Below are 230,686 nucleotides of genomic sequence, written 5' to 3' on the forward strand. Positions count from 1 at the left end.
GACGCGACGGCCGCGAGCTGGTCGGCGCGGTCACGGGGAAAGCCTTCGGACATCGCCAGAAGGAGTCCGTCGGCGGAGACCACCACCGTGTGGGACACCCCGGGGGTGTTGTCCACGAAGTTGGTGATCAACCAGTTGAGGTTCTGCGCCGCCTGGCTCATCGGGCTCACACTAACGCTCCTGGTTGTAGGTGCTGTCAGGACCGAAGCCCTGGCCGTTCGTGTCACTACCTGCATTGCGTCCCTGCTGGACACCGCGGCGCAGGTTGCTCAGCCTGCCCCGGATGTCCTCGGGAGCGCGGGAGACCTGGGGGCCGCCCTGTGGGGTCGTTTCCGCGGTCCCCTCGACCAGATTGGCCTTGGGCACCCGCCGGGGAAGACCGGACGAGGTGACCCCGCCCGCCTTGGGCTTCTTGAGCTGCTCGGCGCGCTGCCAGCGGTTGTCGTTGGACGTACGCCAGTCGCCGTCGCCGTTGCTCGCGGTGGCCGCGGGCGGTGCCTGAACCCCCTGGGTGCCATGATCCACGGGCCGCTGGCCGTTGGTGCCGCTCGCGGCGGATCCGCGGCGCGGCAGCCCGGCGTCGGTCAGCGCATGGGGGGCTGAGGAGGTCGGTCCCGGACGGCTGAAGCCTACGCGGTCCTGCTCACTCACGTCAGCGGCCTGCGAAGATTCCGCTTCGGGAGCGAACTCGGACGGGCCGTTGCGGTACGACTCCTGCTGCGGCCAGTCGTCCTGGTAGGACGGCTCGTCGAAGGCCGAGAAGGTGTCCGAAGCGGAACTCCGGGCTCCTGTGTGCTCCTCCTGGACCGGCTCCGCATACGCGGGTTCCGGGTAGCCGCCGTTCGACGGGAAGTACGTCTCGTCGTACGTCGCCCGCTGCGGTTCCTCGTACCCCGTCTGCTGGTCGTACGAGGCCTGCTGCTCCTCGTAGACACCCTGGCCGTTGTCGTAGCCGGGCTGCCCGTTGCCGAAGGAGGCCTGAGCGTCGTCGTACGCGGGCTGGGGGGCCTCGAAGTCCTCCTGGTACCTCGGCGGCTCGATGGCCTCCGGCTGGCCCTGTGCCTGGGCCTCCAGGGCCGCACGGCGCTCCTCACGCATCAGCGAGCGCCCGACGGGGTCCAGCTCCCGGATGTCGTCGGGGACCTCCGTGTAGCGGCTGTCGTCGAAGCCGAGTTCGGCGGCGGTGCGCATCGGCTGGCCCTGGGACTGGAAGGCCTGCTCCGGCTGGAAGGCCTGCGGCTCCGGGATGATCTGCGAGACGGTGAACTCGTCGCGCTGGAGCTGCTGTTCGCCGCCGCCACCACCGTGGGTGATCGCGTCGGGGAGCATGACGAGCGAGGTCGTACCGGCCTGCTCGCCGGAGGGGCGCAGCTGGACGCGGATGCCGTGCCGGTCGGACAGCCGGCCGACCACGAACAGGCCCATGCGCTGCGAGATCGCGGCGTCCACGGTCGGCGGGTTGGCCAGCTTGTGGTTGATGTCCGCGAAGTCCTCGGCGGTGAGGCCGATGCCCTTGTCGTGGATCTCGACCATGATGCGGCCGTCGGGCAGCCGGGTCGCGGTGACGCGGACCTTGGTCTGCGGGGAGGAGAACGTGGTGGCGTTCTCCAGGAGCTCGGCGAGCAGGTGCACGAGGTCGGTCACGGCGCGGCCGTGGATCTCGGCCTCCGGGACCCCGGAGAGCTCGATGCGCTCGTACTGCTCCACCTCGGAGGAGGCGGCGCGCAGGACGTCGACGAGGGGCACCGGCTGGTCCCAGCGGCGGCCCGGCTCCTCACCGGCGAGGACGAGGAGGTTCTCGCCGTTGCGGCGCATACGGGTCGCGAGGTGGTCCAGGCGGAAGAGGTTCTCCAGCTGGTCCGGGTCGGCCTCGTTGTTCTCCAGGTCGGTGATGAGGGTCAGCTGGCCCTCGATCAGGGACTGGTTGCGGCGCGACAGGTTGGTGAAGATCGCGTTGATGTTGCCCCGCAGGAGGGCCTGCTCGGCGGCGAGCCGGACGGCCTCGCGGTGGACCTGGTCGAAGGCGCGGGCGACTTCGCCGATCTCGTCCGTGGTGGTGATCGGGATGGGCGTGACACGGGTGTCGACGCGGCCCGGGTCGGTGCGCGAGAGCTGGTCGACCAGCATCGGCAGACGCTGCTCGGCGACACTGAAGGCCGCGTTGCGCAGCTGGCGCATCGCGCGGCTCATCTGGCGGGCCATGAGCCCGGCCAGGATGAAGGCGGCGAGCAGGGCGATCACGACGATCGCACCGTTGATGTAGGCCCGGCGCTGGGCGTCGGAGGCGATGCTTCCGGCGTCGTTGACGGCCCGGTCGATGAGTTCCTTCTCGACCTGGCTGTAGCCCTGGAACTTGAGGGTGGCGGCGGCCATCCACGTCTCGGGAGTGATGCCCTGAGCGGCGAGCTGGGTGGGCGTGGCGCCGCTGGCGATCGCCTGGATCATCTTGTCCATGGCGGGCGGCGCCACGAAGGTCCCGCCCTGGGCCTCGGCCTGGCTCTTGGCCGCGGCCAGCTGGCTCTTGCCCTCGGCGGTCTTCTCTTCCATGACCTGCTTGAGCCGGGCTTCGTCCTGCTCGGTGCCGCCGGAGACGTACTCCTGGAGAGCGATGTTCTCCAGGTACGCGTACGAGGTGAAGGAGGTGACCTGCAGCGCGTGGTTCTTCGTGTCGGTGCTGGGCTTGACCAGCAGGTGGGTGCCGATCGAGCGCTGCAGCGACTCGGCGCCCTTGGCGAGCGCGATGGCGTACACCGAACGGCCGTAGCTCGTGATGTTGCCCGTGCCGAGGCCGAGTTCGTTCGAGAACTCCATCAGCAGGTGCTCGACGGTGACGTAGCCCTCTTCGGTCTGCACCGGGTCCATGGACTTGGTGAAGGCGAGCTTGCGGATCTGGTCCAGCTGGGGCTCGGCCTTCACCACCAGGCTCAGCCGGCGCTCAAGACCCTGCTTGGCCGGCATGCCGATGACTTCCTTGTGGAAGGCGTCGGCCATCTGGTCGGTGGTCGCGCGGACCTTCTTGACCGTGGCGTTGTTCCGGTCGCCCCTGAGCAGTGGCTTGGCGGACACGTCGCGCTCGTTGAGCAGAGCCTCGGCGTAGTCGCTGGAGGCCGCCACGATCTTGGCGACCTTCTCGGCGTCGCGGGCCTCCTGCCAGGTGTCGATCGAGTTCTTCACCTGGAAGCCGCCCATGATGAGGCCGACGATCACAGGTATGAGCAGGATCGCGTTCAGCCTGGTGGGTACGCGCCAGTTACGGGGGGACATACGACCGCCGCTCGGCGGGGGCGCCGGCGTGGGCTCCGGGACGGGCACCTGCGCGGGCGCCGCGCCGCGCGGCGGCGGGGTGAAGTTGCCCCGTGCCAACGGCTCGGGACCGTTCTTGCTTCGCCTCACTCGACCAACAACCTCTCGGCGTCGGCACCTACGTTGTGCCGCGGTGTCTCCAGCGCCCTTGACTACTGGGCAGTTCAGCGCATTCCAGCACGTCAGGCGGCGCCCTTCCAAACACTCGGAACTGCTTGTTCCGGGTGACGTATCCCCTAGATAAAACGGTCATAAAGAGCGAGCCCCGTCAAATGACGGGGCTTTTGTGAGCGCAGCGACACCGAATGACCGCGAGGCGTGTCGGTGTCCACCGAATTCCATGTCGAAACGTTATGAACACTGTGGCCGACCGTGTCAAACGACACAGCCGGCTCCAATGTCCCTACGACAACTGTCTTATGAAGCTGTCGACTTGAGTGCTACCGCAGACGTGCCATGAGGGCGTGCTCGACCAGCGTGATGAGCGCGCTCTTCGCATCCGCACGGTGCCGGGCGTCCGTCGTGATGATCGGGGCGTCCGGTCCGATCTGGAGCGCCTCGCGCACCTCTTCGGGGTTGTAGGGCTGATGTCCGTCGAAGCCGTTGAGGGCGATGACGAACGGCAGGCCGCTGTTCTCGAAGTAGTCGACCGCGGGGAAGCAGTCGGCGAGACGGCGGGTGTCGACCAGGACGACGGCACCGATGGCGCCGCGGACCAGGTCGTCCCACATGAACCAGAAGCGGTCCTGACCCGGCGTACCGAAGAGGTACAGGATCAGGTCCTGGTCCAGGGTGATGCGGCCGAAGTCCATGGCGACGGTGGTCGTCGTCTTGTCTCCGGTGTGGGTGAGGTCGTCGATGCCGGCGGACGCGGACGTCATGACGGCCTCGGTGCGCAGCGGGTTGATCTCCGAGACGGCGCCGACGAACGTGGTCTTGCCCACGCCGAATCCGCCCGCCACCACGATCTTCGCGGAGGTGGTCGTCCGACCTCCGTCAGAGCTTGCGAAGTCCACTGAGCACCCTTTCGAGCAAAGTCACGTCCGGCGCGCCGCCGTTGTTCTCATCGCCGCCAGGCTGGTGAATGGCGACGAGTCCGGCCTCCGCGAGGTCCGCGACGAGGATCCTGGCCACACCGAGCGGCATGGACAGGAGGGCCGACACCTCGGCCACCGACTTGACCTCACGGCAAAGGTGGCAGATCCGCTGGTGCTCGGGGAGCAGCCCCATCAACTGCGCGGGGTCGGCCGTAGTGCTGATCAGCGCCTCGATGGCGAGTTGGTACCGCGGCCGGGTCCGGCCGCCGGTCATCGCGTACGGACGTACCAGCGGCTGGTCGCCCTCGTCCCCGTACGGTTGTGCGTACGGATCATGAGAGGCGGTGGGCGGGGTCATGAATCCTCCGGGCGGGACAGCAAGTCGGTCATTCGTGCCGTCTGTTGGGGCCGGTGGGGGGATTGTGGCGGCCGGACGGTGATTTCGTGCAGTCTCTAGAACCAGGGCCCTTTAGTGGAGCAGACTTCCCTGGAGTTCAGCGCGCAGGTCCGGCGTAAGTACGGCACCCGCCCGATCGACGAGCAGCGCCATCTCGTAGCCGACAAGGCCGATGTCGCACTCCGGGTGGGAGAGGACCGCCAAGGACGAGCCGTCCGAGACGGACATGAGGAAGAGGAAGCCGCGCTCCATTTCGACGACCGTCTGGGCCACCGTGCCGCCCTCGAAGATCCGGGAGGCCCCGGCGGTCAACGAGGTCAGACCGGAGGCGACGGCCGCAAGCTGGTCGGCGCGGTCGCGTGGGAATCCTTCGGACATGGCCAGAAGGAGCCCGTCGGCGGACACGACGACGGTGTGGGACACCCCGGGGGTGTTGTCCACAAAGTTGGTGATCAACCAGTTCAGGTTCTGTGCCGCCTGGCTCATCGGGCTCAACTAACGCTCCTGCTGGTGAGTGGGGCTGGGGAAGCTGCCGGTCTGGCCGGTACCGGCCTGTCGACCCTGCTGAATGCCCCTACGGAGATTGGTCAGCCGGCCGCGTACGTCATCAGGCGCACGGGAGACCTGCGGACCAGTTTGGTGCTGTTGCTGCTGTGCCGTGCCCGCGACGAGGTTGGCTCGCGGGACGCGGCGCGGCAGGCCTGAGGTGGTGACCCCGCCCGCCGACGGTTGACGGACGCGTTCTGCCTGCCGGACGAGGTCGTCGTTCGGCGAGGTGCGCCAGTTGGCGGAGGCCGGTGCGGCGGCCGGCCGTTGCGGTGGTGCTGTGGGGGTCTGTGGCGGCTGCTGCTGCGAGGGCTGCGAGCCGTTGGTGTGGACGCCGTTGTTCTGGGCGCCGTTGTGAGCTCCGTTGGGGGAGCCGTTCTGGGAGCCGTTCGCCTGACCGTGGAACCAGTTGGTCTCCAGCGTGTCGTACAGCGGCGTACGTCCGTCACCGGGGCCCGCCGGCGGCAGTGCCTCGGGCTCCTGCGGACGCGTGGGCCGCTGCTGCGGGGGCGCCGGGCGCTCGAACTGGCCGGTGGACGAGGCGTCCTGGCGGTTGCCGTAGCCGGGCGTCGCGAACTGGCCGGTCGACGAGGGGTCCTGGCCGTTGCCGTAACCCGGCCGGGCGAACTGGCCGGTGGACGACGGGTCCTGGGAGGCGCCGTAGCCGGGTGTCGCGAACTGTCCCGTGGACGAAGGGTCCGAGGAGGCGCCGTAGCCCGGGGTGGCGAACTGGCCCGTGGTGGACGGGTTCGGGGCGGCCGGAGCCGCGCCCGAGGAGCCGTACACGTCGGGGCGCATGAACTGACCGTTGTTCTGCCCGTTGTTCTGCGGCGCGTTCATGCCGGGGCGCGGGGCGTCGAAGTCGGGACGGGGGAACCCCGAGGTGGCCGCGGGACCCTGGCGGTCGTCGATCCGCGGCATCTCCGAGGTCGCGGCCGGGTCCTGCCGGTCGTCGATCCGGGGCATGCGCGAAGTGGAGTCGGGTTCCTCGTGACCGCGCGGGGTGTCGAGGGACGCGCGCGGCACCGGCGGCTGCGCGTTGTCGTCGCTCCAGCTCGGCCGGGACTGCTGCGGGCTGCCACCGGGCAGCTCGGCACGCGGACCACCGCGTCCGGGCAGTTGCGGCCTGCGACGGCCGCCGCCCTTGTTGCCCGCGGGCTGCTGCGGAGGAGCGGCCGCGGGGCCGCTGTTGTCACCGAAGTCGAAGCCCTGGCGGGTCGCGGGTCCGTCGCCGAAGCCCTGGGGGGCACCGGTTCCGGCAGCCTGCAGGCCCTGCGGGCTCTGCCCGAAGGCACCCGCACCGGCCGGGGCCGGCCTGCCCTGGTTGCCGGGACCCTGCGGTCCACGCGCCCCACCCGGGGCACCCGGGCGACCGCCCTGGTTGCTGCCGGGGAGCGCGGCCCGCGGACCCTGACCGGCGCCGACCTGTCCGCGCTGCGGCGGGGCACCGAGGAGACCGCCACCGGCGGCGGGGGCACCCGCCCCGAGGGACGGACCGCCGCCCTGGCCGCCGCGGCGGGCCGCCGCGACACCGGCCGAGGCCTGTGCGGCGGCCGGACCACCGGAACCACCCGGACCCGGCTTGCCCGGAGCCTTCTTGCCGCCCTGGGCGACGTCGACGGGGAGCATGACGAGCGCGGTGGTGCCACCGGAGTCGGACGGACGCAGCTGGATGCGGATGCCGTGGCGCTGCGACAGACGACCGACCACGAACAGACCCATGCGGCGGGAGACGGAGACGTCCACGGTGGGCGGCGAGGCGAGCCGCTCGTTGATCGCGGCCAGGTCCTCGGGGGAGAGGCCGATACCGGTGTCGTGGATCTCGATCAGCACGCGGCCGTCGGGCAGCGCGTGACCGGTGACCTTGACCTTGGTCTGCGGGGAGGAGAACGAGGTGGCGTTCTCGAGGAGCTCGGCGAGCAGGTGCACGAGGTCGTTGACGACTCGGCCGGCGACCTGCGTCGTCGGGACCGAGGCCAGCTCGATGCGCTCGTACTGCTCCACCTCGGAGGCGGCGGCGCGGAGCACGTCGACCAGCGGGACCGGGCGGGTCCAGCGGCGGCCGGGCTCTTCACCGGCGAGAACGAGGAGGTTCTCACCGTTACGGCGCATGCGGGTCGCGAGGTGGTCGAGCTTGAAGAGGGAGGACAGCTGGTCCGGGTCGGCCTCGCGGGACTCCAGCTCGGAGATGAGCGAGAGCTGACGCTGGATGAGGCCCTGGGAGCGGCGCGAGAGGTTGGTGAACATCGCGTTGACGTTGCCTCGCAGGAGGGCCTGCTCGGCGGCCAGTCGTACGGCCTCGCGGTGCACGTCGTCGAAGGCCGCGGCCACCTGGCCGATCTCGTCCCGGGAGTGCACACCGACGGACTCGACGGAGGTGTCGACGTCCTGCGGGTCGGACTCGGAGAGCTGCTTGACCAGCTCGGGCAGACGGTCCTGGGCGACCTTGGTCGCGGTGTCCTGGAGCCGGCGCAGCGAGCGGATCATGGAGCGGGCCACGACGAAGGCGCCGACCAGCGAGACGCCGAGGACCAGCAGGATCAGCGCACCGGAGATGATCGCTTCCTGCTGGGAGGCGTTCTTCAGCTCACGGGCCTTCTGCTCCATCTGGTTGAGCAGTGTCAGCTCGATCTTCGACATCTGCTCGATCTTGGCCGTGTCGTCGTCGACCCAGTCCCTGTACGAGCGCTTGTCCTGGGTGTTCAGACCGCCCGTCGAGCCGAGTACGCGGTTGGAGTACGCGTCGGCTGCCTGGATGGTCGGGTTGCCCTGGTCGATCGGCTTGGTGAGGTCTTCCGCTCCGGAGCCGTAGATGCTCGCGAAGCTGGTGCGCTCGGACGCCTCACTGTCCTGCGCGGAGTTCGCGTACAGCCGGTCGTTCTCGGAGAGCTGGCCGAAGGTGGTGTTGCTCGCGGGCAGCGCGGCGGCGATGACGGCGCGCTGGACGGAGGCGTACTCCTTGGCGGAGGAGAAGGCCGACAGGGCGCGGGTGCGCGAGATCATCTCCGGGTTGCTGGTCGCCTCTGCCATGTCCTGGGAGAGGCCGATCAGCTGGGTGATGAGGCGGTGGTACCCGTCGACCGTCTGCGAGGAGTTCTTGGCGTCGCTGTAGGCGCCGTTGCGGATGGTGCTCAGCTTGTTCAGCTCGCCCGCGATGGCCACGAGGCTGTCACGGACACCGGTGAGCTGTCCGTTCGCGCTGGCGGTGTCGATCTCCTGCGTGCCCTGGATGAACTGCTGCTTGGCGACGTCCGTCGCGTCGCGGACGCCCTTGACCGTGATGTCGTTGGGCTTCGCGCCGTGCGCGAGCGGGCCGGCCGACTGGTCGCGCTCCTTCTGGAGCGCGGCGGCGAGCTCGGTCGCCTGCTGGGTCATGTCGGTCAGCAGCTTCATGTTGTCGAGCTGCTGGATGTCGTCCATCGACTGGTTGATGCGCAGGGCACCCAGGGTGGTCGCAGCGACCACGGGGAGCGCGAGCAGCGACACCAGACGCGTGGAGATGCGCCAGTTGCGCAGAGCTATTCGGGAGCCGGGGCCGGGGGGACCCTTCGGCTTCGCGGGTGGTTGGTCGGGAGCCGTCGCGCCGGGGCGCGCGGAGCGCTCACCGCCGCCGAGTTCTGATTGTCCCGGGCTCTGGGCGTGCTGGGGCGAGGAACCGCGGTCGGTCCCGCCGTGCGGCTCCGGCTCCGCCGAAGCGCTGCCATCCCTCTTGAAACGTCCCTGCACTAGCGTCGCAACCTCTGGACCAGGCGCCCCTCCGCGGAAACGGCGGGACGGTGTCGGCGTCGTTCAGGGGCGCAGATACGCCCCCAGGTGTGGTCGTGAGTGACCGGCGCTGCTCCCCCTTCCCGCCGCCACCCGGCGCTGAGTCGCGCCCCCTGTGCGCCGGTTGGATCCCGCGGCGGTCCGTGGAATTCCAGCACAGTGCAGGATCTCCAACAAGGCCCGTGTACCAGGCTGTGACCACCGTGACACCTTGTGAGGGATGCGTTACGAGACGTAGAAAGTGATCTCGTACATAAGGGGCGTATGCCTACGAGCCATGGGCGTGCGAGGGGTGTCCCAGTCGCGATGATCAGGAGCGGAATGTTGGGTTCAGTGGAGCAATGTCCGTTTCGTCGAGGCGAGTTGGCGGCCTGAATTGACCGGTTTGCCTGCTAGTAAGTGAGGAAACTCACATGGCGATCATGAGGTCTTCACGGCTCCGACCGGGAATTGCATGTTTAGCCTGACGCTTTACAGGGATGGCAAATCCGACAACCCGCGCCGACCAGGCGGTCCTTGACCTCCCGCGGCGCCCACCACGACGAGGTCCAGGACAACAGTGAAGACGACGATGATGTTCCGCAACATAGCCAACCCGCGACGCACCACGCTGGCGCACCTCGAGGACGCCGACGCGCTGCAGACGCCGGAGCAGCCGGAGCATTCGGTCGACCTCCCCACCCAGACCGCCAACCCCCGCCGCACCATCCTGATGGAAGCCCCGGTCACGGCCGCCGTCGCCGAGTAGTACGCACGCGGACCCGCCGCCGACTCACCGCACCCACGGGCGGCCGCCACCCACGGCGCGCGGCCGACCGGCAACGCGGCCGGCGGCCGGCCATCACCCACGAACAGCGGTTCTCCGGCACACGCGGCCGAGGGGCGATGTCACAAGCGGCCGATGGCCGATGTCACACACGGCTTGTGGCCCACCGGCAGCGCGGCCGGGGGCCGACCGCCACACCCGGTCGACGGTCGCTCACTCCATCGGCCGACGGTGGCCCGCTCCATGCGGCCGGGGCCGACGGAGCACACGGCTTGCGGCCCACCGGCGGATATACGCGAGGCTCGCCCCTCTCCCCGCGTTAGCCTGGAGCGTCAGACTCCAGCCAGCTCAGTGAGGGGCGCAAGGATCCCGTGCGCATCGCCAGGTTCTCCATCGACGGCAACGTCGCTTTCGGCGCGGTCGAGGGCGACAAGCCGGACGAGCTCGTCCTCGACATCATCAAGGGCATTCCGTTCGCGGACTTCGAGCTCTCCGGTACGAAGGTCCCGCTGAGCAAGGTGCGGCTGCTGCCGCCGGTGCTCCCCAACAAGGTCGTGGCCTTCGGCCGCAACTACGCGGAGCACGCGAAGGAACTCGGCAACGAGGTGCCCGACGCCCCGTTCGCCTTCTTCAAGCCGTCGACCTCGGTGATCGGCCCCGGCGACGAGATCCAGTACCCCTCCTTCTCCAGCGAGCTGCACCACGAGGCCGAGCTCGCCGTGGTCATCGGCCGCATGTGCCGCGAGGTCCCGCGCGAGCGCGTCAAGGACGTCATCCTCGGTTACACCTGCGCCAACGACGTCACCGCACGTGACGTCCAGAAGCGCGAGAAGCAGTGGGCCCGGGCCAAGGGCTTCGACAACTCCTGCCCGCTCGGCCCCTGGGTGGAGACGGACCTCGACCTCGCCGCGATCGCCGAGGGCATCACGATCCAGTGCACGGTCAACGGCGCGCAGCGCCAGCTCGGCCGCACCAGCGAGATGATCCACTCCGTCGAGGACCTGATCGTCAACATCACCGAGGCCATGACGCTGCTCCCCGGCGACGTGATCCTCACCGGCACCCCGGCTGGGGTCGGCCCCCTGAACGTCGGCGACGAGGTCGCCGTCACCATCGAAGGCATCGGCACTCTCACCAACAAGGTGATCAAGCGTGGCTAACGCGAACGTCCGCGTACGTTTCTGTCCGTCCCCGACCGGCAACCCCCACGTGGGCCTGGTCCGCACCGCCCTGTTCAACTGGGCGTTCGCCCGGCACAACGAAGGCACCCTGGTCTTCCGCATCGAGGACACCGACGCGGCCCGCGACTCCGAGGAGTCGTACAACCAGCTGCTCGACTCGATGCGCTGGCTGGGCTTCGACTGGGACGAGGGCCCCGAGATCGGCGGCCCGCACGCGCCGTACCGCCAGTCGCAGCGCATGGACATCTACAAGGATGTCGCCCAGAAGCTGCTGGACGCCGGCCACGCGTACCACTGCTACTGCTCCACCGAGGAGCTGGACGCCCGCCGCGAGGCCGCCCGCGCCGCCGGCAAGCCCTCCGGCTACGACGGTCACTGCCGCGACCTCACCGACGAACAGAAGGCCGCCTACGCGGCCGAGGGCCGCACGTCCATCGTCCGCTTCCGGATGCCCGACGAGGCGATCACCTTCACGGACCTGGTCCGCGGCGAGATCACCTACCTCCCGGAGAACGTTCCGGACTACGGCATCGTCCGGGCGAACGGCGCACCGCTGTACACGCTGGTCAACCCGGTCGACGACGCCCTGATGGAGATCACCCACGTCCTGCGAGGTGAGGACCTGCTCTCCTCCACCCCGCGGCAGATCGCCCTCTACAAGGCGCTGATCGAGCTGGGCATCGCCAAGGAGACCCCCGCCTTCGGCCACCTGCCGTACGTCATGGGCGAGGGCAACAAGAAGCTCTCCAAGCGCGACCCGGAGTCCTCGCTCAACCTCTACAGGGAGCGCGGTTTCCTCCCCGAGGGCCTGCTGAACTACCTCTCCCTGCTCGGCTGGTCGCTCGCGGCGGACCGCGACATCTTCTCCATCGACGAGATGGTCGCCGCCTTCGACGTCACGGACGTGAACCCGAACCCGGCCCGCTTCGACCTGAAGAAGTGCGAGGCGATCAACGCCGACCACATCCGCCTGCTCGACGTGAAGGACTTCACCGAGCGCTGCGCCCCCTGGCTGCGGGCCCCGTTCGCCCCCTGGGCGCCGGAGGACTTCGACGAGGCGAAGTGGCAGGCGATCGCCCCGCACGCCCAGTCGCGGATGAAGGTCCTCTCCGAGATCACGGACAACGTCGACTTCCTGTTCCTGCCGGAGCCGGCCGTGGACGAGGCCTCCTGGACGAAGGCCATGAAGGAGGGCAGCGACGCCCTGCTCCGCACGGCCCGCGAGAAGCTGGAGGCCGCCGACTGGTCCTCCCCCGAGTCCCTCAAGGAGGCCGTCCTGGCCGCCGGTGAGGAGCACGGCCTCAAGCTCGGCAAGGCCCAGGCACCGGTCCGCGTCGCCGTCACCGGCCGCACGGTGGGCCTGCCGCTCTTCGAGTCCCTGCAGATCCTGGGCAAGGAGAAGACCCTGGCCCGCGTCGACGCCGCACTGGAGCGGCTCGCCGCGTAGGCACACGGTGTACGCACAGGGGGGGCGGTGTCCGGTTCGGACGCCGCCCCCCTGGTGTGCGCCGACCCGTCACCCGGAGTTCACCATTCCTGTCAACTGCCGCTCTGGCGGGGCAGTTGTATGTCCCCCGTGCTCATGATGCGTCTGCGCACCATGTTTTCAGGGGAGGGGAACGTGACCCGTTCACGAAGACTTGCCGCAGTGGCCCTCACCGGGGCCGCGGCCCTGTCGTGCGCCGTGCTCACCGCGCCCGCGCACGCCGCGCCGAGCGTCGACACACCCGTGGCCACCGTGCAGCTGAGCGGCACACTGCCGACCGAGATCGACTACACCTGGGCGGGATCCTCCGGGTTCCGCTACCGGCTGCCCGAGAACTCGGGAACGCTCCAGTGGGCCGACTACCCGGGTGTCACACCGCCCGCACACGCGGGCCCGGACGACCTGGCCACCGGCACCGACGTGATCACCAGCGTCTCCGGCGCCACCGTGACCCAGCAGCACCGCTCCACCGGCGTGACCGCCACGGTCACCGTTCCGTCCGGCCAGACGTACCGGGCCGCCTCCGGCTGGAGCGTGCTCACCCAGGACGCCGCGGGCGCCCCGCACGTGCTGCGTGCCGCCGCCGACGGCACCACCACCGATCTTCCGGTGACCGGGCTCCCCGACGGTGCCCAGCTCACCGGCACCTTCGTCACCGGCGGCTCGGTGCGCCGCCTCGCCGTCGTCTACACCCACGACGGCGCCACCGACGTGGGGCTCGTGGACCTCGCGGACGGGACCTTCCGTACGTACCTCACCGGCGTCGGCAACTCGCCCCGGATCGTCTTCAACGACCGCTGGCTGGTCAACGGCACCAAGGCGATCCGCGTGGACTCCGCCCCCGGCACCGCCCCCAGCACCATCACGGCGTCCTTCCTGGGCGAGGCGCAGGCCGTGGTCGGCGACCAACTCCTCACCGGCAACGCGATGTTCCTGCCCGGCGGCGCCACCCCCGAACTCACGGCCGTCTCGCTCACCGACAACACGGCCCACACACTGCTCGCCGACTCCAAGGGCTCCTTCCTGGCCACCCCGGACGGCGGCGCCCTTGCCACCGCCGGACCGTCGAGCGTCGACTGGCACGTGTACCGGGTCACCCCCGCCAGGGACGGCTCCGCCACCACCGAGAAGGTGCTCGACCTGCCCGCCTGGCAGGCCTGGCTGGACGGCATGACGCTCGCCGGGGGCGAGCTGCTGATGTACGGCAACACGACGCACACCGGCGGCATCTACGGCTTCTACGGCATCCCGCTGGACACCGCCGGCAAGCCCACCGGCCTGCAGTCCCGTCGCGGCCCGACGCTCCAGGGCTCGACCTGCCCGGGCGGCGACGCGGCGTGCCCGCAGCTCGAAGCACTGGGCGACGGCCGGGTGGCCTACCTGTGGACCGACGCCCAGGGCGAGGAGCACGTCCTGGCCGTCGGGCTCGACGCGACGACCATCGCCGACGAGCCCACCGGCGACGCGGGCGGCCGCATCGGCACCGGCACCGGGCGCTACGTCCTCTACAACGGCGGCACCCCCGGCAGCCAGCGGGTCGCCGACTTCCCGCGCGGCGCCACCGCCGGCGGGACCGCGCTCGACCGCACCCGCACCGCCGCCGCGGTCTGGGGCCAGCGCCTGTGGACCCCCGGCAGCACCCAGGGCACCGTCGTGGCATACGACCTCAAGGCCAAGAAGAACGTCGCCACCGTCGACACCGGCGCCCCCTGCACGCCCAGCGAGATCCAGGCCGTCAACGCCTGGCTCTACTGGAGCTGCGGCTCGGCCGGCCCTGCGGGCGTCTACGACCGTGCCGCGAACCGCGCCATCACCGTTCCGTCCGGGCAGGCCCGCCTCGCCGACGGCTATCTCGTCCGCGAGAACCGCACCACGCACGAGCTGCTGCTCACCGACTTCCACACCGGCACGGCGACCACCCGGACCGTGGCCGTGCTGCCCGCCGCGGACCAGAACACCGGCGGCAGCACCGGCCGCTGGGCGGTCGACCGGTTCGGCGGCAACGTCGCCTACCTCACGGACAGGCGTCAGGTGGCGATCGTCACGGCGGGCGTGCCGACCTCGGCGCTCGCCCAGATGGAGGCACAGACCGACCCGCAGCCGGGCGGCCCCACCACCGCCAACCCCTGGCGGCCCGTGTGGCAGCTGAACAAGCCCTCGGCATGGCGGCTGACCCTGAGCAACGCCTCCGGCACCGTCGTGCGCACCCTCACCGGCGCCTCCACCGCCGCCGCGGTCCGCCCCGCCTGGGACGCCCGTACGGACTCCGGCACTTTCGTTCCGTCCGGCACCTACACCTGGAAGCTGACCGCCGAGCCGCGCGACGGCCAGGGGCCGGCCCTCGCCCTGACCGGAACGACCACGGCCGGCTGAGGGACAGCCGCCCGCGCCCGGGGATACGGTCGGTGCATGAGCATCGACGCGGTTGTCTGGGACATCGACGACACGATCTTCGACTACACGGCCGCGGACCGGGCGGGCATGCGGAACCATCTGGCGGCCGAGGGCCTGCTCGGCGGCGCGTCCGTCGAGCAGGCCCTCGCGCGCTGGCGCGAGGTCACCGACGCGCAGTGGGCGCGGTTCTCGGCGGGTGAGACGGACTGGCAGGGCCAGCGCAGGGAACGCGTCAGGGTGTTCCTGGGGGAGCCGCTGAGCGACACCGAGGCCGACGCCTGGTTCGACCGTTACATCACACACTACGAATCCGCCTGGAGCCTTTTCCCGGACGTCCTGCCCGTCCTGGACAGCCTCGTCGCCAGCCACCGGCACGCGGTCCTGTCCAACTCCAGCCTCCTTGTGCAGGACCGCAAGCTGCGGGTCCTCGGTGTGCACGACCGCTTCGAGGCGATCCTGTGCGCCGCCGAGCTCGGCGTCTCCAAGCCCGCCGCGGCCGCCTTCCACGCGGCCTGCGAAGCCCTGGAACTGCCGCCGCATCGGGTCGCCTACGTCGGTGACCACCCGGAGATCGACGGACGGGGCGCCGCCGAGGCCGGCCTGCTCTCCGTCTGGATCGACCGGGACGGCACTCACACCGCCGCGGGTGGTCCACCGACGGGTCCGCACCGGATCGCCTCGCTGGCCGAACTCCCCGCGATCCTCGGCGCCGATACCCGTTTTGGAGCGTCGTCCACCTTCAGGTAATGTTCTTCCTGCGCCGCCGAGAACGGGCCGAAAGGCCGGAACTCGGAGGCGCTAGCTAAAACAAGATCCCGCAAGGGATTGAGTTTCAGTGGCCTATGGTGTAATTGGCAGCACGACGGTTTCTGGTTCCGTTAGTCTAGGTTCGAGTCCTGGTAGGCCAGCTCGCAGAGCTCATCTGCAAACGCGGAGATCAACTCCGCAACGCCCCCGTTGTGTAGCGGCCTAGCACGCTGCCCTCTCACGGCAGTAGCGCCGGTTCGAATCCGGTCGGGGGTACAGATCCTTCCCAGGAAGGCAGTCCGGGTCGCACCCGCTGCCTCTCATGCAGGATCGCTAGGGCCCCCGTTGTGTAGCGGCCTAGCACGCTGCCCTCTCACGGCAGTAGCGCCGGTTCGAATCCGGTCGGGGGTACTGGTCTAAACCATTTAATGGTCTAAACCACCATGGGCTATGGTGTAATTGGCAACACTCCGGTTTCTGGTACCGTCATTCTAGGTTCGAGTCCTGGTAGCCCAGCTCGGATCTGCGGAAACGCAAGATCCAAGGCCCCCGTTGTGTAGCGGCCTAGCACGCCGCCCTCTCAAGGCGGTAGCGCCGGTTCGAATCCGGTCGGGGGTACAGAGTCCTACGGGCCTCCACTTCGGTGGGGGCCCGTAGGCGTTTCCCGGCCGGCCCCGCGCCCCGTCGTGCGGTCCGACGCGCCCGGCCCGTACGGCCGCTCACTCGATGCCGTACCGCCGCGCCGACTCCTGCTCCTGTGCCAGCCGGTGCAGCGCCCGCAGCACCGGCTCGAAGAGCACGGCCGAGGCGACCGCGGTCTCCACCCGCTCCGCGTCGGACGTGTGCGTCTCCAGGTAGTCCAGGTCCCGCATCGCCACCTGGTGCATCAACTCCGCGTACGGCGCGAGGAGTTCGGCGTCCCAGGAATAGCCGAGCCGGATCAGCGTGGCCACCGCCGCCACCAGCGAACGGTGCACGGGGGAGAGGGGCGCGAGCTCCCGTGCGGTCTCCCAGCCCAGGTCCGCCAGCAGCTGGTCCACCTCGCGGCGCGCGGACCGGACGGCCGGGTCCTGATCGTCCGGTTCGGGCTCCTGCGGCAGCGCCCACAGGGCCGCGCCCAGCCGGATCGTCCGGCCCAGGGACTCGTCGTCGACGTGCCCGAGGATCTCCCGGGCCGTGGCCACCGGTACCCGGCCCACCTGGATCAGCGCCCGCACCAGCCGCAGTCGGCGCAGATGGCTCTCGTCGTAGTCCGCCGTCGTCGTGTTGACCTGGCGCCCGGGAGCCAACAGCCCTTCCCGCAGGTAGTACTTGATCGTCGCGGTGGACACCCCGCTCCGCTCGCTCAACTCCGACAGCCGCATCTCTTGCGCCCTTCCTTGGGTGGCGCCACTATCCAAGCATGGCGCCATCGGATAGCGCCGCTCGCCAACGGAGGGGACGAGATGTCCGACACCCGGGTGACCGCAGGCCGTACCACCGCAGCCGCACAGGGGGACGTGGTCGTCCTGCTGATCGGCATGCGCGTCAACCACTTCTGGGCGGTGCACCAGTGGGTACCGGTGTTCTTCGCCATGCTGCGCATGGTGCGGGACCTGGAGAAGGACGGCAGCCGAGGTCTGCTCGGCCGCGTTCTGCTGACGGCGTCACCGCGGACGTACTACGTCGTCCAGTACTGGGAGTCCAAGGAGAAGCTGTACGCGTACGCGTCGGCGCCCGACATGTTCCACCACAAGGTGTGGGCGATCATCAACCGCAAGGAACGGGCGGGGAAGGTGCGGCAGCACGTGGGGATCTGGCACGAGGCGTATGTGGTGCCGGAGGGGTCGTACGAGTCGATCTACGCGGACATGCCGCCCTTCGGGCTCGCGGCCGCGTACGGGGCGTTGCCCGTGGAGAAGCGGGGGCGGCGGGCGGCGGACCGGTTCGCTCATCGGTCGCCCGAAGCGGGAGCGGAGGCCGGGGGAGCGGCGGGTTGATCGGACGGTGCGGGCCGGCTGCGGCTGGTCGCGCAGTTCCCCGCGCCCCTGGGGGTGACGGTCGGCCGGTCTCTGCGGGTTGGGTGTGGATGGTCGCGCAGTTCCCCGCGCCCCTGGCGGGGCGATGGTTGATCGGGCTGTGCGGGTTGTTCGTGGATGGTCGCGCAGTGCCTCGCGCCCCTGGCGGGGGCGGGGAGGTGTTCGGGGGATGAGCCTGCCGCGGCGTTGAGGCCGGCTCGTCCCCCGGTGTCGTACTGGACCGGTGTCGTGCTGGGGGTGTCGCTCAGCCCGTGCGGCGCAGCGCCTCGGAGAGGCGGGCGGCGGCGTCGATGACCGCCTGGGCGTGCATACGACCAGGGTGGCGGGTCAGGCGCTCGATCGGACCGGAGACCGAGACGGCGGCCACCACGCGGTTCGAGGGTCCGCGCACCGGCGCGGAGACCGACGCGACGCCCGGCTCGCGCTCGCCGATCGACTGGGCCCAGCCCCGGCGCCGTACGCCCGAGAGTGCGGTGGCGGTGAAGCGGGCGCCCTGGAGGCCGCGGTGCAGACGCTCCGGCTCCTCCCAGGCCATCAGGATCTGCGCCGAGGAACCGGCCTTCATCGTGAGCGTCGAACCGACCGGGACCGTGTCCCGCAGGCCGGACAGGCGCTCGGCCGCGGCGACGCAGATGCGCATGTCGCCCTGGCGGCGGTAGAGCTGGGCGCTCTCGCCCGTGACGTCGCGCAGGTGCGTGAGCACCGGGCCGGCCGTCGCGAGGAGACGGTCCTCGCCGGCGGCCGCGGCCAGCTCGGCGAGGCGGGGTCCGAGAATGAAGCGGCCCTGCATGTCACGCGCCACCATGCGGTGGTGTTCAAGTGCCACGGCGAGGCGATGTGCCGTGGGTCGTGCCAGTCCGGTCGCCGCGACCAGTCCCGCGAGGGTGGCCGGACCGGACTCCAGAGCGCTCAGGACAAGGGCTGCCTTGTCCAGAACGCCGACGCCGCTACTGTTGTCCATGCAACGATACTCGCGTCTCACTCTGTGAAACGCAAGTTCAATTTTCGGCGGAACGCGCCACCCTTGTAGACACAGCGGCCCGCGGACCAACGGGCCCGGTGGAGGGCGTCCGGACGAGGGGTACGGACGCCGCCGCCCCGGAAATCTCTAGTTGGGCCGGCGCCACACAGGCCGGCCGGAGGGAAAGCGATGGGTAGGACACTCGCGGAGAAGGTCTGGGACGACCATGTCGTCCGGCGCGCCGAGGGCGAGCCCGACCTCCTCTTCATCGATCTGCACCTGCTGCACGAGGTGACCAGCCCGCAGGCCTTCGACGGCCTCCGCCAGGCCGGGCGTCCGGTGCGCCGTCTCGACCTCACCATCGCCACCGAGGATCACAACACCCCGACCCTCGACATCGACAAGCCCATCGCGGACCCGGTCTCCCGGGCCCAGCTGGAGACCCTGCGCAAGAACTGCGCCGAGTTCGGTGTACGGCTGCACTCGCTGGGTGACGTCGAGCAGGGCGTCGTCCACGTGGTGGGACCGCAGCTGGGTCTGACCCAGCCCGGCACCACCGTGGTCTGTGGCGACTCCCACACCTCCACGCACGGCGCCTTCGGCGCGCTGGCGTTCGGCATCGGCACCTCGCAGGTCGAGCACGTGCTGGCCACCCAGACGCTGCCGCTGGCCCGCCCCAAGACCATGGCCATCACGGTCGACGGCGAGCTGCCCGACGGCGTCACCGCCAAGGACCTGATCCTGGCGATCATCGCCAAGATCGGTACGGGTGGCGGCCAGGGCTACATCCTGGAATACCGCGGCTCCGCCATCGAGAAGCTCTCGATGGAAGCCCGGATGACCATCTGCAACATGTCGATCGAGGCCGGCGCCCGCGCGGGCATGATCGCCCCCGACGAGACCACCTTCGAGTACCTCAAGGGCCGTGCGCACGCCCCCGAGGGCGAGGAGTGGGACGCGGCGGTCGCGTACTGGAAGACCCTGAAGACGGACGAGGACGCGGTCTTCGACGCCGAGGTGGTCATCGACGGCCCGTCGCTGGCGCCGTTCGTCACCTGGGGCACCAACCCCGGCCAGGGAGCGCCGCTTTCGGCGTCCGTCCCCGACCCGGCTTCGTACGAAGACGCTTCGGAGCGCCTGGCCGCCGAAAAGGCCCTGGAGTACATGGGGTTGACCGCCGGACAGCCGCTGCGCGACATCAAGGTCGACACCGTCTTCGTAGGTTCCTGCACCAACGGCCGCATCGAGGACCTGCGCGCCGTCGCCGCGATCGTCGAGGGCCGCAAAGTCGCCGACGGCGTACGGATGCTGGTGGTCCCCGGTTCCGCGCGGGTCGGTCTGCAGGCCGTCTCCGAGGGCCTGGACGTGGTCTTCAAGGAGGCCGGCGCCGAGTGGCGGCACGCGGGCTGCTCGATGTGCCTGGGCATGAACCCCGACCAGCTGGCCCCCGGTGAGCGCTCCGCGTCCACCTCGAACCGTAACTTCGAGGGCAGGCAGGGCAAGGGCGGCCGTACGCACCTGGTATCGCCGCAGGTCGCCGCCGCCACCGCCGTACTCGGTCACCTGGCCGCCCCGGCCGATCTCGCCGACTCGTCTGCCGCCCGCACGCCCGCTGGAGTCTGAGAAGTCATGGAAGCATTCATCACGCACACCGGCCGGGCCGTTCCGCTGCGCCGCAGCAACGTCGACACCGACCAGATCATCCCCGCCCACTGGCTCAAGAAGGTGACCAGGGACGGTTTCGAGGACGGGCTGTTCGAGGCCTGGCGCAAGGACTCGTCCTTCATCCTCAACCAGCCCGAGCGCAAGGGCGCCACGGTCCTGGTCGCGGGCCCCGACTTCGGCACCGGCTCCTCGCGCGAGCACGCCGTCTGGGCGCTGCAGAACTACGGCTTCAAGGCCGTCATCTCGTCCCGGTTCGCGGACATCTTCCGTGGCAACTCGCTCAAGAACGGCCTGCTCACGGTGGTTCTGGAGCAGAAGATCGTGGACGCGCTGCAGGAGCTGACGGAGCAGGACCCCGAGGCCGAGATCACGGTCGACCTGGAGGCCCGCGAGGTGCGCGCCGAGGGCATCACCGCCGCCTTCGAGCTCGACGAGAACGCCCGCTGGCGGCTGCTGAACGGGCTGGACGACATCTCCATCACCCTCCAGAACGAGGGCGACATCGCGGAGTACGAGGCCAAGCGGCCGTCGTACAAGCCGAAGACGCTCCAGGTCTGACGCCCGGGCCGCTTCGCGGCTGAGGCAGGGCTGATTTCAGCCACCGCAACACCCCTCTGTACCCCCAATCGTGGACGGTTGGGGGTACAGCTGTGTCTGCCCCCGGAGGCCCCCGGAACACCCCTTCAGAGGGCTTCAACTCCCCTAGTTACAAAGGAGATTGCCTGGGTACGCGCCTCTTGGGGGCGCGACGCTCCGGGGCGCTCAGGACCCTCTCCAGGGGCGGCAGTTACCCCCTGGGCAGGCGACAACTCGCCCCAGATGGCACAATCTGTGCATGGAACACGACGGCCAACTCGAGCTCTATGCGGCAGTCGCGGCCCAACTGAAGGAAGCGCACACAAGAGTGCGCGCACTGCAAGTCCCGGAGGGCGTACGGATGGCGCTGACCCGGAAGCTGCTGGTCATTACGGCCGTGGCCAAGCACGATCTCGCCGACGCGACAAGGCGGCTGGAGCGGTTCACCACCGACCTCGACGAGGGTCGATTCCTCGAAGGGGATCGCTGAGGAACTCCGCGACAGCCCGAGTTCGTTGCGGCACAAGGGTGATTAGCCCGTTTCGTGTTTGATTTGCGGTATATATCTGCCTAACGTGCGAAAAAGCTTGAACGCATTCGTTCGGGCAATGTCTCCGAAGGGGAAGACGTGAACAAGGCGCAGCTCGTAGAAGCGATTGCCGACAAGGTCGGCGGGCGTCAGCAGGCCGCCGACGCGGTCGACGCCGTACTGGACGCGATCGTCCGTGCAGTTGTCGGCGGGGACCGGGTCTCGGTCACCGGCTTCGGTTCCTTCGAGAAGGTCGACCGTCCGGCTCGTTACGCCCGCAACCCGCAGACCGGTGAGCGTGTTCGGGTCAAGAAGACCTCTGTGCCGCGCTTCCGCGCCGGTCAGGGCTTCAAGGACCTGGTGAGCGGCTCGAAGAAGCTCCCGCGTGGTGGCGAGGTCGCGGTCAAGAAGGCGCCCAAGGGCAGCCTGACCGGCGGCGCCGCGGCGACCGTGAAGAAGGCCGCGGCCAAGAAGGCCACCACGGCCAAGAGGGCGACGGCCGCGAAGAAGACCACCGCCGCCGTGAAGAAGACGGCCGCGAAGAAGACCACCACCGCGGCGAAGAAGACCACGGCGACCGCGAAGAAGACGACCGCCAAGAAGACCACGGCGACCGCCAAGAAGACCGCGGCGAAGAAGACCACCGCCAAGAAGGCGACGGCCAAGAAGGCCCCGGCGAAGAAGGCGACCGCCAAGAAGGCCCCCGCCAAGAAGTCGACGGCTCGCAAGACCACCGCCAAGAAGGCCACCGCCCGCTAGAAGCAGGGGCGCAGGGCAACCCACGCGCCGGGCCGGACTCCCACGGGGAGCCCGGCCCGCGGCGTGTCCGGGATCTGGTGCGAGGGCCTGGTCAGAAGGTCTGGAGTGTCACCAGGGTGATCCGGCGGGCCTCGCCGTCGCCCTCGGTCTCGATGCGCACGCGCTGTCCCGGGCGCAGCAGCCTGAGCCCGCCGGCGTCGAACGCCGCCCCGTCGAAGGGCACCGGCGTGCCGTCGTCGAGCAACACCTGTCCGCTACGGGTGTCGGGGTCGTACGTGTACGCGGTCGCCTGCATGCCGAAAGCCTATCCAGCGCCGGTGTGCGCCGCCGATGGGTCCGGCGGACCGGGCTTCGGCGAACGCCGGTTCACGCGGCCAGGGGGACGTTCAGGTGCCCGGTTGGCCCGGGATCAGGAGTTTCGCCGCCAGCGTGGCCGTGCGCGGGCCCACTCCCAGGGCGAGGGCCGCGCGCAGATCGTCGCCGGTGTCCACGTCCTGACGTACGGAATCCACCGCGGTGAGGAGGAGTTCCGCGGCTCCCGAGGCGCGATGACGGGCTCGGGAATCGGTGCCGAAGGCGGGACGCAATTCCCGGCCGGGAGACGCGGCCAGCAGAGTGGTGCCGATTGCGGCCGCATCGGAGAGAAAAGCACGCGGGAATTCGGCGGCGGCATCGAGTACCCGGGCCAATTCCAGGGGACGCAACGCGGGCAGATCGGCGTTCAGGGCGGCCACAGCGCATTCGGGACTTCGGGAGCGTACGGCCGCCGTCCCGTGCGCCAGCGCGGCGTTCAGACTGCCGCCCGGCTCGTCCGGCACGATCCACGCCCCCAGCGCGGCCAGCTCCCGCCCGGCCAGCGCGTCGTCCGTGACGACCGCCACATCATCGACCGCCGCGCAGGCCAGCGCGGCCGCCACGGTGTCCTGCGCGAAGGCGAGGGCGAGTCCGGGGCGCACCGCGTCGGTGGCGGTGTCCGAGAGCCTGCTCTTGGCCCGCGCCAGGGCTTTGAGGGGGATGACCAAGGTCCACTGCACGAGCGCTCCGTTCCTGCCTTGTCGCGCCCATTGTGACCCGGCACCCCTGGCGGTCCGGACGTCGGGGCGTACGGTGTTCTCGACAGACAGGCGGCCTGGGGCGACACTTGTGCGGCCCGCCAGGCCCTAAGAGGAAGGTGTCCGCGTGCCCCGCCGCAGAATCGGCTTCTGGTACCGCTTCGCAGCGGTCCTCTGCAAACCACCACTGGTGGTTCTGATCAAGCGGGACTGGCGCGGAATGGAGAACATTCCGGCTGAGGGCGGGTTTATCACCGCGGTGAACCACAATTCCCATGTGGACCCGTTCGCGTATGCCCACTATCAGTACAACACCGGACGTGTTCCGCGTTTCCTGGCCAAGGCCGGGCTTTTCAGGAAGGGATTCGTGGGGGCCGCGATGCGCGGCACCGGACAGATCCCCGTGTACCGCGAGAGCACCGACGCGCTGAGCGCGTTCCGGGCCGCGATCGACGCCGTGGAGCGTGGCGAGTGCGTCGCGTTCTACCCGGAGGGCACCCTCACCCGCGACCCCGACGGCTGGCCGATGACCGGCAAGACCGGTGCCGCCCGGGTCGCCCTGCAGACCAAGTGCCCGGTGATTCCGGTCGCCCAGTGGGGTGCCAACGAACTGCTGCCGCCGTACGCCAAGAAGCCCAACCTCCTTCCGCGCAAGACCCACCACGTTCTCGCGGGCCCTCCGGTGGACCTGTCGCGTTTCTACGACAAGGAAATGAGCCCGGACCTCCTGAAGGAGGCCACCGAGGTCATCATGGCCGCCATCACCGCGCAGCTGGAGGAGCTCCGCGGCGAGAAGGCCCCTGAGACGCCCTACGACCCGCGCCAGGTACGGATCGAACAGCGCAGGCGTACCAGGGCCCAGGAGAAGGCCCAGGAGCGGGCTCAGGCCCAGCAGCAGGCACAGGCACAGCAGGAAGAGGGGCAGAGCACGTGAGCAAGCCGGTCAAGGCGGCCGTCTTCGGGACCGGATCGTGGGGTACGGCCTTCGGCATGGTGCTCGCCGACGCGGGGTGCGAGGTCACCCTGTGGGCGCGGCGCGCCGAGCTCGCCGAGGCGGTCAACTCCACGCGTACGAACCCGGACTACCTGCCGGGCGTCGAACTCCCCGAGAACCTGCGGGCGACGACCGACGCCGCCGAGGCCGCGCGTGACGCCGACTTCACCGTGCTCGCCGTGCCCTCGCAGACCCTGCGCGGGAACCTCGCCGAGTGGACGCCGCTGCTGGAGCCCGACACGGTCCTGGTCTCCCTCATGAAGGGCGTCGAACTCGGTTCCGCGATGCGGATGAGCGAGGTGATCGAGGACGTCGCCAAGGTCGGCGCCGACCGTATCGCCGTGGTCACGGGACCGAACCTGGCCCGTGAGATCGCCGCCCGGATGCCGGCCGCCGCCGTGGTCGCCTGCACCTCGGAAGCGGTCGCCCAGCGCCTCCAGGCCGCCAGCCACAACCCGTACTTCCGCCCGTACACCAACACCGACGTGGTGGGCTGCGAGCTGGGCGGCGCGGTGAAGAACGTGATCGGTCTCGCCGTCGGCATCGCCGACGGCATGGGCCTGGGCGACAACGCCAAGGGCTCGCTGATCACACGCGGACTCGCCGAGACCACCCGACTCGGCGTCGTCATGGGCGCCGACCCGCTGACCTTCTCCGGACTCGCGGGCCTCGGCGACCTGGTGGCCACCTGCTCCTCGCCGCTGTCGCGCAACCACACCTTCGGCACCAACCTCGGCAGGGGCATGACCCTCCAGGAGACCATCGCGGTCACCAAGCAGACCGCCGAGGGCGTCAAGTCCTGTGAGTCGGTGCTGGATCTGGCCCGCAGGTACGGCGTCGACATGCCCATCACCGAGACGGTCGTCGGCATCGTCCACGAGGGCAAGTCGCCGGTCGTCGCGGTCAAGGAGCTGATGGGGCGCAGCGCCAAGGCCGAGCGTCGCTGAGGAGCGGCGCCGCGGCGCGGGGAATCTACGCTCCGCAACGGCTCGTACGACGCTGAGCGACCACCCGTGCGACGTTGGACAACGGCCGCGGTGGGGCGCTGACTCAGCGCCGTACCAACGGGTACTCTCAACGCGATATGAGCACCGAGAACCTCCCCCAGAGCCCTGAGCAGCCGCCTCGCAAGCCGCGCGTGGCCCTCGTCTTCGGCGGCCGCAGCTCCGAACACGGGATCTCCGTGGTCACGGCCGGCGCCGTCCTGCGCGCCATCGACCGGACGAAGTACGACGTCCTGCCGATCGGCATCACCCGGGACGGCCGTTGGGCGCTCACCGCCGACGAACCGGACCGGATGGCCATCGTCGACCGTCGCCAGCCGGACGTGGAGCAGCTCGCCGAGTCGAACGAGGGCGGCGTGATCCTCCCCGTCGACCCGGCCAACCGCGAAGTCGTCTACAGCGAGCCTGGATCGGTCCCCAAGGCCCTGGGCGAGGTCGACGTCGTCTTCCCCGTGCTGCACGGCCCCTACGGCGAGGACGGCACCCTCCAGGGCCTCCTGGAGCTCTCCGGAGTCCCCTACGTCGGCGCGGGCGTGCTCGCCTCGGCCGTCGGCCAGGACAAGGAGTACATGAAGCGGGTGTTCACCTCCTTCGGGCTGTCCGTCGGCCCGTACGTGGTGATCCGGCCCCGTGAGTGGGAGCGCGACGAGTCCGCCGCCCGCAAGAAGATCATCGACTTCGCGGGTGAGCACGGCTGGCCGCTGTTCATCAAGCCGGCGCGCGCGGGCTCCTCGATCGGCATCACCAAGGTCGACTCCCTCGAAGGCCTCGACGAGGCGATCGAGGAGGCCCAGCGCCACGACCCGAAGATCATCGTGGAGGCGCTGCTGCGCGGCCGCGAGATCGAGTGCGGGGTGCTGGAGTTCGAGGACGGTCCGCGCGCCAGCGTGCCCGCCGAGATCCCGCCCGTGCAGTCGCACGCGTACTACGACTTCGAGGCGAAGTACATCGACTCGGCGCCCGGTCTCGTGCCCGCCCCGCTGACCCCCGAGCAGACCGCCGAGGTCCAGCGGCTCGCGGTCGACGCGTTCGAGGCCGCCTCCTGCGAGGGCCTGGTGCGCGCGGACTTCTTCCTCACCGAGGACGGCGAGTTCGTGATCAACGAGATCAACACCATGCCGGGCTTCACGCCCATCTCCATGTACCCGCAGATGTGGGAGGCGAGCGGCGTGGCCTACCCGGAGCTGGTGGACCGCCTGATCGGGGCGGCGCTGCGCCGCCCGACGGGGCTTCGGTAGACCTGGGGCACCGGGGCTCCGCTCCAGGGCACACGCCCCCGCGCGCACGTGTGTACGTCAGTCGGCGATCCCTTCGGGGATCGCCTTCTTGATGGGCGCGGCCAGGTCGACGAGCGCGTTAGACCCGTCCCGCTGGACCCACTTCTTGGGCACGCTGACCTCGACGTACGCGCGCCGCAGGCTCGTGGTGAAGCGGTACGACCCGTCGTCCTGCTTCTCCATGAGCCAGCCGACGCCGTTCACCTCGCCGCTGAGCGCGTTCTGGTCGCTCATCTTCGCGGGTCGTTCGACACCGCAGCGCAGTATGATCGCCGGGCTTCCCCAGCCCGCGGTCAGCGCGGACCGGGGCTCGGGATCGTTCCGGTCGAGGCCGTCGATCTTCTTCGGCAGCACCTTGTCCAGGTTCTGACACAGCCTGGTGACCTTCGCCCCCGGGCTGGGAACCGCGGCCGATCCGCCGTCGTCTGCTGAGGAGCAGCCTGTGGCGGCGATCAACAGGGCGAGAACGGGCGGCCCGAAGAGAGCGGTGTGCCGGTGACGGGAGAAGTTCACCGGCCAAGGGTAGACGGGGGCTAGAGGTGCACCACCGGGCAGGTCAGCGTACGGGTGATGCCGTCCACTTGCTGGATCTTCGCGACCACCATGCGGCCGAGTTCGTCGACCGTGTCGGCCTGGGCGCGCACGATCACGTCGTACGGTCCTGTCACGTCCTCGGCCTGGATCACCCCCGGGATCTTGCTGATCGCCTCCGCGACGGTCGACGCTTTGCCGACCTCCGTCTGGATCAGGATGTACGCCTGTACCACGGAACCTCCAGGGCGGCCACGAGGATCATGTGGGGAAAAGGAACGCCACGGTATCGCGTCGCCGCTCGCCACGGGGAGACCCGCGGTGGCTGGGGCTTGCGCGCCGGGGTGCACGGACTGCACAAGTTGACGGTCAACTCGACCGTACCGAGTACAGAGACGGCTCGCGACCGGGCACGGGTAGCGGCAGAGGGAGCAGTACGATCATGAAGGGCACCGTGGGCGAGTTGGGGGAGTTCGGCCTCATCAAGGAGCTCACCTCGCGTCTCACCACCACCCCGGCGGTCCGGGTCGGTCCCGGCGACGACGCCGCGGTGGTGGCCGCGCCCGACCGCAGGGTGGTGGCGAGCACCGACATCCTCCTGGAGGGGCGGCACTTCCGCCGCGACTGGTCCACGGCGTACGACGTCGGGCGCAAGGCGGCCGCGCAGAACCTCGCGGACATCGCCGCGATGGGCGCCGTACCGACCGCGCTGCTGCTCGGTCTGGTCGTCCCGGCCGAACTCCCGGCCACCTGGCCTTCCGAGATGATGGACGGGCTGCGCGACGAGTGCCAGGTCGCGGGCGCGTCCGTGGTCGGCGGCGATGTCGTGCGCGGCGACACCATCATGATCTCGATCACCGCGCTCGGCGATCTGCGCAACCACGAGCCGGTCACCCGGGGCGGCGCCCAGCCCGGTGACGTGATCGCCGTGACGGGCTGGCTGGGCTGGTCCGCGGCCGGGCACGCGGTGCTCTCCCGCGGCTTCCGCTCACCGCGCGCCTTCGTCGAGGCCCACCGCCGTCCCGAGCCGCCGTACCACGCGGGTCCCGCCGCCGCCGGGCTCGGCGCGACGGCGATGTGCGACGTGAGCGACGGGCTGATCGCCGACCTGGGCCACATCGCCGAGGCGAGCAAGGTGCGGATCGACATCCGTTCGGGCGCGATCGACATCCCCTCCCAGATGAACGACATCGGCCAGGCCGTCGGCGTCGACCCCATCCAGTGGGTGCTGACCGGCGGGGAGGACCACGCGATCGTGGCGGCCTTCCCGCCGGACGTGAAGCTGCCCGCGCGCTGGAAGGTGATCGGCGAGGTCCTCAACCCCTCGGCGCTGCCCCAGGTCACCGTGGACGGCGCGCCCTGGACCAGCAAGGGCGGTTGGGACCACTTCGGGGACATCGAGTCGTAGCCGCCCACCCCGTCAGGCGGGGTATTCGCGGAGTTTGATGCCGGTGGCCGCCTTCTCGGTCAGCTTCTTGAAGAAGCCCGCCAGGAGGCGGGAGCTGAGCAGCCGGTACGCGCGGTCCCGGCTGCGGATCCGCCGCTCGGTCGGCGGCGCGAAGAACGGCCCCGCGTTTCCGGAGATCTTCTGGCAGCCCTTGGCGAAGTCCCGGACGCGGGTCTCGTACTCGGCGAAGGCGGTGCGGTGGTCGCCGCCCGCGAGGGCCAGCTCGCCGGCCAGGACGTACGCCCCGACGATCGCCACTCCGGTGCCCATGCCGCCCATCGTGGCCCCGTACCCGGCGTCCCCGAGCAGCACCACGCGCCCCTGGGTGAGCCGTTCGACATGGATCTGGGCGATCGCGTCGAAGTACAGGTCGTCGGCCCGCTCCAGGGCCTTGAGGACCCCCGGGGTCTCCCAGCCCATCCCCGCGAACCGTTCCGCCAGGATCCGCTTCTGCGCGGCCACGTCACGGCGGTCGAACTCCAGCTTCTCGGACCGGAAGACGAGCAGCGCGCCGGCCCGGTCCGGGTCGCCGTCGTAGTTGCCGACGACCACCGCCCGCCCCGGTTCGCTGTACAGCCGTCCGGTGCGGTCGAGCCCCAGGTCGTTGGGGACGCCGAAGGCCGCCACGTAGTGGTCGAGGAAGCGCAGGTGGCGGGACTCCTCACCGAAGACGAGCCGACGGGTGAGGGAGTGCAGTCCGTCGGCGCCCATGACGAGGTCGAAGCGGCGCGGGGCGCCGCGCTCGAAGGTCACGTCGACGCCTTCCGGGGTCTCGGTGAGGGTGGCGATCGAGTCTCCGAAGACGTACTCCACCCTGTCCTTGGTGCGTTCGTACATGATCCGCGCCAGCTCACCGCGGAAGATCTCCACGTCGCCGCTCATCATCTCGGCCGGCAGGTCCACGCGCGGGGTGCCGTCGGCGTCGACGACGGTCTGACGGCCCATGTGTGTCTGATGGGCGTGGATCTCGTCCCAGATGCCCATGGCGGTCAGGACGGTCCGGTGGACGTGCCCCCGGAAGTCGACCGCGAATCCGCCGGGCCGCAGGTCGGGTGCCTTCTCGACGACGGTGACGCGGGCGCCGTACCGGATCAGGTTGAGGGCGAGGGCGGGACCCGCGACGCTGGCGCCGGAGACGAGGACGTGGAGGTGGGCGAGTTTTCCCGCCGGGTTGCCCGCCGGATTCTTCGCCATGTTCTGTGCCGGGTTCGTTGTCATGGGCGGGAGCTTCGCGGGAGGCGCTGACCGTGTTCCTACCGTTCGCTGACCGTGCGCCTGGCCGCCGGTCGGCGCCGCCGTCCTAGTCGGCGGTGAGCGCCGCCGCCCCGAGCACTCGCCCCTGCTCAAAGGCCTTTTCGTACGCTTCGGGGGACAGCCTTTCGCGGATGTCCCGCTCATTGCGTACGGCCTCGGGGTCGCCCCGCAGTGCCGCCCCGCGCAGGCCGACGGCGGCGCCCAGCAGGACGGCGGCGCGCTCGGGGGAGTCGGCGAGGACCGCCAACGCCTCCGCGGACTCGGCGAGTTCCAGTACTCCGGGACTCTCGACGGCGAGGCCGGCCGCCTGGCGGGCCCAGTCACGCGCCTCGTCTAGGCGCCCCTCCATGGCCGCGGAGCGGCCCAGACCGATGAGGATGCGCACGGTCTCCCCGATGCTGAACCAGTTGGCGGCGCAGGCCTCCAGGGCGCTTTCGTAGCGCACGCGCGCGTGGCCGGTGTCTCCCGCGAGCCGAGCGGCGTCGCCCAGGCCCCGCAGGGCACCCGCCACCTTGTCGGTGAGGCCCACGGTGCGGGCCAGCGTCAGGGCCTGGCTGAAGTGCTCCCTCGCCTCGGCCAGTTCCCCCTGATGCAGCAGCACGGTCGCACGGGTGCGCAGGAGGTCCGAGGTCTCCTCGGGAGCGGCCAACTCCCTGACGTACGAGAGCCCTTCGTCGAGCAGTTCGAGAGCGTGCCGGTGTTCCCCGCGCCAGTCGGCGAACGCGCCCAGCGGGTCGAGGCAGTTCGCCATGCCCCAGCGGTCCCCGGTCGCGCGAAAGCCCGCCAGCGACCGTGTGAACGACTCCTCGGAAGCCGCCGGACGCCCGGCGAACTGCTCCTGGAAGCCGAGGCCGACATCAAGAAGAGCCCGCCCCCACGCGTCGCCCCCGACCTGCACCCGCACCCGGTCGTTCGCGGCGGGCCGCGGTCCGTCCACCACCGACCACAGCACCACGGTGAAGGGCAGCCGCAGGGGTCGGCTCAGCCCGGCCAGTACGTCCTCGACGCGGGCCAGGCGCCGCTGGTCGGCCGGATTGCCGCTCTCACCCGAGAGCGCGTTGATGACGCACAGGACGTACTCCTCCGCGAGACCCGCGGGCGGCTCGGCGCCCACGGCCGCGAGCAGCTCCCGGGCCGAGGCCGCCTGCTCTCCGTAGAGACCGCGCAACCGCCAGAACCAGGAGAGCTCGGCCATCAGTCGCAGAGCCTTCTCCCGGTCTGCGCGCACGAGATGACGCAAGGCCGCGTCCAGGTTGCCGTGCTCGGCGGTCAGCCGGTCCAGCCAGGGCAACTGGCCCTCGCCGCGCAGGAGCGGCTCCGCCCGTTCGGCCAGCCGCAGGAAGTACGCGGCGTGGGCGTCCCGCAGCCGTTCCCGCTCGCCCGCGCGGACGAGGTGCTCGGCGCCGAACGCGCGGATGGTCTGCAGCATCCGGTAGCGCCCCTCGGTGACCTCCAGGAACGACTTCTCCGCCAGCGAGGCCAGCAGGTCCTCCGGGCCGGGCGTCCCGCACACCGCCTCGACCGCCTCGACCGTCGCACCTCCGGAGAACACGGTCAGCCGTCGCGCCAGCTCCCGCTCCTCCTCGTCCAGCAGTTCCCAGCTCCACTCCACGACGGCACGAAGGGTGCGGTGCCGGGGTGCCTTGGTGCGATCCCCCCGGGAGAGCAGCCGGAAGCGGTCGTCCCCGACGTGCTCGGTGAGGCGGTCGGCCAGTTCGTCCGGGGTCAGCGTCCGCAGCCGCGCCGCCGCCAGCTCGATCGCCAGCGGCAGCCCGTCCAGGGCGGCGCAGATGTCCGGCACGCGCGCGTGCCCCGCGAAACCGGGTCGCACGGCGGCCGCCCGGTCCAGGAACAGTCGCGCGGCCGGCTCCGCCGACAGCGGTGGCACCGGGCACAGCACCTCACCGGTGATCCCCAGAGACTCACGGCTCGTGGCGAGGATCCGCACACCCGGGCAGGCGCCGAGGAGCAGCCCCGTGATCCGTGCCACGTCCTCGACCAGATGCTCACAGTTGTCCAGGACGAGCAGCAGCTCGCGGTCCTCCAGGGCGGCGAGGAGGCGGTCGGTGGTGTCCCCCGAGGGGGTGCGGAAACCTTCGCGCAGACCGAGGGCGGTGAGCAGGGCGTAGGGGAGCTGGGAGGGGTCGGTGAGAGGGGCGAGCTCGACGAGGTAAACGGGTGCGTAAGCGTTTGCGCAATCGTTTACGCGAGCGTTTGCGTTGACGCGCGCGTCCGCGTTCGCATGGGCGAGCTCGATCGCCAGGCGGGTCTTGCCCGCTCCGCCCGGCCCGGTGAGTGTGACCAGGCGCTCCTGGGTGAGCAGAGCGCCGATGCGCGCGAGTTCGTCGTCGCGCCCGATGAAGCGGGTCAGCTGGGCGGGGAGCCGCCGTTGGGCGGGGCCCGCGCCCCGGAGCAGTTCCAGGTGGAGGGCGGACAGGCCGGGCGAGGGGTCGGCGCCCAGCTCCTCGGCGAGGGTGCGTCGCGCCTGCTCGTACACCGTCAGCGCCTCGGCGGCCCGGCCGCTCGCGTGCAGGGCCCGCATCAGTTGTCCGTACAGCCGTTCGCTCAGGGGATGCGCGGCGAGCAGTTCCCGCAGCTCCGGGACGAGTGCGGGGCCTCCGCCGAGCGCGAGGTCCGCGTCGATCCGGCCCTGTACGGCGGTGAGCCTCAGCTCTTCGAGGCGGGTCACCTGGGCGTGCGCGCCGGGGAGGTCGGCCAGGGCCGGGCCGCGCCACAGGGTGAGCGCCTCCCGGAGCAGGGCCGCGGCTCGGGAGTGGTCGCCCTGGGTGAGGGCCGCGGTTCCGTCGCGGGAGAGCCGCTCGAAGCGGTGGGCGTCGACGGCGTCGGGGGAGACGGCGATGCGGTAGCCGGTGGGGTCGGCCTCGATCCCGGTGCCGGGGCCGAGCCGCCTGCGCAGCCGGGAGACCTGGGACTGGAGGGCGTTCGCGGCCCCGGCCGGCGGATCGGCGCCGTACAGACCGTCGGTCAGCCGCTCCGTGGCGACGGTCCGGCCCGCATCCAGCAGGAGCAGGGTGAGCAGCGCGCGGGGGCGGGGGCCGCCGGGGTCCAGGGGGCTGCCGTCCGTGGTGCGGATCTCGAGGGGGCCCAGGATGCCGAAGCGCATTCGGCAGATTCTGGCAGGTCCGGAAACCGGGGGCTACGCGCGCGTGGGACACCCCTCGCCCGGTACGGCACAGCGGAAGGGAGCATGAAGACAACAAAAAACCGGCCCACCGTGAGGTGGACCGGTCTTTAAGCGAACCAGCAGTGGCCGCGCGCTAGCCTTACGTCAGCGCGAGACCTTGCCGGCCTTGATGCACGAGGTGCAAGCGTTCACGCGCTTCGGCGTCCCGCCCACCACGGTACGGACGCGCTGGATGTTGGGGTTCCAGCGACGGGACGTACGGCGGTGCGAGTGCGAGATGTTGTTGCCGAAGCCCGGCCCCTTGCCGCAGACGTCGCAGTTGGCAGCCACGGGTCACTCCAAAGACTTCAGATGCTCTTACGGTTGATCCCGGCATGCCGGAATCGAGATCTAGGATCTGAGTGGCGGTGCCAGGGGGAAGACCCGATCGAATCGGGCAACTGGAGCAGCATACAACGACTGCGTCCGGAGAACGAAACTACCATGTCTGCCCCGGGGCTCACCCCGCCCCTCCTTGGGTCCCCCTACCGCCAGTAACCCATTCTGGGTCTACGCTGCGTGCCACGTCCAGAAGCTCAAGGAGGCGCAGGTGCCGCAGGTGCCGCAGACATTGGATGCTCTCGCGGTGCGCACCTGGTGCGGCCTCGCGCTGGAGGCGCTGGGGCGGGCGCGCGAGGAGATCGACGCCATCAATGTCTACCCGGTCGCGGACGGGGACACCGGGACGAATCTGTATCTGACGGTGGAGTCGGCGGCAGCGGCGGTGGAGGCGGTTTTCGCGGGCTACGAGACGGTGACGGGGGTCGTCGGTCCCACGGGGTCCGCCGCCTTCGGGGAGGTTTCCACGGGGGTCATGGGGGCCGGTCTGCCCACGCTCGCCGACGCCGTGCGGGCGATGGCGCACGGGGCGCTGATCGGGGCCCGCGGGAACTCCGGGACGATCCTCGCGCAGCTGCTGCGCGGCATGGCGCAGGTACTCGCCGCCGGTGGTGAGATCGATGGTGCGGCCGGTGCCGAGACCGGCGGTGCGGCCGGTGGTGAGACCGGTGGTGAGACCGCTCACACCGACGCACAGGCCCTCCGGCTGGCCCTCCGACAGGCCGCCGACTCCGCACGCGAGGCCGTCGCGCACCCCGTGGAGGGCACGGTCCTCACGGTCGCCACGGCCGCCGCCGAGGCGGCCACCGGTACGGAGGGCGACTGCGGCACGGTCGCGTGCGCGGCGTACGAGGGAGCACGGGCGGCCCTCATGGCGACCCCCGGCCAGCTGGCCGTGCTGGAGCGTGCCGGTGTGGTCGACGCGGGTGGGCGGGGGCTGCTGGCGGTGCTGGCGGCACTGGCGGAGACGTTCACCGGGGAGTCCCCGGGCGCCGGACGGGTGGCGGGCGAGGTCCACACGCGCGTGAATGGCATGGACGGCGTGAGCGGCATGGACGGCGTGAGTGGCGTGGACCGTGTGGATGGCGTGGACCGTGTGGATGTGAACGGCGTGTGCGTGGACGGCCCGCCGGGGGAAGACAGTCCGGCCTTCGAGGTGACCTACCTGCTGGAGGCGGAGGACGCGGACGTGGCGCGGTTGCGGGCCCGGCTCGACCGCCTCGGCAACTCGCTCGTCGTGGTCGGCGGGGACGGGCTGTGGAACGTCCATGTCCACGCGGACGACGCCGGTGCCGCCGTGGAGGCGGGCGTCGAGGCCGGGCGGCCGTACCGGATCAGGATCACGCACTTCGGACTCGGCGACGCCCACACGGCGGGCGCGGCCGGGCGGCCGCCCCGGGAGCGGGCGCAGCGGGCCGTGGTGGCGGTCGTGCCCGGCGAAGGGCTGGCCGGGCTGTACGCCGAGGCCGGGGCGACCACCGTGCTCGCGCGGCCCGGGGAGCCGCCCGCGAGCGGGGAACTCGTCGAGGCCGTACGCCGGGCCCACGCGCGCGAGGTGGTGTTGCTGCCCAATGACGCCGACCTGCGTCACACCGCGGCGGCCGCCGCCGAGCAGGCTCGTACGGAGGGCGTCCGGGTCGCGCTGATCCCGACCCGCTCCGCGGTACAGGGCATCGCCGCGCTCGCCGTCCACGAGCCCGAACGCCGCTTCGACGAGGACGTCGTCGCCATGACCTCGGCGGCGGGCGCCACGCGTTACGCCGAGGTCGCCGTCGCCGAACGTCAGTCCTGGACCATGGCCGGCATCTGCCAGGCAGGCGACGTCCTCGGGCTCATCGACGGCGATGTCGCCGTGATCGGCTCCGACATCACCGCCACCGCCGAAACCGTCCTCGACCGCATGCTCGCCGCCGGCGGCGAGATGGTCACCCTCGTCCTGGGCGACGAGGCTCCCGGCTCCATCGCCGCCCACCTCGAAGCACGGGTCCGGGAGTCGTACTTGGCCGTGGACACGGTGGCGTACCGGGGCGGTCGACAGGGCGCGTTGCTGCTGATCGGGGTGGAGTAGCCGCCGAGGGCTCCGCCTCAGGGCGCCGGGTGTCTTCTTCGGCCACCGGTGGGTGGGGGCTGCTCGCGCAGTTCCCCGTGCCCCTGGGCTGGGGCTGCCCCCCCCGGATCCCCGCCCGGCCGAGTTGCTCGGCTGACGCCCGGTGGGGAGCCGAACGCCCGGTTCACCGCGCCCCGCCCCGCCCCGCCCCGGCCCGGCCCGTCACTGGTCCCGCTGCTTCTCCATCACGCCTTCTCCGTCACGCCCAGCATGTTCTCCGCCTCGGCCCGACGCGCCTGGGCGGCCTCCCCGTCCACACCCGCGTACGCGGAAAGCACCGCACGCGCGCGTGCGGCCGCCGCCGCGGGCCGGAGCAGATCGGCCTCCAGCCACCCCGCCGCGAGCTCGGCCCCGGTGCGCGCGTCGAGGGCGTCGTCTCCGAGGGACGCGAAGACGGAGACGGCCCGCGTGTAGTGGGCCAGAGCCTCCTCCGCGTCGTCCGGAACGGAACGGGCGACCAGGTCACCGAACTGCCGATGGGTGTGACCGAGTTCGGCGACAAGGCGATGACGGGCCTCCGCGGCATCGGAGCCCTCGACGGCGTCGGAGCCCGCCACGGCATCCGAGGCCTCCACGGCCTCGGCCCCAACGGAGGACGACACCGCCCGCAGCCCCTCCTCGCACTCCCGCACCGCCGCCGCCATCGACTCCCGCGCCCCGTCCAGCCCCGAGTCCGTACGCAACGCGACCCACGCCCGGGCCCGCAGCGACCGGATCAGACCGTGGAGGTTGCCGAGTTCACGCCACAGGTCACCGGCGCGCGTGTACGCCTGCTCGGCCTGCACGGGCAGTTCGGCGTGGCCGAGCGCCTCGGCGGCGAGATGGGCGAGCATCGCGTGGTCACGCTGCTCGGGCCAGTGCCGGGCGACGTCCGCGGCCCGCAACCAGTGCTCGGCCGCCGCACGGTGTTCGCCGAGCTCGGTGAGACAGTCGCCGAGCCACCAACGCGTCTGCACGATCGCACCGTCGCCGTGCATGTCGGTGGTCAGGTCGGGCAGCGCCGACTCAAGGATCTCCGCGGCCTCGGCCCATCGCCCCTGACGGAGCAGGAACCCGCCGAGCTGGTGCCGGGCCCAGGCGCCGAGTGTGGGCCCCTCGCCCGCCTCGTCGGCCCAGTGCGCGGCCTCCAGGGCGTGTTCCGAGGCGGGCCCGAACTGCCCGGTGGCGCCCAGGACCTCGGCGAGCTGCAGGTGCAGCTGCGCGTGGCCCATCGGCTCCAGGCGAGGCCCTCCGTGCTCCAGCGCCGCGCGTGCGGCCCGCTCGGCCTCCTCCGCGTCGCCCAGGTGCCGGGCGATCCCGGCGAGCCGGGACTCGTACTCGACGGCGAACCACGGCAACCCCGCTGCCACGAACGCCGCCGCGGCCTGCCCGAGCAACTCCGCCGCGGCCTCGGCGTCCCCGGCGTGCGCCGCGAGCTCCCCGAGCATCGCCCGCGCCTCCGCGGCCCGCGAGGCCATCCGCACGTCCGAGATGTGCGGCTCGGCCAGCGCCAGCAGCTCCCGCACGGCCGCCTCGGCGGCACCCACGACCTCGTCCCCGCCGACCCCGGAACCGGCGGTCCCGGAAGCCGTCGCCCCCGACTCACCCTCGTCCGCGTCCTCCTGCACCAACAGCATCAATATCCGCGCCCGTCCCACCAGCACGGACGCCGCCTGGGACACCCCCGTCCCGCCGTCCGCGAGGAGGGCGAGCACCCCCTCGTACAGTTCCGAGACGGTCGCGAGCGCCTCCTCGGGCCCGCCAGTGAGGGCGAGGACGTACGCGGCACGCGCACGGGCCGCGAGCGCCTCGCCGGGGTCGCCCGCCTCGGCGTAGAGCCCGGCCGCCTCATGGAAGAGCTCGATGCCCTCGGGACCGCGTTCCATCGCCGCGTGGTCGGCGATCTCCGCGCGGTCGCGGACGTCCAGTTCCTGGCCCTCGGCGGCCCGTGAGACCGCCGCCCAGGCCTCGACGGCGTCCGGGCTCCGGGTCGCGGACAGCCGCCGGGCCTCGGTGAGCAGCGCCGAGAGCGAGGACGGGTCCGAGCCGGCATCCGACTCCACCACGCCGGCCGACGATCGCGCCGAAGCCGAAGCCGAAGCCGAAGCCGAAGCCGAAGCCGCCGCGGAACCCGAACCCGCGGCGGAACCCGAAGGCGACAAGTGTCGCGCGGACCGGGATCGCACCCCCAGCGGCAACCGCGCGACCAACGGCCGCTGATCCATCCGCCCACGAGCCCGCTCACTGACGTACGACGTGCCGTTGCGCGCGTCGAAGAGCGCCGCCAGGGAAAGGGCCTCCCCGCGCGCGTGGGCAGCGAGCCCGCTCGCGGTCCACTCCCGGCCGGCCGGTCCAGGCACCGGCTGATCGCCGAGACCGAGCCCGGTCAGGCGGTCCATGAGGAGGGCGGTCACAGCCATGAAGTCGAGCTTGCTGCGCGGGTCCCCGGAGTCGGTGAAGTAGGCGGGCCGCTCCGCGAGCAGCTCCAGGGCGCGCGCCTCGTTGCCGGAGAGCGCGCAGAACTCCACGTGGTCCGCGTACGCGCCGCGCATGCTCTCCATGGGCCGCACCAGCCGGAAGCCCCGCAGGTGATGGGCACGGGCCTCGTCCAGGCGGCCCAGACGCAGCAGGGGGAGCAGGGACGACGCGAGGACGGTGTGCGGCTCGTGGGCGCACGTGTACTCGCCCTCCAGAACCGGGCGCCACAGTTCCAGCGCCACCTCGTCGGCGTCGCGCTCCGCCCGCCACCACCCCTGGCTGTGGAGTTCGCACGCGTGGCAGTCGGCCATCGTGTCCCGGTCGGCGGCCAGCCAGGCGGCGTAAGCCCGCTCGGCGCGCCCCAGGTCGCCCACGTGCGCGGCGACGCTGAACTCGGCTCCGCGCACGGCCCGTTCGGAGTGCCCGGCCAGCCGGTAGCGGTGCTCCATCTCGCCGAGCCACTTCTCTATGGAGGCGAGCGGGATGTGCGGCTGGTCGAGCATGCCGGCCGACATCCACTTGAAGACCCAGTGCAGGGAGTGCGTCTCGTACTCGTCGAAGTCCTCGGGGCGCTCGTCCCACATGCGCAGCAGGCGCGCGAAGGGGACGAACATCTTGTCCTTCTCGGAGCTGTAGTTGTAGACCTTCAGCTGGTGTCCGAGCGCCTCGATCACGGCGAGCGGGATGTTCAGCTTCTCGGCCTCGACGAGCAGTTGCTCCGCGCGCGCGTTGCGTGCCGGACCCTCCGGCTGCTCCTGGTTGTCCGCCATCGCCTGGCGCAGGGTGTCGAAGTCCATGCCCATGGCCTGGCTCATCGGAGGTCGTCCTTCCCGGGCTCGGTGTGGGTGGCCCACTCCAGGAGGCCGATGAACGCGCGGTTGAGGAGCGCGGAGTCGGCGGGCCGCAGGGGGCGCTGCGCCATGAGGAGGGCCTGTCCGTAGAGGGACTCCGTGGCGGTGCCTATCAGCTCCGGGTCGCGCAGCGAACTGATCCTTCGGATCAGGGGGTTGAGGTGGTTGAGGACCAGGCGGGCGCGGGGCGCGCTGCCGCGCAGCGAGCCGAGAATGCCCGCCCACAGGTCGTCGGCCTGCTCCTCGGCGTCCGCGCGGGCCTGCTCGTGGCGGGCCGCCCGGTCGTCCAGGTGCAGGGCGGGCACGGAGAGCGGGTGGAAGGCGCGCAGCACCACGTCGCAGCCCAGGGGGTCGAGCTTGGCCCGGGCGGCCATCAGGAAGCCCGAGAGTGCCAGTTCCTCGGCCGGGTCGACGGCGTCCAGGTGCGCCGTCACGGTGTCGGCGTCCAGCTCCGAGACGACCGTCCCCGGACGCACCGACGGCAGCGCCTCCACCAGCTCGCTGTCGTACGTGTAGCCGCCGTTGATCACCCCGATGCCCTGTGCGGAGGCGATGGGCGCGACCTGCCGGTACTCCTCCACGGTCCGCGTGAAGTGCACCACCGGGTGGCGCAGCGCGAACTCCTCCAGGGACAGCCGTCCGTCGGTCGTCTCGAAGGGCAGCCACGGCAGCATGGTGCGCAGCATCTCGTTGTCGTGCCGCGCCAGGGACTTCACGCCCAGGTGGTGCACCGACAGGAAGGCCGCCAGCCGCTCCGGGTCGCCCGCCGCGAGCCCCGTCAGCCACGACCGGATGCGCTCGCCCAGGGCCTCGCGTACGGCCGCCAGGGTCTCGTCCTCGTACAGCGACTCGCGCGAGGCGGTGGGCCGCAGGCTGTCCGTGTCCAGGACGCAGCGCACGAAGAACGCCCAGTCGGGCAACAGCTGTTCGGCCCGCTCGGTGAGCAGCATGCCCTTCAGGTGCACCCGGTGGCTCGCGCGCTGGGCAGGGCTGACCGCGGACGGCAGGACGTACGCCACGCCGCGGACTCCGGCGAGCGGCACGTTCAGGTCGATCGTGTCCAGCGGTGTGAAGCCGAACAGGTCGTGGCAGTGACGGGCCAGGGCCACCCTGCGGGTGGCGGGGCTCGGATGGGCGCGGTCCCAGGGCGCGGGAAGCTCCGCGATCGCCTCGTCGCCGACGCGTACGTCGTACGGCAGCAGCGAGCCGAAGTCCCGGGCCAGGGAGCGGACCCGCTCCTCGGTGAGCCATTCGCCGGCTCCGGCGCGCGCCACCAGGTGCACGGTGGTGCCCGGTTCGGGACGGGCCTCGTGCGGCAGCGTGCGCACGGTGTACGAGCCGTCGTCGGTCGCCGTCCACTCCACGGGCGCCGCGTCGGGCGTACGCGCGCTGCGGCTGACGACGCGGATGCGCTCGGCGACCACGAAACACGCCAGCAACCCGATGCCGAACTGCCCCAGGAAGTCGGAGCGCGCCGCCTGCAGACCGTCCTCCCGCTTGGAACTGCGGCCGATCGTGGCGAGGAGGCTGTGCACGTCGGACTCCGTGAGCCCGATACCGGAGTCCTCCACACGCAGGGTGCCGCCCTCGGCGTACAGGCGTACGGCGGCCGGGGCGTCCGGCTGCTCCGCCCGCCGGGCGGTGATCGCGTCCACGGCGTTCTGCAGCAGTTCGCGCAGGTAGACCTTGGGACTGGAGTAGAGGTGATGGGAGAGCAGGTCCACCAGACCACGCAGGTCGACCTGGAAGGTGTGAGGTGACTGGGATGCCTGTGATGGCTGTGAGGTCTGGGAGTCCATCGTCGCTGCGCCGAGGGTGGGGGGACGTGCGACGGCGCGGGGTCGGGCGGTCCCGGGGGACGGTGACCGCGAAGAGGGCCGGAGCGCGTCATCCTAGGCCCGGAACGAGCCGTCTGACCAGCGGATTTCCGGGACGTATACGGCAATGTCAGTGGTGTGGTGTGCAATGGATCTCGTGCCCGCGCTCGATGAACCACTGAAGAAGGTGCTCGGTCCTCCCACCGCGAAGGTGATGGCCGAGCACCTCGGCCTGCACACCGTCGGCGACCTGCTGCACCACTACCCGCGTAGATACGAGGAGCGCGGGCAGCTCACCCACCTCGCCGACCTGCCCATGGACGAGCACGTCACGGTGGTCGCCCAGGTCGCCGACGCGCGCCTGCTCACCTTCGCCTCCGCCAAGGCGCCCCGCGGCAAGGGCCAGCGCCTCGAAGTGACCATCACCGACGGCAGCGGCCGCCTCCAGCTGGTCTTCTTCGGCAACGGGGTGCACAAACCCCACAAGGACCTGCTGCCCGGCACCCGCGCGATGTTCTCGGGCAAGGTCTCCGTCTTCAACCACCGCCTCCAGCTGGCCCATCCGGCCTACGAGCCGCTGCGCGCCGACAGCGACGACGCCGCCGAGACCGTCGACTCCTGGGCGGGCGCGCTCATCCCGATCTACCCGGCCACCGCCAAGCTCGAGTCCTGGAAGATCGCCAAGTCCGTGCAGACGGTGCTGCTCAGTGCCCAGGAGGCCGTCGACCCGCTGCCGGACTCCCTGCGGGACGGCCGCGGCCTGGTCTCCCTCCCCGAGGCCCTTCTGAAGATCCACCGCCCGCACACCAAGGCGGACATCCACGACGCCCGCGCCCGTCTCAAGTGGGACGAGGCCTTCGTCCTCCAGGTCGCCCTGGCCCGCCGCCGCCACGCCGACGCCCAACTCCCCGCCGTGGCCCGTCTCCCCAAGCCGGACGGGCTGCTGACCTCCTTCGACGCGAAGCTGCCCTTCACCCTCACCGAGGGCCAGCAGAAGGTCTCCAAGGAGATCTTCGACGACCTCGCCACCGAGCACCCGATGCACCGGCTGCTCCAGGGGGAAGTCGGTTCCGGGAAGACGATGGTCGCCCTGCGCGCCATGCTCGCCGTCGTCGACGCGGGCGGGCAGGCCGCGATGCTCGCGCCGACCGAGGTGCTCGCCCAGCAGCACCACCGGTCGATCACCGAGATGATGGGAGAGCTGGCCGAGGGCGGCATGCTCGGCGGGTCCGAGCACTCCACCAAGGTCGTGCTGCTCACCGGTTCCATGGGGGCGGCGGGGCGGCGGCAGGCGCTGCTCGACCTGGTCACCGGTGAGGCCGGGATCGTGATCGGCACCCACGCGCTGATCGAGGACAAGGTGCAGTTCCACGACCTGGGCCTGGTCGTGGTGGACGAGCAGCACCGCTTCGGTGTCGAGCAGCGCGACGCCCTGCGCGGCAAGGGCAAGCAGCCGCCGCACCTCCTGGTGATGACCGCCACGCCCATTCCGCGCACGGTCGCGATGACCGTCTTCGGCGACCTGGAGACCTCGGTCCTCGACCAGCTTCCCGCCGGGCGTTCGCCGATCGCCAGCCATGTCGTCCCCGCCGCCGACAAGCCGCACTTCCTCTCGCGCGCGTGGGAGCGCGTGCGCGAAGAAGTGGAGAACGGCCACCAGGCGTACGTGGTCTGCCCGCGCATCGGCGACGACATCGACGAACCTGGCGACCCGAAGAAGGCCAAGAAGAAGTCCCCCGAGGACGAGGCCGAGAAGCGCCCGCCGCTCGCCGTCCTCGACATCGCCGACCAGCTCGCCACGGGACCCCTCCAAGGACTCAAGGTCGAGGTCCTGCACGGCCGGATGCAGCCCGACGACAAGGACGCCGTGATGCGCCGCTTCGCCGCGGGCGAGACGGACGTCCTGGTCGCCACGACGGTGATCGAGGTCGGGGTGAACGTGCCGAACGCCACGGCCATGGTGATCATGGATGCCGACCGGTTCGGCGTCTCCCAGCTCCACCAGCTGCGCGGCCGCGTCGGCCGTGGCTCCGCCGCGGGACTCTGCCTCCTGGTCACCGAGATGCCGGAGGCGAGCCCGGCCCGCCAGCGCCTGACCGCGGTGGCGTCCACGCTCGACGGCTTCGAGCTCTCCCGCATCGACCTCGAACAGCGCCGTGAGGGCGACGTGCTCGGCCAGGCCCAGTCCGGCGTCCGTTCCTCACTGCGCATGCTCGCCGTCATCGAGGACGAGGAGATCATCGCCGAGGCCCGCGAGGAGGCCGCCGCGGTCGTCGCCGCCGACCCCGAGCTCACCGCCCTCCCCGGCCTGCGCACGGCCCTGGAGGCCCTCCTCGACGAGGAGCGCGAGCAGTACCTGGACAAGGGCTGAGAGACTGGCCCCGACACACTTCCAGCGCAAAGGACCCTCATGACCCGCGTGATCGCCGGCCGGGCGGGCGGACGCCGTCTGGCCGTCCCGCCGGGCACCGGCACCCGCCCCACCTCCGACCGGGCGCGCGAGGGCCTCTTCTCCACCTGGCAGTCCCTGCTCGGCGGCCCGCTGGAGGGCGAGCGCGTCCTCGACCTGTACGCGGGCTCGGGCGCCGTCGGCCTGGAGGCGCTCAGCCGCGGCGCCGGGCACGCCCTCCTCGTCGAGGCCGACGCCCGCGCGGCCCGGATCATCCGCGAGAACGTGAAAACGCTGGGCCTGCCCGGCGCCGAGGTCAGATCGGGCAAAGCGGAGCAGATCGTCCAGGGATCGGCGCCGACGGATCCGTACGACCTGGTCTTCCTCGACCCGCCGTACGCCGTGTCCGATGACGATCTTCGGGAGATTCTGCTCACACTCCGGACGCAGGGCTGGCTCGCGGCCGAAGCGCTCGTCACCGTGGAGCGCAGCACCAGAGGCGGCGAATTCGGCTGGCCGGACGGTTTCGACGCGATCCGGGCCCGTCGTTACGGCGAGGGGACGTTTTGGTACGGTCGCGCCGCCTCTACGTGCGAAGACGCACGATGACCGGACCGGAGAGCGAGGAACCACAGTTGCGCCGCGCCGTCTGTCCGGGGTCATTCGACCCCATCACCAATGGACACCTCGACATCATCGCCCGCGCTTCCAGGCTCTACGACGTCGTGCACGTCGTGGTGATGATCAATCAGTCGAAGCAGGGCCTGTTCACCGTCGACGAGCGGATCGAGCTGATCCGCGAGGTCACCGCCGAGTACGGCAACATCCAGGTCGAGGCCTACCACGGCCTCCTCGTCGACTTCTGCAAGCAGCGCGACATCCCCGCCATCGTGAAGGGTCTGCGAGCGGTCAGCGACTTCGACTACGAGCTCCAGATGGCCCAGATGAACAACGGCCTCTCGGGCGTCGAGACGCTGTTCATCCCGACCAGCCCCACCTACAGCTTCCTGTCCTCCTCGCTCGTGAAGGAGGTCGCCCAGTGGGGCGGCGACATCTCCCACCTGGTGCCGGGGGTCGTCCTGGAGGCGCTCAAGGGACGGCTCGGCAAGAGCTGAGTGCCTGACAGTGCGTCACCAGGTGTCGGGCGGGGTGGGAGTGGTCGTACAGTCGACCCGTCCGTCTCCATCACAGCTGTAGAGAGTGGCGAGCACACGGTGGACGTGCAGAAGAAGCTCGATGAGATCGTCGCGGCGGTCGGCAGCGCCCGTTCGATGCCCATGTCGGCCTCGTGCGTGGTCAACCGCGCCGACCTCCTCTCGATGCTCGAAGAGGTGCGCCAGGCGCTGCCCGGCTCCCTCGCGCAGGCCGAGGAGCTGATCGGCGGCCGCGAGCAGATGGTCGAGCAGGCCCGCCAGGAGGCCGAGCGGATCATCGAGTCGGCGCACGCCCAGCGCGGCTCCCTGATCTCCGACACCGAGGTCGCCCGCCGCTCCCAGAACGAGGCGGACCGCATCCTCGCCGAGGCCCGCCAGGAGGCCGAGGAGATCCGGGCGGAGGCCGACGACTACGTCGACTCCAAGCTCGCCAACTTCGAGGTCGTCCTCACCAAGACCCTCGGCTCCGTCGGCCGCGGCCGCGAGAAGCTCCTCGGCACCGGCCCCGGCACCGACGAGCAGGGCTACGAGGACGAGGACGCCCCCGAGCGCAGCCACGACCCGGAGACCCTGCGCCGGGACGCCGACACCTATGTGGACGTCAAGCTCGGCGCCTTCGAGGCGGTCCTCGCCAAGACCCTGGAGGCCGTCGGCAAGGGCCGCCAGAAGCTGCACGGCCGCATCGCCAGCGACGACCTGGGCGAGCTGGGCACCTTCGCGGAGGACGGGACGCCCGGCCATCACACCAGCGACTCCGACTACCTGGCCGGCCTCGCCGAGCTCTCGGAGGCCCCCGAGCGGCCCGCGCAGGCCCCCGAGGTGCCGGCCCAGCCGAACTACGGACAGCAGCAGGACGCCTACGCGTATCAGCAGCAGCCCGACCCCTACGGCTATCAGCAGCAGTACGCCCAGCAGGACGCGTACGGCTACCAGCAGGCCGACCCGTACGCCGCCTACCCGCAGCAGCAGGGCTACGACCAGCAGACGGCCTACGACCAGAGCGGGCAGCAGGCCTATCCGCAGCAGCAGCCGGCGGCCATGGACCCGATGGCGAACGCCCTGGACGAGACCAGCCTCTTCGACACGACCATGATCAGTGCCGAGCAGCTGCGGGCGTACGAACAGGGTCGCTGACCCCGGACGGACGCCGGACGGACACTGTCCGGGCACCGGCTGGGCACCGGATTGGGCCGAGAGCGAAAGGTCCAGTATCCTGGTTCTTCGGTCGCGTGTACGTCCGCGATCACTGCTGCCCGGGAACAACACCAGGGGCGGCGACCCCCCGAGTTTCGAAGATCGAAAGCAGGAACGGCTCTGAACACCCACCTCGACCACCGCAACCCTCTCGTGTTCGACACACACGAGCTGGGGCGGCGTCCTGGTGCGCTGCAGCGCTTGACCCGCACGATCGACGCTCCCAAGGATCTCGGGATCCAGGGAGTCATCGGAGTGCCGGAAGGCGCCCCGATGGAGCTCGAACTCCGGCTCGAGTCGGTCATGGAAGGTGTGCTTGTCACAGGCACCGCCCGTGCACGGGCCGTGGGGGAGTGCGTAAGGTGTCTGGAGCCGCTCGAGCTGGAGCTCGCCGCGGACTTCCAGGAGATGTTCTCGTACCCTGACGCCGACGACCGGGGCCGTGTCAAAGCGGAGCCGGCCGACGACGCCGAGGAAGACGAGGACAGGCTCTTCATCGAGGACGGACTGTTCGACCTCGAACCCGTGCTGCGTGATGCGGTGGTGCTCGCACTGCCGATGCAGCCGGTGTGCCAGGACGACTGCCTGGGCCTGTGCTCCCAATGTGGAGTCCGGCTCGCGGACGACCCGGACCACCACCACGACGCCGTCGACATCCGTTGGGCGGCACTGCAGGGACTCGCTGGTTCATCCGGAGACGGCGAGAAGGACGAGTTGAGCGGCGGCGCGCTTCCATCAGCGCACGCCGACGAGAAGCAGGAGAAGTAGCCGTGGCTGTTCCGAAGCGGAAGATGTCGCGCAGCAACACGCGCCACCGCCGGTCGCAGTGGAAGGCTGCGGTCCCCACCCTGGTTGCGTGCGAGCGCTGCCACGAGCCCAAGCTGCAGCACATCGCGTGCCCGGCTTGTGGCACTTACAACAAGCGCCAGGTCCTCGAGGTCTGAGCGGCTGGTGAGAGGTCTGATGTCTGACGCCAAGGCGGACCCAAACGCCAAGAAAAAGGCGGACAACACAGCCTCGTCCCACACGCTTCTGGAAGGGCGGCTCGGGTACAAGCTCGAGTCCGCCCTTCTGGTGCGTGCGCTGACCCACCGTTCCTACGCGTACGAGAACGGCGGTCTGCCGACCAACGAGCGTCTGGAGTTCCTCGGGGACTCCGTGCTCGGCCTCGTGGTCACGGACACGCTGTATCGCACCCACCCCGACCTGCCCGAAGGCCAGCTGGCCAAGTTGCGGGCCGCGGTGGTCAACTCGCGTGCGCTGGCGGAAGTGGGCCGCGGCCTCGAACTCGGCCTCTTCATCCGGCTCGGCCGGGGCGAGGAAGGCACGGGAGGCCGGGACAAGGCGTCCATCCTCGCCGACACCCTTGAAGCGGTGATCGGCGCGGTCTATCTCGACCAGGGTCTGGACGCGGCGGGCGAACTCGTCCACCGGCTCTTCGACCCACTGATCGAGAAGTCCTCCAATCTCGGTGCCGGCCTGGACTGGAAGACCAGGCTCCAGGAGCTCACCGCGACCGAGGGGCTCGGGGTTCCCGAGTACCTGGTCTCGGAGACCGGCCCGGACCATGAGAAGACCTTTACTGCTGCCGCCCGCGTCGGAGGCGTCTCGTACGGCACCGGCACCGGCCGCAGCAAGAAGGAAGCGGAGCAGCAGGCCGCGGAGTCCGCGTGGCGTGCCATTCGCGCCGCCGCGGACGAACGCGCGAAGTCGGCCCAGGCCGCCGAGGAAGCGGCTCAGGCCGCCGAGCAGGCAGCCAAGGCCGCCGAGGGGCCCACCGACGCCCCCTCGGCTCCGACGAGCGACTCGGCCACGGCCTGATTCCTTCGTAGCACCTTCGACAGCACCTTCTTAAAGCATCAGGCCCCTGTCGCGGCGTCCGCGCCGCGACAGGGGCCTGACGCGTCTCGTGGCCGTGCGTCCTGGGCCCCCGTCCGGGTGACGCGAGCACGAGGTAACCTTCGGGCGTCGTTCCCGTGCCCGCCCCTCCGGAGGAGTCCCGTGCCCGAGTTGCCCGAGGTCGAAGTCGTGCGGCGCGGCCTGGCGCGATGGGTCAGCGGGCGGACCGTGACCTCGGTCGAGGTACGGCACCCGCGTGCCGTACGGCGGCATCTCGCCGGACCCGAGGGGTTCGCGAAGGCGCTCGCGGGCCACCGAGTAGGACCGGCCATGCGCCGCGGCAAGTACCTCTGGCTGCCCCTCGACGACTCCCCGTTCTCCGTCCTCGCGCACCTCGGCATGAGCGGCCAGCTCCTGGTGCAGCCGGAGGACGCCCCGGACGAGAAGCACCTGCGCATCCGCATCCGCTTCGACGACACCCGGACGCCCGCCCCCGCCGGGGCGGAGGGCACCGAGCTGCGCTTCGTCGACCAGCGCACCTTCGGCGGGCTCTCCCTCCACGAGAACACCCCGGACGGTCTGCCGGACGTCATCGCGCACATCGCCCGCGACCCGCTGGACGCCCTCTTCGACGACGCGGCCTTCCACACGGCCCTGCGCGCCCGGCGTACGACGATCAAACGCGCCCTGCTCGACCAGTCGCTGATCAGCGGGGTCGGCAACATTTACGCGGACGAGGCGCTCTGGCGCGCCAAACTGCACTACGAACGCCCCGTGGCCGGCTTCACCCGGCCGCGCACCGCCGAACTCCTCGGACACATCCGCGACGTCATGAACGAGGCCCTCGCCGTCGGCGGCACCAGCTTCGACAGCCTGTACGTCAACGTCAACGGCGAGTCCGGCTACTTCGACCGCTCGCTCGACGCGTACGGCCGCGAGGGCGAGCCCTGCCGCCGGTGCGGGACGCCGATGCGGCGGCGCGCCTGGATGAACAGGTCCAGCTACTTCTGCCCGCGCTGCCAGCGCCCGCCGCGCGTCACTCCGTAGCCGCGCGCGTCTCGTCGTAGCGCTCGCGGGCCTCCAGGACATCGTCCATGCGGCCCTCGACGAAGTGGATGAGGGCCAGCAGGCGCTCGGAGATCTCGCGACCGAGCGGGGTGAGGGTGTAGTCGACGCGCGGGGGGTTCGTGGGCTGCGCCTCGCGGTGCACCAGGCCGTCGCGCTCCAGCGCGTGCAGTGTCTGGGAGAGCATCTTCTCGCTGACACCGTCGACCCTGCGCCGCAGCTCGTTGAAGCGGAACGTGCCCTCGTGCAGCGCTCCGAGCGTGAGTGATCCCCAGCGTCCGGTGACGTGCTCCAGCGTGCCCCGGGACGGGCAGCTGCGTGCGAACACGTTGTACGGGAGGTCCTGACACTCACCGCGCTCGGCGGTCTGCACGCTGGGTTCCATGGGCTCACCATACTCCGATGCAGCGCTAACCAGAGGGTTGCACTAACCAGAAGTTAGTGCTTTCCTTTGGTTCGTTGTCACCACCTGGAGGAGTCCCCACCGTGAGCACCCCGAGTACCCCTGTCATTTCCATCGCCTACCACTCCGGCTACGGCCACACCGCCGTCCTCGCCGAGGCCGTTCGCTCCGGTGCCGTCGAGGCCGGCGCCCAGGCGCACCTGATCAACGTCGACGAGATCACCGACGCCCAGTGGGAATTGCTCGACGCCTCGGACGCGATCGTGTTCGGCTCGCCCACCTACATGGGCACCGCGTCCGGCGCCTTCCACGTCTTCGCCGAGGCGTCCTCGAAGCGCTGGTTCGGACAGGACTGGCGCGACAAGCTCGCCGCCGGATTCACCAACTCCGGCTCCAAGAGCGGCGACAAGCTGCACACCCTGCAGTTCTTCCAGATCCTGGCCGCCCAGCACGGCATGAACTGGGTCAACCTCGGTCTGCACCCGGGCTGGAACAGCTCCTCGGCCTCCGAGCACGACCTCAACCGCCTCGGCGTCTTCGCCGGCGCCGCCGCCCAGACCAATGTCGACGAGGGTCCGGAGACCGTTCACAAGGCCGACATCGCCACGGCGGAGCACCTCGGGCGCCGGGTCGCGGAGGCGGCGCGGGTGGTCGCGTTGGGACGCGCGGCGGTGGCCGGGGTCGCCGCGTAAACGCTTACGCAATCGTTTGCGCAAACGCTCGCGTAAACGCTTGCGCGGGGCTGTGCAAACGGTCGTGCAAGGGCTTGCGTGAGCCTGCGTCAACGTTCACGTAAAGGCTTGCGTAAGCGTTTACGCAAGCCTTTACGCGCCCGCACCACGCTCCTGCGCACGCGCGACGAAGCCGCAGACACGACGAAGTCGCAGACCACGACGAAGTCGCAGACCGACGAAGTCGCAGACACGCCCGCACGACAAAGCCGCGCCCCTTCGTTCAGTGAGGGGGCGCGGCTTCGTCGTGTGCGTCGGCGTTCGTACAACCTTTGACTTTCGACGTGTGTCTAGTCGCAGGCGGCATGTACCACGCCGCGCCGAACGTCAGGAGCACCGTATGTCCAGCAATGCGCTGATGACCTTCAAGAGCCACATCGAGGGCAAGAACGCCGACGTGGCCATCTATCACGACCGGGTCGAGTGGAACCGGGGCCGCGGTATGAGTGCCAAAAAGCTCACGGCGGGCTTCCTGACCGGCGGCGCGTCGCTCCTGGCCACGGGGGTCCGTAGCTCCAACGCGGGCACCGAGATGATCCCGGTCAAGAGCATCTCCAGCGTGGTGACCAAACGAGACGGTCTGATGTACACCAAGGTCGTGGTGGTGGCTTCGGGGAACACGATCGACTTCCGAGTGCCGCACGACTCGGCTCCCGGCATCAAGGCGCTGCTCACCGACCTGGTGCTCGGAAAGATCCCTGCCTCTGGCCAGGCTGCTCCTGCCGCTCCCCCCGTTCAGGCTCCGGCCCCCGCGCCGCAGGTGAGTGCTCCTGTTGAGCAGTTGCGGCAGCTGGCGGAACTGCGGGATGCGGGCATCCTCTCGGAGGAGGAGTTCGCGGCCAAGAAGGCGGAGATCCTCGCCCGTATGTGATGCGCGCCGGCACGGTGGTTGCGACATGGGCAGTCGTCGCAGCCATGTGACCGTGGGTTCACATCCCACACCCACCGAAGGCGTTCGGCCTCTGACCCGATATCCCGGTCAGGGGCCGGTTCTCGTGGGCGTCGTCCGCCGGTGACCGTGACTCCCCGCTGTACCGAAGCTGTGTTCGCCGCCCGGTCGTGTTCGGCTGGGCACAGCTGACCGTGGCCGCCGCACTGGTCATCATTCTGGTTGGCGAATCCTTGACCGGCACGCCACGCCTCGGCTTGGCGGTGAAGGCGTTCGGCACTGTTGTGATGCTGTTCGGCTTCTGGTTGTCCGGCGTGGCCGACTGGGAACCGCGGCGCCGCTGATTCTTTCCCTCACCCGCCACTTGCTCCCCACGCAAGTCGCCCGCTCGTCGGCAGTCGAGGGCGGCGCCCCGTCCGTCTCGGAGCCCGAGCGCCCCCGCCGGAGGCTTGTTCCGGCCCGGCGCCGAAGGCGCAGAGGGGCCGGGCCCGGGGCCAGGATGACGGCCCCGAGACGGCCCACGGCAGTGAACATGGCGCTGACCTGCGGCTGTCTCAGTAGCCGAAGTCCTGCGTCCACCAGGGGCCGCCGGTGCCGAGGTGCACACCCACGCCGAGGGTCTTGAAGTCGCAGTTCAGAATGTTGGCGCGGTGGCCGGGGCTGTTCATCCAGGCCTCCATGACGGCGGCGGCGTCGGCCTGTCCGCGGGCTATGTTCTCGCCGCCGAGGCTGGTGATCCCGGCCTTGGCCGCCCGGTCCCAGGGGCTGAGCCCGCTCGGGTCGGTGTGGTCGAAGAAGTCGCGCACGGCCATGTCCTCGCTGAAGGCCTGGGCGAGGTCGGACAGGGCGCTGTTCGCCGTCACGGGACTGCAGCCGACCTTGGCCCGCTCGTCGTTGACCAGCTTGAGCACCTCGGTCTCGGCTGCCGCTTGGGCGGAGACGTCGACCGGCGCGGTGGTCTTGGGTGCCTTGGTCTTCGAGGCCTGACCGGGCGGAGTCGCGGGCTTGTTCGCGTTCGCGGCCTTGCCCGGCTTGGTGGTGGTGGGCTCCTGGGAGGGTGCCGTCGTCGGCGCGGCCGGCGAGGTCACGGGAGCGGTCGAGGCCGACGCCGACGCCGAGGGCGACGCGGAGCGGTCGGCGTCACGGCTCGTCGACGTGCCCTCGCGGCCGTCCGCGCTCGCGCTGCCCGACGTACCGCCCTGCTGGGTCTCCTGACCGGACGGGGACCCCACGGCCTGCACGCTGTCGGAGTTGTTGCTGCCACCACCGAGCGAGTAGTTCTCGGTGCCGGGCAGCACACCGGAGGCGACGGCCACGGTGCCCAGTGCCACGGCCGCGGAGACGCCGAGCAGACCCGTGCGTACCGGCGTCGCGGTCTTCCGCTTGCGGTGCGAGCGGGCAGCGGCGGTCGGCGGGAGGTCGGCGACGGCGGCGTAGCCGTACAGGTTCTCCGGGCCGTAACTTTCCGTAAGGGGTCCGTGGTTCTCCGTAACCCCTGTGGCGCGGCCCGTGGCGGCGCGGCCGACGGCGGAGCGTCCGTGGCGTCCCATCTCCTGGCCTTCCTCGTTCCTGGTCAGCGTCCCTCACTCAAAAGAGTGAGTTTCATATGAGACTCATTGGGTCGGGACGGTACCGCATGGCGGGAGGGGAGGAAGTGCTGCGAGAGACTTTGTCCGGTTAGCGTGCACCCATGAACGAGGTTGTACGGCTGGTGGTTTGGGTGCGCGGACGTGTCCAAGGTGTGGGTTTCCGCTGGTTCACGCGGGCCAAGGCGCTGGAGATCGGCGGCCTGAGTGGCTTTGCTCTCAATTTGGACGACGGACGGGTCCAGGTGGTCGCGGAAGGAACCCGGGCCGGATGCCAGGGTCTCCTCGACTGGCTCCAGGGGGACGACACACCCGGGCGTGTGGACGGAGTCACTGAGATCTGGGACACGCCCCGGGGGATCTATGACGGCTTCGCGATCCGGTGACGGCGACGTGCGCAACGGCCCTGGCGGAAGCGGTATGGCATGCCACCGGCACCTGCCAGAAGCAGAAATGACCTGGTGGTTGCCAAGAACGGCTCGGCGTGGCAGGCTCCGCAGAGAAGGATGATCTCCACACCCCCCGGGTCTCGCAGGAGTCGCAGCGCAGCCGTCCGAAGGGCCGCGCGACAGCGGGTTGCCCGCCAATACGGGGCGTGATCGTGTTGACCGTCAAACTTTTTGGTGAGACGCTGAAAGCCCCGCGCACCTTAGCTGTTTGGCATGTGGAACCGCAGCAAAAATTTAGTAAGTGTCAAGCATCGCGGGTGCGATTCCCTCACGACCCACACCGCTTCGGTCGGTCACTCAGTGTGGAGGACCATCCATCATGGCAAAGGCGCTTCTCGGTTACGTCGGCGGTTCCGACCCGCGACTCATCGCCGAGATGCGACGGCTCCAGCAGCGTGTACAGGACCTCGAATCCGAGCTCGTACGGATTCAGGCCGAGAACGACGCGCTCGCGGCTGCCGCTTCTCACGACTCGCTTCTCGAGAGCATCGACGTACCCCAGGCGGAGCCTGCGCTCACCTGATCACTGCACCGCACTACGACAGCAGTGGTTGGGTTGCCCGTGTCAACCGCTAATTTGTCAGCTGTCAGAATTGCAAGGGACGCCTCTTCGGCGTCCCTTCTTCTTTCCCCCGCGTGCCCTCCCACTCTTTAACGTCTGGTGTGCCCTGCACGTTCATGGGTGAAACCGTGGGTTCATGGAGTGAGACCGGCCCGAAAGGTAGAGTCCGGCGGCGTGCACCTCAAGGCCCTGACCCTGCGCGGGTTCAAGTCGTTCGCCTCGGCGACCACGCTGCGGTTCGAGCCGGGCATCACCTGTGTCGTGGGCCCCAATGGTTCGGGCAAGTCCAACGTCGTGGACGCCCTGAGCTGGGTCATGGGTGAGCAGGGAGCCAAGTCGCTGCGCGGCGGCAAGATGGAGGACGTCATCTTCGCCGGCACCACCGGGCGGCCGCCGCTCGGCCGGGCCGAGGTGTCCCTGACCATCGACAACTCCGACGGCGCGCTGCCCATCGAGTACGCCGAGGTCACCATCACGCGGATCATGTTCCGCAACGGCGGCAGCGAGTACCAGATCAACGGTGACACCTGCCGTCTCCTCGACATCCAGGAACTGCTGTCCGACTCCGGCATCGGCCGCGAGATGCACGTCATCGTCGGCCAGGGCCAGCTCGACTCCGTCCTGCACGCCGACCCGATGGGCCGCCGCGCGTTCATCGAGGAGGCGGCGGGCGTCCTCAAGCACCGCAAGCGCAAGGAAAAGGCGCTGCGGAAACTGGACGCGATGCAGGCGAACCTGGCCCGCGTCCAGGACCTCACCGACGAACTGCGCCGCCAGCTCAAGCCACTGGGCCGGCAGGCCGCCGTCGCCCGTCGCGCCGCCGTCATCCAGGCCGACCTGCGCGACGCCCGTCTGCGCCTCCTCGCCGATGATCTCGTACGACTGCGGCAGGCGCTCCAGTCCGAGATCGCCGACGAGGCCGCGCTCAAGCAACGCAAGGAATCCGCCGAGGCCGAACTGAAGAAGGCGCTCCAGCGGGAGGCGCTCCTGGAGGACGAGGTCCGGCAGCTCACGCCCCGGCTCCAGCGCGCCCAGCAGACCTGGTACGAGCTCTCGCAGCTCGCCGAGCGGGTGCGCGGCACGATCTCGCTGGCCGACGCGCGGGTGAAGAGCGCCACCTCGGCGCCCGCCGAGGAGCGGCGCGGGCGCGACCCCGAGGACATGGAGCGCGAGGCGGCGCGGATCCGTGAGCAGGAGGCCGAGCTCGAAGCGGCCCTGGAGGCGGCCGAGCACGCCCTGGAGGACACGGTCGCGCACCGGGCCGAACTGGAGCGCGAGCTCGCCGTCGAGGAGCGCCGCCTCAAGGACGTGGCCCGCGCCATCGCCGACCGCCGTGAGGGCCTGGCCCGCCTCAACGGCCAGGTCAACGCCGCCCGTTCGCGGGCAGCCTCCGCCCAGGCCGAGATCGACCGGCTCGCCGTCGCCCGGGACGAGGCCCAGGAGCGGGCGTTCGCCGCGCAGGAGGAGTACGAGCAGCTGAAGGCCGAGGTCGACGGCCTGGACGCGGGCGACGCGGAACTGACGGAGCGGCACGAGGCGGCCAAGCGGGCGCTGTCCGAGGCGGAGGCCGCGCTGAGCGCCGCCCGTGAGGCGGCCACGGCGGCCGAACGCAGGCGCGCCGCCACCCAGGCCCGCCACGAGGCCCTCGCCCTCGGTCTACGCCGCAAGGACGGCACGGGGGCGCTGCTGGGGGCCAGGGACCGCCTCACGGGGCTCCTCGGCCCCGCGGCCGAGCTGCTGTCCGTCACCCCAGGCCACGAGGTCGCGCTCGCCGCCGCCTTCGGCGTCGCGGCGGACGCCATCGCGGTCACCACTCCGGCCTCGGCCGCCGAAGCCATCCGCCTGCTGCGCAAGCAGGACGCCGGCCGCGCGGCCCTGCTGCTGGCCGGGGCTCCGGAGGAGGCGGGGGCACGCGAGACCAAGGGCATCGACGACACCGGGCAGCACCGGGCGGCGGGTGACCTCGCTTCCGGTGCGGTGCCCATCGGCGGCCACCCCGACGGGCGTGACGCATCCGGCGGCGCGAGCCCCTCCGCGGCCTCTCTGGACGACGTGGCCCCATGGGCTGCCTCAGGGGCGTTGCCTCCGGACGCCGAGTCCGGTGACGCGGCGCCGCGGACGGCCCCCACCGGGCCGCGGTACGCCGCCGACCTCGTCCGTGGTCCCGCCGAGCTCATGCCCGCCGTACGGCGGCTGCTGCGCGGGATCGTCGTGGTCGGCACCCTCGAGGACGCCGAGGATCTGGTCTACGCGCGGCCGGAGTTGACCGCGGTCACCGCGGAGGGGGACCTGCTCGGAGCGCACTTCGCGCACGGTGGGTCCGCCGGGGCGCCCAGCCTCCTCGAAGTGCAGGCGTCCGTCGACGAGGCGGCTGCCGAGCTCGAGGAGCTCGCCGTGCGGTGCGAGGAACTCGGCGCGGCGCAGCACCGGGCCGCCGAGGAGCGGGGGGAGCGGGCCGCGCTCGTCGAGGAGCTGGGGGAGCGGCGGCGGGCCGCCGAGCGCGAGAAGTCATCCGTGGCGCAGCAGTTGGGGCGGCTGGCCGGGCAGGCGCGCGGCGCGGCCGGGGAGGCCGAGCGGAGCACCGCCGCCGCGGCACGGGCGCAGGAGGCGCTCGACCGGGCCGTAGAGGAGGCCGAGGAGCTGGCGGAGCGCCTCGCCGTGGCCGAGGAGATGCCCGTCGAGGAGGAGCCCGACACGGCCGTACGGGATCGGCTCGCCGCGGACGGCGCCAACGCGCGGCAGACCGAGATGGAGGCCCGGCTCCAGGTGCGCACGCACGAGGAGCGGGTGAAGGGGCTCGCGGGACGGGCCGACGGGCTCGACCGGGCCGCGCGGGCGGAACGTGAGGCACGCGCGCGTGCGGAGCAGCGGCGGGCCCGGCTGCGGCACGAGGCGGCGGTCGCCGAGGCAGTGGCCTCCGGAGCGCGGCAACTCCTGGCGCACGTCGAGGTGTCACTGCGCCGGGCCGAGGAGGAGCGCACCGCCGCCGACACGGCCAAGGCCCGCCGTGAGCAGGATCTTGTCGCCGCGCGCAACCAAGGCCGCGATCTCAAGGCGGAGCTCGACAAACTCACGGATTCCGTTCACCGCGGCGAGGTACTCGGCGCCGAGAAGCGGCTGCGGATAGAGCAGCTGGAGACGAAGGCGCTGGAGGAGCTCGGTGTCGAACCGGCGGGGCTTGTCGCGGACTACGGTCCAAGCCAGCTCGTGCCGCCCTCGCTCCCCGCCGAGGGCGAGGAACTGCCCGAGGACCCGGAGCACCCGCGCAACCAGCCCCGGCCCTTCCACCGTGCCGAGCAGGAGCGACGGCTCAAGTCGGCCGAGCGGGCCTACGCGCAGCTGGGGAAGGTCAATCCGCTGGCGTTGGAGGAGTTCTCCGCGTTGGAGGAGCGTCACAAGTTCCTCAGCGAGCAGCTGGAGGACCTCAAGAAGACGCGGGCCGATCTGCTGCAGGTGGTGAAGGAGGTCGACGAGCGCGTCGAACAGGTCTTCACCGAGGCGTACCGGGACACCGCGCGTGAGTTCGAAGGCGTCTTCAGCAGGCTGTTCCCGGGAGGGGACGGGCGACTGATCCTGACCGACCCCGACAACATGCTCACCACGGGTGTGGACGTCGAGGCGCGGCCCCCCGGCAAGAAGGTGAAGCGGCTGTCCCTGCTGTCCGGCGGGGAGAGGTCTCTCACCGCCGTCGCGCTCCTTGTGTCGATCTTCAAGGCGCGGCCCAGTCCGTTCTATGTGATGGACGAGGTGGAGGCGGCGCTCGACGACACCAACCTGCAGCGGCTGATCCGGATCATGCAGGAGCTGCAGGAGGCCTCGCAGCTGATCGTGATCACGCACCAGAAGCGGACGATGGAGGTCGCCGACGCGTTGTACGGCGTCTCCATGCAGGGCGACGGTGTGTCGAAGGTCATCAGCCAGCGGCTCCGCTAGATGCATGTAGTGCACACCGGTCGTGACCTGCACTTCTAGTTGGGTTCAAGTAGTGAACACGTGATGACCGCTTGGGTGCGAAAAATTCACAGCAGCCGAACTGTTGACTTCGAAACTTGAAGGCATAGTCTCTGCAACGTTGCTTTTACCTTCAGGTGGTGGGGGCTGCGAAGTTGTGCGCCACTGGTACCACCACCGAAGGGCTTGCCCCCACACCCCCGGCAGCGAGGCCGGGTGGCCCGAGGAGTTACACGTGACCAGCACCGCGCAGGCGCCCCAACCAGGAGCCAGGACGGCTCACCCCGAACATCTCGGGCATGTCATCTTCATCGCGGCGGCGGCCGCAATGGGCGGCTTCCTGTTCGGTTACGACAGCGCCGTGATCAACGGTGCCGTCGAGGCGATCCGAAGCCGCTACGACATCGGCTCGGCGACCCTGGCCCAGGTCATCGCCATCGCGCTGATCGGCTGCGCCATCGGCGCGGCGACCGCGGGCCGCATAGCCGACCGCATCGGCCGCATCCGATGCATGCAGATCTCCGCCGTCCTCTTCACGGTCAGCGCCGTCGGTTCCGCGCTGCCGTTCGCGCTGTGGGACCTCGCCTTCTGGCGCATCATCGGCGGATTCGCCATCGGTATGGCCTCCGTCATCGGCCCCGCCTACATCGCCGAGGTCTCCCCGGCCGCGTACCGCGGACGCCTGGGCTCCTTCCAGCAGGCCGCGATCGTCGTCGGCATCGCCATCTCGCAGCTGGTCAACTGGGGCATCCTGAACGCCGCCGGCGGCGACCAGCGTGGCAAGCTGATGGGCGTCGAGGCCTGGCAGGTCATGCTCGGTGTCATGGTCGTCCCGGCCGTCCTCTACGGTCTGCTCTCCTTCGCGATCCCCGAGTCGCCGCGCTTCCTGATCTCCGTGGGCAAGGAAGACCGCGCCCGTGAGGTGCTCAAGGAGGTCGAGGGCGACAAGATCGATCTGACGGCCCGCGTCGCCGAGATCGAGCACGCCATGAAGAGCGAGCACAAGTCGACCTTCAAGGACCTGCTCGGCGGCAGCTTCTTCTTCAAGCCGATCGTCTGGGTCGGCATCGGCCTCTCGGTCTTCCAGCAGTTCGTCGGCATCAACGTCGCGTTCTACTACTCCTCGACGCTGTGGCAGTCGGTCGGCGTCGACCCCTCGGAGTCGTTCTTCTACTCGTTCACGACGTCGATCATCAACATCATCGGCACCGTGATCGCGATGATCTTCGTGGACCGGATCGGCCGCAAGCCGCTGGCCCTCATCGGTTCCGTCGGTATGGTCATCGGTCTCGGACTCGAAGCCTGGGCCTTCTCGTACGACCTCGTGGACGGCAAGCTGCCGGCGACACAGGGCTGGGTCGCCCTCATCGCCGCGCATGTCTTCGTCCTCTTCTTCGCCCTGTCCTGGGGTGTCGTGGTCTGGGTCTTCCTCGGCGAGATGTTCCCGAACCGGATCCGCGCCGCCGCCCTCGGCGTCGCCGCCTCCGCGCAGTGGATCGCCAACTGGGCCATCACCGCGAGCTTCCCGTCGCTGGCCGACTGGAACCTCTCCGCGACCTACGTGATCTACACGATCTTCGCGGCGCTCTCCATCCCCTTCGTGCTCAAGTACGTCAAGGAGACCAAGGGCAAGACGCTGGAGGAAATGGGCTGAGCCTCCTGAAGAGGCCCCGAGACTCGAGGAGAAGGGCCAAGTCCCCGCTGCCCCTCTCCTCGTACCCGTAAGACGTACTGCCCCGGCTCAATCCCCGAGCCGGGGCAGTACGTCTTCGCAGAACAGGTGCAGGCTCCGCCAGCCCTCGTCGATCGGCATCCCGCCGGACAGCGGGTGCAGCACGTGGTTCTCGAGACCCTGCGCCACGCACTGGTCGGGGGTCAGGATCCGGTACACGCCCTCCGCGCGCAGTTCCTCGACCGTCGTGGCAGCCGACTTCACCGCCGAGCGGATGTCACCGGACTGCCAGGAGGCGTATGTCCGTGCCTCGTGCAGGAAGTGCCCGCCGTACTCGGCCCACGCCCGGTCCGGGTCCTCGGCCATGTGCAGCAGCGGGGTCTCGGCGGCGGGCATCATGGTCCAGCCCTCGGTGCCGTACTCGACGAGCCGCTCCTTGTAGTACGCCTCCAGCTCGGGGAGGTGCGCGCTGGGGAAGAAGGGGAGCCCGAGCCGGGCGGCGCGCCGGGCCGCGGCCCTGGACGAGCCGCCGACCAGCAGCAGCGGGTGCGGGTCGGAGAACGGACGCGGTGTGACCCGTACCGTACGGTCCCGGTAGGTGAACTCCTCGCCGGTCCACGCCTTCAGCACCGTCTCCAGCAGCTCGTCCTGGAGTGCCCCGCGCCGCTTCCAGTCGACGTCGAAGAGGGCGTACTCCTCGGGCCGGTAGCCGATGCCCGCGACGGTGACGAGGCGGCCGCCGCTGAGCAGGTCGAGCACGGCGATGTCCTCGGCGAGGCGCAGTGGATCGTGCAGCGGGCCGATGACGGCGGAGACGGTGACCGCGAGGTGCCGGGTCGCTCCGAAGACCGCGCCCGCGAACGCGAACGGCGAGGGCAGCCAGTTGTTGGCCACTCCGTGGTGTTCCTCGGTCTGCACGGTGGTGATGCCGCGGTCGTCGGCGTAGGCGGCCATCTCGATGGCCGCCTTGTAGCGGGCGCTCAGCGACGCGGGGGTGGCGGCGGGGTCGACGAGGTTGAAGCGCACGACGGTTACGGGCATGGAAGCCCCCCTTCGGTGTGGAGGGGGACGGTAGCTGACGGTACGTCAGACAGCCATAGCCGCGGACCCTTTCGCGGACTGCGCCACGGGCGCCACCGCGGGCTTCGGCAGCACCGCGTAGAGCAGGAAGGAGACCGCGACGGTCGCCACCCAGCCGAGGCCGTACTCGCCGACGGGGTTGTTCGACGCCAGCGGACCCGTGAACCAGTCGGACGTGCTGAACAGCAGGCCCGAGCCGAGCCCGAGCGCCCACGCGGCGACCGCGGCCGGGCTGAAGCCGCCCCGGTACCAGTAGGCGCTGGTGCGCGTGGTGTCGAGCAGGGCCCCGGCGTCGTACTCCTCGCGGCGCAGCATGTCCGCGCCGAAGACGCCGACCCAGGCCGAGAACGTGACCGCGAGCAGCGAGAGGAACGCGATGAACGAGCCCATGAAGGAGGTCGCCACCAGCATCAGGACGCCGCCGAGGACCAGTGAGATCACGGCGTTGACCGCGACCGCCCGGTGCCGCGACACCTTGATGCCGAGGGTCTGCGCGGTGAAGCCCGCCGAGTACATCGACATCGCGTTGATCAGCAGCATGCCGACCAGAGCGATGAGCAGGTAGGGCACCGCGATCCACAGCGGCAGGATCGTGCCGACGAAGGAGACCGGGTCGGCGGCCGAGGCCAGGTCCGGCGTCGAGTCCGCCATCACCGCGCCCATCAGGATCAGGGGGAGTACGACGATGCCGGCGCCGACCACCGAATTGCGCACGATCGCCGCCGGCGAGGCCGTACGCGGCAGATAGCGCGTGAAGTCCGGCGCCGACGGCGCCCAGCTGATGCCGCCCGCCGCGATCAGTCCGACCCCCGTGATCATCAGGGATGTCGGGCCGGCGGGCCGCCCGAAGACCCTGCCCCAGTCCGTGTCCGCGACCAGATGGCCGAGGACGAGCAGGGAGAAGCCGCCGAAGAGCCACGTCGCCCATGTGCTGCACGTCCGGACGGCGCTGATGCCGAGGCCCGAGATCGCGAACGTCGCCACCACGAAGGCCAGCAGCGTCGCGACGATCAGGAACGTGCTGCTCCTGATGCCGAAGAGCACGTTCAGGATGGCCAGCAGGGCGTAGGAGCCCGTCACCGCGTTGATCGTCTCCCAGCCCCAGCGGGCGATCCAGATCAGCGAACCCGGCAGGAGATTTCCGCGCTGGCCGAAGACCGCGCGGGACAGGGTCAAGCCGGGAGCGCCGCCCCGCTTGCCCGCGATGCCGACCAGACCCACCAGGCCGTACGACACGACCGGCGCCGCGAGGCCGACGGTCAGGGCCTGCCAGAAATTGAGTCCGTAGGAGACGGCCAGGGCCGCGCCCATGGTCAGCAGCAGGACGGTGATGTTGGCCGCGATCCAGGTGGGAAGGAGTTCGCGGGTCTTCGCGTGTCGCTCGGAGTCGGGGACGGGCTCGATGCCCCGGGTTTCCAGAACGTGGTGCGCGGATGTGTCGAGGGCGCCATCGGAGCGGTCGGTGGACCTCATGGCAATTAAGCATACTTTGTGTCGTTTCTTACGCTTTCGCGAGGCGCGTTCTCGGGGGAAGCCACGGAATCCCTCCGATGACACGGAGTCCCCCTCCCGGGAGGGGGATGACTGATACTGGGGAGCGTTATGGAAACCGTCATCCTTGCTGTAGTCATCGCCGTGGTCGTGATCGGCGCACTCGGCGGGCTCGTCATCGGCAGTCGCCGCAGGAAGCCGCTGCCCCCGGCGCCCCCCACCACGCCCGACATCACCGCCCCTCCGGCCGAGCCGCACGTCGGCGACGAGGCCGAGATCCCGCACGACGAAGAGCGCCGGACGATAGAGGAGGTGGATCTCCCGGGCGGCTCGGCCGCGCCGGTCGTCGTCGAGGAACCCGAACCCGTTGTCGAAGCTCCCGCGATCGAGATCCCGGAGCCGACCGCCGGGCGCCTGGTGCGGCTGCGCGCCCGCCTCTCGCGCTCGCAGAACGCGCTCGGCAAGGGGCTGCTCACGCTCCTCTCGCGCGAGCACCTCGACGAGGACACCTGGGAGGAGATCGAGGACACGCTGCTGACCGCCGACGTCGGCGTGCAGCCCACCCAGGAGCTGGTCGAGCGGCTGCGTGAGCGCGTGAAGGTGCTCGGTACGCGGACGCCCGACGAGCTGCGCACCCTGCTGCGCGAGGAACTTCTGCAGCTTCTCGTCCCCGAGTTCGACCGTACGGTCAAGACCGACTCGAACCTCGACACCCCGGGCATCGTCATGGTCGTCGGTGTCAACGGCACGGGGAAGACCACCACCACCGGCAAGCTCGCCCGCGTCCTCGTCGCCGACGGCAAGCACGTGGTGCTCGGCGCCGCCGACACCTTCCGTGCCGCCGCCGCCGACCAGCTGCAGACCTGGGGCGAGCGTGTAGGTGCCCGTACCGTGCGGGGCCCCGAGGGCGGCGACCCCGCCTCGATCGCCTTCGACGCGGTCAAGGAGGGCATCGAGGAGGGTGCCGACGTCGTCCTCATCGACACGGCCGGACGGCTTCACACCAAGACCGGGCTCATGGACGAGCTCGGCAAGGTCAAGCGTGTCGTCGAGAAGCACGCCCCGCTCGACGAGGTGCTGCTGGTCCTCGACGCCACGACCGGCCAGAACGGTCTGGTGCAGGCCCGCGTCTTCGCCGAGGTCGTCGACATCACCGGCATCGTGCTGACCAAGCTCGACGGCACCGCGAAGGGCGGCATCGTGATCGCGGTCCAGCGCGAGCTGGGGGTGCCGGTCAAGCTGGTGGGTCTGGGCGAGGGCGCGGACGACCTGGCGCCGTTCGAGCCGGAGGCGTTCGTTGACGCCCTTATCGGAGAGTGAACCCCACCTCCCGAAGCTGGTAGGTGGTTCTGTAAGCGTCCGTCCCCGAGGTGCAGTTCGGGGGCGGACGCTTTGCCGTGTACGGCGTTGCCGTCGTCGGTGTCGTTACGCGCGCGACCGGTGCGCCACGTACGCCAGCGTCCCCAGCAGCAACCGTGCCTGCGGCGGCTTGGTCGCCGAGTCCAGGGCGGGGGAGCGCAGCCAGCGGACCGGACCGAGGCCGGCGCGGTCGGAGGGCGGGGCGGTGACGTACGTACCGGGGCCGAGGCCGTGCAGGTCGAGGGAGGCGTCGTCCCAGCCCATCCGGTAGAGCAGCTCGGGGAGCTCGGCCGCGGCGCCGGGGGCGACGAGGAAGTGGGCGCGGCCGTCCGGGGTCGCGGTGACGGGCCCGGTGGGCAGGCCCATTCGCTCCAGGCGGACGAGCGCGCGGCGCCCGGCGGCCTCGGCGACCTCGATGACGTCGAACGCGCGGCCGACCGGCAGCATCACCGCGGCACCCGGGAACTCGCCCCAGGTCTCGGAGACCTCGTCGAGCGTGGCCCCCGCTTCGAGCACCGGCGCGAAGTCCAGCGGATGCGCCCCCGGCGCGGGGCAGCCGGCCTTGCCGCAGGAGCACGCGCCCGCGGCGGCCCGGGCGCCGGGGACCACGTCCCAGCCCCACAGCCCGGTGAACTCGGCCACCGCGGTGCACTCCGACGAGCGGCCGCGGCGACGGGTGCCGGGCCGGCTTTCGCGCATTCCCCGACTGCTGCCGATCGTGAAGCCCATGCCCCCTCCAACGGGTCCGACGCGTCGACGGTTACGCCATGAACGCGAAACATCACTCAGTGTGTTCAAGTCCCCGGATGTCACGTGGTTGGCGACGCGATCCCGGCAGCGCCCGGAAGCGTCCCGGGTGGTGTACCCGGCGGCGCGCGCCCCCGAATGCATCGTTCCGCCACTTCTGGCTGTCCTATGTCAAGTGAATCGTGTACAGGCGATCAGGAGTTCATTCGAAGGGGTGGCGAATGGTGGCGTTTCCGGGATCGCCATGGCTGGACGCGTGATCGTAGGATTACTTTGAGTGCACGAGTCCTGGGGACGTATGCACTCGTGGGTATGCCGGAGGCAAGTCGGCTTCCCGTTCGAAGGGTGAGAACTGCCGGACGTGCGGCTGTATTTACCGGCATTCTGATAGGGCTTGGCGCACGCAGCGTACAAGTGGTCTCAGGGATGGGGGCGTTCCAGTGGGCGGCAACGGCGGAAGCGGTACGAACGCTGACAAGCGCCCGAATGAGCTGTTGGGCTCGTGGTTCGTGCGCAGTGGCTGGTCGAAGGGCGAGCTGGCGCGGCAAGTGAACCGAAGGGCCCGCCAGTTGGGGGCCAATCACATCTCCACGGACACCTCCCGGGTGCGCCGCTGGCTGGACGGCGAGAATCCGCGCGAGCCGATTCCGCGGATCCTGTCCGAGCTGTTCTCCGAGCGGTTCGGCTGTGTGGTCGCCGTCGAGGACCTCGGTCTGCGCGCCGCCCACCAGTCACCGTCCGTGTCGGGTGTCGACCTGCCCTGGACCGGCCCGCAGACCGTGGCGCTGATCAGCGAGTACTCGCGCAGTGACCTGATGCTGGCGCGGCGTGGCTTCCTCGGCAGCTCGCTGGCCCTCGCCGCGGGCCCCGCCCTCATCGAGCCCATGCAGCGCTGGCTGGTGCCCTCGCCCGCCGCGCCCCAGGAGGAGCCCGAGTCCCCGGCCGCCGCGCGCCGCCCCGGCCGGCTCTCCCAGCCCGAGCTGGACCTTCTGGAGTCCACCACGGTGATGTTCCGCCAGTGGGACGCCCAGTGCGGCGGCGGTCTGCGCCGCAAGGCGGTCGTCGGCCAGCTGCACGAGGTGACCGACCTGCTCCAGGAGCCGCAGCCCGGGGCGACCAGCAAACGCCTGTTCAAGGTCGCCGCCGAGCTGGCCGAGCTTGCGGGCTGGATGAGCTACGACGTGGGGCTGCAACCCACCGCGCAGAAGTACTTCGTGCTCGCCCTGCACGCCGCCAAGGAGGCGGGCGACAAGCCGCTGGGCTCGTACATCCTCTCCAGCATGAGCCGCCAGATGATCCACCTCGGCCGGCCCGACGACGCGCTCGAACTCATCCATCTGGCGCAGTACGGAAGCCGTGACTGCGCGAGCCCGCGCACCCAGTCCATGCTGTATGCGATGGAGGCCCGCGCCTACGCGAACATGGGCCAGCCCGGAAAGTGCAAGCGGGCCGTCCGGATGGCCGAGGACAGCTTCGAGGACGTTCACGAGTGGGACGACCCGGACCCCGACTGGATCCGCTTCTTCTCGCTGGCCGAGCTGCACGGCGAGAACTCGCACTCCTACCGGGACCTGGCCTACGTCGCGGGCCGCAGCCCCACGTACGCCTCGCTCGCCGAGCCCCTGATGCAGCAGGCCGTCGACCTCTTCGCCAAGGACGGCGAGCACCAGCGTTCGTACGCACTCAATCTCATCGGCATGGCCACCGTGCACCTGCTGCGGCGCGAGCCCGAACAGAGTGCGGTATTGGCCAAGGACGCGATGGCGATCGCCAAGAAGGTGCGCTCCGAGCGCGTCAACACTCGTATCCGAAAGACGGTCGACACGGCCGTCCGTGACTTCGGTGACCTCGCCGAGGTCGTGGACCTCACCGAGCAGCTCGCCGTCAACCTTCCCGAGACCGCGGAAGCGGTCTGAGCCCGGGCCGCGGAAGCGGTCCGACCCCAGTACCCCGGCCACGGCCGGTCGTCCCGAACCGCCCGACTCGGCTCCCCCATGCCAGGTCATCGGACGACCAGCCGTGGCCGGTTCGTTTGCCTTCTGGGAAGGTTGCGCCACGATAACGATCGCTCCGCCCGGTATCAGCCAGTTCATGGAGGCGTAACACACGAGGTGCCTTCGTCACTGCGGCGAAACATCGAGGGGCGTCGACGGAAACCGCGCTGCGTCAATCTCATGGCGCATAACCGGCCCACCCCTCATGACCGCTCAGGCTTCGCCCGCACGGGGCCGTACCAACGACGAGGAGACGCCGATGGCACCAGCCATCACGCTAGCCGCAGAAGCTCCCAAGCTCTCGGCCGCCAACACCGGGTTCATGCTCATCGCTTCCGCTCTGGTGCTGATCATGACCCCCGGCCTCGCCTTCTTCTACGGAGGCATGGTCCGTGTCAAGAGCACCCTGAACATGCTGATGATGAGCTTCATCAGCATGGGGATCATCACGATCCTGTGGGTGCTGTACGGCTTCTCGCTCGCCTTCGGCACGGACAAGGGTTCGTTCATCGGCTGGACCTCGGACTGGGTCGGCCTCAGCAACATCGGCCTGACGGAGCTGTGGCCGGGCTACACCATCCCGATCTTCGTCTTCATGGTCTTCCAGCTGATGTTCGCCATCATCACGCCCGCGCTGATAAGCGGTGCGCTGGCGGACCGGGTGAAGTTCACGGCGTGGTCGCTGTTCATCGCACTGTGGGCCACGGTCGTCTACTTCCCGGTCGCGCACTGGGTCTGGGGCACCGGCGGCTGGGCGTTCGACCTCGGCGTGATCGACTTCGCCGGTGGTACGGCGGTCCACATCAACGCGGGTGCCGCGGCGCTCGGCGTGATCCTGGTCATCGGCAAGCGCGTCGGATTCAAGAAGGACCCGATGCGTCCGCACAGCCTCCCGCTGGTGATGCTCGGCTCCGGTCTGCTGTGGTTCGGCTGGTTCGGATTCAACGCCGGTTCGTGGCTCGGCAACGACGACGGCGTCGGCGCGCTGATGTTCGTCAACACGCAGATCGCCACCGCGGCCGCCATGCTGGCCTGGCTCATCTACGAGAAGATCCGCCACGGCGCGTTCACCACGCTGGGCGCCGCCTCCGGCGCGGTCGCCGGGCTGGTCGCCATCACCCCGTCCGGTGGCGCGGTCTCCCCGCTCGGCGCGATCGCCGTCGGCGCCATCGCCGGTGTCGTGTGCGCCATGGCTGTCGGCCTCAAGTACAAGTTCGGCTACGACGACTCCCTCGACGTGGTCGGCGTGCACCTCGTCGGCGGTGTCATCGGCTCCCTGCTGATCGGCTTCTTCGCCAGCGGCAAGGGCCAGTCCACCGTCGAGGGTCTCTTCTACGGCGGCGGTCTCACCCAGTTCTGGAAGCAGTGCGCCGGTGTCTTCGCCGTCCTCGGCTACTCCCTGGTCGTCTCCGCGATCCTCGCCTTCATCATCGACAAGACGATGGGCATGCGGGTCACCGAGGACGAGGAGATCGCCGGCATCGACCAGGCCGAGCACGCCGAGACCGCATACGACTTCAGTGGAGCGGGCGGCGGCATCGTCGGCGGCTCGGTTTCCGCCCTCGCGGGTACGGAGAGCAAGAAGGTGGACGCATGAAGCTCATCACCGCCGTCGTGAAGCCCCACCGGCTCGACGAGATCAAGGAGGCCCTGCAGGCCTTCGGGGTGCACGGTCTCACGGTCACGGAGGCCAGCGGCTACGGTCGGCAGCGGGGACACACCGAGGTCTACCGTGGTGCCGAGTACACCGTCGACCTGGTCCCCAAGATCCGCATCGAGGTGCTGGCCGAGGACGACGACGCCGAACAGCTGATCGATGTCGTCGTGAAGGCGGCCCGCACCGGCAAGATCGGTGACGGCAAGGTGTGGTCCATCCCGGTCGAGACGGCCGTCCGGGTCCGGACCGGCGAGCGCGGCCCGGACGCGCTCTAAACAGAAGATCAGAACAGGAGCCACTGGGTGACGAGTACGGAGATGCGTACGGAAGCAGAAGACTCGGGACCCAGCGGCTACGCGGCGGCCCGGCTGCGCCTCCTCCAGGAGGGGGCGCGGTCCGGGCCGCCGCGCCGTGCCGCCCTCGCCGAACTCACGGACGAATGGCTGACCGGCCTGTTCGGCGCGGGTGCCGAGGGACTGCGCGGCGTCTCGCTCGTCGCCGTCGGCGGCTACGGCCGCGGAGAACTCTCGCCACGCAGTGATCTCGACCTGCTGCTCCTGCACGACAGCGCCGACGCCGGCGCGGTCGCAGCCCTCGCCGACCGCATCTGGTACCCCATCTGGGACCTGGGCCTGGCCCTCGACCACTCGGTGCGTACGCCCGGCGAGGCACGCAAGACCGCGGGCGGGGACCTCAAGGTGCAGCTCGGCCTGCTGGACGCCCGCCACATCGCGGGCGACCTCGGCCTCACCGCCGGACTGCGCACGGCCGTCCTCGCCGACTGGCGCAACCAGGCGCCCAAACGCCTCCCTGAACTCCAGGAGCTGTGCGCCGAGCGCGCCGAGCGCCAGGGCGAGTTGCAGTACCTCCTGGAACCGGACCTGAAGGAGGCTCGCGGCGGCCTGCGCGACGCCACCGCCCTGCGCGCCGTCGCAGCCTCCTGGCTCGCGGACGCGCCCCGTGAGGGCCTCGCGGAGGCCCGCCGCAGGCTCCTGGACGTCCGCGACGCCCTCCACCTCACCACCGGCCGCGCCACCGACCGCCTCGCGCTCCAGGAGCAGGACCAGGTCGCCGCCGAACTCGGACTCCTGGACGCCGACACCCTCCTGCGCCAGGTGTACGAGGCCGCGCGCGTCGTGTCGTACGCGAGTGACGTCACCTGGCGCGAAGTGGGACGCGTGCTCAAGTCGCGCGCTGTGCGGCCACGGCTGCGCGCCATGCTCGGCGGCGGTGCCAAGCCCGCCGTGGAGCGCACACCGCTCGCCGAGGGTGTGGTCGAGATGGACGGCGAGGTGGTACTCGCCCGCGCCGCGCGCCCCGAACGCGACCCCGTACTCCCGCTGCGTGCCGCGGCCGCCGCCGCACAGGCAGGGCTCCCGCTCTCCCTGCACGCCGTACGGCGCATGGCCGCCGTCGCGCGCCCACTGCCCACGCCCTGGCCCGCCGAGGCCCGCGAACAGCTCGTCACGCTGCTCGGCTCGGGCCGCCCGACCATCGAGGTCTGGGAGGCACTGGAGGCCGAGGGCCTGATCACCCGGCTCCTGCCCGACTGGGAGCGGGTGCGCTGCCGCCCGCAGCGCAACGCCGTGCACATCTGGACCGTCGACCGCCACCTCATCGAGACGGCCGTCCGCGCCTCCGAACTGGCCCGCCGCGTGGGCCGCCCCGACCTCCTCCTCGTCTCCGCCCTGCTGCACGACATCGGCAAGGGCTGGCCCGGCGACCACTCCGTGGCCGGCGAGATCATCGCCCGGGACGTGGCCGCCCGCATCGGCTTCGACCGCGCCGACGTGGCGGTGCTCGCCACCCTCGTACGCCACCACCTGCTGCTCATCGACACCGCGACCCGACGCGACCTGGAGGACCCGGCGACCGTCCGCTCGGTCGCCGAGGCCGTCGGATCGCAGAGCACCCTCGAACTGCTGCACGCCCTCACCGAGGCGGACGCGCTGGCCACCGGGCCCGCGGCCTGGTCCTCCTGGCGCGGATCCCTCGTCACCGACCTGGTCAAACGGGTCGCCGCCGTGCTCGCCGGAGACGCCCCCGAGGAGCCCGAGGCCGCCGCGCCCACGGCCGAGCAGGAGCGGCTCGCCATCGAGGCGTTCCGCACCGGCGGCCCCGTACTGGCACTGCGCGCGCAGACCGAACCGCCCACCGAGGAGGAGCCCACCGGCGATCCCGAGCCCCTGGGCGTGGAACTGCTCATCGCCGTGCCCGACCAGCCCGGAGTGCTCCCCGCGGTCGCCGGTGTCCTCGCGATGCACCGCCTGACCGTGCGCACGGCCGAGCTGCGCGCCCTGGACCTGCCCGACGGCGTCGAGGGTTCGGTGCTGCTGCTCAACTGGCGGGTCGCCGCCGAGTACGGTTCCCTGCCGCAGGCCGCCCGGCTGCGCGCCGACCTGGTGCGCGCCCTGGACGGCTCCCTGGACATCGCGGCCCGACTCGCCGAGCGCGACGCCGCCTATCCGCGCCGCCGGGGCACGATCGCGCCGCCGCCCCGGGTGACGGTCGCCTCCGCCGCCTCCCGCCACGCGACGGTCATCGAGGTCCGTGCCCACGACGCTCCCGGCCTGCTGCACCGCATCGGGCGGGCCCTGGAGGACGCGAGCGTATGGGTGCGCAGCATGCATGTCTCCACCCTCGGCGCCAACGCCGTGGACGCCTTCTACGTGACCGGCCCCAAGGGCGCGCCCCTGCCGGCGGAGGAGGCGGTTTCGGTGGCGCGGGGGCTGGAGGAGATGCTGCGGGGATGACCTCGTGGCAGATGCTGCGGGAGTGACCTCGCGGTCCTGTCTCCGCCCTTCGAACGTGGTCCCTGTCGGGTATTCACACCGGGCAGGGGACACCAACCCTTTTCGGGCAGATACCCTGGAGGGCAACCCAAACCGCCCCCGACTCCGAGGACCGACGCCACCGTGTTCGATACCCTCTCAGACCGCCTGAGCGCGACTTTCAAAAACCTCCGCGGGAAAGGCCGGCTCTCCGAGGCGGACATCGACGCCACGGCCCGCGAGATCCGTATCGCGCTCCTTGAAGCCGATGTGGCCCTGCCGGTCGTCCGGACGTTCATCAAGAACGTGAAGGAGAGGGCACTCGGGAGCGAGGTCTCCAAGGCCCTCAACCCTGCCCAGCAGGTCCTGAAGATCGTGAACGACGAGCTCGTCACGATCCTCGGCGGTGAGACCCGCCGCCTGCGGTTCGCCAAGAACCCGCCCACCGTGATCATGCTCGCGGGCCTTCAGGGTGCCGGTAAGACCACGCTCGCCGGAAAGCTCGGCAAGTGGCTCAAGGACCAGGGCCACTCCCCGCTGCTGGTCGCCGCCGACCTCCAGCGCCCGAACGCCGTGACCCAGCTGAGCGTCGTCGCCGAGCGCGCCGGTGTGGCCGTCTACGCCCCCGAGCCAGGCAACGGCGTCGGTGACCCGGTCAAGGTCGCCAAGGACTCCATGGAGTTCGCGAAGACCAAGGTCCACGACATCGTGATCGTGGACACCGCCGGCCGTCTCGGCATCGACCAGGAGCTGATGCAGCAGGCCGCGGACATCCGCGACGCCGTCAGCCCCGACGAGATCCTCTTCGTCGTCGACGCGATGATCGGTCAGGACGCGGTCAACACCGCCGAGGCCTTCCGCGACGGCGTCGGCTTCGACGGCGTCGTCCTGTCGAAGCTCGACGGTGACGCCCGCGGTGGTGCCGCGCTCTCCATCGCCTCGGTCACCGGCAAGCCGATCATGTTCGCGTCGAACGGCGAGAAGCTCGACGACTTCGACGCCTTCCACCCGGACCGGATGGCCTCCCGCATCCTCGACATGGGCGACCTGCTCACCCTGATCGAGCAGGCGGAGAAGACGTTCAGCCAAGAAGAGGCCGAGAAGATGGCCTCCAAGCTGGCGTCCAAGAAGGGCCAGGACTTCACCCTGGACGACTTCCTGGCCCAGATGGAGCAGGTCAGGAAGATGGGCAGCATCAGCAAGCTGCTCGGCATGCTCCCGGGCATGGGCCAGATCAAGGACCAGATCAACAACCTCGACGAGCGCGACGTCGACCGCACGGCCGCCATCATCAAGTCGATGACGCCGGGCGAGCGCCAGGAGCCGACGATCATCAACGGCTCGCGTCGCGCCCGTATCGCCAAGGGCTCGGGTGTCGAGGTCAGCGCGGTCAAGAACCTGGTCGAGCGCTTCTTCGAGGCCCGCAAGATGATGTCCCGCATGGCCCAGGGCGGCGGCATGCCCGGAATGCCGGGGATCCCGGGCATGGGCGGCGGCCCCGGCCGGGCCAAGAAGAAGCAGAAGGTGGCCAAGGGCAAGCAGCGCTCCGGCAACCCGATGAAGCGCAAGCAGCAGGAGGAAGAGGCCGCGGCCCGCCGCGAGGCCGGTGCCCAGCCGGGCGGCGCCTTCGGTCTGCCGGCCGGGCAGCAGGCTGAGGACTTCGAGCTGCCGGACGAGTTCAAGAAGTTCATGGGCTGACGGTTCGTTTCCGTACGGAGTCTTCCGTACGAGGTCTTCCGTACGGGGTCGTTCTCGTACGTCACTGGGGGCGCCCCTCGCCGGAGGGGCGCCCCCAGTGGCATTTTCTGCGCATGCTGGCGAGTATTTCGTGTCGTAACGTCCTCATATGAGCAACCCTGTGCCGCCGCGCAAGGACCCCGACCAGCCGTGGCGTACCGAGGGAACGCCACCCGACTCGACCGGTCCGCCCTCCGGGCGAAGGAAGATGCCCGGCGGCTGGATCGGCCTCGTCGTCGCCGTCCTGGTCGTGTTCGTGATCGCCCTCCTGGTGCTGTCCTTCTTCAACGAGGGCACCGAGCCGACGATCTCGTACACGGAGTTCAGCAAGCAGGTCGACAACGACAACATCGGCAAGATCTACTCCAAGGGCGACGCGATCCAGGGCGAGCTCAAGACGGCCCAGGCCAAACCGGACGGCGGCGGGAAGTACACCAAGTTCAAGACCCAGCGCCCGTCCTTCGCGGACGACAAGCTCTGGCAGAACCTGGAGACCCACCACGTCACGGTGACCGCCTCACCGGTGGTCCAGCAGCGCAGCTTCCTCTCCAACCTGCTGATCTCCCTGGCCCCGATCGTGCTCCTGGTACTGCTGTGGATGTTCTTCGCCCGGCGGCTGCGGGCGGGCATCGGAGGCCCGGGCGGCATGCTCGGCCGCAAGGCGCCCCCGAAACCGGTCGAACTGCAGCCCGGCGCCCAGCGCACGACCTTCGCCGACGTGGCCGGAATCGACGAGGTCGAGGGCGAACTGAACGATGTCGTCGACTTCCTCAAGAATCCGGACGCGTACCGCAGGATGGGCGCGAAGATGCCGCGCGGTGTGCTCCTCGCGGGTGCGCCCGGCACGGGAAAGACCCTGCTCGCGCGTGCCGTGGCGGGGGAGGCGGGCGTTCCGTTCTTCTCGGCCTCGGCATCGGAGTTCATCGAGATGATCGTGGGCGTGGGCGCGTCCCGGGTCCGGGAACTCTTCGCCGAGGCCCGGAAAGTGGCCCCTTCGATCATCTTCATCGACGAGATCGACACCATCGGGCGGTCCCGGGCCGGCGGCTCGGCGATGGGCGGCCACGACGAGCGCGAGCAGACCCTGAACCAGATCCTCACCGAGATGGACGGCTTCTCGGGCTTCGAGGGCGTCATCGTCATCGCGGCGACGAACCGTGCGGACATCCTGGACCCGGCGCTGACCCGGCCCGGCCGCTTCGACCGGATCGTCAACGTCGCGCCCCCCGACCGCCGTGGCCGTGAGGCGATCCTGCGGATCCACACCCGCGAGATCCCACTGTCCCCGGAAGTGGACCTGGCCCAGGTGGCCCGCACGACGCCGGGCATGACCGGTGCGGATCTGGCCAACCTCGCCAACGAGGCGGCGCTGCTCGCCGTCAAGCGCAAGCAGGACGAGGTGACGCCGCCGGACCTCTCCGAGGCGCTGGAGAAGGTGCAGCTCGGTGCGGAGCGTTCCCTGGTGATGCCCTACGAGGAGCGCCGCAGGACCGCGTACCACGAGAGCGGCCACGCCCTCCTCGGCATGCTGCAGCCGGGTGCCGACCCGGTTCGCAAGATCACCATCGTCCCGCGCGGGCGCGCGCTGGGCGTCACGCTCTCGACACCGGACACCGACCGGTACTCGTACACCGAGGAATACCTGCGGGGTCGCATCATCGGTGCCCTGGGGGGCATGGCCGCCGAACACGTCGTCTACGGAGTCGTCACGACCGGCTCCGAGAACGACCTCGAACAGGTCACCAACGTCGTTCGCGGCATGGTCGCCCGCTGGGGCATGAGCGAACGGGTCGGCCGTCTCTCCGCCCTCCCGAACGACGCCCAGCAGGCCTACGGCCTCGCCGCCGCGCCGGCCACCCTCGACTCCATCGACCACGAGATGCGGCGCATCGTCGACGAGTGCTACGAGGAGGCGTGCCAGAAGCTCATTGACCACCGGGACCAACTGAACGCCCTCGCGGAGGCCCTCCTCGCGAACGAGACGTTGGAGGAGGCCCAGGCATACCGGATCGCGGGAGTGACGCGCGTGAAGAAGGAGGAGGTGTGAGGCTCCGACCCGGATTCACGTGGCTGCGGGTCGGACGGGGGTTCCCCGCGCTCCTTCAGGGGCGCGGAGAACTACGCAGTCTTTTTGCGGGCGTCTGGGGACGGATGGGACGGGCAGGGGCGGCGGGGGTGTGAACCCGGCGACCTCAGCCCGTGCGGGCGATCAGGTACCTGAAGACGTTCGGCATCCACACCGTGCCGTCCCCGCGCTGATACGGATGCAGCGCCTCCGTCAGCTCCTTGCAGACCTGCACCACATCCGTCGCACCGACCGCCGCGTCGAACAGCCCGGTCGACAACAACCCCCGCACCGCGCTCTCCACGTCCGCGTACCCGAAGGGACACGCCACCCGCCCGGACCCGTCCGGCCGGAGCCCGGCCCGCTGGGCGACCTCCTCCAGGTCGTCCCGGCGAGGACCCTGCCCGCACCCCTCGCCCGGCAGCACCGCGGACGTGGCACACCGCTCCGGCGGCCCCCATCCGACCAGCACCACGGCCGCCCCCCGCTCGGCGAGCGGAGTCGCCGCCGACAGCAGCTCCCCGAGTTCCTCGGCGTCCCCCGGCGCGCACCCGATCGGCTCGAACGCGGTCACCAGCGTGTACGCGGCCGCCGTGGGATCGGCGAGGTCCGAGGGGGACCCCTCCACGATCCGGGCGTCGGCACGCGCGCGTGTGCCCCACCCGTCCGGCAGTAACCGTTCCCGCGCGAGCCGCACCCGTTCGGGCGAAGAGGAGTCGACGCCGGTCACCGCCGCTCCCCGGGAGGCCGCCATCAGAAGGGCCAGCCCCGAACCGCAGCGCAGGCCGAGGACCCGCGTCCCGGCGCCCACTTCGAGCCGCTCGTGGACGGCTTCGTAGAGCGGCACCAGCATCCGCTCCTGGATCTCGGCCCAGTCACGCGCGCGTGCACACGGATCCACCCGGGGCGGCGCGGCCGCGTGAGGTAGGTGATGCCGCACGAGCGTAGGTGTCATCGAAAGCGCCCCAATCCGCCGAGAGTTGCCGCTGCGCCCCGTTTCCCTTGCCCCCGTGCAGTGCGCTCGCTCTTCCCCCGTATGTCAGGTAACTCCGCACTCGTCGCGCCGTCCAGGGGTTGTGGCGCGCTGCTTGCGCGCTGTCCGCGCGCGGCACAAGAATTCACATACCGGCAACGTGTGCCCGTACCATCGCGCCATGGCAAAGGCACCCGTTCTCACGCCCCAGGCGGACGACTTCCCGCGCTGGTACCAGGATCTGATCGCCAAGGCCGAACTGGCCGACAACGGACCGGTGCGCGGCTCCATGGTCATCCGACCGTACGGGTACGGGCTGTGGGAGCGGATGCAGGCGGAGATGGACGCCCGCATCAAGGAGACGGGTACCCAGAACGCGTACTTCCCGTTGCTGATCCCGCAGTCGTACCTCACCAAGGAGGCCGACCACGTCGAGGGCTTCGCACCGGAGCTCGCGGTGGTTACGCACGGCGGCGGCAAGGAGCTCGAGGAGCCCGCGGTCGTCCGACCCACCTCCGAGATGATCATCAACGACTACTTCTCGAAGTGGGTGCAGAGCTACCGCGACCTGCCGCTGCTGATCAACCAGTGGGCCAACGTGGTCCGTTGGGAGCTGCGGCCCCGCCTCTTCCTGCGTACGTCCGAGTTCCTCTGGCAGGAGGGCCACACCGCGCACGCCACGTACGAGGACGCCCGCGACTTCGCCGCGCACATCCACCGCCAGGTGTACGAGGACTTCATGCTGAACGTCCTCGGCATGGATGTCGTCCCCGGCCGCAAGACCGTCAAGGAGCGCTTCGCGGGTGCCATCAACACCCTCACGCTCGAAGGCATGATGGGCGACGGCAAGGCCCTCCAGATGGCCACCAGCCACGAGCTGGGCCAGAACTTCGCCAAGGCCTTCAACACCCGGTTCCTGTCGAAGGAAGGCAAGCAGGAGCTGGTCTGGCAGACCTCCTGGGGTTCGACGACCCGCATGATCGGCGCCCTGGTGATGATGCACGGCGACGACAACGGACTGCGCGTCCCGCCGCGGCTCGCCCAGATCCAGGCCGTCGTCCTCGCGATCAAGGGCGACGAGGCGGTTCTGGCCAAGGTCCGCGAAATCGGCGACCGGTTGAAGGCGGCGGGTGTACGCGTCCATGTGGACGACCGCACCGACGTCCCGTTCGGGCGGCGCGCCGTCGACTGGGAGCTCAAGGGAGTCCCCGTCCGCGTGGAGGTCGGTCCCCGTGACCTGGAGAACGGCACCGCGATGCTGGCCCGCCGTATCCCCGGCGGCAAGGAGCCGGTCGCCATCGACGCTCTGGTGGAACTGCTCCCCGCCGTCCTCGAAGAGGACCAGGCGCTGCTCCTGAAGCAGTCGCGCGAGCGCCGGGAGTCCCGCACCGCGGAGGTGTCGACGATCCAGGAAGCCGTCGAGACGGCCACCGCCGGCGGCTGGGCGCGCATTCCGTGGGTCGACCTCGGGGAAGAGGGCGAGGCCGAGCTCGCCGAGCACTCCGTGACCGTACGGTGTCTGGTCGCCGAGGACGGGTCGGTGCCCGACGCCGACGACGCACCGGGTAACGTCGCGGTCGTCGCGCGCGCTTACTGAGTAGGCCCGCAGGGAGGCCGAAACGCCTCTTGCGCATCTGATGACCACAGGGGCCCCGGCGTGCGGACATCGTCTACGCGCCGGGGCGTACGCGTTACTACGTACCGGCTTGGTGTGAGCTGTGAGGCTTCTCCGCAGATCAGCGCACCCGCCCTCGTCCGGACGCATCAGCACCAACTGACGGGTACGTGCAAATTATTTGGGATGGCCCGGAATAGGAACACAGAGGCCCCCCGGCTCGTTGTGATTACGTGAGCACGACACCACCTGTTCTCGCCGCAGAGCTGGCAGGGGCGTGGGCCGACATTCAGCGGCACCACCCCGAACTGCCCGATCTTGCCGCGCCAGAGTCCCTGATCGGAGAATCGTCGTCCGCCTGCGGACACGAACTCTCCTTCGAACGACTGCTGCATGAGGCAGTCCATGGCATCGCCGCCGCTCGCGGAGTCCGCGACACTTCGCGCGCCGGCCGGTACCACAACCGCAGATTCCTCGCCATCGCCGAGGAGCTGGGCCTCGACCACCCGGAGGAGCCGCACCCCAGCAGTGGCTTCTCCCTGGTCACGCTCAACCCCGAAGCGAAGCGGCGCTACCGCCCGACGATCGAGCGGCTGCAACGCGCCCTCAAGGCACACACCGCCGCGACCGCCGCGGACACGGCCCGCTCGTTCCGGGGCCCGGCCGCCCGGCACGGCTCCTCCGGGGGAGGTGTCCGCGTCAAGGCGGTGTGCGACTGCGGTCGCAACGTACGGGTTGTCCCGTCCGTGCTGGCGCAGGCACCGATCGTGTGCGGAGGATGCGGGAAGCCGTTCCGCATCCCCGAGGTCGTGGGCGCCGCGGCGAGCTGAGCGGACGGCTGCTCGTGGCAGCCGTACTCAGTCGGAGTCAGCCCCGCGCGGCGGCACCCGGTCCGAACCGGGCGCGCTGCCGACCTCGGCGGTGACCCCCGGTGCCGGGCATCCGGCGCCGGGGGTCACCGCGCGCTGCCCCGTGAAGGCGACCCGCCAGGGTGTGGCACAATGGCTAGCTGTACTCGACAGCCGCACAGGACCCCTCTCTCCTCCGGCTGACGCGTCCATCGGGCACTCGGGTACCGCAACCCCACGCGGCCATCTCGCCGTGCCCAACCACGTCAAGACCAGGAGACACCACTTCCGTGGCAGTCAAGATCAAGCTGAAGCGTCTGGGCAAGATCCGTTCGCCTCACTACCGCATCGTCGTCGCCGACTCCCGTACCCGCCGTGATGGTCGGGCCATCGAGGAGATCGGTCTGTACCACCCGGTGCAGAACCCCTCGCGTATCGAGGTCGACTCCGACCGTGCGCAGTACTGGCTGGGTGTCGGCGCGCAGCCGACCGAGCCCGTTCTCGCCATCCTGAAGCTGACCGGCGACTGGCAGAAGTTCAAGGGCGAGCCCGCCCCTGCTCCGCTGCTCGTGGCCGAGCCGAAGGCGACGCGCCCGTCGTTCGACGCCCTGGGCGGCGACGACGAGGGCAAGGGTGAGGCCATCACCCAGAAGAAGAAGGCTGAGAAGAAGGACGAGGCCCCGGCCGCGTCCTCTTCGTCTGAGTCGACCGAGGCCTGAGCATGCTCGAGGAGGCTCTCGAGCACCTCGTGAAGGGCATTGTCGACAACCCCGACGATGTGCAGGTCGCCTCGCGCGACCTGCGCCGTGGGCGCGTTCTCGAGGTCCGGGTACACCCCGACGACCTCGGCAAGGTGATCGGCCGCAACGGCCGTACCGCCCGCGCTCTGCGGACCGTCGTGGGTGCCATCGGCGGCCGAGGTGTCCGCGTCGACCTCGTCGACGTGGACCACGTCCGCTGACGTAACAGGCAGCACCGGCTCGGGCCGGGGAGGGCTTTCGAGCCGTCCCCGGCCCGTAGTCGTCTACGAACCCATGCCGTAGGCACATCGACAGGAGATCAAGCACAGTGCAGCTGGTAGTCGCTCGCGTCGGCCGCGCCCACGGCATCAAGGGCGAGGTCACCGTGGAGGTCCGTACGGACGAGCCGGAACTCAGGCTCGGGCCCGGTGCCGTCCTGCTCACCGATCCGGCCTCCGCCGGACCGCTGACCATCGAGACCGGCCGGGTGCACAGCGGCCGTCTGCTGCTGCGCTTCGCGGGCGTACGCGACCGGAACGCGGCCGAGGCGCTGCGCAACACCCTCCTGATCGCCGAGGTGGACCCGGACCAGCAGCCCGAGGACCCGGACGAGTACTACGACCACCAGCTGATGGACCTGGACGTGGTCACCAAGGACGGGGTGGAGGTCGGACGGATCACGGAGATCTCCCATCTGCCCTCGCAGGACCTGTTCGTGGTCGAGCGGCCCGACGGGACCGAGGTCCTGATCCCGTTCGTCGAGGAGATCGTCACCGAGATCGACCTGGAGGAGCAGCGGGCCGTCATCGACCCGCCGCCGGGCCTGATCGACGACCAGGCGGAAATCGACTCCTCCAGGGACACGGAGAACGCCTCCGCCAAGGACGACGAGAACTCCTCGGGGGCCGACGCCTGATGCGGCTCGACGTCGTCACGATCTTCCCCGAGTACCTGGAACCCCTCAACGTCTCGCTCGTCGGCAAGGCACGCGCGCGTGGGCAGCTGAATGTGCACGTGCACGACCTTCGGGAGTGGACGTACGACCGCCACAACACGGTCGACGACACCCCGTACGGCGGCGGCCCCGGCATGGTCATGAAGACCGAGCCATGGGGCGACGCCCTGGACTCCGTCCTGGCCGATGGCTACGAGACCGGCTCCCACGGGCCCGTCCTGGTCGTGCCCACGCCGAGCGGACGCCCCTTCACCCAGGAACTCGCCGTCGAGCTCTCCGAGCGCCCCTGGCTGGTCTTCACGCCCGCCCGCTACGAGGGCATCGACCGCAGGGTCATCGACGAATACGCGACCCGGATGCCCGTCTACGAGGTGTCCATCGGCGACTACGTACTCGCCGGCGGCGAGGCGGCCGTACTCGTCGTCACGGAGGCCGTGGCGCGGCTGCTGCCGGGTGTTCTCGGCAACGCCGAGTCCCACCGGGACGACTCGTTCGCCCCCGGCGCCATGGCCAACCTCCTGGAGGGGCCCGTATACACCAAGCCCCCGGCGTGGCGCGGCCGCGAGATCCCCGACGTGCTGGTCAGCGGTCACCACGGGAAGATCGCCCGCTGGCGCCGCGACGAGGCCCTGCGCCGTACGGCGGCGAACCGGCCCGACCTCATCGAGCGCTGCGACCCTTCCGTCTTCGACAAGAAGGACCGCGAAATGCTCTCGATCCTGGGCTGGCAGCCGGAACCCGACGGTCGATTTTGGCGCAGACCAGAGGCCGTGGAAGAATAGGCCGCTGTTGTCTGCGTAGACCGGGCGCCCCTGCCACAGGGGGACACGACGCCCGTCCCGACGCGGCAGCACCCTCTTGGAAAACTAGCTCCCGTTGATGACCTGTGGCATCAACGAAGAAAGCAGACGAAATGTCTCACCTGCTCGACTCCGTCGACAGCGCGTCGCTGCGCAGCGACATCCCGGCCTTCCGCCCGGGTGACACCGTCAACGTCCACGTCCGCGTCATCGAGGGCAACCGCTCCCGTGTGCAGCAGTTCAAGGGCGTAGTCATCCGTCGCCAGGGCGCCGGTGTCCGCGAGACCTTCACGGTCCGCAAGGTCTCCTTCTCGGTCGGCGTCGAGCGTACCTTCCCGGTGCACACCCCGATCGTCGAGAAGATCGAGCTCGTCACCCGTGGTGACGTGCGTCGCGCGAAGCTGTACTACCTGCGTGACCTGCGCGGCAAGGCCGCGAAGATCAAGGAGAAGCGCGACAACTGAGCTCGCGAAGGGGTTCACATGGACGCCGGATAACATCTGGCTCCGATGGACACCGAAGCACAGCACACGGAGCGCGACCGCTCCTCCCGCCCCACCGAGTCCGAGGACATCTCGGACGCTGAGGGGCCGGAGGGACGGTCGCGTTTCGCGTTGGTGGCCCGGGCCGCCGACTGGCTCCCCGGTGGGCGGATCACTCTGACCGTGCTGGTCTGTCTGCTGTTCCTGGTGCTGTTCAGCAACTTCGTGATGCAGCCGTTCGAGATTCCCAGCAGCTCGATGGAGCGCGGATTGAGGATCGGGGACCGCGTTCTCGTAAATAAGTTGGCGTACCGTTTCGGTGCTGAGCCGCGGCGGGGCGATGTCGTCGTGTTCGACGGCACTGGGTATTTCGGGAACGCCGACTACGTCAAACGCGTCGTGGGTGTGGGGGGAGACCACGTGGTCTGCTGCGACAAGAAGGGGAGGCTCGAGGTGAACGGCCGGTCGGTCGACGAGTCGACGTTTCTGTACCCGGGGGACAGCCCGTCCGACGTCTCCTTCGACGTCGTGGTGCCCGCCGGCAGCCTGTTCCTTCTCGGTGACCACCGCAGAGACTCGAGCGACTCCCGCGACCACCTGGGGTCTCCCGGCGGCGGCATGATCCCCGTCGGTGATGTGATCGGCAGGGCCGACTGGATCGCCTGGCCCGCGGGCCACTGGACCCGGCTGCAGCGTGCCGCCGCCTACGCGCGTGTGCCCACCGCGGACGGTGCCCATGGGTAACCGTGGCAGGCCACGTGGGGTCTCCGACCACGCCGCCGACAACCTGCTGCCTACCGGCACCCGGCGGGCCGCCGGCGGCGCCGTCCGGCCCGGCCGTGCCGAGCGCCGCAAGCTCCAGCGCAAGGTCAAGCGGCGCCGACGGCGCTCCGCGATCAAGGAGATACCCCTCCTCGTGGGCGTCGCGGTGCTCATAGCGCTGGTCCTCAAGACCTTCCTCGTCCAGGCCTTCGTGATCCCGTCGGGTTCCATGGAGAACACGATCCAGATCGGCGACCGTGTGCTCGTCGACAAGTTCACGCCATGGTTCGGCTCCAAGCCCCAGCGCGGCGACGTCGTCGTCTTCAAGGATCCCGGTAACTGGCTGGCCGGGGAGAAGACCACCAAGAAGAACGACCCGGTCGTCGTCAAGCAGGTCAAGGAGGGCCTGACGGCCATCGGTCTGCTGCCCTCCGACAACGACAAGGACCTCATCAAGCGGGTCGTCGCGGTCGGCGGCGACACCGTGAAGTGCTGCGACACCCAAGGGCGCGTGACCGTCAACGGCATGCCGCTCAACGAGTCGTACATCCAGGCCGGGAACAAGCCATCGGACTTCTCCTTCGAGGAGACCGTGCCCAAGGGTCGTCTCTGGGTGATGGGCGACCATCGAGCCAACTCGGCCGACTCCCGCTACCACCGCACCGAGAAATACGGCGGTACCGTCTCCGAGAGCTCGGTCGTCGGCAGAGCCATGGTCATCGCCTGGCCCTTCGGGCACTGGACCCGGCTGAAGGAACCGGACACGTTCGCGTCCGTACCGAGCGGGTCGGCAACCGCTCTCGGCGCGTCGCATAGGGTGGCGTCCGCGGATCTCAATCGATTGATCCCGCTCCCGAGCCCTGCGGAACTCCCGCTCGTTATGGGAGTGGTGGGCCTGCGCCGGATCCGGCGCAGGCGGCGGCACGGAGTGAGGAGTGGATGTGGGGGATTTGGCGGTCGGCGCACGATCCGGACACGATGGCCCCGAGGAGCAGCCGGAGCGACCCGACGGATCGGCCACCCCGGCCACGAACGACGTCACTGGTTCCGGGAGTGACTCCGGGGACGGTGGCGACGGTACGAAGGAGCAGGGCGAGCAGGAGCCGAAGCCCAAGAAGCCGCGTTCCTTCTGGAAGGAGCTTCCGCTCCTCATCGGTATCGCGCTCGTTCTCGCGCTGCTGATCAAGACTTTCCTGGTCCAGGCGTTCTCGATTCCCTCGGACTCGATGCAGAATACGCTTCAGCAGGGCGACCGGGTCCTGGTCGACAAGCTCACCCCGTGGTTCGGTTCGGAGCCCTCGCGCGGCGAGGTGGTCGTCTTCCACGACCCCGACAAATGGCTGGAGGGCGAGCCCACGCCCAACCCGAACGCCGCGCAGACGTTCCTCAGCAAGATCGGCCTGATGCCGTCGGCCAACGAGAAGGACCTCATCAAGCGGGTCATCGGTGTCGCCGGTGACACGATCGAGTGCAAGGGCACCGGCCCGCTGAAGGTCAACGGCAAGGCACTGAACGAGGACTCGTACGTCTACGTCGGGAACACCCCGTGCAGCGTCGACGACCAGGGCGGCCAGTTCAAGGTGACGGTACCCAAAGGCAAAATCTGGGTCATGGGTGACCACCGGCAGAACTCGCTGGACTCGCGCTATCACCAGCAGGACGATCACCAGGGCTTCGTGCCGGTGGGCAATGTCGTCGGCCGCGCCATCGTGATCGCCTGGCCGCCCACCCGCTGGGACACGCTGCCGATCCCCGACACCTTCGACCAGAACCTCAGCGCGGCCGCTCCCGGCGCGCTCGGGCTGGCCGGCGCGGTGCCGCTGGTGCTGTGGCGCAGGCGTCGCCTTACCGCCGGAAACCCGAGGGTTTCTGGTCGGGGTACCGCCGGGTAGGGTGCCGTCCCAGATCGCCGATCTTCCGCGGCCCGCAGGTGGGGCCGTGGGATCGATTCTCCGAGTTGGGGGAGCACTGGGATGAGCAGGACGTCAGGTCGTACGGACGAGGGCCGCGGGCGGCTCGGCAGCGTGCTGTCGGGGCTGGCCGTGGCCCTCGGCTGTGTGCTCTTTCTCGGCGGCTTCGCCTGGGGCGCGATCGAATACCAGCCGTACACCGTGCCGACCGAGTCGATGGTGCCGACCATCAAGGCGGGCGATCGCATTCTGGCCCAGCGCATCGACGGCGGTGACGTCGAGCGCGGCGATGTCATCGTCTTCAAGCAGAAGAGCTGGGGCGACATGCTCCTCGTCAAGCGGGTCGTCGCGGTCGGCGGTGACACGGTCGCGTGCTGCACGAACGGCAAGCTGACCGTCAACGGCAAACAGATCGACGAGCCGTATCTCGCCAAGGGCCAGGCCGCGGAGTCGACCCAGATCCCGACCGTCGAGGTACCCAAGGACCGGCTCTTCCTGCTCGGCGACGAGCGCAGCGGCTCACTGGACTCCACGGCACACCTCACCGAGGCCTTCAACGGCACCGTCGCGCGCAGCGCGGTGAAGGGCCGTGTGGACGCCATCGCCTGGCCGATGAACGGCATGCTGGCGCGCCCCACGGGCTTCGAGAAGCTGGGCGGGATCTCGTCGCCCGGGCCGCTGCGGCTGGTCCTGACCGCCATCGTGGTCGGCGCGGTGCTGGTGCTGGGCGGAGCGGCGTACGGGCCGATCGCCACGCGGCTGAGCCGGCGCGGCAGGACGCGTACGGAGCTCGCCGGTGCCGCCTGAGGCGTCGTACGGGGGTTCGGACGAGGACTCCAGCGACGGCGGGCCCCGGAAGGTCGCCCGGGTCGTGCTGCTCGACGAGCAGGACCGCATTCTGCTGCTGCACGGTCACGAGCCGGACGATCCGGCGGACGACTGGTGGTTCACGCCCGGCGGGGGCCTCGAGGGCGATGAGACGCGCGAGGAGGCCGCGCTGCGGGAACTCGTGGAGGAGACCGGCATCACCGAGGTCGAGCTGGGCCCGGTGCTGTGGCAGCGGAGCTGTTCGTTCCCGTTCGCGGGGCGGCGCTGGGACCAGGACGAGTGGTACTTCCTGGCCCGTACGAGCCAGAAGGGAACCGTCGCCGCCGGGCTGACGGAGCTGGAACGGCGCAGTGTCGCCGGAGCGCGCTGGTGGACGTGCCGGGAACTGACCGAGGCACATGAGACGGTGTATCCGACCAGACTCGCCGGGCTGCTGCGCAGGCTGCTCGACGAGGGTCCTCCGGCCAGGCCCGAGATCCTCGACACCGAAATCGTCTAGAGGCTCGCGGGGCTGGCGCACAATAGGGGGACGCACGGCTGAAGGGGAACATGCCATGAGCGCCGAGGACCTCGAGAAGTACGAGACCGAGATGGAGCTGAAGCTCTATCGGGAGTACCGCGACGTCGTCGGTCTGTTCAAATATGTGATCGAGACCGAACGGCGCTTCTACCTCACCAACGACTACGAGATGCAGGTGCACTCGGTCCAGGGTGAGGTGTTCTTCGAGGTGTCCATGGCGGACGCCTGGGTGTGGGACATGTACCGACCTGCTCGTTTCGTGAAGCAGGTGCGTGTCCTCACGTTCAAGGACGTGAATATCGAGGAGCTGAACAAGAGCGATCTGGAACTGCCGGGCGGTTGATGACGGGCCAGGAACCCTCGTGTGGGTGAGGGAGCTGTCCACAGTCGGCCGTTTGTCCACCAAGATCCAATAGCCGGTCGAAGTGGCCTCAGTGTTGGCGCCGGAGGTGGTGCCGACATGAACACACCCGAGGCACGCAACGCACTGGGCAAGTACGGCGAGGATCTGGCCGCGCGACGGCTGACCGAGACCGGGATGACGGTCCTGGCACGCAACTGGCGCGGCGGCAGGACCGGCGAGATCGACATCGTGGCCCGGGACGGCGACGCGCTCGTCGTCTGCGAGGTCAAGACGCGCAAGGCGGGGGCCTTCGAGCACCCGATGGCGGCCGTCACGCCGGCCAAGGCACAGCGCCTGCGCGGCTTGGCCGAACGCTGGCTCCAGGAACACGGCGGGGCGCCACCCGGCGGCGTCCGCATCGATCTGGTCGGCGTTGTCCTCCCCGATCGCGGCGCCCCCGTGGTCGAGCACGCGCGGGGGGTGGCCTGATGGGATTCGCGCGTACCTGTGCGGTGGCCCTCGTGGGCGTCGAGGGTGTGGTCGTCGAGGTCCAGGCGGACCTGGAGCCGGGCGTGGCGGCCTTCACCCTGGTCGGCCTGCCCGACAAGAGCCTGACCGAGAGCAAGGACCGGGTCCGGGCGGCGGTGGTGAACTCCGGCTCGGCGTGGCCCCAGAAGAAGCTCACGGTCGGCCTGAGCCCGGCATCCGTACCCAAGGGCGGCAGCGGTTTCGACCTGGCCGTCGCCTGCGCGGTGCTGGGAGCCGCCGAACGCATCGATCCCCGGGTGCTCTCCGACATCGTGATGATCGGCGAGCTGGGCCTCGACGGACGCGTGCGGCCGGTGCGGGGCGTGCTGCCGGCGGTCCTCGCCGCAGCGGACGCCGGGTACGAGCAGGTGGTGGTGCCCGAGTGCGCGGCCGCCGAGGCCTCGCTCGTACCGGGGATCTCGGTGCTGGGGGTGCGCAGTCTGCGCCAGCTGATCGCGGTGCTCACGGACGAGCCGGTGCCCGAGGAGGATCCGGACGAGCAGGGGCGACCGGATCCGCTGATGGCGGGACTGCGGATGCCCGGCACGGGCGCCGCCACCGGCATGCACAGCATGGGCGCGGCCCAGCACGACCACGGTCACGACCTCGCCGACGTCGTGGGCCAGCACTCGGCACGGACCGCCGTGGAGGTCGCGGCGGCGGGCGGCCACCACCTCTTCCTGGAAGGTCCCCCGGGGGCGGGCAAGACGATGCTCGCCGAGCGGCTGCCGGCCATCCTGCCGCGCCTCACCAAGGGCGAATCCCTGGAGGTCACCGCCGTCCACTCGGTCGCAGGCCTGCTACCACCGGGCAAACCCCTGGTCGACATCGCTCCCTACTGCGCCCCGCACCACTCGGCGACCATGCAGGCCCTCGTCGGCGGCGGCCAGGGGATCGCACGGCCGGGCGCGGTGTCCCTGGCTCATCGCGGAGTGCTCTTTCTGGACGAAACGCCCGAATTCGGCAGTCAGGCCCTCGACGCGCTGCGCCAGCCGCTGGAGGCGGGGCATGTGGTGATCGCGCGCAGTGCGGGGGTGGTGCGGTTTCCGGCGCGGTTCCTGATGGTGCTGGCGGCGAACCCTTGTCCATGCGGCCGCTTCTCGCTGCGGGACGACCTGTGCGAGTGCCCGCCCTCCATGATCCGCCGCTACCAGGCCAGGCTTTCAGGGCCGCTGCTCGACCGCGTCGACCTGCGGGTCGAGGTGGACCGCGTCACCCGGTCCGAGCTGACCGAGCGCGGTGCGCGGGGCGAATCCACCGAGACGGTCGCCGACCGGGTGCGGGCGGCCAGGGAGCGGGCCGCCGCGCGGCTGGAGGGCACGCCCTGGCGGACGAACAGCGAAGTGCCGGGCCGGGAGCTGCGCGGCCGCTGGTACGCGTCCCTGGGCGCGATGGACGAGGCGGAGCGGAGCCTTGAGCGAGGTGTCCTGACCGCCCGCGGCCTCGACCGGGTGTTGCGTGTCGCCTGGACCGTCGCGGACCTGGTGGGACACGACCGGCCCGGTGCGACGGACGTCGCCCTAGCCCTGCAACTGCGCACCGGGGTCCCCCGCGGGGTGCCGATGGCGATCGGCGCGCTGTCGTGAGCCAGGAGGACGAGAGGCTCCGGCGGGCCTTCCTCGCGCGGGTGATCGAACCGGGCGACGAGGTCTGCGGGCGCTGGCTGCGGGCGGTCGGTGCCGCGGAGGCGGTCCGGCGGCTCGTCGCGGGCGGCGAGCAACCACGGGGAGTGACGGACAAGCGCTGGGCGGGACTGCGGGCCCGGGCGGAGCGGGCGGATCCGGAGCGGGACCTCGCGGTGGCGCGGGAGGCCGGGACCCGGTTCGTGTGCCCCGGGGACCCCGAGTGGCCGGCGCAACTCGACGACCTCGGCGACACGCGTCCCACCGGCCTGTGGGTACGGGGGCGGCCCAGCCTGCGGATATGGGCGCTGCGCTCGGTCGCCGTGGTCGGAGCCCGGGCCTGTACCGAGTACGGCGCCCATATGGCGGCCACGCTCGGCGCCGGGCTCGCCGAGAGGGGCTGGGTGGTGGTGTCGGGCGGTGCCTACGGGGTGGACGGCGCCGCGCACCGGGGCGCGCTCGGGGCGGGCGGCGCCACCGTCGCCGTGCTGGCCTGCGGAGTCGACCGGCCCTATCCGCGGGGGCACACCGAGTTGATCACCAGGATCGCCGAACAGGGACTGGTCGTGGGGGAGTTGCCGCCGGGCGACCATCCCACGCCGAGCAGATTCATCCTCAGGAACCGGGTCATCGCCGCGCTCACCCGGGGGACCGTGGTCGTCGAGGCCGCGTACCGAAGTGGCGCGCTGGTCACGGCGCGGGCGGCGCAGCGGCTGGGGCGGTTCGCGATGGGGGTGCCGGGCCCGGTCACCAGCGGGCTGTCGGCCGGGGTGCACGAGCTGCTGCGCGGGGAAGCGGTCCTGGTCACGGACGCCGCGGACGTCGCCGAACTGGTGGGCGACATCGGCGAGCTGGCCCCGGACCGGCGCGGGCCCGTGCTGCCGCGTGACCTGCTGGATCCGGGCGCCGGACGTGTGCTGGCCGCGCTGCCGGCGCGCGGTCTGGCGGGAGCGGAGGACATCGCCCGCGGGGCGGGGACCACCACGGACGACGCGGTCGGGAGGCTGTACGAACTCCGATCACTTGGTTTCGTCGAACGACACGGCGACGGCTGGAAGTTGACACGCCAGGCAATGATCTCGGTCCGCGGTGATCGTCGCGGGTGCTGACCGAGCGTGTTCGGCCGTCCGGGCGAACGCCGACAGCCTTGGCAATTCCCGCAGTTGATGTCTCTCGGTGATCACGGAGGGCGACGAACATGCCCCCGAGGGACGCACAGCGGAACGTATCTGCGCACGGCCGATCCGCTCCCCTTCGCGCACTGCGACGCTCCAGTCACGCTACGCTCACGTGGATTCCGACGCAGGACAGGCAACTCGACATCAGCGCGACAGCTCACCCAGGTCCCCCCAGTTCACGGCAGAACGGCACAAGGCGACGAATGCCCCAGCACACCTCCGGGTCCGATCGGGCGGCGATCCCCCCAGCCGCCCGCGACGGCGGTAGCGTGCGCCCGCCCGCTCCCTCGACGCTCGACGAGTTGTGGCGGTCGTACAAGGCGACGGGGGACGAGCGGCTGCGTGAGCAGTTGATCCTGCACTACTCGCCGCTGGTGAAGTACGTCGCCGGGCGGGTGAGCGTGGGTCTGCCGGCCAATGTGGAGCAGGCCGACTTCGTCTCGTCGGGGGTGTTCGGGCTGATCGACGCGATCGAGAAGTTCGACATCGAGCGGGAGATCAAGTTCGAGACGTACGCGATCACGCGGATCCGGGGCGCGATGATCGACGAATTGCGGGCACTGGACTGGATCCCCCGGTCGGTGCGGCAGAAGGCGCGCAATGTGGAACGTGCGTACGCGACGCTCGAGGCTCGGCTGCGGCGGACGCCGTCGGAGGGCGAGGTGGCCTCCGAGATGGGGATCGGGGTGGAGGAACTCCACGCGGTCTTCAGTCAGTTGTCGCTGGCCAACGTGGTGGCGCTGGAGGAACTGCTGCACGTCGGCGGTGAGGGCGGTGGCCGGCTGAGCCTGATGGACACGCTGGAGGACACCGCTGCGGACAATCCGGTGGAGGTCGCCGAGGACCGGGAGCTGCGGAGGTTTCTGGCACGGGCGATCAACACGCTGCCGGAGCGGGAGAAGACCGTGGTCACGCTCTACTACTACGAGGGCCTGACGCTCGCGGAGATCGGGAACGTGCTGGGAGTGACGGAGAGCCGGGTGAGCCAGATCCACACCAAGTCGGTGCTGCAGTTGCGCGCCAAGCTGGCGAGTTTCGGGCGCTGACCTCGAGTGGGGCAAGCTGCTGAATCGTCCCTGCCTGGTCGCTCCCCTTCGCTGGCGCGTTCTTTCCGGTGGTGGGAGTGACTGCCGTCCGGGGCGGTCCGTCCGTAAAGTGGAGGGCGTGCCAAGGATTCGAGCGGCCTCCGTGGCCGAGCACCGGTCGATGCAGCGAGCCGCCCTGCTGGACGCGGCCCGGTCCCTGCTGTCCGAGGGCGGGACGGAGGCGCTGACCTTCCCGGCCCTCGCCGAGCACACGGGGCTCGCGCGGTCCTCCGTGTACGAGTACTTCCGGTCCCGGGCGGCCGTGGTCGAAGAGCTGTGCGAGGTGGACTTTCCGGTCTGGGCCGCGGAGGTCTCGGCGGCGATGGCCGCGGCGGACGGGCCCGAGGGCAAGGTCGAGGCGTACGTTCGGCAGCAGTTGGCGCTCGTCGGGGACCGGCGGCACCGGGCTGTCGTGGCCATCTCCGCGAGTGAGCTCGATGCCGGGGCCCGGGAGAAGATCCGCGCGGCGCACGGCGGGCTGGTGGCGATGATCGTCGACGCGCTGCGGCAGATGGGACACGCCGAGCCCCGGCTGGCCGCGATGCTCCTTCAGGGCGTGGTCGACGCGGCGGTCCGGAGGATCGAGCTGGGGGCCGCCGAGGAGCCCGGCGCGATCACGGACGCCGCGGTGGGTATGGCACTGCGGGGCGTACGCGGCTGAGACCCTGCGCACCGGGTGCCCGGCGACGGGGCGACGAGGCGACGGTGCCGAAGCGACAGGGCGGACGGCGCGGCCCGGCCCGGCTTTGTTCGAAGGCGCCGTGCGAGGGCGCCGCTCCCCTCGCGGATGGAGATGCCTCGCCTGTCGCGGACGGATACGCCTCGCCTGGCCCGCACATGTCCTGGCCCGCACATGTCCTGGCCTGCGCATGTCCTGACCCCACGCATGTTCTGGCCTCACGCATGCCGGCCGGCGGGCAGTGCTGCGGGCGTTCGTCGCACATGCCCACGCCTGGGCCGAGCCCGCCCAAGCCGGGCAGCCAGGCCTGAGGCGTGGCCGCGGCCAGTGGTTCTCCCGTTTCTCACGGCTGCGCGCCCGTCACCGGGAGCAGGCGGGACGGGTCCCTGTGCAGGAGCCAGGGTGGGAGCAGGGACAGCGGGTTCAAGTAGGTTCTGTCTCTTCGCAGGCCCCAGTGCAGGCATGGCGTTCCGCAGTGGGCGTCGCCCGGTTCGAGCGTGCCCAGTACCTCGCCCGCGGCCACCTCGTCGCCCTGGTGCACCGTCGCCCGTACCGGGGTGAAGGTCGTGCGCAGGGGCGGAGAGCCCGTGCCTGTCAGTTCGACGGCGACCGCGCCACGCCCCGCGACCCGCCCCGCGAAGGAGACGCGGCCGGCCGCGACGGAGCGGACCGGGGCGCCCGGGGGTGCCGCGAGGTCCACTCCGCGATGGCCGCGGGCGTACGGCGTCGCCGGCGGGTCCCAACCCCGCAGGACCGACGGTCGCAGACCCACCGGCCAGAGGCGGGCGAGCGGCACGACCGCCGCGTCGGGGGCCGGTGGACCGGCGGGAGACGGCGGCGCCGGACCGTTCGCCCGGGCCGGGGCTGAAGGGGTCAGCGCACCCAGCACGGTCACCGTCATTCCCAACAGCAACCCCAGCCACGTACGCACGCATCGTTTCGCTCGCATGCGAGAACGGTCCCGCATCTGACGGATCATGGCCGGGATCTGTGGACCACCGGCCGGTTGTGGACAGCGGCGTCACCCTGCACCTTCCGGGTCCCGTACACTTCTCGTGGCGATCCGGGTCACCGGGTCGACTTCGCACGCCCCGACACCCGGCCATCAAAAGCCGGTGTCAGCGCCCCTCGGTCCCTCGTGGCAAGGCGCATCGCGGGCGTCAGGCGCGGGTGCCGTCCGGCACGCGCGGCACAACCGAGAACACCAAGGAGAACGGCCATGGCCGTCGTCACGATGCGGGAGCTGCTGGAAAGCGGCGTCCACTTCGGTCACCAGACCCGTCGCTGGAACCCGAAGATGAAGCGCTTCATCTTCACGGAGCGCAACGGCATCTACATCATCGACCTGCTCCAGTCGCTGTCGTACATCGACCGCGCCTACGAGTTCGTCAAGGAGACCGTCGCCCACGGCGGCACGGTCATGTTCGTCGGCACGAAGAAGCAGGCGCAGGAGGCCATCGCCGAGCAGGCCACCCGCGTCGGCATGCCCTACGTCAACCAGCGCTGGCTGGGCGGCATGCTCACCAACTTCTCCACCGTCTACAAGCGTCTGCAGCGCCTCAAGGAGCTCGAGCAGATCGACTTCGAGGACGTCGCCGCTTCCGGTCTGACCAAGAAGGAGCTTCTCGTGCTCTCGCGCGAGAAGGCCAAGCTGGAGAAGACCCTCGGTGGTATCCGCGAGATGCAGAAGGTGCCCAGCGCCGTCTGGATCGTGGACACCAAGAAGGAGCACATCGCGGTCGGTGAGGCCCGGAAGCTCAACATCCCGGTCGTCGCCATCCTCGACACCAACTGCGACCCCGACGAGGTCGACTACAAGATCCCGGGCAACGACGACGCGATCCGCTCCGTCACCCTGCTCACCCGCGTGATCGCCGACGCCGTCGCCGAGGGCCTCATCTCCCGTTCCGGTGCCGGCAAGGCCGAGGGTGACAAGGCCGCGGGCGAGCCGCTCGCCGCGTGGGAGCGCGACCTGCTCGAGGGCGAGAAGAAGGCCGACGACGCCGAGGTCCAGACCTCCGCCGAGACGGAGAAGGTCGCCGACGCCGAGCAGGCCGAGGTTGTCGCCGAGGCCGAGGCCGAGGCCGAGGCTGTTGTCGAGGCCCCCGTCGCCGAGGCCCCGGCCGCGGACGCCGAGCAGGCCTGACCCCTCACCCCTTCGGGTCACGAACGGCGGGGGCACACCGAGCCCCCGCCGTTCGGCCCGTAGATCTTCAGACTTCGAGAGAGACTCCAGGAATCATGGCGAACTACACCGCCGCCGACGTCAAGAAGCTCCGTGAGCTCACCGGCGCCGGCATGATGGACTGCAAGAAGGCGCTGGACGAGGCCGACGGCAACGTCGACAAGGCCGTCGAGGCGCTGCGCATCAAGGGCCAGAAGGGCGTCGCCAAGCGCGAAGGCCGCTCCGCCGAGAACGGCGCCGTGGTCTCCATCATCGCTGACGACAACACCTCCGGTGTCCTGGTCGAGCTGAAGTGCGAGACGGACTTCGTCGCCAAGGGTGAGAAGTTCCAGGCCGTCGCCAACGAGATCGCCCAGCACGTCGTCAAGACGTCGCCGGCCGACCTCGAGACGCTGCTCGGCTCCGAGATCGAGCCCGGCAAGACGGTTCAGGCGTTCGTCGACGAGGCCAACGCCAACCTGGGCGAGAAGATCGTCCTGGACCGCTTCGCCCAGTTCTCCGGTGCTTTCGTGACCGCGTACATGCACCGCACCATGCCCGACCTGCCCCCGCAGATCGGTGTCCTGGTCGAGCTGGACAAGGCCGATGCCGACCTCGCCAAGGGTGTCGCGCAGCACATCGCCGCCTTCGCGCCGAAGTACCTCTCCAAGGAGGACGTCCCGGCCGAGGTCGTCGAGTCCGAGCGCCGCGTCGCCGAGGAGACCACCCGCGCCGAGGGCAAGCCCGAGGCCGCCCTCCCGAAGATCGTCGAGGGTCGCGTCAACGGCTTCTTCAAGGAGGCCACCCTCCTCGGTCAGCCGTATGCGCTCGACAACAAGAAGTCCGTCCAGAAGGTCCTGGACGAGGCCGGTGTCACCCTGAAGCGCTTCGTGCGCATCAAGGTCGGCATCTGAGTCCGTACCGCGATCGACGCGCGACCCCTATAGGGTCGGCAGCAGTCGTCCGCGTACGCCGACACGCGCGCGTGCGTGACGGACGACAGCAGATCTGACGAGGAGGCCATTGCCGCGTATGGGAGACAACACCCCACCGGCAATGGCCTTCTTCGTATGTGCACCATGAGGAGATCTCCATGACCACCACCCAGGCCGACAAGGGCGAGAAGACCGACGACGGCAAAGGCGCGGGCCGCTTTCTGCTGAAGCTTTCCGGCGAGGCGTTCGCCGGAGGCGGCGGACTGGGCGTCGACCCCGACGTGGTGCACAAGATCGCCCGCGAGATCGCGGCCGTCGTGCGCGGCGGCGCCCAGATCGCCGTCGTCATCGGCGGCGGCAACTTCTTCCGCGGCGCCGAGCTCCAGCAGCGCGGCATGGACCGGGCCCGCTCCGACTACATGGGCATGCTCGGCACGGTCATGAACTGCCTCGCCCTCCAGGACTTCCTGGAGAAGGAAGGCATCGACAGCCGCGTGCAGACCGCCATCACCATGGGCCAGGTCGCCGAGCCGTACATCCCGCTGCGTGCCGTACGGCACCTGGAGAAGGGCCGTGTGGTCATCTTCGGCGCCGGTATGGGCATGCCGTACTTCTCCACCGACACCACCGCCGCCCAGCGCGCCCTGGAGATCGACGCCGAGGCCCTGCTGATGGGCAAGAACGGCGTGGACGGGGTCTACGACTCCGACCCCAAGACCAACCCCGAGGCCGTCAAGTTCGACTCGCTCGGCTACGGCGAGGTCATCACGCGCGACCTCAAGGTCGCCGACATGACCGCCATCACGCTGTGCCGCGACAACAAGCTGCCGATCCTGGTCTTCGAGCTCCTGGCGGAGGGCAATATCGCGCGGGCCGTCAAGGGTGAGAAGATCGGCACACTCGTGGGTGACCAAAGCGGCCGGGCCTGACCGGGACCGACCTCGGCCGGGGACAAGCCCGGGCCGAGGATGGACCCTGACCGGGGGATGGACAATGTCCTGCCGGTCCGGAACCGTGCAGGAATAAGACGCGACGCAGCCGGCCGCCACCCCGACGAGGAGCAGCTGCCGGGCCTACTCAAGACACGCAGGAGCAAGTGGTGATCGAAGAGACCCTCCTCGAGGCCGAGGAGAAGATGGAGAAGGCCGTCGTGGTCGCCAAGGAGGACTTCGCCGCGATCCGCACCGGCCGTGCGCACCCGGCGATGTTCAACAAGATCGTGGCCGACTACTACGGCGCGCTGACGCCGATCAACCAGCTGGCCTCGTTCTCGGTGCCGGAGCCGCGCATGGCCGTGGTGACCCCGTTCGACAAGAGCGCGATGCGCAACATCGAGCAGGCGATCCGCGACTCCGACCTGGGCGTCAACCCGAGCAACGACGGCAACATCATCCGAGTGGTGTTCCCCGAGCTGACCGAGGAGCGCCGCAAGGACTACATCAAGGTCGCCAAGACCAAGGGCGAGGACGCCAAGGTGTCCATCCGCTCGGTCCGCCGCAAGGCCAAGGACACCATCGACAAGCTGATCAAGGACGGCGAGGTCGGCGAGGACGAGGGCCGCCGCGCGGAGAAGGAGCTCGACGACACCACCGCGAAGTACGTCGCTCAGGTGGACGAGCTCCTGAAGCACAAGGAAGCGGAGCTGCTCGAGGTCTGATGAACGACTCTTCCTGGGGGGCGCCGCCACAAGCCGGGTACTGGGGGCCGTCCGAGCAGGGGCCTGTCCAGGGGGCAGCCCCGGCGGGTCCCGCATACGATGCGCATAACGCGCAGCAGACTCGCCCCATGCCCATCGTGCCCGACGTACCCGCACACGGCGGAGACCAGGATGACGACCGGGGGGCCGCTCGGCTGAGTGGCCCCCTGTTCCGCGACGACACCCCGTCGACGGGATCCCTCGGGACCCCGTCGCAGAAGCCGCAGGAGCCCATGCCCAGCCCCGTCCCACAACCCGCCCCCGCACCGCAGAAGAAGAGTGCGGGACGCGACCTGGGTGCCGCGATAGGGGTCGGCGTCGGGCTCGGCGCGGTGATCGTCGCGTCGTTGTTCGTCGTCAAGGCCGTGTTCGTCGGGGTCATAGCGGTCGCCGTGGTCGTGGGCCTGTGGGAGCTCACATCACGGCTCGAGGAGCGCAAGGGCATCAAGGCGCCGCTCGTCCCGCTCGCGGTGGGCGGTGCGGCGATGGTCGTCTCCGGCTACGTCCGGGGCGCCGAGGGCGCGTGGGTGGCGATGGCGCTCACCGCGCTGGCGGTGCTGGTCTGGCGGATGACGGAACCGCCCGAGGGCTATCTCAAGGACGTCACGGCGGGCGTCTTCGCGGCCTTCTACGTGCCGTTCCTGGCGACGTTCGTGGCCATGATGCTGACCGCCGACGACGGCCCGCGCCGCGTCCTGACGTTCCTGCTGCTGACGGTCGTCAGCGACACGGGCGCGTACGCGATCGGCTGGCGTTTCGGCAAGCACAAGCTGGCACCGCGCATCAGCCCCGGCAAGACCCGTGAAGGCCTGTTCGGAGCGGTCACCTTCGCGATGGTCGGGGGCGCGCTGTGCATGCAGTACCTGATCGAGGGCGGCACGTGGTGGCAGGGGCTGATCCTGGGCTTCGCGGTCGCGGCCACCGCCACGCTCGGCGACCTCGGCGAGTCCATGATCAAGCGGGACCTGGGCATCAAGGACATGGGCACCCTGCTGCCGGGCCACGGCGGCATCATGGACCGGCTGGACTCGCTCCTGCCGACGGCGCCGGTGGTCTGGCTGCTGCTGGTGCTCTTCGTGGGATCCGGCTGACCTGCGCGCATGTCGCTGAGGGGCTCGTCGTCCACGGGACGGCGGGCCCCTTTTCGTCGGATGGCCGACGGCTTCTCGCCGGGTGGCCGACGGCCCGGGGTCAGTGGTGACCCAGTCCACCGCTGCCGAACGAGCCGCTACCGCCGTCGTGCCAGCGCTCCCGCTTCTGCGACGCGCTCGTGCGGGTCGACATGTGGGTCAGCTCGTACGGGGTGAGAGCGTGCTGGCCCTTGGCCACCTTGGGTACCTCGGCGGCCTCCCGGACCTCCCGCATCTCGCGGACCGGACCCCCCTGCGGCATGCGCGGCTGCTCCTCGGCGCGTGGCAGACGCGGTGCGCGGGTCCGCATACGGCAGCTCAGCCAGAAGCTGCCGGCCAGGAGTGTGATGAGTGCCACGGCGATCAAGAACAGCGCCAGGCTGATCAGACCGCTGGGCTCCGCCAAATACATCGATGCAGTACTCATATAAGGCAAATACCCTCAAATTACCCAACGAACCAGCCGCCCGGCAGCTGCTGAGGGCCTTGGAGGTCAGCGCCGTGTCCTTCGCGTGCGGCTACGTCGAGCTGCAATTCGACGGATCTGGTAGCAGGGTGGCAGGGCACCCCGCACGGCTCGCGGCCCAGGTCACGCAATTCGATCTGCGACACTGGTACAGCCATGCCTAAGCCCGGAGAACTCACATTCGTCGCCCCCCGCGGAGCCAAGAAGCCGCCGCGGCACCTCGCCGACCTCACGCCCGCCGAGCGCAAAGAGGCGGTTGCCGCGATCGGTGAGAAGCCGTTTCGCGCCAAGCAGCTCTCGCAGCACTACTTCGCGCGGTACGCGCACGACCCCGCGGAGTGGACGGACATTCCGGCCGCCGCGCGCGGCAAGCTCCAGGAGGCGCTGCTTCCTGAGCTGATGACGGTCGTGCGGCATCTGTCGACCGACCAGGACACCACCCGCAAGACGCTGTGGCGCCTGTTCGACGGCACGCTCGTCGAGTCCGTGCTGATGCGCTACCCGGACCGGGTGACCATGTGCATCAGCTCGCAGGCGGGCTGTGGGATGAACTGCCCGTTCTGCGCCACCGGACAGGCCGGGCTGGACCGGAACCTGTCCACGGGCGAGATCGTGCACCAGATCGTGGACGGGATGCGGGCCCTCAGGGACGGCGAGATCCCGGGCGGCCCGGCGCGGCTGAGCAACATCGTCTTCATGGGCATGGGCGAGCCGCTCGCCAACTACAAGCGGGTCGTGGGCGCCATCCGCGCGCTCACCGACCCCGAGCCGGACGGGCTCGGGCTCTCGCAGCGCGGGATCACCGTGTCGACGGTCGGGCTGGTGCCCGCCATCCACCGGTTCTCCGACGAGGGCTTCAAGTGCCGCCTCGCCATCTCGCTGCACGCCCCGGACGACGAGCTGCGCGACACCCTCGTCCCCGTCAACACGCGGTGGAAGGTGCGCGAGGTGCTGGACGCCGGCTGGGAGTACGCGGCCAAGTCCGGGCGTCGGCTGTCCATCGAGTACGCCCTCATCCGGGACATCAACGACCAGGCATGGCGTGGTGACCGGCTCGGGCGGCTGCTCAGGGGCAAGCCCGTGCACGTCAACCTCATCCCGCTGAACCCGACACCGGGTTCGAAGTGGACCGCCTCGCGGCCCGAGGACGAGAAGGCGTTCGTCGAGGCGATCGCGGCTCACGGGGTGCCGGTGACCGTCCGGGACACCCGCGGCCAGGAGATCGACGGAGCCTGCGGTCAGCTCGCCGCCACCGAGCGGTAATCTGGCGAGGTCCAACCACATCTTCATATTCCGACAGGGGAGCGCCACAGCGCTGAGAGTGCGGTAGCCGGAGCACCGGTGGGCCGCAGACCCTCAGAACCTTGCCCAGGTCATTCTGGGTAGGAAGTTCGGGCATCACTCAAGCTGTTGCGCCCTGCCCGGGAACCTTCCGAGGATCCCGGGCAGGGCCGCGTCTCTTCCTGGTCATCCCAGGAGGAATTCAGTGATCATCAAGAGGACGACCACGGCCGTCGTCATCGGGCTGGGCCTCGTCACGCTGTCCGCGTGCGGGTCCTCCGACAGCGGCGGTGCCGGGGACTCCAAGACCGTCACGCTCGTCAGCCACGACTCGTGGGCCGTGTCGAAGAGCGTGCTGGCGGACTTCGAGAAGCGGTCCGGGTACAAGGTCAGGGTCCTCAAGGACGGCGACGCCGGGCAGGCCGTCAACAAGGCCATCCTCACCAAGGACAACCCGCAGGGCGACGTCTTCTTCGGCGTCGACAACACCCTGCTGTCCCGCGCGCTCGACAACGGGCTGTTCCAGTCGTACGAGGCCAAGGGCTCCGACCAGATCGTCCAGCAGTACCGGATCGACCAGGACAGGCACCGGGTCACGCCCATCGACTCCGGTGACATCTGCGTCAACTACGACAAGGCCTACTTCAGCAAGCACAAGCTGGCCCCGCCGGCCTCCTTCGACGACCTGATCAAGCCCGCGTACAAGAACCTCCTCGTCACCGAGAACGCGGGCACGTCCTCGCCGGGCCTCGGCTTCCTGCTCGGGACCGCCGCGAAGTACGGGGATGGGGGCACCTCCCGCTCGAGCGAAGCCGAGAGTGGGGGAGGGTGGCAGGACTACTGGAAGAAGCTCAAGGCCAACGGCGTGAAGGTGGTCGACGGCTGGGAGCAGGCCTACAACGACGAGTTCTCCGGGTCCGCGGGCGGCAAGAAGGCCAAGGCCGACCGGCCGCTGGTCGTCTCGTACGCCTCCTCCCCGCCCGCCGAGGTGATCTACGCCGACCCGAAGCCGACGACCGCGCCGACCGGGGTCGCGAGCGGCACCTGCTTCCGCCAGGTCGAGTACGCGGGGCTGCTGAGCAACGCGAAGAACACGAAGGGCGGCAAGGCGCTCCTCGACTTCCTCATCAGCGGCGAATTCCAGGACGACATGCCGCTGAACATGTTCGTGTACCCGGTCCGCGAGAGTGCCCAGGTGCCCGAGGAGTTCGTGAAGTTCGGCCCGCAGGCCAAGAACCCCGAGACCCTGGCCCCCGCCAAGATCGCCGACAACCGTGACCAGTGGGTCAAGTCGTGGACCTCGCTCGTACTGAAGTAGCGCCTCGAAAGAGCCGCAAGGAGAGCGCGACGCGGATCGGGCTGATGGCCCTGCCCGTCGCGTTCTTCGCCGTCTTCTTCGCCTACCCCGTCGCCGCGATCGTCGCCCGTGGCCTCAAGACCGACGGGGTCTGGCGGTTCGGGCGGATCGGTGAGGTGCTCGCGCAGTCCGACATCCGGCACGTCCTGTGGTTCACCACCTGGCAGGCGCTCGCCTCCACGGCGCTCACGCTGCTGATCGCGCTCCCTGGCGCGTATGTCTTCGCGCGCTTCGATTTCAGGGGCAAGCAGGTGCTGCGGGCGGTGGTGACCGTCCCGTTCGTACTGCCGACGGTCGTGGTCGGTACGGCGTTCCTGGCCCTGGTGGGCCGGGGCGGACTCCTCGACCAGCTGTGGGGCGTACGGCTGGACACCACCGTCTGGGCGATTCTGCTCGCGCATGTCTTCTTCAACTACGCGGTGGTCGTACGGACCGTCGGCGGGCTCTGGTCGCAACTCGACCCGCGTCAGGAGGAGGCCGCGCGGATGCTGGGTGCCTCCCGGTTCGCGGCCTGGCGCAAGGTGACGCTGCCGGCGCTGAGCCCGGCCGTGGCCGCCGCCGCGCTGATGGTCTTCCTCTTCACCTTCACCTCGTTCGGTGTGGTGCAGATCCTCGGCGGGCCGACCTTCTCCACCCTCGAGGTCGAGATCTACCGGCAGACCTCGGAGATCTTCGACCTCGCGACCGCGGCGGTGCTGACGATCGTCCAGTTCGTGGCGGTCGGCGCGATCCTCGCCGTGCACGCCTGGACCGTACGCCGCCGGGAGACCGCCCTGCGTCTGGTGGCTCCGGAGACGACCGCGCGCAGGCCACGCGGGGCCGGCCAGTGGGCGCTGCTGGGCGGGGTCCTGGCGAGCATCCTCGTTCTCCTCGTCCTGCCGCTCGGAGTGCTGGTCCAGCGCTCCCTGGACGCGCCCGGCGGCTACGGATTCGCGTACTACAAGGCGTTGACCTCGGCCGACAGCGGCATCTTCCTGGTGGCGCCGATCGCGGCGATCGGCAACTCGCTGGAGTACGCGCTGGCCGCCACCGCCATCGCCGTCGTGATCGGCGCTCTGGCGGCCGCCGCCCTCACCCTCCCCGAGTCTCGGCTTCGCTCGACCGGGGGGACCTCCATGACCGGGCGTCTCGTCCGGGGTTTCGACGCGCTGCTGATGCTGCCGCTCGGTGTGTCCGCCGTGACCGTCGGGTTCGGCTTCCTGATCGCGCTCGACGAACCGCCGCTGGATCTGCGCTCCTCCTGGATCCTGGTGCCGCTCGCGCAGGCTCTGGTGGGCGTCCCCTTCGTCGTACGCACCATGCTGCCGGTGCTGCGGGCGGTGGACGGACGGCTCCGGGAGGCCGCGGCCGTCCTCGGAGCCTCGCCCTGGCGGGTGTGGCGGGAGGTCGACCTGCCGATGGTGCGGCGGGCGCTGCTGATCGCGGCGGGGTTCGCCTTCGCCGTGTCGCTGGGCGAGTTCGGGGCGACGGTCTTCATCGCGCGGCCCGACAACCCGACCCTGCCGGTCGCCGTGGCCCGGCTGCTCGGGCGCGCGGGTGACCTCAACTACGGCCAGGCGATGGCCCTTTCGACAATCTTGATGGTGGTGTGCGCGGTGGCCCTGCTGCTGTTGGAACGCATCCGCACCGACCGGACGGGGGAGTTCTGATGGCGCGACTCGCGAAGCGAGCGACGGAGGAGGCGCAGGAAGGGACGACCGAGCATCCCCGGAGCCGGACCCAGGCCTGGGCCCAGGCCCAGGCCCAGACCCGGACGCGCGACGCCCTGCTCAGGGTCGAGGCCGCGACCGTACGCCTCGGCGGTCGGCCGGTGCTCGACGCCGTCGGCCTCGACGTCGCCGAGCACGAGATCGTGTGTGTGCTCGGACCGAGCGGCAGCGGCAAGTCCACGCTGCTGCGGGCGGTGGCCGGACTGCAGTCGCTCGACGCGGGCCGCGTGCTGCTGGCGGGCCGCGACCAGGCCGGGGTGCCCGCGCACAAGCGGGGTGTCGGGCTGATGTTCCAGGACCACCAGCTCTTCCCGCAGCGGGACGTGGGCGGCAATGTCGCCTTCGGGCTGCGGATGCATGGCGCGTCGAAAGAGCAACAGGGCGCACGAGTCGAGGAGTTGCTGGAACTGGTGGGGCTGCCCGGAGCCCGGGCGCGCGCCGTCGCCGCCCTCTCCGGCGGTGAGCAGCAGCGGGTCGCGCTGGCCCGCGCGCTCGCCCCGCGCCCCCGGCTGCTGATGCTCGACGAGCCGCTCGGCCAGCTGGACCGTTCGCTGCGGGAACGGCTGGTCGTCGAACTCCGGCAGCTCTTCGGCGAGTTGGGTACGACCGTGCTCGCCGTCACCCACGACCAGGGCGAGGCCTTCGCGCTCGCCGACCGGGTCGTGGTGATGCGCGATGGGCGGATCGCCCAGTCCGGCACGCCACTTGAGGTCTGGCAGCACCCGGCGGACGAGTTCGTGGCCCGTTTCCTCGGCTTCGACAACGTGGTCGCGGCGACGGTGCGCGATCGGCTCGCGGACACCCCGTGGGGGAAGGTCCCGGTACCGGAGGGCACCGCGCAGGGCCCCGGCACGCTTCTCGTACGGCCCGCGGGGGTGCGGCTGGTCGCCCCCGCGGACGGGCTGCGCTGCACCGTGGCCGCACGCACCTTCCGGGGCACCCACGTCGCCGTACAGCTGAAGCCGGAAGGCGGGCCGCCCATCGAGGCGGCGTGCGCGCTGCGGGAGGCGCCCGCACCCGGTGACGAGGTCGGCGTGGCGTTCGAGGCAGCCGAAATCGTGGTGCTCGGGGAGCCGTCGGCGCCCTAGGGTACGGATCATGACGGTACTCGCACATGACCGCTACTGCGACGCCATCGAGCTGGAGGTGCGGCGGCTGAGGGACGTGGTGACGTCCGGGGCCGATCTGTCCGTGACCGTGCCGACCTGCCCGGACTGGTCGCTGGAGCGGCTCGTGCGGCACACGGGCGGGGCGCTGCGCTGGGTCGAGCTCATCGTCCGCACGAAGGCGCAGGAGAACGTCGAGGACGAGCGGGTGCCGCTCCTCGATGGACCCGCCGCCGAGGGCGACCCCGCCGCGCTGGACGCCTGGCTCGCCGAGACCGGCGAGATGCTCGTCGCCGCGCTGCGCGAGGCGGGGCCCGACACCAAGGTGTGGGCCTGGGCCGGGGACCTCAGCTCCGGCTTCTGGGCCCGCCGGATGACGCACGAGCTGGTGATCCACCGAGCCGACGCGACGCTGGCGGCCGGGCTGCCGTACGAGGTGGCGCCCGATGTGGCCGCGGACGCGATCGACGAGTGGCTGGGGATCATCGAGTTCGTGCAGCGGACGCGGCCGCACGACGGCGCCGCGGCCGAACTGCGCGGCATGGGCCGCAGCATCCACCTGCACGCCACCGACACCCCGCCCGAACTCAACGCCGAGTGGGTCGTCGAGCTCACCGAGGAGGGCGTCTCCTGGCGCCGGGACCACGAGAAGGCGACCGTCGCGCTGCGCGGCCCGCTCACCGACGTCCTGCTCGCCTTCTACAGCCGACTGCCGCTGGACGACGGGCGGTTGGAGGTGCTGGGGGAGCGGGAGCTGCTGGAGTTCTGGCTGGAGCGGGCGACCTTCGGCTAGCCCGCGTACCCGGACAGGCGTGTGGCCCGCCCCCTTCGAGAGGGACGGGCCACACGTTTCACGCAGACGTACGGTGTGCGGTTCAGCTCGACTTCGAGGCGCCGCGGCGACGCATGCCGAAGAACACCGCTCCGCCGCCGACCACGACGAGGGCACCGGCGATGCCGGCGATCATCGGCGTGTTGGAGTTCGCACCGGTCTCGGCGAGGTTGGAGCTACCGGCCGCGGGGGACGGGGCGTTGTCGCCCGGCGTCGCGGGCGCGGCGCTGCTCTCCGACTCCGACGGGTTCGCGGAAGGCGTCCCCGAGGAGGCGGGCGAGGACGGGGTCTCCGACGGCTTCGGGGTCTCCGAGGCCGACGGCGACGGCGACTCGGTCGCGCAGGCCGTGGACGGAGCGGTCACGTTGCCCTTGATGTCCGCGTCGACCAGGTTTCCGGCCTTGACGTGGACGCGGTATGTGGCGTTCGGCTTCCAGTCCTCGGCGAAGGTGATGGTGACGCCTGCGCGAGAGCCCTTGACCTCCTGCTCGCCGACCTTCTGCACGTCGGCACCGTTGTTCTCGAGGAACACGGAGACGACCGCCGAAGTGCCGGAGGCATCCACGTCCGTGACGGAGATGATGCCCTTGGTGCCGTCGCACTTGGCTTCGGCGGAGAACTCACTGATGTTGCAAGCAAGGGCGTTGCCGGCGGCACCGAGCGCGAGCGCGGCGGTGGCGGAGGCAACACCGAGGATTCGCACGGAACGTGCGGTACGGCGAGATATGGACACGATTGCCCTTCACAGAATGCGCAACTGCGGGGGGTTTAAGGGGGGTTCTGCTGTGTCAACAGGGCCCCCTCGGGCCTCACAGGTTTATAAGTGCCACCTAAGGGCTGTCAATGCATATGCCCTGCCGTGCCACCGGCTTTGCCTTCTCGTTAACCGCCGAGGCGTTTGAGTGCCTCCGGTACGTCCTCGATCCGGTCCACCAGTGCGATCCGGGACGCCATCGACCGTTCGTGGGCAAGGGATTGGAGAAGGGGCCAAGTGGGGTGTTTTTCGGTCCAATGCGCACGGTTCACGAGAACCATGGGCGTGGGCTCACCGCGCGACTCGTAGTAGTTCGGGGTCGCGTTGTCGAAGATCTCCTGTACGGTCCCGGCGGCGCCCGGCAGGAAGACGACACCCGCGTTAGAGCGGGCCAACAGCCCGTCCTCCCGGGTCGCGTTCGCGAAGTACTTGGCGATGTGGGCGGCGAAGGCGTTCGGCGGCTCGTGGCCGTAGAACCAGGTCGGGATGCCGACGGAGGGGCCGCCGTCCGGCCAGCGCTCACGCACGGCGAAGGCGGCGCGCGCCCAGTCGCCGATGGAGGGGGTGAACGACGGTGCCTCGGCGAGGAGCCGGAGCGCCTCGGTGAGCATCTCGTCGTCGAACGGGGCGGCGTACGCGCCGAGGTTCGCCGCCTCCATCGCGCCGGGGCCGCCGCCGGTGGCGACCGTGAGCCCGGCACGCGCCAGTTCGCGCCCCAGGCGGGCGGCGCCCTCGTAGGCCTCCGTGCCGCGTGCCATCGCGTGACCGCCCATCACGCCCACCACTCGGGTGCCGACGAGAAGTTCGTCGAGCGCGTCCGACACCGAGTCGTCGTGGATCGCGCGCAGCATCGAAGCGAAGACGTCGCCGTCGGCCTTGGTCTGCTGGAACCAGGCGTACGCGCGGGCGTCCGGGGTCGCCTCGTAGCCGTCGTCGAGCGACGCGAAGAGCTCGTCCGGGGAGTAGAGCAGCCCGCGGTAGGGGTCGAAGGGCAGTCCGGGTATGGGCGGGAAGACGAGCGCGCCGGTGGCCCGTACCCGTGCCGCCGCCTCGGGGTCCATCGGGCAGCCGAGGAAGACGGCGCCCGCGGTGTCCACGGCGAGCAGGGCGTCCGTACGGTCCGTCAGATCCACCGCCTGGACACGGAACCGGGCGAGCGAGCCGTGCTCCGAGACGACCTTGTCGAACTCGGCGAGGGACTCGATCTCGCGGTCATGGGCGGAGTGAAGGGGAGTTGGCTGCACGCAGCCATGCTAGGGGTGGGCCCTGCGGCGGCGGGCGGCGGTCTCCCCTTTGGGGGGACACGTGCGTGGGTGTCCCCCCCCCGGGCGCTCAGCTCTGGACCGCGGCCGGGTCCATCCACATGACCTCCCACGTGTGGCCGTCCAGGTCGTCGAAGGTACGGCCGTACATGAAGCCGTGGTCCTGGGCCTCACGGGTCCCCGAGCCGCCCGCCGCGAGGGCCTTGTCGCAGAGCTCGTCGACCTTCTCGCGGCTCTCGGCGCTCAGACACAGCAGTACCTCGCTGGTCTTCGTCGGGTCCGCGATCTCCTTCTTCGTGAAGTCCGCGTAGCGCTGCTTGCTCAGCAGCATCGCGATGATCGTGTCGCTGATGACGACACAGGCGCAGTCGTCCGTCGTGAACTGCGGGTTGATCGTGTAGCCGAGCTCGGTGAAGAACTTCTTCGAGGCGTCGATGTCGTCCGCGGCGAGGTTCACGAAGATCATCTGCTGGTACATGAGGGGTCTCTCCCGGTGAGGGTCAAGTGATGTGGTGCCGTTCGCAGAGGTAGACCCCCACTCCGCGCGGAACTCATCGCCCGGCGGGAAAGAAGCGGAAAGAAACGGGAAGAAGCGAGAAGGAAGCGGGAAAGAAGCGGGAAGGAAGCGCGTACGCGTGCTCAGCGCGCCAGGGGCAGCGCGGCCAGTTCCGCGACCGCCCAGGTCAGCGGGCCGAACGCGGCGAGCAGCGCGCCCGTGCGGAGCAGCGCGGCGCTCCGCAGCACCGTGGTCGGTGCCCCCAGGCGCAGCAGCGCCGCCGTGGTGTCGGCGCGCGCGTGCTTGGCCTCGACCGCCGCGGTCAGCAGGGTCGCGAGGGTGCACCCGGCCACGAGCAGCGCCCCGAGCGTGCTGAGCGGACCGAACGAGGGCCGCGCCCCGGAGTACACCGTCGCCATGGCGTACGCGCCGGACGCGACCGCGCACACCACGCCGAGCGGGCGCCCGATGCGCCGGGCCTCCCCCTGCAGGACACGCCCGGCGAGCAGCCGCACCACACCGGGGCGTACGGCCTGGAGCAGTTGCCCGCACAGATGTGTGATCGCGGGGGCGGCGAGGATCAGCCCGAGCGCGGTCAGGGCCCAGCCGCCGAGCACCCCGGCGGGGCCGCCGGCGAACCGGCCGGGCAGCGCCAGACCGGGGGCCGCTTCCGAACGGCTCGCGTACGCCTCCACGGCGAGGCCTGCCGCGAGGACGGCCGTGCCCCAGGGCAGCCCGCCGGGGGCGGGCAGCGGAGGGGCGGGCTGCTGCGGGTCCAGCGGGTGCTCCGGCTGGTCGGCGTGCGGGCCGGCCTTGGCGCGCGTACGGGCCGGCTTGCGGGGCGAGGTGCCGTCGGCCCCCGTCCGTCGGGGACGGGCCGGCCCGGCGCCCCGCGGCCGCAGCGCCACCGCGCTCGCCACGGAGGCGGCCAGCGGGACCAGGAGCAGCAGGGTCACGGCCGCGGGCAGCGGCAGCGGGTGGTCGGAGGCGAGGAAGGCCGTCGCGTGGCCGTCGAAGGACACGCCGGGCAGGTCGCCGCGCAGGTGCAGGAAGACGAGCAGCGCGAGCATCGAGCCGAGCGTGGTGGACAGGGCGGTGGTGACCGCCGAGATCGCCATCAGCCGGCCGGGGCCGAGTCCGATCGCCGAGAGCCCGGGGCGTGGCCGGGTCCCCGGGTCCGTACGCGCGACCGCGACCGCGAAGTGCACGGTGGCGGCGGCGGGCGCGAGGCACCACAGGAGCCGGAGCGCCGCGCCGCCCGAGGGGTCCGGGTGCGCCATCGCGTACCCCAGCGCGCACAGCAGCAGGAAGCCGGTGCCCGCCGAGGCGGCGGCGACCAGCAGTCTGCGCAGCTGGACGAGGGGGTGTGCCCCGCGGGCTAGACGGAGAGCGAGCACGCGGCCCGGCCTTCCGCCTCGGCGGCCGGGGGCAGGTGGACGGTGTTCACGCGCCGTCCGTCGAGCAGCGACACCGTGCGGTCGGCGAGGGCCGCGGTGTCCGCGTCGTGGGTGGCCAGGACGACCGTGATGCCGTGCGAGCGGGCCGCCGCGGTGAGCGTGCGCAGGACGTGCGCGCGGTCGGCGCGGTGCAGCGGGGCGGTCGGTTCGTCGGCGAAGAGCACCTTGGGGGCGGGGACGAGCGCACGGGCGATGGCGACGCGCTGGCGTTCGGCCTGGAGCAGGGCGTGCGGGCGCTTGCGGGCGCAGTGGCCGATGTCGAGGCGTTCCAGCCACTCGAGGGCGGCGGTCTTGGCGGCCCGGCGGCCGCAGCCGCGCAGCATCAGGGGCAGCGCCGCGTTCTCCCAGGCGTTCAGTTCCGGTACGAGGACGGGCGCGGTGTCGATCCAGCCGAAGCGGTCGCGGCGCAGCCGTTCGCGGGTGAGGGGGCCCATGGTGTGCACCGGCGCGCTGTTGAACCAGACCTCGCCCTGCTGGGGCAGCAGCTGCCCCGACAGACACTGGAGCAGGGTCGTCTTGCCGCTGCCGCGCGGGCCGCCGACGGCGAGGATCTCGCCCTCGCGGATGCCGAGCGAGACACCGCAGAGCGCGGGCGAGCCGTTGTGCTTGACGTGCAGGGCACGTGCCCAGAGCACGTCGTTGTCCGGCGGGGCCACCATCGCGTACACCTCGGTTCAGATCTGACTTGCGCTGCCGATCCCCCGGACGAGGGAACGAAGGCAGGGCCGATCGGTCACTGGGCACGCTAGGGAGTCGGGGGCGGGAGGCCGGACAGCACGCGGCCCCGGGGCGCCCATTCTCACTCGAACGGGCGGCACCGGGGCCGTTGTTGATCATCCGGGAGGAGGACCGGAGGGAGGAAGATCAGAGCTTCGTCCACGCCTCCGTCAGCACCTGACGGACGATCCCCTCGATCTCGTCGAAGGTCGACTGGTCGGAGATCAGCGGCGGCGACAGCTGGATGACCGGGTCACCGCGGTCGTCGGCGCGGCAGTAGAGGCCGTATTCGAAGAGCTTCTTGGAGACGAAGCCGTAGAGCACGCGCTCCGACTCCTCGTCCGTGAAGGTCTCCTTGGTGGCCTTGTCCTTCACCAGCTCGATGCCGTAGAAGAAGCCGTTGCCGCGGACGTCGCCGACGATCGGCAGGTCGTGCAGCTTCTGCAGGGTCTGCAGGAAGTTCGCCTCGTTGTCGAGCACGTGCTGGTTGAGGCCCTCGCGCTCGAAGATGTCGAGGTTGGTGAGCGCCACGGCCGCGGAGACCGGGTGGCCGCCGAAGGTGTAGCCGTGCAGGAAGGTGTTGTCGCCCTTGTAGAACGGCTCGGCGATGCGGTCCGAGACGATGGTGGCGCCGATCGGGGAGTAGCCCGAGGTCATGCCCTTGGCGCAGGTGATGATGTCCGGGATGTAGTCGAACTTGTCGCAGGCGAACATCGTGCCGAGGCGGCCGAAGGCACAGATGACCTCGTCCGACACGAGCAGTACGTCGTACTGGTCGCAGATCTCGCGCACGCGCTGGAAGTAGCCGGGCGGCGGCGGGAAGCAGCCGCCGGCGTTCTGCACCGGCTCCAGGAACACGGCCGCGACCGTCTCGGGGCCCTCGAAGAGGATCTCCTGCTCGATCTGGTCGGCGGCCCAGCGGCCGAAGGCCTCCGGGTCGTCGCCGTGGATCGGGGCGCGGTAGATGTTGGTGTTCGGCACCTTGTGCGCGCCCGGGACGAGCGGCTCGAAGGGGGCCTTCAGGGCCGGCAGGCCGGTGATGGACAGGGCGCCCTGCGGGGTGCCGTGGTAGGCGACCGCGCGCGAGATGACCTTGTACTTCGTGTGGTTGCCGGTGAGCTTGTGGTACTGCTTCGCCAGCTTCCAGGCGGTCTCGACGGCCTCGCCGCCGCCCGTGGAGAAGAAGACCTTGTTCAGGTCGCCGGGCGCGTAGTGCGCGAGGCGCTCGGCGAGCTCGACGGCCTTCGGGTGGGCGTAGGACCAGATCGGGAAGAAGGCCAGCTGCTGCGCCTGCTTGAACGCCGTCTCCGCCAGCTCGGTGCGGCCGTGGCCCGCCTGGACCACGAACAGGCCCGCGAGACCGTCGAGGTAGCGCTTGCCCTTGTCGTCGTAGATGTAGGTGCCCTCACCACGGACGATGGTGGGAACGGGCGCGTTCTCGTACGAGGACATGCGGGTGAAGTGCATCCACAAGTGGTCGTACGCGGTCTTGCTCAGGTCCTGTGTGCTCACGGCTATCGGGTTCCCCACATGTAGGTCTGCTTCTTGAGCTTCAGATAGACGAAGCTCTCGGTGGAGCGCACCCCGGGCAGGGCCCGGATGCGTTTGTTGATGACGTCCAGCAGGTGGTCGTCGTCCTCGCAGACGATCTCGGCGAGGATGTCGAACGAGCCCGCGGTCATCACCACGTACTCGACTTCCGACATGGCGGTCAGCGCGTCGGCCACCGGATCGAGGTCGCCCTCGACATTGACGCCGACCATCGCCTGCCTGCGGAAGCCCACGGTGAGGGGGTCCGTGACGGCGACGATCTGCATCACGCCCTGGTCGAGCAGCTTCTGGACGCGCTGGCGCACGGCCGCCTCGGACAGGCCCACGGCCTTGCCTATCGCGGCGTACGGACGGCGTCCGTCCTGCTGGAGCTGCTCGATGATGGCGAGGGATACGGAGTCCAGCTGGGGACTGCCGTTCCTGGACTCGCGGGTGGAGTCCCTGGGGTCTGCGCTTCGACTGGCCACGAGCTCACTCTGCACGAGGTCTCGACGGTTCCGCAAGGCTGTAGCGATGAAATTCGTTGTTTACGGGGACGTAGCTTGCGGATTTCGCAGTCAAGGGGTGACCGGGGGTGTTGAAAACGTGGGCCCACGGATTAGGGTGGGTGTCTCAGCGATTGGACACCTGAACTTGGAGGGCCGGCAGTGAGCACCGAGCTGCGTCGTCTGCGCAATTACATCGACGGTGAGTTCCGGGACGCCGCCGACGGGCGGACCACCGAGGTCGTCAATCCCGCGACCGGCGAGGCGTACGCGACCGCGCCGCTGTCCGGTCAGGCCGACGTGGACGCCGCCATGGCGGCCGCCGCCGCGGCCTTCCCGGCCTGGCGCGACCAGACCCCCGCCGAGCGCCAGAAGGCCCTCCTGAAGATCGCGGACGCGTTCGAGGAGCGGGCCGAGGAACTGATCGCCGCCGAGGTCGAGAACACCGGCAAGCCGATCGGACTGACCCGGTCCGAGGAAATCCCGCCCATGGTCGACCAGATCCGCTTCTTCGCGGGCGCGGCGCGGATGCTCGAGGGACGTTCGGCCGGCGAGTACATGGAGGGGATGACCTCCATCATCCGCCGCGAGCCGATCGGCGTCTGCGCGCAGGTCGCGCCGTGGAACTACCCGATGATGATGGCGGTGTGGAAGTTCGCCCCGGCGCTCGCGGCGGGCAACACGGTCGTCCTGAAGCCCTCGGACACCACCCCCGCCTCCACCGTCCTGATCGCCGACATCATCGGCGGCATCCTGCCCAAGGGCGTCTTCAACGTCATCTGCGGCGACCGGGAGACCGGCCGCGCGATGGTCGAGCACCCGACCCCGGCGATGGCCTCCATCACCGGTTCCGTGCGCGCGGGCATGTCCGTCGCCGAGTCGGCGTCCAAGGACCTCAAGCGGGTCCACCTGGAGCTGGGCGGCAAGGCCCCGGTCGTCGTCTTCGAGGACACCGACATCGCCAAGGCCGTCGAGGACATCTCGGTCGCGGGCTTCTTCAACGCGGGCCAGGACTGTACGGCCGCCACGCGCGTCCTCGTCCAGGAGTCCATCCACGACGAGTTCGTCGCCGCGCTCGCCAAGGCCGCCGCCGAGACGAAGACCGGTCAGCCGGACGACGAGGACGTGCTCTACGGCCCGCTGAACAACCCGAACCAGCTCAAGCAGGTCGCCGGGTTCATCGAGCGCCTGCCCGCGCACGCCAAGGTCGAGGCGGGCGGCCAGCAGGTCGGCGACAAGGGCTACTTCTACGCCGCGACCGTCGTCTCCGGCCTCAAGCAGGACGACGAGATCATCCAGAACGAGGTCTTCGGGCCGGTCATCACCGTCCAGTCCTTCACGGACGAGGCCCAGGCCATCGAGTGGGCCAACGGCGTCGACTACGCCCTCGCCTCCTCGGTCTGGACGAAGGACCACGGCCGCGCGATGCGTCTGTCGAAGTCCCTCGACTTCGGCTGCGTGTGGATCAACACCCACATCCCGCTGGTCGCCGAGATGCCGCACGGCGGCTTCAAGAAGTCCGGCTACGGCAAGGACCTGTCGGCGTACGGCTTCGACGACTACACGCGGATCAAGCACGTGATGACGTCGCTGGACGCGTAGTCAGTACGGTGTGAACCGCGCGGCCCCGGACGGGAGTTGATCCCGTCCGGGGCCGCGGTGTTCCCCCACCTCGTGGTGGTCAGTCGTGTCGGCTGCCGCTCGTCGTGAGTGACGGGAGGCCCGGGTCACCGGGGGTTCCGGGCTCGATGTACAGGGACTTGCCAGGGCCCGTGCCCGTGCCCGCTCCCTCGCCCGGCTCGGGCAGCGGCGGCAGGCCGGAGGGGTCCGGGAAGGTGCTGCCGGCCTTCTTCAGGATCGGCGCGCAGGTGTCCAGGGCCTCCTCGTAGGCATCCGACGTGGGGTCGAACGCGTTGCCGGTCACCTTCACGTCCAGCCGTCCAGGGGTTGGACCGGGTCGGCAGGCGCGGCCGGGCCGACCGGGCCGGCGGCCGGGGCCGTTGGTGCTGCGCACCGCCAGCCGCCGGCGGAGGTCGTCGTCGGGGCCCGCAGCATCTCCGCCGACAACCTCCACCGGCGACTGGCGGTGCGGGGCCCCGACGACGAGCTCAAGGCCATGGCCGACACCTTCGACGACGTACTCGCCCGTCTGGAGGACGCGTTCGAGGCGCAGAAGCGGTTCGTCGCCAACGCCTCGCACGAACTGCGCACCCCGCCTCATCGACGCCCTGCTGACCCTTGCGCGCAGCCAAGGGGGACTTCAGCGAAGGGAGTTCACGGTTCTCGCGGCGATCGTGCGTGAGCGGTTGCCCGGGGACGAGGTGCGGGTCGAGGCCGAACTGCATTCCGCGCCCGTGTTCGGGGATCCGCAGCTCATGGAGCGCCTGGTGGCCAACCTCGTCGACAACGCCGTACGCCACAACCATCAGGAAGGAGCGCGGAGTTGGATCCGGCTGTGGACCGGGCTGGACGGCGGGCGGCCGGTCCTGCGGATCGCCGACAGCGGTCGGGGTCTCGGTCTCGGTCTGTCCATCGTCGTCGCCGTGAAGGTCACGCTTCCGCCGCGCTGACTCCGTATGAGGAACCGCACGAGGTATCCACGCGAGGCGATCGCCCGAGGTAACCGCACGGAAATGAGGCGATCGACAGGGTGTCGGGTCGGCGCGCGACCGCTCGACGCAGCGTCCATTGTTCGCGCCGAGTCGCAGCAGGCATGCTGCCGGGGTGCCAGAGATTCGGAAGACCTCGCCCCTGTCCCGCCGGTCCCTGCTGCGCACCCTGGGCGGGGGTGCGGCGCTCGGGGCCCTCGCGGGCTGCGGGGTGCCCGCCGCGTATGTGTCACCCGGCGACCGCGCCGGAGCCGACCTCTCGGCCCACGACAAGAAACTGACCTGGGCCAACTGGCCGCTCTACATAGACACCGACGACAAGGACCACACGAAGCGGCCCACGCTGGACGCGTTCCGCAAGCGCACCGGGATCTCCGTCGACTACATCGAGGAGATCAACGACAACGACGAGTTCTTCGGCAAGATCAGCCCGTCCCTGATGAACCACCAGCAGACCGGCCGCGACCTGATCGTCATCAGCGACTGGATGTGCGCGCGCTTCGTCCGGCTCGGCTGGGTGCAGGAGATGGACCGCGCCAGGCAGCCGAACGTCGCCAAGTACCTCGACCCGCTGCTGAGTCGGCCCGCGTTCGACCCGGGCCGCAAGTCCACCGTGCCGTGGCAGTCGGGTATCACCGGCATCGCGTACAACCGCCGCAAGCTCGGCCGCGAGATCAACCACGTCTCGGACCTGTGGGCCTCCGACCTCAAGGGCAGGGTCACCCTGCTCTCCGGCCTCGACGAGGCGTTCGCGCTGCTCATGCAGGGCAACGGCGTCGACATCACCCGGTGGAAGGCCGACGACTTCCACACGATCTGCGACCAGGTCGAGAAGTACGTGCACAGCGGCCAGATCCGCCGCTTCACGGGCAACGACTACACCAAGGACCTGGTCAGCGGTGACGTACTGGCCTGTCAGGCGTACTCGGGCGACGTGATCCAGCTCCAGGCGGACAACCCGGACATCCGCTTCGTCGTCCCCGAGGAGGGCGCCGAGCTGTGGTCCGACTCGCTGATGATCCCCAACCTGGCCCGGCACAAGGCCAACGCCGAGAAGCTCGTCGACTACTACTACGAGCCCCAGATCGCCGCCGAACTGGCGTCCTGGGTCAACTACGTCTGCCCCGTCCCGGCCGCCCAGCACGTCCTCGCCTCCTCCAAGGACGAGGACACCGCAGCCCTCGCCGAGAACCCGCTGATCTTCCCCGACGCCACCATGCGGAAGCGGCTGGCGATCGCGCGCGACATCACGTCCACGGAACGCACGGAATTCGCCAAGCGCTGGAACGCGATCGCGGGACTCTGACGGCTTTGCCATCTCTTTACAACCCGGTCTCCCGCTGCCTCGTCTCTTCGCACGATCCGTAACTCAGCCCGCCGGGTCACCGGGCGGGCGGACCGACGAAAGAGAGCGATTCATGCGCCGAACTGTCCTCAGCACCATGGCACTCGCGTGTACCGCCGTGCTGGCGAGCACGGTGCCCGCCTTCGCCAGTGGGGCGAGCCCGGTCCCGACGGTCCATCCGACCGCCACCGCCGCCCCGTCCCAGGCGCCGGCCGGCAGTGCCACCCCGAGCGCCGCCCCGAGCGCGGTGCCGACCACCCGTCCGGCCTCCGGCACCCCGTCCGCGGTTCCGAGCGTCGGCACGCCGACCCGGGCGCCGTCCCCGGCGCAGGTCGCCGTCGTGCCGAAGGGAGCGCCCGACACCGGTGTGACGCCGACGGCGTCGAAGTCCGGAGGCCAGGGCGGCCTGATCGGCGGGGGTGCCGCCGCGGCGTTCGTCATGGGTGGCGCGGCGGTCTTCGTCGTACGTCGCCGGCGGGCGACCGGGGAATGACCTCGCTCTCCAGGCGCGCGTTCGTCACCGCGGCGATGGCCTCGCTGCTCGTGAGCTGCGGCGGCCACGGGACCGACTCGACCGCGCCCGAACACCCCGGGAGCGCGCCGGTGCCCTCGCGGACCTCCGCGAAGGCCGCGCACGGCCTCGGGCGTTCGGTCCCGGTCGGGTTGCGGATCCCGGCCATCGGGGTCGACACCCCGGTCATGCAGCTGGGGCTGGCCGCGGACGGCAGCGTCCAGGTGCCCCCGATCACGGCGCACGACCGGGCGGGCTGGTACCGGAACTCGCCGACGCCGGGTCAGACCGGTCCGTCGGTGATCCTCGGCCATGTCACGGTCGGCACCTACGGGGACGGGGTCTTCCGCCGTCTCGCGCAGTTGCGGAAGGGTGACCGGATCGTGGCGCGCCTGGAGAACGGCAGGACGGCGGAGTTCACGGTCGACGCCGTACGGACGGTCGCCAAGGCCGACTTCCCGTCGGACGAGGTGTACGGGGACGTGGACCGTCCCGAGCTACGGCTCATCACGTGCGGAGGGGCCCGTACCGGTACGGGCTACCTCGACAACGTGATCGTCTTCGCCGCGCTGAGCTCGGCGACGCCCTGACCCGCCGGGAGCGGTCCCGGGCCGATGGAACGCACGCCGTCGGCCCGGGCTCTTTTCTACGAGTGCCCGCACGACGTCACGACCATGGAGAGCTTTGAAACGGTCCCGCGAGAAGGCCGCGTCCGAGCTGTTCGCCGCCCTCTATCCGCGCCTCGCCGGCTGGTGCCGCCGTCTCGTCGACGACGACGAGACGGCCCACGAGATCGCCTCGGAGGCGTTCACCCGGCTCTGGGCCCGCTGGACGTCCGTGGCGGAACCCCGGGGCTTCCTCTACGTCACCGCGGCCAACCTCGTCCGGGACCACTGGCGCAAGCTGGAGCGCGAACGCAGAGCCGTGCACCGCGCCACCGCCGAGGCCGCCGTCCGCCCGCACACCGAACAGTCCGACCCGTCCGTACGCCTGCTCGTGCAGTCGCTGCCGGAACGACTGCGCGTCCCGATCCTCCTGCACTACTACGCTGACATGCCGATCCGGGAGGTGTCCGTGCTGACCGGACGCAAGGAAGGAACCATCAAGGCCGACCTCCACGCGGCCCGCGAACTGCTCCGCGCCCACCTGAGGAGAAGCCTTGATCACACACTCTGACGAGGGTCCGGACTCCGAACCCGACGATCCGCTCGCCGTCATCCTGCGGCCCGCCTCCGACTACCTCGGCCCGCCCCCCGGCCACTACGAGACGATCCGCCGCGGCGCGGCCCGCCGCCGGCTGCTGCGCACCGCGGTCGGGGTCGGGTCGGTGTGCGCCGTCGCCGCCCTCGTCGCGCTGCCGATCCGCCTGTCGACGTCGCAGGCACCCACGTCCCCGACGGTCCCGCTCGCCCCGCCCTCCGAGGGCCGTCCTTCGCCCGTGCCCCCCAGCCCGTCGGCGTCCCCCGTGCCCTCCGACCCCAGCCGCACGCCGGAGAGTCGGACGGCCGGTCCCACCCCGGGGAACGGGACGGCGATTCCCACCCAGGCGGCCCGGACGACCGGCCGCGCCACGACCCGGCCGGCCGTCCCCACCCCGGCACCGTCGACGCCGTCGTCGACACCGACCACGCCCGTCGCCCAGCCGTCGATCGCGCCGAGCGGTTCTTCCCACCGTTGACCGGACGACCCGCACTCCGTTGACTAATCAACGGAGTGTCGATACCGGGTGTTAATTTGGGGAAATGGCTCTGCGCAACGCGGTGATGGCCGCGCTTCTGGAGGGCGAGGCGTCCGGATACGACCTCGCGAAGGGGTTCGAGGCCTCGGTCGCCAACTTCTGGATGGCCACCCCTCAGCAGATCTACCGCGAGCTGGAGCGCATGGAGGGCGAAGGGCTCGTCTCCGCCCGCGTCGTGCAGCAGGAACGCCGGCCCAACAAGCGGCTCTTCTCGCTCACCGAGGCCGGACTCGAGGCGATACGCGCCTACACGGCCGAAGTCCCCAGCAAGCCGACGGCGATCCGTGACGAGCTGATGGTCAAGGTGAGTTGCGTCGACATCGGAGACGCCGAAGCCGTACGGGCCGGGGTCGTCGAGCGTGTGGAGCGGGCCGGCGTCAAACTGGCCCGCTACCGGCGCGCGCAGGAACGCATGCTGGCCGGCCGCAGCGAGGAGGAGTACCTCGCCACCGTCGAACGCGTGGGCCCCTATCTCACCCTGCTCGGTGGCATGGCCCTCGAGCAGGCGAACCTCCAGTGGGGCGAGACGGCCCTGAGGAGGCTCGACCAGCGGGCCGAGGCCCTCGGAGCCACGGCTCGCGGCTGACAGCTGACAGCTGACAGCTGACCGGCTGACGGCTGAGGCTCCAGGTACCCCGTGCCCGTCCCCCCTGGGTCAGCGGCCCGGGTCGTAGGCGAGTTGCTTGACCAGGCGCAGGGTCAGGGCGGTTTCGACGGCCTGGACGCCGGCGAGGGCGCCGATCTTCTCACTCAGATACGTGTACAGCTCCCCGCTGTTGCGATAGACGGTCGAGGCGACGATGCCGGCCTGACCGGTGATCGCCGCGGCGAAACGCACCTCGGGATGCGCGGCGAGTGCCCGTCCGACGTCGGCGAGGGCGGCCGGCGCCACGGTGAGCCACAGCATGGCCTCCACCTCGTGGCCGAGGGGTTCCTGGTCGAACTGGACGTCGAAGTAGAGCACCCCGGTGGCCCGCATGCGCTCCAGACGCCGCTTGACCACCGACTCCGACTGGCCGGTGGCCGCCTGGAGTTCGGTGAGCGTGGCGCGCCCGTCGCGGACGAGTACGGCCAGCAGCGCCTCGTCGGCCGCCTCCAGCGTGAGGGGGTCGGTGACCGGCTCGACCGGCGGTGGGCGCAGGGCCGCCTGCTGGTCGGGGGCGAGCCCGTTGGCCTTGTTGAGCCAGTCCAGCTGTCCGCCGTAGAACGAGTGCAGCACGCAGTGGGCGCTGACCGAGACGACACGGGGGGTGCGCTGCAACCGGTCGAAGAGCAGTTCGTCCCGGGCCTGTCGGCTGCGCGGCTTCATCGCGCACATCACCTCGGTGCCGCCGGAGATCAGCGAGACGTACGAGGTGTCGGGGCGCCGGGCGAGCGCGCCCGCCAACTGTTCGGCCACGTCCGGGGTGCAGCGCAGCCGGACGATCCAGTTGGTGCGGCCGAGCCGGCTCTCGTCGATCACGCCGAGCACCCGCAGCCGTGCCGTGGTGCGCAACCGCCGCAGGCGCCGGGCGACGGTCTGGTCGGAGACCCCGAGCACCTCCGCGATCCGGGTGAGCGGCGCCCGTCCGTCGATCTGGAGGCACTGGAGCAGTCTCAGGTCGAGTGCGTCGAGCGCGCGGGACGGCATCGGCTCCGCCTCCTCTCGCTCCATGCGGACTCCCGAAGTCAATGATCGAGCATGACGGCGAGGCCCGGGACCAGTGTGGTCCCGGGCCTCGTACGGGCGCCCGTTCCGTCCCCACGAAAGGGCGCCTCCAGGGACTGTCCGGCGGAACATGCCGCCGGACGCGCCCTGGTGCCGGGGTCAGCCGCGCTGCCCCAGCCGGGGCTCCGCCGCCCCGGTCTCCTGCGGCGCCGCGGGCGGGGCGCCGGATCCGGCCACCGGCCTGGTGACCGACTGCCGCGGGCTGCGCAGCAGGACGGCACCGACCGCCGCGGCGACCAGGGTCAGTGCCGCGGCGATGATCAGGCACAGGTGGAGGCCGTCGAGGAAGGCCTCGGACAGGGCGCCCAGGGCACGGCCCCGGTCGGCGCCCAGGTTCATGCCCGCGACCGCGCCCAGGCCGTTCGCGTCGACCGCGGAGGTGACGCTCCGTACCGTCGCCGCCGGCAGACCCACGTCGGCGAGGTGGCCCGGCAGGGTGTGCAGGGCCCTGGTGGACAGCACGGCGCCGAGGACGGCCGGGCCGAGCGCGCCGCCGACCTGCCGGAACGCGCTGTTCCCGGCGGCCGCCATACCGGCCTGGCGCAGCGGTACGGAGGCGACGGCCGCGGCCGTCATCGGCGTGATGACGAAGCCGAGGCCGAGGCCGAGCAGGGCCAGCCGCCAGGCCAGCGAACCGAACGACGTACCGGCGTCGAGGGACGTCAGCGACAGCAGCGAGGCCGCGGTCACCAGCAGCCCGCCGGTGATCAGGACGCGGGGCGACACCCTGTGCATGAGCCGTCCGGCCGGTGCCCCGACGAGGATGCACATCAGCGTGACCATCAGCATCCGGGCCGCCGCCTCCAGGGTGCTGAGCTGCTGCACCATGCCGAAGTAGAGGCTGAGGGCGAAGAAGAAGCCGATCAGGCCCAGGAAGCTGATCATCGCCACGAGCGTCGTGGCGGTGAAGGCGGGGCTGCGGAAGAGCGTCAGGTCCAGCATTGGGCTGTCACTGCGCCGCTCCGCCAGGACGAACGCGACGGCCGCGACCGCCGCCGCCACCAGGGCCACGACCACCTTCCCCTCGGTGAAGGAGCCGGCGCCGCCCTCGATGACGCCGTAGACCAGTGCGGTGATCGCCACCGCGGCGGTGATCTGGCCGGGCCAGTCCAGACGTCGTGAGCCGGGGGCGCGCGAGTCGGTCACCAGCCGGGCCGCGAAGGCCATCGCGAGGAGCGAGGCGGGGACGGGCAGCAGGTATATCCAGCGCCAGGAGAAGTGCTCCAGGATCAGTCCCGCGATCACCGGGCCGAGCGCCAGCGCCGCCATCAGGGCCGTGGCCCACAGCCCGACGAACTTGCCGCGCTCTCGGTGGTCGGGCACGGCGTGGCTGATCAGCGCCAGCGTCGTGGGCAGCAGCGCGGCGGCGCCCAGACCGGCGAAGGCCTGACCCACCCACAGGACCTCGATCGACCGCGCGCACAGCGCGATCGCCGCCCCCACCGCGCTGAACGCGAGACCCGCCTGGAAGACCTTCTTGCGGCCGTGGACCTCGCCGAAGACACCTGCGGTCAGGATCAGCGCGGCCATGGGCAGTACGAACGCGTCCGAGACCCACGACAGTTGGGCGGTCGACGTGTTCAGCGCCCGCTGGATGGCCGGCAGACTCACCGAGACGGTGGTCACCGGCAGATACGCGACGAACACGCCCACGCAGGCCATGACGAGCGTGGCCGCCCGCCGTTCCCGCGGCTCGTGCGCCGTTGTCGTGACGTTCACGGAACTCCCTCTCCCCTTGCGGCGCACCGCACCGCGATCGCTCGATACGGCGCTCACCTTCGGGGCCGCCTGCGGGCCGGGGCCAGCCAGGGCGGGGGGAAACCTGGAAATTCGACATTCCGGACCCGGTATCCCGGGATTTCCGTGATCGCTGTCAGGACGCGATTGCTGTCAGGAGGTGATTGCTGTGAGGAGGTGTGAGGCCGCCGACCTGGCGACCCGCTCGGCGGATAGGTTCACGGGTATGACGACCACATCGCAAGAAGCCTTCCTGCGGGCCTTCCACGCCGAGCGGCCGGCGGTGACGGTGGACGCGTTCGCCGGTGGCCGTGCGCCGGACGGCCGGTCCAGCTACGAGATCTTGTGCGACCGGGTCGCCGGACACGGTCGGGTGCTGGATCTCGGTTGCGGCGACGGCCTGTTGCTCGAACTGCTCGCCCGGACCGAGGGACGCCGGCCGGCCGGGGTGGACCTCTCCCCGGAAGCCCTGGCGCTGGCACGACGCCGGCCGCTGCCCGCCGGGACGACGCTGTCGGAGAGCCGGGCCCAGCACCTGCCCTTCGCCGACGACACCTTCGACGCCTGTGTCTCCCACATGGCGCTGATGCTGATGGGCGAGGTGGAACAGGTGGCCGCGGAAGTGGCCCGGGTGCTGCGTCCCGGAGGCATGCTGGCCTGCGTGATCGGCGGCGGAGCCGTGGGCGGTGAGGCGTACGAGCTGTTCATCGGGCTGTTGCGGTCCGCGATCGAGACGGCTCCCGCCGAGCAGCGCATCCCCGCTCTCGGGGACAGGAGGACCCGCAGCCGTGCGGGGCTCGACAGCGTTCTCGCGCCGGCGGGATTCGGTCCGGTCGACTGGGAGACCGTCCCCATCGACCTGAGCGGACCGGTCGAGCAGGTGTGGGACGCCCTGGCGGGTGTCTATGACGTCGGCCCGCTCGACGCGGCCACCGTGGAGTCCCTGCGTGCGGCCTTCCTCACCGGGGCGAAGAAACTCACGGCGCCGAACGGGGTCGTCCCGTGCGGGATGAACGTGCATCTCGTGACGACGAATCTGACGGGGAACACGGAGACGAATCCGGAGACGCATCTGGCAGCGCATCCGGAGACGAATCCGGCGGCCGAAACCGCTACTGCTTGAGCGCCGCCATCGCGATGCGCAGGGCGACCGGATTCATCTCCTCGCCCTTCGCGTCCGTGGCGTTGACCGAGTAGACGAGCGTGCGGGAGAGATCGCGGGTGGCCGCCATGACCGCCGTGTATCCGTACCGCCCGCCCGACTTGAGCCAGTAGACCCGCCCGCCGTACTCGAAGCGCTGGAGCCCGGCGCTCATGGTGGCCCCGTCGATGCCCGACGGAACCGTGAACATCTCCTTCAGCTGCGGCTCCGGGACCAGCTGGCCACGGAAGAGGTGGGTGGTCAGCCGCTCCAGGTCCGCCGTGGTGGAGATCATGTCGCCCGCCGCCCAGCGGTCCGCCTGGTTCCACTCGGTGACGTCGACGAACTCCGTCGTGCCGTCCGCCCGCTTCACCGCCTGGTAGCCGAGGTTGTGCGGACCCCGGATGCGCGGATCGGTACCGGGGAAGTACGTGTGCAGCATCCCGGCGGGCCGCAGCACGCGCCGGGTGGCCTCGGAGGCGTACGAGTGCCCCGTGACCTTCTCGATCAGCATGCCGAGGATCGTGTAGTTGATGTTCAGGTAGTGCTGCCGCTTGCCGGGGCGGAACTCCGGCCCCTTCGCCACCGCGGAGGCGACGACCTGCTGGGGCGTGAGGGTGTCGAAGCGGTGCGCGTACACGTCCTCGAAGGAGTCGCCGAAGCCGTCACCCGCCTGGATCCCGCTGGTGTGGTTCAGCAACTGGCGTACGGACACGGGCTTGAAGGCGGGCGACAGCAGCCCGGGGAGATAGCGCTGTACGGGCGCGCCCAGATCGACCTTGCCCTCGGCCGCGAGCCGCAGCACGACCGCCGCCGTGACCACCTTCGTCGTCGAACCGGCCCGGAAGAGCGCGTCCGGGTCCGCCGCGCGGCCGCTCGCCAGGTCGTGCACTCCGCCGCTCCCGAGCCAGCGGCCGTCGGTGCCCCCGACCCGTACGAGCGCGGCCGTCGCGTCGGCGTCCGGCAGTCCCGTGAGCGCGGCGCGCAGGGCGGCGGCGTCCGGTCCGGTTGTGACCGTGGCTGCCGTTGCTGCCGTGGCCGTCCGTGGCGCGGTGGAGGACGCGGCGACGGCGGGCGCGGCCAGCGGGCCGGCCGCCAGGCCCAGCACGAGGGCGGTGGCGACGGCCGTGACGGTTCGGGTACGGGCGGGCATCTGCGGCTCCTGGTGTGGACGGGACGGTGAGATCATCCTGCGGTCGCCCACCCGTTCGCGGATCCTCCCCGAGGACGGCCCGGTCCCCGGCGCCGACCCGGATCAACTGCCTCTCTACGTAAGGGTGTTGTGGGGGATCGCCCTTAGGTGGGAGCGGCGGAAGTTCCGAAGGCGGGGAAGGTCAAAAAACTGTTATCGCGGAGGGCGGCCCTCCGTCTCCTGGGTGTCAGGGCCCGACGAACGGCTGTGATCCGCGACATAGCGCGCGGACACGCTCGCCGAGGTGGGGGATCCTGCACTCCCGCCCGTGCGCGCCAAGTGGCACGGGCGGTCACCGTGGCATCGGAGGGACGTACGTGGACGGGCGGCAGTGGCGCCCCATCATCGGGGCCGCGCAGGCCGGCGACCGGCGCGCCCTCGACGAACTCGTCGCGGGCTGGCTCCCGCTCGTCTACAACATCGTGGGCCGCGCCCTGAACGGCCACGCGGACGTCGACGACGTCGTGCAGGAGACCATGCTGCGCGCCGTCGACAACCTCGGCTCGCTGCGCGACCCGGACAGCTTCCGGTCCTGGCTGGTCGCCATCACGATGCGGCAGATACGGGAGCGCTCGCGCCGCCGAACGGCCGAGCCACTGGCCGACGGCGCCGGTGAACAGGCCGCCGACTTCGCCGAACTGACCGTACTGCGGCTCCAGTTGGAGGGGCAGCGGCGAGAGGTCGCGGAGGCGGTGCGCTGGCTCGACGACGAGGACCGCCAGTTGCTCTCGTTGTGGTGGCTGGAGGTCGCGGGCGAACTCACCCGGCGCGAGCTGGCGGCGGCGGTCGGGATCAGCAGGCAGCACGCGGCGGTGCGGGTGCAGCGGATGAAGCAGCGGCTGGAGATCGCGCGGGACATCGTGCGGGCGCTCGACGGCCACCACCCCGGCGCGGGCAACTCCCCCTGCCCCGACCTGCGGTTGGTGACCGCCCGCTGGGACGGGCGGCCCGACTCGGTGTGGCGCAAGCGACTGGCCCGGCACATCCGGGGCTGCGCGTACTGTTCGGGCGCCCGCGAGGCCGTCGTACCGGCCGAACGCCTCCTCGTCGGGATCGCTCTCGTCCCGCTGCCGGTCGGCTTCACGCTGTCGCTCGCGCTCGGCGGCAAGACGGCGGTCGCCGCCACCACCGTCGGCTGGTCCGCCAAGGTCCTCGGCCTGCTCACCAAGCCCGCCGTCGCCGTCACGGCCGGCGCCACCCTCGCGGCGGGCGGCCTGTACGTCGTCACCCGGGCGCCCCACGACCCGCCCCCGGCCCTCGCCGCGCCCACGGCGGCGAGCACCGCACGCCCACCGTCGGGACGTACGGGAGAGCCGTCCGCCTCCGCGACCCCCTCACCGTCCCCCTCCGCCTCCCCGTCCCCCTCACCCTCGCCCTCGCCCTCGAAGACCCGCGTCCAGCTGTACGGCACCGTCGTCGACGCCGTCGACCGCGCGCCCGCCTCGAGCGCGCTCCCGGGGACGCTGCCCCGGCGCGCCGAGAAGGGCGTCAGCGCCACCGGCGCGCCCGCCACCGGCCTCACCCACCGCGGGGAGACGGTCACCCTCAGCGGGCAGGGCTACTTCCGGGTCCGCTGGCAGGTCCTGCCCCAGCAGCGCACCGGCGCCCTGCTCATGCCGACCTGGACCGGGCTGAGCGGCAAGCTCTTCCACGTCGCCTCGGGCGGCGGTCACCGCATGGACGACGTGCAGTCGGGCTCGGCGGACGGCACGACCTGGATGGGCGGCCCGTCCGTGGGCTACGCCGTCCTGCCCTCCGGCACCCAACAGATGTGGCAGAACGAGTACTTCTGGATCGACGGCAGCGTCACCCTCCACCAGAACGAGGGCCCCGCCGACTACAACCTCTTCGTCCAGACCTCGACCTGGGACAAGGTGACCGAGGACGTCCGCACCGGTCCCGCCCAGGGCGTGATCCGCTACGGTCTCGTCCGCGACAACGGCGAGGACACCGCCCCTGTGCCGCAGTATCTGACCCGCTCGACCCCCGCCGACCCGGCGACGGTGAGCCCGCGCTCGCAGGTCACCTCCTGACCGCGCCGCCCGTGTTTCCCCCTCAGGCCTTGCGCAGCGCGCACAGCGCGTCGATGCGGTTCGTGGTGATCGAATCCACCCCCATGTCCAGCAGCCGGCGCATGGAACGGCGGGTGTCGGGAGTCCAGACGGAGAGCAGATGGCCGCCGCGGTGGACCCGGGCCGTGAGAGCGCGGTCGACCAGGCTGAAGCGGTAGTTGAGCCAGCGCGGCCGTACGGCGTCGAGGACGGCCGGGCGCGGCGGTGCGACGCTCGTCCAGGTCAGCGCGATCTCGGCGGCGGGGTCGGCGGCGCGCACCGCCAGCATGGCCGGGGCACCCGCGCAGTAGTACACCCGGTCCTGGGCCCCGCACTCACGGATGACCTCGACGATCCGGCGTACGGCCGCGCCGTCGGGCTCTCCCGGCAGATCGACCATGATCCGGGTGTCCTTGGTCGCCTCGAGGGCCTCCGCGAGCGTCGGCACCCCGCCGTCCGTCAGCCCGCGCACCTCGTCCGAGGAGAGCGACCTGAGCGGCCGCTCCAGCTCCCACAGCCGTTTCAGTGTCTCGTCGTGCAGCAGCACGGGCACCTTGTCGCGGGTGAGCCGTACGTCGATCTCGACCACGTCCGCGCCCAGTTGGAGCGCGGAACGCAGCGAGTCGATGGTGTTCTCGCGGACGCGATAGGGGTCGCCGCGGTGGGCCACGGCAGTCACGGTGCGCATGGGCCCATTGTGCTGGTCGCTCAGGGCGTGAGCCACGCCGAGGCGTAGGTGTCGATCTCCTCGGTGAGGCGCGTCTTGCCGGCCGGGTCGAGGAAGGACGCCTGCACCGCGTTCTTGGCGAGCGCGGCGAGGCCGAGTTCGTCGAGGTCGAGGAGACGGGCGGCGACCGCGTACTCGTTGTTGAGGTCGGTGCCGAACATCGGCGGGTCGTCGGAGTTGATCGTGACGAGGACGCCGGCCCGGGTGAACTCCTTTATGGGGTGCTCGTCGAAGGTGCGCACCGCGCGGGTGGCGATGTTGGAGGTCGGGCAGACCTCCAGCGCGATGCGGTGCTCGGCGAGGTGGGCGAGCAGCTTGGGGTCCTGCGCGGAGCTGGTGCCGTGCCCGATGCGCTCGGCGCGCAGTTCGTTCAGCGCGTCCCAGACGGTCTCCGGCCCGGTCGTCTCACCCGCGTGCGGCACCGAGCGCAGTCCGGCCGCGATCGCCTGGTCGAAGTACGGCTTGAACTGCGGCCGCGGTACGCCGATTTCGGGCCCGCCGAGTCCGAAGGAGACCAGACCCTCAGGACGCAGCCGGTCGTCGGTCGCGAGTCGCAGGGTCTCCTCGGCCGCCTCGAGTCCCGCCTCGCCGGGAATGTCGAAGCACCAGCGCAGGACGACGCCGAACTCGGCCTCCGCCGCCTTGCGGGCGTCCTCGATGGCGTCCATGAAGGCGCGCTCGTCGATGCCGCGGCGGGTGGAGGACCACGGGGTGATGGTCAGCTCGGCGTAACGGACCTGCTGCCGGGCCATGTCCCGGGCGACCTCGTACGTCAGCAGCCGTACGTCCTCGGGGGTGCGGATCAGGTCGACGACGGACAGGTACACCTGGATGAAGTGGGCGAAATCGGTGAACGTGAAGTAGTCCGCGAGGGCCTCGGGGTCCGTCGGTACCTGGGAGTCGGGGTGGCGGGCGGCGAGGGTGGAGACGATGCGGGGGGAGGCGGATCCGACGTGGTGCACGTGCAGTTCGGCCTTGGGCAGTCCGGCGATGAAGGTGTGCAGGTCGCGGACGCCCTCGCGGGTGCTGAGCTGGTCGGTCAAGGATTCCTCCCCGGAACGGCGCCCCCGGACCGTGGTCGGGCGACGCGGGTGATCGGCTGATCGGTGATTCGGGGATCATCGTAGGCCGCCCCTCACGGGGTGAAGCCCCGGGCCGTAGCATGACGGCAGGTACGACAGAGGAGGGGACCTCACGCATGTCCGACGACGCGCAGGTGCCACAGGTGCCGCAGGACGCCGCCGCGACCCCGTGGGCATCCCCGGACCAGCCGGCTCCGCCGCCGACGCAGATCGACGTGCCCTTGGCCGTCGGTTCCGAGGACGCGATACCCGGCGGGAACCCCCAGCCGGGTTCCCCGCCCGGCGGCGCCCCGGACAACAGCGCCGGACCGCGACCCGAGCCGAACCCCTGGGCCCCGCCCGTGGACCAGGCGCCCTCGCACGCGCCCGGTGCCCCCACACCCCCCTCGGTGCACAACCAGCCGACGGTCGTCGCCCTCCCCGGAACGAGCGCCCCCGGACACCCCCACCCCCAGTCCCCGCCCCAGTCCTGGGACACCCCCTTCGCGTCTCCCGCCGCCCCACCCTCGCCCCACCCCCGGCCCGCCCCCGGTGAGCCGGTTCCCCCGCCGCCCATCGCTCCCGAGGGCCCCGGCCAGGCCCCGTACGGCTATGGATACGGCTACCCGGCCTACCCCACGCCGGGACCCGGCTACCCGGGCGCCCCCGGCTACGGCTGGCCGATGATGCACCCGGTGCCGAGCAACGGCATGGGCACCGCCGGGCTGGTGCTCGGCATCATCTCGGCCGTCGTGTTCTGTCTGTGGCCGGTCGCGATCATCCTGGGGATCCTCGCGGTGATCTTCGGCGTGCTGGGGCGACGCAGGGCGCGCCGCGGCGAGGCGAACAACCCCGGTCAGGCGCTGGCCGGGATCATCTGCGGAGCGGTCGGCATCGCGCTCGGCATCGCGATGATCGTGGTCTTCTTCGTCCTCCCGGACGACAGCGGCGACAGCGACCCGTTCAGCGGAGACGACGGCTACTCCACTTCACTCGTCGTGCCGCACCCCGGCTAGATCACCAACGGCTCCCGCACCTGAACCAGTCGTCCCCCAGGAGCCGCTCCCGACTAGTCGTCCCCCAGGAGCCGCTCCCGCGCCTCCATCAAGGCGAATCCCAGCAGGTTCGGTCCCCGCCACCGTTCGGGATCCGCCGCCCGCTCGTCGTCCGCCGCGAGCCCTATGCCCCAGACCCGGTCCATGGGGCTGGCCTCGACCAGCACCCGCGTGCCCGTGCCCAGCAGGAACGCGCGCAGCTCGGGATGGGCGGCGAACTTGTGCACGCTGCCCTCGACGACGATCCCGAAGCGCTCGCGCTCCCAGGTCGCCTCGTCGAAGCCGCGCACGAGCCGCCCCACCTTCTTGGCGAGCGCGGGGCTGGACGCCTCGATCGCGCGCCGCTGCGCCTCCGCGTCGCCGAAGAGCCGTGCCTTGCCCGCCATCATCCAGTGCTCGGCCGTCGCGTAGGTGACACCGTCCACCACGAACGGTGACGGCCACCACTGGCTCAGACAGCTCGCACTCACCTGACCGTCCGGTCGCGGGCGATGCCCCCAGAAGTGCAGGTACTTGACCCTCGCCCCCGAGCGGACCGCGCTGACCAGCGCTTCCCAAGAATCGATCTTCGCCATGCACGCCACTGTGGCACGCACCACTGACATTCCGTCCCGCCTTTTCCATGGGGACTCGACACCTGGTCGACAGATTCCGTCGCGTAACCAAAAGGCAACAACGGAATCACTTGTTGGAGTCCCTTAGCTCTGTCAGGATCGGCACTCAAATCGGGCTGGAGCTACGCCCACCCCCGCGGCAGCGGGGTGAACGGCGGAGGAGAGCGACATGCACAATCCGGGCCATCGCTTCCAGGCGCAGGACCGCTTCGCGGACGGCGCGCAGTACATCGCGGGCCGGCTGACCAAGGGCACCTCGGGCCGTATGCACGCGGTCGTCGACCCCGCCACCGGCGAGGAGGTCTACACGTACGAGCTGGCGAGCACCGTCGACGTGGACGCGGCCGTCGCCGCCGCCCGTGAGGCGTTCCCCGGCTGGGCGGGCGCCACCCCCGGCGAGCGCTCGGACGCCCTGTACCGCTTCGCCGCCGTACTCGCGGACCGCGCCGAGGAGTTCGCCCGGGCGGAGTCGCTCCAGTGCGGAAAGCCCCTCAAGCTGACCCGCGAGTTCGACGTGCCCGGCACCATCGACAACATCGCCTTCTTCGCGGGCGCGGCCCGGCATCTGCAAGGGCAGTCCGCGGGCGAGTACTCCGGCGACCACACCTCGTACGTACGCCGCGAGCCCATCGGTGTCGTCGGCTCCATCGCGCCCTGGAACTACCCCCTCCAGATGGCCGCCTGGAAGATCCTCCCGGCGATCGCCGCGGGCAACACGATCGTGCTGAAGCCCGCCGAGCTGACCCCGCTGACCTCGCTCCTGTTCGCCGAGGCCGCCACGGCGGCGGGCATCCCGGACGGCGTGATCAACATCGTGACCGGGGCCGGCAGGGACGCCGGCGAGCACCTCGTCGGCCACCCCGACGTGGCGATGACCTCCTTCACCGGATCCACCGCGGTCGGCAAGCGCGTCGCCGAGATCGCCACCTCGACCGTCAAGCGGCTCCATCTGGAGCTGGGCGGCAAGGCTCCCTTCGTGGTCTTCGACGACGCGGACCTGGACGCGGCCGTGAACGGCGCGGTCGCGGGCTCGCTCATCAACAGCGGGCAGGACTGCACGGCCGCCACGCGCGCGTACGTACAAAGGCCCCTCTACGAAGAGTTCGTGTCCAGGACGGCCGCCCTGATGGCGAGCGTCCGCCTCGGCGACCCGTTCGCGTCAGGCACCGACCTCGGCCCGCTGATCTCGCACGCCCAGCGCGACCGCGTGGCCGGATTCGTCGACCGGGCCCGCGGCTACGCGCGCGTGGTGACCGGCGGAGAGATCCCCGAAGAGCTCAAGGAGGGCGCCTACTACCGGCCCACGCTCGTCGCCGACGCTCCTCAGGACAGCGAGATCGTGCAGTCCGAGATCTTCGGTCCCGTCCTGGTGGTGCTCCCCTTCGACAGCGACGACGAGGGAATCCGGCTCGCCAACGACACTCCGTACGGTCTCGCCGCCTCCGCGTGGAGCCGGGACGTGTACCGGGCCAACCGCGCGACCCGCGAGATCAAGGCGGGCTGTGTGTGGGTCAACGACCACATTCCGATCATCAGCGAGATGCCGCACGGCGGCTACAAGGCGTCCGGCTTCGGCAAGGACATGTCGGCGTACTCGTTCGAGGAGTACACCCAGATCAAGCACGTCATGTTCGACAACACCGCGGTCGCCAGGAAGGACTGGCACCGCACGATCTTCGGGGACCGGCCCTAGTCGATCCGGAGTCGGCCGCGCGCCGGCTTCCGACTATCGCCGAGTGGCAGACCAGGCCGCGAGACCACGGCCGCGACCCTTCCGAAAGGGCATCACGAGCATGGAGCAGTACGAGCCCGACCGCCTCTCCCCGGCCCAAGTGGCCGCCATGCGGCGCAGTTTCAGGAACGGCAGAGCCGCGCTCAGCCGCCGCTCGCTGCTGCGCGCCTCCGCGGGCGGCGCGCTCGCAGTCGGCGGCCTCGGCGCGCTGAGCGCCTGCGGGATCCCGGCCGCGGGCAAGACCCAGGGCGGCGTCTCCGCCGAGGACCACTCGGCCAAGGAGAAGACGATCAACTTCTCCAACTGGACCGAGTACATGGACGTCGACGACAGCGGGAAGCACCACCCGACGCTCGACGCGTTCACCAAGCGCACCGGCATCTCGGTCAAGTACACCGAGGACATCAACGACAACGTCGAGTTCTTCGGCAAGATCAAGCCGCAGCTCGCCGCGGGCCAGGACACCGGGCGTGACCTGATCGTGGTCACCGACTGGCTGGCCGCCCGGCTGATCCGCTTCGGCTGGGTGCAGAAGCTCAACGCCTCCAACCTGCCGCACGCGTACGCCAACCTGTCCGCCCAGTTCCGCAGCCCCGACTGGGACCCGGGACGCGCCTACTCCTACCCCTGGCAGGGCATCTCGACCGTCGTCGCCTTCAACAAGAAGGCGTTGGACGGCATCGAGGTGAAGTCGGTCTCCGACCTGCTCGACAACCCCAAACTCAAAGGGCGCGTCGGCTTCCTCTCGGAGATGCGCGACAGCATGGGCATGACGCTGCTCGACATGGGCAAGGACCCGGAGAAGTTCACCGACGACGACTTCGACGCGGCGATAGCCCGCCTCCAGAAGGCCGTCGACAAGGGCCAGATACGCCGCTTCACCGGCAACGACTACACGTCCGACCTCACCAAGGGCGACCTCGCGGCCTGTGTCGCCTGGGCGGGCGACATCGTCCAGCTCAAGGCGGACAGCCCGGACGTGGACTTCATCATCCCGGACAGCGGCTATCTGACGTCCACGGACAACATGCTGGTCCCCAACAAGGCCCGTCACAAGACGAACGCCGAACGGCTCATGGACTACTACTACGAGCCCGGTCCGGCCGCACAGCTCGCCGCGTACATCAACTACGTCTGTCCCGTCGACGGGGTCAAGGACGAGCTTGCGAAGATCGACAAGTCGGCGGCGGACAACCCGCTGATCCTCCCTGACAAGGCCATGGCCGCGAAGTCCCACGCCTTCCGCTCCCTGACGCAGAAGGAAGAGACGGCCTACGAAGAGAAGTTCGCCAAGCTCACCGGGGCGTGACGCCTCCGGCGGCTGAGCGGTGGCGGTGGTCCGGCCGGGCCGCCCGGGCGGTTGCCCGGGGGCCCAGGAGACCTGCGCCGGCTCCGCCGCGCGGCCCCCGACCGGCGCGGCGACCGCGGTCCGCCCCGGACACCCCTACGACCCCGACATCCAGGGACCACACCATGACGACAGACAACGGCGGCGACGTCCGCCTCTCCGGGATCAGCAAGACGTACGGCTCCTTCACGGCCGTCCACCCGCTCGACCTGACCGTCCCCGAGGGCTCCTTCTTCGCCCTTCTCGGGGCGTCCGGCTGCGGCAAGACCACCACCCTGCGGATGATCGCGGGCCTGGAGGAACCTTCCTCCGGCACCGTCTTCCTCGGCGACCAGGAAGTGACCCACCTGCCCCCGTACAAGCGGCCGGTGAACACCGTCTTCCAGTCCTACGCCCTCTTCCCGCACCTCGACATCTTCGAGAACGTCGCCTTCGGTCTGCGCCGACGTGGCATCAAGTCGGTGAAGAAGCAGGTCGAGGACATGCTGGAACTCGTCCAGCTCGGCGAGCAGGCCCGCAAGAAGCCGCACCAGCTCTCCGGCGGCCAGCAGCAGCGCGTCGCCGTGGCCCGCGCCCTGATCAACCACCCCAAGGTGCTGCTCCTCGACGAGCCGCTCGGCGCCCTCGACCTCAAGCTGCGCCGTCAGATGCAGCTGGAGCTCAAGCGCATCCAGACCGAGGTCGGCATCACCTTCGTGCACGTCACGCACGACCAGGAGGAGGCCATGACGATGGCCGACACGGTCGCCGTGATGAACGCGGGCCGCGTCGAGCAACTCGGCGCCCCCGCCGACCTCTACGAGAACCCGCAGACCACGTTCGTCGCCAACTTCCTCGGTACCTCGAACCTCATCGAGGCCGCCGTCGACGGCAAGGACGGCGACGACATCGTCCTGGCGGCGGGCGGCGGCAAGCTGGTACTGCCGCAGGCGCGATGTTCGGCGCCCACGACGACCGGCGGCAAGGTCCTGGTCGGAGTCCGCCCAGAGAAGATATCCCTCACGCACATCGACGACGCGGGCGAGATCCCGGGCGGGCGCAACCGGATCACCGGCAGGATCGCCGACTCCAGCTTCATCGGCGTCTCCACGCAGTACGTCATCGACAGCGCCGTCTGCCCCGAGTTCGAGGTCTACTCCCAGAACATCGACCGCGACGCCCGGCTCACCCCCGGCGCCGAGGTGGTCCTGCACTGGAGCCCGGCGCACACCTTCGGCCTCGACGCGGCGCAGGACATCGACGCCGGCGTGGAAACGGTCGAGGAGGAGGCCGCCTGATGGCCAGCGTCACCGAGGCGCCACTCCTCGCGCCGCAGTCCGACAAGAAGCCGCCCCGCAAGCGTGGCCGCCTCGTCCCGTACTGGCTGCTCCTGCCCGGCATCCTCTGGCTGCTGGTCTTCTTCGCGCTGCCGATGGTCTACCAGGTCTCCACGTCCGTGCAGACGGGCTCCCTGGAAGAGGGCTTCAAGGTCACCTGGCACTTCCAGACGTACTGGAACGCGCTGGCCGACTACTGGCCCCAGTTCCTGCGCTCGGTGCTGTACGCGGGTGCCGCGACGATCCTGTGTCTGGTGCTCGGCTACCCGCTGGCGTATCTGATCGCCTTCCGCGCGGGCCGCTGGCGCAACGTCGTGCTGATCCTGGTCATCGCGCCGTTCTTCACCAGCTTCCTCATCCGCACGCTCGCCTGGAAGACGATCCTCGCGGACGGCGGCCCGGTCGTCGGCGCTCTCAACACCCTGCACGTCCTGGACGTCACCAACTGGCTCGGCTTCACCTCCGGCGACCGCGTCCTGGCCACACCACTGGCGGTGGTCTGCGGCCTCACGTACAACTTCCTGCCCTTCATGATCCTGCCGCTCTACACCTCGCTGGAGCGCATCGACGGACGCCTCCACGAGGCGGCGGGCGACCTGTACGCGAAGCCCTTCACGACCTTCCGCAAGGTCACCTTCCCGCTGTCGATGCCCGGCGTGGTCTCCGGCACGCTGCTGACCTTCATCCCGGCCAGCGGTGACTACGTGAACGCCGACCTGCTCGGCTCCACGGACACCCGGATGGTCGGCAACGTCATCCAGACGCAGTTCCTGCGGATCCTCGACTATCCGACGGCCGCCGCGCTCTCCTTCATCCTCATGGCCGCGATCCTCATCATGGTCACCCTCTACATCCGCAAGTCCGGGACGGAGGATCTGGTCTAAATGGCCTTCGTACGCTGGTTCAAGCGGAATCTCGTCGTCATCGGTGGACTGCTGACGCTGGGATATCTGCTGCTGCCCAATGTCGTCGTCACGGTGTTCTCCTTCAACAAACCGAAGGGGCGCTTCAACTACGAGTGGCAGCAGTTCTCCCTCGACGCCTGGCGCGATCCGTGCGGGGTCGCCGACATGTGCGGCTCGCTCTCGATCAGCCTCCAGATCGCCGTCTGGGCGACCATCGGGGCCACGATCCTCGGCACGATGATCGCCTTCGCCCTCGTCCGCTACCGCTTCCGGGCGCGCGGCGCGGTGAACTCGCTGATCTTCCTGCCGATGGCGATGCCCGAGGTCGTCATGGCCGCTTCGCTGCTCACCCTGTTCCTCAACCTGGGTGCTCAGTTGGGTTTCTGGACGATCCTGATCGCCCACATCATGTTCTGCCTCAGCTTCGTCGTGACGGCCGTCAAGGCGCGCGTGATGTCGATGGACCCGCGCCTGGAGCAGGCGGCACAGGACCTCTACGCCGGCCCGGTGCAGACGTTCCTGCGCGTCACCCTGCCCATCGCGGCCCCCGGTATCGCGGCGGGCGCGCTGCTCGCCTTCGCGCTCTCCTTCGACGACTTCATCATCACCAACTTCAACGCGGGTTCGACCGTCACCTTCCCCATGTTCGTGTGGGGTTCGGCGCAGCGCGGAACCCCCGTTCAGATCAATGTCATCGGTACGGCCATGTTCATCGTCGCCGTACTGTTCGTCCTGGCCGGAATGGTCATCAGCAACCGCCGCAACAAGCAAAAGGCATAGTAAAAGGCATCGCGGAAGGCATCACCCACAGAGAAATTTCGGTGGGTAATTCAGCTGTAGGGAGTTGAAATCATGGCCCCAAGCGCCATGACCCGTTGGACCACGTCTCTTTCCGAAGCCCAGCCGGTTCCGTACTGGCTGGACGACCCCGGCAAGCCCCACCCCGAGCCCGCCCTCACCGGCGCCGAGACCTGCGACCTGCTCGTCGTCGGCGGTGGCTACAGCGGACTGTGGACCGCGCTGATCGCCAAGGAGCGCGACCCGCAGCGTGAGGTGGTGCTCCTGGAGGGCCGCGAGGTGGGCTGGGCCGCCTCGGGCCGCAACGGCGGCTTCTGCGCCGCGTCCCTGACCCACGGCCTGGCCAACGGACTCACCCGCTGGCCGGACGAGATCGGGAAGCTGGAGGAGCTGGGCGCCCGCAACCTCGACGAGATCGAGGCGGCCGTCGCCCGCTACTCCCTCGACTGCGACTTCGAGCGCTCCGGCGAGATCGACGTCGCCACCGAGCCGCACCAGGCGGCCGAACTCCGCGAGTGGCACGAGGAACTGCGGGAGCGGGGCCTGGCGGACGGCATCGAGTTCCTGGACGCCGACGCGGTCCGCGAACAGGTCGACTCGCCGACCTTCCTCGCGGGCCTGCACGACCGCCGCGGCGTCGCCATGCTCCACCCCGCCAAGCTCGCCTGGGGTCTCAAGCGGGCCTGCCTGCGACTCGGGGTGCGGGTGTACGAACACACGCCCGCGCTCGCCCTGAAGGCGTACGGCGCCGGCATGGCCGTACGCACCCCGTACGGTTCCGTCCGCGCCCGCAAGGTGGCGCTCGCCACCAACATCTTCCCGAACCTGGTCAAGCGGGTGCGCGCGTACACCGTCCCGGTCTACGACTACGCGCTGATGACCGAACCCCTGACCGCCGACCAGCTGGCGTCCGTCGGCTGGAAGAACCGGCAGGGCCTCGGGGACTCGGCGAACCAGTTCCACTACTTCCGGCTCTCCGCCGACAACCGCGTCCTGTGGGGCGGTTACGACGCGATCTACCCGTACGGCGGCCGGGTGCGCGCCGAGTACGACGACCGCCCGGAGACGTACGCGAAGCTCGCCGGGCACTTCTTCACCTGCTTCCCGCAGCTGGAGGGCGTCCGCTTCACCCACGCCTGGGGCGGTGCGATCGACACCTGCTCGCGCTTCTCGGCCTTCTTCGGCACGGCGCACCACGGAAAGGTCGCGTACGCGGCCGGGTACACGGGCCTGGGTGTGGGCGCGACCCGGTTCGGCGCGGACGTGATGCTCGACCTGTTGGCGGGGGAGCGCACCGAGCGCACGGAGCTGGAGATGGTCCGCAAGAAGCCCCTGCCCTTCCCGCCCGAGCCCTTCGCCTGGACCGGCATCGCGCTCACCAAGTGGTCGCTGGCGCGGGCGGACGCGCACGGCGGGCGGCGCAATCTCTGGCTGAAGACGATGGACAAGCTGGGGCTGGGCTTCGACAGCTGAGCCGCTCCGGCGGGGCGTGCGCCGCCGTGGCTGAGCCGCTCCGGCAGGGCGTGCGCCGCCGTGGCTGATCCACAGGCGTACGCCCAGCTCACCCACTGTGATCCGGCTCACCACCAACAAGTGGCGGAACCCGCGTAATGCCCGGCCCGAACCTCCCTCCCCTCTGTGGCGCGACCAGCGTCCACACGAGGTGAAAGGGAGGTTCCGCCATGACAGGGGCCAAGACGGCGGTCGAGTGGCTGGCATCCGTGGCGCCGGATCCCGAGGCCTGCCGCCGGGAATGGGAGCGCAATCCGACGGGGATCGCGCTGCTGCCGGCCGGCAGGCTCTGGGACGTACTGATCCTGCCGGGTGAGCTCGGCTATCCCACGCTCGACGTGCTGACCCGGGTGATCGACCAACTCGGCCCGGTGCTCGTCGACTTCGGCGACGCCCGGATGGGTTTCCTCGTGCCGCCCGGCACCGCGGCGCGCTGGCTCGGCACGGGGGTGCGCACGGCGGGGCGCGGGACGTGGATCGTGGTGCCGTACCCGGGGCGGAGCACTCGCGGGGTCCGCTGGCTGATCCCGCCGGACGGCACCGGCACGCTCACCGATCCGGCGCTGCTGGAACTGGCCATGCACGAGGCGGCGGCGGGCATCGCCGGAAACGAGGGTCGATAGCCGCCACGGGGACGGACCCCGGTAACGGCCAAAGGTCTTGACAACAGGATTGGTCTGGACCAAGTTGGGCGCGCTCCACCCTCCTGAATCCCCCCATGCCCGGAGGCAGTTGTGGATCGCACCGAACGCACCAGACCGTCCACGCGGCAAAGGCTGCTCGCCGTGTGCACGGCCACCGTTCTGGCCGTACCCGGCCTCGCCGCACTCTCGTCGGCCGCCCGTGCGGCCGACGCGGACCTGGTCAGGAACGGCGGATTCGAGGCGGGCCTCGACGGCTGGACCTGTACGGCGGGCGCCGTCGTCAACTCGCCGGTGCGCAGTGGCGGTTCGGCGTTGCGGGCGACCCCGGCCGGCAATGACTACGCGCAGTGCTCCCAGACGGTGACCGTCAAACCCGACTCCCAGTACACCCTCGCCGGATACGTCCGGGGCAGTTATGTCTACCTCGGCGCGAGCGGCACCGGCACCACCGACGTCTCCACCTGGACCCAGTCCGCACCCGACTGGCAGCAGCTCGGCACCACCTTCCGCACCGGCCCGTCCACCACCAGGGTCACCCTCTACACCCACGGCTGGTACGGCACCGGCGCGTACTACGCCGACGACGTCTCCCTCGTGGGCCCCGGCGCCGACCAGGGGCAGCCCCCGGCCTCGCCCACCGGCCTGGCCGCCGGCGCGGTCACGTCCTCCACCGTCGCCCTGTCCTGGTCACCGGTCACCGGCGCGACGGGCTACGCCGTCTACCGCGACGGGGTGAAAGTCCAGACGGCCACCGGCACCTCGACCACCGTGAGCGGCCTCGCGCCCTCGACGGCGTACGCCTTCCAGGTCACGGCGGTGAACGACGCGGGGGAGTCGGCGAAGTCGGCGACGGTCACGGCGACGACGTCCACGGGCTCGGGAGGCTCCACCGGACACGCCCTCGTCGGATACCTCCACGCGAGCTTCGCCAACGGCTCCGGATACACCCGCATGTCCGACGTCCCCGACAGCTGGGACATCATCGACCTGGCCTTCGGTGAGCCGACCTCCACCACCTCCGGCGACATCCGCTTCACCCGCTGCCCCGTCACCGAGTGCCCGACCGTCGAGAGCGACGCCGACTTCAAGGCCGCGATCAAGGCCAAGCAGGCGGCGGGCAAGAAGGTGCTGATCTCGATCGGCGGCCAGAACGGCCAGGTGCAGCTGACGACGACGGCCGCCCGCGACACCTTCGTGTCCTCCGTCTCGAAGATCATCGACACCTACGGCCTGGACGGCCTGGACATCGACTTCGAGGGCCACTCGCTCTCGCTCGACGCCGCCGACACGAACTTCAGGAGCCCGACCACACCGGTGATCGTGAACCTGATCTCGGCCCTGAAGACCCTGAAGGCCAAGTACGGCTCCGCGTTCGTCCTGACGATGGCCCCGGAGACCTTCTTCGTCCAGCTCGGCTACCAGTACTACGGCACGGGCAAGTGGGGCGGCCAGGACCCCCGGGCCGGCGCCTACCTCCCCGTCATCTACGCCCTGAGCGACGACCTGACCCTGCTGCACGTCCAGGACTACAACTCCGGCTCGATCATGGGCCTCGACAACCAGTACCACTCCATGGGCGGCGCGGACTTCCACATCGCGATGACCGACATGCTGCTGACCGGCTTCCCGGTCGCGGGTGACGCGAACAACGTCTTCCCGCCCCTGCGTCCCGACCAGGTGGCGATCGGCATGCCGGCGTCGACGAACGCGGGCAACGGCTACGTGGCGCCGTCCGAGGTCACCAAGACCCTGGACTGCCTGACCAGGAAGACCAACTGCGGCTCGTACACGACCCACGGCACCTGGCCGGGACTGCGCGGCCTGATGACGTGGTCGATCAACTGGGACCGCTACGGGAGCTGGGAGTTCCAGCGGACCTTCGACGGCTATTTCGGCTGAGGGCCGTTCCGGCCGAGGAGGAGCCGGAGCGAGACCAGCAGCACCGTGCACAGGCACCAACTGGCCGCCACGTCCAGCGGCCAGTGGTAGCCCCGCCGGATCAGGCCGAAGGCGACACCCAGGTTGAGGGCGAGACAGCCGATGAGCAGGGCGCGGCGGGCCCCGGCGCGCCGCAGCCATGGAATCAGCATCAGGGCCGCACCGCCGTACGCGATGACGGCGGTGGCGGTGTGGCCCGAGGGGTAGAAGCCCGTGCCCGGGCCCATGACCGGTGGGCCCGGCCGGGCGACCAGTTCTTTCAAAGGCACGATCAATGCCGGTACGAGCGCCATCAGGGCCGCCGTCGCGAGGGACGGCAGCCACCAGCGCTCCCGCCCGGCCGCACGGGCCCGCCACGCCACGTACCCGAGCACGACGGCCAGGACCGGCACCGCGACGGTGACATTGCCCAGGTCGGCCAGCAGTTCGGAGACGCGGTCGGGGTGAACGAGACGGTCGCTGAGGCGTTCGTCCGCGCGGGCGAGGGGGCCGTGGGCCGCGACCTGCCAGGTGATCAGCGCGAAGAGGAGGGCCGGAAGGCCGAGGAAGCCGAGAGGTCCGAAGAGGCCGCGACGTCCGAGGAGGAAGGTCGGCCGCCCCGGAACAGGGGGGGTAGTTCCGAGGCGGCCGTCCAGATCGGGTCGTCGCGCGCCCCGGGGGGTTTGGGGCGAGCGACTGTCCGATCGGTGAGGAGATCCGGAGCCGGAAGCTCCGGGTGTGTGCGCGAGGGCACGACCAGGGCGAAGCTGGGGAGGCCTCGACCCGGTGTCACCCACAGTCCCCTGTGGGCGGGGTGTATCTCTCATCTGGGTAGAACCTACGGCAGGGGATCCGGCTCCGACAGACGGAATCGCGTCCCGTCATGCACCTCGCACACGTTCTTCACACGCTCTGACCCCGGTCGCCGCAGCCCCGGAACCAAGCGGAATCCGCTCGGGGCGGCCGTCCTGGGTCCGGGGCTGGGGCGGGTGGGGCGTCAGATACGGGCGAAGGCCTGCTCGATGATGTCGAGGCCCTCGTTCAGCAGGTCCTCGCCGATGACCAGCGGCGGCAGGAAGCGGAGGACGTTGCCGTAAGTGCCACAGGTCAGGACCAGCAGGCCCTCCTGGTGGCAGGCCTTGGCCAGCGCGGCGGTCGCCTCGGCGTTCGGCTCCTTGGTGGCGCGGTCCTTGACCAGCTCGATGGCGATCATGGCGCCACGGCCACGGACGTCGCCGATGACGTCGAACTTCTCGGCCATCGCGCCGAGGCGGGCCTTCATGACGGCCTCGATGTTCTTCGCCTTGGCGTTGAGGTCGAGCTCCTTCATCGTCTCGATCGCGCCGAGCGCGCCCGCGCAGGCCACCGGGTTGCCGCCGTAGGTGCCGCCCAGGCCGCCCGCGTGCGCGGCGTCCATGATCTCGGCGCGGCCCGTCACGGCGGCGAGCGGCAGACCGCCCGCGATGCCCTTGGCGGTGGTGATCAGGTCCGGGACGATGCCCTCGTCCTCGCACGCGAACCACTGGCCGGTGCGGCAGAAGCCGGACTGGATCTCGTCCGCGACGAAGACGATGCCGTTGTCCTTGGCGAACTTGCTGATGGCGGGCAGGAAGCCCTTCGCGGGCTCGATGAAGCCGCCCTCGCCGAGCACCGGCTCGATGATGATCGCGGCGACGTTGTCGGCGCCGATCTGCTTGTTGATCATGTCGATCGCCTGCGCGGAGGCCTCGGCGCCGGCGTTCTCCGGGCCGGTCAGCCAGCGGTAGCCGTAGGCCACCGGCACGCGGTAGACCTCGGGCGCGAACGGGCCGAAGCCGTGCTTGTACGGCATGTTCTTGGCGGTCAGCGCCATCGTGAGGTTCGTACGGCCGTGGTAGCCGTGGTCGAAGACGACGACGGCCTGGCGCTTGGTGTACGCACGGGCGATCTTGACGGCGTTCTCGACGGCCTCGGCGCCCGAGTTGAACAGGGCCGACTTCTTGGCGTGGTCACCCGGGGTCAGCTCGGCCAGCGCCTCGGCGACGGCGACGTAGCCCTCGTACGGCGTGACCATGAAACAGGTGTGGGTGAAGTCCTGGAGCTGCGCGGAGGCGCGGCGTACGACGGCCTCGGCGCTCGCGCCGACGGAGGTCACGGCGATGCCGGAGCCGAAGTCGATCAGACGGTTGCCGTCGACGTCCTCGATGATGCCGCCGCCGGCGCGCGTGGTGAAGACAGGGAGCACCGAACCCACACCGGCCGCGACCGCGGCGAGGCGTCGGGCCTGCAGTTCCTGCGACTTCGGGCCGGGGATGGCGGTGACGACGCGGCGCTCCTGCGGAAGTGCGGTCATGAGGGGCTCCCTGGTGATCTTGCGAACCGGACGGTCCCCGCGGCGGACGGGGTGTGCCGGGCGGGGTGTTTTCGGACTCTTGACTTCTTTCTTCGCAGGCTAGGGCCGGGAACGGAGGGTCGGCATGCTCCATGTGGGCGTTGTCGGAGGAATCCGTTGTCCGCGGTGGACATAGAGGGGCGAGGGACCGGCGGTCCCGGTCCGTCACCGGTCCCTCGCCGGTCCGCCGCCGCTGCGCCCGGGCAAGGTGCGGACCCGGCCGCGTAAACGGTGAACTCCCCCCGCAGGGGCACTAGATTGACTCGCGGACGAAGCACGGAGCGGCTGGTCAGGGGGCAGGGCGATGGACAGCGACGGGACGCAGGACGCGCGGGGTGGGCATACCGGTGCCGTGCCGGGACCCGCCGTGCCGCCGCCACCCGGTAGGGCACCCGCGTCTCCGCCACCCGGGGTACCCCCGGTGCCGAGGGGGACACCGCCACGACCCGCGGGTCTGCCGTCGGTGCCGGAGCAGTCCCCGGCCCCCCGGCCCACCGTCGCCGACTGGCTCGAGAGGCCGCGACCCGCCGCCGGACCCGGGATCTGGCGGTACGGATACCGGGTGCGTCGCCCGTCGAAGGGGCGGGAGCGGCTCTCGCCGGTCACGATCGTCGGGCTCGCCGTCCCGCTTGTGGTGGCACTCGTCGTGTGGTCGCTGTGGCGCCACGGCAGCGTCCCCTACATGTGGGTCGTGCTGAAGGTGTTCACACCGGACGACTGGTGGTGGAGCGGCACCACCTCGCCCAAGGCGTGGCAGGGAGCGGAGGCCATCGAGGTCTACAACGGGGTCTTCTTCGGCGTGCTGGTGTACACCATGGGCCGGCTGGGGAGCTGGCCCGAGGTCGTCCGCCATTACGTCACCGCCCGGCCCCAGCCCTTGCGCGCCGCCCTCGCCGCGCTGGGCGCACTCATCGCGCTGACGTTCGTCTTCCCGGACGCCTTCCCAGGCGTCGGCTGGGACGCCCTGCCGGTCGTCGCCCCGCTGTTCTCCCTCGTCGCCCTGGTCTCCGGCGGCTACGACCTGTTCAGGTCGCAGCTGATCACCGACGGGCTCTACGCGTTGATCACCCTGCTCGTCCTGTGGCCGTTCGCCCGGATCGGTGCCTGGCGCAGATACGCCAGGGAGTGGCTCGCCGCCCGAGCCGCGCGCAACGAGGCGCAGGAGGCCGGCACCGCGAAGTTCGCGCCGGACCTGCCCGCCGCCCAGTGGCCCGAACTCCGTGACGCCGGACAGCACGAGGCGGCGGACCTGCTCACCGCCGAAGTGCTCGGCGGCCGGATGAACGACGTGGACTGCGCCCGGGTGCGGCGCGCGTGGGCCACGGCGAAGTGGGACGCCACGCGCCTGGCCGCCTTCGTCGACACCGTGCTGCGACGGGGCGGGGCGGCCTGGACGCATCCCTCCGGGGCCCGGGACCTGCCCGCGCGCACCGCGGCGCACGACGTGCTCGTGGGACAGGTGCGCATCGGACGGTGGACGACCGGGGACCGTACCCCGGAGGCCTACGACGGCGGGGGCGCGGCCCTCGACCCGGAGGCCCTGGGCACCTCCCTGCTCGCCGTCGGTCCTTCCGGCTCCGGGAAGACCCGGCACCTGGTCGGACCCGTCGTCGAGTCGCTCGCCCTGCAGGCACTCACCGGGCGGTGCGCCGTCGTCGCGGTCGCCGCCGCCGGGACGCCGCTCGGCCCGGACTCGGCCTTCGACGTCGTGGTGAAGATCGGCGACCCCGCCTCCGTCCACGACCTCGATCTGTACGCGGACTCCGACGACCCCGACGAAGCCGCCTCCTTCCTCGCCGAAGGGCTGGCCGGGGACCTCGACGCGGTGGCCGGCCAGCGGGCCACCACCGCGCTCGCCCAACTCCTCGGCCCCTACCGGGCGGTGCACGGCACGTTCCCGCCCATGCCCGTCCTGCGGGAACTCCTGGAAGGCGTACCGGAGGCCCTGACCGCCCTGCACGAAGCCCTCTTCGGGCCGCAGCACGCCGGGATGCGCCGCGAACTGGAAGCCCGTATGCGGCAGGTCGGCAGTCCGGCCGACGCGGGCCCGGCGCTCGCCGACCGGCTGGCGCTCCTGGACCGGCCGGCCTTCGCCGACTTCTTCGGCGCGGGCGGCAGCACCCGCGCCTTCTCGCTGCGCGCCGTGGCCCACCACCCGCTGCGGGTGCGGATCGACCTGCCCGAGCACGGACACGAGGAGGCAGCCCGGCTGCTCGCCCGGCTCGTACTGGCCCAGTTCACCGCCGTCGTCCGCGGCGGCGAGCGCCCGCACTTCGTCTGTCTGGTCCTCGACGACGCCACCGGAACGCTGACCCCCGACTCCGTACGCCGTATCCAGCGCCTGCGCTCCCAGAACGCGGGGGTGGTGCTCGCCCTGCGCACGATCGGCGACATCCCCGAGGCGCTGCACGGACCGCTGTACGGGGCCGTGGGCTGCCGGATGGCGTTCTCCGGCGTCACGACCTGGGACGGCAGCCGCTTTGCCCACGCCTGGGGCACGGAGTGGGTCGAGACCCGTGACGTGGCCAAGCACACCGTCTTCGCGGACCAGCCGATGACCCGGGCCATCCACGCCCTGCGCAAGCTGGTCACCGGAAAGGCCGTCACCACGGACGCGGTGACCATAAGGAAGGTCGAGCGGGAGCGGTGGTCGGCGTCCGAGCTGGCGCACGAGGTGCCGCCGGGGCACGCGGTGCTGTCGCTCACCACGGTGGAGGGAGAGCACGCGCCGCCGTTGCTGGTGGATCTACGGAGCTGAGCCGTCGGGACCGTCCGCGGGGGCGGGGGCGGGGGCCAGTGGGTCGACCAGGACGTCTGGACACAAGGTCACCGGCCCACCGTACGGTGAGGCAGAATCGACATAGGTCGTTCATACGTTGCGGCCAAAAGATCACACTGCCCGTGACCGTCGAAGATCCTGTGAAGACCTGAAGGTCCCATGCGCCCCACGCTCGCCTCGATCGTCCACCACTCCGCGCTCAAGCTGACCGTGCGGGCGGGCGAGGACCGTCTGGACGTGCCCGTCCGCTGGGCCCACGTCAGCGAGCTCGCCGACCCCGTGCCGTACATGGAGGGCGGGGAACTGCTGCTGATCACCGCGCTCCAGCTGGACGCGGAGGATCCGGACGTCATGCGGCGCTATGTGAAGCGGCTGGTGGGAGCCGGCGTCGTCGGGCTCGGCTTCGCCGTCGGGGTCAACTACGACGAGATCCCGAAGGCCCTGGTCGACGCGGCGGAGGAAGAGGGCCTGCCGCTCCTGGAGGTCCCCCGCCGCACCCCCTTCCTGGCCATCAGCAAGGCCGTGTCGGCCGCGATCGCCGCGGACCAGTACCGGGCCGTGACGGCGGGCTTCGCCGCGCAGCGCGAACTGACGAAGCAGGCCCTGAACGACGGCCCCGAGGGGCTGCTGTCGGCGCTCGCGGGCCAGGTGGACGGCTGGGCGGCCCTGTACGACGCGTCCGGCGCCGTCGTCGCCACCGCGCCCGAGTGGGCCGGACGGCGCGCCGCACGCATCACCTCCGACGTGGAACGGCTGCGCGAGCGCCCCGCGCCCGCCAGCTCCGTCGTCGGCGGCGAGGACCGCGTGGAACTCCACTCCCTCGGCACCGGCCGCCGCCCCCGCGCCGCGCTCGCCGTCGGAACGGCCGCCGCCCTCGGCACCGCCGAGCGCTACGCCGTGCACTCCGCGATCGCACTGCTGACCCTCACCACCGAACGCTCACGGTCGCTGCACGCCGCCGAGCAGCGCATCGGGGCGGCGGTGCTGCGCATGCTGCTCGCCGGGCAGCCCGAGCACGCGCGCACCGTGGCCGGAGACCTCTACGGGGAGCTGCTCGACGCGCCCTTCCGGCTGATCCTCGCCGAGTCGGCGTCCGCTTCGGCGGCGCGGGCGCACGCGGACGGGCACGCGCGCGTGGCCGCCGCGAAACCGTCCAAGGCCCCCGTCGTGGTGCCCGACCCGACGAACGGCGACCCGCTCGGCGGGCTCGCCGAGATCGTCGAGTCCGCCGCCGCCCGCTCCGGTGAGTCCGTGCTCGTCGTGCCCGACGGGGAGCGGCTGGTCGTGCTCGCCGTGGACGGAGGCGCGGCGGTGACAGCCTGCGGGGAGTACGCGGCCGCGCTGGACGCCGCGCGGATCGCCACCCGGGAGCAGCCCGTGGGCGACGAGGACGAACTGGTCGTCGGACTGTCGGCCCCCGCAGGGCCGATCGCCGCGGCCGCCGCCTACAAGCAGGCCGAGCAGGCGCTGTCCGTGGCCAGGCGGCGGGGGCGGTCGCTGGTCGAGCACGAGGAGCTGGCCGCGGGGTCCGTGCTGCCGTTGCTCGCCGATGACGCGGTGCGGGCGTTCGCGGACGGGTTGCTCCGCCCGCTGAACGAGCACGACGCCACCGGGCGGGGGGATCTGGTCGCCTCGCTGCGGGCGTGGCTGTCCCGGCACGGTCAGTGGGACGCCGCCGCCGCGGATCTGGGTGTGCACCGGCACACCCTGCGTTATCGGATGCGACGCGTCGAGGAGATCCTCGGACGCTCCCTCGACGACCCCGACGTCCGCATGGAACTGTGGCTGGCTCTGAAGGCGACGGCGGCGGCGGGGGAGTAGGAACCCCGGGCGATCGCTTCGCCCGCGGTCCGGTGGGTGCTGTAGCCGAGACCTGGGGGCTCCGCCCCCAGCCCCCCCGGGTGGATTCTTCGTCCGCAGGCCGTCCGTGGCTGGTCGCGCAGTTCCCCGCGCCCCTGAGGCGGGGCTGCGCCCCGAGTGTCTCACTGGCTCGGATTCGTTTGGCTGCGGGCCGTCTGTGGCTGGTCGCGCAGTTCCCCGCGCCCCTGAGGCGGGGCTGCGCCCCGAGTGTCTCACTGGCTCGGATTCGTTCGGCTGCGGGCCGTCCGTGGCTGGTCGCGCCGTTCCCCGCGCCCCTTGGGGCGGGGCTGCGCCCCGCATCCCTGGCCGCCCCGGGTTCAGGGGCGCGGGGAACGGCGCGGTCTTTTGGGGGTCCGGGGGCGGAGCCCCCGGGGATGGGACGGGTAGGGGCGGCGGGGGCGAGGGAAACCGGCGGTCACCTCGATCGTGCCAAAGCGGAGTGCCACGCCCCGCCACTGCTACGCCCCGGACAAACGACCTCCCGCCGCCCCGGCCCTACCGTGGACCACGAACGCCAAGGACTCCTCAACCTCGGAAGGGCCGGGACTCGACATGACTTCCACCCACGCCTTCTGGCTCGCCGGCCGCCAGGCCACCGGTGAGACCACCTTCGATGTCACCTCGCCGTGGGACGGCCGGGTCGTCGGACAGGTCAGCGTCCCGACCGAGGCACAGGTCGAGGAGGCCGTCGCCGCCGCGTACGCCGTGCGCGACGAGTTCGCCGCCACCCCCGCCCACGTCCGCGCCGCCGCCCTCGACCACGTCAGCAAGCGCCTCGTCGAGCGCACCGAGGAGATCGCGCAGCTCATCTCCGCCGAGAACGGCAAGCCGATCAAGTGGGCCCGCGGCGAGGTCGGCCGCGCGGTGTCCGTCTTCCGGTTCGCCGCCGAGGAGGCCCGCCGCTTCAACGGGGGCGAGGCCCAGCGCCTCGACACCGACCTCGGCGGCCAGGGCCGCCTGGCCCTCACCCGCCGCTTCCCGAAGGGTGTCGTCCTCGGCATCGCGCCGTTCAACTTCCCCCTCAACCTGTGCGCCCACAAGATCGCCCCGGCCATCGCCGCCGGCGCGCCGATCATCCTGAAGCCGGCGCCCGCGACCCCGCTCTCCGGTCTGATCATCGGTGACCTGCTCGCCGAGACCGAGCTGCCGGCCGGCTCCTGGTCGATCCTCCCGGTCTCCAACGACCGGATGCCCGCCCTCGTCCAGGACGAGCGGCTCCCGGTCATCTCCTTCACCGGGTCCGAGAAGGTCGGCTACGCGATCATGGACTCGGTGCCGCGCAAGCACTGCACCCTGGAGCTCGGCGGCAACGGCGCGGCCGTCGTCCTCGCCGACTGGGCGAGCGACGAGGACCTGGACTGGGCCGCGACCCGCATCGCGACCTTCTCGAACTACCAGGGCGGCCAGTCCTGCATCTCCGTGCAGCGCGTGATCGCCGACGCGTCGGTGTACGACCGGCTGCTGCCGCGCATCGTCGCCGCCGTCGAGGCCCAGGTCACCGGCGACCCGTCCGACGACAAGACGGACGTCGGCCCGCTGGTCAGCGAGGACGCCGCCCAGCGCGTGGAGTCCTGGGTCGAAGAGGCCGTCCGGTCCGGCGCCACCCTCCTCACCGGCGGCAAGCGCGACGGTGCCTCCTACGCGCCGACCGTGCTCGCCGACGTGCCGGCCGAGGCGACGATCTCCTGCGAGGAGGTCTTCGGGCCGGTCCTCACCGTGCGCAAGGTGGACGGTGAGGCGGAGGCCTTCGCCGCAGTCAACGACTCCAAGTACGGCCTCCAGGCGGGCGTGTTCACGCACGACCTCCAGGTCGCCTTCCGTGCCCACCGCGCGCTGGAGGTCGGTGGCGTGGTCGTCGGCGACGTGCCGTCCTACCGTGCCGACCAGATGCCGTACGGCGGTGTGAAGCAGTCCGGTGTCGGCCGCGAGGGCGTCAAGTTCGCGATGGACGACTACACCTACGAGCGGGTCCTCGTCCTGACGGGCCTCGCGCTCTAAGGGCACCTGAGTACGCCTGAGGACACGACAGTCGACGGCCGGAACCCACTGTGCGGGGGTTTCGGCCGTTGTCGTACGCCCCCGTCCGAGGGTGCGTTCGGTCGTAGCCGCTTCGACTGCAGCTCATCACGGGCCCGGGCGGGCAGGGCAAGGGCCGCGACCACCCACTCGCCGACGTCCGTGCCATTGCCGATTTGCCCGCAGGCCGGACCAGGTGGATCTGTTCCAGGCCCTCAGCTGCGTGGGACCGGTTGGGGTCGGCTGCCAAGCTGCCATGCGAGATCACTTGCGCGACCTTCGTGGCGCGGACACGGCTGTGTCGTTGCTGTGGGCAAGAGCGGCCTTCCAGCCATGTCTTGGTACTGCCGGAAGCCATGTCTTGGTACTGCCGGAACGTCGCTCCCGCCCGATCGGCACCCTCGCCGAGGCCGGGCCGAGGGCACTGTCCGCGATCTGCTCGGCCCACGCTGAAGTAAGGCGGCGCGTACGGCAGTTGGCGAGATCCGACAGCCGGTCGGCGACGGTCGGGTGACCGTCGGCGTCGACCACGGCCGGACCGGGGCCGGAGAGCCGGTGGCCGCCCTGCCGCGACCGGGCGACGCGGGTCGCCGACGGCTGCCAGCGTCCTGGGGCGTCGAGATCACCGACGTCGACGGCAACCGCATCACCTGTTCTGCCACCAACACGCAAGGCAGCCAACTCGCCGACCTCGAACTCCGCCGCAGAGCCCGCTGCGAAGACCCCATCCGCAATGCGCGCGACACCGGCCTGCGTAACCTCCCACTCCACGGCTTCACACAGGACCAGATCTGACTGGAGATCGTTTCCCTCGCTCCGGACCTGTTCGCCTGGACGCCCATCCTCGTCCTGAGCGGCATCACCCGCCGCTGGGGCTCCGGCTACCGCAGCACTGGCCCTGGACCGACACGATCGCCACGGCGATCGACCGCCTGCAAGCCCTGCCGAACCCCGGCCGACCAGCGAATTCCCGCCCCTGCGAGAAGCGCCACCCGCACCGGAACCATGGAACCCGGCGCCCACCCGATGAGCCACTCGGGAAAATGCGCTCAGAACTGGCCAGACAAATCGAAATGCCCTGTCAGGGAAACCGGCAGGCCGTCACGAAATTTCGAGGCCAAAACCTCAATTGAAGCTCAGATGCCGGCGATTCGAAGACGCATGCGGATAGAGTTCGTAGTGCTCCATACGCACCAGACGCACGCAATTCATGTGTGCGTTACTTGCTGTTTCCCTAATGGAGGAGCCCGTGGCGCTCAGTCATGGACGAAGACGCGGTTCCAGCTTAGCGCGCGCAATGTGCGTGACGTCCCTGCTTGTTGGAGCCGCCGCGGCACCCGATCTCGTAAGTCCAGTGCGCGCGTCGGCTGCGGAAACTTGCCAGTCCAGCGTGGCCACCTATGTCGAGACTGGTCAGCCCGGTACGTATCCCACAGGTACCACCACCACCCTCAAGAAGTACGTCGACTGGGATCCCCAGGGTGGCGGCGCCGGTGGTCCGATCTTCGACACCGAGTTCAGCGCAACCGTAAACACCAAAAGCAGGTTCACCGGTGCTGGTCAAGGCGTCATCTATGAGCTGACACAAAGTGGCGAACTGAAGTCCTTCAAGGACAACACCGCCACAGGCGGGTCGCTGCTGACCGCATCGAAGAATTACGGCACCAGCGGTAGTTGGCATTATGCGGCGAAGATCTGGGCTGATCTCGATCGAATCTACGTCCTCGATGCGGATCACAAACTCAACGTCTACGCGCAGTCCGCTCCGGCCACCGGCAACGGAACCCTCACCCTCGTGGGCACGGTGCCGGCGGCGAATGCCGGGGTACAGGCGATGACCGCCGCCCAGGATGTGTGGGCCGTGCCCACCAGGACGGTCGGATACCGAAGCACCTTGTACGCTCTGATCGACGGTGTCATCAAGCACTGGTCGTACAACGAAGGCACTGTCAGCCCCGGCGGTACAACCGGTCTGCCGATACTGGGAAGCGCCGCCACCGTGGACCTCACTGGGCTGACCGGTGCGGTGCAGGCGTGGAGCCCGGGACCCGGCACCATCTACACCAGTGATGGGGCGGTCAACTACTCCGGCACCATCGCCGGATATGCCGGGCGCCCGATGGCCCTGACCAACTCCGAGGTGAGCACGGGCATCTATGGCACCATCTTCACTGACACCGCCTCGTGTCTGAACTCCATGGAGCAGGGGCCGCCGCACTTCGGCACACGCCCGGCCGACGGTGACGTTCCTTCTGCGGAAGGGGAGCCCGCCCCCGATCCCGACCCCACCGGTGTCAAGGTCTTCAAGGGCCGGTTCACACGCGGCGACGGTCAGCCCGCGGCCGGGCTGAAAGTCGTGGTGGAAGCCGCCGATGTCACGCCGGATGACGGCACGGAGACCGACCTGCCCGACCTGGGCACCGCTGTCACCGCCGATGACGGCTCCTGGTCGCTGTCTCTGCCGGACTCTCTCCCGCCTGACGTGCAAGCCGCAGCGGACGACAATGGCGGAGCAGTCAATGCCGTGGCGACGGCCACGGGTGTGACCTCCAGTGGTGTGGTCATGCAAGGGACAGACCATCTCACCGCTGCTCCTGACAGCGCGTCGGCAGCCACGCGGCAATTGGCGGCGGCTACTGAATCGGGCACAGACCCCGTTCAGTTGCTGCCGCAGTCCGAAGACGACGGCACGCCCCAGCCAACAGATGACCAGTACGCGCAGAGCTGGGGATCGGAGCAGGACAGGTACACCGTGGACACTCTCGGCAGCGAGCCGCTTCCAGAGTGGCAGAGCGCGACCTCCGGACTCCCCACGAACTTCAACCCGTACGTGGTCGGCGGGGTGGACACCAGCTCCATGCCCGTAAGCGGCACAAGCGTAGAACCGTCCATCGTGTACTGCGTTCCGTACAAGCAGGTCATCAAGACGGGCATTGGCTGGACCACCGTCGTAGAAGGTCACGCCTACTGGGACGCCAAAGCCTCCGTGGACTACGACTCCAAGGCCGCATCCACCGTCGATGCCGCGGTTTCGGTCGGTAGTAAGTGGAAGATCGAAGGCTCGGTGAGCGTCGCGAACTCGATCGGCTATGCCACCGGCTACAGCAACCGCGGGCCACACTTCGCCAAACAGTGGCAGGTGCCGATCGAATACAAGAAGATCAAGTCGACGACCCGCTGTATGGGCAAAACGTACGTGCACTATGAGATTCGGGCCGGCCGGTACAAAGTACCCTCGGGTGGCGCCGTGGGCCGATACGGGAAGGACGTTCGCGCAGCGGACGGATTCAGCAAATGGGCCAGCTCGCCCACGAATCGCCAAGCCTATGTGCCGGCGGGGTCCTACTTCCAGCTCTCGAAGGGACACAGCGTCAAGTTCTCGGGAGCGGTCACTGCGTTCGGGGTGAAGCTCGGGGCTTCGAGTCAGTACGACCACGATCATAAACAGCGCATCACAGCGGGCAACTCGACTGCGGCGCGCCATGACATCTGGGGCAGAAACGGGCCAGTCTGGGATAACCCCGGTGTCTTCTACTCCTACTAGGCTCGGAGCAGCGCTCGCAGTATTGTTACTGGCCGCCTGTACCGCCCCGAAGGAAGCCGAAGGGCACGCGCTCGATGGTAATGGGGCGCAGTCCAGCGGGACGGTCGGCAACGAGCACGTGAAGGTGGGGCAAACCTGGTGGTTCGCCCTGCCGGTGCCGCACAATGTGACTGGACAGCCGATCGAGATTACCGCGGTATCCCTGGTGACGGTCCCGAAAGGCATCAAGGTGCTCGAATATGACGCCTACAGCCTCGAAGACACCAATGGGCTCGCGTTACTCGCGGTGGAGGGCGATAAGTTCGCACCGGATTTCGGTAAGTTGAAAAACTATGCTGCGGGGCCGGTGCGGGTGGCAGGCAAGAAGTCGAGCGACGTATACTTCTTGGCGAAACTGAAGATCCTTTCACCTCCCAAGGGGACTGCGCACGGCTGTCGCTTCAAATACCAGCAGGCTGGTCACCCCTTTGTTCAAACACTCGACTGTGAAGTCGAATTGACGACTGGCTAGGTCGCACGGCCCCGGGGAATCCAGCTCCGGGGCCGTGGTCATTCCTCGCCCGCCCGAAAGGTGGGGTCCGCAAGCAGCGGATCCAGGGGCCCCGGCATCATCGTCCACGCGGCAGCAGGCAGCAGGCAGCAGGCAGCAGGCGTGCCCGCTGTGCCTGGCGGGCGGCCTCCTGCACGAAGGGGCCCGGCACCGACGCCTTCCGGTGCCGGGCCCCTGGTGTTCGGCCTGTCCGGACCCTCAACCGGAGAAGCCGACCCGCGCGAGCCGCAGTGGGCCGCGCAGCCTGAGGTGCAGGTCGTGCACACCGTGGGCCGCGAACTCGGCGCCGATGGCGGTGTAGTCGTACGGGTCCTTCGTGCCGCCGAAGGCGACCGTCGCGAGTGACGGGCCCCCGTCCAGCGACACCTCGACGACTCCCTCGCCCGACGCCTCGACCTCGACCCGCGTGACGCCGGTTCCGAAGTCACAGCCCCGGTGGACGAGTTCGCCCGTCGCGTCGGCCCTCGGCGTCACCGCGTCGCCCGACACCTTCGTACGGTCGACGATCTCGGTGTCCCGCTGTTCGTCGAAGTCGGCCGCGTTCAGGCCCTGTTCGCGTACCGGGCGGGGAGTGGCGGGCTCGCCGGTGAGGGTGACCGTGGTGCGTAGCCGGATGTCCTCGCTCGACGCGCCCGCGAGGAGTTCGTACGCGCCCGGCTCCAGACGGGGCCGCCCGACCGCCACGTCCCAGAACTCCAGCGCGGAGAGGGGCAGCTCGAAGGCCAGGCGCTCCGAGGCGCCGGGAGTGAGGTGGAGGCGCCGGTGGGCCAGCAGTTCGCGGCGGGGGCGCGGCACCGACGCTTGCACGGCGCGCGCGTAGAGCTGGGCCACCTCGTCCGTGGGCGCCTCGCCCGTGTTGGTGACCGTGAAGGAGACCTTCAGCCCGGCCTCCGCCTCGGTGACCTCCAGATCCTCGTACGCGAACGTCGTGTACGCGAGACCGTGGCCGAACGGGAACAGCGGGGTGCCCTCGAAGTACAGATACGTCTGGCGGCCGCCGATCACGTCGTAGTCGAGCAGGTCGGGCAGGTCCGCGTCGGAGGCGTACCAGGTCTGCGGGAGGCGGCCCGCTGGGGAGACGTCGCCGGCCAGGACGCGGGCCAGGGCGGTGCCCGCCGCCTGGCCGCCGTGCGCGGTCCACAGGACGGCGGGGAGGTCGGTGGGGTCCACCGCGTAGGGGTACGCCGAGACCAGGGCGAGGACGGTGTCCGGGTTCGCGGCGCGGGCGGCGCGCAGCAGGCGCTCCTGATGGGCGGGGAGCCGGAGGGTGGTGCGGTCCTCGGTCTCGCGGCCGTTGATGTGCGGGTCGTTGCCCGCCACGACCACGACGACGTCGGCCGCCTCCGCCACGCGGGCCACGGCGTCCTCGCCGCGCTCGGTGAACTCCAGCTCGAAAATCTCCGGGGATTCGTCGGCAACCTTCACGCCGTCGGCGGCGACAGAGATGTGCCCACCCGTCCCGACGTGCCGCAGGAGGTGGCCGCTCCCATGGGATCCGGAGCGGGAACCCGCCGGTTCGAGGCGGAAGGTCTCCTGGACGACCCAGCCACCCGGCTGGTCGGCGGACGCGCGGAGGTAACCGTCCTCGGCGACCGAGAGGTAGCGGCCGTCGGGGGCCCGCAGGGTCAGCAGCCCCTCGCCCCAGTCGATCAGCGCGAGGTCGGTACCGGTGGCGTCGGTGGTGAGGGGCGGCAGGTCCGTGCGGCCCGCGAGCAGGGCCGGGTCCAGCGCGCCCTCGGCGCCGCGCACCTCGTCGTCCGCGTCCACGGCGAGGGGCACCGACAGATACGTACCGGAGGAGGTCCTCAGACGTACGCGGTCCACGCCCTCGGCGAAGTCGACGTGCTCGGCGCCGAAGCGCTCGTACAGGCCCTCCAGCGGTGTGGAGCGGTGGATGAGCGTGCCGCTGTACCAGTCGAGCTTGCACTCGTCGGCGAGGAGGCCCACGACGGCGACGCGCACGCCCGGGGCGAGGGGCAGCAGGCCGTCGTTCTTGAGGAGGACGATCGCCTGCTCGGCCGCCTCCCGGGCGAGCGCGCGATGGGCCGGGGTGTCGAAGTCCGAGGTGTCGCCATGGGGGTCCGCGTGCGGGTCGAACTCGCCGAGCCGGAAGCGGATCGCGAGCTGTCGGCGGACCGCCGCGTCGATGTCCGTCTCGCTCAGCAGGCCCTTCTCCAAGGCCCCTCGGACCCGGTCCACGATCTTCGAACCGTCCGTGCCGTGGTCCGTGAAGCTGTCGACCCCGGCGAGGATCGCGGCGGCGGTCGCCTCCTCGTGGGTGTCGAAGTAGTGCTCGGAGTCGACCAGGTTGGAGGGGGCGCCCGCGTCGGAGCAGACCAGGAGGTCCTGGTCCGTCCAGGTGCGCAGGTGTTCCCCGAGATACGGGGAGACGTGGTTGGGGCGGCCGTTGACCAGGTTGTACGCCGGCATCACCCCCGCCACCGCGCCCGCCTCGACGGTCGCGCGGAAGGCCCGCAGGTCGTACTCGTGCAGCACTCGCGGGCGGACCGAGGAGGAGGTGGTGTCCCGGTTCGTCTCGTTGTTGTGGGCGAGCCAGTGCTTGAGGACGGGGGCCGTGCGCCAGTAGTGGGGATGGTCGCCGCGCAGACCCCGGGTGTACGCCGTGGCGATCGCGGAGGTGAGCTTCGGGTCCTCCGAGTAGCCCTCCTCGTTGCGGCCCCACAGCGGGTGGCGCAGCAGATTGACCGTGGGGGACCAGACGTTGAGGCCCACCCGGTCGTCGCGGGCGCGCATCGCGCGGACCTCGGCCGAGACCGCCTCGCCGACGCGGCGCACGAGTTCGTCGTTCCAGGTCGCGCCGAGGCCGACGGCCTGCGGGAAGACCGTCGCCGGGCCCATCCAGGCCACGCCGTGCAGCGCCTCCTGGCCGGTGCGGAACGCGGCCACCCCGAGCCGCTCCACGGCGGGCGCGTACTGGTGCAGGAACGCGATGCGCTCGTCGAGCGTGAGCCGCGCCAGCAGATCGTCGATGCGCTTCGCGAACGGCAGCTGCGGATCGCGAAAAGGCGGCGTAGGCGGCGTTTGTGCGGTCACGTGGTGATCCCTTTGCGGTGGAGCGACGGGGTGCTTTCGAAGCGCTTCGATGCTGGTTCGCCCGAGGGGCGGGTGTCAAGACACCTCGACGCAACAACTCCGTTTCCTCATTGGCATTTCAAGCGCCCGACGAGGCCGGTCCAGTCCTCCACACCTCCGAGGAATCTTGGAATCGGCTCTTGTGCACCCCCAGGTGTTCACTTAACCTCGCAGCAACATCGAAGCGCTTCGACTAGTGGAGTGGCTCCCTCGGGGCACGCAGACTTCCACGCAGTCCTCCGAGGACCGCTTCAGCTCAGCCAGTTCCACTCAAGACACCGCAGCCGACGGCTCCACCGCCGGGTGTCCTGCTGTGCGCCACGAAGGGTTGACGCAATGACGCCGAACACCGCCCCCTCCGCCCCCTCCGCTCCCAGCCGGAGAAGCTTCCTCGCCTCCACGGCGGTCGCCGCCGCGGCGGTCGCGGGAGGGATGCCGCTGCTCGCCGCCTGCGGCGGCTCGGACAGCGGCTCGGGCGGGGGCACGTCGGCGGGCAAGAGCGCCAAGAAGCTGCTGCCGGCCTACATCGCGACCAACGTGGTGACCCCTGACATCGCCGCCAAGAACGGCTCCGCGGTCGGCTTCACCAGCAAGCTCGACATCGCCGCCCTGAAGACCTCGGTACCGAAGAAGCTCGGCAAGGGCGGCAAGGTCAGCATCATGTCGCCGTTCTGGGGGTCCCCGCCGAAGTCGGACAACGCCTACTACAAGGCGATGAACGACCTGATCGGTGTCGACGTCGAGTGGCAGAACCAGGACGGCAACACCTACGACCAGAAGCTCGGCGCGGTCCTGGCCTCCAGCGACATCCCGGACGTCGTGGTCATCCCCGGCTGGAACATGGGCGGCAAGATACCCAGCGCCATCATCGGCAAGTTCGCCGACCTCGGCCCGTACCTCTCCGGGGACGCGATCAAGCAGTACCCGAACCTCGCGGCGATCCCGACGGACGCCTGGCAGCGCTCCCTCTTCGGCGGCAAGCTGCGCGGCCTGCCGCAGCCGGCCCCGTACGTCACCGGCATCGTGCCCCTGTACCGCAAGGACATCTTCGACAAGGAGGGGTACGAAGTCCCCACCTCGGCCGACGAGTTCATGGCGCTGTGCAAGGAGATCACCAACGCCAAGGCCAAGCGGTGGGCCTGCCTCGACATGAAGTGGACCGCCTTCCAGTCCTTCGGTGTGCTCTCGGGCAGTGAGAAGCCGCTCGGCTGGAACCTCGTCGACGGCAAGATGGTCTACCGCATCGAGACCCAGGAGTACCTCGAAGCGCTGGAGTGGACCCGCAAGCTCTTCGCCGCCGGATACGTCCACCCGGACGCCAGGCTGGGCAAGAGCGCGGCCACCGACCCGGGCCCCAAGTTCGCGGCCGGCGAGTTCCTCATCTACGCCCAGAACATCTCGCAGTGGTGGAGCCGCACCGCCGAACAGGCCACCCAGAACCCGGACTACAAGATCTGGGGCATGGACATCTTCGGCCACGACGGCGGCTCACCGACCCTCTGGGCCGAACAGCCGGCCGGCATCTTCGCCTTCGTCAGCAAGAAGGCCTCCGAGTCCGTCATCCGTGACGTGCTGGCCGTCGCCAACGTCACCGCCGCGCCGTACGGCACCAAGGAGTACATGCTCACCAACTACGGCGTCGAGGGCACCCACTACACCGTCAAGAACGGCGTTCCCACCAAGACCGACCAGGGCAACAACGAGGTCATCAACGCCTACGTCATGGTCGCGAGCCCCACCGCGACCATCGCCCACCCCGACTTCCCCGAGGTCGCCAAGGCGCAGGTCGAGTGGCAGCAGCGGATGGGCGCCTTCACCAAGAAGTCCTCCTTCTACGGCATGCAGATCACCGAACCCAGCCGCTACACCAACCTCTCCAACGACTTCGAGCAGCTGGAGGACGACATCGTCCGCGGCCGCAAGAAGATCAGCGACATGCAGCAGGCCGTCTCCGACTGGAAGAGCAAGGGCGGCGACCAACTGCGCGACTGGTACAAGAAGCTGCTCGACGAGAACGGCCCGGCGGCGAGCTGACCGGGTACCGAGGCAAGGAGAACGGCCGTGTCCCACAGCACGGTGCCTCGGAGCGGGACCGAGGCCGACACGACAGAGAAGACCCCGGTGGCGTCCGGCGGCGCCACCGGATCCCGGGAGAAACGCCCCTCCGGGAAGGTGAGCCTGCGGCTCAGGTTCAGACGCGACCGCGTCCTGCTCCTGATGACGCTGCCGGCGGTCCTGCTGGTCCTGCTCTTCAACTATGTGCCGATCCTCGGCAACATCGTCGCCTTCCAGGACTACGACCCGTACATCAGCGACAACGGCATCGTCTCCATGCTGCACAGCCCCTGGGTGGGCATCGAGAACTTCCAACGGGTCTTCGAGGACTCGGCGTTCTGGGATGCCGTGCAGAACACCCTCGTGCTCTTCTTCCTCCAGCTCGTCCTGTACTTCCCGATCCCGATCGGGCTCGCGCTGCTCATCAACAGCGTGGTCAGGCCCAGGGTCCGGGCGCTCTCGCAGGCGATCCTCTACCTGCCGCACTTCTTCTCCTGGGTGCTGGTCATCGCCGTCTTCCAGCAGCTTTTCGGCGGCGCCGGAATCCTCTCGCAGCTGCTGCGGCAGCACGGGTACGACGGTCTCGACATCATGACCGACCCCGACACCTTCAAGTTCCTGATCACCGCGCAGAGCGTGTGGAAGGACGCCGGCTGGGGGATCATCGTCTTCCTCGCCGCGCTGTCCTCGGTCAGCCCGGACCTGTACGAGGCCGCCGCGATGGACGGCGCGGGTCGCTGGCGCCGCATGTGGCACATCACGCTGCCCGCGCTGCGCCCGGTGATCGCCCTGCTGTTGGTGCTGCGCGTCGGTGACGCCCTCACCGTCGGCTTCGAACAGATCCTGCTCCAACGCGACGCCGTCGGGCCAGGAGCGGCGGAGGTCCTGGACACCTTCGTCTGGTGGAACGGCGTCCGCAACCAGGACTTCGGCTACGCGGCGGCCGCCGGACTGATCAAGGGCGTGGTCAGCCTCGGCCTGGTCCTCGCCGCGAACAAGGTGGCCCATCTCATGGGCGAGCAGGGGGTGTACAAGAAGTGACCGCCGTCATCGACAAACCCGTGCGCGGCCCCGGCCGATGGGCCGCGCCGCCCCGGCCGACGTGGGAGGAGGAGCCCAGCAAGGTCGGCCTCGCGGGCAAGGGACTCGTGCTGACCCTCGCCTGCCTGGGGATCTTCTTCCCGCTGTGGATCGTCATCGTCACCAGCCTCTCCTCGCGGAAGACCATCGACGAGGCCGGCGGCCTGGTGATGGTGCCCAAGGGCATCACCTTCGTCGCCTACAAGGAACTCCTCAGCGGCGGCCAGGTCACCCGCGCCTCGGTCATCAGCATCCTGATCACCCTCGTCGGCACGCTGTTCTCCATGGCGGTGTCCGTCCTGTGCGCCTACGGCCTCTCGCGCATCGGCTCGCTCGGCCACCGCTGGATCCTGCTGGCGCTGCTGGCGACCATGTTCTTCAGCGCCGGTCTCATCCCGACCTATCTCCTGGTGCAGTCCATGGGCCTGACCGACAGCTATCTCGCGCTGATCCTCCCGAGCGCGATCAGCGTCTTCAACATCCTGGTGCTGCGCGGCTTCTTCATGGGCATCTCGCAGGAACTCATCGACAGCGCCCGCATCGACGGCGCAGGTGACGTCCGCATTCTGTGGCAGATCGTCATGCCGCTGTCCCGCGCGGTCCTCGCGGTGATCACGCTGTTCTACGCCGTCGGGTACTGGAGCGCCTGGTTCAACGCCTCGCTCTACCTCAACGACCAGGACATGATGCCGCTGCAGAACGTCATGATCCAGCTCGTGCAGAAGCAGGAGGCCCCGGTGGGCCTCGGCCAGGCCATCAAGACCGGCCAACTGTCGGGCCTGGCGGTGCAGATGGCGGTCATGGTGATGGCGTTGCTGCCGGTGGCGGTGTTGTCGCCGTTCGTGCAGCGGCATTTCAAGAAGGGCATGTTGACGGGCGCGGTGAAGGGCTGACCGGCGCCTGCCGAAGAGGGCGCTTCGGTCGTTCGGTGGCTGCGGGTTGTTTGTGGCCGGTCGCGCCCACGCGGCGGAGCCGCATACCGATACAGCCCCGCGTCCCTCAGGTATCTCCCCTGACCGTCTCTCCGTAGAACGAGGTATGTCATGCATGCGTCCCGACTGAGCCGCCGGGCCGTTCTCGCCGGGACTGCGGCAGCCGCCGCGCTCACCGGCGTGGCGCTCCCCCAGGGCCGCGCGCACGCCGCCGAGGTCACGGCCGCCACCCCCTCCTACCGCTGGCGCAACGCCGTCATCGGCGGTACCGGATTCATCACCGGTGTGCTGTTCCATCCGGCCGTACGAGGGCTCGCCTACGCCCGTACCGACATCGGCGGCGCCTACCGCTGGGACGAGCGCGCCGCCCGCTGGAGCCCGCTCACCGACCACCTCGGCTGGGACGACTGGAACCTGCTCGGTGTCGAGTCGCTCGCCGTCGACCCCGCGCACCCGGACCGGCTCTACCTCGCCCTCGGCACCTACGCCCAGTCGTGGGCCGGCAACGGCGCGGTCCTCCGCTCCGAGGACCGCGGCGCCACCTGGACCCGCACCGATCTCACCGTGAAGCTGGGCGGCAACGAAGACGGACGCGGGGCGGGGGAACGGCTGCTCGTCGACCCGCGTGACAGTGGCACTCTCTGGCTCGGCACCCGGCACGACGGGCTGCTCAAGTCGTCCGACCGGGGCGCCACCTGGGCAGTCGTGAGCGGCTTCCCGGCCACCGCGAGCGCCTCCGGGCAGGGTGTCACCTTCCTCGTCGCCGTCGGCCGTGCCGTCTACGCCGGGTGGGGTGACGGCGACGGGACCGCGACCGCCGTCAACCTCTACCGCACCACGGACGGCACCACCTGGGAGCCCGTCCCCGGGCAGCCCACCGGCACCTCCGCCAAGGTCCCGATCCGTGCCGCCCACGACCGCCACACCCGCGAGTTGTACGTGACGTACGCCGACGCCCCCGGGCCCAACGGCCAGTCGGCCGGCAGCGTGCACAAGCTCGCCACCGCCACCGACCGATGGACTGACGTCACCCCCGTGCAGCCCGGCGGCAGCGACACCTTCGGCTACGGCGGGGTCGCCGTCGACGCCCGCCGCGCGGGCACCGTCGTCGTCTCCTCCAACAACCGGTGGGCCGAAGGCGACACCGTGTTCCGGTCCACCGACGGTGGCCGTACCTGGGCGTCCCTCAAGGACGTGGCGGTCTTCGACGTGTCCGAGACTCCTTTCCTCGACTGGGGTGAAGACCAGCCGAAGTTCGGCTGGTGGATCCAGGCGCTCGCCCTCGACCCGTACGACTCGAAGCACCTCGTGTACGGGACCGGCGCGACCCTCTACGGCACCCGCGACCTCACCCACTGGGCACCGCGGATTCGCGGCCTGGAGGAGACGTCCGTGATCCAGCTGATCTCGCCCCCGGTCGGGGAGGCGCACCTGATCAGCGCCTCGCGGGACATCGGCGTGATGTACCACGAGCGGCTCACGGCGTCTCCGTCGCGCGGCATGGCGACGAACCCCGTGTTCGGGTCGGCGACGGGACTCGCGCAGGCCGCGGCCGAGCCGTCGTACGTCGTCCGGTCGGGCTGGGGCGATCACGGCAACGGCGCGTGCTCCCACGACGGCGGGCGGACCTGGGCGCCCTTCACGGCCCAGCCCGACATCGCCAAGAACGCACCGGGGCCGATCGCCACCAGCGCCGACGGCGGTACGCTGCTGTGGTCCTTCGTGCACTGGGACGGCACGAAGTACGCGGCTCACCGCTCGGCGGACAACGGCGCGACCTGGTCCGAGGTCTCCTCCTTCCCGAAGGGCGCCACGCCGGTCGCCGACCCGGCCGACCCGACGCTCTTCTACGCGTACGACACCGACACAGGAACGCTATACGCCAGCACTGACAGTGGCCTTTCGTTCACTGCGCGTGCGGGTGGGCTGCCCTCCGGTGACAGTCAGTTCCAGCTGGTCGCGGCGCCCGGGAGATCCGGTGACCTGTGGTTGAGCGTCAAGTGGAATGGGCTCTACCGGTCCGTCGACGGCGGTGTGAGCTTCTCGAAGGTCGCTAGCTGCTGGGCCTCGTACACCCTCGGCTTCGGCAAGGCGGCCGAGGCGTCCGACGGGGTCGAGGGGTCCGGCGGGGCCGGCTACCCCGCGATCTATCAGGTCGGTTCGACCGGGACCGTCACCGCCGTCCACCGCTCCGACGACGAGGCGAAGACCTGGGTGCGGATCAACGACGATCGGCATCAGTGGGGTTGGACCGGGCAGTCCATTGCCGGTGACCCGCGTGTGTACGGCCGCGTGTACCTCGCCACCAACGGGCGCGGCATCCAGTACGGGGAGCAGGTCTGATGCCTCAGCTCAGTGACGCCACTCGCGGCCGCATCCTCTTCGGCGGCGACTACAACCCCGAGCAGTGGCCGGAGGAGCTCTGGCAGGAGGACGTACGGCTCATGAAGGAGGCCGACGTCAACTCCGTCACCGTCGGCGTCTTCTCCTGGGCCAAGCTCGAACCGACACCCGGCGCACGGGAGTTCGGCTGGCTCGACCGGCTCATGGACCTGCTGCACGAGAACGGCATCGGAGTCGTCCTCGCCACCCCCACCTCCTCGCCCCCGCCCTGGATGGGCCGGCTCCACCCGGAGACCCTGCCCCGCGACGCGGACGGCCGCGTCGAGTGGTGGGGCGGCCGCCAGCACTTCGCCCACTCCAGCGCCGTCTACCGGCGCCACGCCGCCGCCCTCACCGAGGACCTCGCCGCCCGCTACGGCGGCCATCCCGCCCTCACGATGTGGCACATCAACAACGAGTACTGCACCTACGACTGGGGCGACGAGGCGGCCGCCGCCTTCCGGCGCTGGCTCCAGGGCAGGTACGGCACGCTCGACGCCCTCAACACCGCCTGGGGCACCGCCTTCTGGAGCCAGGGCTACGACGACTGGGAAGGCATTCTCCCGCCGCGCCACGCCCACTACATGAACAACCCCACCCAGGTCCTCGACTTCAAGCGCTTCACCTCCGACGCCCTCATGGAGTGCTACCTCGCCGAACGCGACATCGTCGCCCGGCACACCCCGCACATCCCCGTGACCACCAACTTCATGCCGCTCTGGCAGGGCCAGGACGGCTGGGCGTGGGCCGAGCGGGAAGACGTGGTCTCCGTCGACATCTATCCGGACCCGCGCGACCCGCTCGGCGCCCAGTACGGCGCGCTCATCCATGACCTGACCCGCTCACAGGCCCGCGGCGGGCCCTGGATGGTCATGGAGCAGGCGGCGGGGCCCGTGAACTGGCGTGGCGTGAACCACCCGAAGCCCCACGGGCTCAACCGGCTCTGGTCCCTCCAGGCCGTCGCGCGCGGCGCGGACGCCGTCTGCTACTTCCAGTGGCGGCAGTCCCGGCAGGGCGCCGAGAAGTTCCACTCCGGGATGGTCAGCCACGCGGGGGAGCGGGGCCGCACCTTCCAGGAGGTCAAGCGGATCGGGGCCGAACTCGCCCTGCTGAGTGACAAGGTGACGGACACGCAGGTGGTCGGTGCCGACGTCGCCGTACTGCTGGACTGGAACGCCTGGTGGGCGAGTCAGCAGGACGGGCGGCTGTCCTGCGAGGTCGACCACCAGAGCGTCGTACGCGCCTGGCACCGCGCCCTGTGGGAGGCCGACATCACCGCCTCCTTCGCCCACCCCGAGCACGACCTGTCCGCGTACAAGCTGGTCGTCGTCCCGCAGCTGTACCTGCTGACGGACCGGGCGATCGACAACCTCGTCGGGTACGTACGCGGCGGAGGCACCCTCGTCTCCGGCTTCCTGACCGGCGTCGCCGACCAGGACGACCGGGTGCGGCCCGGCGGCATGGACGAGCGGCTGCGCGCACTCTTCGGCATCCGCACCCTGCACGAGTGGTGGCCGCTGGACGCCGACGAGAAGGTCGAGGCCGAGGGCTTTCGCGGCACGCTGTGGTCCGAGGAGATCGAGGCCGCGGACGACACCTACGCGGTCGTCCCGTACAAGGGTGGTGAGCTGGACGGTCTTCCGGCCGTACTGCGCAAGGGCCGCGCCTGGTACCTGTCCACCCTCCCCGAGCCCGAGGCGCTGTGGCCGCTGCTCGCCGGGATCGCCGAGGACGCGGGCGTACGGCCGCCACTCGACCATCTCCCGGCGGACGTGGAGGCGGTACGCCGGGGCGAACTGCTGTTCCTGCTCCACCACGGACGGGACACGGTGACCGTGCCGGTGCCGGGACGCCACCGCGACCTGCTGACCGGCGAGGACGTCGTCGATGCCGTGGAGCTGGGGCGGTACGGGGTCGTCGTACTGGAGGCGGCGCCATGAACGAGCCCGCGGGCGGCTCCGCGGCGGAGCCCGCCAACGGCCCCACGGACGCTCTGGTCCGCGGCTCCACCCACGCTCCCGTCCACGGCACCTGGGAGCCCGCCCCCGCCGCCCGCTGGGAGGACGCCTTCCTGAGCGGGAACGGCCGGCACGGCGTCATGGTGTTCGGCGATCCGAACGACGACCGGGTCATCGTCAACCACCACTCCCTGGTCCGCCCGAACGGCAGTGAACACGCCCGGCCGCCCGAGCTGGCCGAACGGCTGAAGAGCGTCCAGGACCGGTTGCTGGCCGGTGACGTCGACGCCGGGGAGGACTTCACCGACGGGCGACCGCTGCTGTGGGTGCAGCCCTTCCACCCGGCCTTCCAGGTGCGGCTGCGCGGGGCGCAACGGGAGCCGCGCACCTACCGGCGAGAGGTCGACTTCACCACTGGTGTCGTCCGCGCCGAGTGCGGGGGCCGGCGCAGCGAGGTCTTCGTGTCGCGCGCGGACGACGTCATCGTCCAGTACGTGACGGAGGCCGACCTCACCGTCGACGTGACGCTCGACCACCGACTGCCGGGCGTGCCCGCCGACTTGGCGGTGGGGCACGGTTGCGTGCGCACGCCCGAAGGCGCTCTCCTCACCCTGCGGGCCCGCTATCCGGGCAGCGAGCGGGCGTACACCGGGGTGACGCTCGCCGTGGTCACCGGGGGCCGGACGCTCACCGCGCCGCCCGGGATACGGGTCGAGGGCGCGCGTTCGGTGCTGCTGCTCACGCGGGTACGGCGGCACGAGGGGGAGTGGGACACGCTCGCCGAGGCCCGTGAGCTGCGCGCCCTGCTGCCCGAGGGCGACGCGGACGCGTACGGCCGTCTTCTCGCCCGGCACACCGCCCTGCACCGCCCCGCCTACCTGCGGGCGGGCCTTGAGCTGGGCGCCGAACCGGCCGAACGGGCGCTACCGGGATCGGAGTTGGTCCGCCGTCCGAAGAGCCCCGCCCTGCTCGAACGGCTCTTCGCGGCCGGTCGTTACCACCTGCTGTCCGCCGCCGGAATGCTGCCGCCACGGCTGACCGGGCTGTGGACCGGCGACTGGGACACCGCCTGGTCGGGGGCCTTCACCACCGACGCCAACGTCAATCTCCAGACGGCGTCGGCCGCCGCGGCGGCGCTCCCGGAGGTGTCCGAGGCCCATGCCGCCCTGATCCACGGCCAGTTGCCGCACTGGCGCGACAACGCCCGGGCGATCTTCGGCACCCGGGGCGTCGTCGCCCCCGCGCACACCGACGGCGAGTCAGGGCACATCTACCACCTCAGCCGCGAGTACCCGCTGCACGTGTGGACCGCGGGCGCCGACTGGCTGCTGAAACCCCTCGTGGACCACGACGAGACGCGCGGCGCACGTGACCCGCGCCTGGCCGCCGCGCTCGCCGAAGTGGCGCGGTTCTACGAGGACTTCCTCACCCGGACCGACGAGAACGGCCACGTCGTGATCGTGCCGTCGTACTCGCCGGAGAACCGGCCCGCCACCGCGCGCTGGATCACCCTCAACGCCGCCATGGACCTCTCCGCGGCGCGCCACGCCCTCCGCACGGCCGCCGACCACCACCCAGGACCCGACGCCGAGCGCTGGCGCGCGCTCGCCGACCGGCTGCCGCCGCACCGCGTCAACGCCGACGGGGCACTCGCCGAGTGGGCCCGGCCCGGCCTCGACGACACCTACGACCACCGGCACCTCAGCCACCTCTACGGCGTCTGGCCGCTCGACGAGATCAACCCGTACGACACCCCCGAGCTCGCCGCGGCGGCCCACCGCGCCCTCGCGCTGCGCGGCTCCGAGAACGACTCCGCGCACGGCCACCTCCACCACGCCCTGGTGGCGGCCCGGCTACGGGACGCGGAGCGGGTGGCGGGGGCCCTCGACAACGTCCTGGCCGGTGACTTCTTCCATGTCTCCCTGATGAGCGGCCACTACCCGAACCGGCACGTCTACAACGCGGACGCCGCCCACACGCTCCCCGCCGTGCTCATCGAGATGCTCGTCCACTCCACGCCCGGCCGGCTGGTCCTCTTCCCCGCGCTCCCCACGGCGTACCCGAGCGGCCGGCTCCACGGCATCCGCACCCGCTTCGGCGCCGAGGTCGACCTGACCTGGAGCCCGGAGGAGCGCACGGCCGTCATCCGCCCCACCCGCAGCACGCGGATCGATCTCAGGACTTCCGCCGGCGCGCGACCGCTCTCCCTGAGCGCCGGAGAAGACTGCGTCCTCACCCTGGGACCGCAGTAGCACCCGCAGTTCCCCCCACCCATGGAAGGGACACCATGGCAACACGGACACTCGGCAGGGCAGCCAAGGCCCTGCTGGCCCCCGCGCTCGCGCTCGGCGCCACCGTCGGCCTCGCCTCCGCCCCCGCCCAGGCGGCCGTCTGGAACTCCTGCGAGCAGTACGGGAACACCAGCCTCAACGGGTACACGCTCTACAACAACATCTGGGGCTCCGGCGCGGGCAGCCAATGCATCTGGGCCAACTCCGGTACCAACTGGGGGGTTTGGGCCAACCACCCCAACACCGGCGGCATCAAGTCGTACCCGAACGCCAAGAAGGTGATCAACAAGTCGATCACCTCGCTCGGCTCGCTCACCAGCGACTACAACGTCACGGTCCCGTCGTCCGGCGCGTACAACACGTCGTACGACATCTGGGACACCGGCTACAAGTACGAGATCATGCTCTGGGTGAACAAGACCGGAGCCGTCGGTCCGCTCGGCACCTCGCAGGGCACCCTCACCCTCGGCGGTCACACCTGGACCGTCTACAAGGGCAACAACGGATCCAACGACGTCTTCTCCTTCGTGCGCACCTCGAACTCCAGCTCCGGCACCGTCGACGTCCTGCCGATCCTCAAGTGGATCAAGGACACCAAGGGCTGGTTCGGCAATGTGACCATCGGCGACCTCCAGTTCGGCTTCGAGATCACGTCCTCGTCCGGCGGCCTGGACTTCGTGACCAACAGCCTCTCGGTCAGCAGTAGTTGACCGATGCCCCAGGGGTGCCGATGCCCCAGGGGTGTCAGTGGCTCGGTTCCCGCGTCGCGCGGGGGCCGGGCCGTCGCGATACGAGCCGCGCGGCACCGGCGCACCCGGCACCGGCCAGCGCGAACCCCAGCACGCTGGGGTTCAGGTAGCCGGGAACGGCGTCGGTGACATGGCCCTCACCGTCCTCCGACTCACAGACGAACCGGATGGGCAGGTAGCGCACCGTGTAGTCGGCGCTGCCGGGGTCCTGCGCCCGCTCCTCCCAGCCCGGTGTACGACAGGGCCGCAGCAGTTCCGAGTCGGCGCCGTTCTCCCTCACGTCCATGACCGCGCCGACCAGATGGACCAGGCCCCACACGTACAGGACGGCCGTGGCGGCGCCCATGAGGGCGGCGACGGCGCGCAGCCACACCATGCGGTCGGCCCGCCGCAGGCCGATCCGGCCGAGGGTGCCGAAGCCGTACCCGATGAAGGCGAAGGCCGCGACCAGTCCCCCGGGGACCAGTAGCAGGAGTAGGTACACCATCCGGTGACTCCAGCAGCTCAAGGTCGCCTCGGCTGTGATGGAGCCCACAGTTCCGGCAACAGTGTCGTCACAGGCGGTGGGGGAGGCCGGCCCGGCCTCCCCCAGCCGCGCGTGGCTACTCCGCCACCGGCAGCCGTGCCCCGTCCCGCAGGAACAGCGGGATGCGGTCCAGCGGGGCGTCGACGGTGACGGCGGTGCCGCCCTCGTACGTCTCACCGGTCCACGCGTCGGTCCACCGGGCGCCCGCCGGAAGGTACGCCGTACGCACCGTCGCGCCCGCCGTGAGCACCGGCGCGACCAGGAGGTCGGAGCCGAAGAGGTAGGAGTCGTCGACCGACCAGGCCGCGTGGTCCTCGGGGAACTCCAGGAACAGCGGGCGCATCACCGGCAGCCCCTCCTCGTGGGCCTCCCGCATGACGTCCAGCACATAGGGCTTCAGCCGCTCGCGCAGCCGCAGGTACTTCTCCAGGATCGCGCCGGCCTCCTCGCCGTACGACCAGACCTCGTTCGGACCGCCGGTCATGTCCGGGCCCAGCGGCATACCGGGGTCGCGGAAGCCGTGCAGGCGCATCAGCGGGGAGAGCGCGCCGAACTGGAACCAGCGGACCATCACCTCGCGGTACGCCGGGTCGTCGGGGTCGCCGCCGTGGAAGCCGCCGATGTCGGTGTTCCACCAGGGGATGCCGGAGAGCGCGGTGTTGAGGCCCGCGGCGATCTGGCGGCGCAGGGTCGCGAAGTCGGTGCCGATGTCGCCGGACCACAGGGCGGCGCCGTAGCGCTGACTGCCCGCCCACGCCGAGCGGTTGAGGGTGACGACCTCGGTCTCGCCCGCCGCGAGCATGCCCTCGTAGAAGGTGCGGGCGTTCTCGCGGGGGTAGAGGTTGCCGACCTCCAGACCCGGACCCGCGTGGTAGCGCAGGTTCTCCTGGAAGCCCGGCTTCAGCTCCGGCTCGCAGGCGTCCAGCCAGAAGGCGGAAATGCCGTACGGGTCGAGGTAGTTGTCCTTCACTCGCGACCACAGGAAGTCCCGGGCCTCGGGGTTCGTCGCGTCGTAGAACGCCACCTGGACGGTGGAGGCGACCTCCTTGTCGGGCCAGTCCGCGTGGGCCATCGGGCCGTACTCGGTGCCGATGAAGTAGCCGCGCTGCTCCATGACCGGGTGGTTCTCGGACAGCGGGGAGACCGACGGCCACACGGACACGACCAGCTTGACGCCGAGTTCGGCGAGCTCGCGCTGCATCGCCGCCGGGTCCGGCCACTCGGCCGGGTCGAACTTCCAGTCGCCCAGGTGGGTCCAGTGGAAGAAGTCGCAGACGATGGCGGACAGGGACAGGCCCCGGCGCTTGTACTCCCTTGCCACGTCGAGGAGTTCGTCCTGCGTGCGGTAGCGCAGTTTGCACTGCCAGAAGCCGGCCGCCCACTCGGGCAGCATCGGCGTACGGCCGGTGGCGGCGCTGTAACGGCGCTGGGCGTCCGCCGGGGTGCCCGCGGTGATCCAGTAGTCGAGCTGGCTGGCGGAGTCGGCGACCCAGCGGGTGCCGTTGCCCGCGAGCTCGACCCGGCCGATCGCGGGGGAGTTCCACAGGAAGGTGTAGCCGCGGCTGGAGGTGAGCACCGGGACGGTGACCTCGGCGTTGCGCTGGATCAGGTCCAGGACCGCGCCCTTCTGGTCGAACAGCCCGTGCTGGTGCTGGCCGAGGCCGTACAGCTTCTCGCCCTCGTACGCGGCGAAGCGCTGCTCCAGGCGGTGGTGGCCGTTGCCGATCGGGGTGTAGAGGCGCGGGCCGGGCCACCAGAAGTGGGCGCGCTCCTCGGCGAGGAGTTCCGTGCCGTCGGCCGTGCGGAGGAAGCGGACCTGACCCTCGGCGTCGACCTCGACGGTCAGCGCGCCGACCGTCAACCGGCCCTCGCCGTCCTGGATCTTGACGGTGCTCTCGGTCACCTGCGGCTCGTCGAGGAGCGCGCCGGGGAGGCCTTCGAGGACCGGGCCGCCCAGGCGCGCGCGGACCCGGACCGCGTCCGGGCCCCAGGGCTCGATACGGACGGTCTCCTGACGGCCGCTCCACTCCAGCGCGCCGTCCCGCTCACGGAACGTGCCGACGGTCGGGGAGGACTGCGCGAGGCTGACTGCGCCTGACTGGGTCTGGTTTTCGGCAGGCTGATTCACGGGGGCGCTCCTGAAGGAATGCAGACATAAGGAATGCAGGCATGCAGACATGGGGGTGCCCGGCGAGGAGGGCACGACGCTGGGGCTGGGGCAGTGCGGTGTGATGCGGTGCGCTGTGATGCGGTGGGGTGCGGTGAAGGGTGGGGCGGGGAGTGGTGTGGCCGGGCCCCGGGTCAGGCGGCGGTCGGCGCCGGGCCCGTGCTCGCCCGTACCGTCAACTCGGGTGCGATGAGCACGACTTCGTCCTTGCCGTGCCCTTCCAGCTTGGCGATCAGATGCTCCACGGCGAGCCGGCCCATCTCCTGCGCCGGGATGGCGACCGAGGTCAGCCGCACCGAGGCCTGTGTCGCGACCTGGTCCGGGCAGATCGCGATCACCGACACGTCCTCGGGGACGGCCCGGCCCTGCTGGCGCAGCAGCGCGAGCAGCGGCTCGACCGCGGACTCGTTCTGTACGACGAAGCCCGTGGTGCCGGGGCGCTCGTCGAGGATGCGGGCGAGGGTCAGGGCCATCGCGTCGTACCCGCCCTCGCAGGGGCGGTGCAGCACGCGCAGGCCCAACTCCCTCGAACGGGACCGGAGTCCGTCGAGGGTGCGCTCGGCGAAGCCGGTGTGCCGCTCGTAGACCGCGGGGGCCTCGCCGATGACAGCGATGTCACGGTGGCCCAGCAGCGCGAGGTGCTCGGCGCACAGCGCGCCTGTCGCGCCGAAGTCGAGATCGACGCAGGTCAGGCCGGAGGTGTCGGCGGGCAGGCCGATCAGTACGGAGGGCTGGTCCGTCTGGCGCAGCAGCGGGAGCCGTCCGTCGTCGAGCTCCACGTCCATCAGGATCATCGCGTCGGCGAGCCCGCTGCCGGTGACGCGGCGCACGGCGTCGGGACCCTCCTCGCCGGTGAGCAGGAGCACGTCATAGCCATGCGTGCGGGCGTGGGTCGCCACCGCGATGGCGATCTCCATCATCACGGGTACGTACATGTCGGTACGGAGCGGAACCATCAGCGCGATGATGTTGGACCGGCTGCTCGCCAGGGCCCGGGCGCCCGCGTTCGGGTGGTATCCGAGCTCCTGGATGCTCCGCTCGACCCGCTGCCGGGTGCCCGCGGAGATGGACCGCTTGCCGCTGAGGACATAGCTCACCGTGCTCGCCGAGACTCCGGCGTGCTGGGCGACCTCGGCGAGGGTGACCATCCAGCTCTCCAAGCATTGTGTGAAGCGCTTCGACAGTGCGCATTGCGGATAAGGGCGTGTGAGGGTGGCTCGACAGTAGCTCGACGGGTGGTGGGTGTCCATAGGTTGTCGAAGCGCTTCGACGCGATTCTTGCGGTGCGGGTCGGAAGCCGTTGTCGTGCCGCGCGGCGGCGCGTTCGCCGTGCCGTGCTCGGGCGTGTTTCCAGTGTCGTGCGCCGGTCCGTTTCCCGCGCCGGACTTCGCCACGCGGCGGCAACCTTTTGCGGACCGGTGGTCACTGAGAAGGCGTACGCAGACCGCTTTCCGGAAGGACCCCCCCGATGCAACACCGCCGACCGCGCCTGTCCAAGAAGGCGAAGACGATGCTCGCGGGAACGGTGGCGCTCGCGGCCGCCGCGGGCGTCACCGTCGCCCAGGCGGGTGAGGCCAGCAAGAAGTGCGGCGCCTTCGACACCGTCACGATGGGCAAGTACTACGTCAACAACAACCTCTGGGGGCAGGACGACGGCACAGGCACCCAGTGCGTCTGGGACACCTCGCGCTCCGGCGACACCATCGGCTGGGGCACGAACTACACCTGGAGCAGCAAGGCCGGCAAGGAGAACAGCGTCAAGTCGTACGCCAGTACCGTGCTCGGCTGGCACTGGGGCTGGAAGACCGACAAGGCGGCCACCGAACTGCCCGTCCGGGTCGGCGACCGCAAGCCGGTCAAAACCAGCTGGGAGTTCTCGGTCGGTTCCAACCCCGGCACGATGAACGTCGCGTACGACCTGTGGCTGCACGCCAGGGGCGACGCGGACTGGCAGGACCAGCCCACCGACGAAATCATGGTCTGGCTCAACCGGCAGGGCGGTGCGGGCCCCCTCGGCACCAAGTACGGCAGTGTGAGCCTCGACGGCGCCATGTGGGACATCTACCAGGGCGACATCGGCTGGAAGGTGTACTCCTTCGTCCGCCGCGCCAACACCACCAAGGCCTCCCTCGACCTCGACGACTTCACCCAGGCCCTGGTCCGCCGCAAGCTGCTCGGCAACGACAAGTACCTCTCCGGCATCGAGTCGGGCAGCGAGGTCTTCCGCGGTTCGGGACGGCTGGACACCAAGGCGTACTCCGTCGACATCGGCTGAGATCGACCGGTATCAGCCGGCATCGGTTCAAACCTCAGGGGTACGCGTTCACGCGAACGCGCGCCAGGACTGGTGGGGTCACCTGTATTCGGGTAAATACGATCGAGTAGCACCGATCAGTAACGAAGGTCCCCAAGATCCCTATGCGCGGCGAGGTGAGCCTCATGTCCGCAACACCCCACCAGCCCACCGTCACTGAACGTGAGGCACGACAGGTCGCGGAGGCGGCCCGCGAACAGGACTGGCGCAAGCCCAGCTTCGCCAAGGAACTGTTCCTCGGCCGCTTCCGCCTCGACCTCATCCACCCGCACCCCATGCCCGCCGAGGACGACGTACAGCGCGGCGAGGAGTTCCTCGCCAAGCTGCGCGACTTCTGCGAGACGAAGATCGACTCGGCCCGCATCGAGCGCGACGCACAGATCCCCGACGAGGTCATCGACGGCCTCAAGGACATCGGCGCCCTCGGCATGAAGATCGACACCAAGTACGGAGGCCTCGGCCTCACCCAGGTGTACTACAACAAGGCGCTCGCCCTCGTCGGCTCCGCGAACCCGGCGATCGGCGCCCTGCTGTCCGCGCACCAGTCGATCGGCGTACCGCAGCCCCTGAAGCTCTTCGGCACCCAGGAGCAGAAGGACGTCTTCCTGCCGCGCTGCGCCCGCACCGACATCTCGGCCTTCCTCCTCACCGAGCCGGACGTGGGATCCGACCCGGCGCGGCTGGCCACGAGCGCCGTCCCGGACGGCGACGACTACGTCCTCGACGGGGTGAAGCTCTGGACGACCAACGGCGTCGTCGCCGATCTGCTGGTCGTCATGGCGCGCGTCCCGAAGTCCGAGGGTCACAAGGGCGGCATCACGGCGTTCGTGGTGGAGGCCGGCTCGGAGGGCATCACCGTCGAGAACCGCAACTCCTTCATGGGGCTGCGCGGCCTGGAGAACGGCGTCACCCGTTTCCACCAGGTCCGGGTCCCCGCGGCGAACCGGATCGGCCCGGAGGGTGCGGGCCTGAAGATCGCCCTCACCACCCTCAACACCGGCCGCCTCTCGCTGCCCGCCATGTGCGTCGGCGCGGGCAAGTGGTGTCTGAAGATCGCCCGCGAGTGGTCGGCGGCCCGTGAGCAGTGGGGCAAGCCGGTCGCCCTCCACGAGGCCGTCGGCGCGAAGATCTCCTTCATCGCGGCCACCACCTTCGCCCTCGAAGCCGTCGTCGACCTGTCGTCGCAGATGGCCGACGAGAACCGCAACGACATCCGCATCGAGGCCGCCCTCGCCAAGCTGTACGGCTCCGAGATGGGCTGTCTGATGGCCGACGAACTCGTCCAGATCCGCGGTGGCCGCGGCTTCGAGACCGCCGAGTCGCTGGCGGCGCGCGGCGAGCGCGCGGTGCCCGCCGAGCAGATCCTGCGCGACCTGCGCATCAACCGGATCTTCGAGGGTTCCACGGAGATCATGCACCTGCTGATCGCCCGCGAGGCCGTCGACGCCCACCTGTCGGTCGCCGGTGACCTCATCGACCCCGACAAGTCCCTCTCGGACAAGGCGAAGGCGGGCGCGAACGCGGGTGTCTTCTACGCCAAGTGGCTGCCCAAACTGGTCGCGGGCCCAGGTCAACTCCCCCGCTCGTACGGCGAGTTCAACCGGCACGTGGATCTCTCCCCGCATCTGCGCTACGTCGAGCGCAACGCCCGCAAGCTCGCCCGCTCCACCTTCTACGCCATGTCCCGCTGGCAGGGCCGGATGGAGACCAAGCAGGGCTTCCTGGGCCGGATCGTCGACATCGGCGCCGAGCTCTTCGCGATGAGCGCGGCCTGTGTGCGCGCCGAACACCTGCGCCTCACCGGGCAGCACGGCCGCGAGGCCTACCAGCTCGCCGACGCCTTCTGCCGCCAGTCCCGCATCCGCGTCGACGAACTCTTCGGCCGCCTGTGGAGCAACACCGACGACCTCGACCGCAAGGTCGTCAAGGGCGTACTGGCGGGCACGTACGAATGGCTGGAGCAGGGCGTGATCGACCCGTCCGGGGAAGGCCCCTGGATCGCCGACGCGACGCCCGGCCCGAGCCGGAAGGAAAACGTCCACCGCCCCATTCGCTGACCTTTTCCCCAGGAATTCACTGCCGTCCCGGTTCGCCATTCCGCCGCTTGCCGCACCGAATATGTGCGTCAACAATGAGGAGAATGGCGAACGGGGACGGCAGATGCGCCAAGGAATCGGGGAAGAACACGGTCACGGCCTTTCCGCGCAGCTGACGCGCGCCCGCGCCGAGGCCCGGCTCCAGCTCGACGAACCGGATCTCGTACGGGCCCTGCGGACCGTCCGCAAGGAAGTGCGGCCGCTGGCGCAGAAGCTGCGCGACATCGCGCCCGAGACCTTCGAGGCGCACCGCGACGCCCTCGCGGTTCTCCTCAACGACTGCGCGCTCGCCCTGGTCGACACGGAGCCGCGCCCTCCGGTGCCCTCCTTCGACACCGTACGGATCCGGCGCATCGACCTCCGTGACGTCGACGGTCTGCTGGACGCCGGACGGCCGGGCGAACGGCCCGTCATCCAGCAACTCTTCAAGAGCGCGCTGGACGTGGTCGACGATCCCGTCCTGCGCGAAGTGATCAAAGCGAATCAGCAGGGCGTCCACATTCTGCAACGAGCCAATCACTGGATTCGGCTGCTCGCGGACGCCGTTTAGTTCTGGGGGAATTCCTATGCCGGGCAAAGGTCTGGACGTCATCACCGGCAGGATCATGCGAGCCGGTGAGGGCCGGGTGCTGCGCAGGCTCCAGCGCGTCGTCGATCAGGTCAACTCCCTGGACGAGGAGTTCAGGGCCCTGTCCGACGAGGAACTCCAGTCCCTCACTCCGGAGTTCCAACAGCGCCACGCCGACGGTGAGAGCCTGGACGACCTGCTGCCGGAGGCCTTCGCCACGATGCGCGAGGCGGCCCGGCGCACCCTGGGCATGCGTCACTTCGACGTCCAGGTGATGGGCGGCGCGGCGCTGCACCTCGGCAACATCGCGGAGATGCAGACGGGGGAGGGCAAGACCCTCGTCGCCACCCTCCCCGTCTATCTGAACGCCCTGGCAGGCAAGGGAGTCCACCTCGTCACGGTCAACGACTACCTCGCCGAGCGCGACGCCGAGTGGATGGGCCGCGCCTACCGCTTCCTGGGCCTGACCGTCGGTGTCATCAAGTCCGAGTCGACGCCCGCCGTACGCCGCGCCCAGTACGCCTGCGACATCACCTACGGCACCAACACCGAGTTCGGCTTCGACTACCTGCGCGACAACATGGCCTGGTCGAGGGACGAACTCGTGCAGCGCGGCCACCATTTCGCGATCGTCGACGAGGCCGACTCCATCCTCATCGACGAGGCCCGCACCCCGCTGATCATCTCCGGCCCCGCCGACCAGCCCACCCAGTGGTACGAGGCGTTCGCGGGGCTCGTACGACGGATGAAGGGCGTCCGCGTCCAGGAGGAGCTCTTCACCCGGCCGGCCGAGAAGGAGGAACTGGCGGCGCTGCGGGCCACGCACGACTACGAGTACGACCCCAAGAAGCGCACCGTCGCGATCCTGGACCGGGGCGTCGAGTACCTCCAGGACCAGCTCGGCATCGAGAGCCTGTACGAGTCCGACCACACCTCCCTCATCGGGCACCTCAACAACGCCCTGAAGGCCAAGGAGCACTTCAAGAGGGACAAGGACTACGTGGTCGTGGACGGCGAGGTGCTGATCGTCGACGAGCACACCGGCCGCATCCTCGCGGGCCGCCGCTACAACGAGGGGCTGCACCAGGCGATCGAGGCGAAGGAAGGGGTGACGATCAAGGACGAGAACCAGACCCTCGCCACGATCACCCTGCAGAACTTCTTCCGCCTCTACGAGAAGCTCGCCGGCATGACCGGCACGGCGATGACGGAGGCGGCCGAGTTCCACCAGATCTACCAGCTCCAGGTCGTGCCGATCCCGACCAACCGGCCCCCCAGGCGCACCGACGACCCCGACCAGATCTACCGCACCGTGGACGCCAAGTACGCCGCGATCGTGGAGGACATCGCCGAGCGGCACGCCCAGGGGCAGCCGATCCTCGTCGGCACCACATCGGTGGAGAAGTCCGAACTGCTCTCCGCGCTGCTCAGGAAACGCGGTATCCGGCACGAGGTGCTCAACGCCAAGAACCACCAGCGCGAGGCCCAGATCGTGGCCCAGGCGGGCCGCAAGGGCGCCGTCACCGTCGCCACCAACATGGCGGGCCGCGGCACCGACATCATGCTCGGCGGCAATCCCGAGTCCCTCATAGCGGCCGAGCTGGAGAAGAGCGAACTCACCGAGGAGGAGCACCCCGACGCCTGCCGCGAGGTGCGCGAGCGCGTCACCGCCGCGGTCGGGGCGGCGTACGAGGAGGTCAAGGAGCTCGGCGGGCTCTATGTGCTGGGCACCGAGCGCCACGAGTCCCGCCGTATCGACAACCAGCTGCGCGGGCGCTCGGGGCGCCAGGGCGACAACGGCGCCTCCCGCTTCTACCTCTCCCTGGAGGACGACCTGATGCGCCTGTTCCGCGCCCAGGTCGTGGACCGCGTGATGGCCATGGCGAACGTCCCCGACGACATCCCCATCGAGAACAAGATGGTCACCCGCGCCATCGCCTCCGCCCAGGCCCAGGTCGAGCAGCAGCACTTCGAGTCCCGCAAGGACGTCCTGAAGTTCGACGAGGTGCTCAACCGGCAGCGCACCCTCATCTACGCCGAGCGCCGCCGCGTCCTGGCGGGGGAGGACCTGGGCGAACAGCTCCTGCACTTCATGGACGACACCGTGCGGGCGTACATCGAACAGGAGACCAGCGAGGGCTTCCCCGAGGAATGGGACCTGGAGCGGCTCTGGGGCGCCTTCAAACAGCTCTATCCGGTACGGGTCACGATCGAGGGCCTGGAGGAGGCGGGCGGCGACCGCGCGAACCTCACCTGCGACGACCTGGTCGATGCCGTGACCGGGGACATCCACGACCGCTACGAGGACCGTGAGGCCGAACTCGGCACCGAGGCCCTGCGCGACCTCGAACGCCTGGTCGTCCTCAACGTCCTCGACCGCAAATGGCGCGAGCACCTCTACGAGATGGACTACCTCCGCGACGGCATCGGTCTGCGCTGGACGCTCGGCCGGGAACCCATCGTCGAGTACGAGCGCGAGGGCTTCGACATGTACGGCGCGATGACCGACGCCATCAAGGAGGAGTCCGTCGGCTACGTCTTCAACCTGGACGCCTCCGGCGGTGCGCCAGGGACCCTCGAACGCCGCGACCGGGTCGAGGACCTGCACTTCACGGCCCCCACCATGGACACCGCGGAGCGTGTGGCCGAGGGCGACTTCGCCGCGGCGGACGCCGACGCGCCCGCGACTGCGTCCGAGGCAGCTCCCGCGCAGGCCGCCGCGCCCTCACGCGGCGGCGCGCACCCCGGCAGGTCCAAGGCGCGGCGCCGCCGCAAGCGGTGAGGACGCGGGGGCCCGCAGCGGCGGCGGGGGCTAGCAGTACTTGTCGCTGGGGTCCCGCGTCGTCCACGAGCACGCGTCGACCTTGCCGCCGTTCGCCTTGGTGAGCGTGGCGGTGTCGCTGGTGTTGTTCCAGACGTAGGCGCGGCGGTTCTGGTACTTGTCCCCCGCGGTGTCCCTACCGCTGCCCGTGTGCACCTTCATGGTCTTGTGCGCCCCGATCTTCACGTTCGGGAAGGTGTACCTGTGGTTCGAGACGTCCTTCAGGATCCAGCCCTTGAGCGAGATCGCCGTTGAACTGGTGTTCTTGATCTGCACCCACTCGGCGTTGAGGCTCGCGTTGGAGCGGTTGTCCGAACCGGGGCTGTCGAACCAGACGTGGTAGATGGTCACACCGCCGGCCGCCTGCGCCGGAGTGCTGAGAAGGAACGTGCCCGTCAGTGCCACGGCGCCCGCGAGCGCGGGCAGGGCAGCGCGTATCCGCATGAGAACCCCCCAGGGTGTCGCCCCCCGGCCGGTCGTCCACCGGCCAGTGAGAGTGACGACGTGCATGAAGTGCTATCACATGATCTTCACGCGGGTTTCACAAAGGGTGATTTCGCTTCCTCCGGTACGTCGGGGTGCTAATGGGGCCGGAAGAGAGGCGCAGAGAGGAGACGCAGAGGGGAGAGAAGAGAGGAGAAGTGGGGAGCCCTGTCCTGCGCGGGTCGCGCAGCGGCCACAATGGGGGGATGAGCGACAGTCCAGCCCCCCTCGCTGATCCGCATCTCGTCTTCGACCCCGTGGACGGAGTCCGGGACGTCGTGATCCTCGGCTCCACCGGCTCGATCGGCACCCAGGCCATCGACCTCGTGCTGCGCAACCCCGACCGGTTCCGGGTCACCGCGCTCTCCGCCGCCGGCGGCAGGGTCGGACTGCTCGCGGAGCAGGCCCACCGGCTGCGCGTACGCACGGTCGCGGTCGCGCGCGAGGACGTCGTACCGGCGCTGCGGGAGGCGCTCACGGCCGAGTACGCACCCGGCGAGACCCTTCCCGAGATCCTGGCCGGCGCGGACGCCGCCACGCAGCTCGCCGCCTCCGACTGTCACACGGTCCTCAACGGCATCACCGGCTCCATCGGCCTCGCCCCCACCCTCGCCGCCCTGGAAGCGGGCCGCACCCTCGCGCTCGCCAACAAGGAATCGCTCATCGTCGGCGGCCCGCTGGTGAAGGCGCTGGCCAAGCCCGGCCAGATCATCCCGGTCGACTCCGAGCACGCGGCGCTCTTCCAGGCGCTGGCGGCCGGTACGCGCGCCGATGTGCGCAAGCTGGTCGTGACCGCCTCCGGCGGACCCTTCCGGGGGCGTACGAAGGCGGAGCTGGCGAACGTCACTCCCGCCGAGGCGCTCGCGCACCCCACCTGGGCCATGGGCCCGGTGATCACCATCAACTCCGCGACCTTGGTCAACAAGGGGCTGGAAGTCATCGAGGCGCACCTCCTCTACGACATTCCCTTCGATCGGATTGAGGTGGTCGTGCACCCGCAGTCGTATGTCCACTCGATGGTTGAGTACACAGACGGATCGACACTGGCCCAGGCGACGCCCCCCGACATGCGGGGACCGATCGCCATCGGTCTCGGCTGGCCCGAACGCGTCCCGGACGCGGCGCCCGCCTTCGACTGGACCAAGGCGTCGAGCTGGGAGTTCTTCCCGCTCGACAACGACGCGTTCCCCTCCGTCGGGCTCGCCCGGCACGTGGGGCAGCTCGCGGGCACGGCCCCGGCGGTGTTCAATGCCGCCAACGAGGAGTGCGTGGACGCGTTCCTGAACGGCGCCCTGCCGTTCAACGGGATCATGGAGACCGTCACCCGGGTGGTTGAGGAACACGGCACACCCGGAACGGGAACTTCCCTGACGGTGGCGGACGTCCTCGAAGCGGAGACCTGGGCACGCGCCCGGGCCCGTGAACTGACCGCACAGACGGCACGGACAGCACCAATGGCACAGACGACAACCGCGGAGGCTCGTGCATGACGACCCTGATGATGATTCTCGGCATAGTCGTCTTCGCGGTCGGCCTGCTCATCTCGATCGCCTGGCACGAGCTGGGACATCTGTCGACGGCCAAGCTCTTCGGTATCCGGGTGCCGCAGTACATGGTCGGCTTCGGGCCGACCATCTGGTCACGGAAGAAGGGCGACACCGAGTACGGGGTGAAGGCGGTTCCGCTCGGCGGCTACATCCGCATGATCGGGATGTTCCCGCCCGGCCCGGACGGCCGGATCGAGGCGCGCTCCACCTCCCCCTTCCGGGGCATGATCGAGGACGCCAGGTCGGCCGCCTTCGAGGAGCTCCAGCCCGGCGACGAGACCCGCCTCTTCTACACGCGCAAGCCGTGGAAGCGCGTGATCGTGATGTTCGCGGGCCCGTTCATGAACCTCGTCCTGGCCGTCGCGATCTTCCTCGGCGTGATGATGACGTTCGGCGTGCAGACCCAGACGACCACGGTCGGCAAGGTCTCGGACTGTGTCATCCAGCAGAGCGAGAACCGGTCGAAGTGCGCGACGAGCGACCAGGCCGCGCCCGCCAAGGCCGCCGGGCTCAAGGGCGGCGACAAGATCGTCGCGTTCAACGGCAAGGCGATCGACGACTGGGCGGCGCTGCAGTCCGACATCCGCTCCAACCCCGGCAAGGACGTCACGCTCACCGTTGAGCGGGGCGGCCAGAAGGTCGACCTGACCGCTCACCTGATCAAGAACCAGGTCAGCAAGACCGACGGCAACGGCGGCTATGTCGAGGGCAAGTACGTGTACGCCGGCTTCCTCGGCTTCACGCCCGCCTCCGGCATCGTCCAGCAGTCGTTCGGCCAGTCCGTGAACCGCATGGGCGACATGATGCAGAACGGCGTCGAGTCGCTGGTCTCGCTGCCCGCCAAGATCCCCGACCTGTGGAACGCGGCCTTCGGCGACGGCCCGCGCAAGGCGGACTCCCCGATGGGCGTGGTCGGCGCGGCCCGTATCGGCGGTGATGTCTTCACCCTCGACATCCCGGCATCGCAGCAGGTCGCGATGATGCTGCTGCTGGTCGCGGGCTTCAACCTCTCCCTGTTCCTGTTCAACATGCTCCCGCTGCTCCCGCTCGACGGCGGTCACATCGCGGGCGCGCTGTGGGAGTCGCTGCGGCGGAACGCGGCGAAGGTGCTGAGGCGGCCGGACCCGGGCCCGTTCGACGTGGCGAAGCTGATGCCGGTGGCCTATGTGGTGGCCGGAATCTTCGTCTGCTTCACGATCCTCGTCCTCATCGCGGACGTTGTTAACCCGGTGAAAATCTCCTAGACGGTCTCTTGGCAGGACACCGTTCGTGGCGGCCGGACACCCTGGGTGTCCGGCCGCCATCCGTTGGGTGGGTTTAGGGGCGTGATGTGCTCGGGCGTGCGCCGGTGCCGTAATCTCGGAGCCTGGAGCCCACGATTCCGGGACCTTGATCCACAACTTGGGGTTGCACAGCAGATGACTGCGATTTCTCTCGGCATGCCGTCCGTTCCGACCAAGCTCGCCGAGCGTCGGAAGAGCCGGCAGATCCAGGTCGGAACCGTGGCCGTGGGTGGAGACGCACCCGTCTCGGTGCAGTCGATGACGACCACGCGTACGTCGGACATCGGCGCCACGCTGCAGCAGATCGCCGAGCTGACGGCCTCCGGTTGCCAGATCGTGCGGGTGGCCTGCCCGACCCAGGACGACGCCGACGCGCTCGCCACGATCGCCCGCAAGTCCCAGATCCCGGTCATCGCGGACATCCACTTCCAGCCGAAGTATGTCTTCGCGGCGATCAACGCCGGCTGCGCGGCCGTCCGTGTGAACCCCGGCAACATCAAGCAGTTCGACGACCAGGTCAAGGAGATCGCGCGGGCCGCGAAGGACACCGGCACCCCGATCCGGATCGGCGTCAACGCGGGCTCGCTCGACAGGCGGCTCCTGCAGAAGTACGGCAAGGCGACCCCCGAGGCGCTCGTCGAGTCCGCCCTCTGGGAGGCGTCCCTCTTCGAGGAGCACGACTTCCGGGACATCAAGATCTCGGTCAAGCACAACGACCCGGTGGTCATGGTCAACGCCTACCGCCAGCTGGCGGCGGCGTGCGACTACCCCCTGCACCTCGGTGTGACGGAGGCGGGCCCCGCCTTCCAGGGCACGATCAAGTCGGCGGTGGCGTTCGGAGCGCTGCTCTCCGAGGGCATCGGCGACACGATCCGGGTGTCCCTGTCGGCGCCGCCCGCCGAGGAGGTCAAGGTCGGTCTCCAGATCCTGGAGTCGCTGAACCTCAAGCAGCGCGGCCTGGAGATCGTCTCCTGCCCGTCCTGTGGGCGTGCCCAGGTCGACGTGTACAAGCTGGCGGAAGAGGTCACCGCCGGTCTCACCGGCATGGAGGTCCCCCTCCGCGTCGCCGTCATGGGCTGCGTCGTGAACGGTCCGGGCGAGGCCCGCGAGGCCGACCTCGGCGTCGCCTCCGGCAACGGCAAGGGGCAGATCTTCGTCAAGGGCGAGGTCATCAAGACGGTCCCCGAGTCGAAGATCGTCGAGACGCTCATCGAGGAAGCGATGAAGCTCGCCGAGCAGATGGAGGCCGACGGCATCGCCTCCGGCGAGCCTTCGGTGTCGGTGGCAGGCTGATCCACGGGCGGAACCACCGGGTCCTCGCCCCCGCCGCCCCTACCCGTCCCTACCCCAGGGGCTCCGCCCCTTCGCCCCCGCCAGGGGCGCTGCGCCCCCTGGACCCCCGCATCGGCCTGAACGGCCTCGTCCTCAAACGCCGGACGGGCTGAAAGGCGCGGGCCGGACTGGATGCCGGAACGGCCCTCGCTCTCGAACGCCGGGCGACTCAGGGCTTTCAGGGGCACGGGGAACTGCGCGCCCGGCCCCCGCGCACCCGCAGACAGGCAACTCCGGACAGACGGCGCATCCGGGGCGCAGCCCCGCCTCGGGGGCGCGGGGAACTGCGCGCCGGGCCCCCGCGCACCCGCAGACAGGCAACTCGGGGCGGGCGGGGAATTCGGGGCGCAGCCCCGCCCCAAGGGGCGCGGGGAATTGGGGGCGCAGCCCCGCCCCAAGGGGCGCGGGGAACTGCGCGCCCAGCCCCCACCCACCCGCAGACAAGCAACTCGGGGCCGGTGGGGTTTCCGGGGCGCAGCCCCGCCCGAGGGGCGTGGAGAACCGCTCTCACCGGCCCGCGGCCGAAGCCCAGGCCGGTACAAGGGGCGGCGAGCCACAACCTCGCCAGGTACAGTGCGGAGATCAGCAGACCGTATGGTGAGGCCCCCGCACGTGTTGACCCAGACCACCACCAGGGTCCTCGAACCGAGTGACCTGGACGCCGCGCTCGCCGTCCTCGACCGCGACCCGGTCGCGAACGCATTCGTCGCGTCCCGGGTACAGGTCGCGGGCCTCGACCCCTGGCGGCTCGGCGGCGAGATGTGGGGCTGGTACGAGGACGGCATGCTGCGGTCCCTCTGCTACGCGGGCGCCAACCTGGTCCCGATCTGCGCCACCCCCCGTGCCGTCCGCGGCTTCGCGGACCGTGCGCGAAGGGCCGGCCGCCGCTGCTCCTCGATCGTCGGCCCCGTCGAGGCCACCGCCCAGCTGTGGCGGCTGCTCGAACCCAGCTGGGGCCCGGCCCGCGAGGTCCGCGCCCACCAGCCCCTGATGGTCACCGACCGCCTCCCCGCCGACATCGCCCCGGATCCGTACGTCCGCCGCATCCGCAAGGACGAGATGGAAACGATCATGCCGGCGTGCGTGGCGATGTTCACCGAGGAGGTGGGCGTCTCACCGCTCGCCGGTGACGGCGGCCTGCTCTACCAGGCGCGGGTGGCCGAACTGGTCGGCACCGGCCGTTCGTTCGCCCGTCTCGACCAGAACGGCAAGGTCGTCTTCAAGGCCGAGATCGGCGCCGCCACCCGGCAGGCCTGCCAGGTCCAGGGGGTGTGGGTCGCCCCCGAGTACCGGGGACAGGGGCTGGCGGCCCCGGGCATGGTGGCCGTCATGCGCTACGCCCTCGCCGACATCGCCCCGCTCGTCAGCCTCTACGTCAACGACTTCAACACTCCGGCCCGGGCGACGTACCACCGTGTCGGCTTCCAGGAGATCGGCGCGTTCATGAGCGTGCTGTTCTAGCGCTCGCAGGGGCTCGGTGAACTCCTTTACCGACCTCGGACAGGCTCCCGATCGGCTCCCGACCGCCCCCAGGTCGACCCCCGATCGGCCCGAACCCGACGCAACCTCCCGTAGTCCCGGCGCAATCCGGCGAAGCGCCCCGGTAGTCTCCCCGGCATGCTGCGCTTTCCCGGTCAGGGCCCCCGCAAGCCCGACGACGTGGTCGTCGGCCCGCTGGATCTCGCGGCGCGCGTCGACGAGGCGCTCGCCGTGCAGGCCCTCGCCTTCGGGCTCGGCGCCGACGAGGTCGCCGTACGCCGGCAGATCGTGCTGCGTCACCTCGCCTACCCGGGAGCCCGCGCACTCGGCGCGACGACGGTCGGCGGACGGCTCGTCGGCTTCGTCTACGGCATGCCCAACGACCGCACCCACTGGTGGTCCACCGTCGTGGAACCGTATCTGCGCGCCCAGGAACGCGACGCGTGGCTCGACCACTCCTTCGTGATCACCGAACTGCACGTCCACCCGCACTACCAGAACCACGGCGTGGGCCGGTCCCTGATCACCGACATCACCGACAGCGCCAGCGAACCCCGCTCGATCCTTTCCGCCATCGACACCGACAGCCCGGCCCGCGGCCTCTACCGCTCGCTCGGGTACGAGGACCTCGCGCGGCAGGTTCTCTTCCCCAGCGCACCCAAGCCGTACGCCGTCATGGGCGCCCCGCTGCCCCTCCGCAGGCGCTGAGCGCCCGGGGCCGGCCCCCGGCCGGGCGCTAACCGATTTCCACCGGGATGGGCCGCCCGGCTAACCTCCTAGCCATCACCCTTACGCAGCAGGAGTCGAGAATCATGGCCCAGGTCCAGCGCATGTCCCGTTTGATGGTCAAGACACTGCGTGACGACCCGGCGGACGCCGAGACGCTCAGCCACAAGCTGCTCGTCCGCGCCGGCTACGTGCGCCGCAACTCCGCCGGCATCTGGACCTGGCTGCCGCTCGGCAAGAAGGTCCTCGACAACATCTCCCGCGTCGTACGCGAGGAGATGGACGCCATCGGAGCGCAGGAGGTCCTCCTGCCGGCCCTGCTGCCCAAGGAGCCCTACGAGGCCTCCGCCCGCTGGGAGGAGTACGGCGACCTCCTCTTCCGCCTGAAGGACCGCAAGGGCGGCGAGTACCTGCTCGGCCCGACCCACGAGGAGATCTTCACGCTCGTCGTGAAGGACCAGGTCGCGTCCTACAAGGACCTGCCGGTCATGCTGTACCAGATCCAGACGAAGTACCGCGACGAGGCCCGCCCGCGCTCCGGCGTGCTGCGCGGCCGCGAGTTCCAGATGAAGGACTCGTACTCCTTCGACACGACGGACGAGGGCCTCGCGGAGTCGTACGCGCTGCACCGCGCCGCCTACCAGAAGATCTTCGCCCGCCTGGGCCTGGACTACCGCATCGTGTCGGCCGTCTCTGGCGCCATGGGCGGCTCGGCGTCGGAGGAGTTCCTCGCCCCCGCCGCGGCCGGTGAGGACACCTTCGTGGACTGCCCGTCCTGCGACTACGCGGCCAACACGGAGGCCGTCACCTTCGCCCTGAAGCCGGTGGACGGTTCCGGCGTCGGCCCGGTCGAGGAGCTGGACACCCCCGACACCCCCACCATCGAGACGCTCGCCGAGCACCTCGGTGTCCCGGCCTCCGCCACTCTCAAGAACCTCCTGGTCAAGGTCGACGGCGAGATCGTGGCCGTAGGCGTCCCCGGCAACCGCGAGGTCGACCTCGGCAAGCTGGGCGAGCACCTCGCCCCCGCCGTCGTCGAACTCGTCACCGCCGAGGACTTCGAGGGCCGCGGCGACCTCGTCCGCGGCTACGTCGGCCCGCAGGGCCTGGAGAAGGTCCGCTACATCGCCGACCCGCGGGTGGCCCCCGGCACCGCCTGGATCACCGGCGCCAACAAGGTCAACACGCACGCGAAGAACGTCGTCGCGGGCCGCGACTTCGAGGTCGACGACTACCTGGACGTCGTCGTGGTGGAAGCGGGCGACCCGTGCCCCAAGTGCGGCACCGGCCTCAAGCTGGACCGCGCCATCGAGATCGGCCACATCTTCCAGCTCGGCCGCAAGTACGCCGACACCTTCCAGCTCGACGTCCTCGGCCAGCAGGGCAAGCCGGTCCGCGTGACCATGGGCTCGTACGGCATCGGTGTCTCCCGCGCGGTCGCGGCGCTCGCCGAGCAGTCGGCCGACGAGCAGGGGCTGTGCTGGCCCAAGGAGATCGCTCCCGCCGACGTCCACGTCGTCGCCGCCGGCAAGGCCCTGCAGACCGAGCTGGCCCTCGACGTGTCGGAGAAGCTCGGCGCGGCGGGCGTGCGCGTCCTCGTGGACGACCGCGCCGGGGTCTCCCCGGGCGTGAAGTTCACGGACGCCGAGCTCATCGGCGTACCGAAGATCCTGGTGGCCGGGCGCCGCTCGGCCGAGGGCGTCCTCGAGCTGAAGGACCGCCGTACCGGCGAGCGCGAGGAACTGACCGTGGACGAGGCGATCGCCCGCCTGACGGCGTAGCCGCACGACAGCCGGGAGGCGCCCGGAGCATGGGCGCCTCCCGGACTTCTCTCAGCCCCACGGAGTTCATTGGGTACGCGCGGAGATCCGCTGTTTCTCGGTCGAACCTCAACGACGCTCTGGCCGGGGCTGCCGCCCGCTGGGCCGTCGACCAGGCCATCGCCTGCCAGGCCACGGCCTGTGCGCGGAACTGCTCCCCGAACGCATCACGCTCGACGAGTGGGGCTACCCGCTCCAGGACGAGGCACCCCTACCACCCACCACCCTGAAACGCGCCCGCAGAGCCGCCGCCGACTGCCCGGTACTGGCCCTCGAACTCGCCACCGCACAGGGAGGTTTAGGGCGGGGCGGTCAGAGCCAGCCCGCGAACTCCAGCAACAGCTCCGCGTCCTGCGGACGCCCGACCCGCCCCGCCCGTACGCCGGACTCCACCGCCCGGAACAACGTCCAGCCCCGCAGCCGCTCCTGGTCCACCTCCAGGGACTCGGCGAGCCGCTTCACCCGTCGCCGTGTGATCGACGACCCCGAAGGGGACGCGATCAGGTCCTCCACCCGGTCCCGGACCAGCCGGGCCAGATCGAAGGCGCACTCGCCGACCACCGGGTCCGGGCCCACGGCCAGCCAGGGCATGCGCTCACCGGCGAGCACCTTGCTCTGCCGGAAGGTGCCGTGCAGCAGCCGCTCCTCGGGCGCTCCGGCGAGGAGTTCCTCGCGGGCCGCGAGCGCCGCGTCGACCAGTGGCGCGACCTCGGCGTCGGCGCTCGCCGCCGCCCGCATCGCCTCGGCCTGCCGCCCGGTCCGCTCGGCGACGGTCTCGAAGACATGGGTGGCGGGCGGCTCGACCCACAGCCGCCGCAGCGTCCCGGCGGCCTCCAGCAGGGCTTTCGACTCCGGCAGCGAACGCACGGACAGATCGGGACGCAAGCGCTCCAACAGCAGTACGCCGTGGGTGTCGCCCTGCGCGTCGGCGGGGTTGAGGAGCTGCACGGCGCCCCGTCCGTCCCAGTGGGCGAGCGCGGCCCGCTCGCTCTCCGGACGGGCCCGCGGCGGCGCCAGTTTCAGCACGGCGGGCGTCCCGTCGGCCTGCCGGACGAGCAGGACGAGGCTGCTGCGACCGCCGGGTGCCTGCACCCGCTCCACGGTCAACTCGCGTAGATCGACCGCCTGTTGCGCCAGCGAGGGCAGCTTGTCCAGCCACTCGCCCGTCCCGTTGGACCCGCCGGAGCCGTTGGACCCGCTCCGCTGCGTCTCGCCGAGTGCCCGTACCAGGCGCCGCGGCGGTTCGAAGGCCATGCGCGAGTCCATTGCGCGAGGTGTTCCTTTCCAGCTGGTCCAGGTCGTCCAAGTCGTCCGGGTCGTCTCTTCCGGGCCGTCAGGGGCGCGTCACGAGGGCGACGGCGTCGCCGCGGCCGGGGTGGCCGAGGGGGCCGCCCGCTCGGCGAGACCAGGGAAGGCTACGCTCTCGCCGCGCCAGCGCACCGCCCGCACCGCCGCCTCCCGCAGCGCCTCGGCGGCCGAGCGCCGCCGATCGCCCGAGGAGGCGCGCACGAGGTCGGAGTACACCCCGGCCACGCGTTCCTCCAAGTCGGCCGCGAGCTGTACGGCCGCGGCGGAGTCCTGCACGGCGAACGGCAGCGCGTACGCCGCCGCGGAGACCTCCGGCCTGCCGCCCAGGTCCCGTACGGCGCGGGCGAGTTCATCGCGCCGCGCCCGATGGGCGTCGTACGCCGACCGGGCCTCGCCCCGGCGAGCCTCGTCGATCCTGCCGCCGACGACTCCGTACCCGTAGACGGCGGCGTGCTCGGCGGCGAGCGCCGCCTGCAACGCGCCGAGCTCGGCCTGCGTGGTGTCCTTGGTGCTTCTCGTGCCCTTGGCCGTGCTCACTTGGCACCCTCCGTCAGCAGGAACGCGTGTGCGGCTCCGGCCGCGGCCACCGAGGCGAGCAGCCTGGCCAGCTCGCCCGGGACCGTCAGCAGGGCCTTCGTCCGCTGGTCGGCCAAGGTGCGCTCGGCGGTCGCGAGGTCGGCGAGGGCGTCCTTCTCCTGGGCGGGCACGGTGGGGGAGGGGCTGGGCTGCGCCGAGGCGGAGGCCGACGGCGAACCGGAGGCGGAGGGCCGGCTGCCGGCGGTTCGGCTGCCCCCGAACGCCTGGGCGTGCCGTACGACCTCCGCCCGCAGTGGCTTCAGCCGGGCCGCCAGCGGGGGATGGGCGGTGATCACGGCGGCATAGCGTGCCGCGAGCGACTCGCTGTCGCTGGCCGCACGCGCGCGTGCGCGGTCCGCGGCCGAGGGGCTCCGGACCGTGGTGTCGGTGGACGGCTCGGGGGCGGAACAGCCCACGAGCACGAAGGCGCCCGCGGCGGAGGCGAGCAGGCTCCTTCGGCGCGGCCCCGAGGGGGTTCGCGGCGGCAGGGTGAACGGCACGGCAGACGTCCTCGGAAGGCTCGTACGAAAGGGAGGGCGGCACGCCCGTGATCACGGTACCCGTGCCCCACGCGATCGACCCCCATGGGCTCGCCACCGCCGCTCGGCCCCGGACCCGTCGGACGCGCGGTTGCCCGTGCCCCTTGGGAGAGCGCCGTCGGGGGCGGGGGACGGTGGACGGCAACACCCTCCGCGACCGGATACCCTTTGACCAGACACACGACCAACCCACAACAGCACACGCGGCCGAGGAGTCACCCGGATGAGCACCACCCAGAGCGAGAGGCTGCGAGTACTGCTGGAACCGCTCGTCAGCTCTCAGGGACTCGACCTCGAAGAGGTCGAAGTGGACTCGGTCGGACGCAAGCGTGTGCTGCGTGTTGTCGTCGATTCGGACGAGGGCGCCGACCTGGACGCGATCGCCGATGTGAGCCGCGCGCTCTCGGCGAAGCTCGACGAGACGGACGCGATGGGCGAGGGCGAGTACACCCTCGAGGTCGGAACCCCCGGTGCCGAGCGCGAGCTCAAGGAGCACCGTCACTACGTACGCGCCACGGACCGCCTGGTGAAGTTCCAGCTGGGCGACGGCGGCGAGTTGGTCGCGAGAATCCTCGACGTGGACGAAGAGGGAGTCGATGTCGAGGTGCCGGGCGTGAAGGGGCGCAAGCCCACCGCCAAGCGGCTCGTCTTCCAGGACATCGCCAAGGCCCGCGTCCAGGTCGAGTTCAACCGTAAGAACAAGAACGAAGAGAACGCAGAGGAGGCGTAGCCGTGGACATCGACATGAGTGCCCTGCGGGGCTTGGTACGGGAGAAGGAGATCTCCTTCGACCTGCTGGTCGAGGCGATCGAGTCGGCCCTCCTCATCGCCTACCACCGCACCGAGGGAAGCCGCCGCCACGCGCGTGTCAAGCTCGACCGGGAGACCGGTCATGTGACCGTGTGGGCGAAGGAGGACCCCGAGGACCTGGAGGAGGGGCAGGAGGCACGCGAGTTCGACGACACCCCGTCGGGGTTCGGCCGGATCGCCGCGACCACCGCCAAGCAGGTCATCCTGCAGCGCCTGCGGGACGCCGAGGACGACGCGACGCTCGGTGAGTACGCCGGGCGTGAGGGCGACATCGTCACGGGCGTCGTGCAGCAGGGGCGCGACCCCAAGAACGTGCTCGTCGACATCGGCAAGCTGGAGGCCATCCTGCCGGTGCAGGAGCAGGTCCCAGGAGAGACGTATCAGCACGGGCTGCGGCTGCGCTCGTACGTCGTTCGGGTGGCGAAGGGGGTACGCGGTCCGTCCGTCACCCTGTCGCGCACGCACCCCAATCTGGTGAAGAAGCTCTTCGCGCTGGAGGTTCCGGAGATCGCCGACGGGTCCGTCGAGATCTCCGCGATCGCACGCGAGGCCGGTCACCGTACGAAGATCGCCGTCCGGTCCACCCGTTCGGGTCTGAACGCCAAGGGAGCTTGCATCGGTCCCATGGGCGGCCGGGTGCGCAACGTGATGGCCGAGCTGAACGGCGAGAAGATCGACATCGTCGACTGGTCGGACGACCCGGCCGAGATGGTGGCGAACGCGCTCTCCCCGGCCCGTGTCTCCAAGGTCGAGGTCGTGGACCTCGCGGCCCGCTCCGCGCGCGTGACCGTCCCGGACTACCAGCTGTCGCTGGCGATCGGCAAGGAGGGCCAGAACGCCCGCCTCGCGGCCCGCCTCACCGGCTGGCGCATCGACATCCGTCCGGACACCGAGCAGCCGTCCGACGAGACCGCTCGGCGCGGCGCGGACCAGCACCGGGAATAGTTCTGAGCCGTAGGTGGCTTAGATCACGACAACAACCGTTCGATTCTTGCCCCAAAGGGGTGAGGTCGGTGCGGGGAGGTAGACTTAAGAGTGTCTGGCCGGACGCGAGCCCGCGCATGCCCTGAACGCACCTGTGTGGGGTGCCGGGAGCGAGCGGCCAAGACTGATCTGCTGCGGACCGTGGCGGTCGAGGGTGAATGCGTCCCCGATCATCGCGGTACGCTGCCCGGCCGGGGCGCTTATCTGCACCCCGCCCTGGTCTGTTTCGACCTGGCGGTACGCCGCCGGGCGTTCCCAAGGGCGCTGCGTGCCCCGGGACCGCTCGACACAGCGGCGTTGCGCCTCTACGTCGAGCAGGCAACACCGTAAGGAGCGTCGTACGGAACCCCCGTGCGGCCCTGGTACCCCGCGAGTTGGAAGTAGGTCGAGATTGCGATGAGCACTCGATGAGCACGCGATGAGTACGCCCATGAAGTAGCGACGGTCCGGACGCAACCCGGACCTAAAAGGAGCGAAGTGGCTAAGGTCCGGGTATACGAACTCGCCAAGGAGTTCGGGGTTGAGAGCAAGGTCGTCATGGCCAAGCTCCAAGAGCTCGGTGAATTCGTCCGTTCGGCGTCCTCGACGATCGAGGCGCCCGTTGTACGCAAACTGACTGACGCCCTGCAGCAGGGCAGCGGTGGCGGCAAGCCCGCCCCCGCACGTAAGGCTGCCCCGGCGAAGCCGGGTGCCCCCTCTCCGGCGCAGGCTGCCCGTCCGGCCGCCCCGCGCCCGCCGGCCCCGAAGCCGGCCGTGGCGGAGCGCCCCGCCGCTGCTCCGGTCACTCCGGCAGCTCCTGCGGCTCCGGTCACTCCGGCCGCCGCGGGTCCGCGCCCGACACCGGGTCCCAAGCCCGCCCCGAAGCCCGCTCCGGCGGCTCCGGCTCCGGTCGCGGCCGAGTTCACCGCGCCCCCGTCGGCTCCCGCGGCTCCCGCCGCAGGTCCCCGTCCGGGCGCCCCGCGTCCCAGCGGTCAGGCTCCGCGTCCCGGCGGTGCCCGTCCGGCCGGTGGTCCCGGCCAGGGTGGTCAGGGTCGTGGCGACCGTCCCGAGCGCGGCGACCGTCAGGGCGCCCCGCGTCCCGGCGGCCAGGCCGCGCGTCCCGGCGCTCGTCCGGCCGGCCCGCGTCCGGGCAACAACCCGTTCACCTCTGGTGGCTCCACCGGAATGGCGCGCCCGCAGGCGCCCCGTCCGGGCGGTGCCCCGCGTCCCGGCGGCGACCGTCCCGGCGGCGCTCCGCGTCCGCAGGGCGCGGGTCAGGACCGTGGTCCCCGTCCCCAGGGCGGTCCCGGCGGCGCTCCGCGTCCGCAGGGTGGTCCGGGCGGTGCCCGTCCGACTCCGGGCGGCATGCCTCGTCCGCAGGGCGGCGCTCCGCGTCCCGGCGGTGGCCCCGCCGGTAACCGTCCCAACCCCGGCATGATGCCGCAGCGTCCCGCTGCGGGCAGTCCTCGTCCCGGCGGTGGCCCCGGTGGCCGCGGTCCCGGTGGCGGCGGCGGTCGTCCCGGTGGTCCCGGTGGCGGCGGCGGTCGTCCGGGTGGCGGCGGCTTCGCCGGTCGTCCCGGTGGCGGCGGTGGCGGTTTCGCCGGTCGTCCGGCCGGTCCCGGTGGTGGCGGCGGTGGCGGTTTCGCCGGTCGTCCCGGTGGTCCCGGCGGTGGCGGCGGTGGTCGTCCCGGCTTCGGCGGTCGTCCGGGTGGTCCCGGTGGCCGTGGTGGCACGCAGGGTGCGTTCGGCCGTCCCGGCGGTCCGGCGCGTCGTGGTCGCAAGTCGAAGCGGCAGAGGCGCCAGGAGTACGAGGCCATGCAGGCCCCGTCGGTCGGCGGCGTGATGCTGCCTCGCGGCAACGGACAGTCCGTCCGCCTGTCGCGCGGTGCGTCCCTCACCGACTTCGCGGAGAAGATCGGCGCCAACCCGGCGTCGCTCGTCGGCGTGATGATGAACCTCGGCGAGATGGTCACTGCCACGCAGTCCGTCTCCGACGAGACGCTGAAGCTCCTCGCGGACGAGATGAACTTCGTCCTCGAGATCGTCAGCCCCGAGGAGGAGGACCGCGAGCTGCTCGAGTCCTTCGACATCGAGTTCGGCGAGGACGAGGGTGGCGAGGAGTTCCTCGTCGCGCGTCCGCCGGTCGTGACCGTCATGGGTCACGTCGACCACGGTAAGACCCGCCTTCTCGACACCATCCGCAAGACGAACGTCGTCGCGGGCGAGGCCGGCGGTATCACCCAGCACATCGGTGCGTACCAGGTCACGACCGAGGTCAACGAAGAAGAGCGTCGCATCACCTTCATCGACACCCCGGGTCACGAGGCGTTCACCGCCATGCGTGCCCGTGGTGCGAAGTCGACCGACATCGCGATCCTCGTGGTGGCGGCCAACGACGGTGTGATGCCCCAGACGATCGAGGCGCTGAACCACGCCAAGGCGGCCGACGTGCCGATCGTGGTCGCGGTCAACAAGATCGACGTCGAGGGCGCGGACCCGGTCAAGGTGCGCGGTCAGCTCACCGAGTTCGGTCTGGTGGCCGAGGAGTACGGCGGCGACACGATGTTCGTCGACATCTCCGCCAAGCAGGGTCTGAACATCGACCAGCTGCTGGAGGCCGTGGTCCTGACCGCGGACGCCTCGCTCGACCTGCGGGCCAACCCGGAGCAGGACGCGCAGGGCATCGCGATCGAGTCCCACCTCGACCGCGGCCGTGGTGCCGTCTCGACGGTCCTGGTCCAGCGCGGCACGCTGCGCATCGGCGACACGATGGTGGTCGGCGACGCGTACGGCCGTGTCCGGGCGATGCTCGACGACAACGGCAACAACGTCGAGGAAGCGGGTCCGTCGACCCCCGTCCTGGTCCTGGGTCTCACCAACGTCCCGGGTGCCGGCGACAACTTCCTGGTTGTCGACGAGGACCGCACGGCGCGTCAGATCGCCGAGAAGCGCGCGGCGCGTGAGCGCAACGCCAACTTCGCCCGCCGGGGTGTCCGGTTCTCCCTGGAGAACCTGGACGAGGCCCTCAAGGCCGGTCTGGTGCAGGAACTCAACCTCATCATCAAGGGCGACGCGTCCGGTTCGGTGGAGGCTCTCGAGTCCTCGCTGCTCCAGCTCGACGTCGGCGACGAGGTCGACATCCGTGTCCTGCACCGCGGTGTGGGTGCGGTCACCGAGTCGGACATCAACCTGGCGACCGGCTCCGACGCCATCGTCATCGGCTTCAACGTCCGCGCTGCGGGCCGCGCGGCGCAGATGGCGGAGCGCGAGGGCGTCGACGTCCGGTACTACTCGGTGATCTACCAGGCCATCGAGGAGATCGAGGCGGCCCTCAAGGGCATGCTCAAGCCGGAGTACGAGGAGGTCGAGCTCGGCACGGCGGAGATCCGCGAGGTCTTCAAGTCGTCCAAGCTGGGCAACATCGCCGGTGTCCTGGTCCGCTCGGGCGAGGTCAAGCGCAACACCAAGGCGCGACTCGTCCGCGACGGCAAGGTCATCGCGGAGAACCTCAACATCTCCGGGCTGCGTCGCTTCAAGGACGACGTCACCGAGATCCGCGAAGGCTTCGAGGGTGGTATCAACCTCGGAAACTTCAACGACATCAAGGTCGACGACGTCATCGCGACGTACGAGATGCGCGAGAAGCCGCGGGCGTAACGCAGTGGCTTGAGCTGGCCGACGGTGATCACTCATCGTCGGCCAGCTTGCCGTTTACAAGATCGCGCAGTTCCCCGCGCCCCAAAAAAAGGGGCGCGGGGAACTGCGCGAACGGCCCCCACCGGCCCGCAGCCGTGGAACGCACCGGGGGCCCGGAAACCCCGTCGAGCGAGCCAGAGGTTCGTTGTACGGTTCTGATGTCCCTGCCAAGCGCATTGGCAGGCCATCTATCCCGTACCGGCGGGACATCCGGTTACACATGTATGTGGGGACGCTGTCCTTCGATCTGCTCCTCGGCGATGTGCACTCGCTCAAGGAGAAACGCTCTCTCGTCCGGCCGATCGTCGCTGAACTCCAGCGGAAGTACGCGGTGAGCGTGGCGGAGACGGGCAACCAGGACCTTCATCGCAGGGCCGAGATCGGCCTGGCGATGGTCTCCGGAGACACCGAGCACCTCACCGACGTACTGGACCGGTGCGAGCGGCTCGTCGCGGCGCGACCGGAGGTGGAGCTGCTGTCGGTACGGCGCAGACTTCATACAGACGAAGACTGACGGAACAAGCAAGGCGAAGAAGGAGACGGACCAGTGGCCGACAACGCGCGTGCCAAGAGGCTGGCGGACCTCATCCGAGAGGTGGTGGCCCAGAAGCTGCAGCGTGGGATCAAGGACCCGCGGCTCGGCACCCATGTCACCATCACGGACACCCGGGTCACCGGGGACCTCCGGGAGGCGACCGTCTTCTACACGGTCTACGGGGACGACGAGGAGCGCGCGGCCGCGGCCGCGGGCCTGGAGAGCGCCAAGGGCGTGCTCCGCTCGGCGGTCGGCGCGGCGGCGGGCGTGAAGTTCACACCGACGCTGACCTTCGTCGCGGACGCCCTGCCGGACACCGCCAAGACGATCGAGGACCTGCTCGACAAGGCGCGGGCCTCGGACGCGAAGGTGCGCGAGGTCTCGGCCGGTGCGGCCTTCGCCGGTGACGCGGACCCGTACAAGAAGCCGGGCGAGGACGACGAGACGGACGGCGACGTCGCGGAATGACGCAGAAGACCAAGACGCCCGACGGGCTTGTCATCGTCGACAAGCCGTCGGGCTTCACTTCGCACGACGTGGTCGCCAAGATGCGCGGGATCGCCAGGACCCGCCGCGTCGGACACGCCGGCACCCTCGACCCCATGGCGACGGGCGTACTCGTCCTCGGTGTCGAGAAGGCGACCAAGCTCCTCGGGCATCTCGCGCTCACCGAGAAGGAGTACCTGGGGACCATCCGGCTGGGCCAGGACACGCTGACGGACGACGCCGAGGGCGACATCACCTCGTCCACCGACGCCTCTCGGGTGACCCGGGAGGCCGTCGACGCCGGGGTCGCCAAGCTCACCGGCCGTATCATGCAGGTGCCGTCCAAGGTCAGCGCCATCAAGATCGACGGTGTGCGCTCGTACAAGCGGGCACGCGAGGGCGAGGACTTCGAGATCCCGGCCCGCCCGGTGACGGTCTCCTCGTTCGCGGTGTACGACATCAGGGACGCCGTGGCCGAGGACGGCACGCCGGTGCTCGACCTGGTCGTCTCCGTGGTCTGCTCGTCCGGGACGTACATCCGGGCGCTCGCCCGGGACCTGGGCGCGGACCTGGGCGTCGGCGGTCACCTCACCGCCCTGCGCCGTACCCGCGTCGGCCCGTACAAGCTCGACTCCGCGCGCACCCTCGACCAGCTCCAGGAGGAGCTGACCGTGATGCCGATCGCCGAGGCCGCCGCGGCCGCGTTCCCGCGCTGGGACGTGGACGCCAAGCGGGCCCGGCTGCTGCTCAACGGCGTACGCCTGGAGATCCCCGAGGAGTACGCGGGCGTCGGCGCGGTGGCCGTGTTCGACGCCGAGGGCCGGTTCCTCGCGCTGGTGGAGGAAGAGAAGGGCAAGGCGAAGAGCCTCGCCGTGTTCGGCTGAGGCCGAGGCTGAGGCTGAGGCCTGTTCATGCTCGGGCACTTGCCCGTGGAGCGGCGGTCACGGGGTTTCGTGCCCGCCGCTCCACGGTCCCCCCTCGGTTCCCCCACCCAAAGGTGTATCCATCCGCCCTGCCCTATTCACCCCATCGGGCAGGCGCTCGGAGTGAACCGAGGGAGCGGAAGGGGGCGCGTTTCGCGCGTGATCTGTCCCGCTGATCATTTGGCGCCTACCGTCGGAAGAAGGAGCACGGCGGGGAGGTTCGAGCATGGCGGGACGGGGCCCGCGGACCGGGAACGAGCAGACACCGGACGACGTCCGCCGCGCGCGGGACGAGAGTCTGGTGCGCGTCTGCGACCTGGCCGGACGTCCGCGCGGCACGGGTTTCGTCGCCGACCACCACGGCACGGTGATCACCAGCCACGAGGCCGTCGACGGTCTGGCCCGCCTGGTGCTGCACGGATCCGGCGACCGCAGCTGTGTGGTGACCGCCGACGCCGTGACCCCGCTCCCCGAAACCGATCTGGCGCTCGTACGCACCGAGGGCCTCGGCCTCGACCCGCTCCCCGTCACCGTGCGCGAGCGGGTCGAGACCGGCACGTACGTCCGGATCCCCGCGGGCGGCTGGCGCGAGGCCCGGGTGCTGGGCAGCACCACCGTGACGTACACGGCGACCGATCGCCTCCATGTCCTCGACGAGGCACTGGAGTTGGCGATCGGCACGGCCGGCGCGGACGCGCTGCGGCTGGGCGGCGGGGCGGCCGGGGGACCGGTCCTCGACGCCTCGACCGGGGCGGTGATCGGAGTGCTCGGCACCGCGCTGCACACCGAGCACCGGGCCGCGGGTTTCGCGGTCCTCCTGCGCACCCCCGGCGTCACGGGCCCGCTCGCCGAACTCCTCGACCGCAACGCCACCACCGTCCCCGCGTACGGGGCCGATCTCAATCCGGCAGGCGTACTCGAACTCACGGCGACCTCGGTGGGCTCGGACGGCCCCCGCTCCGCGACCTCGGCGGGCACCGGCGGCGCGGCGCCCGCCACCGTCGAACGGGCCTCCTTCGTACGGGAGTTCGCGGCCTTCGAGAGCGGCCAGGCCGCCGTCCTCGGACTCGTCGGCCCACCCGGCAGCGGCCGTACGACGGAGCTCGCGGCGCTCGCCGCCCGCCGCACCCGTAGCGCCGAGCCGGCCCCCACGCTCTGGCTGCGCGGCGCCGACCTCCTCGCCACGGACACCTCCGTCGCCGACGCGGCCACCCGGGCGCTGGAGCGGGCGGGGCGGATCGTGGCGGCCCCGGAGGAGGGGGCGCACCGGGAGCCGGGGGTGCTGCCGCCCGGCGGGTACGAGGGAGAGCTCGGCGACATCGGTCCCGACCGGCTGGCCCGGCTTGCACGGGCCGCCGGACGGCCACTGCTGCTCCTGCTCGACGGACCGGAGGAGATGCCGCCCGACCTCGCCCACCGGCTGCCCGAGTGGACCGCGGGCACGGCCGAGTGGCTGCGGGCGAGCGGGGCGCGGCTCGTCGTCGCCTGCCGTGCCGAGTACTGGGAGCAGGCGGGGCCCCGGTTCCCGGCCGAGTCGCTGCACCGGGCCGGCTCCGACCTGGAGCCGTCGCTTCCGCCCTGTGTCCGGCTGGGCGAGCTGACCGAGGAGGAGGCGCGGCGGCTGCGGTCGCGGGCCGGGATCCCCGAGGATGCGCTGGTGGCCGCCGACGCGCGGCATCCGCTGACGCTGCGGCTGCTGGCGGAGGTGCGCGCCGCGCTGCCGGACCCGCCGACCCGGCCACTCGACCGGGACGAGGTCTTCGCCGCCCATCTGGACCTGATGTGCCTGCGTGTCGCGGTCCGGCTCGCCGCGGCGAACGGGCTGCGCGGCACGGCCGTGCGAAGGCTCGCCGCCCAGGTCTCCGGCCAGGTGCACGAGGCCGCGCGGCGCTGTCTGGGGCCCGGCCAGGGCCAACTGGACCGCGTGTCCTTCGAGGCCGTCTTCCCCTGGGGCCCCGCCCCGGGAGGCCGCCCGGGGCGTACCTCCGGCTGGGCCTCCGCCGTTCTCACCGAGGGCCTCCTGGTCCCCGCCGGGAGCGGCTACCGGTTCGCCCACGAGGAGCTCGCCGACTGGATCCAGGGCACCCACCTGGACCTGGACCCCGCCCTGCACGCCCTGGTCCACCGGCGCCGCGAAGCCTGGCGTGCCGAGCGGGTACCGGCCCAGCGGACGCCCGTGCGCCCATCCGCCCAGAGCCGTTCCGTGCCCGTACCGCGTCACCGCATCGGTCCCGTCGTGCAGGCCCTCCTCCTGCTGGCCCGGCACCAGGGCGCCGGTGCGCTGGCCCGCCGTCTCGAAGACCTCGTCGAGGCCGTCGACGAGCCGCAGGCGGAGGAGTCCGCCCCGACCGGAGACAGCGGCCCCGCCGGAGACAGCGGCCCGGCCGGAGACGGTGCCCCGGCCGGAGACGGTGCCCCGGCCGGGGACGGCACCTGGTGGGCCACCCACCTCCTCGCCGGCGTCCTGGTGCGCGTGCCCGACGCGACCCCGTACACCCGGGTGCTGAGGCTGCTCGCCGAGCGGATCGTGGCGTGGCGGACCGAAGGCCGGGGTGTGCCGGCGGAGTTCGGGCCCTCCTTCTGGGAGGCGCTGCCGCTGTCGGAGGCGGAACGGTTCGATCTGCTCAGGCGCCTGGTCGTCGTGGACGGAGCGCCGCGACAGGCGAGCCCGGCCGAGGGGTCCCGCACCCCCTCCGGCGCCCACCGCCGCCGTCCCCCGCAGGCCCCGCGCTACCTGGACGCCGTCGCCCGGCTCCTCGCCGCCGACCCCACGGCCGTACAGCCCCACCTCACCCCTTGGTTCGACGACGACCGGCCGCTGCCCGCGACGCCCCACGCGACCGTGGCGACCGCCGCGCAGGCCCTGCTGTACGCGCATCGGCGGCGCGCCCTGGACGACCTCGCGGAGGCCCTGGTCGACCGCGCCCACCGGCGCGGGGACGAGCTGCTGGCCGCGCTCGCCGAGGAGGAGCCCTCGGCCGTGTGCCGGGCGGTGGACCGGTGGGCGCACGACGAGCGTCCGGCCCGGCGGGTGGCGGCGATGGCGTACGGGCTGCGCGCCGCGCCGTTCGTGCGCACCGAGGCGGACCGCGAGCTGCTGCGCTACGCGGCGCTGACCCTGCTGGCCCGCCCCGCCGACTGCACGCTGCACGGCGGCGCGCTCGGCCTGCTCGTACGGGACCCGTGGACGCGGGCCCGGTATCTGCCGCAGGCGCTTGAGCTCTTCGCCGCGGGCGATCCGCGGCTGCCCGCCGGTGCGCTGGTCGCGGCTCTGAACACGCATCCCGACCCGGTGCTCGAAGCCTTCCGGGTCCGGCTGCGACAGCCGGGCGCGGACACCTCGGAGGCGCTGCGTACGCTCGCCGACGTCACCACGCCCGCGCTCGCCCGCCGTGTCGGCGTGCTGGTCAGGGAAGTGGTGGAGGTGTGCCCCGAGGCCGCCGCCCACGTGGCCGCGTACGTCGACCGGCGCCTCGAACACGGTTCCGCTGCCCGATCCGTCCTCTTCCCGCTGGTCACCGGTCTGCTGGTCGGCTGCCCGGCTCCGGTGCGGGCGGCCCTCGCGGCCGTCCTGGCGGCGCCGGGCGGCCGGGACTGCGGCCCGTTGCGGCGCGAGCTGCTGGACCTGCTGCTCGCGCACGAGCAGGACCCGGCCGTTCTCGACACCCTGCTGCGGGCCGCCGCGGACGGCGCGGCCCGCCGGGGTGAGGAACTCACCCGGGAGCTGGTGTACCGGACGGGCCTGCTCCTCGTCCGCACCCCGGCCGGAGCCACCGGATTCGACCGCGGTCTGCTCGAGCTGGCCCGTCGGGTTCCCGGCTTCGCGACCCTGGTGGCGCGCTGGCTGAACGGCTCCCCCGACGAGTGGGCCGGCGTCGTCGGCCCGAGCACCCGCCGCATGATCGAGGACCTCGCCGGGCCACGGGTTCCGGCCTGAACCGTGCGCGATGCGTCACACCCCGATGCCGATGCGAACTGAGCGCACTCGGCATGGCACCCTTAGAGCTGCGAATGAGGCAATCACGGACACGGGTTCGACAAGGAGCGGTCACAGTGCAGCGCTGGCGTGGCTTGGAGGACATCCCCGAGGACTGGGGGCGCAGCGTCGTCACCATCGGTTCCTACGACGGGGTGCACCGCGGACACCAGCTGATCATCAAGCATGCCGTGGACCGCGCCCGTGAGCTGGGCGTTCCCTCCGTCGTGGTGACCTTCGACCCGCACCCGAGCGAGGTCGTGCGCCCCGGCAGCCACCCCCCGCTGCTCGCCCCGCACCACCGCCGCGCCGAGTTGTGCGCCGATCTGGGTGTGGACGCGCTGCTCATCCTCCCCTTCACCACCGAGTTCTCGAAGCTGTCGCCCGCCGACTTCGTGGCCAAGGTCCTCGTCGACAAGCTGCACGCCAAGGCCGTCGTCGAGGGCCCGAACTTCCGTTTCGGCCACAAGGCAGCCGGCAATGTCGACTTCCTGCGTGAGCAGGGCGAGACGTACGACTTCGACGTCGAGGTGGTGGAGCTGTACGTGAGCGGTTCCGCCGGGGGCGGCCAGCCGTTCTCCTCGACCCTGACCCGGCGGCTGGTCGCCGAGGGCGATGTCGAGGGCGCGCGCGAGATCCTGGGCCGCCCGCACCGCGTCGAGGGGATCGTCGTTCGCGGCGCCCAGCGCGGCCGCGAGCTCGGCTTCCCCACCGCCAACGTCGAGACCCTCCCGCACACCGCGATCCCCGCCGACGGCGTCTACGCCGGCTGGCTGCACGTCGAGGGCGAGGCGATGCCCGCCGCGATCTCCGTCGGCACGAACCCGCAGTTCGACGGCACAGAGCGCACGGTGGAGGCGTACGCCATCGACCGCGTCGGCCTCGACCTGTACGGCCTGCACGTCGCCGTCGACTTCCTCGCCTACGTCCGCGGCATGGCCAAGTTCGACTCCATCGAGGCGCTGCTGGAAGCCATCGCCGACGACGTGAAGCGCTCGCGCGAGCTGATCGAGGCGTACGACGGGGAGTGACTCGTCGTACGGGGCAGGGGCGCCGGTGCTCTCAAAGGCACCGGGCGCCCCTTTTCACGTACTGAGCGTCCAGCGTCGCGCCGCCTGCTTCACGTACTGAGCGTCCAGCGTCGCGCCGCCTGCTTCACGTACTGAGTGCCCGTCCCGCGCCGCCCGCTTCACGTACCGAGCCGTGCCCAGTGGCACGCCACCTGTGCCTCGCCGCCGCCGTTCAGTACCTCCAGGTCCTCGCCCCGGCACGCGTCCGCGACGCCCGCCCGCTCGGCCTCTCCGCTCGCCAGGATCTGACAGCGCGCGTGGAAGCGGCAGCCGGCGGGGATGCGGGAGGGGTCCGGGGGTTCGCCGGTGAGGACCACCGGCTCGCCCGGAGCCTCCGGGAGGACGGACAACAGGGCCTGGGTGTACGGATGCCGGGGCGCGGTCAGGACCTGCTCCACCTCGCCGGTCTCCACGATCCGGCCCAGGTACATCACCGCGACCCGGTCGGCGATGTTCCACGCCAGCCCCAGGTCGTGGGTCACCACCAGGGCGGACAGGCCGAGTTCGGTGCGCAGCCGCAGGAGCAGGGCGAGGATCTCGCCGCGTACCGACGCGTCGAGGGAGGCCACCGGCTCGTCGGCGACGATGAGTTCGGGCTCCAGGACCAGCGCGCCCGCGATGACGACGCGCTGGCGCTGGCCGCCGGACAGCTCGTGCGGGTAGCGCAGGAAGAAGCGCTCCGGCGGGCGCAGACCGGCCCGGGAGAGGGCTTCGGCGACCGCCGCCCGCTCGTCGCCGCCGTACCTGTGGATGCGCAGCCCCTCGGCCACCGCGTCGTACACCGTGTGCCGGGGGTTGAGCGAGCCGCTGGGATCCTGCAGGACCAGCTGGACGCGCTTGCGGTAGGCCTTGAGGGCGCGTGCGGAGTAGTCGAGCGGCGCCCCGTCGAAGGTCACGCGGCCGTCGGTCGGCGGGACCAGACCGAGCAGGGAGCGGGCCAGCGTCGTCTTGCCGCAGCCCGACTCGCCGACCAGGGCGACGATCTCGCCGGGGCGGATGGCGAGGTCGACCCCGTCGACGGCACGCGCGCGGGCGGCGCCGTGACGTCCGGGGAAGGCGATGTGCAGACCCTCGGCCCGGAGCAGGGGAGCCGCGGTCACGGGGGTCGAGGTCACAGGGGTGGTGGTCATGGGGCGCTGCTCCTGGCTTCTTCCGCCGGGGTGCCCGGCTCGTGGACGGTCGCGCCGGCGTGCACACAGGCGGCCCACCGCCCCGCACCCGCCTCCCGCAGTGCCTGATCCTCGGTGGCACAGCTGTCCAGCGCCACCGCGCAGCGGGGGTGGAACGTACAGCCGGACGGCAGCGCCGACGGGTCCGGTGGATCGCCCGGCAGCCCGCGCGGCGCGAACCGCGAGGCGGCGTCGCCGATGCGCGGGAACGCCGCCGACAGCGCCTTGCCGTACGGGTGCCGGGCCGCCTCGTACACCTGCCGGGCCGGGCCCTCCTCGACGACACGGCCCGCGTACATCACCGCGAGCCGGTCGCAGGTGTCGGCGAGGACGGCGAGGTCGTGGCTGATCATGATCAGGCCCAACTCCTGCTCGGCGACGAGCTGTTCGATCAGGCGCAGGATCTGGGCCTGGATCATCACGTCGAGGGCCGTGGTCGGTTCGTCGGCGATGACGAGCCGGGGGTCGCAGGCCAGGGCCATGGCGATCATGACGCGCTGACGCTGGCCGCCGGACAGCTCGTGCGGGTAGGCGTTCGCTCGGGCGGCGGGCAGACCCACGTGCTCCAGCAGTTCGCCGGTCTTCTTCTTCGCGCCCGCCGGGGTCGCCTTCTTGTGGAGCAGGATCGGCTCGGCGATCTGGTCGCCGATGCGGTGCACGGCGTTGAGGGAGTGCATCGCGCCCTGGAAGACGATCGAGGCGCCCGCCCAGCGCACCGCCCGCACCCGCCCCCACTTCATCGTCAGCACGTCCTCGCCGCCGAGCAGGATCTCCCCGCTCGTACGGGTGCCCGTGGGCAGCAGTCGCAGCAGCGCGAGCGCCAGCGTGGACTTGCCGCAGCCGGACTCGCCCGCGATACCGAGCTTCTGGCCCGCGTCGAGGGAGAGGTCCACGCCGCGCACGGCGGCCGCCCCGCCCGCGTACGTCACCTCGAGGTTCCTGACCTCCAGCAGAGGCCGCTTCGTCGGAGTGCTCATCGGGTCACCCCCAGCTTGGGGTTGAGGACCGACTCGACCGCGCGTCCGCACAGCGTGAACGCCAGCGCCACCACCGCGATCGCGACCCCCGGCGGCACCAGGTACCACCACTTGCCCGCGCTGACCGCGCCCGCCTCCCGCGCGTCCTGGAGCAGGCCGCCCCAGGACACGACCGTCGGATCGCCGAGCCCGAGGAAGGCGAGGGTCGCCTCGGCGAGGATCGCGGAGGAGATGATCAGGGTGGTCTGCGCCAGCACCAGCGGCATCACATTGGGCAGCACGTGCCGGGACATGATGTGCCAGTGCCCGCCCCCGAGCGCCTTCGCCCGCTCGATGTAGGGCCGTGACTCCACGGCGAGGGTCTGCGCCCGCACCAGACGGGCCGTCGTCGGCCAGGTGGTGACACCGATCGCCAGGATGATCGTGCCGATCGAACGGGACATCACGGTCATCAGCGCGATCGCGAGCACCAGCGTCGGCATCACCAGGAACCAGTCCGTGATCCGCATGATCACGGTCGCGTACCAGCCGCGGAAGTGGCCCGCGGTGATCCCGATGAGCGCGCCGATCGCGACGGAGAGCACGGCCGCGAGCAGCCCGACGAGCAGCGAGACCCGGGCACCCCACACCACGAGTCCGAGCAGATTGCGCCCGAACTGGTCGGTGCCGAGCGGGAATCGGGCGCTGGGGCTCTCCATCGGGCCGCCCGGCGCGCCGGTCACGCTCTGCACGTCGGAGCCGACGGTCAGCGGCGCGGTCAGGGCGATCAGCGCGAAGAGGGAGAGGGCGGCCAGTCCGAAGACGCCCGCCCGGTGGGTGCGGTACTGCCGCCAGAAGCGGACGGCGGAGTGGCGGCGGCGCTGCCAGGCGAGGGTGCGCGGGCCGACTGTGGCCACCTGCGGGGTTGCTTCGGTCGTCATCGGCCCGTCCGACTCGGTCGTGGTCATCGGCCCACCCGTGGGTCCAGCAGCGGATAGATCAGATCGGCCAGGGTGTTCATCACGATCACCGCCGAGGCGAAGACGAAGAACAGCCCCTGGACCAGCGGCAGATCGGGCACGCTCAGCGCCTGGTAGAAGAGCCCGCCCAGGCCCGGCCAGGAGAAGACGGTCTCGACGAGGATCACTCCCGCGACCGTCCGGCCCAGGTTGATGAAGATGAGGGTGACGGTCGGCAGCAGCGCGTTCGGCACGGCATGCCGACGGCGGACGAGATCGTCCCGAAGGCCCTTCGCGCGCGCCGTCGTCAGATAGTCGCTGCCCATCTCGTCGAGCAGCGCCGAGCGCGTGACCAGCAGGGTCTGCCCGTATTCGACGGCGACCAGCGTCACCACCGGCAGGATCAGATGGTGGGCGACGTCGAGGACGTACGCGAAGCCCTCCTTGCCCCCCGACTCCATGCCGCCGGTCGGGAACAGGCCCGGGATCGGCCCCATGCCCACCGAGAAGACGATGATGAGCAGCAGACCGAGCCAGAAGGACGGGATCGAGTACAGCGTCAGGGCCAGACCGGTGTTGAGGCGGTCGCTCGTGCCGCCGGCCCGCCAGGCGGAGCGGGTGCCGAGGAAGATGCCGAGCGCGGTGTACAGGACGAACGCCGTGCCGGTGAGCAGGAGGGTGTTCGGCAGCGCTTCGGAGATCTTGTCGATGACGGGGGCCCGGAACTGGTACGAGGTGCCCAGGTCGCCGGTGAGGGCCTTGCCGCAGTAGTCGGTGAACTGCTGCCACAGCGGCAGGTCGAGCCCGAACTCCTCGCGGTAGTGGGCGAGTTGTCCGGCAGAGACCTGGCGGCCGCCCGTCATGTACTTCACCGGATCGCCGGGGATGAGCCGGAAGAGGAAGAAGCTGGTGACGAGGACGGCCAGCAGCGAGACGGCCGCGCCGCCCAACTTGCCCGCCACATACCGCAGATACGCGGTGGTGGTGCGCGCCCGTGGCCCGCGGACCGACGGCCCGGCCTGGGCCGGACCGTCGGTCGCCTCGACCAGCGAGGGTGTTGCCTCAGCGGTCATGAACTACTCATTCGCTCGTACGTTCATGGGGTGCCCGTGGATGTCGGGAGACGGGTGTCGGGGCGGGGAACGGGGGACGGCGGACGGGGAGGGCTACTCGCGGTCCTCGGCCGTGGCGCGGCGTCGCATCGCGAAGAACGCCCCGACGCCCACGAGAGCGACGACGCCCGCGACGATGCCGATGATGACGCCCGTCGAGCTCGAACCGTCGGAGGACGCACCGGAGGCGTCGGCCGGAACCGCCGACCACCAGCTCCAGTAACCGTCCTGGCCGTAGATGTTGCCCGCGGCCTTGGGCATCGTCTCGATGGACTTGATCTGGTCGGTGCGGTAGGCCTCGACCGCGTTCGGGTACGCCATGACGTTCATGTACCCGGTGTCGTAGAGCCGCGACTCCATCTGCTTGACGAGGTCCGCCCGCTTGGCGGTGTCGTACTCGGCGAGCTGCTGGTCGTACAGCTCGTCGTACTTCTTGTCGCAGATGAAGTTGTCCGTCGCGCCCGTGTCCTTGGGAGTGGCGGGCAGCGCCCCGCAGGTGTGGATGGACAGCACGAAGTCCGGGTCCGGGTTGACGGACCAGCCGTCGAAGGCCAGGTCGTACTTGCCGGCCAGCCAGGGGTCGGTCACGTTGTCGAGGCAGTTGAGCGTGACGCCGATGCCGAGCTTGCCGAACCACTCCTTCACGTACTGCCCGACCGCCTTGTCGTTCGGGTCGGTGGCGTGACAGAGGATCCGGTAGTCGATCGGCTTGCCGTTCTTCTCGACGCGCTTGCCGTCGGCGTTCTTCTTGTAGCCCGCCGCGTCGAGGAGCTGTGCCGCCTTGGCCGGGTCGTACGCGAGCTCCTGGCTCGCCGACGGCTTCCAGTGATACGTGGAGAAGCGCGGCGGGATGTATCCCGCGCCCTCGACGGCGTGGCCCTGGAAGACCTTGTCGATGAGGGTCTTCCGGTCGATCGCCATGAAGAGCGCCTGGCGCACCTTCTGGTTCAGCAGCGACTCGGCGCCGTCACCGAAGTGCTTGCCGTCCTTGGCCTGGGCGCCGGGGTTGGTGGCGAGGGCGTAGAAGCGACGGCCCGGAGCGTCGTTGACCTTGATGTTCGGTTCGCCCTTGAGGGACGCCGCCTGGGCGGGGGTCAGCGCGGGGGAGCCCGCGACGAAGGAGACCTCGCCCTTGCGCAGGGCGGCCACCGCGGCGTCCTGGTCCTTGAAGTACTTGAAGACCAGCTCGTCGAACTTGGGGGCGCCGCGCCAGAAGGTCTTGTTCGGCTTCAGCCGCACATAGCTGTCGGCCTTGTAGGCGGTCAGGACGAACGGCCCGTTGCCGACGATCGGGAAGCTCTGGTCGTTGTTGAACTTCGAGAAGTCCTTGACCTTCTCCCAGATGTGCTGGGGGACGATCGGCACATCGAGCGCGCCCATCGTGGCCTGCGGCTTCTTCAGCTCGATGACGAGCTGGGTGGGGCTCGGGGCGGTGACCTTCCTGAAGTTGGTGACGAAGCTGCCGTTGGCGGTGGCCGCGCCCTGGTCCGTCATCATCTTGTTGAACGTCCACGCCGCGTCCTGGGCGGTGGCCTGCTGTCCGTCCGACCACTTGGAGTTCGAGCGGATCGTGTAGGTCCAGGTGAGCTTGTCGGCGGACGGCTCCCACTTGGTGGCAAGGCCCGGGACGGTGTGGTTGTCCGCGGGGTCGTAGTTGGTCAGGTACTCGTACATGAGCCGGTGGATGCTCGTACTGAGCAGGCGCGAGGCCAGGAAGGGGCTCAGCGAGTCGACGCTCTGCGCGACCGCGACGGTGAGGACCTTCTTGCCCTCCTTCTTGCTCTCCGTGGCCTGCTGGCTCCCCTTGGCCTGAGCCTGCTGCGGGGCCGGGTTGAGCGGTGTCGCGAGACCCGCGGTCAGGGTGAGCGCGGCGGCGCCTGCGGCGGCGAGGAGCCGGAGGCGCAGACGTCCTCTGTTGGGCTGATCGTGTCTGTTCATGGGTCGGTGACCTCGCGTCATCGCTCGCACGGGGATGGCTGGTTGACCTACTGGATCAGGGTGATCGGGGGACGCCGGCGGGATTGATGTGTGTGTCTATCAGCGGCGGTCTCGGCGCGTCAACGGCGCGTGGACCCCGTGTGGCCTGCGGAAATAACGAGTTGGCGCGTATTTTTCGCTCATTGGTTCAGACCGGTGAAGCCCTCCTGGCCAGGGGGTGACGCCCTGTTTCGTGCCTGGACACGCGAAGGCCCGCACCCTGGGGGAAGGGTGCGGGCCTCGGCGAGAAACGGTGCCCCTGAAGGGCCCGATCGGGTTACTGATGTCTGGTTACTGCTGTGGGGGTGCGGGCGGGGGAGGAGTCTGCGGGGGCTGGCCCTGGTACGGCGGATAGGGCTGACCCATCTGACCCGGCTGACTGGGCGGCTGGCCGGGGTGGAACTGCTGGCCCGGCTGCGGAGGCTGGGGAGGCCCCGGATAGGGCTGGCCGGGCTGCGGGGGTCCCGCGTACGGCTGGCCCGGCTGCTGAGGATGGGGCTGCTGCCCCGGCATCGGTGCTCCTGGCACGCCCGGCGCGCCCTGGCCCTGCGGGTAGGGGTACTGACCCGGCATCGGCGGGGCGGCCACCGGCGGCGGGTTGCCGTCGTTCGTCCACAGGCCGTGCGACTGCTGGTGACGCACGATGTCCTCGGCGACCATCGCGGACAGGTTGAAGTACGCCTCCCGCACCTTGGGCCGCATCATGTCGAGGTCGACCTCGGCGCCCGCGGCCAGATGCTCGTCGAACGGCACGACCACGACACCGCGGCAGCGCGTCTCGAAGTGGCCGACGATGTCCTCCACCTTGATCATCTTGCCGGTCTCGCGCACCCCGGAGATGACGGTGAGGGACCGCGAGACCAGATCCGCGTACCCGTGCGCCGACAGCCAGTCCAACGTCGTACTGGCACTGCTGGCACCGTCGACGGACGGCGTGGAGATGATGATGAGCTGGTCGGCGAGGTCGAGCACCCCGCGCATGGCGCTGTACAGCAGACCGGTGCCCGAGTCGGTCAGGATGATCGGGTACTGCTTGCCCAGCACGTCTATCGCGCGCCGGTAGTCCTCGTCGTTGAAGGTCGTGGAGACGGCCGGGTCGACGTCGTTGGCGATGATCTCCAGGCCGGAGGCGGCCTGCGAGGTGAACCGCCGGATGTCCATGTACGAGTTCAGGTACGGGATCGCCTGCACGAGGTCGCGGATGGTGGCCCCGGTCTCGCGGCGCACCCGGCGCCCGAGCGTGCCCGCGTCCGGGTTGGCGTCGATCGCCAGGATCTTGTCCTGTCGCTCGGTGGCCAGCGTGGAGCCGAGCGCGGTGGTGGTCGTCGTCTTGCCGACACCGCCCTTGAGGCTGATGACGGCGATCCGGTAGCACGACAGCACCGGCGTCCGGATCAGCTCCAGCTTCCGCTGCCGCTCGGCCTCTTCCTTCTTCCCGCCGAGCTTGAACCGAGAGGAGCCGCCGGTGGGGCGACCGCTCTTGGCCTTCTGCTTCTTGTTGTTGAGCAGCCGGTCGGAGGACAACTCCACCGCGGCCGTGTACCCGAGCGGGGCGGCGGCCGGGTTGGTGGGCTGACGCTGGTCGTGCTGGATGGGCTGCGGCCAGGCGGCTCCGGTACGGGGGTCCACCGGCGGCTGGGGCTGTGCCTGCTGCGCCTGCGGCTGCGGTCCCGGGTGGGGCTGCTGGGGGAAGCCGTAGCCGCCCTGCTGGGGCGCGTTCGGAGCCGGGGGCTGGGGGAAGCCGTAGCCCGACTGCGGGCCGGCGGCCTGCGGTGCGGGGGGCTGGGGCGGGTTGGCCTGCGGTGCGCCGGTCTGTGGCGCGTTGGCCTGCGGCGGGGTCGGCTGGGGAGCGGGCGCGCCCGTCTGCGGGAATCCGTAGCCGCTCTGCTGCGGTCCCCCCTGGGGCGGGACGGGGGCACTTGGCTGCGGGAACCCGTAACCGGTCGGCGGGGCCGGGGGGTTGGGCGCGGAGGGAGCCGGAATCCCGGGGTGCGGGAAGCCGTAACCGTCCTGCGGCGCGGTCGGTGCGGGCGGCGCTGGTACGGAAGCGTCGGCGACCGGAGGGGCCACGGGGCCCGGCGCGGGAGGCGTGCCCTGCGGATGCCAGGCGGCGGGCGCGGGCTGCGGAGCCTGCGGCTGGAACGGCGGCTGCGGCTGGGCGAGCGGCTGTTGCGGCGGGACCATCGGCTGGATCATCGGCTGGGCGGGCGGCGGCCCCGGGTAGGGCTGCTGCTGGGGCTGCTGAGGCTGCTGATGGGGGAAGCCGTAGCCACCCTGCTGGGGCGGCAGGGGCGGCTGTCCCTGCGCGGCGGTCGGCTGCGGCGGCACGGTCGGCTGTCCCTGCGCGACCGAGGGCTGCGGCGGCACGGGTGCCTGTCCCTGCGCGGCCGTCGGTTGCGGCTGCTGAGGAGGCCCGGGCTGCGGTGGCACGACCGGTTGCGGGGAGGGCCACTGGGCCGCCGGGGCCGGGGCGGCGGGCTGGTAGGCGGGCGGCAGGGGCGGCAGTCCGCTCTGCGGCATCGGCGGGGGAGCCCAGGCGGGTGCGGCCGTCTGCGCGTGATGCGGTACGTCGGTCCCGGCGTCCGGCGAGGTGTTCGGCGCGAGGTCCTGGGGCCAGTCGTCGAAGTCATCGGCTTCGTGCGCCGCCGCGTCCTGGGACACGGGGGCCTGGGGAGCGGAGTCCTGAGCCGCGGTCTCCGCCGTCGCGGCGGCAACGGGCCGCTCGCCCTCCACGTCAGTGGCGCCCGCGGCACCCTCGGCGCCCTCGACGTCGCCGTCGGAGTCACCCGCGGGTTCCTTGAAGCCACCATCGGCTGCGGCTGCGGCTGCGGCTGTGGCTGCGGCTGTGACGTCCTCGGAGTCGTCGTCGCCCGCGTCGGCCGGAACCTGCGGTGCCTCGACCTCACCGTGCGGGCCGTCTTCACCACCGGCCGGGTCCGTCACGTCGGCCCCGCCGTCCGTGGACCCCTGCCCTTGTCCCGCTGCGGAGTAGGCGGGGTCGGAGCCGTCGCCCACGGGGCTGTTGTCGGAGTCGTCACCCGCGACGGCGGCGCCGGTGCCGTCGCGCTCGCTCGTGCCCGCGTTCGCGCCTTCCGCCGGCGTGGGCGCTTCGCCGCCTGCCGCGGCCTCACCGGAGGCCTCGGGGGACTGCTGCTCCCCGGCCGGCACGGCGGGCGCGCTCAGCTCGAAGTCACCGCCGGTCGTGTCCTCGCCGTCCGGTCCGTCACCGACCGGCGCGCCCTCGGCGACAGCGGCGTCCCCGGCCGGGCCTGCGGACGTCTCCTCGGCGGCTCGGGCCGCGGCCTCCCGCTCCGCGAACTCACGCTTGAGCGCGGCGGCGGAGAACCGCATGGTCGTGCCGCTCTCGATGTCACCGTTCCCGAGACCCGCCTCGTCGGCCGGTACGACCAGCGGCGTCCAGGCGGGCTGCGGCCCGGACGCGGGCACGGCCGGAGGCACCGGTGCCGCCGACGCGGCGGGCGCGGCCGGAGGAACCGGTGCGGCCGGGTCGAACGACACCGGCGGAGCGGACGGCGCGGGCGGAGCCGGGGGAGGTGGGGTCGGTGAGGCCTGGGCCGAATGGCCCGACGCGTTCTGCGTGTACCAGGCGGGCGGCGCGTAGTCGATGGTGAACTCGCCCGTCGCCTCGACGGCGGACTCCGCGTCGGACTGGTCATCGCCGGGTGTGGCCCAGCCCCCGCGGATCCCGTCCCGATCGCTGTTCACAATTCCTCCTGGTGTGGTCAAGCACCCTCAATGCCGTGCTGACGCGACCGTTCGCTTCGCGTCGGTCATCGCGTCTCTTCGTGCGAGGCGCGGGCGCGTCCGTCGACGGGTGGGTCGAGGGATACGGGCCGCGCCCGGTCCCAGCCTAATCACCACGAGCGCCACGACGGCAGGCCCGTCCGCCCCTCCGCACGGGTCCGCTCCGTCACACCTTGCCCAGAAGCGGAGTACGCACGCATCAAGGGAGTTAACAAAACGGGCAATCGTGGTGAACAAGCCGGGCGCGACAAGGGGGAAATCGTTCCCAAAGGTCCAATTACGGACCGATGTTGAGTCGGCGATGCTCGGGGACGCTCGGTCAGTCCATCCTTCGCGGCGTACCGAACAATCCGGTCTCGGCGTCCGTGGGCTGAGTCATCACGTACTGCCGGTCGCGGTCGGCGCACCAGAGCGTGACCCCGTCGGCGAGCGTGGGCAGGGAGTCCACATCGCCTCGGGGCAGCGCCAACGCCCGCCCTATTTCAGCGGCTTCGTCCGGTGAGACCCGCTGCACGCCGACGAGCCGCGCCTGCCGCAGCAACCGGGGGGCCACCGGGCTGAGATACGGCAACAGCGTCAGCACCGACTGCCAGGGGCCGGAGACCACACGCCCGCGCGGCGGCCGCATCCCGCAGTCGCGCACCACCAGCACCGGGTTGCCTGCCGAGGAGCCCTGGGGCGGAACCCGCCCCACGTCGTGCACGCTCATGCCGTTCTGCCCGCCGCCCATGGCGTGCACCATCTGCATCCAGGCCGGCGCGCGCCCCGTCTCCACGGCCACGCGCGCCCCCGTGGCCGCCGCTCTCAGCGCGAGCACCTGCGCGGTCCAGAGACCGCCGATCAGGACGACGTCGTACGGCGTCGGCCGGTTGAGCCCCAGGACAGCGGGCTGCCCCTCGGCGTCCACCCCGATGACGACCCCGTCGTCCCCGATGGGCAGCGCGAGCGAGTCGACCTGTTCCACGGACAGCGAGTGCCGCCCGTGCCGAGGCCCGAGCAGCCCGAACCCGCTGCGCAGACGTCCACGGCCCGGCTCCGGGACCGAGGCGGGGGAGCCGGCCGATCCGGCCCCCGAGGCTCCACGAACTCCCGGATCCCCCGAAGCCCCGTACGGTCCCGAAGCCCCGAAACCGCCCGAATTCCCGTTCCCGTACGCCCCCGAGGCGGTGGCTCCACCTGTGGTCATGGCCATCAGCGAACACCCCCGAGAGGCAGCGTGGCGAGCACACCGGGCAGCTGCTCGCGATCGAGCCGGGCCAGCCCCGTGCCGGCCTGGCGGGCGGCGTGCTCCAACGAGCGGCGCGCCGCGACCAGTTCGTCGTCGCTGCGGCCGGTCACCCGCATGTGCCCGCACAGCGACACTTCTTGGCGCTCTCCGCGCCGCAGCGTCAGGCTGAAGGTGGTGGCCAGCGCGGGCACGGCCGTGAGCAGCGCGACGAGTTGCGGCAGGGAAGGGCCGCCGCCACCGCCCAGTTGGGGCCAGCGCCGCACCCAGTACGTCGTGTGTCTGCGGTTGTCGCAGCGCCAGCTGCGGCCGGACTCCTCGGTCCGCCGCGCGGGCAGGTCGGTGCGTCCCGCCTCGGCCGTCACCAGAGGGTTGGCACACGCCGAGGTCGCCACCGCGGCCGTCAACTCCTCCTCATTGAGCACCGTGGTACGAAAACCCGCCCCCGTGAGCCGACTCGCGAGGTGGTCCGCGGCGCGCACGACGCACTTCTGCGCGCCGACGAGTCCACCCCCGCGCGCGGCCACCGCCTCCGGGCACAGCTCCGGATCGAGCTTCAACGCGATCCAGGTGATGCGCACGGCGGGTGCCCCGGTCTGCTCCTGGAGCGGCGCGTAGTTGCTGACGGCCACGGACTGCTGTGGCAGGTGCAGCGCGGGCGCGGGCTGCGTGTGCAGCACGATCTGCGCCGACTCCAGATGGATGTCGTCCACGTCCAGCGTGTCCCGCACCAGCCCCAGGGGGAGCGGCTGCCGACTCCGCTCGGCGCGCAGCGCGGTCGCGTCGGCCTCCACCTGAAGGACGGCGGTCACGAACGTACCGTCACCGATCACGCCGACGGGCCGTCGGTCCCGCGCGCTGTACGCGGAGGTCCGCAGGCCCGGGTCGCACTCCACGGCCGGGGCGAGACCGGGCTCCGTCCCGGGCGGTATCGGCGTACTCGCCGCGCGCCGCTGCCTCGCCCGCAACGCCCGTGCCGTGGCGAGCCATTCGGGCAACGAGCGGCCCCGGCGCCGTACGAAGGCGAGCAGGACGAGTGCGACCGCGACGACAGCGGCCGGCATCAGCGCGAACGGACCGACGATCCAGCCGACGAGCAGCGCGGCGGCGGCGATTTCCAACAGAACGATCCGTTGCAACCGGAACGACCCCGACTGCCCGGGACGCACCTTGAGATGCAGCGCCCCCGTCTGTCCCTGCGCCCGCGCGGGCGGCGCGGACCGCTGCGACCGGGATGCCGAGGAGCCCTGCTCCCGCGACCGGTCACGCGACCGGAACCGCGTTCCGGAAGCCATCACTGCATCCCCCCGTTTTCCTCACAACTCATTGGAACAACGCCACCACACAGGGCCCTTGAGGGCCCCGATACCCTACCCGCTCCACAAGACCGATCCCTTACCAGGCATAGTAGGGGGCCGGTCTGACAACGGAGGGCGGGGGACGGTGTACCCCCCAGCGCCGCCAGGCGATACACGGGGAGAAACAGGCACACATGGCATCTCGGCGGGACCAGCTCAACGCCTACACCTTCGCGAAGCGACGCACGCTCGCCTCCTTTCTCCAGCCTTCTCCGGCAGGCTCGGAGGAAGGCGCGCCCAAGCCGCTGAGCGCGCTGGTGCCCGGCGTCGTCGTGGGCGTGGTGATCCTCGCGGTGTTCGGCGGGATCGGCATGTTCAGCCCGACGGCGCCCAAGGGCTGGGCCGAGCCGGGAGCGCACGTCATCGTCGCGAGCAAGTCGACGACGAGGTATGTGGTGTTGAAGACGGGCAAGCAGGCGCAGCTGCACCCGGTTCTCAACATGGCCTCCGCCAAGCTGCTGCTGGACCCCAGCAAGGACAGCGTCATCACCGTCGACGAGAAAATCCTCGACAGTGGCAAGCCCCCGCACGGCGCCACGATCGGCATCCCCTACGCCCCCGACCGCCTGCCCTCTCCCGGCGAGGCCGAGACCGACAAGCACTGGGCGGTCTGCGAGCGCCCCAGTGCCGGTGGGCGGGCCATCCAGAAGGCGGCGTTCGTCTTCGCCAAGAAGGACTGGTCCAAGACCGAGGGCAGCAGCAGGCTCTCCGGAGGGGACTTGATGTACGTCGTCGCCCCCGACGGCAAGACCCAGTACGTCGTGGACGCGCAGGGTACGAGGTACCAGCTGGCCGACCCGGCCGACACGGAGTTGCTCAAGGCCCTCGACACCCAGGGGCGCGCCCCGCAGCGCGTCTCCCAGCAATGGCTCGACACCCTGCACAGGGGCGCCGCGATCTCGATTCCGAAGATCGACGGCACACCGGGGGGCAAGGCAGGCGCGTCCAGCAGCCTCGGGCAGTACGACAAGGTCGGCATGGTCATCAAGGCGTACGACGGCCAGTTGATGCAGTACTACGTGGTGCTGCCCGGCCGCGTGGCCCGTATCTCCGAGTTCACCGCCACGCTGCTGCTCAACAGCGGGGCCCTCGTAGGCGTGGGGCAGGCGGGCGAGGCACAGCAGGTCAGCCCCGGCGCCGTCGTCGACAGCACGACGTTCGAGGCGGAGAAGAACTGGCCGACGCACCAGCCGAAGACGGTGAACGACGGCTCCAGCGCCACCAGCGGCCGCAACACGGTCTGCAACGTCCTGCGCTCGGTCGACGGGAACAAGGGCACGACCGCCCTTTCCGCCTGGGTGGGTACCGACTTCCCCGCGCAGCTGCCCACGGGGTCCTCCAGCGCGTACGTCACCGCCGGCTCCGGCCAGCTCTACCGCCAGTTCCAAGGCACGGAGACGAAGGCGGGCGGCGTGTTCCTGGTCACCGACACCGGTCTGCGTTACGCCCTCCAGTCCAACAGCGACAGTGCCACCAACGACAGTGGCATCGGCACCTCCGCCGAGCAGCGCAAGGAGGAGCTGAACGAGGCCAAGATCGCCCAGACCCACCTCGGCTACGAGAAGGTGGCTCCCGTGCCCATCCCAGCGGAGTGGTCGACGTTCCTGCCGACCGGCCCGCGCCTGTCCGAGGCGGCGGCGCGGCAGCCGCAGGGCTCGTAGCCGCGGGCGGGAGGAGAACGAACTCATGCTGAACGCGGATACGCTGAGGACGGCGTGGTTGCGAACCGGACGCGGCAGGCGGGCCGTGACCAGGACATCGGCCCTGGCCGCCGTGACCGCCCTCACCGCGACGACCTCGGTACTGGCCCTGCCGCCGACAGCGGCCCGGGCGGACGACAGCGGCCAGTGCACGTTCCCGTCGAAGAAGTACTCGGGCCGCCCCTGGGCGCTGCAACGCGTCAACCTCGACGAGCTGTGGGCGCAGTCCACCGGCAAGAACGTCCAGGTAGCCGTGATCGACACGGGAGTCGACATCAAGAACTCCCAGCTCACCCATGCTGTCGACGCCTCCAAGGGCAAGAACTACCTTCCGCCCAAGAACGCCAAGGGCGAGAAGATCGACCGCGGCAACGCGCAGGGCACCACCGACACCGTCGGCCATGGCACGCGCGTGGCCGGCATCATCGCGGCCCGCGCGGTCAAGGGCACGGGCTTCGTCGGCCTGGCCCCGGACGCCACGATCATCCCGATCAAGCAGAACGACGCGGAGGGCGACGGAACGGCGAATACCCTGGCCCTGGCGATCCGCCACGCGGTCGCCGAGGGCGCCGACGTCATCAACATCTCCCAGGACACGGCGAATGCCGTCGAACCCGCCGCGAGCCTGCAGGAGGCCGTCGACTACGCCCTCGGTCGGCAGGTCGTGGTCGTCGCCTCGGCCGGCAACGACGGACTGGGCGGCAATGTCAAGATCACCTACCCGGCGTCGTACAAGGGCGTCCTCTCGGTCGCGGCCTCCGACCGCAACAACGAACGCGCCTCCTTCTCCCAGTCCAATGAGTTCGTGGGCGTGGCGGCTCCCGGCGTCGACATGATCTCCACGGTCCCCGGCGGCGGCCACTGCTCCGACAACGGCACCAGCTTCTCCGCCCCCTACGTGGCCGGCGTGGCGGCCCTCCTGAAGTCCAAGTACCCCAAGTGGACCGCCCGCGAGATCGTCGCCCAGATCGAACAGACCGCTGAACGCTCGGTGTCCGGCCGCGACCGCCTCGTCGGTTGGGGTGTGGTCGACCCCGTCAAGGCCCTGACGGACGTCGACCCGGCTCACCCGGTGGAGACCCCCAAGGCCGAGGAGGGAGTGACCCGCGCGGAGGCCCCCTCGGTCGCCCCCCTCCACTTCGGCGAAACCTCGGACGAACGAAACACCCGCCTGGCGACCTACGTGGTCGTCGGTGGCCTTGTGGTGGTCGCGGGCCTGGGGGGCGCGGCGGTGGCGATACGGGACACGCGGAGGCGGCGACGGGGGGTGGGCGGGGAGGCGTGACGCGGCCCGTCGAGACGAATCTCCGGCAACGCATCGGCACCGGCGCCGAATACGTGATGCCGATCGAGGACCAAGGGCCGTTGAACCAGCCGCTGGAGCACACAGGCGCCTCGGGATTCGCGCGAGGCGCCCGCTGCCGTCCCGCACTGCGGGAACACCTGCCTACCCACCCCCACCTCGCACCGGCTCAGGAGCCCCGCTTGCAGGGTCCCTGCTTGTTGAGCGCAGCGGTGTAGCCGGAAATCAGGTTCTTCATGGCCGACTCGTCCGGCCGCGCCGGTTTCAAGACCTTGACGAGGGTGCTGATGTCCTCCTTCTCCACACCGGCTCCGCGGCACTTGATCAGCGACACAGCGGCCTGGTCGGCGTACGCGATAGTGCCGTCCTGAGCGGACTTCGGCCGCGCGATGGAGAGTTGGCTGAACAGGATGTGCTGCGCCGAATCACCGGCGTCGATTCGCTCCCTGCTCAACGTCAACACCATGACGTCGTCGACGGTGACCTTGCACAGCCGCACGTCTTCACTCGAACCCTCCACCTCGTCGGCGGTGAGCTTCTTGCCGGAGGCGGGCAGAAGGTGAGAGAGAGCGTCGGTGGGAACGGACACTCCGCACAGGGCCTTCGGGACGGTGTACTCCTGCTTCTGCTCGTTCGACGAGCAACCGACTGCCCCGCTCGCGACCGTGATGGCCACGAGCACGGCGAAGCGCACGTTGTACGTCAACTCTCGCCATTTTCCTTTTCCGAGGGCGCAATGGGCGCAGGAACGCGATCGCTGGCGACGTGTCCCTGCGTCGTCTTCAGTCCTGGCAGGGCAGCGTCTTGCTGTAGGACTCGGAGAAGGCGGCGAGGAAACGCTGCATCTTGTCGTCGATGTCTCCCTCGGGATGGTTCACGTGAATTTTGAAGGAGAACCGCTCCGCCTTGTACTTGGAGTTCTTGCAATCCACAACGGTGACCGCCGCGCCACGCCCTATCGCGAACCGGCCGTCTTCAGTAGATCGCGTGTTGAATACAAGGCTCTTCTCGGCGGCCTTCTCGGCGGTGGTTCCAGCGGCCTGCCAGGCACCCTCGGTGCGTAGCTGGACCTTGTCGTCCACCGACACCGTGCAGAACTGGTGCGGTGACGCCGTGTTGGACGCCTCTTTGAGGACCCGGATCTTGTCGCCGCTGGGGAGCAGAGCCCGGGTAAGTTCGGGTTTCACTTGGGCACCGCACAGCTCGTTGGGCACCGCATAGTTCTTCTCCTCACCGGAGCACCCGGTGAGGGACAGAATCGCCAGTGCAGCGAGCGCGCCGGTGGTCCTACCTCTGATCACGATGCGTCTCCCGCACTCTCCATCGCAGCGCCTGCCGTGTGCCCGTCGTCAGCACCGTTCGCCGCCGAGTCCTTGAGATCGTTGATGGTGTCGTAGCTGAGGTCGCTGTTGCGCGTGGCGACGTCCACGGCAGTTTTCACGGAATCCGACAACGCATTGCGTCCCTCGTGATAGGTGCGCGTCGCGTCGCCTTCGGCCTGGTCCGAGGAGTCCTGCTCGATGCTCTTCATGACCGAATCCTGGATATCTTCAGAGGCCCAGCCAAGTACGGTGCCGGCGATCGGAACCCGCTCACCGACCGTTTCGATGCCCATCCCGAGGATGCGGTCCACCCACTTCTGCTTGTCCGCGGCGGCTTCGTTGAACTCTGTGTCCGAGGCCGTGTGATAGTCGAGCACGGCGTCGGCCCGCGACTCGCTCATGATGCCCGCGATGATGCCCCCGGGGCGTGTGGCGTTACGCAGTCGCTCGGCGTCCGAAACCGAAGAGTCGCTGTCCCCGTTGATCACATCGTTGACGGCGTTCGCCGTGTAGGCCTGCTGGGCGGCGGTGATCGAAGCGTAGGCGTCCGGATCCTGGCCGACTTCGGCGAGGAAGCGGTGCGCATCGGACGAGGTCATATCCACTGATGCGCCGAACGATGTGAACTGATCGCCGTCGGAGTTGGCGAAGGTCCGCTGGAAATCCCCCATGTACTCCGCCGTGATGTCGCCGAGGCTTCCGCGCATCGCGTAGAGAGGCCCGCTCTCCTCGTCCAGGTCGCCGTTTTCGTTGTGCCGGATCAGATCAGGGTTCTCGCCGAACTTGGTGACGATGTTCTGGACGAGTTCGGCCCGCTCGGGTGTGTGCCGGATCGCGTCACTGGTGCCGTCACTGTCGTACGGCCGACCCGTCGTCGCCGACTCCAGCGCGTGGCCGAGGGCCTCGGGGCCGAAGGTCAGCGCGTTCTTCGTTTTGTCCTCGTCGGCCAGGACGTTCGTGTCGTTTGTGTCGACGGTCCACTCGAAGTCCTTGTCGGTGAACACGTCGAGATACGAATTGAAGCCCGGATCGCCGCCCTTCTTCACCGTGCCGTCTTCGTTGTACGCGGTCGGCGGCTGGGTGAAGAACTTCTCCGAGGCCTCGGGACTGTGCCCCAGTGCCTCCAGAACGCTGTTGAGCGGATCGTTCCCTGTCCCCAGACTGCCCGAGGGGTTGAAGCCGTAAATGTCCTCTTGGCCCATGGGCTTGTTGTTGAGGAAGAAGTACGGGTCCTTCTTGTGCAGCTGGGTGACGTGTTCGGCGATCGGATCGAGGAACTTGGGGTCGTAGTTGCCGTAGCGCAGCAGGCCACCGAGGACCTGGTAACCGTACGGCTTGTTCCACTGGCCCTTCTGCCAGCCGATCGGCTGAGTCCCCAGGCGGCGGAAGTCGTCTCCCCAACTGCTCGGCAGGTGGTGCTTCGTGTCCGGATCCGTGGCGTTGGCCAGCGCGAACCCCATGTTCTTCTGGAGGTCCCGGACTGCGTCGAGGCGGACCTTGCTCGCGTCCGCGTCGGTGCCGTTGATCGACATCGCGGCGTAGAACTCGAGCGTCTTCTCCGGCCCACCGAGCCCCTGGTAGAACTCGGTCGCGAACTCGCCGTCCTTCTCACGGCCGTTGAAACGCATCAGGCGGTTGAATTCCTGCAGTTCCGCGTCGCTCATCTTGTCACCCTTGCGGGCCAGTTCGAGGGCGCGTTCGGCCTGGGCGTCGTTCAGGGACTCGTAGTTGCTGTGGCCCGCGTTGTTGGCGTCGTTGCCGTGGCTCTTGCCGAGTGCCCGGGCGACCGAGGCGTCGATCTCCGCGGCGTGGGCGAGGATCCCGTTGATCCGGCCCTCCAGCTCCTGCCTGGCGTCGAGCTGCTCCTGCGTACGTTCGTCGGTGTCGCCGCGAACGTGGGGGAAGAAGCAGCGGACCTTTCCCTCGCCGATGTCCTCGACCCGGATGCCGAGGTTGCCCGCGTCCACCTCCACGGCGTTCTTGATCTGCTTCTGGAGTGAGGCGAGCTCCGTGTGCCCGTCGTTGAGCACCTGGTAGATGCTGTTCGCCTCGGTGTGGAGGTCCGAGATCTCCTTCGTCGTCTTGGTGATGAACTCCCGCGTCACCGTCGCGTTGACGCCGGCCCAATGGGCGGAGTCCGACTTGGCCTGCATTCCCTTGCTGGCGTTCTCCGCCGATGTCTTGAGACCGTCGACGGTCTTCTTCCAGTCCGACACGGCGGTACCGAGCTTGTCGAGGTCGACCTCGATGAGGTCCGTGAACGTGAGAGCCACTGGTGGTTCCCCTACTTGAAGTACTCGTTGAGCTTCGACACCGACACGGCAGAGCCGTCACGGCCGCTGAGGACGGCCCCGATCTTCGCGTCGTCCTCCGTATGGAGTTTCTTGCTGTAGTCCAGGTGGTTGGAGATATGCGCGCAGGCCTGTAGTACGGACTTGACCTGAGACGTCCAGATCGCGACGGTCGTCTCCAGGGCGGTGCCCGTCGCGAAAGCGTGCGACTTCAACGTGGCTGCCGCCTGCATCGTCGAACCGACCCCGTCCTTGCCGGCCCCCGCTCCGGCGATGTCGGCCCCCGCGTGGAGGTCCTCGTAGAGGATGTGCGCCTCATGCCCGACGGCGCCGAGGTCGTCCTGGCGAACGACGAGATCCCCTCCGCCGCCTCCGCCTCCGCCGTCTGGCGCCAGCTGATTGAGGCGCATGTGGGTCGACTGCCGTTCGTTCGCCTGAGCCTTGAGCTGCTCCCACTCGTCCCATGCCATGGACGGACCCCTTCCCCCGGTGCCTGGCTTTCGGTGTTCGCGTCGGTTGGATGTTGCCATTTCGACGCGGCGGTGTCCGGTCAAGCTAGCAACCAGGCGCAGGGAAAATTCGAGCAATCTCCGTTGTGTGTCGTTTGTTCGGCGTGAAGGTTCGAAGGAGGCCGGATCGGTGGACGGGTGACGGCAACGGCGGTCCGGAGGGGTGTGCGAGGCGTCCCGGCAACTCGCCTGACGTCTGAGTGGAGTTGCTGCTGAGCCGGCGCCGTCGTCGCGTGTAGAAGTTTGATGAAGATCGCAAACGGTGCCGCGGTGCCCGCGCCGACCCCGTTCAAGGTCGGTCCACCTCCTGCGAGGCGCGGTGTGGAGGGGGTGTGCATTCGTTCACAGTGGGCTGGCAAAAGCGGACAAAGTGTGGCGCCTGGTTCAGTCTCGTAACTGAGTTAACACGTAAGCCGGTTGGCCCGGATGTACAGGTTGACTACAGTGGTAAACGCGTTGTGAGGTGCGGTTCGCTTTGCGATCGTACGGAGAGCGGACAGGCGCCTCATTCGACAGACATAACGGGGAACGGGGGAGGAGCGTCGTGCTTCCGGCAGACATGGTGGGGGGCGTGTCGGCGACCAGGGCAGCGGACCTGGAGACCAGTGGCGAGCTGCTGACCGCGTTCGTGAATCGAGTGGATGCAGTACTCCGCGACCTTGAGGGTTCGGCGGGCAATCCGACGAAGGTGAGCGCCCAGGGGATCAGGCTGACATCTCTCAGCAATGGGTCCGAGGGTGTCTTCCCTGAGGCGCACGACCTGTACAAGCAGTACGACAGGGTGCACCAAGAGCTCACCTCCCTGTCGAAGACCCTGCATCTCCAGATCGAGGCGACCGGGATCGCCGTGCAAGGCGCGGCTCACGGCTTCGACAAACTCGAAGAGGAACAGCGCCAGCGCTTCTGGGCGATCCAGGCGGAGATCCAAGACATCCAGGACGCGAAGGACGGCAAGCTGCAAACCCGCGACTCGAAGACCGGGGCGAGGTACTGACGATGGCCGACCAGCACGATGCGGATCTGCAGCGAGTCACCGCCGAGAACGACTACACGGACATCACCAGGGCGGGTGAGCATCTACCGCAGGGCGGCGGGTTGTTCACCAGGATGGTCAACGGCGTCGTGCGTACGGTCGCCGAGACGAACCCGCACAAGAGCACCGTTTGGGGTAGCACGGACTTCGACGGGAAGAATCTCGCCCTGAACCAGATGCTCGACCTCGTCGCGGGAACCGATCCGGAGGACCTGGAAACCTCGGGCAGGGCCCTGTGGAACGCTCGCGACGCCATCAAAACGGCGGCTGACGAGCTCAAAGGGCACATCGACAAGGTTCACTGGGTCGGAGAGTCGGGCCAAGCCTTCCGTACGTGGGGCACGAATCTCGTGGAGAGCACGACGGCACTGAGCACCTTCGCTGGAGGTGCGGGCGACCAGATCTCCGCTGCGGCCGTAGGCCTGGCGTCAGTGCGCGGTGCCATGCCGTCTCGTGACACGGAATCGAACCGGAAGCGCCCCGAGCATTTCACGGCGGCCGAGAAGACTGCGAACAAAGAAGATTACGCCGCTGCCGTACGGGTGGAGAAGGACCGCCAAGAGGCGATCAACCAGATGAATCGGTTGGCGTCGTACTACGCGGTCTCTAGCCAGGAACTCGGGGGCCTGAAAGCTCCGACGTTCGAAAGCATGCCGGATGTGGGCGTTCCGCAGCCTGAGAAGTCCATTCGGAAGGACACCTCAGGGTCTGCCTCGGGCTCGCATGGAAGCACCGGAACGGCATCTCCCGCGGGTCATCACGCGACGGTGACAAGCGATGTGGCCAGGCACGTCACAAGCGACCAACCGACGCCCGCGAAGGACGTCACCGGCAAAATCACGCGGCCCGACGAGCCCGTCGGTACCAATATCGACAGCGTCGGCACGCTGCCACCAGCCACGACCACGCCCGTGACCGGCCACACCCCACCCGTGACGGGTACTCCTGCCACGGGTGGGGGGCAGACCAATCTGTTCGGGGGCGGGTATGGGACACCCATCCCCAGCGGCATTTCAGGCCGGAACGTAGGTGGATCAGGCGGTGTCCGGACCCCTGCATCCACTCAGGGCAGGGGTGGAACGTCTGGTCTGGGCAATTCGGGCTCGGGACGTTCGACGGGACCGATGGGCCGTGCCACAACCACTGGTCAGTCGGCTGCCAGGGGCGCTGCTTCCGCGGCCAAGCCGTCCCCGATGGGCCGCGGTGTCACCGGTGGTACCCCGCGGGCCAGTGGCGCGACGACGCCTCGCGCCAACGGCGGCCCGACCACCGGCGCAGGCCGTAAGAACGGCGTGGTCGGGGGGCGGCCCACGACCGCTGCCGGCTCTCCGGCGAAGGGCGGCTCGCGGATTCCTCGCGGCACGGTCATCGGTGCCGAGGAAACGGCCAACTCCCGTTCTGCGACCGGTCGACCCGGGCAGCGTGGCGTCTTCGGAGCGCCCGAGACCACTACTGCGAGGCCCGGATCGAGCGCGACCACCTCTCGCGGCGTTACGAGATCGTCCGAGGCTGTCAGTGGTCGGCCGGCCGAGCGTAACTCCGCTGCCCGAGCCGAGCGCAACGGTATGACACGCGGTGGCGCCGGCCTCGTGCGTGGACCTGGCAGTAAAGGAAAGCCTGGGGACGAGGGAAATGCGGAGGGAGCGCCGCGCCCCGACTACCTGGTCGAAGACGAAGAGACCCACCTGCCCAACAAGCCGCGGCGCGATGTGCCGCCGGTCGTCAACTGAGCGCGAGCGAGGACACGGAACACGATGAAGTCAGGGACCAGCCGACGAGCCGAGCGGGCCACGTTCCACAGAACGCGCTGCGGTAGACGAGTGCGTGCTGTGGGCGCGGTCGTTGGCGCCCTGGCCGCCGTGAGCCTGGGGTTTGCTCCTCATGCCGCTGCATACGACGACGTTCAGTCGAAGCAGTGGTACTTGGAACCGATGCAGGCCGAGCAGATGTGGAAGGTCAGCACGGGCAAGGGTGTCAAGGTCGCTGTCATCGACACCGGCGTGGATGCAAATACCTCTTCGTTGAAGGGACAGGTCCTGACCGACGAAGTACCCAAGTCGGTCGCGTACCGCGCCACCGTCGATTACACCGGCCATGGAACGACCATGGCTGAGTTGATAGCAGGTACGGGAGCAGGAGGCGGCCTGAAGGGGCTGGCGCCTGGGGCGAAGATCGTTCCGTATCGCATCGAGCTCGAAGGTCTGACGGGTGGGGCGGAAGAGAAGCAGAAGACGCCCGACGCCGTAGACGCGATCAGGGCCGCAGCCGACACTGATGTAAAGATCATCAACATGTCGTTCGGTGGAGACGGGCCAAGTCCTAAGGACAAGGCGGCAATCGAATACGCCGCTTCGAAGGGCAAGTTGTTGATCGCGGCGGTTGGCAATGACGGTCGAACCAATGGCAGGATTGGTTATCCGGCCTCGTTCCCATACGTAGTTGGGGTGTCGGCTGCGGACGAATCTGGCACAGTGTCGAAGTTCTCCTCGCACGGAGGATACGTAGACCTCACAGCACCGGGGCAGGACTTCCCCGGGTGGTGTGATGCGAACTTCCGCTCGTACTGCGACGACGTGAACGGCACCAGCTCGGCCACCGCAATCGCCTCCGCCTCCGCCGCCCTGATCTGGTCCGCCCATCCCGATTGGACGGTGAACCAGGTCACCCGTTCGCTGGTCGATACGGCGGGCCGTAGCTGGCCGAAAAACGATCCGAGCACGTATCTCGGCTACGGCGCCGTTCGACCCCGCGTGGTTCTGGCGAACCCCGACTACAACCCCGGCCCTGCGAACGTCGATCCGCTCGCCAGGGAGAACGGTGGCGATCTGCTGGCCAAGTCCGCAGACTCGTCCTCGTCTTCCGCTTCGTCCTCACCCTCCGCCTCTGCATCAGCCGCGTCACAAGCCCCGGAAAAGGGTTCTGGCGGCGCCACGTCGGCGGCAGGATCGAGTGCGGACTCGTCGAGCGACAGCAACACACTGTGGATCGCAATGGGTGCCGCGACCGCTGTGATCGTCATCGGAGGCGGCGGTTTCGCCGTCATGCGGGCGCGACGTGCCAGATGACGTCGTCAGCCGTCCGAGCCCTGCACGGTTCGCACAGGGCATGGACAACGTGCTCACCGCTACTCAGCGATGAGCCGAGACAGTTGGACCGAGACACAGACAGAGGAAGGGCAGGCTGATCATGGCCACCGGCAAGCAGAAGCTCGAAGATGCCGCAGTAGTCCAACTTCAGAAGCAGATGTACGAGAAGTACGACGGCATCCGGAAGCGTGTGCACGCGCTTCAGGGAGTGATCGACGGCCTTGAGGGTCAGTGGCAGGGCATCGGGCGCGCTGCGTTCGACAAGAAGCAGTACGAGATCAATGAGTCCCTGCAGAACATCGGCAACATCCTCGGTGATGTCATCGAGGCGATGACCGCGACGCGCAACATCAAGGACAGCAAGGAAGACGAGGTGCGCGCCTCGGTCAACAAGATCGATGTCCAGGACGGTGCTCCCACGGTCACGTCGTCGTCGCTGAGTTCTTACTGAGGCGCGCGGTACTGACGCCGCCGGCGGCACGCCGGCACCCATGAGGCACACACGAGCGAGACGAGGTAAACGGGTATGAGCCGTAACTCTGATGGACTGTCAGTCACTTACGACGGGCTCGACTTCGCGGCGACCAAGATTGGTAACGAGGCGAAGCAGCTTGAGCAGGATCTGCAGGAACTCAAGCAGCTGGTGGTGAGCAGCCTGCAGTACTGGGAAGGCGAAGCTCAGGGCACCTTCAACGAGAAGCTGCACAAGTGGGACAAGGAAGCCACCGACATTCACACGGCGCTGACCGGCATCGGCCACGTCGTGTTCACGTCGGGCGGTACGTACATGGAAGGCGACAAGAAGGGCGCCAGCTACTTCCAGTAGCACGGGGCTCGTAGAGGAACTACCTCGTAGAGGAACTGCAGGGTGGGCGCGCGCGGGAGGCGCCCACCCTGTCGTTGGTCAACAGGTCGGTCGGCAAGGACGGGAAATCAGGTGCACGCGACAGGTGCTGGACCCGGTGCAGCCCAGGCAGGCGCCACGGCCTCGCGTCGGATCGGTCCATACGTCCTGATCACCGCGCTGGACGATCCCTACAGCCGCATCCCGGTCCCGGAGCGGCGCTACATCGCCCGCAGCGACGACGGTGAGCACACGGTCCTGCTCAGTGTTCCCCATCGCGGTACCGACCCTCAGCGCTTCATGGCGGAGGCTGACACCTCCCGCTACCTTCTCGGCCCTTTTGTGGCGTCCGCGGTCACCTGTGCTGGACCGGGGGAGGCGGCCTGGGCTGCCCGTCCCTATCTGCCCGGGCTTCCCCTGCCCACCGCCCTCGCCGTGCACGGCGGCCCCCTTCCTGAGCGGACCGTCCACGCTCTCGGGGCTGCCCTTGCCGAGTCCCTGGGCGTCATGCACGGGCAGGGACTCACGTACGCAGGCCTGTCACCCGCCGCCGTACTGCTCGCCGCCGACGGTCCACGCCTCACCTGCTTCGGCGCTGTACGGGCCGCGGCACCGGACGGCACACCCCGTTCCGGCTTGCCGGGACTTGAGCCGGGCAGTCTGCCACCGGAGCAGGCGGCCGGCGGGCACCCGCGTCCGCTCGGCGATGTGTACGCGCTCGGCTCGACGCTCGCGTACGCCGCGACAGGCCACACGACCCCAGAAGGCGACGAACTTCCGCCCGCCTTGCGAACGGTCATCAGCCGCTGTCTGTCACGGGACCCGGCAACCCGCCCCCAACTATCGGAACTACAGGGCGTGTTCGCCGCCGGCTTGAACCAGGAGTCTGCCAGCGCCGAGTTCACGACCACGACCACCGCCCTGCTAGGGCCTGGCTGGCTGCCGAGCCGTGTGATCGCCGCCATCGCTCACCAATCGGCCACCGTACTCGCCGCGGAGATCCCGCCCCCCACCGTGTCCACCTCCCGCCAGGACTGACGCCGCCGCATGCCTACTCCGCTCACTCACGATGACCCGCACACGTTCGGTTCGTATCGCCCCATCGTCCGCCTGGGTAGCGGCGGCATGGGCACGGTCTACCTGGCCCGCTCCGCGGGCGGACGGACCGTCGCGGTCAAGACGATGCTTGCCGGTATCGCCTCGGACCCCAGCGCCCGCACCAGGTTCCGGCTGGAGGCCGACGCCGCCCGCGTCATCGGCGGACGGCACGGTGCCCTGGTCGTGGACGCCGACACGCAGGCCGAGACTCCCTGGATCGCCACCGAATATGTGCTCGGTCCGCCTCTCGACGAGGCGGTCGGAGTGGTCGGATCGCTCCCCGAGGCGACCGTACGCGCCCTCGGAGCCGCGCTGTGCGGGGCACTCGGTCAACTGCACAGCACCGATGTGGTCCACCGCGACCTCAAGCCGTCCAACATCCTGGTGACGGCCTACGGACCGAAGGTCATCGACTTCGGCATCGCCCGCGCGATCGGCGACGACCGACTCACCAGGGTCGGCGCCGCGGTCGGCACCCCGGCCTTCATGTCGCCGGAGCAGGCGAGCGGCGAAGAACACACCTCGGCGGGAGACGTGTTCGCGCTCGCCGGAGTGCTTGTCTACGCCGCCACCGGCCGTGGCCCGTTCGGTCACGGGCAGACCGCGGATCTGCTCTACCGGGTCCGTTACGGCGAGCCGGACTTGAGCGACGTACCCGCCGCCCTGGTCCCCCTGCTCGGCCGGTGCCTGGACAAGAACCCGTTCCGGCGGCCGACCACATCGGAACTCGCGGCCCAACTCCACGACGGGTCAGGAGAGTTCGCCGACCATCTCTCGGATCCGCTGCTCGCGGAGATCGGCCGCCGTGCCACCGAGGTCTGGCTGATCACACCTCAGCGTCTTGACGCACCGATCACACAGCACGCGGAATCGCCGACCGCACCGACCGCGACGATGCCCCGTCGCCGACTGCTGCTGGCGGGAAGCGGACTGGCACTTGGCGCGGCGGCCGTCGGGGCGGGAGCGTGGGCGTGGAGCCGACGGTCCGGGTCTGAGCCGCACCTGCCTGTGACGAGTCCCAGCAACAGCGTGCTGCCCAGGAAGAAGCTCGACTCGCTCTGGCAGATTCAGGTCGCCGATTCCCCGTACGGGACCGTCCCGGCGGTGGAGCCGCTCGCCGTGGGAAACCTGGTTACGCTCGTGGCCGGTGCAGGTCTGGGCGGAATCGACGCCAGGACCGGAGACGTCTTGTGGGCGTCCGACCAGATGGAGATCCACTGGCAGATCGCGACGGACGGTGAGCGGCTCGTCCGGATGGTGGCAGCGGAAGGGTCCGAGAACAACGCGGGAAAGCCCGGAGGATTTCCCCTGATCCTCGCGTCCGTCAACCTTGTCTCGGGCAAAGCGGCTGAACCATTTGCCCAGTTCACAGACTTCAACGGCGTCATGGACTACAACCAGGTGCTGTGTACGGCCGACGGCGTCGTGTATGCGGCGGCAGGCCAGGGAAAGTACGACACATACTTTCTGACATCCCAGTCCTGGTCGCTCTTCGCCGTCGACATCAGCACGGGGAAGAGGCTGTGGACCAAGCCGCTGCCCACGCGGCCGGACAAATCCGACCGCTTGTACTTCCTCACGGCCCGAGTCGTCGGCAGCAACCTGGTGGCCCTTCAGGAGACGAACGACGGCAAGGTCCGTGTCGTCGTGCGCGACATTCGCACGGGCGCCGTTCGCTGGGAGAAGCCCTTTGACGGTGTAGCACCGGACCGCGTACAACGGCCGCTGGCGACCGACTCCGACACCCTCTACCTGGGCAGCGGCCGGTTGCGGGCTCTACGGCTGAGCGACGGAACTCAGGTGTGGGACTCCAGGACGGAGCGCCCCGGGCGCACGTACGGCCCTCCGACGGTCATAGGCGGCGTGGTGTACGCCGTCGAGAAGGGCCTCGGCCTCGTCGCCTTCGCATCCGGAAGTGGGCGTGCGCAGTGGGAGGAGAAGGGCGGTGGGGGAACGAAAGCGGACACGTCCGCCGCGCCCGTGATCGGCACCGACTGCGCATACAGCAAGCGTTCTTCGGCACTCTGGGCGATCGATCTCGCATCGCGCACGCCGACAGCCTCGTACAAGACCACCGGAGATCGCTTCATCGCCCATGAGAAGGCCAAGGTGACCATCGCGCTGGGCGGCAAGTTCCTTGCGGCTTTCCCCCTCAAGTGAGCGGCCGTCCTGTGATGAACCGAAGAGAAGGCAGCAAGCGATGAAACCCCTGGGTGTCGGGGACCCGATCCGCCTCGGACCGTACCGCCTGCTCGGCGTGCTCGGCGAGGGCGGTATGGGCAAGGTGTACGTCGGTCAGGACGGCGCGGGCACCGTCGCCGCGATCAAGGTGCTCCGTCCGGAGCTCGCTCACGACCCGGGTCTCGCCCAGCGCTTCGTGCGTGAGGCGTTCTCGGCGCAGGCGGTGCGGAGCCCGGGCGTGGCGGCGGTCCTTGGAGCGCAGACCGAGGGGGGACGTCCCTGGATCGCAACGGAGTTCCTGACCGGACCGACCCTGGACCAAGTGGTCGAGAAACACGGGCCTTTCGATGAAGCAGGTGTACGCGCCCTGGCCGCGTCGATCGCGCGCACGCTGGCCGATATTCACGCAGCGGGCTTCATCCACCGCGACCTCAAGCCGCAGAACATCGTGCTGACGTCGACCGGACCACGGATCATCGACTTCGGCATCGCACGCCCCGAGCACGGCCTGACGCTCACCACGACCGGCCAGATCCCGGTCACGCCCGGGTACGGCGCCCCTGAGCAGGTGCTGGGCCGGCGAGTGGCGCCCGCCGCGGACGTGTTCTCCCTGGGCGCCGTCCTGGTTTACGCGGCCACCGGCGGGCGCGCTTTCGAGGGTGCGCATGTGGCCGCCGTCCAGTACGAGGTCGTTCATGGCGAGCCACGCTGGAACGGTCTGTCCCCCCAACTGCACGCACTCACCGCCCCTTGCCTGGTCAAGGACGGTGCGTCTCGGCCCGCTCCCGGGCAGATCGCCACGGCATTCGCCGCGCCCAGGAACAGCGAGCGGGTGTGGCGGCGCGGCCCGGTGGGGGATGAGATCAAGGACCGGGAACGCCAGGTACGACAGCTCACCGCGCCACCTACGACGGGAAGGGTGACGACCGTGACCAGGCGGCGTCTGCTCACGGGATTCGCAGCAGGAGGCACGGTGCTCGCCGCAGCGGGTGGCACCACGGGCTGGTGGCTGCTCCGGCAGAAGGAACGTCAGCAGAAGCCGGACCCGTTCACCTTTCCGGCCGCACTGCAGACCCCCGAGGCTCGTCGGCTTTCCGCGGACGACGGCGACTACCTGGTCGACGGGTCTCCGAAAGCGCTGTGGACCCTGCGTGAGGTGGTGGCTCAGGATTCCGCTGCTCCATTGCCCGTGCGGGATGTCGTCGTGATCGGGTACTACGGCAGTGGTGGGATGCGCGGTATCGCGGCCTACAACGTCGTTGACGGAAAGCAACGTTGGGTGGCGCAGAATGTACTTCCGGGTCACTACCTGTCGCTGTCCGACCGGCTGATCGTGGCCCTTGGTACTGAGGGAACGCTGCGTACGTTCGTGGCGTCGACCGGCGAGCCCAAGTGGACGGCGGACGCCGACGCCAAGTCTCTCGTGGCTGCGGACGAGAAAGCTGTCTACGCCGTGACGAAGGACAACCGGCTGCGCAGCGTGGGTCGTTCGGACGCGAAAGTCCGCTGGACAGCGCGGATTCCGCCGGAGTACCGCGGAAAGATCTCCTCGAACGGAGCGGTCGGCAGCGGACGTCTGGTGCTCTCGACGACCGATGGTCATGTTCTGGCCCTGGCGACGAGTGACGGCCGCTTGGTGTGGGAGCGGCGCAACCAGGCGAAGAAGATCGGGATCATCCCCGTCGCACAGGACGGAGTCGTGTACCTCAACGGCAAGAAGCTGATCGCGCGAAGGATTGCCGACGGCAAGGAGATCTGGTCCCGCCCGACCAGAGACATGTACAAGGTTCCCGCGGAATGGGGCCCCGTGAGCGTCCACGGAGACTCCGTGTACGCGGTCGGCGGGATGTTTCCCGAACGCGTCGGCATCACCGACGGCAGCAGTATCTGGACTTCCCGAAAGGACGGCAGCAGCGGCAGTCCCGTCCTTGTCCATGGCACCGGTGTGTGGATGATCGACGACTCGTACAAGACTGAGGTGAACGCCGTGTACGTGGAGAACGGATATCCGGGCTGGAGCTACGAACTGCCCGAAGCCGAGCACCACGGGATCGCGGTCGACGGCAACAGGGCCTTCATCAGAAACGACGACTTGCTCTGCGCGCTGCCGGTCTTCTGAGCCACGGAATGCTCCGGCAACGTGTGTTCAGCCTGCGTGGACACCTTGGGAATCCGCGCAGACTCCGCATAGGGAACCAACGCATCGCCGTACGATGCCAGTTTGTCCTCGTATCGTCGGCGATTCCCCGTGTCGCTCCACTGGTACCAGCCATAGCCCGCCGCGAGAACAAGCATCAGCGGCGGGACTGCGAATAGCCCCACTCGTCGTGCGACCTTCATGGTCACTCCCCGTTGCCCAACGGAACCGGGGCCATGACCGCCGAAGCGACCATGGCCCCAAGATCCCGTACGTCAGCCGCCCGTCACACGTCTCCGTCCGCCACCAGACCGACCTGGACCAAGGGCTTCCCCCGCTTCCGCGACACGAACACACCCCGCCCGGCGGGCATCGGCCGCGGCCGTACGCCGCCCAGCAGATCGCCCTCGGCCGGATCACCCGCGAGGACCACGCCCTGCGCCCCGAGTTCCTTGATGCGCTGCATGAAGGACTCGTAGCCGGCGCGGCCCGCGCCCGCCGTGGAGCGGGCGATGATGAACCGGACACCGACGTCGCGAGCGAACGGCAGGAGCTCCGTCAGACCGGCCAGGGGGTTGCCGCTCGACGTGGACACCAGGTCGTAGTCGTCGACGATCACGTACACCGTGGGACCGCTCCACCAGCTGCGGTCGCGTAGCTGCTGCGCGGTCACGTCCGCGGTCGGCGTGCGGCGCTGCATCAGGTCGGCGAGAGCGTCCATGTGGTGCTGCATCTGGTTCGACATGGGGATGTACTCGGCCAGATGCGAGGGTGGGGTCACGCCGAGCAGCGAGCGGCGGTTGTCCACCACGAACAGCTTGCAGGAGTTGCCGTCGTAGCGCTCGGTGAGGCGCTGGATGAGCAGCTTCAGCAGGTTCGACTTGCCGGACTCGCTCTCGCCGAAGACGAGGAAGAACGGGTCCTGCTCGAAGTCCACGAACACCGGCTCGAGGTTGTCCTCGTCGAGGGCGAAGGACACACCGCGGTTGGGGAACCGGTCTCCGGAAGGGAGCTGGTGCGCCGCGAACTCCCTCGGCAGGAGCCGCACTTCGGGGGCGCCGGGCTGCTGCCAGTGGCGGGTGACCTCGGTCGCGAGGGCTGTGTTCGCTTCCGCCAGATCCGTGTCGGAGGACAGGCCGTCGATCCGCGGGACCGCCGCCATGAAGTGCTGCTTCTGCGGGGTCTGGCCGCGTCCCGGCACGCCTGTGGGCACGTTGGCCGCGACCTTGCGGTCGAACTCGGAGTCCATGGGGTCGCCGAGCCGCAGCTCCAGGCGGTTCATCAGGTGGTCCTTGAGGTTCGCGCGGACCTCCATGGAACGCGACGCGGTGAGGATCACATGGATGCCGTAGCCCAGACCGCGCGCCGCCATGTCCAGAACCAGCGGCTCCAGCGCTTCGTAATCCGTACGGAAGTTGCCCCAGCCGTCGATGACCAGGAAGACGTCGCCCCAGGGCTGGTCGGCCACCGAGATGTCGCCCCGTGCGCGGCGCGTGCGGAACTCCGCGATCGAGGAGATGCCCACGGAACGGAAGTACTCCTCGCGGCGGGTCATGACGCCGTACACCTCGGCCGTTGTACGCCGCACCTTCTCGGGGTCCAGGCGCGAGGCCACGCCGCCCACGTGCGGCAGACCGGCCACGGCCGACAGGCCACCACCGCCGAAGTCCAGCCCGTAGAACTGCACTTCGTGCGGGGTGTGCGTGAGCGCGAAGGACGCGACGAGCGAGCGCAACAGCGTCGACTTGCCGGACTGCGGGCCGCCCAGGATCTGCATGTGGCCGGCCGCGCCGCCGAAGTCCACCCAGAGAGGGTCACGGCGCTGTTCGTACGGCTTGTCGACGATGCCGACCGGAACGACGAGCCGCCCGGCGCCCTCGTAGCCGGGCTGGGTCATACCCCGGCCGGGCACCGGCGCGAGCCCGGGCAGCAGGGTGTCGAGCGACGGCGGACTGTCCAGCGGGGGCAGCCACACCTGGTGGGCGGCCGGGCCCTGCGCCTCCAAGCGCCGCACGATCACGTCCAGCACGGTGTCGGCCAGCGCGTCGTCGGTCTCGTCAGGAGCGGCTTGCCGCTGCTGGGGCACCGCCACATACTGCACCGGGACCTCGGCCGCCGTGAACAGCACGGGCCGACGGTCCACCGGGAGCGGCCCGCCGAGTGACGCCTGCACCGAACTCGTGCGGTACACCCCGGAGACGTACGCCGCCTTGAAGCGCACCATTTCGTCCGTGCCGTACTTCAGGAAACCGGAGCCCGGGACGTTCGGCAGTTCGTAGGCGTCCGGCACGCCGAGCGCGGCACGCGACTCCGCGGCCGAGAACGTCCGCAGGCCGATCCGGTACGACAGGTAGGTCTCGAGCCCCCGCAGGCGGCCCTCCTCCAGGCGCTGCGAGGCGAGCAGCAGGTGCACGCCCAGCGAACGGCCGATGCGGCCGATCTGCACGAACATCTCGATGAAATCCGGCTTCGCCGTGAGCAGTTCGCTGAACTCGTCGATCACCAGGACGAGCGAGGGGATCGGCTGCAGCGGGGCACCTGCGGCGCGGGCCTTCTCGTAGTCGTGGATGTTCGCGTAGTTGCCGGCGTCGCGGAGCATCTCCTGGCGGCGGTTCAACTCGCCGCGGATCGAGTCACCCATGCGGTCGACCAGGGTCAGGTCGTCCGCGAGGTTGGTGATCACGGCCGCGACGTGCGGCATCTGGGCCATGCCCGCGAACGTCGCGCCACCCTTGAAGTCCGCCAGGACGAAGTTCAGCGTCTCGGAGGAGTGGGTGACGGCGAGGCCGAGGACCAGCGTG

Annotated in this window: 186 protein-coding genes, 5 tRNA genes and 3 pseudogenes (2 of these 194 running past the window's edge); 132 read left to right on the forward strand and 62 right to left on the reverse strand. The window is 70.2% G+C overall.

Going from position 1 to position 230,686, the window contains the following annotated elements:
• The 6 genes from AQJ27_RS20995 to AQJ27_RS21020 all read right to left on the reverse strand — a co-directional run.
• Positions 1 to 161: the 5' portion of a roadblock/LC7 domain-containing protein gene (locus tag AQJ27_RS20995; protein WP_030948713.1), read on the reverse strand. It extends 253 nt beyond the left edge of the window; the window shows 161 of its 414 coding nt (coding positions 1-161); it begins with the start codon at positions 159 to 161; its stop codon lies beyond the left edge, outside the window.
• A gap of 10 nt (positions 162 to 171) precedes the next feature.
• Positions 172 to 3,393, reverse strand: a complete 3,222-nt coding sequence (locus AQJ27_RS21000) for a sensor histidine kinase (RefSeq protein ID WP_201264315.1) — start codon at positions 3,391 to 3,393, stop codon at positions 172 to 174.
• Between the two features lie 350 nt (positions 3,394 to 3,743).
• Positions 3,744 to 4,319: a GTP-binding protein gene (locus AQJ27_RS21005; protein WP_054235412.1), complete on the reverse strand. Its 576-nt coding sequence runs from the start codon at positions 4,317 to 4,319 to the stop codon at positions 3,744 to 3,746.
• The gene (locus AQJ27_RS21010) at positions 4,300 to 4,698 is read right to left on the reverse strand and encodes a DUF742 domain-containing protein (RefSeq protein ID WP_054235411.1); all 399 of its coding nucleotides are present in this window, start codon (positions 4,696 to 4,698) and stop codon (positions 4,300 to 4,302) included. Before AQJ27_RS21010 ends, AQJ27_RS21005 begins: the two co-directional genes overlap by 20 nt.
• A gap of 111 nt (positions 4,699 to 4,809) precedes the next feature.
• Positions 4,810 to 5,223 carry a roadblock/LC7 domain-containing protein gene (locus AQJ27_RS21015; protein ID WP_010984127.1) on the reverse strand — a complete coding sequence of 138 codons (414 nt, stop codon included), beginning with the start codon at positions 5,221 to 5,223 and terminating at the stop codon, positions 4,810 to 4,812.
• Between the two features lie 9 nt (positions 5,224 to 5,232).
• Positions 5,233 to 9,009 (reverse strand): sensor histidine kinase, encoded by a 3,777-nt coding sequence (locus AQJ27_RS21020; RefSeq protein WP_067370991.1) that lies wholly within the window; start codon positions 9,007 to 9,009, stop codon positions 5,233 to 5,235.
• Between the two features lie 598 nt (positions 9,010 to 9,607).
• On the opposite strand from AQJ27_RS21020, the gene AQJ27_RS21025 reads away from it, so the two are divergent.
• From AQJ27_RS21025 to AQJ27_RS21070, 10 genes are all read left to right on the forward strand, one after another.
• Positions 9,608 to 9,796 carry a hypothetical protein gene (locus AQJ27_RS21025; protein WP_067370993.1) on the forward strand — a complete coding sequence of 63 codons (189 nt, stop codon included), beginning with the start codon at positions 9,608 to 9,610 and terminating at the stop codon, positions 9,794 to 9,796.
• Positions 9,797 to 10,185: 389 nt separating this feature from the next.
• Complete coding sequence (locus AQJ27_RS21030; RefSeq protein WP_067370995.1) at positions 10,186 to 10,974, forward strand: fumarylacetoacetate hydrolase family protein; 789 nt, start codon at positions 10,186 to 10,188, stop codon at positions 10,972 to 10,974.
• Positions 10,967 to 12,442, forward strand: coding sequence for a glutamate--tRNA ligase (gltX, locus tag AQJ27_RS21035; protein ID WP_067370997.1), 1,476 nt, complete (start codon positions 10,967 to 10,969; stop codon positions 12,440 to 12,442). The genes AQJ27_RS21030 and gltX overlap by 8 nt, the downstream gene beginning before the upstream one ends.
• A 174-nt stretch (positions 12,443 to 12,616) precedes the next feature.
• Entirely contained in the window at positions 12,617 to 14,854 is a 2,238-nt protein-coding gene (locus AQJ27_RS21040; protein ID WP_159064375.1) for a FlgD immunoglobulin-like domain containing protein, read from the forward strand.
• A gap of 36 nt (positions 14,855 to 14,890) precedes the next feature.
• A complete protein-coding gene (locus tag AQJ27_RS21045) occupies positions 14,891 to 15,622 on the forward strand; it encodes an HAD family hydrolase (RefSeq protein WP_067371002.1) in 732 nt (243 codons plus the stop codon).
• A gap of 89 nt (positions 15,623 to 15,711) precedes the next feature.
• Positions 15,712 to 15,783, forward strand: a tRNA-Gln gene (locus tag AQJ27_RS21050).
• 42 nt (positions 15,784 to 15,825) lie between these two features.
• Positions 15,826 to 15,898: transfer RNA gene (locus tag AQJ27_RS21055), tRNA-Glu, on the forward strand.
• A 62-nt stretch (positions 15,899 to 15,960) separates the two neighbouring features.
• A tRNA-Glu gene (locus AQJ27_RS21060) sits at positions 15,961 to 16,033 on the forward strand.
• 33 nt (positions 16,034 to 16,066) lie between these two features.
• Positions 16,067 to 16,138: transfer RNA gene (locus AQJ27_RS21065), tRNA-Gln, on the forward strand.
• Positions 16,139 to 16,167: 29 nt separating this feature from the next.
• A tRNA-Glu gene (locus AQJ27_RS21070) sits at positions 16,168 to 16,240 on the forward strand.
• Positions 16,241 to 16,341: 101 nt separating this feature from the next.
• On the opposite strand, the gene AQJ27_RS21075 is transcribed toward AQJ27_RS21070, so the two are convergent.
• Positions 16,342 to 16,986 (reverse strand): MerR family transcriptional regulator, encoded by a 645-nt coding sequence (locus tag AQJ27_RS21075; protein ID WP_067371004.1) that lies wholly within the window; start codon positions 16,984 to 16,986, stop codon positions 16,342 to 16,344.
• A gap of 81 nt (positions 16,987 to 17,067) precedes the next feature.
• Here AQJ27_RS21075 and AQJ27_RS21080 point away from each other — a divergent pair, with 81 nt between their 5' ends.
• The gene (locus AQJ27_RS21080; RefSeq protein ID WP_067371006.1) at positions 17,068 to 17,601 is read left to right on the forward strand and encodes a DUF4188 domain-containing protein; all 534 of its coding nucleotides are present in this window, start codon (positions 17,068 to 17,070) and stop codon (positions 17,599 to 17,601) included.
• A 283-nt stretch (positions 17,602 to 17,884) separates the two neighbouring features.
• Here AQJ27_RS21080 and ndgR read toward each other — a convergent pair whose 3' ends face one another.
• Positions 17,885 to 18,601 (reverse strand): IclR family transcriptional regulator NdgR, encoded by a 717-nt coding sequence (gene ndgR, locus AQJ27_RS21085; RefSeq protein ID WP_015036427.1) that lies wholly within the window; start codon positions 18,599 to 18,601, stop codon positions 17,885 to 17,887.
• 189 nt (positions 18,602 to 18,790) lie between these two features.
• On the opposite strand from ndgR, the gene leuC reads away from it, so the two are divergent.
• The 4 genes from leuC (at position 18,791) to AQJ27_RS21105 (ending at position 22,130) form a co-directional block, all read left to right on the forward strand.
• Entirely contained in the window at positions 18,791 to 20,224 is a 1,434-nt protein-coding gene (leuC, locus tag AQJ27_RS21090; protein WP_067371007.1) for a 3-isopropylmalate dehydratase large subunit, read from the forward strand.
• A gap of 6 nt (positions 20,225 to 20,230) precedes the next feature.
• Positions 20,231 to 20,824: a 3-isopropylmalate dehydratase small subunit gene (gene leuD, locus AQJ27_RS21095; RefSeq protein ID WP_067371009.1), complete on the forward strand. Its 594-nt coding sequence runs from the start codon at positions 20,231 to 20,233 to the stop codon at positions 20,822 to 20,824.
• A gap of 277 nt (positions 20,825 to 21,101) precedes the next feature.
• Entirely contained in the window at positions 21,102 to 21,332 is a 231-nt protein-coding gene (locus AQJ27_RS21100) for an SCO5555 family protein (protein WP_054235400.1), read from the forward strand.
• 138 nt (positions 21,333 to 21,470) lie between these two features.
• Positions 21,471 to 22,130 (forward strand): HU family DNA-binding protein, encoded by a 660-nt coding sequence (locus AQJ27_RS21105; RefSeq protein ID WP_054235399.1) that lies wholly within the window; start codon positions 21,471 to 21,473, stop codon positions 22,128 to 22,130.
• Between the two features lie 91 nt (positions 22,131 to 22,221).
• On the opposite strand, the gene AQJ27_RS21110 is transcribed toward AQJ27_RS21105, so the two are convergent.
• Complete coding sequence (locus AQJ27_RS21110) at positions 22,222 to 22,425, reverse strand: hypothetical protein (RefSeq protein WP_054235398.1); 204 nt, start codon at positions 22,423 to 22,425, stop codon at positions 22,222 to 22,224.
• Positions 22,426 to 22,516: 91 nt separating this feature from the next.
• Positions 22,517 to 23,164, reverse strand: coding sequence for a 2-phospho-L-lactate guanylyltransferase (gene cofC / locus AQJ27_RS21115; RefSeq protein ID WP_067371011.1), 648 nt, complete (start codon positions 23,162 to 23,164; stop codon positions 22,517 to 22,519).
• 145 nt (positions 23,165 to 23,309) lie between these two features.
• On the opposite strand from cofC, the gene AQJ27_RS21120 reads away from it, so the two are divergent.
• From AQJ27_RS21120 to AQJ27_RS21130, 3 genes are all read left to right on the forward strand, one after another.
• A complete protein-coding gene (locus AQJ27_RS21120; RefSeq protein ID WP_067371014.1) occupies positions 23,310 to 24,116 on the forward strand; it encodes a lysophospholipid acyltransferase family protein in 807 nt (268 codons plus the stop codon).
• On the forward strand, positions 24,113 to 25,123 hold the full coding sequence (locus AQJ27_RS21125; protein ID WP_067371016.1) for an NAD(P)H-dependent glycerol-3-phosphate dehydrogenase: 1,011 nt from the start codon (positions 24,113 to 24,115) through the stop codon (positions 25,121 to 25,123). Before AQJ27_RS21120 ends, AQJ27_RS21125 begins: the two co-directional genes overlap by 4 nt.
• Before the next feature lie 137 nt (positions 25,124 to 25,260).
• A complete protein-coding gene (locus AQJ27_RS21130) occupies positions 25,261 to 26,418 on the forward strand; it encodes a D-alanine--D-alanine ligase family protein (protein WP_067371017.1) in 1,158 nt (385 codons plus the stop codon).
• A gap of 57 nt (positions 26,419 to 26,475) precedes the next feature.
• On the opposite strand, the gene AQJ27_RS21135 is transcribed toward AQJ27_RS21130, so the two are convergent.
• A complete protein-coding gene (locus AQJ27_RS21135; protein WP_067371018.1) occupies positions 26,476 to 26,970 on the reverse strand; it encodes a DUF3515 domain-containing protein in 495 nt (164 codons plus the stop codon).
• A gap of 20 nt (positions 26,971 to 26,990) precedes the next feature.
• Complete coding sequence (locus tag AQJ27_RS21140) at positions 26,991 to 27,224, reverse strand: Lrp/AsnC family transcriptional regulator (RefSeq protein WP_067371020.1); 234 nt, start codon at positions 27,222 to 27,224, stop codon at positions 26,991 to 26,993.
• A 206-nt stretch (positions 27,225 to 27,430) separates the two neighbouring features.
• On the opposite strand from AQJ27_RS21140, the gene AQJ27_RS21145 reads away from it, so the two are divergent.
• Positions 27,431 to 28,396, forward strand: coding sequence for a thiamine-phosphate kinase (locus AQJ27_RS21145; protein ID WP_054235392.1), 966 nt, complete (start codon positions 27,431 to 27,433; stop codon positions 28,394 to 28,396).
• Between the two features lie 12 nt (positions 28,397 to 28,408).
• Here the strand turns inward: AQJ27_RS21145 and AQJ27_RS21150 are convergent, their stop codons facing one another.
• The 3 genes from AQJ27_RS21150 to rpmB form a co-directional block, all read right to left on the reverse strand.
• Positions 28,409 to 29,653 carry an FAD-dependent monooxygenase gene (locus tag AQJ27_RS21150; RefSeq protein WP_425275217.1) on the reverse strand — a complete coding sequence of 415 codons (1,245 nt, stop codon included), beginning with the start codon at positions 29,651 to 29,653 and terminating at the stop codon, positions 28,409 to 28,411.
• Positions 29,654 to 29,735: 82 nt separating this feature from the next.
• A complete protein-coding gene (locus tag AQJ27_RS21155; RefSeq protein ID WP_067371025.1) occupies positions 29,736 to 32,813 on the reverse strand; it encodes an ATP-binding protein in 3,078 nt (1,025 codons plus the stop codon).
• Between the two features lie 165 nt (positions 32,814 to 32,978).
• Positions 32,979 to 33,164 carry a 50S ribosomal protein L28 gene (gene rpmB / locus AQJ27_RS21160; RefSeq protein ID WP_003993230.1) on the reverse strand — a complete coding sequence of 62 codons (186 nt, stop codon included), beginning with the start codon at positions 33,162 to 33,164 and terminating at the stop codon, positions 32,979 to 32,981.
• Positions 33,165 to 33,423: 259 nt separating this feature from the next.
• Between rpmB and AQJ27_RS21165 the strand changes: the two genes are divergently transcribed.
• Positions 33,424 to 35,280: a DAK2 domain-containing protein gene (locus AQJ27_RS21165; protein WP_067371030.1), complete on the forward strand. Its 1,857-nt coding sequence runs from the start codon at positions 33,424 to 33,426 to the stop codon at positions 35,278 to 35,280.
• A gap of 224 nt (positions 35,281 to 35,504) precedes the next feature.
• Here the strand turns inward: AQJ27_RS21165 and AQJ27_RS55650 are convergent, their stop codons facing one another.
• On the reverse strand, positions 35,505 to 38,591 hold the full coding sequence (locus tag AQJ27_RS55650) for a tetratricopeptide repeat protein (protein ID WP_067371032.1): 3,087 nt from the start codon (positions 38,589 to 38,591) through the stop codon (positions 35,505 to 35,507).
• On the reverse strand, positions 38,588 to 40,426 hold the full coding sequence (locus tag AQJ27_RS21175) for an HSP90 family protein (protein WP_067371034.1): 1,839 nt from the start codon (positions 40,424 to 40,426) through the stop codon (positions 38,588 to 38,590). The genes AQJ27_RS55650 and AQJ27_RS21175 overlap by 4 nt, the downstream gene beginning before the upstream one ends.
• Before the next feature lie 166 nt (positions 40,427 to 40,592).
• Here AQJ27_RS21175 and recG point away from each other — a divergent pair, with 166 nt between their 5' ends.
• The 8 genes from recG to mutM all read left to right on the forward strand — a co-directional run bounded on the left by recG (position 40,593) and on the right by mutM (position 48,067).
• Positions 40,593 to 42,815, forward strand: coding sequence for an ATP-dependent DNA helicase RecG (gene recG / locus AQJ27_RS21180; RefSeq protein WP_067371036.1), 2,223 nt, complete (start codon positions 40,593 to 40,595; stop codon positions 42,813 to 42,815).
• A gap of 39 nt (positions 42,816 to 42,854) precedes the next feature.
• Positions 42,855 to 43,442: a 16S rRNA (guanine(966)-N(2))-methyltransferase RsmD gene (gene rsmD, locus AQJ27_RS21185; RefSeq protein ID WP_067371037.1), complete on the forward strand. Its 588-nt coding sequence runs from the start codon at positions 42,855 to 42,857 to the stop codon at positions 43,440 to 43,442.
• A 26-nt stretch (positions 43,443 to 43,468) separates the two neighbouring features.
• Positions 43,469 to 43,948 (forward strand): pantetheine-phosphate adenylyltransferase, encoded by a 480-nt coding sequence (gene coaD / locus AQJ27_RS21190; protein WP_279636206.1) that lies wholly within the window; start codon positions 43,469 to 43,471, stop codon positions 43,946 to 43,948.
• Positions 43,949 to 44,047: 99 nt separating this feature from the next.
• The gene (locus AQJ27_RS21195) at positions 44,048 to 45,121 is read left to right on the forward strand and encodes an ATP synthase F0 subunit B (protein ID WP_067371040.1); all 1,074 of its coding nucleotides are present in this window, start codon (positions 44,048 to 44,050) and stop codon (positions 45,119 to 45,121) included.
• Positions 45,122 to 45,301: 180 nt separating this feature from the next.
• The gene (locus AQJ27_RS21200) at positions 45,302 to 45,949 is read left to right on the forward strand and encodes a YceD family protein (RefSeq protein WP_067371374.1); all 648 of its coding nucleotides are present in this window, start codon (positions 45,302 to 45,304) and stop codon (positions 45,947 to 45,949) included.
• Between the two features lie 2 nt (positions 45,950 to 45,951).
• Complete coding sequence (gene rpmF / locus AQJ27_RS21205; RefSeq protein ID WP_006139588.1) at positions 45,952 to 46,125, forward strand: 50S ribosomal protein L32; 174 nt, start codon at positions 45,952 to 45,954, stop codon at positions 46,123 to 46,125.
• Positions 46,126 to 46,144: 19 nt separating this feature from the next.
• Positions 46,145 to 47,002, forward strand: coding sequence for a ribonuclease III (gene rnc, locus AQJ27_RS21210; RefSeq protein ID WP_067371047.1), 858 nt, complete (start codon positions 46,145 to 46,147; stop codon positions 47,000 to 47,002).
• Positions 47,003 to 47,182: 180 nt separating this feature from the next.
• The gene (mutM, locus tag AQJ27_RS21215; protein WP_067371050.1) at positions 47,183 to 48,067 is read left to right on the forward strand and encodes a bifunctional DNA-formamidopyrimidine glycosylase/DNA-(apurinic or apyrimidinic site) lyase; all 885 of its coding nucleotides are present in this window, start codon (positions 47,183 to 47,185) and stop codon (positions 48,065 to 48,067) included.
• On the opposite strand, the gene AQJ27_RS21220 is transcribed toward mutM, so the two are convergent.
• Positions 48,057 to 48,470, reverse strand: coding sequence for a winged helix-turn-helix transcriptional regulator (locus AQJ27_RS21220; RefSeq protein WP_067371052.1), 414 nt, complete (start codon positions 48,468 to 48,470; stop codon positions 48,057 to 48,059). The genes mutM and AQJ27_RS21220 overlap by 11 nt on opposite strands.
• 101 nt (positions 48,471 to 48,571) lie before the next feature.
• Between AQJ27_RS21220 and AQJ27_RS21225 the strand changes: the two genes are divergently transcribed.
• The 3 genes from AQJ27_RS21225 to AQJ27_RS56420 all read left to right on the forward strand — a co-directional run bounded on the left by AQJ27_RS21225 (position 48,572) and on the right by AQJ27_RS56420 (position 50,452).
• On the forward strand, positions 48,572 to 49,180 hold the full coding sequence (locus tag AQJ27_RS21225; RefSeq protein ID WP_067371054.1) for a flavodoxin family protein: 609 nt from the start codon (positions 48,572 to 48,574) through the stop codon (positions 49,178 to 49,180).
• Between the two features lie 379 nt (positions 49,181 to 49,559).
• Complete coding sequence (locus tag AQJ27_RS21230; RefSeq protein ID WP_067371056.1) at positions 49,560 to 50,090, forward strand: SHOCT domain-containing protein; 531 nt, start codon at positions 49,560 to 49,562, stop codon at positions 50,088 to 50,090.
• Positions 50,091 to 50,278: 188 nt separating this feature from the next.
• Positions 50,279 to 50,452 carry a hypothetical protein gene (locus tag AQJ27_RS56420; RefSeq protein WP_159064376.1) on the forward strand — a complete coding sequence of 58 codons (174 nt, stop codon included), beginning with the start codon at positions 50,279 to 50,281 and terminating at the stop codon, positions 50,450 to 50,452.
• 210 nt (positions 50,453 to 50,662) lie between these two features.
• Here AQJ27_RS56420 and AQJ27_RS21235 read toward each other — a convergent pair whose 3' ends face one another.
• Positions 50,663 to 51,658: a CAP domain-containing protein gene (locus AQJ27_RS21235; RefSeq protein WP_067371063.1), complete on the reverse strand. Its 996-nt coding sequence runs from the start codon at positions 51,656 to 51,658 to the stop codon at positions 50,663 to 50,665.
• Between the two features lie 140 nt (positions 51,659 to 51,798).
• On the opposite strand from AQJ27_RS21235, the gene AQJ27_RS21240 reads away from it, so the two are divergent.
• From AQJ27_RS21240 to AQJ27_RS21255, 4 genes are all read left to right on the forward strand, one after another.
• The gene (locus AQJ27_RS21240; protein WP_054235378.1) at positions 51,799 to 52,080 is read left to right on the forward strand and encodes an acylphosphatase; all 282 of its coding nucleotides are present in this window, start codon (positions 51,799 to 51,801) and stop codon (positions 52,078 to 52,080) included.
• 382 nt (positions 52,081 to 52,462) lie between these two features.
• Positions 52,463 to 52,666: a hypothetical protein gene (locus tag AQJ27_RS21245; protein WP_028802434.1), complete on the forward strand. Its 204-nt coding sequence runs from the start codon at positions 52,463 to 52,465 to the stop codon at positions 52,664 to 52,666.
• Positions 52,667 to 52,879: 213 nt separating this feature from the next.
• Positions 52,880 to 56,638: an AAA family ATPase gene (locus AQJ27_RS21250; protein WP_067371067.1), complete on the forward strand. Its 3,759-nt coding sequence runs from the start codon at positions 52,880 to 52,882 to the stop codon at positions 56,636 to 56,638.
• A gap of 253 nt (positions 56,639 to 56,891) precedes the next feature.
• Entirely contained in the window at positions 56,892 to 58,310 is a 1,419-nt protein-coding gene (locus tag AQJ27_RS21255; RefSeq protein ID WP_067371071.1) for a sugar porter family MFS transporter, read from the forward strand.
• Positions 58,311 to 58,397: 87 nt separating this feature from the next.
• On the opposite strand, the gene AQJ27_RS21260 is transcribed toward AQJ27_RS21255, so the two are convergent.
• Entirely contained in the window at positions 58,398 to 59,369 is a 972-nt protein-coding gene (locus tag AQJ27_RS21260) for an LLM class flavin-dependent oxidoreductase (RefSeq protein ID WP_067371072.1), read from the reverse strand.
• Between the two features lie 45 nt (positions 59,370 to 59,414).
• On the reverse strand, positions 59,415 to 60,881 hold the full coding sequence (locus AQJ27_RS21265; protein ID WP_067371073.1) for a cytosine permease: 1,467 nt from the start codon (positions 60,879 to 60,881) through the stop codon (positions 59,415 to 59,417).
• A 129-nt stretch (positions 60,882 to 61,010) separates the two neighbouring features.
• Between AQJ27_RS21265 and ftsY the strand changes: the two genes are divergently transcribed.
• Complete coding sequence (gene ftsY, locus AQJ27_RS21270; RefSeq protein WP_067371075.1) at positions 61,011 to 62,219, forward strand: signal recognition particle-docking protein FtsY; 1,209 nt, start codon at positions 61,011 to 61,013, stop codon at positions 62,217 to 62,219.
• Between the two features lie 105 nt (positions 62,220 to 62,324).
• Here the strand turns inward: ftsY and AQJ27_RS21275 are convergent, their stop codons facing one another.
• Entirely contained in the window at positions 62,325 to 62,987 is a 663-nt protein-coding gene (locus AQJ27_RS21275) for a bifunctional DNA primase/polymerase (RefSeq protein WP_067371077.1), read from the reverse strand.
• 458 nt (positions 62,988 to 63,445) lie between these two features.
• On the opposite strand from AQJ27_RS21275, the gene nsdA reads away from it, so the two are divergent.
• The 6 genes from nsdA (at position 63,446) to ftsH (ending at position 73,211) form a co-directional block, all read left to right on the forward strand.
• The gene (gene nsdA, locus AQJ27_RS21280) at positions 63,446 to 64,921 is read left to right on the forward strand and encodes a transcriptional repressor NsdA (protein ID WP_067371079.1); all 1,476 of its coding nucleotides are present in this window, start codon (positions 63,446 to 63,448) and stop codon (positions 64,919 to 64,921) included.
• A gap of 337 nt (positions 64,922 to 65,258) precedes the next feature.
• The gene (locus tag AQJ27_RS21285) at positions 65,259 to 66,596 is read left to right on the forward strand and encodes an ammonium transporter (protein WP_067371081.1); all 1,338 of its coding nucleotides are present in this window, start codon (positions 65,259 to 65,261) and stop codon (positions 66,594 to 66,596) included.
• The gene (locus AQJ27_RS21290; RefSeq protein ID WP_054235369.1) at positions 66,593 to 66,931 is read left to right on the forward strand and encodes a P-II family nitrogen regulator; all 339 of its coding nucleotides are present in this window, start codon (positions 66,593 to 66,595) and stop codon (positions 66,929 to 66,931) included. The genes AQJ27_RS21285 and AQJ27_RS21290 overlap by 4 nt, the downstream gene beginning before the upstream one ends.
• A gap of 27 nt (positions 66,932 to 66,958) precedes the next feature.
• Positions 66,959 to 69,409, forward strand: coding sequence for a [protein-PII] uridylyltransferase (locus tag AQJ27_RS21295; protein WP_067371084.1), 2,451 nt, complete (start codon positions 66,959 to 66,961; stop codon positions 69,407 to 69,409).
• Between the two features lie 162 nt (positions 69,410 to 69,571).
• The gene (gene ffh / locus AQJ27_RS21300) at positions 69,572 to 71,125 is read left to right on the forward strand and encodes a signal recognition particle protein (protein WP_067371088.1); all 1,554 of its coding nucleotides are present in this window, start codon (positions 69,572 to 69,574) and stop codon (positions 71,123 to 71,125) included.
• Between the two features lie 148 nt (positions 71,126 to 71,273).
• Positions 71,274 to 73,211, forward strand: coding sequence for an ATP-dependent zinc metalloprotease FtsH (gene ftsH, locus AQJ27_RS21305; RefSeq protein WP_079065126.1), 1,938 nt, complete (start codon positions 71,274 to 71,276; stop codon positions 73,209 to 73,211).
• Positions 73,212 to 73,356: 145 nt separating this feature from the next.
• Here ftsH and AQJ27_RS21310 read toward each other — a convergent pair whose 3' ends face one another.
• On the reverse strand, positions 73,357 to 74,184 hold the full coding sequence (locus AQJ27_RS21310; protein ID WP_079065127.1) for a class I SAM-dependent methyltransferase: 828 nt from the start codon (positions 74,182 to 74,184) through the stop codon (positions 73,357 to 73,359).
• A gap of 199 nt (positions 74,185 to 74,383) precedes the next feature.
• On the opposite strand from AQJ27_RS21310, the gene proS reads away from it, so the two are divergent.
• The 18 genes from proS (at position 74,384) to AQJ27_RS21400 (ending at position 89,079) form a co-directional block, all read left to right on the forward strand.
• Positions 74,384 to 75,799, forward strand: coding sequence for a proline--tRNA ligase (proS, locus tag AQJ27_RS21315; RefSeq protein WP_067371094.1), 1,416 nt, complete (start codon positions 74,384 to 74,386; stop codon positions 75,797 to 75,799).
• Positions 75,800 to 76,050: 251 nt separating this feature from the next.
• Positions 76,051 to 76,647: a hypothetical protein gene (locus AQJ27_RS21320; protein WP_054235363.1), complete on the forward strand. Its 597-nt coding sequence runs from the start codon at positions 76,051 to 76,053 to the stop codon at positions 76,645 to 76,647.
• 308 nt (positions 76,648 to 76,955) lie between these two features.
• The gene (rpsP, locus tag AQJ27_RS21325) at positions 76,956 to 77,384 is read left to right on the forward strand and encodes a 30S ribosomal protein S16 (RefSeq protein WP_060901212.1); all 429 of its coding nucleotides are present in this window, start codon (positions 76,956 to 76,958) and stop codon (positions 77,382 to 77,384) included.
• Positions 77,385 to 77,386: 2 nt separating this feature from the next.
• Positions 77,387 to 77,626 carry an RNA-binding protein gene (locus tag AQJ27_RS21330; protein ID WP_005479813.1) on the forward strand — a complete coding sequence of 80 codons (240 nt, stop codon included), beginning with the start codon at positions 77,387 to 77,389 and terminating at the stop codon, positions 77,624 to 77,626.
• Between the two features lie 107 nt (positions 77,627 to 77,733).
• On the forward strand, positions 77,734 to 78,321 hold the full coding sequence (gene rimM, locus AQJ27_RS21335) for a ribosome maturation factor RimM (protein WP_067371096.1): 588 nt from the start codon (positions 77,734 to 77,736) through the stop codon (positions 78,319 to 78,321).
• Entirely contained in the window at positions 78,321 to 79,142 is an 822-nt protein-coding gene (gene trmD / locus AQJ27_RS21340) for a tRNA (guanosine(37)-N1)-methyltransferase TrmD (RefSeq protein WP_067371098.1), read from the forward strand. Before rimM ends, trmD begins: the two co-directional genes overlap by 1 nt.
• A gap of 131 nt (positions 79,143 to 79,273) precedes the next feature.
• Positions 79,274 to 79,624, forward strand: a complete 351-nt coding sequence (gene rplS / locus AQJ27_RS21345) for a 50S ribosomal protein L19 (RefSeq protein ID WP_054235359.1) — start codon at positions 79,274 to 79,276, stop codon at positions 79,622 to 79,624.
• Between the two features lie 45 nt (positions 79,625 to 79,669).
• A complete protein-coding gene (lepB, locus tag AQJ27_RS21350; protein WP_067371100.1) occupies positions 79,670 to 80,386 on the forward strand; it encodes a signal peptidase I in 717 nt (238 codons plus the stop codon).
• Positions 80,379 to 81,461 carry a signal peptidase I gene (gene lepB, locus AQJ27_RS21355; RefSeq protein WP_067371103.1) on the forward strand — a complete coding sequence of 361 codons (1,083 nt, stop codon included), beginning with the start codon at positions 80,379 to 80,381 and terminating at the stop codon, positions 81,459 to 81,461. Before lepB (AQJ27_RS21350) ends, lepB (AQJ27_RS21355) begins: the two co-directional genes overlap by 8 nt.
• Entirely contained in the window at positions 81,346 to 82,296 is a 951-nt protein-coding gene (gene lepB, locus AQJ27_RS21360; protein ID WP_079065128.1) for a signal peptidase I, read from the forward strand. The genes lepB (AQJ27_RS21355) and lepB (AQJ27_RS21360) overlap by 116 nt, the downstream gene beginning before the upstream one ends.
• An 81-nt stretch (positions 82,297 to 82,377) precedes the next feature.
• Positions 82,378 to 83,121 carry a signal peptidase I gene (lepB, locus tag AQJ27_RS21365; protein ID WP_067371107.1) on the forward strand — a complete coding sequence of 248 codons (744 nt, stop codon included), beginning with the start codon at positions 82,378 to 82,380 and terminating at the stop codon, positions 83,119 to 83,121.
• Positions 83,111 to 83,641 (forward strand): NUDIX hydrolase, encoded by a 531-nt coding sequence (locus tag AQJ27_RS21370; protein ID WP_067371109.1) that lies wholly within the window; start codon positions 83,111 to 83,113, stop codon positions 83,639 to 83,641. The genes lepB (AQJ27_RS21365) and AQJ27_RS21370 overlap by 11 nt, the downstream gene beginning before the upstream one ends.
• A 55-nt stretch (positions 83,642 to 83,696) precedes the next feature.
• Positions 83,697 to 84,005 carry a DUF2469 domain-containing protein gene (locus tag AQJ27_RS21375; RefSeq protein ID WP_003965949.1) on the forward strand — a complete coding sequence of 103 codons (309 nt, stop codon included), beginning with the start codon at positions 83,697 to 83,699 and terminating at the stop codon, positions 84,003 to 84,005.
• A 117-nt stretch (positions 84,006 to 84,122) separates the two neighbouring features.
• On the forward strand, positions 84,123 to 84,494 hold the full coding sequence (locus tag AQJ27_RS21380) for a YraN family protein (protein ID WP_067371112.1): 372 nt from the start codon (positions 84,123 to 84,125) through the stop codon (positions 84,492 to 84,494).
• Positions 84,494 to 86,119, forward strand: coding sequence for a YifB family Mg chelatase-like AAA ATPase (locus AQJ27_RS21385; RefSeq protein ID WP_067371114.1), 1,626 nt, complete (start codon positions 84,494 to 84,496; stop codon positions 86,117 to 86,119). Before AQJ27_RS21380 ends, AQJ27_RS21385 begins: the two co-directional genes overlap by 1 nt.
• Positions 86,116 to 87,264 carry a DNA-processing protein DprA gene (gene dprA / locus AQJ27_RS21390; RefSeq protein ID WP_067371117.1) on the forward strand — a complete coding sequence of 383 codons (1,149 nt, stop codon included), beginning with the start codon at positions 86,116 to 86,118 and terminating at the stop codon, positions 87,262 to 87,264. Before AQJ27_RS21385 ends, dprA begins: the two co-directional genes overlap by 4 nt.
• 272 nt (positions 87,265 to 87,536) lie before the next feature.
• Positions 87,537 to 88,379: an RNA polymerase sigma factor WhiG gene (gene whiG, locus AQJ27_RS21395; protein ID WP_067371119.1), complete on the forward strand. Its 843-nt coding sequence runs from the start codon at positions 87,537 to 87,539 to the stop codon at positions 88,377 to 88,379.
• A gap of 142 nt (positions 88,380 to 88,521) precedes the next feature.
• Positions 88,522 to 89,079 carry a TetR/AcrR family transcriptional regulator gene (locus AQJ27_RS21400; RefSeq protein ID WP_067371122.1) on the forward strand — a complete coding sequence of 186 codons (558 nt, stop codon included), beginning with the start codon at positions 88,522 to 88,524 and terminating at the stop codon, positions 89,077 to 89,079.
• Between the two features lie 361 nt (positions 89,080 to 89,440).
• Here the strand turns inward: AQJ27_RS21400 and AQJ27_RS21405 are convergent, their stop codons facing one another.
• Positions 89,441 to 90,046: a murein hydrolase activator EnvC family protein gene (locus AQJ27_RS21405; protein ID WP_235613543.1), complete on the reverse strand. Its 606-nt coding sequence runs from the start codon at positions 90,044 to 90,046 to the stop codon at positions 89,441 to 89,443.
• 270 nt (positions 90,047 to 90,316) lie between these two features.
• Here AQJ27_RS21405 and rpsB point away from each other — a divergent pair, with 270 nt between their 5' ends.
• The 5 genes from rpsB to AQJ27_RS21430 all read left to right on the forward strand — a co-directional run bounded on the left by rpsB (position 90,317) and on the right by AQJ27_RS21430 (position 94,983).
• Complete coding sequence (gene rpsB, locus AQJ27_RS21410; protein ID WP_067371126.1) at positions 90,317 to 91,243, forward strand: 30S ribosomal protein S2; 927 nt, start codon at positions 90,317 to 90,319, stop codon at positions 91,241 to 91,243.
• Positions 91,244 to 91,338: 95 nt separating this feature from the next.
• Positions 91,339 to 92,175: a translation elongation factor Ts gene (tsf, locus tag AQJ27_RS21415; RefSeq protein ID WP_067371128.1), complete on the forward strand. Its 837-nt coding sequence runs from the start codon at positions 91,339 to 91,341 to the stop codon at positions 92,173 to 92,175.
• A 179-nt stretch (positions 92,176 to 92,354) separates the two neighbouring features.
• Positions 92,355 to 93,125, forward strand: coding sequence for a UMP kinase (pyrH, locus tag AQJ27_RS21420; RefSeq protein ID WP_054235346.1), 771 nt, complete (start codon positions 92,355 to 92,357; stop codon positions 93,123 to 93,125).
• Between the two features lie 170 nt (positions 93,126 to 93,295).
• On the forward strand, positions 93,296 to 93,853 hold the full coding sequence (gene frr, locus AQJ27_RS21425; protein ID WP_067371376.1) for a ribosome recycling factor: 558 nt from the start codon (positions 93,296 to 93,298) through the stop codon (positions 93,851 to 93,853).
• The gene (locus AQJ27_RS21430; RefSeq protein ID WP_079065129.1) at positions 93,853 to 94,983 is read left to right on the forward strand and encodes a phosphatidate cytidylyltransferase; all 1,131 of its coding nucleotides are present in this window, start codon (positions 93,853 to 93,855) and stop codon (positions 94,981 to 94,983) included. The genes frr and AQJ27_RS21430 overlap by 1 nt, the downstream gene beginning before the upstream one ends.
• A 100-nt stretch (positions 94,984 to 95,083) precedes the next feature.
• Here AQJ27_RS21430 and AQJ27_RS21435 read toward each other — a convergent pair whose 3' ends face one another.
• Positions 95,084 to 95,449, reverse strand: coding sequence for a DUF6479 family protein (locus AQJ27_RS21435; RefSeq protein WP_180294054.1), 366 nt, complete (start codon positions 95,447 to 95,449; stop codon positions 95,084 to 95,086).
• 195 nt (positions 95,450 to 95,644) lie between these two features.
• On the opposite strand from AQJ27_RS21435, the gene rlmN reads away from it, so the two are divergent.
• The 5 genes from rlmN to AQJ27_RS21460 all read left to right on the forward strand — a co-directional run bounded on the left by rlmN (position 95,645) and on the right by AQJ27_RS21460 (position 101,734).
• Entirely contained in the window at positions 95,645 to 96,751 is a 1,107-nt protein-coding gene (gene rlmN / locus AQJ27_RS21440; protein WP_054235438.1) for a dual-specificity RNA methyltransferase RlmN, read from the forward strand.
• A gap of 226 nt (positions 96,752 to 96,977) precedes the next feature.
• Complete coding sequence (locus AQJ27_RS21445) at positions 96,978 to 98,087, forward strand: thiamine ABC transporter substrate-binding protein (RefSeq protein WP_201264319.1); 1,110 nt, start codon at positions 96,978 to 96,980, stop codon at positions 98,085 to 98,087.
• Positions 98,063 to 99,775, forward strand: coding sequence for an ABC transporter permease (locus AQJ27_RS21450; protein ID WP_201264314.1), 1,713 nt, complete (start codon positions 98,063 to 98,065; stop codon positions 99,773 to 99,775). Before AQJ27_RS21445 ends, AQJ27_RS21450 begins: the two co-directional genes overlap by 25 nt.
• Positions 99,775 to 100,923: an ABC transporter ATP-binding protein gene (locus AQJ27_RS21455; protein WP_079065130.1), complete on the forward strand. Its 1,149-nt coding sequence runs from the start codon at positions 99,775 to 99,777 to the stop codon at positions 100,921 to 100,923. The genes AQJ27_RS21450 and AQJ27_RS21455 overlap by 1 nt, the downstream gene beginning before the upstream one ends.
• Positions 100,924 to 100,933: 10 nt before the next feature.
• The gene (locus AQJ27_RS21460; RefSeq protein ID WP_067371139.1) at positions 100,934 to 101,734 is read left to right on the forward strand and encodes a maleylpyruvate isomerase family mycothiol-dependent enzyme; all 801 of its coding nucleotides are present in this window, start codon (positions 100,934 to 100,936) and stop codon (positions 101,732 to 101,734) included.
• 82 nt (positions 101,735 to 101,816) lie between these two features.
• On the opposite strand, the gene AQJ27_RS21465 is transcribed toward AQJ27_RS21460, so the two are convergent.
• The 7 genes from AQJ27_RS21465 to AQJ27_RS21495 all read right to left on the reverse strand — a co-directional run bounded on the left by AQJ27_RS21465 (position 101,817) and on the right by AQJ27_RS21495 (position 108,492).
• Complete coding sequence (locus tag AQJ27_RS21465; protein WP_079065131.1) at positions 101,817 to 102,506, reverse strand: LAETG motif-containing sortase-dependent surface protein; 690 nt, start codon at positions 102,504 to 102,506, stop codon at positions 101,817 to 101,819.
• A gap of 149 nt (positions 102,507 to 102,655) precedes the next feature.
• The gene (locus AQJ27_RS21470; RefSeq protein WP_067371143.1) at positions 102,656 to 103,771 is read right to left on the reverse strand and encodes an LOG family protein; all 1,116 of its coding nucleotides are present in this window, start codon (positions 103,769 to 103,771) and stop codon (positions 102,656 to 102,658) included.
• Between the two features lie 88 nt (positions 103,772 to 103,859).
• Positions 103,860 to 104,267, reverse strand: coding sequence for a VOC family protein (locus AQJ27_RS21475; protein WP_067371146.1), 408 nt, complete (start codon positions 104,265 to 104,267; stop codon positions 103,860 to 103,862).
• Between the two features lie 161 nt (positions 104,268 to 104,428).
• Entirely contained in the window at positions 104,429 to 105,682 is a 1,254-nt protein-coding gene (locus AQJ27_RS21480) for a hypothetical protein (RefSeq protein ID WP_067371149.1), read from the reverse strand.
• Entirely contained in the window at positions 105,664 to 106,401 is a 738-nt protein-coding gene (locus AQJ27_RS21485; protein WP_067371380.1) for an ABC transporter ATP-binding protein, read from the reverse strand. The genes AQJ27_RS21480 and AQJ27_RS21485 overlap by 19 nt, the downstream gene beginning before the upstream one ends.
• Positions 106,402 to 106,606: 205 nt before the next feature.
• Positions 106,607 to 107,989 carry an aspartate aminotransferase family protein gene (locus tag AQJ27_RS21490; RefSeq protein WP_079065132.1) on the reverse strand — a complete coding sequence of 461 codons (1,383 nt, stop codon included), beginning with the start codon at positions 107,987 to 107,989 and terminating at the stop codon, positions 106,607 to 106,609.
• The gene (locus tag AQJ27_RS21495) at positions 107,974 to 108,492 is read right to left on the reverse strand and encodes an Lrp/AsnC family transcriptional regulator (RefSeq protein WP_067371154.1); all 519 of its coding nucleotides are present in this window, start codon (positions 108,490 to 108,492) and stop codon (positions 107,974 to 107,976) included. The genes AQJ27_RS21490 and AQJ27_RS21495 overlap by 16 nt, the downstream gene beginning before the upstream one ends.
• A gap of 165 nt (positions 108,493 to 108,657) precedes the next feature.
• Between AQJ27_RS21495 and AQJ27_RS21500 the strand changes: the two genes are divergently transcribed.
• Complete coding sequence (locus AQJ27_RS21500; RefSeq protein WP_054235337.1) at positions 108,658 to 110,097, forward strand: gamma-aminobutyraldehyde dehydrogenase; 1,440 nt, start codon at positions 108,658 to 108,660, stop codon at positions 110,095 to 110,097.
• 79 nt (positions 110,098 to 110,176) lie between these two features.
• On the opposite strand, the gene AQJ27_RS58720 is transcribed toward AQJ27_RS21500, so the two are convergent.
• Positions 110,177 to 110,695, reverse strand: a complete 519-nt coding sequence (locus tag AQJ27_RS58720; RefSeq protein ID WP_067371156.1) for a hypothetical protein — start codon at positions 110,693 to 110,695, stop codon at positions 110,177 to 110,179.
• A gap of 94 nt (positions 110,696 to 110,789) precedes the next feature.
• On the opposite strand from AQJ27_RS58720, the gene AQJ27_RS58725 reads away from it, so the two are divergent.
• The 7 genes from AQJ27_RS58725 to AQJ27_RS21540 all read left to right on the forward strand — a co-directional run bounded on the left by AQJ27_RS58725 (position 110,790) and on the right by AQJ27_RS21540 (position 115,284).
• Complete coding sequence (locus tag AQJ27_RS58725) at positions 110,790 to 111,065, forward strand: sensor histidine kinase (RefSeq protein ID WP_235613542.1); 276 nt, start codon at positions 110,790 to 110,792, stop codon at positions 111,063 to 111,065.
• A 154-nt stretch (positions 111,066 to 111,219) separates the two neighbouring features.
• Positions 111,220 to 112,410 carry a polyamine ABC transporter substrate-binding protein gene (locus tag AQJ27_RS21515; protein ID WP_067371161.1) on the forward strand — a complete coding sequence of 397 codons (1,191 nt, stop codon included), beginning with the start codon at positions 111,220 to 111,222 and terminating at the stop codon, positions 112,408 to 112,410.
• 112 nt (positions 112,411 to 112,522) lie between these two features.
• Complete coding sequence (locus AQJ27_RS21520) at positions 112,523 to 112,942, forward strand: Tat pathway signal sequence domain protein (protein ID WP_067371163.1); 420 nt, start codon at positions 112,523 to 112,525, stop codon at positions 112,940 to 112,942.
• Positions 112,939 to 113,550 carry a class F sortase gene (locus AQJ27_RS21525; RefSeq protein ID WP_067371165.1) on the forward strand — a complete coding sequence of 204 codons (612 nt, stop codon included), beginning with the start codon at positions 112,939 to 112,941 and terminating at the stop codon, positions 113,548 to 113,550. Before AQJ27_RS21520 ends, AQJ27_RS21525 begins: the two co-directional genes overlap by 4 nt.
• 94 nt (positions 113,551 to 113,644) lie before the next feature.
• Positions 113,645 to 114,136, forward strand: coding sequence for an RNA polymerase sigma factor (locus tag AQJ27_RS21530; RefSeq protein ID WP_054235333.1), 492 nt, complete (start codon positions 113,645 to 113,647; stop codon positions 114,134 to 114,136).
• Entirely contained in the window at positions 114,120 to 114,638 is a 519-nt protein-coding gene (locus tag AQJ27_RS57920; protein WP_079065135.1) for a hypothetical protein, read from the forward strand. The genes AQJ27_RS21530 and AQJ27_RS57920 overlap by 17 nt, the downstream gene beginning before the upstream one ends.
• A 64-nt stretch (positions 114,639 to 114,702) precedes the next feature.
• Positions 114,703 to 115,284 (forward strand): PadR family transcriptional regulator, encoded by a 582-nt coding sequence (locus AQJ27_RS21540; protein ID WP_067371169.1) that lies wholly within the window; start codon positions 114,703 to 114,705, stop codon positions 115,282 to 115,284.
• A gap of 69 nt (positions 115,285 to 115,353) precedes the next feature.
• Here the strand turns inward: AQJ27_RS21540 and AQJ27_RS21545 are convergent, their stop codons facing one another.
• On the reverse strand, positions 115,354 to 116,352 hold the full coding sequence (locus AQJ27_RS21545) for an Lrp/AsnC family transcriptional regulator (RefSeq protein ID WP_235613541.1): 999 nt from the start codon (positions 116,350 to 116,352) through the stop codon (positions 115,354 to 115,356).
• Between the two features lie 153 nt (positions 116,353 to 116,505).
• A complete protein-coding gene (locus AQJ27_RS21550; RefSeq protein ID WP_235613540.1) occupies positions 116,506 to 118,125 on the reverse strand; it encodes an MFS transporter in 1,620 nt (539 codons plus the stop codon).
• A 244-nt stretch (positions 118,126 to 118,369) separates the two neighbouring features.
• Between AQJ27_RS21550 and AQJ27_RS21555 the strand changes: the two genes are divergently transcribed.
• Complete coding sequence (locus AQJ27_RS21555; protein WP_079065136.1) at positions 118,370 to 119,266, forward strand: class I SAM-dependent methyltransferase; 897 nt, start codon at positions 118,370 to 118,372, stop codon at positions 119,264 to 119,266.
• On the opposite strand, the gene AQJ27_RS21560 is transcribed toward AQJ27_RS21555, so the two are convergent.
• Positions 119,256 to 120,437 carry a serine hydrolase domain-containing protein gene (locus AQJ27_RS21560; protein WP_067371171.1) on the reverse strand — a complete coding sequence of 394 codons (1,182 nt, stop codon included), beginning with the start codon at positions 120,435 to 120,437 and terminating at the stop codon, positions 119,256 to 119,258. The genes AQJ27_RS21555 and AQJ27_RS21560 overlap by 11 nt on opposite strands.
• Positions 120,438 to 120,793: 356 nt before the next feature.
• On the opposite strand from AQJ27_RS21560, the gene AQJ27_RS21565 reads away from it, so the two are divergent.
• Positions 120,794 to 122,509: an RNA polymerase sigma factor gene (locus AQJ27_RS21565; RefSeq protein ID WP_067371173.1), complete on the forward strand. Its 1,716-nt coding sequence runs from the start codon at positions 120,794 to 120,796 to the stop codon at positions 122,507 to 122,509.
• Between the two features lie 22 nt (positions 122,510 to 122,531).
• Here AQJ27_RS21565 and AQJ27_RS21570 read toward each other — a convergent pair whose 3' ends face one another.
• Together AQJ27_RS21570 and AQJ27_RS21575 are read right to left on the reverse strand one after the other, a co-directional pair.
• Complete coding sequence (locus AQJ27_RS21570) at positions 122,532 to 123,215, reverse strand: glycerophosphodiester phosphodiesterase (RefSeq protein ID WP_067371387.1); 684 nt, start codon at positions 123,213 to 123,215, stop codon at positions 122,532 to 122,534.
• 20 nt (positions 123,216 to 123,235) lie between these two features.
• Positions 123,236 to 124,365, reverse strand: a pseudogene (locus AQJ27_RS21575) (adenosine deaminase).
• A gap of 87 nt (positions 124,366 to 124,452) precedes the next feature.
• On the opposite strand from AQJ27_RS21575, the gene AQJ27_RS21580 reads away from it, so the two are divergent.
• A complete protein-coding gene (locus AQJ27_RS21580) occupies positions 124,453 to 125,331 on the forward strand; it encodes a DUF4190 domain-containing protein (RefSeq protein ID WP_079065137.1) in 879 nt (292 codons plus the stop codon).
• 53 nt (positions 125,332 to 125,384) lie between these two features.
• On the opposite strand, the gene AQJ27_RS21585 is transcribed toward AQJ27_RS21580, so the two are convergent.
• Positions 125,385 to 125,975: an NADAR family protein gene (locus tag AQJ27_RS21585; RefSeq protein ID WP_067371177.1), complete on the reverse strand. Its 591-nt coding sequence runs from the start codon at positions 125,973 to 125,975 to the stop codon at positions 125,385 to 125,387.
• A gap of 178 nt (positions 125,976 to 126,153) precedes the next feature.
• Here AQJ27_RS21585 and AQJ27_RS21590 point away from each other — a divergent pair, with 178 nt between their 5' ends.
• The 8 genes from AQJ27_RS21590 to AQJ27_RS21625 all read left to right on the forward strand — a co-directional run bounded on the left by AQJ27_RS21590 (position 126,154) and on the right by AQJ27_RS21625 (position 136,138).
• Entirely contained in the window at positions 126,154 to 127,677 is a 1,524-nt protein-coding gene (locus tag AQJ27_RS21590; RefSeq protein WP_067371179.1) for a gamma-aminobutyraldehyde dehydrogenase, read from the forward strand.
• A gap of 100 nt (positions 127,678 to 127,777) precedes the next feature.
• On the forward strand, positions 127,778 to 129,025 hold the full coding sequence (locus AQJ27_RS21595; RefSeq protein ID WP_067371181.1) for a polyamine ABC transporter substrate-binding protein: 1,248 nt from the start codon (positions 127,778 to 127,780) through the stop codon (positions 129,023 to 129,025).
• Between the two features lie 164 nt (positions 129,026 to 129,189).
• Complete coding sequence (locus AQJ27_RS21600) at positions 129,190 to 130,341, forward strand: ABC transporter ATP-binding protein (RefSeq protein ID WP_067371183.1); 1,152 nt, start codon at positions 129,190 to 129,192, stop codon at positions 130,339 to 130,341.
• On the forward strand, positions 130,341 to 131,264 hold the full coding sequence (locus AQJ27_RS21605) for an ABC transporter permease (protein WP_067371185.1): 924 nt from the start codon (positions 130,341 to 130,343) through the stop codon (positions 131,262 to 131,264). Before AQJ27_RS21600 ends, AQJ27_RS21605 begins: the two co-directional genes overlap by 1 nt.
• Positions 131,265 to 132,065, forward strand: a complete 801-nt coding sequence (locus AQJ27_RS21610) for an ABC transporter permease (RefSeq protein WP_067371187.1) — start codon at positions 131,265 to 131,267, stop codon at positions 132,063 to 132,065.
• A 72-nt stretch (positions 132,066 to 132,137) separates the two neighbouring features.
• The gene (locus tag AQJ27_RS21615; RefSeq protein WP_067371189.1) at positions 132,138 to 133,556 is read left to right on the forward strand and encodes an NAD(P)/FAD-dependent oxidoreductase; all 1,419 of its coding nucleotides are present in this window, start codon (positions 132,138 to 132,140) and stop codon (positions 133,554 to 133,556) included.
• A gap of 209 nt (positions 133,557 to 133,765) precedes the next feature.
• Positions 133,766 to 134,218, forward strand: coding sequence for a bifunctional DNA primase/polymerase (locus tag AQJ27_RS21620; protein ID WP_067371191.1), 453 nt, complete (start codon positions 133,766 to 133,768; stop codon positions 134,216 to 134,218).
• A gap of 111 nt (positions 134,219 to 134,329) precedes the next feature.
• Entirely contained in the window at positions 134,330 to 136,138 is a 1,809-nt protein-coding gene (locus AQJ27_RS21625; RefSeq protein ID WP_067371193.1) for a chitinase, read from the forward strand.
• Here the strand turns inward: AQJ27_RS21625 and AQJ27_RS21630 are convergent.
• Together AQJ27_RS21630 and gabT are read right to left on the reverse strand one after the other, a co-directional pair.
• The gene (locus tag AQJ27_RS21630) at positions 136,126 to 136,983 is read right to left on the reverse strand and encodes a phosphatase PAP2 family protein (RefSeq protein ID WP_079065138.1); all 858 of its coding nucleotides are present in this window, start codon (positions 136,981 to 136,983) and stop codon (positions 136,126 to 136,128) included. The genes AQJ27_RS21625 and AQJ27_RS21630 overlap by 13 nt on opposite strands.
• A 170-nt stretch (positions 136,984 to 137,153) precedes the next feature.
• On the reverse strand, positions 137,154 to 138,488 hold the full coding sequence (gene gabT, locus AQJ27_RS21635; RefSeq protein ID WP_067371195.1) for a 4-aminobutyrate--2-oxoglutarate transaminase: 1,335 nt from the start codon (positions 138,486 to 138,488) through the stop codon (positions 137,154 to 137,156).
• Between the two features lie 343 nt (positions 138,489 to 138,831).
• On the opposite strand from gabT, the gene AQJ27_RS21640 reads away from it, so the two are divergent.
• The 6 genes and pseudogenes from AQJ27_RS21640 to AQJ27_RS21665 all read left to right on the forward strand — a co-directional run bounded on the left by AQJ27_RS21640 (position 138,832) and on the right by AQJ27_RS21665 (position 149,237).
• Positions 138,832 to 141,285 carry an ATP/GTP-binding protein gene (locus AQJ27_RS21640; protein WP_067371197.1) on the forward strand — a complete coding sequence of 818 codons (2,454 nt, stop codon included), beginning with the start codon at positions 138,832 to 138,834 and terminating at the stop codon, positions 141,283 to 141,285.
• A 180-nt stretch (positions 141,286 to 141,465) separates the two neighbouring features.
• Positions 141,466 to 143,127 carry a PucR family transcriptional regulator gene (locus AQJ27_RS21645; RefSeq protein WP_067371199.1) on the forward strand — a complete coding sequence of 554 codons (1,662 nt, stop codon included), beginning with the start codon at positions 141,466 to 141,468 and terminating at the stop codon, positions 143,125 to 143,127.
• A 591-nt stretch (positions 143,128 to 143,718) separates the two neighbouring features.
• Positions 143,719 to 145,164 (forward strand): aldehyde dehydrogenase family protein, encoded by a 1,446-nt coding sequence (locus AQJ27_RS21650; RefSeq protein WP_067371202.1) that lies wholly within the window; start codon positions 143,719 to 143,721, stop codon positions 145,162 to 145,164.
• 633 nt (positions 145,165 to 145,797) lie between these two features.
• Positions 145,798 to 145,974 (forward strand): annotated as a pseudogene (locus AQJ27_RS54785) (IS1380 family transposase); the annotation flags it as partial.
• A gap of 598 nt (positions 145,975 to 146,572) precedes the next feature.
• Positions 146,573 to 148,726 (forward strand): hypothetical protein, encoded by a 2,154-nt coding sequence (locus AQJ27_RS21660; protein ID WP_067371206.1) that lies wholly within the window; start codon positions 146,573 to 146,575, stop codon positions 148,724 to 148,726.
• 22 nt (positions 148,727 to 148,748) lie between these two features.
• Positions 148,749 to 149,237 carry a hypothetical protein gene (locus tag AQJ27_RS21665; protein WP_159064378.1) on the forward strand — a complete coding sequence of 163 codons (489 nt, stop codon included), beginning with the start codon at positions 148,749 to 148,751 and terminating at the stop codon, positions 149,235 to 149,237.
• A gap of 237 nt (positions 149,238 to 149,474) precedes the next feature.
• Here AQJ27_RS21665 and AQJ27_RS21670 read toward each other — a convergent pair whose 3' ends face one another.
• Positions 149,475 to 152,330, reverse strand: coding sequence for a glycoside hydrolase family 3 C-terminal domain-containing protein (locus AQJ27_RS21670; RefSeq protein ID WP_067371210.1), 2,856 nt, complete (start codon positions 152,328 to 152,330; stop codon positions 149,475 to 149,477).
• A 375-nt stretch (positions 152,331 to 152,705) separates the two neighbouring features.
• On the opposite strand from AQJ27_RS21670, the gene AQJ27_RS21675 reads away from it, so the two are divergent.
• The 7 genes from AQJ27_RS21675 (at position 152,706) to AQJ27_RS21705 (ending at position 163,777) form a co-directional block, all read left to right on the forward strand.
• Complete coding sequence (locus AQJ27_RS21675) at positions 152,706 to 154,403, forward strand: extracellular solute-binding protein (RefSeq protein WP_067371212.1); 1,698 nt, start codon at positions 152,706 to 152,708, stop codon at positions 154,401 to 154,403.
• Positions 154,404 to 154,430: 27 nt separating this feature from the next.
• Entirely contained in the window at positions 154,431 to 155,465 is a 1,035-nt protein-coding gene (locus AQJ27_RS21680; RefSeq protein WP_067371214.1) for an ABC transporter permease, read from the forward strand.
• Positions 155,462 to 156,397 carry a carbohydrate ABC transporter permease gene (locus AQJ27_RS21685; RefSeq protein ID WP_067371216.1) on the forward strand — a complete coding sequence of 312 codons (936 nt, stop codon included), beginning with the start codon at positions 155,462 to 155,464 and terminating at the stop codon, positions 156,395 to 156,397. The genes AQJ27_RS21680 and AQJ27_RS21685 overlap by 4 nt, the downstream gene beginning before the upstream one ends.
• Before the next feature lie 150 nt (positions 156,398 to 156,547).
• Positions 156,548 to 158,779 (forward strand): sialidase family protein, encoded by a 2,232-nt coding sequence (locus tag AQJ27_RS21690; protein ID WP_067371218.1) that lies wholly within the window; start codon positions 156,548 to 156,550, stop codon positions 158,777 to 158,779.
• A complete protein-coding gene (locus tag AQJ27_RS21695; RefSeq protein ID WP_067371220.1) occupies positions 158,779 to 160,758 on the forward strand; it encodes a beta-galactosidase in 1,980 nt (659 codons plus the stop codon). Before AQJ27_RS21690 ends, AQJ27_RS21695 begins: the two co-directional genes overlap by 1 nt.
• Positions 160,755 to 163,028, forward strand: coding sequence for a glycosyl hydrolase family 95 catalytic domain-containing protein (locus AQJ27_RS21700; protein ID WP_079065139.1), 2,274 nt, complete (start codon positions 160,755 to 160,757; stop codon positions 163,026 to 163,028). The genes AQJ27_RS21695 and AQJ27_RS21700 overlap by 4 nt, the downstream gene beginning before the upstream one ends.
• Positions 163,029 to 163,063: 35 nt before the next feature.
• A complete protein-coding gene (locus AQJ27_RS21705; RefSeq protein ID WP_067371222.1) occupies positions 163,064 to 163,777 on the forward strand; it encodes a glycoside hydrolase family 12 protein in 714 nt (237 codons plus the stop codon).
• 34 nt (positions 163,778 to 163,811) lie between these two features.
• Here AQJ27_RS21705 and AQJ27_RS21710 read toward each other — a convergent pair whose 3' ends face one another.
• The 3 genes from AQJ27_RS21710 to AQJ27_RS21720 form a co-directional block, all read right to left on the reverse strand.
• Positions 163,812 to 164,303, reverse strand: coding sequence for a hypothetical protein (locus tag AQJ27_RS21710; protein ID WP_067371224.1), 492 nt, complete (start codon positions 164,301 to 164,303; stop codon positions 163,812 to 163,814).
• 115 nt (positions 164,304 to 164,418) lie between these two features.
• Positions 164,419 to 166,470, reverse strand: coding sequence for a glycoside hydrolase family 31 protein (locus AQJ27_RS21715; protein ID WP_067371226.1), 2,052 nt, complete (start codon positions 166,468 to 166,470; stop codon positions 164,419 to 164,421).
• A 173-nt stretch (positions 166,471 to 166,643) separates the two neighbouring features.
• A complete protein-coding gene (locus AQJ27_RS21720; protein ID WP_067371228.1) occupies positions 166,644 to 167,657 on the reverse strand; it encodes a LacI family DNA-binding transcriptional regulator in 1,014 nt (337 codons plus the stop codon).
• 320 nt (positions 167,658 to 167,977) lie between these two features.
• Here AQJ27_RS21720 and AQJ27_RS21725 point away from each other — a divergent pair, with 320 nt between their 5' ends.
• The 4 genes from AQJ27_RS21725 to secA all read left to right on the forward strand — a co-directional run bounded on the left by AQJ27_RS21725 (position 167,978) and on the right by secA (position 174,269).
• The gene (locus AQJ27_RS21725; protein WP_067371231.1) at positions 167,978 to 168,784 is read left to right on the forward strand and encodes a GH12 family glycosyl hydrolase domain-containing protein; all 807 of its coding nucleotides are present in this window, start codon (positions 167,978 to 167,980) and stop codon (positions 168,782 to 168,784) included.
• 164 nt (positions 168,785 to 168,948) lie between these two features.
• Positions 168,949 to 170,880 (forward strand): acyl-CoA dehydrogenase family protein, encoded by a 1,932-nt coding sequence (locus AQJ27_RS21730; protein ID WP_067371396.1) that lies wholly within the window; start codon positions 168,949 to 168,951, stop codon positions 170,878 to 170,880.
• A 103-nt stretch (positions 170,881 to 170,983) separates the two neighbouring features.
• Positions 170,984 to 171,469, forward strand: a complete 486-nt coding sequence (locus AQJ27_RS21735; protein WP_067371233.1) for a hypothetical protein — start codon at positions 170,984 to 170,986, stop codon at positions 171,467 to 171,469.
• Between the two features lie 16 nt (positions 171,470 to 171,485).
• Complete coding sequence (gene secA, locus AQJ27_RS21740) at positions 171,486 to 174,269, forward strand: preprotein translocase subunit SecA (RefSeq protein ID WP_067371235.1); 2,784 nt, start codon at positions 171,486 to 171,488, stop codon at positions 174,267 to 174,269.
• A gap of 30 nt (positions 174,270 to 174,299) precedes the next feature.
• Here the strand turns inward: secA and AQJ27_RS21745 are convergent, their stop codons facing one another.
• The gene (locus AQJ27_RS21745) at positions 174,300 to 174,752 is read right to left on the reverse strand and encodes a lamin tail domain-containing protein (protein WP_054235300.1); all 453 of its coding nucleotides are present in this window, start codon (positions 174,750 to 174,752) and stop codon (positions 174,300 to 174,302) included.
• 245 nt (positions 174,753 to 174,997) lie between these two features.
• On the opposite strand from AQJ27_RS21745, the gene dxr reads away from it, so the two are divergent.
• From dxr to AQJ27_RS60175, 7 genes and pseudogenes are all read left to right on the forward strand, one after another.
• A complete protein-coding gene (gene dxr, locus AQJ27_RS21750) occupies positions 174,998 to 176,281 on the forward strand; it encodes a 1-deoxy-D-xylulose-5-phosphate reductoisomerase (RefSeq protein WP_067371237.1) in 1,284 nt (427 codons plus the stop codon).
• A complete protein-coding gene (locus AQJ27_RS21755; RefSeq protein ID WP_067371239.1) occupies positions 176,278 to 177,582 on the forward strand; it encodes a M50 family metallopeptidase in 1,305 nt (434 codons plus the stop codon). The genes dxr and AQJ27_RS21755 overlap by 4 nt, the downstream gene beginning before the upstream one ends.
• Positions 177,583 to 177,756: 174 nt before the next feature.
• Entirely contained in the window at positions 177,757 to 178,914 is a 1,158-nt protein-coding gene (gene ispG, locus AQJ27_RS21760) for a flavodoxin-dependent (E)-4-hydroxy-3-methylbut-2-enyl-diphosphate synthase (RefSeq protein ID WP_067371241.1), read from the forward strand.
• A 651-nt stretch (positions 178,915 to 179,565) separates the two neighbouring features.
• On the forward strand, positions 179,566 to 180,414 hold the full coding sequence (locus tag AQJ27_RS21765) for a GNAT family N-acetyltransferase (protein WP_067371398.1): 849 nt from the start codon (positions 179,566 to 179,568) through the stop codon (positions 180,412 to 180,414).
• 156 nt (positions 180,415 to 180,570) lie between these two features.
• Positions 180,571 to 181,140: a GNAT family N-acetyltransferase gene (locus AQJ27_RS21770; protein ID WP_067371243.1), complete on the forward strand. Its 570-nt coding sequence runs from the start codon at positions 180,571 to 180,573 to the stop codon at positions 181,138 to 181,140.
• A gap of 104 nt (positions 181,141 to 181,244) precedes the next feature.
• Positions 181,245 to 182,939, forward strand: a complete 1,695-nt coding sequence (locus AQJ27_RS21775) for a proline--tRNA ligase (RefSeq protein ID WP_067371245.1) — start codon at positions 181,245 to 181,247, stop codon at positions 182,937 to 182,939.
• A 178-nt stretch (positions 182,940 to 183,117) separates the two neighbouring features.
• Positions 183,118 to 183,243, forward strand: a pseudogene (locus AQJ27_RS60175) (ferredoxin); the annotation flags it as partial.
• Positions 183,244 to 183,290: 47 nt separating this feature from the next.
• On the opposite strand, the gene AQJ27_RS21780 reads toward AQJ27_RS60175, so the two are convergent.
• The 3 genes from AQJ27_RS21780 to AQJ27_RS21790 form a co-directional block, all read right to left on the reverse strand.
• Positions 183,291 to 184,232 (reverse strand): aminoglycoside phosphotransferase family protein, encoded by a 942-nt coding sequence (locus AQJ27_RS21780; RefSeq protein WP_067371399.1) that lies wholly within the window; start codon positions 184,230 to 184,232, stop codon positions 183,291 to 183,293.
• A gap of 90 nt (positions 184,233 to 184,322) precedes the next feature.
• Positions 184,323 to 184,823 (reverse strand): ferritin-like domain-containing protein, encoded by a 501-nt coding sequence (locus AQJ27_RS21785; RefSeq protein WP_067371246.1) that lies wholly within the window; start codon positions 184,821 to 184,823, stop codon positions 184,323 to 184,325.
• Entirely contained in the window at positions 184,820 to 185,362 is a 543-nt protein-coding gene (locus AQJ27_RS21790; RefSeq protein WP_067371248.1) for a hypothetical protein, read from the reverse strand. Before AQJ27_RS21790 ends, AQJ27_RS21785 begins: the two co-directional genes overlap by 4 nt.
• Before the next feature lie 262 nt (positions 185,363 to 185,624).
• On the opposite strand from AQJ27_RS21790, the gene rimP reads away from it, so the two are divergent.
• The 9 genes from rimP to AQJ27_RS21835 all read left to right on the forward strand — a co-directional run bounded on the left by rimP (position 185,625) and on the right by AQJ27_RS21835 (position 197,821).
• The gene (gene rimP, locus AQJ27_RS21795; RefSeq protein ID WP_067371250.1) at positions 185,625 to 186,131 is read left to right on the forward strand and encodes a ribosome maturation factor RimP; all 507 of its coding nucleotides are present in this window, start codon (positions 185,625 to 185,627) and stop codon (positions 186,129 to 186,131) included.
• Between the two features lie 2 nt (positions 186,132 to 186,133).
• On the forward strand, positions 186,134 to 187,156 hold the full coding sequence (nusA, locus tag AQJ27_RS21800) for a transcription termination factor NusA (protein WP_067371251.1): 1,023 nt from the start codon (positions 186,134 to 186,136) through the stop codon (positions 187,154 to 187,156).
• Between the two features lie 90 nt (positions 187,157 to 187,246).
• On the forward strand, positions 187,247 to 187,525 hold the full coding sequence (locus AQJ27_RS52310; RefSeq protein ID WP_079065140.1) for a YlxR family protein: 279 nt from the start codon (positions 187,247 to 187,249) through the stop codon (positions 187,523 to 187,525).
• 147 nt (positions 187,526 to 187,672) lie between these two features.
• Entirely contained in the window at positions 187,673 to 190,831 is a 3,159-nt protein-coding gene (gene infB / locus AQJ27_RS52315; protein ID WP_079065141.1) for a translation initiation factor IF-2, read from the forward strand.
• A gap of 259 nt (positions 190,832 to 191,090) precedes the next feature.
• Complete coding sequence (locus tag AQJ27_RS21815) at positions 191,091 to 191,384, forward strand: DUF503 domain-containing protein (protein ID WP_067371255.1); 294 nt, start codon at positions 191,091 to 191,093, stop codon at positions 191,382 to 191,384.
• Positions 191,385 to 191,417: 33 nt separating this feature from the next.
• Positions 191,418 to 191,873 carry a 30S ribosome-binding factor RbfA gene (gene rbfA, locus AQJ27_RS21820; protein WP_067371257.1) on the forward strand — a complete coding sequence of 152 codons (456 nt, stop codon included), beginning with the start codon at positions 191,418 to 191,420 and terminating at the stop codon, positions 191,871 to 191,873.
• Entirely contained in the window at positions 191,870 to 192,775 is a 906-nt protein-coding gene (gene truB / locus AQJ27_RS21825; RefSeq protein WP_067371259.1) for a tRNA pseudouridine(55) synthase TruB, read from the forward strand. Before rbfA ends, truB begins: the two co-directional genes overlap by 4 nt.
• 265 nt (positions 192,776 to 193,040) lie before the next feature.
• Positions 193,041 to 196,751, forward strand: a complete 3,711-nt coding sequence (locus AQJ27_RS21830; protein ID WP_067371261.1) for a trypsin-like peptidase domain-containing protein — start codon at positions 193,041 to 193,043, stop codon at positions 196,749 to 196,751.
• A 116-nt stretch (positions 196,752 to 196,867) separates the two neighbouring features.
• A complete protein-coding gene (locus tag AQJ27_RS21835; protein ID WP_067371263.1) occupies positions 196,868 to 197,821 on the forward strand; it encodes a bifunctional riboflavin kinase/FAD synthetase in 954 nt (317 codons plus the stop codon).
• 158 nt (positions 197,822 to 197,979) lie between these two features.
• Here the strand turns inward: AQJ27_RS21835 and AQJ27_RS21840 are convergent, their stop codons facing one another.
• From AQJ27_RS21840 to eccE, 8 genes are all read right to left on the reverse strand, one after another.
• A complete protein-coding gene (locus AQJ27_RS21840; RefSeq protein ID WP_067371265.1) occupies positions 197,980 to 198,990 on the reverse strand; it encodes an ABC transporter ATP-binding protein in 1,011 nt (336 codons plus the stop codon).
• Positions 198,987 to 200,006 carry an ABC transporter ATP-binding protein gene (locus AQJ27_RS21845; RefSeq protein WP_067371267.1) on the reverse strand — a complete coding sequence of 340 codons (1,020 nt, stop codon included), beginning with the start codon at positions 200,004 to 200,006 and terminating at the stop codon, positions 198,987 to 198,989. The genes AQJ27_RS21840 and AQJ27_RS21845 overlap by 4 nt, the downstream gene beginning before the upstream one ends.
• Positions 200,003 to 200,926, reverse strand: a complete 924-nt coding sequence (locus AQJ27_RS21850) for an ABC transporter permease (RefSeq protein ID WP_067371401.1) — start codon at positions 200,924 to 200,926, stop codon at positions 200,003 to 200,005. Before AQJ27_RS21850 ends, AQJ27_RS21845 begins: the two co-directional genes overlap by 4 nt.
• Before the next feature lie 23 nt (positions 200,927 to 200,949).
• Positions 200,950 to 202,017 (reverse strand): ABC transporter permease, encoded by a 1,068-nt coding sequence (locus tag AQJ27_RS21855; protein ID WP_201264313.1) that lies wholly within the window; start codon positions 202,015 to 202,017, stop codon positions 200,950 to 200,952.
• 93 nt (positions 202,018 to 202,110) lie between these two features.
• Positions 202,111 to 203,994 (reverse strand): ABC transporter substrate-binding protein, encoded by a 1,884-nt coding sequence (locus AQJ27_RS21860; protein ID WP_067371269.1) that lies wholly within the window; start codon positions 203,992 to 203,994, stop codon positions 202,111 to 202,113.
• Between the two features lie 330 nt (positions 203,995 to 204,324).
• On the reverse strand, positions 204,325 to 207,759 hold the full coding sequence (locus AQJ27_RS21865; protein ID WP_067371271.1) for an SCO5717 family growth-regulating ATPase: 3,435 nt from the start codon (positions 207,757 to 207,759) through the stop codon (positions 204,325 to 204,327).
• A 358-nt stretch (positions 207,760 to 208,117) separates the two neighbouring features.
• Positions 208,118 to 208,984: a hypothetical protein gene (locus AQJ27_RS21870; RefSeq protein WP_425275218.1), complete on the reverse strand. Its 867-nt coding sequence runs from the start codon at positions 208,982 to 208,984 to the stop codon at positions 208,118 to 208,120.
• A gap of 5 nt (positions 208,985 to 208,989) precedes the next feature.
• Positions 208,990 to 210,321 carry a type VII secretion protein EccE gene (gene eccE, locus AQJ27_RS21875; RefSeq protein ID WP_096239893.1) on the reverse strand — a complete coding sequence of 444 codons (1,332 nt, stop codon included), beginning with the start codon at positions 210,319 to 210,321 and terminating at the stop codon, positions 208,990 to 208,992.
• A 194-nt stretch (positions 210,322 to 210,515) separates the two neighbouring features.
• Between eccE and eccB the strand changes: the two genes are divergently transcribed.
• Together eccB and mycP are read left to right on the forward strand one after the other, a co-directional pair.
• On the forward strand, positions 210,516 to 212,042 hold the full coding sequence (eccB, locus tag AQJ27_RS21880; protein ID WP_067371275.1) for a type VII secretion protein EccB: 1,527 nt from the start codon (positions 210,516 to 210,518) through the stop codon (positions 212,040 to 212,042).
• An 85-nt stretch (positions 212,043 to 212,127) separates the two neighbouring features.
• Positions 212,128 to 213,366 (forward strand): type VII secretion-associated serine protease mycosin, encoded by a 1,239-nt coding sequence (mycP, locus tag AQJ27_RS21885; RefSeq protein WP_067371406.1) that lies wholly within the window; start codon positions 212,128 to 212,130, stop codon positions 213,364 to 213,366.
• A gap of 187 nt (positions 213,367 to 213,553) precedes the next feature.
• On the opposite strand, the gene AQJ27_RS21890 is transcribed toward mycP, so the two are convergent.
• The 4 genes from AQJ27_RS21890 to AQJ27_RS21905 form a co-directional block, all read right to left on the reverse strand.
• Positions 213,554 to 214,090, reverse strand: a complete 537-nt coding sequence (locus tag AQJ27_RS21890; protein ID WP_067371278.1) for a hypothetical protein — start codon at positions 214,088 to 214,090, stop codon at positions 213,554 to 213,556.
• A gap of 76 nt (positions 214,091 to 214,166) precedes the next feature.
• A complete protein-coding gene (locus AQJ27_RS21895) occupies positions 214,167 to 214,598 on the reverse strand; it encodes a hypothetical protein (protein WP_162489340.1) in 432 nt (143 codons plus the stop codon).
• Positions 214,599 to 214,681: 83 nt separating this feature from the next.
• A complete protein-coding gene (locus tag AQJ27_RS21900) occupies positions 214,682 to 216,979 on the reverse strand; it encodes a hypothetical protein (RefSeq protein ID WP_067371281.1) in 2,298 nt (765 codons plus the stop codon).
• 11 nt (positions 216,980 to 216,990) lie between these two features.
• A complete protein-coding gene (locus AQJ27_RS21905) occupies positions 216,991 to 217,467 on the reverse strand; it encodes a hypothetical protein (RefSeq protein ID WP_067371283.1) in 477 nt (158 codons plus the stop codon).
• A gap of 610 nt (positions 217,468 to 218,077) precedes the next feature.
• On the opposite strand from AQJ27_RS21905, the gene AQJ27_RS21910 reads away from it, so the two are divergent.
• The 8 genes from AQJ27_RS21910 (at position 218,078) to AQJ27_RS21940 (ending at position 227,867) form a co-directional block, all read left to right on the forward strand.
• On the forward strand, positions 218,078 to 218,500 hold the full coding sequence (locus tag AQJ27_RS21910; RefSeq protein WP_341866086.1) for a hypothetical protein: 423 nt from the start codon (positions 218,078 to 218,080) through the stop codon (positions 218,498 to 218,500).
• Between the two features lie 2 nt (positions 218,501 to 218,502).
• The gene (locus AQJ27_RS52320; RefSeq protein WP_079065145.1) at positions 218,503 to 220,269 is read left to right on the forward strand and encodes a WXG100 family type VII secretion target; all 1,767 of its coding nucleotides are present in this window, start codon (positions 218,503 to 218,505) and stop codon (positions 220,267 to 220,269) included.
• A 90-nt stretch (positions 220,270 to 220,359) separates the two neighbouring features.
• Complete coding sequence (locus AQJ27_RS52325; RefSeq protein WP_279636205.1) at positions 220,360 to 221,604, forward strand: S8 family serine peptidase; 1,245 nt, start codon at positions 220,360 to 220,362, stop codon at positions 221,602 to 221,604.
• A 121-nt stretch (positions 221,605 to 221,725) separates the two neighbouring features.
• Entirely contained in the window at positions 221,726 to 222,076 is a 351-nt protein-coding gene (locus tag AQJ27_RS21920; protein WP_067371289.1) for a WXG100 family type VII secretion target, read from the forward strand.
• Positions 222,077 to 222,151: 75 nt separating this feature from the next.
• Entirely contained in the window at positions 222,152 to 222,451 is a 300-nt protein-coding gene (locus AQJ27_RS21925) for a WXG100 family type VII secretion target (protein WP_067371291.1), read from the forward strand.
• Positions 222,452 to 222,562: 111 nt separating this feature from the next.
• Entirely contained in the window at positions 222,563 to 223,507 is a 945-nt protein-coding gene (locus AQJ27_RS21930; protein WP_067371293.1) for a protein kinase family protein, read from the forward strand.
• A 9-nt stretch (positions 223,508 to 223,516) separates the two neighbouring features.
• The gene (locus AQJ27_RS21935) at positions 223,517 to 225,727 is read left to right on the forward strand and encodes a protein kinase domain-containing protein (RefSeq protein ID WP_079065147.1); all 2,211 of its coding nucleotides are present in this window, start codon (positions 223,517 to 223,519) and stop codon (positions 225,725 to 225,727) included.
• A 40-nt stretch (positions 225,728 to 225,767) separates the two neighbouring features.
• Positions 225,768 to 227,867, forward strand: a complete 2,100-nt coding sequence (locus tag AQJ27_RS21940) for a serine/threonine-protein kinase (protein WP_067371295.1) — start codon at positions 225,768 to 225,770, stop codon at positions 227,865 to 227,867.
• A 304-nt stretch (positions 227,868 to 228,171) separates the two neighbouring features.
• Here AQJ27_RS21940 and eccCa read toward each other — a convergent pair whose 3' ends face one another.
• A protein-coding gene (gene eccCa, locus AQJ27_RS21945) for a type VII secretion protein EccCa (RefSeq protein ID WP_067371297.1) crosses the window boundary here: on the reverse strand, positions 228,172 to 230,686 show its 3' portion. The gene runs 1,454 nt beyond the window's last position; 2,515 of the gene's 3,969 nt are visible here — the last part of the coding sequence; the start codon falls outside the window, past its right edge; its stop codon occupies positions 228,172 to 228,174.

It is taken from the genome of Streptomyces olivochromogenes (genome assembly GCF_001514115.1).
Classification (GTDB): domain Bacteria; phylum Actinomycetota; class Actinomycetes; order Streptomycetales; family Streptomycetaceae; genus Streptomyces; species Streptomyces olivochromogenes.

What these genes read in the sequence shown, in the direction of transcription:
- AQJ27_RS21730 (WP_067371396.1), top strand. Translation starts at nt 168,949, where the DNA reads ATGTCCGCAACACCCCACCAGCCCACCGTCACTGAACGTGAGGCACGA.
- AQJ27_RS21840 (WP_067371265.1), bottom strand. Translation starts at nt 198,990, where the DNA reads ATGACCACCACCCCTGTGACCTCGACCCCCGTGACCGCGGCTCCCCTG.
- AQJ27_RS21675 (WP_067371212.1), top strand. Translation starts at nt 152,706, where the DNA reads ATGACGCCGAACACCGCCCCCTCCGCCCCCTCCGCTCCCAGCCGGAGA.
- AQJ27_RS55650 (WP_067371032.1), bottom strand. Translation starts at nt 38,591, where the DNA reads ATGAGCCAGGCCATGGGCATGGACTTCGACACCCTGCGCCAGGCGATG.
- AQJ27_RS21605 (WP_067371185.1), top strand. Translation starts at nt 130,341, where the DNA reads ATGGCCAGCGTCACCGAGGCGCCACTCCTCGCGCCGCAGTCCGACAAG.
- AQJ27_RS21815 (WP_067371255.1), top strand. Translation starts at nt 191,091, where the DNA reads ATGTATGTGGGGACGCTGTCCTTCGATCTGCTCCTCGGCGATGTGCAC.
- secA (WP_067371235.1), top strand. Translation starts at nt 171,486, where the DNA reads ATGCCGGGCAAAGGTCTGGACGTCATCACCGGCAGGATCATGCGAGCC.
- AQJ27_RS21285 (WP_067371081.1), top strand. Translation starts at nt 65,259, where the DNA reads ATGGCACCAGCCATCACGCTAGCCGCAGAAGCTCCCAAGCTCTCGGCC.
- AQJ27_RS21735 (WP_067371233.1), top strand. Translation starts at nt 170,984, where the DNA reads ATGCGCCAAGGAATCGGGGAAGAACACGGTCACGGCCTTTCCGCGCAG.
- AQJ27_RS21385 (WP_067371114.1), top strand. Translation starts at nt 84,494, where the DNA reads ATGGGATTCGCGCGTACCTGTGCGGTGGCCCTCGTGGGCGTCGAGGGT.
- AQJ27_RS21130 (WP_067371017.1), top strand. Translation starts at nt 25,261, where the DNA reads ATGAGCACCGAGAACCTCCCCCAGAGCCCTGAGCAGCCGCCTCGCAAG.
- AQJ27_RS21700 (WP_079065139.1), top strand. Translation starts at nt 160,755, where the DNA reads ATGAACGAGCCCGCGGGCGGCTCCGCGGCGGAGCCCGCCAACGGCCCC.
- lepB (WP_067371100.1), top strand. Translation starts at nt 79,670, where the DNA reads ATGGACACCGAAGCACAGCACACGGAGCGCGACCGCTCCTCCCGCCCC.
- AQJ27_RS21555 (WP_079065136.1), top strand. Translation starts at nt 118,370, where the DNA reads ATGACGACCACATCGCAAGAAGCCTTCCTGCGGGCCTTCCACGCCGAG.
- rimP (WP_067371250.1), top strand. Translation starts at nt 185,625, where the DNA reads ATGAGCACCACCCAGAGCGAGAGGCTGCGAGTACTGCTGGAACCGCTC.
- rlmN (WP_054235438.1), top strand. Translation starts at nt 95,645, where the DNA reads ATGCCTAAGCCCGGAGAACTCACATTCGTCGCCCCCCGCGGAGCCAAG.
- lepB (WP_067371107.1), top strand. Translation starts at nt 82,378, where the DNA reads ATGAGCAGGACGTCAGGTCGTACGGACGAGGGCCGCGGGCGGCTCGGC.
- AQJ27_RS21245 (WP_028802434.1), top strand. Translation starts at nt 52,463, where the DNA reads ATGGCAAAGGCGCTTCTCGGTTACGTCGGCGGTTCCGACCCGCGACTC.
- AQJ27_RS21540 (WP_067371169.1), top strand. Translation starts at nt 114,703, where the DNA reads ATGGCTCTGCGCAACGCGGTGATGGCCGCGCTTCTGGAGGGCGAGGCG.
- AQJ27_RS21330 (WP_005479813.1), top strand. Translation starts at nt 77,387, where the DNA reads ATGCTCGAGGAGGCTCTCGAGCACCTCGTGAAGGGCATTGTCGACAAC.
- AQJ27_RS21075 (WP_067371004.1), bottom strand. Translation starts at nt 16,986, where the DNA reads ATGCGGCTGTCGGAGTTGAGCGAGCGGAGCGGGGTGTCCACCGCGACG.
- tsf (WP_067371128.1), top strand. Translation starts at nt 91,339, where the DNA reads ATGGCGAACTACACCGCCGCCGACGTCAAGAAGCTCCGTGAGCTCACC.
- AQJ27_RS21780 (WP_067371399.1), bottom strand. Translation starts at nt 184,232, where the DNA reads ATGGCCTTCGAACCGCCGCGGCGCCTGGTACGGGCACTCGGCGAGACG.
- AQJ27_RS21230 (WP_067371056.1), top strand. Translation starts at nt 49,560, where the DNA reads ATGTCCAGCAATGCGCTGATGACCTTCAAGAGCCACATCGAGGGCAAG.
- ispG (WP_067371241.1), top strand. Translation starts at nt 177,757, where the DNA reads ATGACTGCGATTTCTCTCGGCATGCCGTCCGTTCCGACCAAGCTCGCC.
- AQJ27_RS21725 (WP_067371231.1), top strand. Translation starts at nt 167,978, where the DNA reads ATGCAACACCGCCGACCGCGCCTGTCCAAGAAGGCGAAGACGATGCTC.
- AQJ27_RS21580 (WP_079065137.1), top strand. Translation starts at nt 124,453, where the DNA reads ATGTCCGACGACGCGCAGGTGCCACAGGTGCCGCAGGACGCCGCCGCG.
- AQJ27_RS21110 (WP_054235398.1), bottom strand. Translation starts at nt 22,425, where the DNA reads ATGCAGGCGACCGCGTACACGTACGACCCCGACACCCGTAGCGGACAG.
- AQJ27_RS21560 (WP_067371171.1), bottom strand. Translation starts at nt 120,437, where the DNA reads ATGCCCGCCCGTACCCGAACCGTCACGGCCGTCGCCACCGCCCTCGTG.
- AQJ27_RS21850 (WP_067371401.1), bottom strand. Translation starts at nt 200,926, where the DNA reads ATGACGACCGAAGCAACCCCGCAGGTGGCCACAGTCGGCCCGCGCACC.
- leuD (WP_067371009.1), top strand. Translation starts at nt 20,231, where the DNA reads ATGGAAGCATTCATCACGCACACCGGCCGGGCCGTTCCGCTGCGCCGC.
- truB (WP_067371259.1), top strand. Translation starts at nt 191,870, where the DNA reads ATGACGCAGAAGACCAAGACGCCCGACGGGCTTGTCATCGTCGACAAG.
- proS (WP_067371094.1), top strand. Translation starts at nt 74,384, where the DNA reads ATGGCAAAGGCACCCGTTCTCACGCCCCAGGCGGACGACTTCCCGCGC.
- trmD (WP_067371098.1), top strand. Translation starts at nt 78,321, where the DNA reads ATGCGGCTCGACGTCGTCACGATCTTCCCCGAGTACCTGGAACCCCTC.
- AQJ27_RS21520 (WP_067371163.1), top strand. Translation starts at nt 112,523, where the DNA reads ATGCGCCGAACTGTCCTCAGCACCATGGCACTCGCGTGTACCGCCGTG.
- AQJ27_RS21610 (WP_067371187.1), top strand. Translation starts at nt 131,265, where the DNA reads ATGGCCTTCGTACGCTGGTTCAAGCGGAATCTCGTCGTCATCGGTGGA.
- AQJ27_RS21695 (WP_067371220.1), top strand. Translation starts at nt 158,779, where the DNA reads ATGCCTCAGCTCAGTGACGCCACTCGCGGCCGCATCCTCTTCGGCGGC.
- AQJ27_RS21015 (WP_010984127.1), bottom strand. Translation starts at nt 5,223, where the DNA reads ATGAGCCAGGCGGCACAGAACCTGAACTGGTTGATCACCAACTTTGTG.
- AQJ27_RS21155 (WP_067371025.1), bottom strand. Translation starts at nt 32,813, where the DNA reads ATGCGCTTCGGCATCCTGGGCCCCCTCGAGATCCGCACCACGGACGGC.
- AQJ27_RS21485 (WP_067371380.1), bottom strand. Translation starts at nt 106,401, where the DNA reads ATGGTGGCCCCGCCGGACAACGACGTGCTCTGGGCACGTGCCCTGCAC.
- AQJ27_RS21650 (WP_067371202.1), top strand. Translation starts at nt 143,719, where the DNA reads ATGACTTCCACCCACGCCTTCTGGCTCGCCGGCCGCCAGGCCACCGGT.
- AQJ27_RS21100 (WP_054235400.1), top strand. Translation starts at nt 21,102, where the DNA reads ATGGAACACGACGGCCAACTCGAGCTCTATGCGGCAGTCGCGGCCCAA.
- AQJ27_RS21600 (WP_067371183.1), top strand. Translation starts at nt 129,190, where the DNA reads ATGACGACAGACAACGGCGGCGACGTCCGCCTCTCCGGGATCAGCAAG.
- AQJ27_RS21690 (WP_067371218.1), top strand. Translation starts at nt 156,548, where the DNA reads ATGCATGCGTCCCGACTGAGCCGCCGGGCCGTTCTCGCCGGGACTGCG.
- AQJ27_RS21705 (WP_067371222.1), top strand. Translation starts at nt 163,064, where the DNA reads ATGGCAACACGGACACTCGGCAGGGCAGCCAAGGCCCTGCTGGCCCCC.
- rnc (WP_067371047.1), top strand. Translation starts at nt 46,145, where the DNA reads ATGTCTGACGCCAAGGCGGACCCAAACGCCAAGAAAAAGGCGGACAAC.
- AQJ27_RS21460 (WP_067371139.1), top strand. Translation starts at nt 100,934, where the DNA reads ATGACGGTACTCGCACATGACCGCTACTGCGACGCCATCGAGCTGGAG.
- AQJ27_RS21855 (WP_201264313.1), bottom strand. Translation starts at nt 202,017, where the DNA reads ATGACCGCTGAGGCAACACCCTCGCTGGTCGAGGCGACCGACGGTCCG.
- recG (WP_067371036.1), top strand. Translation starts at nt 40,593, where the DNA reads ATGGATCTCGTGCCCGCGCTCGATGAACCACTGAAGAAGGTGCTCGGT.
- AQJ27_RS21570 (WP_067371387.1), bottom strand. Translation starts at nt 123,215, where the DNA reads ATGCGCACCGTGACTGCCGTGGCCCACCGCGGCGACCCCTATCGCGTC.
- rsmD (WP_067371037.1), top strand. Translation starts at nt 42,855, where the DNA reads ATGACCCGCGTGATCGCCGGCCGGGCGGGCGGACGCCGTCTGGCCGTC.
- AQJ27_RS21435 (WP_180294054.1), bottom strand. Translation starts at nt 95,449, where the DNA reads ATGAGTACTGCATCGATGTATTTGGCGGAGCCCAGCGGTCTGATCAGC.
- AQJ27_RS21150 (WP_425275217.1), bottom strand. Translation starts at nt 29,653, where the DNA reads ATGACAACGAACCCGGCACAGAACATGGCGAAGAATCCGGCGGGCAAC.
- AQJ27_RS21940 (WP_067371295.1), top strand. Translation starts at nt 225,768, where the DNA reads ATGAAACCCCTGGGTGTCGGGGACCCGATCCGCCTCGGACCGTACCGC.
- AQJ27_RS21775 (WP_067371245.1), top strand. Translation starts at nt 181,245, where the DNA reads ATGGCCCAGGTCCAGCGCATGTCCCGTTTGATGGTCAAGACACTGCGT.
- AQJ27_RS21405 (WP_235613543.1), bottom strand. Translation starts at nt 90,046, where the DNA reads ATGCGAGCGAAACGATGCGTGCGTACGTGGCTGGGGTTGCTGTTGGGA.
- AQJ27_RS21475 (WP_067371146.1), bottom strand. Translation starts at nt 104,267, where the DNA reads ATGTACCAGCAGATGATCTTCGTGAACCTCGCCGCGGACGACATCGAC.
- AQJ27_RS21830 (WP_067371261.1), top strand. Translation starts at nt 193,041, where the DNA reads ATGGCGGGACGGGGCCCGCGGACCGGGAACGAGCAGACACCGGACGAC.
- AQJ27_RS21010 (WP_054235411.1), bottom strand. Translation starts at nt 4,698, where the DNA reads ATGACCCCGCCCACCGCCTCTCATGATCCGTACGCACAACCGTACGGG.
- AQJ27_RS21380 (WP_067371112.1), top strand. Translation starts at nt 84,123, where the DNA reads ATGAACACACCCGAGGCACGCAACGCACTGGGCAAGTACGGCGAGGAT.
- AQJ27_RS21645 (WP_067371199.1), top strand. Translation starts at nt 141,466, where the DNA reads ATGCGCCCCACGCTCGCCTCGATCGTCCACCACTCCGCGCTCAAGCTG.
- whiG (WP_067371119.1), top strand. Translation starts at nt 87,537, where the DNA reads ATGCCCCAGCACACCTCCGGGTCCGATCGGGCGGCGATCCCCCCAGCC.
- AQJ27_RS21870 (WP_425275218.1), bottom strand. Translation starts at nt 208,984, where the DNA reads ATGACCACAGGTGGAGCCACCGCCTCGGGGGCGTACGGGAACGGGAAT.
- AQJ27_RS21615 (WP_067371189.1), top strand. Translation starts at nt 132,138, where the DNA reads ATGGCCCCAAGCGCCATGACCCGTTGGACCACGTCTCTTTCCGAAGCC.
- rpsB (WP_067371126.1), top strand. Translation starts at nt 90,317, where the DNA reads ATGGCCGTCGTCACGATGCGGGAGCTGCTGGAAAGCGGCGTCCACTTC.
- AQJ27_RS21845 (WP_067371267.1), bottom strand. Translation starts at nt 200,006, where the DNA reads ATGAGCACTCCGACGAAGCGGCCTCTGCTGGAGGTCAGGAACCTCGAG.
- AQJ27_RS21265 (WP_067371073.1), bottom strand. Translation starts at nt 60,881, where the DNA reads ATGAGGTCCACCGACCGCTCCGATGGCGCCCTCGACACATCCGCGCAC.
- AQJ27_RS21235 (WP_067371063.1), bottom strand. Translation starts at nt 51,658, where the DNA reads ATGGGACGCCACGGACGCTCCGCCGTCGGCCGCGCCGCCACGGGCCGC.
- AQJ27_RS21640 (WP_067371197.1), top strand. Translation starts at nt 138,832, where the DNA reads ATGGACAGCGACGGGACGCAGGACGCGCGGGGTGGGCATACCGGTGCC.
- AQJ27_RS21935 (WP_079065147.1), top strand. Translation starts at nt 223,517, where the DNA reads ATGCCTACTCCGCTCACTCACGATGACCCGCACACGTTCGGTTCGTAT.
- AQJ27_RS21620 (WP_067371191.1), top strand. Translation starts at nt 133,766, where the DNA reads ATGACAGGGGCCAAGACGGCGGTCGAGTGGCTGGCATCCGTGGCGCCG.
- AQJ27_RS21290 (WP_054235369.1), top strand. Translation starts at nt 66,593, where the DNA reads ATGAAGCTCATCACCGCCGTCGTGAAGCCCCACCGGCTCGACGAGATC.
- AQJ27_RS21430 (WP_079065129.1), top strand. Translation starts at nt 93,853, where the DNA reads ATGAACGACTCTTCCTGGGGGGCGCCGCCACAAGCCGGGTACTGGGGG.
- AQJ27_RS21755 (WP_067371239.1), top strand. Translation starts at nt 176,278, where the DNA reads ATGACGACCCTGATGATGATTCTCGGCATAGTCGTCTTCGCGGTCGGC.
- AQJ27_RS21525 (WP_067371165.1), top strand. Translation starts at nt 112,939, where the DNA reads ATGACCTCGCTCTCCAGGCGCGCGTTCGTCACCGCGGCGATGGCCTCG.
- AQJ27_RS21045 (WP_067371002.1), top strand. Translation starts at nt 14,891, where the DNA reads ATGAGCATCGACGCGGTTGTCTGGGACATCGACGACACGATCTTCGAC.
- AQJ27_RS21925 (WP_067371291.1), top strand. Translation starts at nt 222,152, where the DNA reads ATGAGCCGTAACTCTGATGGACTGTCAGTCACTTACGACGGGCTCGAC.
- AQJ27_RS21770 (WP_067371243.1), top strand. Translation starts at nt 180,571, where the DNA reads ATGCTGCGCTTTCCCGGTCAGGGCCCCCGCAAGCCCGACGACGTGGTC.
- AQJ27_RS21920 (WP_067371289.1), top strand. Translation starts at nt 221,726, where the DNA reads ATGGCCACCGGCAAGCAGAAGCTCGAAGATGCCGCAGTAGTCCAACTT.
- rplS (WP_054235359.1), top strand. Translation starts at nt 79,274, where the DNA reads ATGTCTCACCTGCTCGACTCCGTCGACAGCGCGTCGCTGCGCAGCGAC.
- AQJ27_RS21145 (WP_054235392.1), top strand. Translation starts at nt 27,431, where the DNA reads ATGAAGGGCACCGTGGGCGAGTTGGGGGAGTTCGGCCTCATCAAGGAG.
- AQJ27_RS21720 (WP_067371228.1), bottom strand. Translation starts at nt 167,657, where the DNA reads ATGGTCACCCTCGCCGAGGTCGCCCAGCACGCCGGAGTCTCGGCGAGC.
- AQJ27_RS21240 (WP_054235378.1), top strand. Translation starts at nt 51,799, where the DNA reads ATGAACGAGGTTGTACGGCTGGTGGTTTGGGTGCGCGGACGTGTCCAA.
- AQJ27_RS21710 (WP_067371224.1), bottom strand. Translation starts at nt 164,303, where the DNA reads ATGGTGTACCTACTCCTGCTACTGGTCCCCGGGGGACTGGTCGCGGCC.
- AQJ27_RS21220 (WP_067371052.1), bottom strand. Translation starts at nt 48,470, where the DNA reads ATGGAACCCAGCGTGCAGACCGCCGAGCGCGGTGAGTGTCAGGACCTC.
- AQJ27_RS21260 (WP_067371072.1), bottom strand. Translation starts at nt 59,369, where the DNA reads ATGCCCGTAACCGTCGTGCGCTTCAACCTCGTCGACCCCGCCGCCACC.
- lepB (WP_067371103.1), top strand. Translation starts at nt 80,379, where the DNA reads ATGGGTAACCGTGGCAGGCCACGTGGGGTCTCCGACCACGCCGCCGAC.
- eccB (WP_067371275.1), top strand. Translation starts at nt 210,516, where the DNA reads ATGGCATCTCGGCGGGACCAGCTCAACGCCTACACCTTCGCGAAGCGA.
- AQJ27_RS21745 (WP_054235300.1), bottom strand. Translation starts at nt 174,752, where the DNA reads ATGCGGATACGCGCTGCCCTGCCCGCGCTCGCGGGCGCCGTGGCACTG.
- AQJ27_RS21545 (WP_235613541.1), bottom strand. Translation starts at nt 116,352, where the DNA reads ATGGAGCGAGAGGAGGCGGAGCCGATGCCGTCCCGCGCGCTCGACGCA.
- pyrH (WP_054235346.1), top strand. Translation starts at nt 92,355, where the DNA reads ATGACCACCACCCAGGCCGACAAGGGCGAGAAGACCGACGACGGCAAA.
- AQJ27_RS21595 (WP_067371181.1), top strand. Translation starts at nt 127,778, where the DNA reads ATGGAGCAGTACGAGCCCGACCGCCTCTCCCCGGCCCAAGTGGCCGCC.
- AQJ27_RS21310 (WP_079065127.1), bottom strand. Translation starts at nt 74,184, where the DNA reads ATGACACCTACGCTCGTGCGGCATCACCTACCTCACGCGGCCGCGCCG.
- AQJ27_RS52320 (WP_079065145.1), top strand. Translation starts at nt 218,503, where the DNA reads ATGGCCGACCAGCACGATGCGGATCTGCAGCGAGTCACCGCCGAGAAC.
- AQJ27_RS21630 (WP_079065138.1), bottom strand. Translation starts at nt 136,983, where the DNA reads ATGAGAGATACACCCCGCCCACAGGGGACTGTGGGTGACACCGGGTCG.
- ftsY (WP_067371075.1), top strand. Translation starts at nt 61,011, where the DNA reads ATGGAAACCGTCATCCTTGCTGTAGTCATCGCCGTGGTCGTGATCGGC.
- ndgR (WP_015036427.1), bottom strand. Translation starts at nt 18,601, where the DNA reads ATGGACAACAGTAGCGGCGTCGGCGTTCTGGACAAGGCAGCCCTTGTC.
- AQJ27_RS21275 (WP_067371077.1), bottom strand. Translation starts at nt 62,987, where the DNA reads ATGGGCTTCACGATCGGCAGCAGTCGGGGAATGCGCGAAAGCCGGCCC.
- AQJ27_RS21175 (WP_067371034.1), bottom strand. Translation starts at nt 40,426, where the DNA reads ATGGACTCCCAGACCTCACAGCCATCACAGGCATCCCAGTCACCTCAC.
- gabT (WP_067371195.1), bottom strand. Translation starts at nt 138,488, where the DNA reads ATGACCGCACTTCCGCAGGAGCGCCGCGTCGTCACCGCCATCCCCGGC.
- AQJ27_RS21860 (WP_067371269.1), bottom strand. Translation starts at nt 203,994, where the DNA reads ATGAACAGACACGATCAGCCCAACAGAGGACGTCTGCGCCTCCGGCTC.
- AQJ27_RS21590 (WP_067371179.1), top strand. Translation starts at nt 126,154, where the DNA reads ATGCACAATCCGGGCCATCGCTTCCAGGCGCAGGACCGCTTCGCGGAC.
- AQJ27_RS21585 (WP_067371177.1), bottom strand. Translation starts at nt 125,975, where the DNA reads ATGTCAGTGGTGCGTGCCACAGTGGCGTGCATGGCGAAGATCGATTCT.
- AQJ27_RS21905 (WP_067371283.1), bottom strand. Translation starts at nt 217,467, where the DNA reads ATGGCATGGGACGAGTGGGAGCAGCTCAAGGCTCAGGCGAACGAACGG.
- ftsH (WP_079065126.1), top strand. Translation starts at nt 71,274, where the DNA reads ATGAGCAACCCTGTGCCGCCGCGCAAGGACCCCGACCAGCCGTGGCGT.
- dxr (WP_067371237.1), top strand. Translation starts at nt 174,998, where the DNA reads ATGAGCGACAGTCCAGCCCCCCTCGCTGATCCGCATCTCGTCTTCGAC.
- AQJ27_RS21455 (WP_079065130.1), top strand. Translation starts at nt 99,775, where the DNA reads ATGGCGCGACTCGCGAAGCGAGCGACGGAGGAGGCGCAGGAAGGGACG.
- leuC (WP_067371007.1), top strand. Translation starts at nt 18,791, where the DNA reads ATGGGTAGGACACTCGCGGAGAAGGTCTGGGACGACCATGTCGTCCGG.
- AQJ27_RS21080 (WP_067371006.1), top strand. Translation starts at nt 17,068, where the DNA reads ATGTCCGACACCCGGGTGACCGCAGGCCGTACCACCGCAGCCGCACAG.
- AQJ27_RS21375 (WP_003965949.1), top strand. Translation starts at nt 83,697, where the DNA reads ATGAGCGCCGAGGACCTCGAGAAGTACGAGACCGAGATGGAGCTGAAG.